Origin of the sequence: Bradyrhizobium sp. HKCCYLRH3059 (genome assembly GCF_051168035.1) — a bacterium.
GTDB lineage: Bacteria > Pseudomonadota > Alphaproteobacteria > Rhizobiales > Xanthobacteraceae > Bradyrhizobium.
The window spans coordinates 56794-280623 of record NZ_JBNPUF010000003.1 but is presented as its reverse complement, the minus strand read 5'-3'; the positions used below and the strand labels follow the sequence as shown (position 1 = coordinate 280623).

219 protein-coding genes, 1 tRNA gene and 1 pseudogene (2 of these 221 cut by a window edge) are annotated in these 223830 nt (G+C 64.7%); 97 read left to right on the top strand and 124 right to left on the bottom strand.

Annotated elements, in window-relative coordinates:
* Positions 1-807: the 5' portion of a hypothetical protein gene (locus ACQR13_RS12085; RefSeq protein ID WP_434842778.1), read on the bottom strand. It extends 345 nt beyond the left edge of the window; 807 of the gene's 1152 nt are visible here — the first part of the coding sequence; the start codon lies at positions 805-807; the stop codon falls past the left edge of the window.
* A gap of 209 nt (positions 808-1016) precedes the next feature.
* Here ACQR13_RS12085 and ACQR13_RS12080 point away from each other — a divergent pair, with 209 nt between their 5' ends.
* From ACQR13_RS12080 to ACQR13_RS12055, 6 genes are read left to right on the top strand one after another with little or no spacing between them, the layout of a single operon-like run.
* Positions 1017-1838 (top strand): sugar phosphate isomerase/epimerase family protein, encoded by an 822-nt coding sequence (locus ACQR13_RS12080; RefSeq protein ID WP_434842777.1) that lies wholly within the window; start codon positions 1017-1019, stop codon positions 1836-1838.
* A gap of 48 nt (positions 1839-1886) precedes the next feature.
* Entirely contained in the window at positions 1887-3524 is a 1638-nt protein-coding gene (locus ACQR13_RS12075) for an ABC transporter substrate-binding protein (protein WP_315714271.1), read from the top strand.
* 4 nt (positions 3525-3528) lie between these two features.
* Positions 3529-4503 carry an ABC transporter ATP-binding protein gene (locus ACQR13_RS12070; protein WP_434862906.1) on the top strand — a complete coding sequence of 325 codons (975 nt, stop codon included), beginning with the start codon at positions 3529-3531 and terminating at the stop codon, positions 4501-4503.
* Positions 4500-5492: an ABC transporter ATP-binding protein gene (locus ACQR13_RS12065; RefSeq protein ID WP_316172546.1), complete on the top strand. Its 993-nt coding sequence runs from the start codon at positions 4500-4502 to the stop codon at positions 5490-5492. Before ACQR13_RS12070 ends, ACQR13_RS12065 begins: the two co-directional genes overlap by 4 nt.
* Positions 5492-6421, top strand: a complete 930-nt coding sequence (locus tag ACQR13_RS12060; protein ID WP_315714392.1) for an ABC transporter permease — start codon at positions 5492-5494, stop codon at positions 6419-6421. Before ACQR13_RS12065 ends, ACQR13_RS12060 begins: the two co-directional genes overlap by 1 nt.
* Complete coding sequence (locus ACQR13_RS12055; RefSeq protein ID WP_316169244.1) at positions 6418-7275, top strand: ABC transporter permease; 858 nt, start codon at positions 6418-6420, stop codon at positions 7273-7275. The genes ACQR13_RS12060 and ACQR13_RS12055 overlap by 4 nt, the downstream gene beginning before the upstream one ends.
* Positions 7276-7557: 282 nt before the next feature.
* Here ACQR13_RS12055 and ACQR13_RS12050 read toward each other — a convergent pair whose 3' ends face one another.
* Entirely contained in the window at positions 7558-8451 is an 894-nt protein-coding gene (locus ACQR13_RS12050) for an NAD(P)/FAD-dependent oxidoreductase (protein WP_316186753.1), read from the bottom strand.
* Between the two features lie 245 nt (positions 8452-8696).
* Here ACQR13_RS12050 and ACQR13_RS12045 point away from each other — a divergent pair, with 245 nt between their 5' ends.
* Complete coding sequence (locus ACQR13_RS12045; RefSeq protein WP_315714266.1) at positions 8697-8858, top strand: hypothetical protein; 162 nt, start codon at positions 8697-8699, stop codon at positions 8856-8858.
* 210 nt (positions 8859-9068) lie between these two features.
* Here the strand turns inward: ACQR13_RS12045 and ACQR13_RS12040 are convergent, their stop codons facing one another.
* From ACQR13_RS12040 to ACQR13_RS12020, 5 genes are read right to left on the bottom strand one after another with little or no spacing between them, the layout of a single operon-like run.
* The gene (locus ACQR13_RS12040; RefSeq protein WP_316186752.1) at positions 9069-10556 is read right to left on the bottom strand and encodes an ABC transporter substrate-binding protein; all 1488 of its coding nucleotides are present in this window, start codon (positions 10554-10556) and stop codon (positions 9069-9071) included.
* A 33-nt stretch (positions 10557-10589) separates the two neighbouring features.
* A complete protein-coding gene (locus tag ACQR13_RS12035) occupies positions 10590-11642 on the bottom strand; it encodes an ABC transporter ATP-binding protein (RefSeq protein WP_315750157.1) in 1053 nt (350 codons plus the stop codon).
* On the bottom strand, positions 11639-12649 hold the full coding sequence (locus ACQR13_RS12030) for an ABC transporter ATP-binding protein (RefSeq protein WP_315714263.1): 1011 nt from the start codon (positions 12647-12649) through the stop codon (positions 11639-11641). The genes ACQR13_RS12035 and ACQR13_RS12030 overlap by 4 nt, the downstream gene beginning before the upstream one ends.
* Positions 12646-13512 carry an ABC transporter permease gene (locus ACQR13_RS12025; RefSeq protein ID WP_434862854.1) on the bottom strand — a complete coding sequence of 289 codons (867 nt, stop codon included), beginning with the start codon at positions 13510-13512 and terminating at the stop codon, positions 12646-12648. The genes ACQR13_RS12030 and ACQR13_RS12025 overlap by 4 nt, the downstream gene beginning before the upstream one ends.
* A gap of 8 nt (positions 13513-13520) precedes the next feature.
* A complete protein-coding gene (locus tag ACQR13_RS12020) occupies positions 13521-14471 on the bottom strand; it encodes an ABC transporter permease (protein WP_434862853.1) in 951 nt (316 codons plus the stop codon).
* Between the two features lie 212 nt (positions 14472-14683).
* Here ACQR13_RS12020 and ACQR13_RS12015 point away from each other — a divergent pair, with 212 nt between their 5' ends.
* From ACQR13_RS12015 to ACQR13_RS12005, 3 genes are read left to right on the top strand one after another with little or no spacing between them, the layout of a single operon-like run.
* Entirely contained in the window at positions 14684-16036 is a 1353-nt protein-coding gene (locus ACQR13_RS12015) for a GH1 family beta-glucosidase (protein ID WP_315714391.1), read from the top strand.
* A 2-nt stretch (positions 16037-16038) separates the two neighbouring features.
* Entirely contained in the window at positions 16039-17019 is a 981-nt protein-coding gene (gene glk / locus ACQR13_RS12010; RefSeq protein WP_315827713.1) for a glucokinase, read from the top strand.
* A 6-nt stretch (positions 17020-17025) separates the two neighbouring features.
* Positions 17026-17964, top strand: coding sequence for a 1-phosphofructokinase family hexose kinase (locus tag ACQR13_RS12005; protein WP_315827712.1), 939 nt, complete (start codon positions 17026-17028; stop codon positions 17962-17964).
* On the opposite strand, the gene ACQR13_RS12000 is transcribed toward ACQR13_RS12005, so the two are convergent.
* On the bottom strand, positions 17924-19051 hold the full coding sequence (locus ACQR13_RS12000; RefSeq protein ID WP_316194275.1) for an SbmA/BacA-like family transporter: 1128 nt from the start codon (positions 19049-19051) through the stop codon (positions 17924-17926). The two genes, ACQR13_RS12005 and ACQR13_RS12000, sit on opposite strands and share 41 nt — an antisense overlap.
* Positions 19052-19225: 174 nt before the next feature.
* Between ACQR13_RS12000 and ppsA the strand changes: the two genes are divergently transcribed.
* Positions 19226-21679 (top strand): phosphoenolpyruvate synthase, encoded by a 2454-nt coding sequence (gene ppsA / locus ACQR13_RS11995; protein WP_434862852.1) that lies wholly within the window; start codon positions 19226-19228, stop codon positions 21677-21679.
* A 13-nt stretch (positions 21680-21692) separates the two neighbouring features.
* On the opposite strand, the gene ACQR13_RS11990 is transcribed toward ppsA, so the two are convergent.
* Positions 21693-23126 carry a lysophospholipase gene (locus ACQR13_RS11990; RefSeq protein WP_316172555.1) on the bottom strand — a complete coding sequence of 478 codons (1434 nt, stop codon included), beginning with the start codon at positions 23124-23126 and terminating at the stop codon, positions 21693-21695.
* Between the two features lie 224 nt (positions 23127-23350).
* On the bottom strand, positions 23351-24376 hold the full coding sequence (locus tag ACQR13_RS11985) for a histone deacetylase family protein (RefSeq protein WP_316172556.1): 1026 nt from the start codon (positions 24374-24376) through the stop codon (positions 23351-23353).
* 450 nt (positions 24377-24826) lie between these two features.
* Between ACQR13_RS11985 and ACQR13_RS11980 the strand changes: the two genes are divergently transcribed.
* Positions 24827-26164, top strand: a complete 1338-nt coding sequence (locus tag ACQR13_RS11980) for an MFS transporter (RefSeq protein WP_315714254.1) — start codon at positions 24827-24829, stop codon at positions 26162-26164.
* A gap of 414 nt (positions 26165-26578) precedes the next feature.
* Here the strand turns inward: ACQR13_RS11980 and ACQR13_RS11975 are convergent, their stop codons facing one another.
* On the bottom strand, positions 26579-26992 hold the full coding sequence (locus ACQR13_RS11975) for a hypothetical protein (RefSeq protein WP_315827709.1): 414 nt from the start codon (positions 26990-26992) through the stop codon (positions 26579-26581).
* A gap of 107 nt (positions 26993-27099) precedes the next feature.
* Between ACQR13_RS11975 and ACQR13_RS11970 the strand changes: the two genes are divergently transcribed.
* Entirely contained in the window at positions 27100-28035 is a 936-nt protein-coding gene (locus tag ACQR13_RS11970; protein ID WP_316172557.1) for a LysR family transcriptional regulator, read from the top strand.
* Between the two features lie 257 nt (positions 28036-28292).
* On the opposite strand, the gene ubiV is transcribed toward ACQR13_RS11970, so the two are convergent.
* From ubiV to ubiT, 3 genes are read right to left on the bottom strand one after another with little or no spacing between them, the layout of a single operon-like run.
* The gene (ubiV, locus tag ACQR13_RS11965; protein ID WP_316169255.1) at positions 28293-29183 is read right to left on the bottom strand and encodes a ubiquinone anaerobic biosynthesis protein UbiV; all 891 of its coding nucleotides are present in this window, start codon (positions 29181-29183) and stop codon (positions 28293-28295) included.
* A gap of 36 nt (positions 29184-29219) precedes the next feature.
* A complete protein-coding gene (ubiU, locus tag ACQR13_RS11960) occupies positions 29220-30197 on the bottom strand; it encodes a ubiquinone anaerobic biosynthesis protein UbiU (protein ID WP_316172558.1) in 978 nt (325 codons plus the stop codon).
* The gene (gene ubiT, locus ACQR13_RS11955; protein WP_316172559.1) at positions 30188-30748 is read right to left on the bottom strand and encodes a ubiquinone anaerobic biosynthesis accessory factor UbiT; all 561 of its coding nucleotides are present in this window, start codon (positions 30746-30748) and stop codon (positions 30188-30190) included. Before ubiT ends, ubiU begins: the two co-directional genes overlap by 10 nt.
* Positions 30749-30849: 101 nt before the next feature.
* On the opposite strand from ubiT, the gene ACQR13_RS11950 reads away from it, so the two are divergent.
* Positions 30850-32376: a UbiD family decarboxylase gene (locus tag ACQR13_RS11950; protein WP_316201236.1), complete on the top strand. Its 1527-nt coding sequence runs from the start codon at positions 30850-30852 to the stop codon at positions 32374-32376.
* Positions 32373-33005: a UbiX family flavin prenyltransferase gene (locus ACQR13_RS11945; RefSeq protein WP_315750148.1), complete on the top strand. Its 633-nt coding sequence runs from the start codon at positions 32373-32375 to the stop codon at positions 33003-33005. Before ACQR13_RS11950 ends, ACQR13_RS11945 begins: the two co-directional genes overlap by 4 nt.
* 138 nt (positions 33006-33143) lie before the next feature.
* Here the strand turns inward: ACQR13_RS11945 and ACQR13_RS11940 are convergent, their stop codons facing one another.
* The 11 genes from ACQR13_RS11940 to ACQR13_RS11890 all read right to left on the bottom strand — a co-directional run bounded on the left by ACQR13_RS11940 (position 33144) and on the right by ACQR13_RS11890 (position 46899).
* Positions 33144-33458, bottom strand: coding sequence for a metal-sulfur cluster assembly factor (locus ACQR13_RS11940; protein ID WP_315750147.1), 315 nt, complete (start codon positions 33456-33458; stop codon positions 33144-33146).
* On the bottom strand, positions 33455-33964 hold the full coding sequence (locus ACQR13_RS11935) for a DUF2249 domain-containing protein (RefSeq protein WP_316172562.1): 510 nt from the start codon (positions 33962-33964) through the stop codon (positions 33455-33457). Before ACQR13_RS11935 ends, ACQR13_RS11940 begins: the two co-directional genes overlap by 4 nt.
* Positions 33965-33974: 10 nt before the next feature.
* Positions 33975-35312: a hypothetical protein gene (locus ACQR13_RS11930; protein WP_316201237.1), complete on the bottom strand. Its 1338-nt coding sequence runs from the start codon at positions 35310-35312 to the stop codon at positions 33975-33977.
* Positions 35313-35647: 335 nt separating this feature from the next.
* The gene (locus tag ACQR13_RS11925; RefSeq protein ID WP_316201238.1) at positions 35648-36253 is read right to left on the bottom strand and encodes a DUF2478 domain-containing protein; all 606 of its coding nucleotides are present in this window, start codon (positions 36251-36253) and stop codon (positions 35648-35650) included.
* A 45-nt stretch (positions 36254-36298) separates the two neighbouring features.
* Positions 36299-36592: a hypothetical protein gene (locus ACQR13_RS11920; RefSeq protein ID WP_315750143.1), complete on the bottom strand. Its 294-nt coding sequence runs from the start codon at positions 36590-36592 to the stop codon at positions 36299-36301.
* 10 nt (positions 36593-36602) lie between these two features.
* Complete coding sequence (locus ACQR13_RS11915) at positions 36603-37427, bottom strand: peptidylprolyl isomerase (RefSeq protein WP_316166546.1); 825 nt, start codon at positions 37425-37427, stop codon at positions 36603-36605.
* A gap of 3 nt (positions 37428-37430) precedes the next feature.
* The gene (gene narI / locus ACQR13_RS11910; RefSeq protein WP_315714236.1) at positions 37431-38153 is read right to left on the bottom strand and encodes a respiratory nitrate reductase subunit gamma; all 723 of its coding nucleotides are present in this window, start codon (positions 38151-38153) and stop codon (positions 37431-37433) included.
* Positions 38154-38163: 10 nt separating this feature from the next.
* Positions 38164-38874, bottom strand: a complete 711-nt coding sequence (gene narJ, locus ACQR13_RS11905; protein WP_410052247.1) for a nitrate reductase molybdenum cofactor assembly chaperone — start codon at positions 38872-38874, stop codon at positions 38164-38166.
* Positions 38874-40394 (bottom strand): nitrate reductase subunit beta, encoded by a 1521-nt coding sequence (narH, locus tag ACQR13_RS11900; protein ID WP_315714234.1) that lies wholly within the window; start codon positions 40392-40394, stop codon positions 38874-38876. The genes narJ and narH overlap by 1 nt, the downstream gene beginning before the upstream one ends.
* Positions 40391-44143, bottom strand: coding sequence for a nitrate reductase subunit alpha (locus ACQR13_RS11895; protein WP_316201240.1), 3753 nt, complete (start codon positions 44141-44143; stop codon positions 40391-40393). The genes narH and ACQR13_RS11895 overlap by 4 nt, the downstream gene beginning before the upstream one ends.
* A gap of 11 nt (positions 44144-44154) precedes the next feature.
* Positions 44155-46899 (bottom strand): nitrate/nitrite transporter, encoded by a 2745-nt coding sequence (locus ACQR13_RS11890; RefSeq protein WP_315750138.1) that lies wholly within the window; start codon positions 46897-46899, stop codon positions 44155-44157.
* A gap of 197 nt (positions 46900-47096) precedes the next feature.
* Here ACQR13_RS11890 and ACQR13_RS11885 point away from each other — a divergent pair, with 197 nt between their 5' ends.
* A complete protein-coding gene (locus ACQR13_RS11885) occupies positions 47097-47795 on the top strand; it encodes a helix-turn-helix domain-containing protein (protein WP_316201241.1) in 699 nt (232 codons plus the stop codon).
* Positions 47796-48475: 680 nt separating this feature from the next.
* Here the strand turns inward: ACQR13_RS11885 and ACQR13_RS11880 are convergent.
* Together ACQR13_RS11880 and ACQR13_RS11875 are read right to left on the bottom strand one after the other, a co-directional pair.
* Positions 48476-48985, bottom strand: a complete 510-nt coding sequence (locus ACQR13_RS11880; RefSeq protein WP_316169258.1) for a TetR/AcrR family transcriptional regulator — start codon at positions 48983-48985, stop codon at positions 48476-48478.
* Positions 48969-49160 (bottom strand): hypothetical protein, encoded by a 192-nt coding sequence (locus ACQR13_RS11875; RefSeq protein WP_315827696.1) that lies wholly within the window; start codon positions 49158-49160, stop codon positions 48969-48971. The genes ACQR13_RS11880 and ACQR13_RS11875 overlap by 17 nt, the downstream gene beginning before the upstream one ends.
* Between ACQR13_RS11875 and ACQR13_RS11870 the strand changes: the two genes are divergently transcribed.
* Together ACQR13_RS11870 and ACQR13_RS11865 are read left to right on the top strand one after the other, a co-directional pair.
* On the top strand, positions 49144-49926 hold the full coding sequence (locus tag ACQR13_RS11870; protein WP_315714229.1) for an SDR family NAD(P)-dependent oxidoreductase: 783 nt from the start codon (positions 49144-49146) through the stop codon (positions 49924-49926). The genes ACQR13_RS11875 and ACQR13_RS11870 overlap by 17 nt on opposite strands.
* 124 nt (positions 49927-50050) lie before the next feature.
* A complete protein-coding gene (locus tag ACQR13_RS11865) occupies positions 50051-50986 on the top strand; it encodes an alpha/beta fold hydrolase (RefSeq protein ID WP_316225920.1) in 936 nt (311 codons plus the stop codon).
* Between the two features lie 156 nt (positions 50987-51142).
* On the opposite strand, the gene ACQR13_RS11860 is transcribed toward ACQR13_RS11865, so the two are convergent.
* The 5 genes from ACQR13_RS11860 to ACQR13_RS11840 all read right to left on the bottom strand — a co-directional run bounded on the left by ACQR13_RS11860 (position 51143) and on the right by ACQR13_RS11840 (position 56439).
* Positions 51143-51631, bottom strand: a complete 489-nt coding sequence (locus ACQR13_RS11860) for a MaoC family dehydratase (protein ID WP_316172568.1) — start codon at positions 51629-51631, stop codon at positions 51143-51145.
* 235 nt (positions 51632-51866) lie between these two features.
* Entirely contained in the window at positions 51867-53687 is a 1821-nt protein-coding gene (locus ACQR13_RS11855; RefSeq protein WP_316201247.1) for an AMP-binding protein, read from the bottom strand.
* A gap of 145 nt (positions 53688-53832) precedes the next feature.
* Positions 53833-55002 (bottom strand): iron-containing alcohol dehydrogenase, encoded by a 1170-nt coding sequence (locus ACQR13_RS11850; RefSeq protein WP_316201249.1) that lies wholly within the window; start codon positions 55000-55002, stop codon positions 53833-53835.
* Between the two features lie 145 nt (positions 55003-55147).
* Positions 55148-55861 carry an SDR family NAD(P)-dependent oxidoreductase gene (locus ACQR13_RS11845; protein WP_316225918.1) on the bottom strand — a complete coding sequence of 238 codons (714 nt, stop codon included), beginning with the start codon at positions 55859-55861 and terminating at the stop codon, positions 55148-55150.
* Entirely contained in the window at positions 55858-56439 is a 582-nt protein-coding gene (locus ACQR13_RS11840) for a 2-hydroxychromene-2-carboxylate isomerase (RefSeq protein WP_316225917.1), read from the bottom strand. The genes ACQR13_RS11845 and ACQR13_RS11840 overlap by 4 nt, the downstream gene beginning before the upstream one ends.
* Positions 56440-56936: 497 nt before the next feature.
* Here ACQR13_RS11840 and grxD point away from each other — a divergent pair, with 497 nt between their 5' ends.
* The gene (gene grxD / locus ACQR13_RS11835; RefSeq protein ID WP_316201252.1) at positions 56937-57263 is read left to right on the top strand and encodes a Grx4 family monothiol glutaredoxin; all 327 of its coding nucleotides are present in this window, start codon (positions 56937-56939) and stop codon (positions 57261-57263) included.
* Between the two features lie 230 nt (positions 57264-57493).
* Positions 57494-58819: a 4Fe-4S binding protein gene (locus tag ACQR13_RS11830; protein ID WP_434862851.1), complete on the top strand. Its 1326-nt coding sequence runs from the start codon at positions 57494-57496 to the stop codon at positions 58817-58819.
* Between the two features lie 37 nt (positions 58820-58856).
* On the opposite strand, the gene ACQR13_RS11825 is transcribed toward ACQR13_RS11830, so the two are convergent.
* Positions 58857-59891, bottom strand: a complete 1035-nt coding sequence (locus ACQR13_RS11825; RefSeq protein WP_316169269.1) for an NAD(P)H-binding protein — start codon at positions 59889-59891, stop codon at positions 58857-58859.
* Between the two features lie 66 nt (positions 59892-59957).
* Positions 59958-60548, bottom strand: a complete 591-nt coding sequence (locus ACQR13_RS11820) for a TetR/AcrR family transcriptional regulator (RefSeq protein ID WP_315714219.1) — start codon at positions 60546-60548, stop codon at positions 59958-59960.
* A 117-nt stretch (positions 60549-60665) separates the two neighbouring features.
* On the opposite strand from ACQR13_RS11820, the gene ACQR13_RS11815 reads away from it, so the two are divergent.
* Together ACQR13_RS11815 and ACQR13_RS11810 are read left to right on the top strand one after the other, a co-directional pair.
* Positions 60666-61451 (top strand): oxidoreductase, encoded by a 786-nt coding sequence (locus ACQR13_RS11815; RefSeq protein ID WP_315714218.1) that lies wholly within the window; start codon positions 60666-60668, stop codon positions 61449-61451.
* Positions 61452-61564: 113 nt separating this feature from the next.
* A complete protein-coding gene (locus tag ACQR13_RS11810; RefSeq protein ID WP_316193216.1) occupies positions 61565-62659 on the top strand; it encodes an alkene reductase in 1095 nt (364 codons plus the stop codon).
* Positions 62660-62708: 49 nt separating this feature from the next.
* Here ACQR13_RS11810 and ACQR13_RS11805 read toward each other — a convergent pair whose 3' ends face one another.
* Positions 62709-63329, bottom strand: a complete 621-nt coding sequence (locus ACQR13_RS11805; RefSeq protein ID WP_316186748.1) for a TetR/AcrR family transcriptional regulator — start codon at positions 63327-63329, stop codon at positions 62709-62711.
* 219 nt (positions 63330-63548) lie between these two features.
* Here ACQR13_RS11805 and ACQR13_RS11800 point away from each other — a divergent pair, with 219 nt between their 5' ends.
* Entirely contained in the window at positions 63549-64745 is a 1197-nt protein-coding gene (locus tag ACQR13_RS11800) for an acetyl-CoA C-acyltransferase (RefSeq protein ID WP_316169273.1), read from the top strand.
* A gap of 103 nt (positions 64746-64848) precedes the next feature.
* On the opposite strand, the gene ACQR13_RS11795 is transcribed toward ACQR13_RS11800, so the two are convergent.
* Positions 64849-65343 (bottom strand): winged helix-turn-helix transcriptional regulator, encoded by a 495-nt coding sequence (locus tag ACQR13_RS11795; protein ID WP_315750123.1) that lies wholly within the window; start codon positions 65341-65343, stop codon positions 64849-64851.
* Positions 65344-65506: 163 nt separating this feature from the next.
* Here ACQR13_RS11795 and ACQR13_RS11790 point away from each other — a divergent pair, with 163 nt between their 5' ends.
* Genes ACQR13_RS11790 through fabF form a run of 4 tightly spaced genes read left to right on the top strand, consistent with a single transcriptional unit; the run spans position 65507 to position 70494 of the window.
* Complete coding sequence (locus ACQR13_RS11790; protein WP_434862850.1) at positions 65507-65998, top strand: (2Fe-2S)-binding protein; 492 nt, start codon at positions 65507-65509, stop codon at positions 65996-65998.
* Positions 65995-68367 (top strand): xanthine dehydrogenase family protein molybdopterin-binding subunit, encoded by a 2373-nt coding sequence (locus ACQR13_RS11785; RefSeq protein WP_434862849.1) that lies wholly within the window; start codon positions 65995-65997, stop codon positions 68365-68367. Before ACQR13_RS11790 ends, ACQR13_RS11785 begins: the two co-directional genes overlap by 4 nt.
* Complete coding sequence (locus ACQR13_RS11780; protein WP_316225914.1) at positions 68364-69218, top strand: FAD binding domain-containing protein; 855 nt, start codon at positions 68364-68366, stop codon at positions 69216-69218. Before ACQR13_RS11785 ends, ACQR13_RS11780 begins: the two co-directional genes overlap by 4 nt.
* Before the next feature lie 13 nt (positions 69219-69231).
* The gene (gene fabF, locus ACQR13_RS11775) at positions 69232-70494 is read left to right on the top strand and encodes a beta-ketoacyl-ACP synthase II (RefSeq protein ID WP_434841359.1); all 1263 of its coding nucleotides are present in this window, start codon (positions 69232-69234) and stop codon (positions 70492-70494) included.
* Between the two features lie 83 nt (positions 70495-70577).
* On the opposite strand, the gene ACQR13_RS11770 is transcribed toward fabF, so the two are convergent.
* The 11 genes and pseudogenes from ACQR13_RS11770 to ACQR13_RS11720 form a co-directional block, all read right to left on the bottom strand.
* Positions 70578-71081, bottom strand: a complete 504-nt coding sequence (locus ACQR13_RS11770) for a winged helix-turn-helix transcriptional regulator (protein ID WP_315714209.1) — start codon at positions 71079-71081, stop codon at positions 70578-70580.
* A 154-nt stretch (positions 71082-71235) separates the two neighbouring features.
* Entirely contained in the window at positions 71236-72501 is a 1266-nt protein-coding gene (locus tag ACQR13_RS11765; RefSeq protein ID WP_434862848.1) for a CaiB/BaiF CoA transferase family protein, read from the bottom strand.
* Between the two features lies 1 nt (position 72502).
* Positions 72503-73300, bottom strand: a complete 798-nt coding sequence (locus ACQR13_RS11760) for an enoyl-CoA hydratase/isomerase family protein (protein ID WP_315714207.1) — start codon at positions 73298-73300, stop codon at positions 72503-72505.
* A 99-nt stretch (positions 73301-73399) separates the two neighbouring features.
* A pseudogene (locus tag ACQR13_RS11755) lies at positions 73400-73909 on the bottom strand (fumarylacetoacetate hydrolase family protein); the annotation flags it as partial.
* Positions 73910-74015: 106 nt separating this feature from the next.
* Entirely contained in the window at positions 74016-74639 is a 624-nt protein-coding gene (locus tag ACQR13_RS11750) for an SDR family NAD(P)-dependent oxidoreductase (protein ID WP_434862847.1), read from the bottom strand.
* An 82-nt stretch (positions 74640-74721) separates the two neighbouring features.
* Complete coding sequence (locus tag ACQR13_RS11745; protein WP_316172581.1) at positions 74722-75552, bottom strand: enoyl-CoA hydratase-related protein; 831 nt, start codon at positions 75550-75552, stop codon at positions 74722-74724.
* A gap of 65 nt (positions 75553-75617) precedes the next feature.
* A complete protein-coding gene (locus tag ACQR13_RS11740; RefSeq protein WP_316172582.1) occupies positions 75618-76622 on the bottom strand; it encodes an NAD(P)H-dependent flavin oxidoreductase in 1005 nt (334 codons plus the stop codon).
* Between the two features lie 19 nt (positions 76623-76641).
* Complete coding sequence (locus ACQR13_RS11735; RefSeq protein WP_316172583.1) at positions 76642-77826, bottom strand: acetyl-CoA C-acyltransferase; 1185 nt, start codon at positions 77824-77826, stop codon at positions 76642-76644.
* A gap of 14 nt (positions 77827-77840) precedes the next feature.
* On the bottom strand, positions 77841-78980 hold the full coding sequence (locus tag ACQR13_RS11730) for an acyl-CoA dehydrogenase family protein (RefSeq protein ID WP_316172584.1): 1140 nt from the start codon (positions 78978-78980) through the stop codon (positions 77841-77843).
* Between the two features lie 24 nt (positions 78981-79004).
* Complete coding sequence (locus ACQR13_RS11725) at positions 79005-80186, bottom strand: acyl-CoA dehydrogenase family protein (protein ID WP_316172585.1); 1182 nt, start codon at positions 80184-80186, stop codon at positions 79005-79007.
* A 12-nt stretch (positions 80187-80198) separates the two neighbouring features.
* On the bottom strand, positions 80199-80936 hold the full coding sequence (locus ACQR13_RS11720; protein ID WP_315714199.1) for an SDR family oxidoreductase: 738 nt from the start codon (positions 80934-80936) through the stop codon (positions 80199-80201).
* Positions 80937-81177: 241 nt separating this feature from the next.
* On the opposite strand from ACQR13_RS11720, the gene ACQR13_RS11715 reads away from it, so the two are divergent.
* On the top strand, positions 81178-81921 hold the full coding sequence (locus tag ACQR13_RS11715) for an SDR family NAD(P)-dependent oxidoreductase (RefSeq protein WP_316172586.1): 744 nt from the start codon (positions 81178-81180) through the stop codon (positions 81919-81921).
* Between the two features lie 10 nt (positions 81922-81931).
* Positions 81932-82609 (top strand): glutathione S-transferase family protein, encoded by a 678-nt coding sequence (locus ACQR13_RS11710; RefSeq protein ID WP_316169625.1) that lies wholly within the window; start codon positions 81932-81934, stop codon positions 82607-82609.
* Here the strand turns inward: ACQR13_RS11710 and ACQR13_RS11705 are convergent.
* Positions 82606-83805, bottom strand: coding sequence for a CaiB/BaiF CoA transferase family protein (locus tag ACQR13_RS11705; protein ID WP_316172587.1), 1200 nt, complete (start codon positions 83803-83805; stop codon positions 82606-82608). The two genes, ACQR13_RS11710 and ACQR13_RS11705, sit on opposite strands and share 4 nt — an antisense overlap.
* Positions 83806-83889: 84 nt before the next feature.
* Positions 83890-84516 (bottom strand): 2-hydroxychromene-2-carboxylate isomerase, encoded by a 627-nt coding sequence (locus ACQR13_RS11700; RefSeq protein WP_315714388.1) that lies wholly within the window; start codon positions 84514-84516, stop codon positions 83890-83892.
* Positions 84517-84761: 245 nt separating this feature from the next.
* Here ACQR13_RS11700 and ACQR13_RS11695 point away from each other — a divergent pair, with 245 nt between their 5' ends.
* Positions 84762-85280: a winged helix-turn-helix transcriptional regulator gene (locus tag ACQR13_RS11695; RefSeq protein WP_315827680.1), complete on the top strand. Its 519-nt coding sequence runs from the start codon at positions 84762-84764 to the stop codon at positions 85278-85280.
* Between the two features lie 53 nt (positions 85281-85333).
* Here ACQR13_RS11695 and ACQR13_RS11690 read toward each other — a convergent pair whose 3' ends face one another.
* The 7 genes from ACQR13_RS11690 to ACQR13_RS11660 form a co-directional block, all read right to left on the bottom strand.
* The gene (locus tag ACQR13_RS11690; protein WP_316201268.1) at positions 85334-87010 is read right to left on the bottom strand and encodes a long-chain-fatty-acid--CoA ligase; all 1677 of its coding nucleotides are present in this window, start codon (positions 87008-87010) and stop codon (positions 85334-85336) included.
* Between the two features lie 63 nt (positions 87011-87073).
* On the bottom strand, positions 87074-88276 hold the full coding sequence (locus ACQR13_RS11685) for an ABC transporter substrate-binding protein (protein WP_434862846.1): 1203 nt from the start codon (positions 88274-88276) through the stop codon (positions 87074-87076).
* Positions 88277-88910: 634 nt separating this feature from the next.
* Complete coding sequence (locus ACQR13_RS11680; protein ID WP_316201272.1) at positions 88911-90341, bottom strand: aldehyde dehydrogenase family protein; 1431 nt, start codon at positions 90339-90341, stop codon at positions 88911-88913.
* A 113-nt stretch (positions 90342-90454) separates the two neighbouring features.
* On the bottom strand, positions 90455-90913 hold the full coding sequence (locus ACQR13_RS11675) for a 4-oxalocrotonate tautomerase family protein (RefSeq protein ID WP_316191995.1): 459 nt from the start codon (positions 90911-90913) through the stop codon (positions 90455-90457).
* 151 nt (positions 90914-91064) lie between these two features.
* Entirely contained in the window at positions 91065-92672 is a 1608-nt protein-coding gene (locus tag ACQR13_RS11670; RefSeq protein ID WP_434862845.1) for a DUF2306 domain-containing protein, read from the bottom strand.
* 173 nt (positions 92673-92845) lie between these two features.
* Entirely contained in the window at positions 92846-93505 is a 660-nt protein-coding gene (locus ACQR13_RS11665) for a TetR/AcrR family transcriptional regulator (RefSeq protein WP_316191997.1), read from the bottom strand.
* 259 nt (positions 93506-93764) lie between these two features.
* Positions 93765-94673, bottom strand: a complete 909-nt coding sequence (locus tag ACQR13_RS11660) for an FCD domain-containing protein (RefSeq protein ID WP_434844473.1) — start codon at positions 94671-94673, stop codon at positions 93765-93767.
* 101 nt (positions 94674-94774) lie between these two features.
* Between ACQR13_RS11660 and ACQR13_RS11655 the strand changes: the two genes are divergently transcribed.
* The 5 genes from ACQR13_RS11655 to ACQR13_RS11635 are packed head-to-tail and all read left to right on the top strand — an operon-like array spanning position 94775 to position 99735.
* On the top strand, positions 94775-95710 hold the full coding sequence (locus tag ACQR13_RS11655; protein WP_434844472.1) for a hydroxymethylglutaryl-CoA lyase: 936 nt from the start codon (positions 94775-94777) through the stop codon (positions 95708-95710).
* Positions 95710-96927 carry a CaiB/BaiF CoA transferase family protein gene (locus ACQR13_RS11650; RefSeq protein ID WP_316191999.1) on the top strand — a complete coding sequence of 406 codons (1218 nt, stop codon included), beginning with the start codon at positions 95710-95712 and terminating at the stop codon, positions 96925-96927. Before ACQR13_RS11655 ends, ACQR13_RS11650 begins: the two co-directional genes overlap by 1 nt.
* 49 nt (positions 96928-96976) lie before the next feature.
* Entirely contained in the window at positions 96977-98023 is a 1047-nt protein-coding gene (locus ACQR13_RS11645; protein WP_434862844.1) for an ABC transporter substrate-binding protein, read from the top strand.
* The gene (locus ACQR13_RS11640) at positions 98020-98868 is read left to right on the top strand and encodes an ABC transporter ATP-binding protein (protein WP_316201285.1); all 849 of its coding nucleotides are present in this window, start codon (positions 98020-98022) and stop codon (positions 98866-98868) included. The genes ACQR13_RS11645 and ACQR13_RS11640 overlap by 4 nt, the downstream gene beginning before the upstream one ends.
* Before the next feature lie 15 nt (positions 98869-98883).
* Positions 98884-99735, top strand: coding sequence for an ABC transporter permease (locus ACQR13_RS11635; RefSeq protein ID WP_315714186.1), 852 nt, complete (start codon positions 98884-98886; stop codon positions 99733-99735).
* A 43-nt stretch (positions 99736-99778) separates the two neighbouring features.
* Here ACQR13_RS11635 and ACQR13_RS11630 read toward each other — a convergent pair whose 3' ends face one another.
* From ACQR13_RS11630 to ACQR13_RS11620, 3 genes are all read right to left on the bottom strand, one after another.
* Positions 99779-99907 carry a hypothetical protein gene (locus tag ACQR13_RS11630; RefSeq protein WP_316169296.1) on the bottom strand — a complete coding sequence of 43 codons (129 nt, stop codon included), beginning with the start codon at positions 99905-99907 and terminating at the stop codon, positions 99779-99781.
* 746 nt (positions 99908-100653) lie between these two features.
* Positions 100654-101853 carry a hypothetical protein gene (locus ACQR13_RS11625; protein WP_315714184.1) on the bottom strand — a complete coding sequence of 400 codons (1200 nt, stop codon included), beginning with the start codon at positions 101851-101853 and terminating at the stop codon, positions 100654-100656.
* A complete protein-coding gene (locus ACQR13_RS11620; protein ID WP_315714183.1) occupies positions 101850-102725 on the bottom strand; it encodes a DUF6502 family protein in 876 nt (291 codons plus the stop codon). The genes ACQR13_RS11625 and ACQR13_RS11620 overlap by 4 nt, the downstream gene beginning before the upstream one ends.
* 101 nt (positions 102726-102826) lie before the next feature.
* On the opposite strand from ACQR13_RS11620, the gene ACQR13_RS11615 reads away from it, so the two are divergent.
* Entirely contained in the window at positions 102827-104047 is a 1221-nt protein-coding gene (locus tag ACQR13_RS11615) for a glycosyltransferase (protein ID WP_316201287.1), read from the top strand.
* 1334 nt (positions 104048-105381) lie between these two features.
* Here ACQR13_RS11615 and ACQR13_RS11610 read toward each other — a convergent pair.
* Positions 105382-105822 (bottom strand): helix-turn-helix domain-containing protein, encoded by a 441-nt coding sequence (locus tag ACQR13_RS11610; protein ID WP_316169300.1) that lies wholly within the window; start codon positions 105820-105822, stop codon positions 105382-105384.
* Here ACQR13_RS11610 and ACQR13_RS11605 point away from each other — a divergent pair.
* Complete coding sequence (locus ACQR13_RS11605) at positions 105808-106101, top strand: hypothetical protein (protein ID WP_316193222.1); 294 nt, start codon at positions 105808-105810, stop codon at positions 106099-106101. The two genes, ACQR13_RS11610 and ACQR13_RS11605, sit on opposite strands and share 15 nt — an antisense overlap.
* On the opposite strand, the gene ACQR13_RS11600 is transcribed toward ACQR13_RS11605, so the two are convergent.
* The 5 genes from ACQR13_RS11600 to ACQR13_RS11580 form a co-directional block, all read right to left on the bottom strand.
* A tRNA-Met gene (locus tag ACQR13_RS11600) sits at positions 106096-106172 on the bottom strand. The two genes, ACQR13_RS11605 and ACQR13_RS11600, sit on opposite strands and share 6 nt — an antisense overlap.
* Positions 106173-106408: 236 nt before the next feature.
* Positions 106409-106759 carry a hypothetical protein gene (locus tag ACQR13_RS11595; RefSeq protein WP_315750106.1) on the bottom strand — a complete coding sequence of 117 codons (351 nt, stop codon included), beginning with the start codon at positions 106757-106759 and terminating at the stop codon, positions 106409-106411.
* A gap of 76 nt (positions 106760-106835) precedes the next feature.
* Positions 106836-107471: a class I SAM-dependent methyltransferase gene (locus ACQR13_RS11590; RefSeq protein ID WP_316166538.1), complete on the bottom strand. Its 636-nt coding sequence runs from the start codon at positions 107469-107471 to the stop codon at positions 106836-106838.
* Between the two features lie 27 nt (positions 107472-107498).
* Positions 107499-108695, bottom strand: coding sequence for a tRNA 2-thiouridine(34) synthase MnmA (gene mnmA, locus ACQR13_RS11585; protein ID WP_315714172.1), 1197 nt, complete (start codon positions 108693-108695; stop codon positions 107499-107501).
* A 142-nt stretch (positions 108696-108837) separates the two neighbouring features.
* Positions 108838-109065 carry a hypothetical protein gene (locus tag ACQR13_RS11580; RefSeq protein WP_316169303.1) on the bottom strand — a complete coding sequence of 76 codons (228 nt, stop codon included), beginning with the start codon at positions 109063-109065 and terminating at the stop codon, positions 108838-108840.
* Here ACQR13_RS11580 and ACQR13_RS11575 point away from each other — a divergent pair.
* From ACQR13_RS11575 to flbD, 8 genes are all read left to right on the top strand, one after another.
* Positions 109052-110656, top strand: a complete 1605-nt coding sequence (locus ACQR13_RS11575; protein WP_434862843.1) for a flagellar hook-length control protein FliK — start codon at positions 109052-109054, stop codon at positions 110654-110656. The two genes, ACQR13_RS11580 and ACQR13_RS11575, sit on opposite strands and share 14 nt — an antisense overlap.
* 12 nt (positions 110657-110668) lie before the next feature.
* Positions 110669-111367: a flagellar hook assembly protein FlgD gene (locus ACQR13_RS11570; RefSeq protein ID WP_315750102.1), complete on the top strand. Its 699-nt coding sequence runs from the start codon at positions 110669-110671 to the stop codon at positions 111365-111367.
* 249 nt (positions 111368-111616) lie between these two features.
* Positions 111617-111892 (top strand): DUF1153 domain-containing protein, encoded by a 276-nt coding sequence (locus tag ACQR13_RS11565; RefSeq protein ID WP_002714638.1) that lies wholly within the window; start codon positions 111617-111619, stop codon positions 111890-111892.
* A gap of 335 nt (positions 111893-112227) precedes the next feature.
* Positions 112228-113826 (top strand): flagellar basal-body MS-ring/collar protein FliF, encoded by a 1599-nt coding sequence (gene fliF / locus ACQR13_RS11560; protein WP_316169306.1) that lies wholly within the window; start codon positions 112228-112230, stop codon positions 113824-113826.
* 44 nt (positions 113827-113870) lie between these two features.
* Positions 113871-114965 (top strand): flagellar motor switch protein FliG, encoded by a 1095-nt coding sequence (gene fliG / locus ACQR13_RS11555; RefSeq protein ID WP_315714167.1) that lies wholly within the window; start codon positions 113871-113873, stop codon positions 114963-114965.
* Positions 114965-115585: a FliH/SctL family protein gene (locus tag ACQR13_RS11550; RefSeq protein WP_315714166.1), complete on the top strand. Its 621-nt coding sequence runs from the start codon at positions 114965-114967 to the stop codon at positions 115583-115585. Before fliG ends, ACQR13_RS11550 begins: the two co-directional genes overlap by 1 nt.
* A 29-nt stretch (positions 115586-115614) precedes the next feature.
* Positions 115615-115962 (top strand): flagellar motor switch protein FliN, encoded by a 348-nt coding sequence (gene fliN / locus ACQR13_RS11545; RefSeq protein WP_015669138.1) that lies wholly within the window; start codon positions 115615-115617, stop codon positions 115960-115962.
* A 53-nt stretch (positions 115963-116015) separates the two neighbouring features.
* Positions 116016-117395 carry a sigma-54-dependent transcriptional regulator FlbD gene (gene flbD / locus ACQR13_RS11540; RefSeq protein ID WP_315714165.1) on the top strand — a complete coding sequence of 460 codons (1380 nt, stop codon included), beginning with the start codon at positions 116016-116018 and terminating at the stop codon, positions 117393-117395.
* Positions 117396-117839: 444 nt separating this feature from the next.
* On the opposite strand, the gene ACQR13_RS11535 is transcribed toward flbD, so the two are convergent.
* The 6 genes from ACQR13_RS11535 to ACQR13_RS11510 form a co-directional block, all read right to left on the bottom strand.
* Complete coding sequence (locus ACQR13_RS11535; RefSeq protein ID WP_316193223.1) at positions 117840-117995, bottom strand: hypothetical protein; 156 nt, start codon at positions 117993-117995, stop codon at positions 117840-117842.
* Between the two features lie 91 nt (positions 117996-118086).
* Entirely contained in the window at positions 118087-118662 is a 576-nt protein-coding gene (locus tag ACQR13_RS11530) for a flavin reductase family protein (RefSeq protein ID WP_316193224.1), read from the bottom strand.
* A gap of 14 nt (positions 118663-118676) precedes the next feature.
* The gene (locus ACQR13_RS11525) at positions 118677-119537 is read right to left on the bottom strand and encodes an ATP-binding cassette domain-containing protein (protein ID WP_315750097.1); all 861 of its coding nucleotides are present in this window, start codon (positions 119535-119537) and stop codon (positions 118677-118679) included.
* Between the two features lie 9 nt (positions 119538-119546).
* Positions 119547-120353 carry an ABC transporter permease subunit gene (locus ACQR13_RS11520; protein ID WP_315827661.1) on the bottom strand — a complete coding sequence of 269 codons (807 nt, stop codon included), beginning with the start codon at positions 120351-120353 and terminating at the stop codon, positions 119547-119549.
* A complete protein-coding gene (ssuD, locus tag ACQR13_RS11515) occupies positions 120350-121528 on the bottom strand; it encodes an FMNH2-dependent alkanesulfonate monooxygenase (protein WP_434862842.1) in 1179 nt (392 codons plus the stop codon). Before ssuD ends, ACQR13_RS11520 begins: the two co-directional genes overlap by 4 nt.
* Positions 121529-121564: 36 nt before the next feature.
* On the bottom strand, positions 121565-122521 hold the full coding sequence (locus ACQR13_RS11510) for an aliphatic sulfonate ABC transporter substrate-binding protein (RefSeq protein WP_434862841.1): 957 nt from the start codon (positions 122519-122521) through the stop codon (positions 121565-121567).
* A gap of 389 nt (positions 122522-122910) precedes the next feature.
* On the opposite strand from ACQR13_RS11510, the gene napE reads away from it, so the two are divergent.
* From napE to ppk2, 7 genes are all read left to right on the top strand, one after another.
* Positions 122911-123096, top strand: a complete 186-nt coding sequence (gene napE, locus ACQR13_RS11505; RefSeq protein ID WP_315714158.1) for a periplasmic nitrate reductase, NapE protein — start codon at positions 122911-122913, stop codon at positions 123094-123096.
* Between the two features lie 16 nt (positions 123097-123112).
* A complete protein-coding gene (locus ACQR13_RS11500) occupies positions 123113-123433 on the top strand; it encodes a chaperone NapD (protein WP_315750094.1) in 321 nt (106 codons plus the stop codon).
* Between the two features lie 15 nt (positions 123434-123448).
* Positions 123449-125953, top strand: a complete 2505-nt coding sequence (napA, locus tag ACQR13_RS11495; RefSeq protein WP_434862840.1) for a nitrate reductase catalytic subunit NapA — start codon at positions 123449-123451, stop codon at positions 125951-125953.
* A 5-nt stretch (positions 125954-125958) separates the two neighbouring features.
* The gene (locus ACQR13_RS11490; RefSeq protein WP_316203645.1) at positions 125959-126429 is read left to right on the top strand and encodes a nitrate reductase cytochrome c-type subunit; all 471 of its coding nucleotides are present in this window, start codon (positions 125959-125961) and stop codon (positions 126427-126429) included.
* Positions 126426-127088 carry a NapC/NirT family cytochrome c gene (locus tag ACQR13_RS11485; RefSeq protein ID WP_316203646.1) on the top strand — a complete coding sequence of 221 codons (663 nt, stop codon included), beginning with the start codon at positions 126426-126428 and terminating at the stop codon, positions 127086-127088. The genes ACQR13_RS11490 and ACQR13_RS11485 overlap by 4 nt, the downstream gene beginning before the upstream one ends.
* Before the next feature lie 265 nt (positions 127089-127353).
* Positions 127354-128463, top strand: coding sequence for an ATP-dependent DNA helicase (locus tag ACQR13_RS11480; protein ID WP_315733892.1), 1110 nt, complete (start codon positions 127354-127356; stop codon positions 128461-128463).
* A 146-nt stretch (positions 128464-128609) separates the two neighbouring features.
* Positions 128610-129740 carry a polyphosphate kinase 2 gene (gene ppk2, locus ACQR13_RS11475; RefSeq protein WP_434862839.1) on the top strand — a complete coding sequence of 377 codons (1131 nt, stop codon included), beginning with the start codon at positions 128610-128612 and terminating at the stop codon, positions 129738-129740.
* Positions 129741-129750: 10 nt separating this feature from the next.
* On the opposite strand, the gene ACQR13_RS11470 is transcribed toward ppk2, so the two are convergent.
* Positions 129751-130002 (bottom strand): hypothetical protein, encoded by a 252-nt coding sequence (locus ACQR13_RS11470; RefSeq protein WP_434844463.1) that lies wholly within the window; start codon positions 130000-130002, stop codon positions 129751-129753.
* Positions 130003-130179: 177 nt separating this feature from the next.
* On the bottom strand, positions 130180-130437 hold the full coding sequence (locus tag ACQR13_RS11465) for a hypothetical protein (protein WP_315750089.1): 258 nt from the start codon (positions 130435-130437) through the stop codon (positions 130180-130182).
* 1046 nt (positions 130438-131483) lie between these two features.
* On the opposite strand from ACQR13_RS11465, the gene msrA reads away from it, so the two are divergent.
* From msrA to ACQR13_RS11450, 3 genes are all read left to right on the top strand, one after another.
* Complete coding sequence (gene msrA / locus ACQR13_RS11460) at positions 131484-132197, top strand: peptide-methionine (S)-S-oxide reductase MsrA (protein WP_315827654.1); 714 nt, start codon at positions 131484-131486, stop codon at positions 132195-132197.
* A 125-nt stretch (positions 132198-132322) separates the two neighbouring features.
* Positions 132323-132733 (top strand): peptide-methionine (R)-S-oxide reductase MsrB, encoded by a 411-nt coding sequence (gene msrB, locus ACQR13_RS11455; RefSeq protein WP_315750087.1) that lies wholly within the window; start codon positions 132323-132325, stop codon positions 132731-132733.
* Between the two features lie 397 nt (positions 132734-133130).
* A complete protein-coding gene (locus ACQR13_RS11450) occupies positions 133131-133415 on the top strand; it encodes a hypothetical protein (protein ID WP_315714146.1) in 285 nt (94 codons plus the stop codon).
* Positions 133416-133514: 99 nt separating this feature from the next.
* Here ACQR13_RS11450 and ACQR13_RS11445 read toward each other — a convergent pair whose 3' ends face one another.
* Together ACQR13_RS11445 and ACQR13_RS11440 are read right to left on the bottom strand one after the other, a co-directional pair.
* Entirely contained in the window at positions 133515-134048 is a 534-nt protein-coding gene (locus ACQR13_RS11445; protein ID WP_315750086.1) for a DUF4112 domain-containing protein, read from the bottom strand.
* 75 nt (positions 134049-134123) lie between these two features.
* Complete coding sequence (locus ACQR13_RS11440; RefSeq protein ID WP_315714144.1) at positions 134124-135083, bottom strand: helix-turn-helix transcriptional regulator; 960 nt, start codon at positions 135081-135083, stop codon at positions 134124-134126.
* A gap of 261 nt (positions 135084-135344) precedes the next feature.
* Between ACQR13_RS11440 and ACQR13_RS11435 the strand changes: the two genes are divergently transcribed.
* Both ACQR13_RS11435 and ACQR13_RS11430 read left to right on the top strand, forming a co-directional pair.
* Complete coding sequence (locus ACQR13_RS11435) at positions 135345-135590, top strand: hypothetical protein (RefSeq protein ID WP_315714143.1); 246 nt, start codon at positions 135345-135347, stop codon at positions 135588-135590.
* A gap of 32 nt (positions 135591-135622) precedes the next feature.
* Positions 135623-135871 (top strand): GCG_CRPN prefix-to-repeats domain-containing protein, encoded by a 249-nt coding sequence (locus ACQR13_RS11430; RefSeq protein ID WP_315750084.1) that lies wholly within the window; start codon positions 135623-135625, stop codon positions 135869-135871.
* A gap of 24 nt (positions 135872-135895) precedes the next feature.
* On the opposite strand, the gene ACQR13_RS11425 is transcribed toward ACQR13_RS11430, so the two are convergent.
* The 6 genes from ACQR13_RS11425 to ACQR13_RS11400 all read right to left on the bottom strand — a co-directional run bounded on the left by ACQR13_RS11425 (position 135896) and on the right by ACQR13_RS11400 (position 142881).
* Positions 135896-136333 carry a DUF5413 family protein gene (locus tag ACQR13_RS11425; RefSeq protein WP_315750083.1) on the bottom strand — a complete coding sequence of 146 codons (438 nt, stop codon included), beginning with the start codon at positions 136331-136333 and terminating at the stop codon, positions 135896-135898.
* 54 nt (positions 136334-136387) lie between these two features.
* Positions 136388-138037, bottom strand: coding sequence for a hypothetical protein (locus ACQR13_RS11420; protein WP_315750082.1), 1650 nt, complete (start codon positions 138035-138037; stop codon positions 136388-136390).
* 36 nt (positions 138038-138073) lie between these two features.
* Positions 138074-139366 (bottom strand): adenylosuccinate synthase, encoded by a 1293-nt coding sequence (locus tag ACQR13_RS11415; protein WP_315714139.1) that lies wholly within the window; start codon positions 139364-139366, stop codon positions 138074-138076.
* Positions 139367-139713: 347 nt separating this feature from the next.
* The gene (locus tag ACQR13_RS11410) at positions 139714-140397 is read right to left on the bottom strand and encodes an ABC transporter ATP-binding protein (protein WP_315750081.1); all 684 of its coding nucleotides are present in this window, start codon (positions 140395-140397) and stop codon (positions 139714-139716) included.
* Positions 140390-141616: an ABC transporter permease gene (locus tag ACQR13_RS11405; RefSeq protein ID WP_315750080.1), complete on the bottom strand. Its 1227-nt coding sequence runs from the start codon at positions 141614-141616 to the stop codon at positions 140390-140392. Before ACQR13_RS11405 ends, ACQR13_RS11410 begins: the two co-directional genes overlap by 8 nt.
* Positions 141613-142881 carry an efflux RND transporter periplasmic adaptor subunit gene (locus ACQR13_RS11400; RefSeq protein ID WP_316192040.1) on the bottom strand — a complete coding sequence of 423 codons (1269 nt, stop codon included), beginning with the start codon at positions 142879-142881 and terminating at the stop codon, positions 141613-141615. Before ACQR13_RS11400 ends, ACQR13_RS11405 begins: the two co-directional genes overlap by 4 nt.
* Before the next feature lie 208 nt (positions 142882-143089).
* On the opposite strand from ACQR13_RS11400, the gene mgtA reads away from it, so the two are divergent.
* Complete coding sequence (mgtA, locus tag ACQR13_RS11395) at positions 143090-145648, top strand: magnesium-translocating P-type ATPase (RefSeq protein WP_434862838.1); 2559 nt, start codon at positions 143090-143092, stop codon at positions 145646-145648.
* 143 nt (positions 145649-145791) lie between these two features.
* Complete coding sequence (locus tag ACQR13_RS11390; RefSeq protein ID WP_315750078.1) at positions 145792-146721, top strand: DMT family transporter; 930 nt, start codon at positions 145792-145794, stop codon at positions 146719-146721.
* A gap of 10 nt (positions 146722-146731) precedes the next feature.
* Here the strand turns inward: ACQR13_RS11390 and ACQR13_RS11385 are convergent, their stop codons facing one another.
* On the bottom strand, positions 146732-147514 hold the full coding sequence (locus tag ACQR13_RS11385) for a sulfite exporter TauE/SafE family protein (RefSeq protein ID WP_315714134.1): 783 nt from the start codon (positions 147512-147514) through the stop codon (positions 146732-146734).
* A gap of 41 nt (positions 147515-147555) precedes the next feature.
* Positions 147556-148281, bottom strand: a complete 726-nt coding sequence (locus ACQR13_RS11380) for a TetR/AcrR family transcriptional regulator (protein WP_434862837.1) — start codon at positions 148279-148281, stop codon at positions 147556-147558.
* A 77-nt stretch (positions 148282-148358) separates the two neighbouring features.
* On the opposite strand from ACQR13_RS11380, the gene ACQR13_RS11375 reads away from it, so the two are divergent.
* Positions 148359-149288, top strand: a complete 930-nt coding sequence (locus ACQR13_RS11375) for a DMT family transporter (protein WP_315750076.1) — start codon at positions 148359-148361, stop codon at positions 149286-149288.
* Between the two features lie 57 nt (positions 149289-149345).
* Here ACQR13_RS11375 and ACQR13_RS11370 read toward each other — a convergent pair whose 3' ends face one another.
* The 6 genes from ACQR13_RS11370 to ACQR13_RS11345 all read right to left on the bottom strand — a co-directional run bounded on the left by ACQR13_RS11370 (position 149346) and on the right by ACQR13_RS11345 (position 158707).
* A complete protein-coding gene (locus ACQR13_RS11370; RefSeq protein WP_434862836.1) occupies positions 149346-151031 on the bottom strand; it encodes a methyl-accepting chemotaxis protein in 1686 nt (561 codons plus the stop codon).
* A 117-nt stretch (positions 151032-151148) separates the two neighbouring features.
* Positions 151149-153005 carry an ATP-dependent zinc metalloprotease FtsH gene (ftsH, locus tag ACQR13_RS11365; RefSeq protein WP_315714130.1) on the bottom strand — a complete coding sequence of 619 codons (1857 nt, stop codon included), beginning with the start codon at positions 153003-153005 and terminating at the stop codon, positions 151149-151151.
* Positions 153006-153135: 130 nt separating this feature from the next.
* Positions 153136-154803, bottom strand: a complete 1668-nt coding sequence (locus ACQR13_RS11360; RefSeq protein WP_434862905.1) for a mucoidy inhibitor MuiA family protein — start codon at positions 154801-154803, stop codon at positions 153136-153138.
* 432 nt (positions 154804-155235) lie between these two features.
* Positions 155236-156825: a phosphoglycerate dehydrogenase gene (serA, locus tag ACQR13_RS11355; protein ID WP_316169320.1), complete on the bottom strand. Its 1590-nt coding sequence runs from the start codon at positions 156823-156825 to the stop codon at positions 155236-155238.
* 273 nt (positions 156826-157098) lie between these two features.
* A complete protein-coding gene (locus ACQR13_RS11350) occupies positions 157099-158271 on the bottom strand; it encodes a phosphoserine transaminase (protein WP_434862835.1) in 1173 nt (390 codons plus the stop codon).
* A gap of 145 nt (positions 158272-158416) precedes the next feature.
* Positions 158417-158707, bottom strand: coding sequence for a hypothetical protein (locus tag ACQR13_RS11345; RefSeq protein WP_315714383.1), 291 nt, complete (start codon positions 158705-158707; stop codon positions 158417-158419).
* Positions 158708-158813: 106 nt separating this feature from the next.
* On the opposite strand from ACQR13_RS11345, the gene ACQR13_RS11340 reads away from it, so the two are divergent.
* Positions 158814-159800, top strand: a complete 987-nt coding sequence (locus ACQR13_RS11340; protein WP_315750073.1) for an aldo/keto reductase — start codon at positions 158814-158816, stop codon at positions 159798-159800.
* Positions 159797-160648 (top strand): amidohydrolase family protein, encoded by an 852-nt coding sequence (locus ACQR13_RS11335; protein WP_315750072.1) that lies wholly within the window; start codon positions 159797-159799, stop codon positions 160646-160648. Before ACQR13_RS11340 ends, ACQR13_RS11335 begins: the two co-directional genes overlap by 4 nt.
* On the opposite strand, the gene ACQR13_RS11330 is transcribed toward ACQR13_RS11335, so the two are convergent.
* The 4 genes from ACQR13_RS11330 to glmM form a co-directional block, all read right to left on the bottom strand.
* Positions 160649-161104 (bottom strand): GNAT family N-acetyltransferase, encoded by a 456-nt coding sequence (locus ACQR13_RS11330; RefSeq protein ID WP_315750071.1) that lies wholly within the window; start codon positions 161102-161104, stop codon positions 160649-160651. It abuts the gene before it with no gap.
* Between the two features lie 28 nt (positions 161105-161132).
* On the bottom strand, positions 161133-161960 hold the full coding sequence (locus ACQR13_RS11325) for an outer membrane protein (RefSeq protein ID WP_315750070.1): 828 nt from the start codon (positions 161958-161960) through the stop codon (positions 161133-161135).
* Positions 161961-162148: 188 nt separating this feature from the next.
* Complete coding sequence (locus ACQR13_RS11320; protein ID WP_315750069.1) at positions 162149-162991, bottom strand: outer membrane protein; 843 nt, start codon at positions 162989-162991, stop codon at positions 162149-162151.
* Between the two features lie 400 nt (positions 162992-163391).
* A complete protein-coding gene (glmM, locus tag ACQR13_RS11315) occupies positions 163392-164741 on the bottom strand; it encodes a phosphoglucosamine mutase (RefSeq protein WP_315714122.1) in 1350 nt (449 codons plus the stop codon).
* A 407-nt stretch (positions 164742-165148) separates the two neighbouring features.
* Here glmM and ACQR13_RS11310 point away from each other — a divergent pair, with 407 nt between their 5' ends.
* Positions 165149-166285, top strand: coding sequence for an alpha-hydroxy acid oxidase (locus tag ACQR13_RS11310; RefSeq protein WP_315714121.1), 1137 nt, complete (start codon positions 165149-165151; stop codon positions 166283-166285).
* A gap of 265 nt (positions 166286-166550) precedes the next feature.
* On the opposite strand, the gene ACQR13_RS11305 is transcribed toward ACQR13_RS11310, so the two are convergent.
* The 8 genes from ACQR13_RS11305 to ACQR13_RS11270 all read right to left on the bottom strand — a co-directional run bounded on the left by ACQR13_RS11305 (position 166551) and on the right by ACQR13_RS11270 (position 175325).
* Positions 166551-167129, bottom strand: coding sequence for a hypothetical protein (locus tag ACQR13_RS11305; RefSeq protein ID WP_315750440.1), 579 nt, complete (start codon positions 167127-167129; stop codon positions 166551-166553).
* A 143-nt stretch (positions 167130-167272) separates the two neighbouring features.
* Positions 167273-168115, bottom strand: a complete 843-nt coding sequence (locus ACQR13_RS11300) for a shikimate dehydrogenase (protein WP_315714120.1) — start codon at positions 168113-168115, stop codon at positions 167273-167275.
* A gap of 102 nt (positions 168116-168217) precedes the next feature.
* Positions 168218-169981, bottom strand: a complete 1764-nt coding sequence (locus ACQR13_RS11295) for a SulP family inorganic anion transporter (protein ID WP_315750068.1) — start codon at positions 169979-169981, stop codon at positions 168218-168220.
* 94 nt (positions 169982-170075) lie between these two features.
* Positions 170076-170378, bottom strand: coding sequence for a helix-turn-helix domain-containing protein (locus ACQR13_RS11290; protein ID WP_315714118.1), 303 nt, complete (start codon positions 170376-170378; stop codon positions 170076-170078).
* 206 nt (positions 170379-170584) lie between these two features.
* Complete coding sequence (locus ACQR13_RS11285; protein WP_315750067.1) at positions 170585-172633, bottom strand: elongation factor G; 2049 nt, start codon at positions 172631-172633, stop codon at positions 170585-170587.
* 176 nt (positions 172634-172809) lie between these two features.
* Positions 172810-173280, bottom strand: coding sequence for a DUF992 domain-containing protein (locus ACQR13_RS11280; protein WP_315750066.1), 471 nt, complete (start codon positions 173278-173280; stop codon positions 172810-172812).
* Positions 173281-173477: 197 nt separating this feature from the next.
* On the bottom strand, positions 173478-174002 hold the full coding sequence (locus ACQR13_RS11275) for a DUF992 domain-containing protein (RefSeq protein ID WP_315714115.1): 525 nt from the start codon (positions 174000-174002) through the stop codon (positions 173478-173480).
* Between the two features lie 120 nt (positions 174003-174122).
* Positions 174123-175325 (bottom strand): pyridoxal phosphate-dependent aminotransferase, encoded by a 1203-nt coding sequence (locus ACQR13_RS11270; RefSeq protein WP_315714114.1) that lies wholly within the window; start codon positions 175323-175325, stop codon positions 174123-174125.
* A gap of 191 nt (positions 175326-175516) precedes the next feature.
* On the opposite strand from ACQR13_RS11270, the gene ACQR13_RS11265 reads away from it, so the two are divergent.
* From ACQR13_RS11265 to ACQR13_RS11250, 4 genes are all read left to right on the top strand, one after another.
* Complete coding sequence (locus tag ACQR13_RS11265; protein WP_315750065.1) at positions 175517-176749, top strand: glycosyltransferase family 87 protein; 1233 nt, start codon at positions 175517-175519, stop codon at positions 176747-176749.
* 193 nt (positions 176750-176942) lie between these two features.
* Positions 176943-177593: a glutathione S-transferase family protein gene (locus ACQR13_RS11260; protein ID WP_315714112.1), complete on the top strand. Its 651-nt coding sequence runs from the start codon at positions 176943-176945 to the stop codon at positions 177591-177593.
* A 513-nt stretch (positions 177594-178106) separates the two neighbouring features.
* Complete coding sequence (locus tag ACQR13_RS11255; protein WP_315714111.1) at positions 178107-178301, top strand: hypothetical protein; 195 nt, start codon at positions 178107-178109, stop codon at positions 178299-178301.
* 61 nt (positions 178302-178362) lie between these two features.
* Positions 178363-178824 carry a GNAT family N-acetyltransferase gene (locus ACQR13_RS11250; RefSeq protein ID WP_315750064.1) on the top strand — a complete coding sequence of 154 codons (462 nt, stop codon included), beginning with the start codon at positions 178363-178365 and terminating at the stop codon, positions 178822-178824.
* A 161-nt stretch (positions 178825-178985) separates the two neighbouring features.
* Here the strand turns inward: ACQR13_RS11250 and ACQR13_RS11245 are convergent, their stop codons facing one another.
* From ACQR13_RS11245 to ACQR13_RS11230, 4 genes are all read right to left on the bottom strand, one after another.
* Positions 178986-180968, bottom strand: coding sequence for an AI-2E family transporter (locus tag ACQR13_RS11245; RefSeq protein ID WP_315750063.1), 1983 nt, complete (start codon positions 180966-180968; stop codon positions 178986-178988).
* A 586-nt stretch (positions 180969-181554) separates the two neighbouring features.
* The gene (locus ACQR13_RS11240) at positions 181555-181875 is read right to left on the bottom strand and encodes an antibiotic biosynthesis monooxygenase family protein (protein WP_315714107.1); all 321 of its coding nucleotides are present in this window, start codon (positions 181873-181875) and stop codon (positions 181555-181557) included.
* A gap of 136 nt (positions 181876-182011) precedes the next feature.
* Positions 182012-183235, bottom strand: coding sequence for a DUF1501 domain-containing protein (locus ACQR13_RS11235; RefSeq protein WP_315750062.1), 1224 nt, complete (start codon positions 183233-183235; stop codon positions 182012-182014).
* Positions 183232-184752 (bottom strand): DUF1800 domain-containing protein, encoded by a 1521-nt coding sequence (locus tag ACQR13_RS11230; RefSeq protein WP_315750061.1) that lies wholly within the window; start codon positions 184750-184752, stop codon positions 183232-183234. Before ACQR13_RS11230 ends, ACQR13_RS11235 begins: the two co-directional genes overlap by 4 nt.
* A gap of 172 nt (positions 184753-184924) precedes the next feature.
* Here ACQR13_RS11230 and ACQR13_RS11225 point away from each other — a divergent pair, with 172 nt between their 5' ends.
* The 4 genes from ACQR13_RS11225 to ACQR13_RS11210 are packed head-to-tail and all read left to right on the top strand — an operon-like array spanning position 184925 to position 187135.
* Entirely contained in the window at positions 184925-185113 is a 189-nt protein-coding gene (locus tag ACQR13_RS11225) for a cysteine-rich CWC family protein (RefSeq protein WP_409998621.1), read from the top strand.
* The gene (locus tag ACQR13_RS11220; protein ID WP_315750059.1) at positions 185110-185793 is read left to right on the top strand and encodes an HAD family hydrolase; all 684 of its coding nucleotides are present in this window, start codon (positions 185110-185112) and stop codon (positions 185791-185793) included. The genes ACQR13_RS11225 and ACQR13_RS11220 overlap by 4 nt, the downstream gene beginning before the upstream one ends.
* Before the next feature lie 40 nt (positions 185794-185833).
* Positions 185834-186637 (top strand): hypothetical protein, encoded by an 804-nt coding sequence (locus ACQR13_RS11215; protein WP_315750058.1) that lies wholly within the window; start codon positions 185834-185836, stop codon positions 186635-186637.
* Positions 186638-186652: 15 nt separating this feature from the next.
* The gene (locus ACQR13_RS11210) at positions 186653-187135 is read left to right on the top strand and encodes a hypothetical protein (RefSeq protein ID WP_315750057.1); all 483 of its coding nucleotides are present in this window, start codon (positions 186653-186655) and stop codon (positions 187133-187135) included.
* Here ACQR13_RS11210 and ACQR13_RS11205 read toward each other — a convergent pair.
* Positions 187110-187739, bottom strand: a complete 630-nt coding sequence (locus ACQR13_RS11205; protein WP_315750056.1) for a TetR/AcrR family transcriptional regulator — start codon at positions 187737-187739, stop codon at positions 187110-187112. The two genes, ACQR13_RS11210 and ACQR13_RS11205, sit on opposite strands and share 26 nt — an antisense overlap.
* 96 nt (positions 187740-187835) lie before the next feature.
* Between ACQR13_RS11205 and ACQR13_RS11200 the strand changes: the two genes are divergently transcribed.
* Positions 187836-188618: a crotonase/enoyl-CoA hydratase family protein gene (locus ACQR13_RS11200; RefSeq protein ID WP_316194015.1), complete on the top strand. Its 783-nt coding sequence runs from the start codon at positions 187836-187838 to the stop codon at positions 188616-188618.
* On the opposite strand, the gene ACQR13_RS11195 is transcribed toward ACQR13_RS11200, so the two are convergent.
* From ACQR13_RS11195 to ACQR13_RS11185, 3 genes are read right to left on the bottom strand one after another with little or no spacing between them, the layout of a single operon-like run.
* Entirely contained in the window at positions 188615-189310 is a 696-nt protein-coding gene (locus tag ACQR13_RS11195; RefSeq protein WP_316194014.1) for a glutathione S-transferase family protein, read from the bottom strand. The two genes, ACQR13_RS11200 and ACQR13_RS11195, sit on opposite strands and share 4 nt — an antisense overlap.
* A gap of 30 nt (positions 189311-189340) precedes the next feature.
* Complete coding sequence (locus ACQR13_RS11190) at positions 189341-189580, bottom strand: hypothetical protein (RefSeq protein ID WP_316194013.1); 240 nt, start codon at positions 189578-189580, stop codon at positions 189341-189343.
* A 7-nt stretch (positions 189581-189587) separates the two neighbouring features.
* Entirely contained in the window at positions 189588-190352 is a 765-nt protein-coding gene (locus ACQR13_RS11185) for a sulfite exporter TauE/SafE family protein (protein ID WP_315750052.1), read from the bottom strand.
* A gap of 90 nt (positions 190353-190442) precedes the next feature.
* Between ACQR13_RS11185 and ACQR13_RS11180 the strand changes: the two genes are divergently transcribed.
* From ACQR13_RS11180 to ACQR13_RS11155, 6 genes are all read left to right on the top strand, one after another.
* Positions 190443-191366, top strand: a complete 924-nt coding sequence (locus tag ACQR13_RS11180; protein WP_315714096.1) for a LysR substrate-binding domain-containing protein — start codon at positions 190443-190445, stop codon at positions 191364-191366.
* A gap of 65 nt (positions 191367-191431) precedes the next feature.
* Entirely contained in the window at positions 191432-191644 is a 213-nt protein-coding gene (locus ACQR13_RS11175) for a hypothetical protein (RefSeq protein WP_035655128.1), read from the top strand.
* A 201-nt stretch (positions 191645-191845) separates the two neighbouring features.
* Positions 191846-192028 carry a hypothetical protein gene (locus ACQR13_RS11170; protein WP_315714095.1) on the top strand — a complete coding sequence of 61 codons (183 nt, stop codon included), beginning with the start codon at positions 191846-191848 and terminating at the stop codon, positions 192026-192028.
* Positions 192029-192215: 187 nt separating this feature from the next.
* Positions 192216-195497 carry an excinuclease ABC subunit UvrB gene (uvrB, locus tag ACQR13_RS11165; RefSeq protein WP_315750051.1) on the top strand — a complete coding sequence of 1094 codons (3282 nt, stop codon included), beginning with the start codon at positions 192216-192218 and terminating at the stop codon, positions 195495-195497.
* A 146-nt stretch (positions 195498-195643) separates the two neighbouring features.
* A complete protein-coding gene (locus ACQR13_RS11160) occupies positions 195644-196432 on the top strand; it encodes a DpnI domain-containing protein (protein ID WP_316172602.1) in 789 nt (262 codons plus the stop codon).
* 9 nt (positions 196433-196441) lie between these two features.
* The gene (locus ACQR13_RS11155; protein WP_315714092.1) at positions 196442-196723 is read left to right on the top strand and encodes a hypothetical protein; all 282 of its coding nucleotides are present in this window, start codon (positions 196442-196444) and stop codon (positions 196721-196723) included.
* 861 nt (positions 196724-197584) lie between these two features.
* Here the strand turns inward: ACQR13_RS11155 and ACQR13_RS11150 are convergent.
* Together ACQR13_RS11150 and ACQR13_RS11145 are read right to left on the bottom strand one after the other, a co-directional pair.
* Positions 197585-197977 (bottom strand): hypothetical protein, encoded by a 393-nt coding sequence (locus ACQR13_RS11150; protein WP_315752728.1) that lies wholly within the window; start codon positions 197975-197977, stop codon positions 197585-197587.
* Positions 197978-198130: 153 nt separating this feature from the next.
* On the bottom strand, positions 198131-198355 hold the full coding sequence (locus ACQR13_RS11145) for a hypothetical protein (RefSeq protein WP_315735660.1): 225 nt from the start codon (positions 198353-198355) through the stop codon (positions 198131-198133).
* Positions 198356-198683: 328 nt separating this feature from the next.
* On the opposite strand from ACQR13_RS11145, the gene ACQR13_RS11140 reads away from it, so the two are divergent.
* The 6 genes from ACQR13_RS11140 to ACQR13_RS11115 all read left to right on the top strand — a co-directional run bounded on the left by ACQR13_RS11140 (position 198684) and on the right by ACQR13_RS11115 (position 202068).
* Positions 198684-199130: a nuclear transport factor 2 family protein gene (locus tag ACQR13_RS11140; RefSeq protein ID WP_316169334.1), complete on the top strand. Its 447-nt coding sequence runs from the start codon at positions 198684-198686 to the stop codon at positions 199128-199130.
* A 134-nt stretch (positions 199131-199264) separates the two neighbouring features.
* On the top strand, positions 199265-199531 hold the full coding sequence (locus ACQR13_RS11135; RefSeq protein WP_315714089.1) for a hypothetical protein: 267 nt from the start codon (positions 199265-199267) through the stop codon (positions 199529-199531).
* Positions 199532-199710: 179 nt separating this feature from the next.
* Positions 199711-200151: a nuclear transport factor 2 family protein gene (locus ACQR13_RS11130; protein WP_315714088.1), complete on the top strand. Its 441-nt coding sequence runs from the start codon at positions 199711-199713 to the stop codon at positions 200149-200151.
* 130 nt (positions 200152-200281) lie between these two features.
* Complete coding sequence (locus ACQR13_RS11125; RefSeq protein WP_315752727.1) at positions 200282-201208, top strand: hypothetical protein; 927 nt, start codon at positions 200282-200284, stop codon at positions 201206-201208.
* A 151-nt stretch (positions 201209-201359) separates the two neighbouring features.
* Positions 201360-201773, top strand: a complete 414-nt coding sequence (locus ACQR13_RS11120) for a hypothetical protein (protein WP_315714086.1) — start codon at positions 201360-201362, stop codon at positions 201771-201773.
* Positions 201774-201930: 157 nt separating this feature from the next.
* Positions 201931-202068 carry a hypothetical protein gene (locus tag ACQR13_RS11115; protein WP_315752726.1) on the top strand — a complete coding sequence of 46 codons (138 nt, stop codon included), beginning with the start codon at positions 201931-201933 and terminating at the stop codon, positions 202066-202068.
* A 56-nt stretch (positions 202069-202124) separates the two neighbouring features.
* On the opposite strand, the gene ACQR13_RS11110 is transcribed toward ACQR13_RS11115, so the two are convergent.
* From ACQR13_RS11110 to ACQR13_RS11100, 3 genes are all read right to left on the bottom strand, one after another.
* Complete coding sequence (locus tag ACQR13_RS11110) at positions 202125-202274, bottom strand: hypothetical protein (RefSeq protein ID WP_315714401.1); 150 nt, start codon at positions 202272-202274, stop codon at positions 202125-202127.
* Between the two features lie 109 nt (positions 202275-202383).
* Positions 202384-202863, bottom strand: coding sequence for a MaoC family dehydratase (locus tag ACQR13_RS11105; RefSeq protein WP_315752725.1), 480 nt, complete (start codon positions 202861-202863; stop codon positions 202384-202386).
* Positions 202863-203324 carry a MaoC family dehydratase gene (locus ACQR13_RS11100; RefSeq protein ID WP_315714379.1) on the bottom strand — a complete coding sequence of 154 codons (462 nt, stop codon included), beginning with the start codon at positions 203322-203324 and terminating at the stop codon, positions 202863-202865. Before ACQR13_RS11100 ends, ACQR13_RS11105 begins: the two co-directional genes overlap by 1 nt.
* 221 nt (positions 203325-203545) lie before the next feature.
* Between ACQR13_RS11100 and ACQR13_RS11095 the strand changes: the two genes are divergently transcribed.
* A complete protein-coding gene (locus ACQR13_RS11095) occupies positions 203546-203836 on the top strand; it encodes a DUF4282 domain-containing protein (protein ID WP_315714083.1) in 291 nt (96 codons plus the stop codon).
* Positions 203837-203851: 15 nt separating this feature from the next.
* Here the strand turns inward: ACQR13_RS11095 and ychF are convergent, their stop codons facing one another.
* The 4 genes from ychF to ACQR13_RS11075 all read right to left on the bottom strand — a co-directional run bounded on the left by ychF (position 203852) and on the right by ACQR13_RS11075 (position 206834).
* On the bottom strand, positions 203852-204949 hold the full coding sequence (gene ychF / locus ACQR13_RS11090; protein WP_315714082.1) for a redox-regulated ATPase YchF: 1098 nt from the start codon (positions 204947-204949) through the stop codon (positions 203852-203854).
* Between the two features lie 41 nt (positions 204950-204990).
* Positions 204991-205596, bottom strand: coding sequence for an aminoacyl-tRNA hydrolase (gene pth / locus ACQR13_RS11085; protein ID WP_316169336.1), 606 nt, complete (start codon positions 205594-205596; stop codon positions 204991-204993).
* Between the two features lie 72 nt (positions 205597-205668).
* A complete protein-coding gene (locus ACQR13_RS11080; RefSeq protein ID WP_315714080.1) occupies positions 205669-206358 on the bottom strand; it encodes a 50S ribosomal protein L25/general stress protein Ctc in 690 nt (229 codons plus the stop codon).
* Between the two features lie 185 nt (positions 206359-206543).
* Positions 206544-206834 (bottom strand): accessory factor UbiK family protein, encoded by a 291-nt coding sequence (locus ACQR13_RS11075; protein ID WP_315714079.1) that lies wholly within the window; start codon positions 206832-206834, stop codon positions 206544-206546.
* A 256-nt stretch (positions 206835-207090) separates the two neighbouring features.
* On the opposite strand from ACQR13_RS11075, the gene lgt reads away from it, so the two are divergent.
* From lgt to ACQR13_RS11040, 7 genes are all read left to right on the top strand, one after another.
* Positions 207091-207948, top strand: coding sequence for a prolipoprotein diacylglyceryl transferase (gene lgt / locus ACQR13_RS11070; protein WP_434862834.1), 858 nt, complete (start codon positions 207091-207093; stop codon positions 207946-207948).
* Positions 207945-209072 carry a class I SAM-dependent methyltransferase gene (locus ACQR13_RS11065; RefSeq protein ID WP_434862833.1) on the top strand — a complete coding sequence of 376 codons (1128 nt, stop codon included), beginning with the start codon at positions 207945-207947 and terminating at the stop codon, positions 209070-209072. Before lgt ends, ACQR13_RS11065 begins: the two co-directional genes overlap by 4 nt.
* Positions 209073-209092: 20 nt before the next feature.
* The gene (gene pgeF / locus ACQR13_RS11060) at positions 209093-209839 is read left to right on the top strand and encodes a peptidoglycan editing factor PgeF (RefSeq protein WP_434842915.1); all 747 of its coding nucleotides are present in this window, start codon (positions 209093-209095) and stop codon (positions 209837-209839) included.
* Positions 209840-210037: 198 nt separating this feature from the next.
* A complete protein-coding gene (locus ACQR13_RS11055; protein ID WP_434862832.1) occupies positions 210038-210601 on the top strand; it encodes a hypothetical protein in 564 nt (187 codons plus the stop codon).
* Between the two features lie 165 nt (positions 210602-210766).
* Positions 210767-211720, top strand: coding sequence for a ribose-phosphate pyrophosphokinase (locus tag ACQR13_RS11050; protein ID WP_315714378.1), 954 nt, complete (start codon positions 210767-210769; stop codon positions 211718-211720).
* 955 nt (positions 211721-212675) lie between these two features.
* The gene (locus tag ACQR13_RS11045) at positions 212676-212864 is read left to right on the top strand and encodes a type II toxin-antitoxin system HicA family toxin (protein ID WP_434862831.1); all 189 of its coding nucleotides are present in this window, start codon (positions 212676-212678) and stop codon (positions 212862-212864) included.
* A gap of 5 nt (positions 212865-212869) precedes the next feature.
* The gene (locus ACQR13_RS11040) at positions 212870-213271 is read left to right on the top strand and encodes a type II toxin-antitoxin system HicB family antitoxin (RefSeq protein WP_434862830.1); all 402 of its coding nucleotides are present in this window, start codon (positions 212870-212872) and stop codon (positions 213269-213271) included.
* Between the two features lie 48 nt (positions 213272-213319).
* Here the strand turns inward: ACQR13_RS11040 and ACQR13_RS11035 are convergent, their stop codons facing one another.
* Both ACQR13_RS11035 and ACQR13_RS11030 read right to left on the bottom strand, forming a co-directional pair.
* The gene (locus ACQR13_RS11035) at positions 213320-213856 is read right to left on the bottom strand and encodes a hypothetical protein (RefSeq protein WP_434862829.1); all 537 of its coding nucleotides are present in this window, start codon (positions 213854-213856) and stop codon (positions 213320-213322) included.
* Positions 213822-214379, bottom strand: a complete 558-nt coding sequence (locus ACQR13_RS11030; RefSeq protein WP_434862828.1) for a hypothetical protein — start codon at positions 214377-214379, stop codon at positions 213822-213824. The genes ACQR13_RS11035 and ACQR13_RS11030 overlap by 35 nt, the downstream gene beginning before the upstream one ends.
* 77 nt (positions 214380-214456) lie before the next feature.
* Here ACQR13_RS11030 and ACQR13_RS11025 point away from each other — a divergent pair, with 77 nt between their 5' ends.
* The 5 genes from ACQR13_RS11025 (at position 214457) to ACQR13_RS11005 (ending at position 220255) form a co-directional block, all read left to right on the top strand.
* On the top strand, positions 214457-215689 hold the full coding sequence (locus tag ACQR13_RS11025; RefSeq protein WP_434862827.1) for a benzoate/H(+) symporter BenE family transporter: 1233 nt from the start codon (positions 214457-214459) through the stop codon (positions 215687-215689).
* Between the two features lie 124 nt (positions 215690-215813).
* Positions 215814-217133, top strand: a complete 1320-nt coding sequence (locus ACQR13_RS11020) for an ABC transporter substrate-binding protein (RefSeq protein WP_434862826.1) — start codon at positions 215814-215816, stop codon at positions 217131-217133.
* On the top strand, positions 217130-218065 hold the full coding sequence (locus ACQR13_RS11015; protein ID WP_315714070.1) for a carbohydrate ABC transporter permease: 936 nt from the start codon (positions 217130-217132) through the stop codon (positions 218063-218065). The genes ACQR13_RS11020 and ACQR13_RS11015 overlap by 4 nt, the downstream gene beginning before the upstream one ends.
* Positions 218062-218886: a carbohydrate ABC transporter permease gene (locus tag ACQR13_RS11010; protein ID WP_315714069.1), complete on the top strand. Its 825-nt coding sequence runs from the start codon at positions 218062-218064 to the stop codon at positions 218884-218886. The genes ACQR13_RS11015 and ACQR13_RS11010 overlap by 4 nt, the downstream gene beginning before the upstream one ends.
* Positions 218887-219160: 274 nt before the next feature.
* Positions 219161-220255: an HWE histidine kinase domain-containing protein gene (locus ACQR13_RS11005; protein WP_316201336.1), complete on the top strand. Its 1095-nt coding sequence runs from the start codon at positions 219161-219163 to the stop codon at positions 220253-220255.
* A gap of 6 nt (positions 220256-220261) precedes the next feature.
* On the opposite strand, the gene ACQR13_RS11000 is transcribed toward ACQR13_RS11005, so the two are convergent.
* The 4 genes from ACQR13_RS11000 to ACQR13_RS10985 all read right to left on the bottom strand — a co-directional run.
* The gene (locus ACQR13_RS11000; protein ID WP_316169345.1) at positions 220262-221077 is read right to left on the bottom strand and encodes an XdhC family protein; all 816 of its coding nucleotides are present in this window, start codon (positions 221075-221077) and stop codon (positions 220262-220264) included.
* A 214-nt stretch (positions 221078-221291) separates the two neighbouring features.
* Positions 221292-222497: a vWA domain-containing protein gene (locus ACQR13_RS10995; protein ID WP_316225874.1), complete on the bottom strand. Its 1206-nt coding sequence runs from the start codon at positions 222495-222497 to the stop codon at positions 221292-221294.
* The gene (locus tag ACQR13_RS10990; RefSeq protein ID WP_434862825.1) at positions 222494-223363 is read right to left on the bottom strand and encodes an AAA family ATPase; all 870 of its coding nucleotides are present in this window, start codon (positions 223361-223363) and stop codon (positions 222494-222496) included. The genes ACQR13_RS10995 and ACQR13_RS10990 overlap by 4 nt, the downstream gene beginning before the upstream one ends.
* Before the next feature lie 350 nt (positions 223364-223713).
* Positions 223714-223830, bottom strand: partial view of an aerobic carbon-monoxide dehydrogenase large subunit gene (locus ACQR13_RS10985; RefSeq protein ID WP_316201340.1) — the end only. It continues 2304 nt past the right edge of the window; the window shows 117 of its 2421 coding nt (coding positions 2305-2421); its start codon lies off the right edge, out of view; its stop codon occupies positions 223714-223716.

Below are 223830 nucleotides of genomic sequence, written 5' to 3'. Positions count from 1 at the left end.
GGTGGCATTGTCCGCCTTCCAGGCGACGCCGCCTGCGGTCAGCCACACTGGCCGGTCGCCGCCGCCGAGGATTGCCGGATGCGACAGCGCCGCCTTCAGAATGAAGTTGGAGGCGATCTGCATCGCCTCGAGCTGCAGCTCGGGCGAATCCTCGGACGCGCGTGCCGGCTGCACGCTCGCCGTCGCGGCCGGCGTGGTCGCGACGGGGGGCGCGGCCTGACGCTGCGCCGAAGCGGCGCCGGGCTGCACCGTGAAGTTCGTCGCCGCGGCCATCCCACCGGCATTGATTATGCGCACACAGTTCGCCAGCGAGGGCAACAGCACGGAGGTGCCGTTGAGATCGAACTGGAACAGGTTGCCCTGTGCGAAGGCGGACATCGTCCGCGCCGCCCGGAACGCCTTGATCAGGCTGGAATCGTTCGGCATCGGAACCACGACCATGTTGGCCGACCAGACCGAGCCCTCGACGTTGTACGAATTGCGGCCGTCGAAGCTGAGCACGATGGGAAACTTCTGCCCCTGCGACAGCGACCAGCCCGGATGAATGAAGGCGAGCGCCCAATTGTAGGTCGGCAGCGCGAGCACGCCGAAATTGATGCCGCTCTTGTAGCTCGCCGAGGCAATGCAGCTGGAGAACTTGCCGGTGTTGTCGTCAGTATAGGCGCCGCCCGACCATCCGGCGACCGAGATCGTGCCATACGGTCCCTTCGCGTAAGCAGCCGCTATCAAGGACGCCTCGATCAGCGCCACTGAGGTCAGTATCAGGACCGACAGCATCGCGCCAAGGATTGCCCGCCGCACCGTCATCGCACATCCCCGTTTTTGCCGCATTGTTGCAATTCCCGCGGCTACGTCAAGTAGATCCCGAGCGCGTTCGTCTACCCCAGGAATAGAACGACTGCGGCCTGCCGCGGGCTCAACCACACAAGATGTCGCGGTCGCCATCCACAGCCCTTCATGGGGGCGTCATCGAACTCCGCTAGCGCTCACGAGGTCTCAAGAAGGGATCTCGCCAAATGTCCGCCACGCTGCCTGTCCTGGGCGCCGCTCTCTCCGTCAAATCGATTCCGGCCCACACCGACTGGCTGCTCGAGCGCCAGCGGGATCTCGAGATCCAGGACTTCTTCCGCGCCGACCTGCTCGACAGCGACTGGCGCGGCACCGCGCGCGAGATCAAGTCGATGCTGTCGGGCCATACCGGCCGGCTCGGCATCCACGGCCCGTTCTGGGGCTTCAAGATCGACAGCCACGATCCGATGATCCGCCGCGCGGTGACCAAGCGGCTGCTGCAGGGCCTGGAAGTCGCAGAGTTCCTCGGCGCCACCCAGATGGTGATCCACTCGCCCTACACGACCTGGGACTACAACAACATCGACATGCTGCCGGACAATCGCGAGCAGCTGATCGAGCGTGTCCGTGCGACGCTGTCCGACGTCATCGCCTCGGCCGAGCAGGCCAATTGCGAGCTGGTGATCGAGAACATCGAGGACAAGGATCCGCTGGATCGCGTCACGCTTGCCAAGGCGCTGGACAGCAGCAAAGTGCGCGTGTCGCTCGACACCGGCCATGCCAACTACGCGCATCATTCCACCGGCGCGCCGCCGGTCGACTACTATGTCGATGCCGCCGGCGACATGCTGACCCATGTGCATCTGCAGGACACCGACGGCTATGCCGACCGACACTGGGCGCCGGGCGAAGGCAACATTCGCTGGATCGCCGTGTTCCGCGCTTTGGCGAAGCTCAGCTCCAATCCGCGCCTGATCCTCGAATTGCGCAACCACGATCACGTCAAGGCCGGCGCAGCGCACCTCGCCGCGCTCGGCCTCGCTCAGTAAGCCAACGACCGTCATTTCCTGACAACCTCGCACCCTAGAGAGATTGCCATGACCAAGCTCACCCGCCGCGGCCTGCTCGGCGCCGGCGCCGCGATCGGCGGCAGCTTCATCCTGCCGCGCGTGTCGATCGCGCAGGGAGACAACCGTCCCTCGGTCACCATCGCCGTGCAGAAGGTGACCAATTCGAACGTGCTCGACGTGCTGCGCGAGCAGTCCAATGTCGGCGAGCGCGTGTTCTACTCGTCGCTGTGGGAAAGCCTGATCTCGAAGAACTTCCGCGGCAATCTCGAAGCCGTCCCCGGCCTCGCCACCGAGTGGAAGCGCATCGACGACCAGACCGTCGAATTGAAGCTGCGCCAGGGCGTCAAGTTCCACAATGGTGACGAGATGACGTCCGAGGACGTCGTGTTCTCGTTCAGCCGCGAGCGCATGTTCGGCGACAGCGAGGCCAAGAGCCGCACCACCATCAAGGCGTTCGAGAAGATCCCGACGCCGCGCCCGGGCAAGGAGCTGCCGCCGGACGTGATTGGCGTCGCGCGCCGGATGTGGCCGGACCTGGTTCGCGTCGACGCCGTCGACAAATACACCGTGCGCTTCGTCAACGCGACGCCCGACGTCACCATCGAAGGCCGCCTGATGCGCTATGGCTCCGACATCATGAGCCGGCGCGGCTGGGAGGAAGCGGCGAGCTATCTCGACTGGGCGCGCAAGCCGATCACGACGGGTCCCTACAAGATCGTCGAGTTCAAGCCGGACGTGTCGCTGACGCTCGAAGCCCATGACGAATATTGGGGTGGCCGTCCGCCGCTGAAGCGCATCCGATTCCTGGAAGTGCCGGAGGTCGCGAGCCGCATCAACGGGCTCCTGTCTGGCGAATATCAGTTCGCCTGCGACATCCCGCCGGACCAGATCGCCGGCATCGAGAAGAACGCGGCGTTCGAGGTCCAGGGCGGCACCATCCTCAATCACCGTCTCACCGTGTTCGACAAGAACCACCCGCAGCTCGCCAATCCGCTGGTGCGCCGCGCCTTCACCCATGCGATCGACCGCCAGGCCATCGTCGACAGCCTGTGGGCCGGCCGCACCCGGGTGCCGAAGGGCCTGCAGTGGGAATTCTACGGCGACATGTTCATCGCCGACTGGAGCGTGCCGGCATTCGATCCGAAGCTGGCACAGGACCTGCTCAAGCAGGCCGGCTACAAGGGTGACCCGATCCCGTATCGACTGCTCAACAACTACTACACCAACCAGGTCGCGACCGCGCAGGTGCTGGTCGAGATGTGGCAGGCGGTCGGCCTCAACGTTCAGATCGAGACCAAGGAGAACTGGTCCCAGATTCTCGAGCGCGCTCCGACCCGCGCGGTGCGCGACTGGTCCAACTCGGCCGCGTTCAACGATCCCGTCTCCTCGCTCGTCGCCCAGCATGGCCCCAACGGCCAGCAGCAGCAGGTCGGCGAATGGAGCAATGACGAGCTCAATCGTCTTTCCGAATTCCTGGAGACCTCGACCGATCGCGAGGCGCGCAAGAAGGCGTTCCGCCGCATGCTGGAGATCGCCGAGCGCGAGGACCCCGCCTACACGGTGCTGCACCAGAACGCGACCTTCACCGCCAAGCCGAAGTCGATCAAGTGGAAGGCCTCGCCGGCCTTCGCGATGGACTTCCGCACCGGCAACTACGGTGCGTGACGCCGTGGCGCCGCTGGTCAGCATCTCCGAACTGAAGGTCGCCTTCGACGGCACGCCCGTGCTGCACGGCATCGATCTTGACATCGGTAGGGGCGAGGCCATCGGCCTCGTCGGCGAGTCCGGATCCGGCAAGTCGGTGACGTGGCTCGCGGCGCTGGGTCTCCTGCCCGGCAAGGCGAAAGTATCAGGCTCGGCCAGGCTCGAAGGCCGCGAGCTGCTCGGCGCTGACGGCAAGGTGCTCGACCAGGTGCGCGGCCGCCGCATCGCGATGATCTTCCAGGATCCCGCCAGCGCGCTCAATCCGGTGCTCACGATCCGGCGCCAGTTGTGCGAAAGCCTCGCGCTGCATCGCGGGCTGCGCGGCGAGGCTGCGCGGGCCGAGGCGCTCAGGCTGCTCGATCTCGTCGGCATCCCCGATGCGGCACGCCGGCTGTCCGCCTATCCGCACGAGTTCTCCGGCGGCCAAGTCCAGCGCATCATGATCGCAATGGCACTGGCCGGACTGCCCGAGCTGCTGATCGCCGACGAGCCCACCACCGCGCTCGACGCCACCATCCAGGCGCAGATCCTCGATCTGCTGTCGGCCATCCGGCGCGAGTTCAACATGGCGATGGTCCTGATCAGCCATGACCTCGGCGTCGTCGCGGAGAATTGCGACCGCGTCTGCGTGATGTATGCCGGCCGCATCGTCGAGCGCGCGCCCGCGGCGCGGCTGTTCGATGATCCCTGGCACCCTTATGCGCAGGGCCTGATCGGCGCGCTGCCGCCGCTCGATGGCATCAGGCGGCGGCTGCAGGCCATTCCCGGAACGGTGCCTGATCCGCGCGCGCTGCCCAGCGGCTGCGCCTTCGCGCCGCGCTGCACGTTTGCCGGCGACGGCTGCCATGCCGGCGTGCCGCCGCTGGCGCCGGTCGAGCCGGACCGCGCGGTGGCCTGCCTGCGGCCGCAGCGCCTGCCGATGGAGCTCGCCGCCGAATGACAGCGCCGCTGGTCGAGGTCCAGGCGATCTCGCGCACCTATCGGATGAGGACCGGCCTGTTCGGACGCGCCGCATCCGTCCACGCCGTCGACGGCCTGAGCTTCTCGATCCAGAAGGGCGAGACGCTCGGTATCGTCGGCGAGTCCGGCTCCGGCAAATCCACCACCGGACGCATGGTGCTCGGTCTCGAGCCGCCCGACCGCGGCAGTGTGCGCTTCGACGGCGCCCCGATCGCAGCACCAGGCTCGGCGGCGTGGCGCGCCCAGCGCGCGCGCATGCAGATGATCTTCCAGGATCCGCTCGGCGCGCTCGATCGACGACTTCCCGTTGCCGCGCAGATCCGCGAGCCGCTCGACATCCACGACATCGGCACGGCCGCCGAGCGCGACGCGCGCGTGCATGAGCTGCTCCAGGCTGTCGATCTCAACGACGGCCATGGCGCCCGCTATCCCGGCGCGCTGTCGGGCGGTCAGCGCCAGCGCATCGTGCTCGCCCGTGCGCTGGCGACCAAGCCCGACTTCCTCGTCTGCGACGAACCGGTCAGCGCGCTCGACGTCTCGATCCAGGCGCAGGTGGTGAACCTGCTGGTCGATCTCCAGGCCCGGCTCGGTCTGACGATGCTGTTCATCAGCCATGATCTGCGCGTCGTCCGGCAGATCAGCAGCAAGGTGGCCGTGATGTATCTCGGCCGCATCGTCGAATATGGCGATGCCGACGACCTGTTCGCGCGGCCGCAACATCCCTACACGCAGGCGCTGGTGTCCGCTTCCCCTGCTCCGGGACGCCGCAGCACCAGCCGCATCGTACTGACGGGCGACCCGCCGAATCCGGCGGCGCGCCCCGCCGGCTGTGCCTTCCACCCGCGCTGCAGCCACGCGACCGCCCGCTGCGCCAACGAGTTGCCCGCGCTCGCCGCCCTGGATCGGCAGCGCCAGGTGGCCTGTCATCTCGTTTCGGGGCCGCAGTCGCAGACCGAGGTCGCCGCGTGATGCTGCGCTATTTCGCCATCCGCCTGGCGCGCGCGCTGCTGACCATCGCGCTCGTCGTCACCTTCGCCTTCATCGTGCTCCGGCTGTCGGGCGATCCCGCGCTGATGATCATGGGGCCCGAGGCGCCGCCCGAGGTCATCGCCGCCTTCCGCAAGGCGTGGGGTCTCGATCATCCGATCTGGATGCAGTATCTCGACTACTTCAAGGCGATCGGCCAGGGCGAGCTCGGACGCTCGATGCGCGACGGCCGGCCCGCGATCCAGCTCGTCATCGAGCGCATCCCCGCGACCTTGGCGCTGACCATTCCGGCGTTCCTGCTGAAAGTGCTGCTCGGCATTCCCGCCGGCATCTACGCCGCGCTGCATCGGGGATCGGCGATCGACCGCGCCGTGATGATCACGGCGGTGGCGGGCTTCACGGTGCCGAGCTTCGTGCTGGCCCTGATCCTGGTGCTGATCTTCGCCGTGCAGCTCGGCTGGCTGCCGTCGGGCGGACAGGACTCGTGGCGGCACGCCATCCTGCCGATCGTGACGCTCGGCTTCGGCGGCGCCGCGGTGCTGGCGCGGTTCACGCGCAGCGCCATGCTGGAAATTCTCGGCCAGCCCTACATCAGAACGGCGTCGGCCAAGGGCGTGCCGTGGCGCCGGGTGATCACGGATCACGCGCTGCCCAACGCGGCGATCCCCACCGTCACCATTCTCGGCTTCATGGTCGGCAGCCTGATCGCCGGCGCGGTCGTCGTCGAGAGCGTGTTCTCCTGGCCCGGCGTCGGCCGTCTCCTGGTCGTCGCCGTCGCCAACCGCGACCTCGCGGTCGTGCAATGCATCCTGCTGCTGGTGGCGATGACCATGGTCACGTCGAACCTGATGGTGGATTTCCTCTACGGCCTGCTGGATCCGCGGCTGCGTAGCAAGGGAGCCGAGGCATGACCGACCTTGCATTGAAATCGCCTGCCGCGCGGCGGCTGTGCTGGCCGAACATTCCCGTCTCCGTGACCATCGCAGTCGGCTGGATCGTCGCGATGCTGCTGCTGGCGATCTTCGCCGATCAGCTCGCGCCGCATGGCTTCACCAAATTCGATCTGCGCAATCGCCTGTCGCTGCCGGGCAACCCGGCGCATTGGCTCGGCACCGACGAGCTCGGTCGCGACGTGCTGTCGCGTCTGATCGTGTCGATCCGGATTTCGCTCTTGATCGCGTTCGGCGCGACCGCGATCTCCGCCATCGCCGGCACCACGCTCGGCTTTCTCGCCGCGCATTTCCGCGGCCTGGTCGAGCAGGCCGTGCTGATGCTGGCGGACTTCCAGGCCAGCATGCCGTTCCTGATTCTGGCGCTCGCCGTGCTCGCCTTCTTCGGCAACTCGCTGCCGCTCTTGATCGGGTTGATGGGCCTGTTCGGCTGGGAGCGCTATGCGCGCATCGCGCGCGGCCTCGCCATCTCCGCCAATGCACAAGGCTATGCCGCCGCCGTCCGACAGCTCGGCGCAACGCCGCAGCGCGTCTATCTCAGGCACATCTTGCCGAACATCGCCTCGACCCTCATCGTGTCGATGACGCTGGTGTTTCCCGAAGTCATCCTGCTGGAGTCCGGTCTCTCCTTCCTCGGCCTCGGCGTGCAGCCGCCGATGACGAGCCTTGGCAACATGGTCGGCTATGGCCGCGAATATCTGACGCGCGCACCATGGATCATGCTGGCACCGGCGATCACCATCGTGGTGACGACGCTCGCCGTCTCGGTGATCGGCGACTGGCTGCGCGACCGGCTCGATCCGACGCTGCAATAGCCTCGATCAGCGGCGAGCCTCGTGACTCGCCGCGGCACTATGCTCGCAGATGATCTGGGCATTCCCCGCTTGCTCGCCCGCCAGCGCCATCCATCTCGACGCCTGCTGCAACCACTGATCGCGGCGAGCCGGATCGCGTTCGGCCTCCTCGCGACAGCTCAATGCCGCAGTCATGCACGCCGATCTTCTGTCCATGAATCATGGTCCGACACATCAACGTAAACGGCACTTACATATGATATCGCGACTTCAGATTGCGATCAATTCGATGCTGCCTTGCCGCTACGCTTCCGCATGACGCATCGGCAATGAATGATGCGCGTGACAGGCGGCGACCGCGGCATGGCCAAATGCCACCGCGATCTGATGCAGGTCGGTGACGACGTCGCCGATGCCATAGAGTCCCGCGACGCCGCAGCGCTGCTTGGCATCGACCTCGAGAAAGCCATCGGATGTATGCCGCGCGCCGAGCTTGATGGCGAGCTCGGAGCGAACATCGGCGCCCATCGCAGGATACACGATCTCGAACCGTTCGCTGCTGCCGTCGATGAATGACGCCTCGATCGCACCGTTTCGGCGCTGCAACGCATGAAGTTGTGGCGTCACCCGAACGCCGGCGGCGGCGAGCTCCTGCCGCTTCGCCGCATCCTGCTCATCATCGATCGGGATCAAGGTGACGTCCGAACTGTAGACGCGCATGAACAGCGCCTTGCCAGCGGCGTGACCGAGCGCGCCCACGATGGCGATCTTGTGGTCGATGGTTTCAAAGCCGTCGCAGACCGGACAATAGCGCAGCTCGCCGTCACGGACCGCCGCTCTCCAATCGGCGAGCGACGTCTGCTTGTCGACGATACCCGTCGCGAGGATAACGCGCTGTGCCGCGACCGCACCGCGCTCGTGAGTCGCGACCAGATCTCCGTCATGCGTCTCGAGAGCGCTCACCGTCCTCCGGACGATAGGAACGTGAAGTTCCTCGACCTGCCGCTGCATTCGTGCGAGCAGCTCGCTTCCGGCCATGCCGTTCGGGAACCCCGGCAGGTTGTGGCTCCGCGGAATCAGCGCTGCCCGCGATGCGCCGCCATCGACGACCACGACCCCACGCCGGAACCGGGCCAGGTAAATCGCGGCCATCAGTCCAGCTGGCCCGCCGCCTATGACGAGGACTTCGGTGCGCATTGCCGCCCTGCTCCAGTCCTGGCTCAAGCTGCATCGGAGCAGAAAGTTCTCGCGCGGAAAACATTTCGGCAAACGTGTCGATGAAATCGACCCGGAACACTCTGGAACACAAGTGGAACTTTTGCCACTGAGGGACGTTAACCTATGTCACTGCCGCGGCGGAAAAGCCGTGCAAACTTGGCAGCGAGGGGATTTGTTGCGAGGGCGCGTGGATGCGATTTGTAAATTCGACTGATGAAAGCTTGATGGCGTACTACGAAAGTGTCCGAAAGCAGGTGGCCGCCGACAGCCGGATCGGGGGCCCCTACCGTTTGATCGGCGATCGGGCCAAGCAGTATGCGCAGGAGCTCCAGGCCGAGATGCGGCGGCGGCAGTTGCGCTTCACGCCGATCGATTGGCCGAACTGATTGGGCAAGGGATCGTGGGGCTCACCTCAGCGCTCAAGTTGAAGTATTGCGTTCGACCAGACAGCGCGGCGGTCGTTATTGCGCCCTCTCCCCTTGTGGGAGGCAAGTAGGACAGAGTTTGCGGACAGGCTTGCGATGCCCTCTCCCACAAGGGGAGAGGGCGCTGTATTCTGCAGTGTCACCGCAAAGCCGCGCGAAGCGGGGTCGTCATCATTCCCACGACCAGCTCGAGAAATCATTCTCGAACTGCGGCACGTCCTTCCAGACACCCTTGAGCTTCTTGTTGATGATTGTGATCCACTGCGGCTGGAACAGGAAGCCCGCAGCGGCATCGGTCGCCAGCATGCGCTGGGCATCGCCGAGCAGCTTGGCGCGCTCGGTCTCGTTCGGCGTATCGACAATCGACTGGTAGAGCTTGTCGAAGGCCTCGGACTGATAGCCGAAGTAGTAATTCTTGTCGGTGAACTTCACGAGATCGAACGGCTCGACATGCGAGACGATGGTCAGGTCGAAATCATGCGGTCCGTTGAAGACCTGTGACAGCCACGCCGCCCATTCGAGATTCTCGATCTTGGCGACGATGCCGACCTTGGCCAATTGAGCCGCGAGCACCTCGCCGCCCTGGCGCGCATAGGCCGGCGGCGGCAGCCGCAGCGACAGTTGCAGCGGCGTGGTCACGCCGGCTTCGGCGAGCAGCTTCTTGGCCTTCTCCGGGTCGTAGGGATTGATGTCGGTGGTGTCGACATAGCCGAGCGAGCCCGGCACGTAGAAGCTGCCGATCGGCGTACCCAGGCCGTCGACGGCGCCTTCGACCATCGCCTTGCGATCGATCGCAGCAAGGATCGCGCGGCGGACGCGGACGTCGTCGAGCGGCTTCTTCTTGTTGTTGATGGTGACGATCGTCTTCGCCTTTGAGCCGCCGATCAGCACGGTGAAGCGCGGGTCGGACTTGAACTGCGCGATGGTGCGCGCCGTGGTGCCGCGCGGGAAGGCATCGACGTCACCCGACAACAGCGCAGCGACCTGCGCCGCCGGATCGGAGATGAAGCGGATCGTCACCTTGGACAGCTTCACGGCTGCGGCGTTGCGATAGTCGGGCCATTTGTTCAAGGTCAGGGACGAGCCCTTGGCCCAGCTACCCAGCGTGTACGGTCCAGTACCGACCGGCTGCGTCGCGTTGGTCGGCGCGCTCTTCGGCTCGACGATCGAGGCGGTGGCCTGTCCGAGCAGGAACGGCAGGTTGGGCTCAGAATATTTCAGCTTGACGACGATGGTCCCCGCGTCGGGAGCCGTCACGGACTCCATCGACTGGAACAGCGCCTTGTCCTTGTTGGTGCTGTTGGCGGCGCCGGCGCGCTCGAACGAGAACTTCACCACGGCGGAATCGAACGCCTCGCCGTTCTGGAATTTCACGCCCTTGGCGAGCTTGAACGTGTAGCTCTTCAGATCGGACGAGGCCTGCCAGCTCGAGGCCAGCAGCGGCGAGACCGAGCCGTCCTCGTTGATCTTGGTCAGCGTCTCATAGACGTTGTAGAGCGTCACCTCGGCGATGGCCGCCGCGGCCGCGCTGGTCGGATCGAGCCCCGGCGGCTCCAAGGTCATGCCGACAACGACGCTATCCTTCTTGCTCTGCGCGAGAGCCGGCGCGACGGCCGCAACGAGCGCGGCCATGGCGATGATCGATAGTTTCTTGAACATTGTTGTTTCTCCCTGAGGAAGCCAAATTACGCGTCAAAGCGGCTTCGAGACAAGTGGCTGCAGTTCCGTTGCGACGAGCGCCGGCAGCGCCATTACGCTTTCCGCCCGATGGCAGGCAGCGGAATGCTGTCCGGTGAGCGCTCGCAACGCGGGGGCCGTCGCGCGGCACCGGGCATCGGCGAGCGGACAACGGGGCGCGTAGGCGCATCCGGCCGCGCCGAGGGATTGCGAAGCGATCGCAACGCTCTCGCGACGGCGCCGGACCGCGCCGGCCTGGGCCCGCGGCACGGCGTCGAGGAGCGCCCGCGTGTAGGGATGCGCGCAACTTCCGAACAAGTCCTCCGGCCGCCCGCGCTCGACGATGCGGCCGAGATACATCACCGCAACCTCGTCGCAGAGATAGTCGACGACCGCGAGGTCATGACTGATCAGCACGTAGCTCAGGCCGAACTGCTCCTGCAGATCCTGCATCAGGTTGAGAACCTGCGCCTGCACGGAGACATCCAGCGCCGACACCGGCTCGTCGGCGACGATCAGCTTCGGTTGGGTGATCAGGGCCCGCGCGATCGCGATGCGCTGGCGCTGGCCCCCGGAGAATTCATGCGGATATTTGTCCATGTCGGCATCGCGCAATCCGACCTGCCGCAGCACGCTCGCGACGCGCCTGCGGAGAGAATCGCGATCCGGGTGTTCGAGAGCGGTCAGCGGCTCTGCGACGATGCGCGCAATGGTCTGGCGCGGATCGAGCGATCCGTACGGATCCTGAAATACCATCTGGAAATCGCGGCGCGCCCGCCGCAGCTCATCCACCGGGAGGCGGTTGAGATCGCGGCCCACCATCAGCACCGATCCCGCTGACGGCCGCTCCAGCGCCATGATCAGCCGCGCCAGGGTCGACTTGCCAGAGCCGGACTCGCCGACGATGCCGAGGCTCTTGCCCGCCTTCAACGACAGCGACACGCCGTTCAGCGCGAGCACCTCGCCGGGCGGCCGCAGCAGACTCTCTCGCGGCAGCGTGTAGCGCTGTACGAGATCCCTGACCTCGAGCAGCGGCGTCTCTGCAACTCCTTGCGCGGCGGTGCTCAAGCGACCACTCCCGCCGGATCACACGCGAGCGCGACGCCGGTCCGGATGCACCGGACGCCGTGCCCGGCGCCGATCTCGATCGACGGCGGCAGCGCCGTGCGACAGGCGTCGATCGCCAGCCCGCAGCGATCTGCGAACGGACAACCGGCCGGCAGATCGGCGAGCTCCGGCACGGTACCGGCGATGGTCGCAAGGCGCGTGCCCTTGCGGGCCCCGAGCCGCGGCCGCGCGCGGAACAGGCCCTGCGTGTAGGGATGCCCCATGCGCGAGAACACGGCGTCCGTGGTGCCGCTCTCGACCACCGTGCCGCCATACATCACGATCATGCGCTGGACGTTCTCGGCGATGACGCCAAGATCATGCGAGATCAAGATCATCGCCATGCCGCGCTCGGCGACCAGATCGGCGATGAGATCGAGGATCTGGCGCTGGATGGTGACGTCGAGCGCAGTGGTCGGCTCGTCGGCGATCAGCACGTCGGGCTTGCAGGCGAGCGCCATCGCGATGGTGATGCGCTGGCGCTGGCCGCCGGAGAACTGGTGCGGATAGGCGCCGTAGCGTCGGGCGGGATCCGGCAGACCGACGCGGTCGAGGAGCGCGATCGCCTGTCGTTTCGCCTCGGTCGCCGTGCAGCCGATATGCCGCAGCAGCGGTTCGGCCACCTGATGACCGATCGTATGCATCGGGTTGAGCGCGGTCATCGGCTCCTGAAAGATCATGCTGATGCGGTTGCCGCGCAGCTTGCAGTAATCGGCATCACCGAGACCGACCAGCTCGCGGCCATCGAGCGTGATGCTGCCGCTGACGACGGCGCTGTCAGGCAGAAGGCCAAGCAGAGCGAGCGCCGTGATCGACTTGCCGCAACCGGACTCGCCGACGATGCCGAGCGTCTCGCCGCGCCGGAGCGTGAAGGAGACCTCGCGCACGGCTTGCGCCGAGCCGCGGCTGGTATTGAGCCGGATGCCGAGACCCGACACATCGAGCAGAGGCTGATCGCCTACCGTCATCGCTGCCTCGCCAGCCGTGGGTCGAGCAGATCGCGCAGGCCGTCGCCGAGCAGGTTGAGGCCGAGCACCGCGAGCGCGATGGCGGCACCGGGATACACGGCGAGGCTCGGCGACTGAAACAACAGGGTCTGCGCATCGTTCAGCATGCGCCCCCAGGACGGCTGCGGCGGCTGCGTGCCGAGACCCAGATAGGACAGCGCCGCTTCCGCCAGGATCGCCAGCGCGAACTGGATCGTCGCCTGCACGATCAGAATCGACAAGATGTTCGGCAGCACGTGCTCGATGGTGATGCGGAAGCGGCCCTTGCCGGCGGCGCGCGCAGCCAGGATGAACTCGCGCGCCCAGACCGCACCGGCCGAGCCGCGGGTGACGCGCACGAACACCGGGATCTGGAAGATGCCGATCGCGGTGATCGACGTGACCATGCCCGGCCCGATCACGGCCGCCAGCATGATCGCCGACAGCACCGCGGGAAAAGCGAAGGTGAAGTCGCTGAAGCGCATGATCAGTTCCTCGGTCCAGCCGCGCTGCGCGGCTGCGATCAGGCCAAGGCAGACGCCGCAGGTGAGACCGATGCCGACGGCGATGATGCCGACCAGAATGGTCGCGCGCGCACCCACCAGCAATAGCGAGACGATGTCGCGGCCGAGCACGTCGGTGCCCAGCCAATGCGCTGCTGATGGCGGCCGCAATTTGGACGCGACATCGATCTCATAGGCCGACCATGGCGTCCAGAGCAGCGACAGCAGCGCGGCGCCGAGCACCAGCAGACAGAGCAGCGCGCCGACCGTGAAGCTGCGATGGCGCAGCGCGCGGCGCCAGAACGCGTTGGACGCAGGCGCAGCGCCCGTTTGAACGACCACGGCGGAACTCACAGCTCGTGCACCTTGATGCGCGGATCGATCACCGCATACAGGACATCGACCACGAAGTTGACGATGATCACCATGGCCGCCAGCAGCATCACGCAGTTGCGCACCACGATCAGGTCGCGATTGGCGATCGACTGGAAGATGAGGCGCCCCAGGCCCGGGAGATAGAACACGTTCTCGATCACGATGGTGCCGGCGAGCAGGTTGGCGAATTGCAGCCCCATCACGGTGAGCACCGGGATCATGGCGTTGCGCAGCACGTGCTGCCACAGCACCTCGCGCTTCGTCAGGCCCTTGGCGCGCGCGGTGCGGACGAAATCCTCGCGCAGAACGTCGAGCACGGCCGAGCGCGTCACCCGCGCCAGGATCGCGGCCTGCACCACTGCCAGCGCCACAGCCGGCAACAGCAGCGCGCGCAGACCCGGCCAGATGCCGTCCTCCCAGCCGGGAAAGCCGCCGGCCGACAGCCATTGCAGCTTCACCGCAAACAGGAGGATCAGCAGGATCGCGAACCAGAAGTTCGGCAAGGCGATGCCGATCTGGGTCAGCGACATGACGCCGACATCGCCGAGACGGTTGTGATTGGCGGCCGTGTAGATGCCGGCCGTGAGCGCCAGCACGGTCGTGAGCCCCATGGCCAGGATCGCGAGCGGAATGGTCATCGCCAGCCGCTCGCGGATCAGTTCGGCCACCGGCGTGCCATAGGCGTAGCTGTTGCCGAGATCGCCGCTCACGAGGCCGCCGATCCAGTGCAGGTAACGCAACGCCAGCGGCTGATCCAGCCCGAGCTTGACCGTCAGCGCCCTGACCGCATCCGGCGAGGCATCCGCGCCCATCAGCATCTGGGCGGCATTGCCCGGCAGCGCGTCGAGCACCAGGAATATGATCAGCGACGCGCCGACGAGGGTCGCCAGCAAGGTCAGGAAGCGCCGCAGCAGAAAAACGCTCATTCGCGCCGGGACTCCAGTTTTCGGCGGCCGCACGTTCCACAGCTTTCGGCTCCGATGCAAGCCCGTTGCCTGCATGATTGCCATTGCCGGGCGGAGGCACCTTCACACACCGCATCCGCCGGGGTATCGCCGGCTTGATCCCGGTCAACGGCGGAGCGCCGGCGACCGCCATCATGCGGCTGATCGCAACAACGCAAGGGCCCATCTCGATCATGACCATCCGTCCGAGCTTTCTCTGGGGCGCCTCGACCTCGGCCTTCCAGATCGAGGGCGCGGCGCACCTCGACGGCCGCGCCGACAGCATCTGGGATGTCTATCTGCGCGCCCCCGGCCGGGTGAGCCACAACGACACCGCCGAGACCGCCTGCGATCACTATCATCGCTACGCGGAGGACGTGGCGCTGATGCGCGATCTCGGCCTCAATGCCTATCGGTTCTCGATCGCCTGGCCGCGGCTGCTACCGCAAGGCCGCGGCGCGGCCAACGAAGCCGGCCTCGCCTTCTACGACCGCCTCATCGACGCCCTGCTTGCCGCTGAGATAGAGCCGTGGCTCTGTCTCTACCACTGGGACCTGCCGCAGGCGCTGGAGGCGCTCGGCGGCTGGCAGAACCGCGACATCGTCGGCTGGTTCGCCGACTATGCCGCGCTGGTCGCGCGGCGCTATGGCGACCGGGTCAAGCGCTTCGCCACCTTCAACGAGCCCTGCGTGTTCACGCTGTTCGGCTACGGCCTCGGCTGGCACGCGCCGGGGATCGCCGACGGAGCGGCCCTGCACAAGGCCATTCATCACGTCAATCTCAGCCACGGCCGCGCCGTCGACGTGCTGCGCAGGGACGTGGCCGGCGCCTCGATCGGCGCCATCCACAATCGGCAGCCCTGCTACCCTGCGAGCGACAGTGCGGAGGACGCCGCGGCCGCCTTGCGGCTCGCCGCCTATTGGAACGATGCCTTCCCGTTTCCGCAGGCCTTTGCCTGCTACCCGCCGGAGCTCCAGGACGCCGTCGCGCCCTATATCGCACCCGGCGACATGGCGCAGATCGCCCGCCCCGTCGACTGGTTCGGGCTCAATCACTATTCGCCGCATTACATCAAGGCGGGCAGCAACCTGATGGGCGCCAGCTTCGGAGCGCCTCCCGCGGCAGTGCCGCGCAGCGCAATCGGCTGGCCCGTCGTGCCCGAGGCGTTCCGCGATACGCTCCTGGACATCCACAGCCGGTTCCGGCTTCCGATCTACGTGCTGGAGAACGGAACGGCGGCCAATGACACCGTCGATGCATCCGGCTGCATCCAGGACGACGGCAGGATCGGCTATCTCAAGGCCTATACGACCGCGATGGAACAGGCGATCGCGGCGGGCGCCGACGTGCGCGGCTATTTCGTCTGGTCGCTCCTGGATAATTTTGAATGGGGAGCGGGCTATTCGCAGCGCTTCGGCATTGTCTATGTCGATCGCGCCACCCAGCGCCGCATTCCCAAGGCGTCGGCGCGGTGGTATTCGAACATGATTGCCGCTCACCGGGTATCCGACGATCCCGCCGGGCGGCACAACCGGGCGGAAGAGTGAGGATGAGCGAACGCGTTCTTCTGGGTGACATCGGCGGCACCAATGCGCGGTTCGCGCTGCTTGACGGCCACGTCATCAGCGAGGTCGCGCATCTCAAGGTCGCCGACTTCCCGACCATCACGGACGCGATCACCGACTTCCTATTGCGACACGCCGCCGGCGGCCCGCCCACCGCAGCCGTGCTCGACATCGCCGGCCCGATCGAGCGCAATCGCGGCATGCTCACCAACTCGACCTGGGTGATCGACGGCGCCGAGCTGGCGGAGCGGTTCAAGCTGCGCTCGGCCAAGCTCCTGAACGATTTCGAGGCGGTCGGCTGGTCGCTGCCGGCGCTGCATCCCGACGACCTGTTTCCGCTTGGCGGAAGCGCCGCGGTCGACGGCGCGCCGATGCTGGTGATCGGCCCCGGCACCGGCTTCGGCGCCGCGTGCTATCTCCCGGCAGAAGGCCGTCCCACGGTTGCCGTGACCGAGGCCGGCCATGCCACGCTGCCGGCGACGACGGCGCGCGAGGCCGCCGTGCTCGCCAAGATGCGCGAGCGCTTCGGCCATGTCTCGATCGAGCGTGCGCTGTCGGGCATGGGCCTTTCGAACGTCTATCAGGCCATTGCCGCGGTCGACGGGGTCACGGTGCCGCCGCGCGATGCCGCAGCGATCACCCACGCCGCGCTGGACGGCAGTTGCGCCACCAGCCGCGCGACTCTCGACATGTTCTGCGCCTGGCTCGGTGCCGTCGCCGGCAACCTCGCGCTCACCTTCTGCGCCCGCGGCGGCGTCTACATCGCCGGCGGCATCCCGCCGCGGTTTCCGGACTACTTTGCCAGATCCGATTTCCGCCGGCAGTTCGAGGGCAAGGGGCGCTATGACAGCTATCTGCGTCCGATCCCGGTTCATCTCGTTATCAAGCCCGACATCAGCTTCCTCGGTCTCAAATCGTTCTTCGAGGCCGGCATCACCGCGAGCGGCGGCTCCCCGACCCACTGAGATCGAATGAGCGACATCGTCACGATCACGCCGAACCCGGCCGTCGACATCTCGACGACCGTCGAGAAAATCGTGCCGGTGGCCAAGCTGCGCGGCACGACGCAACAGCGAGATCCCGGTGGTGGCGGCATCAACGTCGCCCGTGTCATCGCCCGCCTCGGCGGCGACGTCACCGCGCTCTATCCGGTCGGCGGTCCGACCGGCCTGCTGCTGAAGCAGCTCGTCGAGAAGGAAGGCGTCGCCAGCCGCACCTGGGCGACGGCCGAGGACACGCGCGAGGACTTCTTCGTCCAGGAGCGCGTCAGCGGCCAGCCCTATCGCTTCATCCTGCCGGGTCCGACGCTGACCGAGGCCGAATGGCAGGCCGGCCTTGCCTTGCTCGCAGCCCAGGATCCGTTTCCCCGCTTCGTCGTCGGCAGCGGCAGCCTGCCGCGCGGCGTGCCGACCGACTTCTATGCGCGCGTTGCGACGCTTGCACGGTCACGCGGCGCGCAATTCGTGCTCGACACCTCGGGGCCAGCTTTGGCCGCGGCGGTAGCCGGCGGCATCGACCTGATGAAGCCGTCGCTGCACGAGATGCAAGAGCTGGTCGGCGGCGCGCTGCCCGATGCCACGGCGTGGGAGAAAGCCGCCCACGCGCTGGTCGCGAGCGGCAAGGCCGGCACCGTCGCGCTGACCATGGGTCATCTCGGCGCCCTGCTGGTCACCCGCGACCGCGTGCTGCGCGCTCAGCCGCTGACGATGGTGCCGGTCAACGCAGTCGGCGCCGGTGACAGTTTTCTCGGCGCATTGGTCGCGAAGCTCGCCGCGGGCGAGTTGCTGGACGACGCGTTTCGCTTTGCGGTCGCCGCAGGTGCCGCGGCGCTGCTGCGCACCGGCACCGCGCTGTCCGATCCCGCCGACGTCAGCCGTCTGCAGGCTGACGTGCGGCTCGAGACGGCGTGACATCGCTCGCCGCATCACCGTTGAGCCGATCGAGCGAGAGCAGCAACCCGCCGACGCGCTCCAGCGACGACATCCACTCTGCGAGGCGGTTGAAATTGTCCACCATCCAATTGAACGACCCCTGCACCAGCGTGAACGCAGCGGCTGCCTGGGTGAGTTCGCCCAGGGTCATCTGATCGCCGAGGAACTTCGGCGCGCACAGCACGAGGCCGATGATCGGCGCGAGCAGCGTATTCAGATGAGACACCAGGGTGTTGCGCATCAGCTGCCAGCACAGCCGCTTCCATTGCTGGATCGTGCGGTCGAGCGCCATCCACAGCCCGGCAACGACGCTGCGTTCTTCCTGCTTGGGCGCGATGCCTTCGCCGATGTCGCGCAAGTGATGGGCTGCGGTGATCAGCTCCGACTCGGCCTGGTTCTTGGTCTGGATGACGCGCGTGAGTGGCGAACCGACCCACAGCATGGCCCCGGTCACCAGCCCGGAATAGATGACGACGCTGACCACCAGGTAGCCTGGAATCCACAATTGGTGCCCGGCCACGGCAAAGCCGATGGATCCGCCGACCTGCCACAGCACCTGGACGAACACGACCGCCGTCAGCAGCGAGGAGATCACACTGACCACGAAGTCGATCGGTGCATCGGTGGCGATGCGGACATCCTCGGCAATACGATACTCCGGAATCTTCAGATCGCCCTGCACCGTCGCGAGCCGCGCATAGCGATCGTTCTCGACCCAGTAGTTGATCACCTTGGCGCTCAACCATTGCCGCCAGTTGCGTTGCATCACCATGCGGCCCCACACCGAGACGATCGCCAGCACGACGCTCGCCAGACAAAGCGGAATGAGCAGAACGGCCTGCTGCCGCAGCCGCGTCGGATCGCGGCCCTCCAATGCGTCGAAGAAATCCCTGTTCCAGTAATTGAACCGAAACTGCACGTAGAGCTGAAGCACCACGAGGACGATCAGGGCGACGCAGAGCAGCCAGACCCGCCATGCCGTCGATCCGAGCCAGAATTGCCGCGCCGTGAGCCAGAACCGCGACCATTCGCGATTGCCGTCCTCGTTCTCGTCGTCGGAGATCATTGGTGATCCGGATGGGTACGATTGATGGGTCTTAACAAACATCCTCGCCTATGGTGGAACCGTTGTCATCCCGCGATTTAAGGGGCTCGCGAAGCGCCTTGCTTGATCTTGCGCAAGGCAGTCGCCGCCCGCCGCGACAAACTGAAGTTCGCGCTGCGATGCGGGAGATCACCGATGACGGCACCCGGCTACATCCGCTGGTTCAAGGACCTTCGTATCGAGGACGTGCCCGGCGTCGGCGGCAAGACGGCCTCGCTCGGAGAGCTGTATTCGGCGCTGGCGTCGCAAGGCGTGCGCGTACCCAACGGCTTCGCACTGACGGCCGCCGCCTATCGCGACGCCTTGCGCGCGACCGGCGCCGACGACGCGCTGCGCAAGCTGCTCGCCGGCCTCGACAAGCGCCGCATCGCCGATCTCGCCAAACGCGCGGCGAAGGCGCGCGCGATCGTGTTCGCGGCGACCGACCGTGACGATCTACGCCACGAGGTCGCAGAGGCTTACAAGCAGCTGGAGCAGGAGTATGGCCGCGGCGTCGCGGTTGCCGTGCGCAGCTCGGCCACCGCCGAGGACCTGCCGAATGCGAGCTTCGCAGGCCAGCACGAGAGCTTTCTCAACATTCGCGGCGCCAAGGACCTGTTCGAGGCGTGCCGCCACTGCTTCGCCTCGCTCTATACGGACCGCGCGATCTCCTACCGCATCGACAACGGCTTCGACCACGACAAGGTCGCGCTGTCGGTGGCCGTGATGAAGATGGTGCGCTCGGACCGCGCCGCGAGCGGCGTGATGTTCTCGTTGGACACCGAGAGCGGCTTTCGCGACGTCGCCTTCATCACCGGGGTCTACGGCCTCGGCGAGACCATCGTGCAGGGCACGGTCGATCCGGACGAGTTCTACGTCCACAAGCCCACCTTCGCGGCCGGCTTCCGCAGCGTGCTGTCGCGCCGGCTCGGCGCCAAGGACAAGCGGATGGTCTATGCCAAAGCCAGCGCAAAGGCCGGCGCGCGCAGCCGTGGCCCCACGACGCGCACCGAGGCGACGCCGCCGGCTGACAGGGCGAAATTCTGCATCAGCGATGCCGACGTGCTGGAGCTCGCGCAGGCCACCATCGTCGTCGAGGAGCACTACTCGCAGAAGGCCGGCAGGCCGACGCCGATGGACATCGAATGGGCCAAGGACGGTCGCGACGGTGCGCTCTACATCATCCAGGCGCGGCCGGAGACGGTGGCCTCGCAGCGGCGGCCCGAGGCGATCGAGACCTACGTTCTGAAGAAGACCGGCAGAACGCTGGCAACCGGCCGCGCCGTGGGCGAAAAGATCGCCACCGGCAAGATCCGCTTGATCCGCAATCCCAAGGATCTGAACGCGTTCTGCCCCGGCGAGGTGCTGGTCGCCGCGTCGACCAGTCCGGACTGGGAGCCGGTGATGAAGACCGCGGCGGCGATCGTCACGGATCATGGCGGCCGCACCTGCCATGCCGCGATCGTCGCTCGCGAGCTCGGCGTGCCGGCCGTGGTCGGCACGGAGGATTTCAGCAAGCGCGCGAAGACCGGAACGACGGTCACTGTCTGCTGCGCGGAGGGCGACGCCGGCCATGTCTACGACGGCGCACTGCCGTTCGATGTCGAGCGCCTGGCGATCGACAGATTGGAGAAGCCGCGCACCGAGATCATGGTCAATCTCGGCAATCCCGAACTGGCCTTCAAGACCGCGCTGCTGCCGAACGATGGCGTCGGCCTCGCCCGCATGGAGTTCATCATCAACCAGGCGATCGGCATCCACCCGATGGCGCTGGCGACGCCCGCAAAGGTGACCGCGGCAAAGGACCGCGCGACGATCAAGCGCCTGACCGCGCGCTACAAGAAGCCCGCCGACTTCTTCGTCGAGCGGCTGTCGGAAGGCGTCGGCACCATCGCCGCGGCATTCTACCCGCGGCCGGTGATCGTGCGCCTCTCGGACTTCAAGACCAACGAATATGCCAGCCTGATCGGCGGCTCCGATTTCGAGCCGAAGGAAGAGAACCCCATGCTCGGCTTCCGCGGCGCCTCGCGCTATGCGCATCCCGCCTACGCCGCCGGTTTCGCGCTGGAATGCGCGGCGATGAAGCGCGTGCGCGACACGATGGGGCTCTCCAATCTGAAGATCATGATCCCGTTCTGCCGCCGGGTCGAGGAGGCACGCAAGGTGATCGCGGCGATGGCCGGGCATGGCCTCGTCAGAGGCGAAAACGGGCTCGAAATCTACATGATGTGCGAGATCCCGAACAACGTGATCCTGATCGATGAGTTCGCCAAACATTTCGACGGCTTCTCGATCGGCTCCAACGATCTCACCCAGCTCACGCTCGGCGTCGACCGCGACTCCGACATCGTCGCGTTCGATTTCGACGAGCGCGATCCCGGCCTGCTGGCGATGCTGCGGATGGCGGTGGAGGGCGCGCACCGCAACCATCGCCATGTCGGCATCTGCGGCGAGGCGCCGGCAAACTATCCGGAAGTCGCGCGCTATCTGGCCGAACTCGGCATCGATTCGATCAGCGTCAATCCGGCGAGCATCGTGCGCACCATGGAGATCGTCCGTACCGCTGAGCGGGAGCTCGCCTCGCGCACGCCGCAGGCGCTGGCGAGCTGATCATGGCCGAAGCTCAGGAGCTGGCCTTGAAGAAGTCCAGCACGGTCGAAGCGCCGCCGGTGACGTCGCCGCCGCCATACAGGCTTGCCAGGAACGTGCCGCGATGGCTGGCGCCGGTGACCGCGATGCCTTGCGCAAAGCGGCCGTCGGCCGCCAGCGGCATCTTGACGAGGCTCGGCGGCAGCGCCTCGTCGAGAAGACCGTAATAGAACCGCATCGGGGCGTCATAGTCCCAATAGGTCGAGCTATTGCCGGCCAGACGACGGAGGAAGCGGCTGTTGGTCTCGTGGGTGAAGCGCTCGAAGAAGCCGTCGACCAGCAGGTCCGAGGGCTGCGGCACCGACTTGCTGAACGCCTCGTCCATGCTGTAGTCGGCCCAGTATTTCTCGGCCAGCGCGAGGTGCTGCGGCTTGATCGCAGTCTTGAACAGGTCGCCGAGCCGGTAATACTGGCGATAGCTGCCCAGGAGGACGATGACGCAGGGCGTTATCCAGATCGGCTGCTTCGGATAGGTGCTGTCGGTCGACGCGCTGCCCGGTTGGGCCGACACCCAATAGCGCATCGAATCCGCAAGATTGTTGAACGGACTCTGCGTGGCGCTCGCCGCCACCGCGACGCGCCGCCGCTGCAGTTCCTGGCGCAGCCATTGCGTGTTCAAGGCACCCTGCGACCAGCCGTTCAGGAACAGCCCGGACTTTCGCAGGCGGAGATGATCGAGCGCGAGCAGACCCGCGCTCAGCACGTCCAGGCAGCACTGCACGGTCGCGTCCTTCACCGCATAGGCCTCGCCTCGCCCCTGGCGATACGGTCCCTTGCCGAGATAGTCGGCCGCGATCAACGCAAAGCCGTTGCCGACAAGGCGCTGGACGTTGAACAGCGTCTCGATCGAATCGACATTGTCGCGCGGCTCGTAGTTCGGATCGGCCAGCTTGACGAGATTGGACGGGACCTGGTCGAACGACAGGATGGTGCCGTGCTGCCACGACACGACCGGCAGTGCGCCCTTGTGATCGGCGGGCAGCGCGAGCAGGCCGCTGACCTTGACGCGCTCACCGGTGCCGGGAATGCGCGTGTAGGTCGTCAGCCGACGCAGTTCGACGTCGACCCGCGCCCCGTGCTTGTCGGCCGAGAATGGCGGCAAGATATTGTGCTCATTGAAGACGGCGTGGAGCTTCGCTGCGAGCGCATCGAGCCGATCCTTGCTGATGCGCACCGGCTGGCCGAGGCTTGCGCCGTCACGTGGCTGCGCGACAGCCGGGCCGGCGGAGAACGACAATGCCGCAGCGCCGAAGCCAAGGCCGGCTGAGGCCAGCAGCCTTCGGCGGGATGGCCGGCCGGCCGAGGCTGCAGAGCTGAGCTCCGGCCCGGTCGGCTTGGACTTCGGCGGAGCCAACGCCTCTTCGGATCCCGTGACCAGGGTCTCCAGGCCGATCATTCGCCGCTTCATCACGTCCCTCCGAGCCGCCTACAGCCGAGGGTAGTTCACAAAGCCTAGCACTTGCTAAATGGTGCAGCAATTGGAGCCGGATGTTTCGACGGTCGCCTGCACCGTCGAGCCTCGAGTGGTCGCGTCGCGGCTCGCCTCCACACGTCAGATGCCGCCATGCGAATGATTTGCGATGGCGTTCTGGGGTACACACCAAGAAGAGATCGCGAGGAAGAGATGATGGCCTACCGCGCGGCCTCGAAACCTCCGAGCACTGCGGTCAGGTTCTGCCCAAGAATGTCCGAGAGATAGCCGCCCTCCTGCACGAACACCGTGGGAAGGCCGAGCCGCGCGATCGCGCCGCCGATGCGACGGAAACCCGGCGTCGTCACGGAGAGCCCCTTGAGCGGATCGTGCTCGGAGGCATCGAGACCGAGCGCCACCACGAGCGCGCCGGGCGCGAACGCATGAATCGTCTTGGCCGCGGTCTCGAACGCCTTGAGATAGGTGTCGTCGCCGCTCTTCAGCGGCAGCGGAATGTTGAGGTTGGCGCCAAGCCCCGCGCCTGCGCCGCGCTCATACGCATAGCCCCAGACGAACGGGTAGTAATGCGTGGGGTCGGCGTGGATCGAGATGGTGAGCACGTCGGGCCGCTCGTAGAAGATGCCCTGCGTGCCGTTGCCGTGATGGACGTCGACGTCGAGGATGGCGACGCGCTCGTAGCGCTGACGCAGATGCGCGGCCGCGATGGCGGAGTTGTTCAAGAAGCAGAAGCCCGAGGCCATGTCTCGATAGGCATGGTGGCCCGGCGGCCGGCACAGCGCGTACACCGCATCCTCGCCATCGAGCAGCAGTTGCGCCGCGGTCGCAGCCACGTCGGTCGCGGCGCAGGCGCCTTCCCACGTCCCCGGCCCGATCGGCGCCGAGGTATCGGTCGTGTGCCAGCCCAGCCGCCCGACGATGTGCGTCGGATAGGTGGCGGCATTGCGAACGGGATGGATGTTCGGGATCATCTCCGCACCGGCATCGCCGAGCGCGGCCCAAGCGTCCCAAGCCTCTTCCAGGAAACTGAGGTATTCCGGACTGTGCACGCGCGCGCGAGCTTCCTGGCCGAAATGAAGCGGCGCGACCACCTCGTGATGGCCGGCCTTCAATCCCGCAAGCAGACGATCCGCCCGCTCGGGCTGCTCGGTGGTGCGCTTGACGACGCCGCGCACCAGATAGAATTGCGGATCATGGCTGCGATGCAGCTCGGTGTAGACGGCCTTCACGCGCAGTGGCTCCTGTTCGCTTGCACCGACGATTGTGCACGCAGTCGCAGCCGATACAAGCACAGATGGTTCGCACGTCCGTTGGTCCGTGCCCGCAGCTTCCAACCGGCGGAACGGAACGCTGCGCCTCGCATCTTGCCGGCAGCGGGTTCGCCGGGATCCGGGCGATCTGGCGCGAAGCGCGGTGGACGTGAGGAGAGATCCGCATGCTGGCGATTGCCGCGACGGCCGTCGGAATGCGCGACGAAATCTGCAAAACCTCGACGTGCAAGCCTGATCGGCTCATGCGTCGCACGCCGCGGCTGCTCAGGAAAGAGCGCCTTTGTCCGGCATGGAGACCCCGGGATTGATCCAAAATTTGGATCGATCGATACAGGCTTCGGTTTGGACCCCGGCCCTCCCTCTCCTCTAGGACAGTCATCGAGGAACGTGACAAGAGAGGTGGAGCGCATGAGCGCAATCGTAACCACGGCCGAATTGCGCCGATCGCGCGTGCGGCTATTCATCGTGACCATGCTGTTCCTGGTCACGACCGTGAACTACGCCGACCGGGCGACCTTGTCGATCGCAGGACCTTCGCTGTCCAAGGAGCTGCATCTCGATCCCGTCGCGATGGGCTATGTGTTCTCCGCCTTCGGCTGGTCCTATGTGCTCGCGCAGGTGCCGGGCGGCTGGCTGCTCGACCGCTTCGGTTCGCGCTGGGTCTATGCCTGCAGCATCGTGATCTGGTCGATCTTCACCATGATGCAGGGCTGGATCGGCTTCTTCTCCGGCGCCGCCGCGGTCACCGCGCTGTTCGCGCTGCGCTTCCTGGTCGGTCTCGCCGAAGCGCCGAGCTTCCCGGCCAATGCCCGCATCGTCGCCGCCTGGTTTCCGAGCAACGAGCGCGGCACGGCGTCGGCGTTCTTCAACTCGGGCCAGTATTTCGCGACAGTGATCTTCGCACCGCTGATGGGCTGGATCGCGCATGAATTCGGCTGGCGCCACGTCTTCACCGTGATGGGCGCGCTCGGCATTCTCATGGGCCTAATGTGGATCAGGACCATGTACGGACCGAAGGAGCACGCGAGCGTCAACCAGGCCGAGCTCGACTACATCAAGGACGGCGGCGCGCTGGTCGACATGGAAGGCGCGAAAGACGCCAAGGCCAGCTCCGGTGGTCCGACCTGGTCGCATATCGGGCAGTTGCTGTCGAACCGCATGATGCTCGGCGTCTATATCGGCCAGTACTGCATCAACACGCTGACCTATTTCTTCCTGACCTGGTTCCCGGTCTATCTCGTCAAGGAGCGCGGCCTCTCGATCCTGCAGGCCGGCTTCGTCGCCACCCTGCCGGCGCTGTGCGGCTTCATCGGCGGCGTGCTCGGCGGTTTCATCTCCGACGCCATCCTGCGCAAGACGGGATCGCTGACACTCGCCCGCAAGATCCCGATTGTCGGCGGCATGCTGCTGTCGATGGCGATCATCGGCTGCAACTATGTCGACGGCCAGGCGCTGGTGGTCGGCCTGATGGCGCTGGCGTTCTTCGGCAAGGGCATCGGCGCGCTCGGCTGGGCGGTCGTCTCCGACACCTCGCCGAAGGAAGCCGGCGGCGTCTCCGGCGGCCTGTTCAACACCTTCGGCAACCTCTCCAGCATCACGACGCCGATCGTGATCGGCTACATCCTGTCGGCCACCGGCTCCTTCAACGGCGCGCTGGTGTTCGTCGGCCTCAACGCCCTGGTCGCGGCGTGTGCCTACTTGCTGATCGTCGGCAAGATCCAGCGCGTCCAGCTCCGAACCTCCTGAGCACCACGATCAGCGTCGCGTGGTCTCGACTCCAACGGCGGCCCCCCGGCCGCCGTTTTTTTGTCGGCGCCTCGCCGCCATTCCAGGGCGACGCGCGACAGCCATCAGAAGCAACCCGGACCCGTGGAAACGGACACGGTCTCACCATCTCAACCCGCCGATCAGCGGACAGACATGTCGAGCCCAGCAAAAAGGGAACGCGGGGAACATTGATAGCAGGGGTCCGCGACATCGCTAGACCCACTATTTCGGAAGCCCTGTTTTCTTATCGGCGGGTAGCCCAAATGCCGATGGACAAGTCCAAATCCCGGGGCCCGCGACACCAATTCTTGCGATCGGTGGAACGGTTTCCCGGGCTCGTCGGAGCGTCACGCTTGGTTAAGGCAAATGCATGAGGCCGCCGCCTCAAGGCGTTCACATCGCCTTGGCGAGCGCGAACAACCGGAAATCCTCGAGCGCCGCGTGCCGATGCGGAGCGACTTCGCGCTGGTAGGTCTCGGTGTCGACGATCGAGCGGAAGGCGGCGAAATCGCCGTATTCATTGATCGCCGCTTCGTCCCAGCGTTCGCCTTGCGGGCCGACCAGGCTCGCCAGAACCGGCCCGGAAAACATCCGCACCAGCGGCTTACCGGCTGCGAGACGCCGGAAGGCCGGTCTATAGCGTTCGTTAAAGGCTTCGCGGCCCGAACAGGGCGCGGCGTCGAAGCCGTCCTCGTAACGCGCATACGCGCGGTAGCGCAACAGATTGAGCATGTAGACCGGCTGGCCGGGGGGAATCGCGCGCTCGGCGACGTCGAGGGCTTGCAGCGTGATTTCGATGGGGTGCATGGGACTTCTCGCGGTTTCTAGCGGCGCAGCATGCGCGCTGACGCTCCCATTTGGCCCATCGGAACGGTCTCTTGTAGCGACCACGCCGCCATGACTATGTGGACTGGATGTCCACAACGGCCTTGCCTCCCGACCTCTCGCGCCTCCTCGCCTTCGTCCGCGTCGTCGAGGCGGGCTCCTTCGCCGAAGCCGCGCGGCGGGCGGGGACGACCACCTCGGCGATGTCCAAGGCGGTCGCCCGCCTCGAACAGGCTCGCGGAATACGGCTTTTGCATCGCACGACCCACTCGCTGGCGCTGACCGAAGAGGGCGAGCGGCTGATGGCAGCGGGACGCGCGCTGGCCGACAGTCTCGATCGCGTCCAATCCGCGCTCAGCGAAGCCGCGCGTAACGATGGCGGACGGGTGCGAGTGACCGCCCCCGCCTCGTTCGCGCGTGCCTGCATCCTGCCGCGACTGCCTGCGTTCCTGCGGGAGCGGCCCGAAATCGAGATCGAGATCAAATTCCGCAACGAGATTCTTGATCTCGCGGCGGAAGGCGTCGACATCGCCATCCGCTCAGGACCCCTCGATCGCGCGCCCGGTCATCTGGCGCGGCGGCTTTGCACGTTCTCCTGGATCGCTTGCGCCTCGCCCGCCTATCTGAACGCGCGCGGTGCGCCGGCGACTCCATACGAGCTTTCCGAACATGACCACGTCGGCTTCCGCAATCCCGCGAGCGGGCAGATCCTGACCTGGCGCTTCACCGACCCGCGCGGCAAAAAACTCGTTCGCGTCGCGCCCAAGCCCAAGCACATTTGTGACGACGCGCACGCTTCGGTCGCTTTGATCGCGAATGGGTTCGGCATTGGCTGGGGCCCGGCATGGCTCGTCCACGACGACTTGCGCACAGGTCGGCTCGTCGAAGTGCTTGAGCCGTGGCGCGCGCCGGCGGAGCCCCTATGGATGCTGCGCACCTCGAACCGCCGGCCGCCGCTGCGCACGCAGCGCGTCATGGCGTTCCTCGCTACGCTTCCCGCCGCGTTCAGCGACAAATCGGGATGAGGCGTCGGCCGTCAGCTGGGCTCTGCGGTCGGCGCGTCGGACGCCAGCCGGCTTGGGAGGGGAAATCGGGGACAGACCACGATTTCCCCGGCTTCCTGGGCTTCCGCCTTGGCGCGGTCAGCAATCTGCAGCACGCCGGCAAGAACGGCTGCGCGCCGTCTCTCAACGTCGTCCATCCGTGGTCAGTCAATTTGAGATGGGTCGACATGCACACTGAGCATATCCGAGTTCACCTCGACAGAAGGACACGGCAGTACCTACCCCGAGACGTAGGAGGCACCGGGGGCGCCGTGCAAGAAGCCGTTGGCGAATGGAACGTCCGGATAGATCTCGCGCAAGCGGTCCCTGGCGGCCCCAGCTTCCACGCGGCCCGCCAGGACCGCCTGAAATTGCTCGGACACCGCGACCATGTCGCAGGCCTGAGGTGACAGCCGCAGCGATCTCACGCCGCTCTGCGTCAGACGATCGAGATCGCCGAGCAGATTGCAGCAACCATGCGACAACGTCTGCACGCCATTCATGGTGAGGAACGCTTCATTGTCCAGCGTCGTCACGACGAGGCCGTCCGGATCCTGCTCGCACACGAAGCGGCAATTGTCCTTGGCGAGCTTGTGCAGGCGGGCGTGATAGCAGCGCGCGGAGATCGCGAGCGGCACACGGCCGAAGGCGAACACTTCGATCGCCACCTGCGGCACGGCGCCGGCGATCGCGGCAACCGAGGACAGCGGCAGCTCCGGCGGGAGGCAGATCCGGGAAGCGCCCTGGGCGGCATGAAACGCGGCGCTGGCCTCGTTGTAGATGTTGACGAATGGCCCGATGGCATGCGGCCGACCGGCGATCGATTTGAGGCAGGTGAGGTCGTTGACCTCCACCAGACCGTGGCCATACTCGGCGAGGCTTGCCGTCTGCCGGCGCTCGCGTCGCAACGACACCAGGACCAGCGAACCCAGCAGCACCTGCTTGCCGGCAGCCATAAGCCGCTCGATGACTTCAGGCAAATGGGGTTCGAAGAACGGCGCGCGCTTCGAGCAGACGACCTCGCCGACCACGACGCGGTCGAGCGGGGCCTCGTCGGCCATGCGAAAGTAAAAATCACGCCAGCGCTCGGGCTGCCAATTGTAGAGCACGGGCCCCAGAGTGAGCTGCATTCGGCCTGCGCCTTGTTCCGCCATTGTCATGTGGTCCTAGCGCCAGGTCTTGCGGTAGGCGCCCTGCGTGGTGGCCTGCCCTTCAGTGAACGGCGTGAGGTCGGACGCGTCGGCGGACCGGCCGGCATCGAGCGCTGCCAGCACGCTGCGGAAATGCCGCACGACCCCGTCGACATAGGCGCGGCCGCGCTGGCGGCCCTCGATCTTGAGCGCGGTGACGCCGGCTTCGCGCAAGCCTGCGAGCAGGGTCGTGGCATCGAGGCTGACCGGATCCTCAAAGATGTAGCCAGAGCCCTGTGCGGTCGAGAAACGCCCCTTGCACAGCGTTGGATAGCCGGCAGGTTCGTTGCGTCCGAATCGGTTGATTGTGAAAGCACCAAGCCGCGAGGTCGTGCCCAGTATCGTCTCCTGATAGACGACATGACTGGCCGGCGAGCATACCCCCTGCATGTTCGGCGACTTGCCGGTGGCGTAGGAGGACAGCGAGCAGCGCCCCTCGGCCATAACGCATAGTCCGCCAAACACGAACACTTCGGTCTCGCATGCCGTCTCACGGGTGATCTCGGCGATCTCGGGTACGCTCAGCACGCGCGGCAGCACCACGCGGCGGGCGCCGAAATTCTCGACATAGAACGCGATCGCGTCGACATTCGCCGCCGCCGCCTGCACCGAGACATGCAGTCGCTGTTCGGGATGGCGCCGCGCGGCATAGTGCATCAGCCCGACATCGGCAAGGATCAGCGCGTCGGCCCCGGCCTCGACGGCATCGTCGACCGCGCGACGCCACAGCTCGACGGCGCCGGCGCGCGGGAAGGTGTTGATCGCAACCAGCACCTTGGCGCCGCGCCGATGCGCGAACGTTACTCCTTCGCGCATCTGCTCGCGGCTGAAATTCAGCCCAGGAAAGTTGCGGGCATTGGTCTCGTCGGCGAAGCCGCAATAGACGGCATCGGCACCGGCTTCGACCGCGCTCTTCAGCGCCGCCGGCGTCCCTGCCGGACAGATCAACTCCATCGTCGCATCCCGCTTTCGTTCGTCGTTGATCTCAGCAGCGAGTCACGCGCGGCCGCCAGCAGGCGTTGCGCGGGCACGCCGAACGGTCCCGAAAGCGCTGCGATCTCGCCGACCAGATCCAGACCGGCATCGTCGATCGCATTGCGGAGCGCCAGCACCGCCTCGATATCGCCTTCGACGACGAGCTGACGCGAAAACATCAGCGCATCGCCGTCGAGCCGGCCCTCGACCAGCGCCAACAGGCTCACGATCGACGCGGAGATGGAGGCATCGAGGCCGGTGGGCAGCTCGCGCACCGCTGCGAGTTGCGGCTGCTGTGGGCCCGCCTGAATCACGAATGCGAACGGCAGATCGGTCGGCTTGATGCCAAAGCGCTTTCCGCGATGCGACCCGAGCCGGTCGAGCAGATGCGGATGCCGGCGCAAGAGCCCACGCAAGAAAGCGCCGAGCGCGATCTGCAGGGGCAGCAACGGCAACGGACGCAGCACCTGCCTGAGCAGTGGCGGCAACAGGGGCAGTGAGGTCGAAGACGCGTCCTGAAGAGAGCTCATGGCACAAGCTCTGGCCGGATCGGCGGGGGAAGTATTTGACCCGGAACAAAGATCACACTGATTGTTCCAGCTACGAGGCGTTTTTTGAACGGAGCCTATCGTTGCGACGTGATGTCCCTCGCTTCCGCGAGCTGTCGGATTTCCTGCGCTTTCTCGACGAGCGGGGACAGCTGCGACGCATTCGCGACAACGTCTCGGTCGTCCACGAGATCACCGAGATCCATCGCCGCGTCATCTCCGCCGAAGGGCCCGTGCTGCTGTTCAAACGGCCGATCAAGGCATGCGGATCGCTCTCGGCAATGCCGCTCGTCACCAATCTTTTCGGCACCGTGGAGCGGGTGGCCTGGGGCATGGGCGTGCAGCCGGAACGATTGGCGGAGCTCGGCGAGATGATGGCGGAGTTGCGCGCCCCGCAGCCGCCGCGCGACATCAGGGATGCGCTGCAGAAGCTGCCGCTGGCACGCGCAGCACTGTCGACCCGGCCGAGGCTGCGATCAGCCGCGCCGGTGCATGAACGTGTCACGATGGGCGATGACATCGACCTGACCACCTTGCCGGCCCAGATCTGCTGGCCGGGCGAGCCGGCGCCGCTGTTGACGTGGCCGCTCGTCATCACCGTGCCGCCGGACGCGTCCGCCGGCGAGCAGGAAAATGTCGGCGTCTACCGCATGCAGGTGCTCGGCCGCGATCGCGCCATCATGCGCTGGCTCGCCCATCGCGGCGGCGCCCGCCACCACCAGCAGTGGCAGGCGCAGGGGCGCGACATGCCGATTGCGGTCGTGATCGGGGCCGATCCCGCCACCATCCTCAGCGCCGTGTTGCCATTGCCCGAGACCATCTCCGAGCTGCGCTTCGCCGGCGTCCTGCGCGGCGACCGTCCCGAGCTGGTCGAATGCCTCACCGTGCCCCTGACGGTGCCGGCGGCCGCCGAGATCGTGATCGAGGGCATCGTGTCGGCCACGGAGACCGCGCCGGAGGGGCCCTATGGCGATCACACCGGCTACTACAACGCCGTCGAGAGCTTTCCGGTGCTTCAGGTCACCGCGATCACCACGCGTCGAAGTCCGCTCTATCTGTCGACGTTCACGGGACGCGCGCCGGACGAGCCGTCTCGAATTGGCGAGGCGCTGAACACGCTGTTCGTCCCCTTGATCCGACGACAATTCCCGGAGGTCGTCGACTGCTATCTGCCGCCGGAGGCCTGTTCCTACAGGATCGCCGTGGTGGCGATCAAGAAGCGCTATCCGGGCCAAGCAAGGCGCATCATGCTCGGCCTTTGGTCGATGCTGCCGCAGTTCAGCTACACCAAGCTCCTCATCGTGGTCGACCAAGACATCGACGTCCGCGACTGGCGCGCGGTAATGTGGGCCGTCGCGACGCGCAGCGACTCCTCGCGCGACCTCGTGCCGCTTGCCGACACGCCGATCGACTATCTCGACTTCGCCTCGCCAAAATCCGGCCTCGGCGGGAAGCTCGGCATCGACGCCACAACCAAGCTCGGGGTCGAGACCGAACGCGCCTGGGGCGAGGTGCTGGCGATGGACCCTGCTGTAGCCGCGCGCATCGACGCGATGTGGCCGAGCCTCGGCCTCGGCGACGCCATGGCCGACCGAACGGCCTCGACATGAATGGGCGGCATCACGTCATCGTCGGCATCAGCGGCGCCTCGGGCGCCGCGATCGGTGCGCGCATCGTCGAACGGCTCGCGGAGCAGCCGCAATGCGCGGTCCATCTCGTGGTGTCCGACGCTGCCGTGCGCACCTTGCACGAGGAGGTCGGCCAGGGCGGCCTCGCGCGGCTGCGCGAACTGGCGGCGCATGCTCATGATGTCGCCGACATCGGTGCGAGCATCGCCAGCGGCTCGTTTTCTGCAGCCGGCATGATCGTGGCGCCCTGCTCGATCCGCACCCTCTCGGCGATCGCCTGGGGCCAACTCGACAACCTGCTGGTCCGCGCCGCCGACGTTCAACTCAAGGAGCGCCGCCGGCTGATATTGTTGGTGCGGGAGAGCCCGCTGCATCTCGGTCATCTCCGAGCGATGACGCAGGCCACCGAGATCGGCGCGATCATCGCGCCGCCAATGCCGGCGTTCTACCTGAAGCCCCAGTCGCTCGATGACGTCATCGAGCAGATCGCCTGTCGCGCGATCAACCTGCTCGGCGTCCCCGGGCTCCACGCCAACGCGCGGGAGTGGCTTCCGGACCGGACGACCGAAGCAGGCAACCTTGTTGAGATAGGGAAGCAAGACAGGCAATAGGATTTGAAGACAGAACACGACAGATCCACTCGGGCGATGGGCCGAAGGCGTCCACGACGGTTGACGTGTTCTTCGACGAGCGGGCGTAACGACGCCGCCTCTCCGGCCGAGCGCTGCCAGCTTTTCGCTTTCGTTCGGTCAATTGACGTTGTCGAAACCCAGCGCAGCACGAACGGCCGGATCAATTCTGGATGGGGTCCACGGCGGATCGAATGTCATCGTCACGTCCACGGCTTCGACGCCCGCAATCTCCGCAATGCTGCTTGCGACCCCTTCCTTGAGAAAACCTGTTGCGGGGCACCCGGGCGTTGTGGCCGTCATCGTGACATGCACGACGCCATCCGTCGCCGTGATCTCATAGATGAAGCCGAGATCGACCACGTTTTCCCCCAGTTCCGGATCGATGACCACGCGCATTGCGTCGCGGATGCGGTCGATGACATCGCGGCTCATAGCGGAGCCCTCACCGACAGTTCGTAGGTCGATCCATCCGGCGTAAACCCGCCGAGCCAGCGAAAGCCGCGCTTCTCAAGTTCAGGGAACAGGAAGACCGGCTCGCGGCCCAGAAGTGCCGACAAGGTCTCTCCAGGGCCCAGCTCCTCCGCAGCCGCGAGGATGCGCACCATCGGCTCGGGTGGGTCGAGCTCTCGGTTGTCGAGCGTGACTACGGGATCTGGCCATTGCTCGAAGGCGAGGCCGGCACCAGCGTCTTCCTGACCGGCGTCCTCGGCAGCCAGCGGCGAAAACAGCACTTCCCAATCGCCATCGTCGAGCGGTCGATCGGTGTGGGCGAAGCCCTTTCTTGCCATGACGGAGAGCAGCGGAACCGGCCTGAAGCTCGCGATCAGCCGCACACCCTGGCCTGGCGCCAGCCGGTCGACCGCGTCCATGATGATGGAGAACGGTTCGCCTCCGGCCCTGAGAATCGGTCGGACGTCGACGTCAATGTACGCGGTCATGGCTCTCCTCCTAGTTTCTGGCGAACAACAGGCTTGGCGCGATGGCTCCGGCCGGAAGCCTACGGGAGCCCGCAACATCGGAAAGACGTCGGACTCGCACAAGCTCGTGTATGATTCCAATACTGCCCACGGCCATGACCGCCGCGGCGCCGCGAAACGCCTGGCCCTCGCCCATCATCAACATGATGGTCGCCGCCCAGACGCCTAGAAAATAGATGATGAACCACTTCTCGGACCGACGTTCCACCGCCAGGTCCTGAACCCGTGGCGTCTGGGCGCGCCCCATCACGGGACCGTAGGTTTCGAGCCAGGTCAGAAAGGCGACAATCTTGTAGAGCTTCGCGAATATGAGACCAGACAGCCAGCCGAACACGGCCAAGAACGCGAACGCGCCGACATGAACGCCGACCTTTCCGCTGACGATGATGACGGCGCCGAGCGTCACCGTCGCCGCCAGGTTGGCGAAAGACACGGTTGCCATCCGCATGTTCAACTCGAGCTGGCGCCGTTTGCGGGAGCGATAGATCGTCGCGATGTCCCGTCCATAGAGCGCAAGCGAGATCACCCCAAGAACGGCGGCGAGGATGAGCACGGCTCCGAGCCCGGCCTCGAGACCGATCGCGAACAATCCGCCCACGACACCGACCGATAGCGCGAGCGCACCAAATTTCAGCGCGGATGTGCTCTGTCGCTCGCCGAGGTCCGCCGAGAGCATGAACATGGCCAGCAGGCGATAGCTCACCCCCATGGCGGTCAGGGTCAGCCAGCCTCCCAGCCCGGCAATCGCATGGATCGGAATCGCCGCGGCCAGGAGCGCGTCGCCGTAGGCGCCCGCCGATCCGGCGAGAGCAAACGCGAACGCGACGCCGAGCGCGACAGTTGCGCATAACGCGCCAAGTCCGGCGATGACAAAGAGAGCAGATCCCTTCGGCTGGCTGAAGAGGGTCAGGCCCAGATCGAGCGCGACCATCGCCAGACCCGCGCCGAGCACCACGCTGCCGGCCGGCAGAAGCCAAACGGCTGGAGCAATTCGTCCGGCCAGCGAGAGGAAGCCCAATATCAAGCAGACCAGACCGACGTTGATGAGGAACAAGGCCGGCAAGGCCCATTTGTCGAAGGGGAGCGGCCTTGCGACGAGAACGGGAACGAACTGGAACAAGGCGCCGCATACCGAGAGACTGAGCCAACCGATACAGACCGCATGCACAACGACAAGCGTATCGGGAGCGCCGAGCTCTGCGGCGGGGTAACCGAGTCCGCCGACCAGCATTGCCAAGGCAACGAGCAGCCACCCCAGCGCTGCCGCGAAATAGCTCATCGTCCAGCGCGAGATCTTCGCCCCAATCATGAGCGGCTCCAGTTGTTGATCGCGGACGCAGCACTCGCCACGACGATGCGCCATTCGGCAGTTGCCGTGGCGCCCGGAGGAACGCAGCCAAGGGGGCGCGAACAATGAGCTTGCGCCATACAATCCCCGGCGATCGGAAAGATGCTAAACTGGCGCGACCGGCCATTCTTTGTCGGAGCGCAACATTCCGTGTCATCAGCGTCGTGATGACCACTCCAGATCGACCGGCGGGTTTCCTGTCTCGTCGAGGAACATCCATGTCAGCCGGCAGACATCTTCGACGGTCTGGCTTGGCAGTTCTGTGTCCCCGACCCCTCGATTGCTCGCAATCGCAATCAGCGCAGCTGGCTGGCTGAGTCTATGGTTCGATCCTGCCGAACACTTTCCAGCCACCGCTCCACGTCTCCGCGGGCTTCGAGCTCAACCCCCATATCTCCGGCGAAATCTCTCCAGGCATCGATATTGCTGCGCGGCACGCCGACAATCGTCGGTATCGCAAGGTCCAACGCGCGGGCGATCAGATCAAGCGTTCCGCCTCCCCCGCACTCTGCCTTACCAAATTTGTTCAACACCAGGATGTTTGGACGCGCATCCAAGCTGGCGAGGACCCGAACTGTCACCTCTGCAAGCGCCGATTCATCCAGCCGGCAACCTCTCGCTCCCGATCCACGATCCTCGAAGATCGGGGTTTGATTTGCCGTGTCGATCTCCTCGAGCAGGACGTCGCACCTGCGATTTTCGTCGAGGAACAGCCTTCGCTGCAGTGCGCCGGCGACCTTCAATCGCGCTCGACGCGAGTGATCCACGAGGTGATCGAACGTCTCGTAGGGATATTTCCCGTCGTCGTATACGAGCGCCACGAGCGGCGCGGCCGCAACGCCGACTTTCTCTACCATCACATCGTGCATGCGAATCCCAACATCAATTTGACGCTTCGACATTTTTGACCCGCCCCTCCAGCACGGATAGCCTGCGGTGGATCCGTTCTAGGAGAGCTCGATTTCATCCCTCTGCAGCGACCACTTGATCATGGACGTCAGACAGACGATCGCGGGGTCGGCGGCGCGGTCGATAGCGCTCATCAACCCGAGCCAATCCTCATTCTCTGCGAGATTTGCAAAGCGCCGGACAGCAGCCGACGCATACTCACCGACATCCTCGCCGAGGCGATCCGCGACAGAGCTGATGCGCACCAGGAGCGTGAGGTCGCCGCACCCCTGCAACACCGCACTCGACTTCGCGTCGTCACTGAGATCGTGAATGAGATCCCCGAGCAGCATGATCGCCCCCCTACTGCGGCAGTACCGATTGCGGCGCCGGCAACGTCACGCCAACGATCTCCGCGCGGTCTGCCAGATTGGCTACATATTGCGCGAGCGCCTGATGCCGCACACGCTCGGTGAGATATTGCGAAATGCGCGCCCTTGCCATGTCGAACGGCAGGACTTGTCCGAGGGCCCGTCGGTCGAGGCGCACGACATGGATACCAAAGCGTGTCTCAATCAGACCGACCTCTCCAACCGACATCCGGGCCAGCGCGGCGTCGAACTCTGCGGTCGTCTGCCCACGCGACAGCTGCCCGAGCCTGCCACCATTCTCCGCCGAGACCCTGCAATCGGAGCGATCGCGCGCGATGGTCTCGAACAGTTCCGGGCTTCTCTGCACGGCCTCCACGATCGTCCGCCCCTCGTCTCGCGCAGCCGACCGAGCCAGCGAATCGCTGCTCGGCGCGATCAGCAGGATGTGAGACGCTTCGTAGAGTTCTCCGACCAGGAACCGCTGCCTGTTCTGATCGTAGAAGCGACGGCACGTCGATTCGTCCGGCTCGTGTATCAGAACCTCACGCGCGATCAGCGCCCGCATCGCCGCCTCTTCCTCGGTTTCGCTGCGACCTTCGGCATCGCGCAGAGGAGCGGCCGTTATGCCGAGCCGCATGACCTCCTGTCTCAGCAATTCGCGCACCGCAAGCGCGCGCGCCGCCGCTTGCCAGGCGAGGATCGGCTTGTCCGACGGATGGTTCTGAACTTCCCGGGCAATGACGTCGCGTTCGATCACGACCCCGTTTACACTGACCAGCTTCGGCTTTGGAAGCGCCGCGCCCAATGAACAGTCCATCGGCTACTCCGCGGGCTGAATTGGTTGCACAAGATGACGGCGCCCGTCGCGGCTGCGCACCACCTGATAGCCGCGGCGGCCGAGATACCACACCGGCGCACTCCAGATGTGGACAAGGCGGGTGAAGGGGAAGAGCAGGAAGATAGTCATTCCCAGGACCAGATGCGCCTTGAAGATCGGATGGACGTCGACAATGTTGGCGGCGATTCCGGGCTGCAACGTGAGAATGCCCTGCGCCCAGGCCATGAACTTGACCATTTCATGACCATCGAGATGACCGAGCGACACGGGGATGGTCGCCAAGCCAAGCAGCAGCTGGACGAACAGCACCAGAAGGATACCCGTGTCAGCAAAAGACGACGTCGCGCGAATCCTGGGATCGAAAAGCCTGCGATGCGCGAGGAGTGAAATGCCGACCAGACACATCAGTCCGGCGCCGCCACCGGCGACGATCGCGAGCATCTGCTTGAAGCCGTGGGACACGCCGAGCATGTCAAACACCCAGATCGGCGTCAGAAGCCCGACGAAATGACCCGCAAAAATGAAGAGGATCCCAACATGAAAAAGGTTCGAGCCCCAGATCAATTGGCGCCGCCGAAGCAGCTGACTCGAGCCTGAGCGCCACGTGTATTGCTCGCGGTCGAATCGAATCAGACTGCCGACCAGAAAGACTGTCAGGCAGAGATAGGGATACCAGCCGAAGACGATGGCATTGAGTGTTTGCATGGCCAATCCCTCATTGCAACTGTGACGGCGGCGCGTTGACCGCACGTTTGGCGTGGCGCAGTTTTGCGATCAGATTGTCGTGCCCACAGGCTGCCTGGTCGCCCCCTCCTGGGCCGAACCTGACCTCTTCATCCTCCCAGGCCGCGTCGAGCGCGCGCAGGTCCATCGGATCCACGTCCGTTGCCTTCAGCAGCTCATCGACGATCTCCGCGCGGGGCTGCTCCGCGGCGATCTGGAGCAGCGCATCGAACACCGCCCTATAGCTCGACTGCCGACGCCCCAGTCGTTCCGCGAGCGCGGCGATGATGTGGCTGGTCTGGCCAAGCAACTCGCGCGCGTCCGCAATCTCCCGGGTGGCGAGAAATTCGAGGAACAGCGGCAGATAATCCGGCAGCTCGTTGCCGGCGATGATGAGGTTCGCACGGTCATACATGGCCCGCAGGTCGACCATGGCCTGGCCGCGGTCGCGGCCTTCGCCATGGACGTGCTCAAACAGATGCAGCGCCAGGGTCTTGCTGCGGTCGAACAGCAGGCCGTAGCGCTCCTGCAGGTCGTAGACGTCGCCCGTGGCGATCTCCTGCAGCAGCACATCGAGCTCCCGGCGAATGCCAGGCTGGACGAGGCCTTCCTGGTCGAGCACCCGCGCGAGCTCCGGGATGGCCGTGATCAATTCCCCGCTCGGATAGTTCAGCAATGCCGACAGCACCTTGAACGTCTTCATCAGGCGACCTCCATCGGGTTCTTGGCCTTACGCGGCGATCCGAACAGGTTGACTTCGCTTTCGCCCCCGGAGCAGCCGTTGCCGAACGAGAAGCCGCAGGAGCCGCGGATATCAAACGCGTCGGCACCGAGCTCGCGGTGCGCGGTCGGGATCACGAAGCGGTCCTCGTAGTTGGCGATCGCCATGATGTGGTACATGTCGTCGATCTGCGGGCCGCTCAGGCCGACGCGCCTTGCGATCGCCTCGTCGACCACGCCGTCGATGGTCTTGGCCCGCATATAGGCACGCATGGCCAGCATTCGCTCGAGCGCCAGCGTCACGGGCTTCTCGTCGCCCGCAGTCAGCAGATTGGCGAGGTACCGCATCGGAATGCGCAAGGATTTGACGTCGGGCATCTCGCCATCGTGCCCGATCTTGCCGGACGAGGCCGCCGACGTGATCGGCGACAGCGGCGGCACATACCAGACCATCGGCAGGGTCCGATATTCCGGGTGCAAGGGGAAGGCGACCTTCCATTCCATCGCCATCTTCCAGATCGGCGACCGTATCGCCGCCTCCAGCCATGCATGAGGGATGCCCTGGCGCTCGGCTTCCGCAAGCACGTTCGGATCGCTCGGATCGAGAAAGATGTCGAGCTGGGCCTGGTAGAGATCGCCCTCGTCGGGCTTGGCCGCGGCCTCTGCGATACGGTCCGCGTCATACAACACGACACCGAGATAGCGAATGCGCCCGACACAGGTCTCGGAGCACACGGTCGGCTGCCCTGCCTCGATCCGAGGATAGCAGAAGATGCACTTCTCCGATTTTCCCGAGGACCAGTTATAATAGATCTTCTTGTATGGACAGCCGGAGACGCACATTCTCCAGCCGCGGCACTTGTCCTGATCGATGAGGACGATGCCGTCCTCCTCACGCTTGTAGATCGCGCCGGACGGGCAGGATGCGACGCATGCCGGATTGAGGCAATGCTCGCACAGCCGCGGCAGATACATCATGAAGGTGTTCTCGAACTGGCCGTAGATCTCCTTCTGCACGCCGTCGAAATTGATGTCATGAGAGCGCTTGGCGAATTCGCCGCCCAGGATCTCTTCCCAGTTCGGTCCCCACTCGATCTTTTCCATCCGCTCTCCAGACACCAGCGAGCGCGGCCGTGCCGTCGGCATCGCAGATGCCTCGGGCGCACTTTGCAGGTGCTGATAGTCGAAGGTGAACGGCTCGTAGTAGTCATCGATCTCGGGGAGGTCGGGATTGGCGAAGATATTCGCCAGAACCCGCCACTTGCCGCCGATCCGCGGCTGGATCGACCCGTCGCGATTGCGCGACCAGCCTCCCTTCCAGCGGGACTGGTTCTCCCAATCCTTGGGATAGCCAACGCCCGGTTTGGTCTCGACATTGTTGAACCACGCGTATTCCATCCCCTCGCGGCTGGTCCAGACGTTCTTGCAGGTCACGCTGCAGGTGTGGCAGCCGATGCACTTGTCGAGATTGAGCACCATTGCGATCTGAGCACGGATCTTCATTCTGCAGCCTCCGAGGGGGTCGTGGCCGACCGGTCAGCAGTCGGCTGGTCCAGCCAATCAATCTTCGACATCTTCCGGACGATGACGAACTCGTCGCGGTTGGCGCCGACCGTGCCGTAGTAGTTGAAGCCATAGGCCTGCTGAGCGTAGCCCCCGATCATGTGCGTCGGCTTCGGAACGACACGCGTGACCGAATTGTGGATGCCGCCGCGCTGCCCCGTCTGCTCGGAGCCCGGCACGTTCACGATCTTCTCCTGAGCATGATACATCATGCACATGCCCTGCTTGACCCGCTGCGAGACCACGGCGCGCGCAACCAGCGCGCCATTGGTGTTGTAGGCCTCGATCCAGTCATTGTCGGCGATACCGGCACCCTTTGCGTCGATCTCGCTGATCCAGACGATGGGACCGCCGCGCGACAGGGTCAGCATCAGGAGGTTGTCAGTATAGGTGGAGTGGATGCCCCACTTCTGATGGGGCGTAATGAAGTTCAGGATGACGGACGCATTGCCGTTCGGCTTGCGATTGATCACCGGCTTGACGGTCTTGGTATCGATCGGCGGCCGATAGACGCAGAAGCCCTCGCCGAAGGCCCTCATCCATAGGTGATCCTGATAGAGCTGCTGCCTGCCGGTCAGTGTCCGCCAGGGGATCAGCTCGTGGACATTGGTGTAGCCGGCGTTGTAGCAGACCTTCTCCGACTCGAGCCCCGACCAGATCGGCGACGAGATGATCTTGCGCGGCTGCGCGACGACGTCGCGGAATCGGATCTTCTCGTCCTCCTTCGGAATGGCGAGATGAGCATGGTCGCGGCCGGTGAATTGCTCCAGGGACGACCACGCCTTGACCGCGACCTCGCCATTGGTTTCCGGCGCCAGGCTGAGGATCACCTCGCAAGCGTCGACCGCACTGTCGATGCGAGCCAGCCCCTGGGTCGGCCCGTCGTCGGCGACGACGCCGTTGAGACGCTTCAGGAGCTCGACCTCATGGTCGGTGTTCCAGGCCATCCCCTTGCCGCCATTGCCGAGCTTGTTCATCAACGGTCCAAGCGAGGTGAAGCGCTTGTAGAGATTCGGATAATCACGTTCGACCACGGTGACTGCTGGCATGGTCTTGCCGGGGATCGGATCGATCTCGCCCTGCTTCCAGTCCTTGACGTCGAACGCCTGCGCGATTTCGCCCGGACTGTCATGCATGATCGGCGTCAGCACGACGTCCTTCTCGACCCCGAGCACTTCGGGCGCGACCCTGGAGAAGGCCTCGGCGATCCCCTTGTAGATGTCCCAATCGCTGCGCGATTCCCACACCGGATCGATCGCCGCCGAGAGCGGATGGATGAATGGATGCATGTCGGACGTATTGAGGTCGTTCTTCTCGTACCAAGTGGCCGTCGGCAGCACGACGTCCGAATACATGCACGTGGTCGACATCCGGAAGTCGAGCGTGACCAGCAGATCGAGCTTTCCTTCCGGGGCCTCTTCGTGCCAAGCGACCTCGACCGGTCTATTGTGGCCCTGGTCGCCGAGATCCTTGCCGATCACGCCATGCTTGGTGCCGAGCAGATGCTTGAGGAAGTATTCGTGGCCCTTGCCTGAGGCGCCGAGCAGATTGGAGCGCCAGACGAACAGGTTGCGGGGCCAGTTCTTCGGATGGTCGGGATCCTCGCAGGCGAGCTTCAGCTCGCCCGACTTCAAGGCCTTCGCGACGTAGTCCTTCGGCTCCAGGCCCGCGGCGGCGGAGCGCTTCGATACCTCGATCGGATTGGCCTGCAGTTGCGGCGCGGACGGCAGCCATCCCATGCGCTCCGCGCGGACATTGTAGTCGATCAGCGCTCCCTCCCAAGAACCGGCCGGTGCGGTCGGTGAGAGAATCTCGCTGACATTGACCGTCTCGTAGCGCCATTGGTCGGTGTGAGCGTAGAACGCCGAAGTCGAATTCATCTGCCTCGGCGGGCGCCCCCAATCGAGCGCAAAGGCGAGCGGCGTCCAGCCCGACTGCGGCCGCAGCTTTTCCTGCCCCACATAATGCGACCAGCCACCGCCGGACTGGCCGACACAGCCGCACATCACCAGCATGTTGATGATGCCGCGATAGTTCATGTCCATGTGGTACCAGTGGTTCAGACCGGCCCCGACGATGACCATCGAGCGCCCCCGGGTCTTGGACGCGTTCGAGGCAAACTCGCGGGCAACCGCGATGATCTGGCCGCGCGGCACGCCGCAGATCGCCTCGGCCCATGCCGGAGTGTACGGTTCCAGATCGTCGTAGCTCCTGCCGAGGTGGTCGCCGCCGAAGCCGCGATCGACGCCATAATTGGCGGCGAACAGATCGAACACAGTGGCCACGACCGCCTCGCCATCGGCAAGACGAAGTCGCTTCACCGGCACGTTGCGGGTCAGCACATCCGGATGATTGGTGCCGCTGAAGTGATCGTGCTGACGGTTGCCGAAATAGGGGAATCCCACCGGTGCGATGTCGTCCTCGATGCCGGCCAGAGACAGCCGCAGCCGGGTGTCGTTGTTCGCCGAGCTCTTCTCTTCCAGGCTCCACTTGCCTTTTTCGCCCCAGCGGAAGCCGACCGATCCCTTGGGCACGACAATGGCCCCGCTGATCTCATCATAGGCGACGGTCTTCCATTCGGGATTGTTGGCCTCGTCGAGAGATGTGGCGAAATCCGAGGCGCGCACGAACCGCTCAGGAACGAGCCGTCCCTCGGATTTCACCAGCCGCACCAGAAATGGCATATCCGTATACTGGCGCACATAGTCGTTGAAGTATGGCGTCTGCCGGTCGATGTGAAACTCCTTGAGGATCACGTGACCCATCGCCATCGCGAGCGCCGCGTCGGTGCCCTGCTTCGGCGAAAGCCAGAGATCGGCGAATTTCGCAGCCTCGGAATAATCCGGGCAGACAACGACGCTCTTGGCCCCCTTGTAGCGTACCTCCGTGTAGAAGTGCGCATCCGGCGTACGCGTCTGTGGCACGTTGGAGCCCCACAGCATCAGGAAGCCTGAATTGTACCAGTCCGCGCTTTCAGGTACGTCGGTCTGCTCGCCCCAGGTCTGTGGCGAGGCCGGCGGCAGGTCGCAATACCAATCGTAGAACGACATACAGACGCCGCCGAGCAGCGACAGATAGCGCGCGCCGGCCGCGTAGCTCACCATGGACATCGCCGGGATCGGCGAAAATCCGAACACGCGGTCCGGACCATGGGTTCTGACCGTATAGGCATTGGCTGCCGCGATCAGCTCATTGACCTCGGCCCAACTCGCCCGCACGAAGCCGCCCAGTCCGCGCTTCTGCACATAGTCCGAGCGCTTGCCCGGATTCTCGACGATCGACTTCCAGGCTGCGACCGGCGTCATCCGCGCTCGCGCCTCGCGCCACAGCCTGAGCAGCCGCGAGCGCACCAGCGGGTATTTCACCCGGTTTCCGGAATAGAGGTACCAGCTGTAGCTCGCGCCGCGGGCGCAGCCGCGCGGCTCATGATTGGGAAGATCAGGGCGCGTCCGGGGGTAGTCGGTCTGCTGGGTCTCCCAGGTGACGATGCCGCCCTTGACGTAGACCTTCCACGAGCAGGAGCCGGTGCAGTTCACGCCATGCGTCGAGCGCACGATCTTGTCGTGCTGCCAGCGCTTGCGATAGCCCTCCTCCCAGGAACGGTCCTCGGTCGTCGTCACGCCGTGTCCGCCTGCGAACTCCTCCTTGGCCCGGGTGAAGAAGGTCAGCCTATCGAGAAAATGGCTCATCTTTTACGTCCTCATTCAGCGGGTTGGGCAGCGGCCGCGATCGCCCGGCGCCGTTCGACATCGTGCAGGACGCCGCCCTTGCGGGTGTAGACGGCCCAGGTGATCAGCACGCAGGTGACGTAGAAGCCGAAGAAGCCCCATAGGGCGGCCTGCACGCCGCCGGTGAGGTCGATCGAGGTGCCGTAGGATTTGGGAATGAAGAATGCGCCAAAGGCGGCAATCGCGGAGGTGAAGCCGGTGATGGCGGCGGATTCCTTTTCGGCCTGGCGCAGCCGCGTCTCCGCGTCCGCGGTCGGCATGAGCCGGGTCATTTCCTGGCGCATGATGTTGGGGATCATCTGGAAGGTCGATGCATTGCCGACGCCGGTCGCGAAGAACAGCAGCAGGAACATCGCGAAGAAGCCCCAGAATGCACCGGGCTGATCCTTGATGCCGAGGAAGTAGAGCACCCCGAGCACGCCGGCCATCATCAGCAGGAACACCCCGACGGTCACGCGCCCGCCGCCCCATTTGTCGGCCATCCAGCCCGTCGCGGACCGCGACAAGGCACCCACCAGCGGCCCGAGGAATGCGAACTGCAACGCGTCGACGGCCGGGAACTGGGTCTTCGCCAGCAGCGGGAAGCCCGCAGAATAGCCGATGAACGAGCCGAACGTGCCGGTGTAGAGCCAGCACATGATCCAGTTGTGCCGCCGCTGGAAGATGACGGCCTGATCAGCGAAGGACGCTTTCGCGGAGGCGATGTCGTTCATCCCGAACCAGGCGGCGAAAGCACTGGCGACGATGAACGGCACCCAGACGAAGCCGGCGTTCTGAAGCCAGATCGGCATCGGCTGCGACCCGCTCGTTGCCATCGCCGGATCTCCGCCGAACCAGCCGAACACGCCGACCGTGATGACGATTGGCACCACGAACTGGACCACGCTGACGCCGAGATTGCCGAGGCCGGCATTGAGCGCGAGCGCGTTGCCCTTCTCGGCGCGGGGAAAGAAGAAGGAGATGTTGGCCATCGACGAGGCGAAATTGCCGCCGCCAAAGCCGCACAACAGCGCCAGTATCAGGAACACCGGATAGGGCGTTGCGGGATTCTGCACCGCATAGCCGATTCCGATCGCGGGTATCAGCAGCGACCACGTGGCCAGCGTGGTCCACAGCCGGCCGCCGAAGATCGGCACCATGAAGGAGTAGAAGATGCGCAGAACTGCACCGGAGATCCCAGGCAGCGAAGCCAGCCAGAACAGCTCATCGGTCGTGAACTTGAAGCCGACCGAAGGCAGCTTCGCAACCACGACAGACCAGACCTGCCAGACCGCGAAGGACAACAGCAGCGCCGGAATGGAGATCCAGAGATTGCGTCGCGCGATGGCTCGGCCCTGCTCCCTCCAGAACGTGTCGTCCTCAGGCCGCCAGTCGGTGAGAACCGCGCCGGACAGGGCTCCGATGTGCTCGGGCCGGTGGATCTCCTCCATTTCCGGCAGCTCCGGCAGCCGCTTCAGCGCCTCGCCGGCAACGCCGCGCTCCATCTGCCGGATCGAGAGATGCATCCAGACCAGCGCGACCCCGACGAGCAGGAAGAGCAGCATGAAGCAGCTGGTTCGCAGACCGGTGAGATCGACCAGCGCGCCGAACGCGATCGGGAGCACGAATCCGCCGAGCCCGCCGATCATGCCGACCAGGCCGCCGACGGCTCCGACATTGTTCGGATAGTAGACGGGGATGTGCTTGTAGACGGCGGCCTTGCCGAGCGCCATGAAGAAGCCGAGCACGAAGACGATGACGACGAACGGGACGAGCCCCATCTCCAGATGAAAGCCGACCTTTCCGTTGACGGTCGTCACGACGTAGTCCGTCGGCGGGTAGGACAACAGGAAGGTCGCCGCGACACCGACCAGAAATGTCCAGTACATCACGCGACGGGCACCGAAGCGATCGGACAAGTGTCCGCCATAGGCGCGAAACACGCTGGCCGGAAACGAGAACATGGCGGCCATCATGCCGGCCGACTGGATTCCGACGCCGTAGACCTTGATCAGGTATTGCGGCAGCCACAGCGACAGCGCGACGAAGGCGCCGAAAACGAAGAAGTAGTACAGCGCGAAGCGCCAGACCTGGATGTTCTTGAGCGGCGCGAGCTCGAGCCAGGCGCTGCCGGCCTTCTGCTTGCGCTGCCTTCGCGAGCGGACCACCGGGTCCTCCTCGGAGAACAGCCAGAAGACGATCGCCATGACGCCGATCGCGAGCGCCCATATCTGGGCCACGGTCTGCCAGCCATAGGCGACCAGCACGAACGGCGCGACGAACTTGGTGACGGCGGCGCCCACATTGCCGGCGCCGAAGATTCCCAGCGCAGTGCCCTGCTTGGCCGTCGGATAGAACCGCGACACATAGGCGACGCCGACCGCGAACGAGCCACCGGCGATTCCTACGAAGAGCGCAGCGACGAGAAATTGCGGATAGGTATGCGCCCAGGTCAGGAGATAGGTCGCGACCGCCGCGGCGAGCATCACGACGGTGTAGACGCGGCGCCCGCCATACTGATCGGTCCAGATGCCGAGCATCAGCCGGATCAGCGAGCCGCTCAGGATCGGGGTGCCGATCAGGAGACCGAACTCGGTTTCGTTCAGATCCAGCTCTTGCTTGATCCGGATGCCGATGATCGAGAAGATCGTCCACACCGCAAAGCAGATCGTGAACGAGATTGTTGAGAGCCAGAGTGCTCGCGTTCGGTGCTCAGGGCTGAAATCTACGGCGTCCATGGTGGCCTCGACGTATGGCTTCGACGCCGCAGCAGTTATTCGGGGGACCATGAAAAGGTTTTGCGATGCATCAACCGGACGGTCCGGTCGGCCACAATCTGCCAAATGTCCCAGATCGAATTGTCAGACTGCACGTATGCAATTGACTTTTGTCACAGTTCGGCGCGATAGCGGGTGAGTGACTCTTGGAGCTTCGCTTGCGCCCCGACGAACTCGCCCAGTTGAAGACGCTGCCGCTGTTTGCGGACCTCAGCGAGGAGAACCTGAAGCGGTTGCTCGGCGCGGCTCTGCTGCAGCAATTTCCGCCCGGGGTGCGGTTGGCTCGCGAGGGAGATCAGGCCGACTTCCTGCATGTGCTGATTGGCGGGTTGGTGGAAATCTACACCGAGCAGGACGAGGCCGAGTGGGGCATCTCACTGCTTCGTCCCGTGTCGACCTTCATACTTGCTGCAGTCGTGGTCGATCAGGCGTATCTCAATTCAGCCCGCACGCTGACGGAGTCGCGGGTGCTGCTGATCCCCGCCCGCGATGTAAGGGCACTCTTCGACGAAGACATCGCATTCGCACGGATTGTTGCTCAGGAGCTGGCGTATGCCTATCGCGCTTCTGTCAAGAAACTGAAGGGCACACTGGCCCGGTCGAGCATCGAGCGCCTCGCCAACTGGATCCTCGCCGAAGCCCAGCGCGAACCGGGGCATGCGAATATCGTCATCCCATTCGACCGCGGCACGCTGGCCTCCCACATCGGCACGACGCGCGAAAACCTGTCACGCAGTCTTGCCCAACTTACGAGCCATGGGGTTCGCGTCCGCGGACGAGAGATCGTCATCGACCACAAGGAGCGGTTGGAGCTGTTTGCCCGGCCAAAGCCCCTGATCGACGATCCCGGCTCGTAGGCTTCTTTTGCGATCGGTCCTGCCCCTCTGTTGGGAACGGCAAATCAGCAGAGTACGGAAACGGAGCCGTCGATATAGTTCTTCTCCGCCGCACACCCACCCCGCGTGGCAGTCGCTGGGACGCCCCGAAACCGATGGGCCCTGGAACGTGCGGCCGGCAAAGCCGTGATCGCGGGCGATGCCGAGGAAAGCAAACCGGACCCGGTGGAAACGGTCACAGCCTCACCGCTTGGCGGAGAGGCGTATCCGAGCCGAATGAAGCGAGTGCAGGGAAAGGTGGTCGCGGGGGAGCGCTACCGCCTTTCCCCACAGCCGGCGGACCTACGATACTTCCTGCAATCCTACGCACAACGAGGCTCCTTGGTGCTGGCTCGGTCAGCACCTCATGCTGGACCATCGCTTCCGGCCTCGGACCCGCGTTCCAAGCGAGGCTCGGGCCGCCGTTGGATTTCTGCGCTAAGCGGTCCATGAAGCGTTCCGACATCGGCAGAGGTGATTGCGATGCGCACAGAAAGGTTTGGCGCCTACTAGACGGGAGCACCTTCAGGACCGTCTTTTGGCGATCTTCGGCGTTGCGCCCTCTTCGCGCACGTATCGAATTGACCGCCCGCTTCGCCAGCGAGGATCTGCGCGACGGCTTTGGACAGGCGACTATGACCGCACTTTGGGAATTCCAGCTCTCAGGGCTCCGCGCCGAGGAACGCGCGGGTCGCCCGTAGGATTTCGTCCGACAGTTCTTCTGAATCGGAGATGCGCGCGAGCAACATCGCCCCAATCATCGCTGCCCAACTGCCGATCGCCGCGACACGCTTCTGTTGCGGATCGTCACCTGGCGCCGAGGCCATGAATTGTTCGATCTGCCGTCGCATCTCCTCGGTCAGGACGCGGCGTGTGGGCGCCGGCGCCCGCGACATCTCGGGCCCGAGCGCCGCGAAGACGCATCCCGCCCCCGCCGCATCCCGATGTTCTGGCCGCAGATACGCGCGGGCGAAGCCACGGACATCCGTCGGCAGCAGGGGTTGACGCCTGCTGGCCTCGAAAACGTCCGCCAGGGCCTCGGTCACGAGCTCCTGTTTGCTCGCAAAGTGCCTTGGAAAGCCGCCGTGCGTCAGCCCCGCTGCGTCCATGATCTCGGCGACGGTAACACCGTCAATTCCCTTCTCCCGGAACAACTTAGCGGCCGAGTTCACGATCGCCCGCCTGCTCTCCGCCTTCTGCTCCCGGCTTCTTGCCAAAATAAATCTCCCTCAGTTCAAAAATGTAGATGACAAACATCATCTTTGCAAGTAGATGATGATTGTCATCTACATTTTGGGGACAGATTGGCCCCTCCCACGGAGAAGAAGACATGTCCACTGCACTCATTACTGGCGCCTCCAGCGGCATCGGCGCCGTCTATGCGCGGCGCCTCGCCGCGCGCGGCCATGACCTCGTCCTCGTCGCTCGCGCGACGGAGCGAATGGCGGCCCTGGCCGCGGAACTGCGCAAGGCGCACGGGATTGCCGTCGAAGTCCTGACAGCGGATTTGACGGATGCCGCGCAGCTGCAAATGGTGGCGAACCGGCTCCATTCGGGCAGCCCAGTCGAGATTCTGGTCAACAACGCTGGCGCGGCGCTGCTCGGCCCGTTCGAGGCGGCGGATCCCGCCGCCATGGAGCAACTGCTCAAGCTCAATGTGACTGCGCCGACGCTGCTGGCTTCGGCGGCGATCGGGGGCATGGTGAAACGCGGAAGCGGCGCCATCATCAATCTCGGTTCGGTGGTGTCGTTCATGCCCGCGTTTTTTCCGGGGATTTATTCGGCGACCAAGTCTTACGTGCTCACGTTCTCGCAGGGGCTGGCGGCCGAGGTCGGGCCCAAGGGCGTCTACGTCCAGGCCGTGGTACCGGCGGCAACCAGGACCGAAATCTGGGAACGGGCGGGTGCCGATCTCTCGAAAATTCCCAATCTCATGGGCGTCGAGGACCTGGTCGACGCGGCGCTGGTCGGCTTCGATCGCCGCGAAGCCGTGACGATACCGCCCCTTTCGGACCTGGGCCTCTGGGAGGCGTTCGAGGGCGCACGAGCGGTTCTGCCCTCAGGTTTGGGTGCGCAGCCCGCCGAGCGCTACCGCGCGCGCGCCAGCGCCTAGTCACAACGCTCCGATCGGCCGGCGATACCGGCCGATCGGTACTCCCGCTCCTCATCTCGAAACGCGTAGCCATCCCTTCGATCCAGCGTGCAGCCTCAATGCTGCCTCATCAGGAATTGCGGACATGAACTCTCAATCTCGTCGCACGATGATCACCGCCGGAGCGCTGGGCGCTGCGGCACTTGCGCTACCGCTGAAGGCGCAGGCCGCCGCCAGTTCGGCGACCGCCTCCACCCAGTTCGTCGACGTTGGCGGACGCCGCCTCGCCTATCGATCCGTCGGCACGGGCAAGCCGCTGGTCCTGTGCAACCGTTTTCGAGGCGTCCTCGATCTTTGGGATCCCGCCTTCATCGACGGATTGGCCGCTCAGGGCTTTCAGGTCGTAACCTTCGACTATTCAGGTCTCGGCCAGTCGACTGGCGAAAAATCCTACAATCCGATGTCGCTCGCGAAGGATGGTAAGGATCTCATCGAGGCACTCGGCCTCAAGGAGGTCACGATCGGTGGATGGTCGATCGGTGGGATCGCCGCGCAGATCTTGCTGGCAATGACCGGGCCGATGGCAACTCATGTGGTTCTGTTGGCTACGACACCTCCGGGCCCGCTGGTCAAGACGGGCGAACAACTCTTCTATGATACCGCGGCAATCCCCGGCATCGCATTGGAGCAGTTCACGACTGTGTTCTTCGAACCTGCGGACGCAGGCAGCCGGGCGGCCTCAAAGCGCTCGTTCGATCGCATCATGGCGCGAAAGAAAGACCGCAGCCCCGACGTTCCGGCCGACTGGGCCATGGCGCAGATCGGCAACACGCCGCGTAACCCGGTGTTTCCATCAGACCAGATTTTGCAGCTCTTGAAGACGACGTCGGTTCCGATCCTGCACCTGGGAGCCGACCACGACATCGTGTTCCCGATCGAAAACTGGTATGCGTTGAATCGACAGCTGCCGACCCTTCATCTGATCACCTATGCGCGAGCCGGGCACGGGCCGCATCATCAATATCCGGACGAGGCTTCCGCCCAAATCGGCGCTTTCATCAAGGCCGCCAGCAAGGGCTGAACATTTTCGAGGCCGCGGAGCGAGGGGCAGTTGGACACAAGAGATAACCGCTAACTGCTCCCTCTCTTCCGCGGCAGACCTTGCGAGCAGAGCATAATGTTCGCGGCTCTTCTTCGCTATGTCGACCGGACGCAGATGGAAAGTATCCGCGGCGAATTAGATGACGACTGCTTCGGCGAAATAGGCCACTCCGAGCCATTCGGCGATCAACGCGGGTTTTTGCGCCCCCTCGATCTCAACAGTGACCTCCAACTTGGTGGCCACCTCCTTCGGATTGCGAGCCGTCATATCCAGAAGTTTGAATCTGGCCCGCACCCGACCTCCGGATCGTACGGCGGACACAAATCGTATCCTGTCGAAACCATAGTTGACCGCCATGACTCTCCCCGAAAGCTTCGGAAGCGCGTCAAACGCCATCGGCGCAAGCAAAGAAAGCGTCAGGAAGCCGTGAGCGACGGTTCCGGCAAACGGCGTCTCGGCGGCCTTCACCGGATCTATGTGGATGAATTGCCAATCCTCCGTAATGTCGGCGAATTGGTCGATGCGAGATTGGTCAATCTCGAACCAGCGTGACACGCCGACCTCCTTGCCCACCATTGCCGCATATTCCTTCGGCGAAATGTCAGGCAGGCTCGATCCTTTCATTGCCCTCTTCCTCGTTAGAGACCGATGATTTATTCCGCGTGAGCCGAGTCTGCGCGGCACCGACCATCGGCTCTCCTCTGATGAGGTCGACTGTCCGGCGCCGGCGAGCGTCTCAACTTCAGCCGATGGCTTCGCCGCGATGACAACGTCTGAGATGGAGGAACCTTGCTCAGAGCCGGTTCAGCGCCACCTCGGACCTTCACTTCCAGGAGCACTCCTTACGAAGTCGGGGCACTCAGATGAAGGTCACATCTTCAGCAGGTGACCCGGCATACAATTCCTCAACGCTATGCGCTCGGTGGCCGAGTACAGCCCGCTGATTTACATAGGCCTTGTCGGTGATTTCACCAGCGGCAAGCGACGGAAGCTCCTTCAGCAACTTGAATGAGCGGATTCGTTCGCTGCTTCCGACTGTTTCGTTGTGTGCCCGAAAGCCCCCTCTCAGGAATGCCAGCACGCCTGGATCTCGCTCGAGATCGCCAACGGGCGCGGAGGCGTGTTGTTTGGCTTGGCTGGGATTTAGCCAGGCAAGAACCGCGCATTGGTCCCGGTTTTCGCCCGCGATGACGACGTCCTGAAGAACGCCACGCGTTGCGCCGAGGATGGTCGCCCTGAGGTTCCCGACAACTACCCAGGTCCCGTTCGTGAGCTTGAAGTTTTCGGAAAGACGTCCCGTGAATCTCAATCCGAGATGCGGCTGCTTCGAATCGAGGAAAGCCACGGTGTCTCCGACCCGGTAGTAGCCCTCCTCGTCGAATGCACTTTCCGTGAGATCGGATCTGCCGAAGTATCCCGGCGTGACGTTCGGTCCCTTTACGCGAACCTCGTAACTGTCTCCCGCAGGCAGCAGCTTGAGCCTGAGACCAGGTCCCGGAAGACCGACCTCTCCCGGTTCCTCGGTGGCCCAGTGCGTCGTGCTGATCGTTGGCGCCGTTTCGGTCGTGCCGTACCCAGACATGACGGGAATGCGGCGGCCGGTCGCACGAAACGACAGGTCATAGAGCTTGTCCAGCGTGGACTGCGGAATTGCCGCTCCGGCGTAGGTCATTCGCTCCATGCGGTTGAAGAAGGTATTTCTGAAATGCTCGTCCGCTTCGAGAACATCACACAGGAGCGTGTAGCCGCCGGGCACGTTGAACATCGCTGTGGGGGAAATTTCCCTCAGGTTGGCGATGGTCTTATGGAAGAGTTGTGGGACGGGGCGTCCGTCGTCGATGTAGAGCGTCCCCCCATTCTTCAGGGTGCCCTGCAGAATGACATTGCCCCCCATCGTGTGATGCCAGGGCAACCACTCGACCTGAACCGGAGCTTGGTTTGCCGGCGCCAGCAGACTGCCCATTTCGAGGGCGCATGCCATCATGCGATGCGTGTTGATGACGCCCTTCGGCAGGCCGGTCGAGCCCGACGTGAACAGGATTTTTGCGATGGCGTCACGATCGAGGTTTCCGAACCGCCGCTGAAACTCCGAGGTTGGTCGTCCCTCGTACAGGGCCTCAAGCGGCAGAAGCCCGTCGGATCCACCGCATGCGATCCAAGTCGCCTCCTCCAGCCCACTAACTGATCGGGCTGCGGCAAAGGCGCTGCCGTCCTGCACGAATACAAATGATGGCCTGAGCAGCCGAGCGATGTCCGTCAAGCGGGACAGCCCGCCCGGCATCAATGTATAGTTGGGCGAAATGGGAGCGACGGCCATCCCGATCGACATGGCCGCGAACATGACGATTGCATGCTCGATCGAATTCCCCGAGAGAATTGCAATCCTGTCGCCCGGCTGAGCTCCGCGATCGATCAACCCCTGACCTACGGACTGAGTCCGTAGCCACATCTGCCGATACGAGATCTTTTGCCACCCGGCAGCTTCGCGTTGCGCCAGAAAGACGCGATCGGGCTCCTGCATCGCCCATACGGGTAGAAAGTCGGTGATCGACCAGCTCGGCTCGACGAAGTTGATCGGCGACCTCAGGATGAGGCTTCCGTCGGGTTGCGCTTCGATACGGACCTCGCGTGGAGCGAAGTTGACGTCAGACGTGGCGCGCGCGGCAACATTCGTCGTCATGGATTTCCTCCGCTCCCATTCACGAGCGACTTGAACACTCTGCAATTTGCTCGCCTTCCGTTCGGCCGGTCTATCCGATTGAAATAGACGAGCTTTGTACCGACCGTACGGCCCACCGCATCCCTGGCCGCCGGGCTGACACGCGCTAAGCGGCCATCCGGAGAATCTTAACGATGTCTTCGGGGCCTTTGATCGGACGCGGGTTTGCGCGCGTGAAAACCGAAAGCATCGCGTTCCGTCCGATCAGATCGAATTTGTCCTCGGTCACGCCAACTTCAGACAATCGACGCGGGAGCTCCAACTGTCGTATAAATTCGGCGAACGTCTCGCTTGCTTTCGTCCCCGGCACTCCCCAAGCTTCGGCGAGCTTGTCTTGTGCTCCAGCCGTATCCGGGCGATTGAACTCCAGCACGCTGGGCATCATGACCGCGGTGCAAAAGTAATGCGGCACATCGCATGTACCGCCAAGCACGTGTCCGATAGCATGGCTCGCCCCCATCGGAACCCGACACTGCAGCCCGAAGGCGGACAGCCACGACCCGAGTTGGCAGGATTGCCGGGCCTCAAGATCGTCCGGATTCATTTTTGTCGCGAGCAGCCCGTCATAGAGATAGCGCAGTCCTCGCAGGCAAACGCTTTCGACGAGGGGATTGCCTCTCGGCGAGCAGACGGCTTCGATCCCGTGGTCCATCGCGCGCGTTCCGGAGCCGAGCCACAAGTTTTGGGGCGTGTGAACCGTAATCGCGGGATCGAGGATGATCGAACGAGGCATCATCAAGGGATGGTGAAAGATCTGCTTCAGTTTCCGCCGTGTATCGGTAACGAGGCTACCGGCGTTGTATTCGCCGCCGGACAATGTACTCGGGATGGCGATCATCCTGACGCGCGGGGCTCGAAACGGACCAGGGCGCGGGCCCTCCGGGGTCGAGACTACTTCAAACCCGTCGAGGCCGCCCTCATCGGTGATCTTGTGCTCAATGCACATCAGAACGATTTTTGCCGCGTCGACGACAGAACCACCGCCGACGGCCACGATCAGGTCGGCGCCCGCCCCGACCGCCCTTGCGGCTGCAGCTACGGCAGACGTACGGGTGGTGTGCTGCGGGACCCCATCAAACGTCCCCGCATACCTAGAACCTAATGCTTTGCGGATCTTTTCGATCTCGTCGGTTTTCGTATTCAACGTATGGCTGGCAATCAGAAACACCCTGTGCGCGTTGAGCCGCTCCGCCTCCTCGGCCAGCCCTTGCCCGGCAGGCTTTCCGAAGATCACCTGATCCATCGGGGGATATTGATGAAGTCCAACCTTGATCATGGGCTCTCTCCTAAAAAGAGGTTCTCGTCGCACCAACCGGGAGTTGGCCGTTTCCTCCCGATCAGTCAGGCGGGCTGCCCGATGACGTTCAGATGTGGAGCGCGGCGCCAACACCGCGGACGACGACGGACCGCTCGCCCCGGATCTACCAGGGTTCGCGGTACGGTCGCACTTCCGAGAGGAAAGACCACGCCGAGCGGTCCTGATGCGCGATGTGGTAGATTTCCTCGGCGATCGCCGCGGGTTTGATGAAGAAATCGTCGGGCGCGTCCTTCATTCGCTCCCGCTGCCACGGCACGTCAATGACCGCATCGATGACCAGATAAGCCACGTGAATCCCTTGCGGGCCGAGGTCGCGCGCGATCGACTCGGCGAGGATACGCTGGGCTGCCTTCGTCGGCGCAAAACCCGCGAAGTTCGCCTTTCCTCGCAGAGCCGACGTGTTGCCCGTTACGAGGAGCGCTCCGCCGCCAGCCGCTATCATTGGGGGCGCGACGTGCCGCGCGAGATGGAGCAGTGCCATCACGTTTGTCTCGAAATTGGCTCGGAGAACCTCGGGACCTACCTCCTGAAACTTTCCGAACGCCCCGCCAACCGCATTATGGACAACGACCTTCGGCGGGCCGGACCGCCGGTCGATCTCGTCGAGCACCCGCGCGAGCGCTGCCGAGTCCGAGACGTCACACGCCATCGGAATACTCGACGGAATCTCCGCCGATAGCGCGTCCAGGCGCGCCTTGTCGCGCGCGAGCATCGCGACGCGATACCCTCCGGCCGCGAACCGCCTGACGATAGCAGAGCCGGTACCAGGTCCGACTCCGGTGACAATTGCCAGCGGCTGCGCATCAATCTTGCTCATGCTGCCCTCAGTGCTTCGCGAATGAATTCAAGGCGGTCATTGTCGAAAAACATTTCGTCGTTCACGATGAAGGTCGGCGCGCCGAAGATGCCGCGCGCTCCCGCTGCTTCATTTCCCTGCGTCACCCGATCATCCAATTCGGTGCTATCGGCTCTGGAAGCAACTTGGGGGTCACGTATTCCGGAAGCTTCAAGGATCCGCACCAGACCCTCGGCTGTGCTCAGCGGCAAGCCATGTCGCCAGAACGCCTGAAAGATCGCCGCAACGACCTCCTTGGCGAGACCGCAGTCTCCCGCCGCGAGCACCGCGCGCAGCAGCCTGCGGCCGTCGATCGATTTTATGTCCTTATGCCGGCTCAGCGGTACGCCGTATCTCTTCGCCCGGCGCTGTAGATCTGCGCCGGCGTATTTGCCTTTGGTCGGACAGGTCAAGGCCGTCGGCGTGTTACCGACCTGCTTCATGGCTGCGACGATATCTACAGGATGGTCGCTCAGCTCAGCATCCAGCGTGCCGAGCTGAGCGTGGGCGAGATAGGAATAAGGACTGCGAAATTCGAAATAGAAGTCGATGCTGGTCATTGCGCTCTTCATCCCACTCCCCGGCAGAAGCAGCGGAGCCCGCCAAGACGGAATGTTAAGACGCATTGAGTCTGGGCTTGCCGACTTCGACCGCCCCAGCCGTCTTGAACTTGCCACCCCTGATGCGCGGAAAACCTCCAAATTCCAAAAGTTGGGGTCGAGCGCCCATTTTCCCTCCTGAAACAGCGGCTTCAGCGCAGACGACAGCCATCAGTCCCTTCTTGTGATTGACCCGACTTTAGCCGCCACAAAACGCTCGTCAATTCCTTTTTCGAATTGACATTCGATCCAATCGAGCGCCCGGTCGTTCTAATCCCTCCAAGCGATGCTCGACTGTCCGATCGACCGACATCCTCCGTGAAAGCCGCGGAAAATGATAGCCAACGCGCCTTAGCGCGAGGCCGGCCAAGCAGGCTTCAAAGCGATTTCGCTCTTTTCTTGTCCGATCATTACGTTCTAAATTCGAACTGATATGACGGACAGATGGAGAGACCAACATGAGCGTTGCGCAGTTCATTCGCAGTGAGGTGGAGTCCAACGAGATCGTCCTGTTCATGAAAGGTACGCCCTCGTCGCCGGCCTGTGGGTTCTCGGCGCAGGTAGTTCGCATCCTCGATCATCTGGGAGTTTCGTTCAAATCGCACAACATCTACGAGTCGGAGGAGTTGCGGCAGGGTATCAAGGACTACTCGGACTGGCCGACCATTCCACAGCTGTATGTACGGGACGAATTCGTGGGCGGCTGCGATATCGTGACGGAGATGTTCCGGTCTGGAGAGCTGCAGGCCATTCTCTCGGAGCCGCGGGAAGCGGTGCGATCATGAACCACGGGTGGGCCCTCTGTCGATGGCCTACCCCGTCATCAGAGGGCGCCGATGTCGCGAAAACACATGAGCGTCCGCGCAATGTTTGGTCATTTGCAGTGTGATGTGCAGGGCCAAGCGCTATCGTGGATGGGGCAGCGCCTGGTGGCGGTCTCAGCATTCTTTCGTTGCATCAATAGCCGGTCGCTTCGCAGTCGGAATGAAACTCGACGCATCTGAGGAGACGAAAATTGACCATTGAGGATCATCCTACGGTAAAGGCCTTTCGGTCGCGCAGCCTGGCCCGGACCGGCGCGGCGCCGCTGTCGGCGGAGCTCGTCAAGAGGATCGCGATAAGCTGTGGAGCGGACGATGTCGGGCTGGTCGAGATTGGTCGTCCGGCAATCAGTCCCCAAGTCGACTACATCCGAAAGGTCTATGGTCGCACGAAGTCCTTGATGGCGATCGCATGTCATATGAATTGCGAGCCGGTACGCTCTCCCACTCGCTCGGTGGCTAATGAGGAATTTCATGGAACCTATGACCATGTGAACGAGACTTCGCGCGCAATTGTCCGTGCCCTGGCGGAGCACGGCATCGCGGCCTGCAACTCGGTTGCCGCATTCCCCATGGAGATGGACCAGGCACGCATCATGATGGTGCAGCACAAGCCGGTCGCCGTCGAGGCCGGACTGGGTCGCATGGGGATTCATCGCAACATCATCCACCCGAAATTTGGCAGCTTCATCCTGCTTGGAACGATCTTGCTGGCGGACGAGATCGATGCCTATGACCAGCCGATCGACTATAATCCTTGCTTGGAATGCCGACTATGTGTCGGAGCTTGCCCCGTCGGCGCGATAAAGCACGATGGGTACTTCGATTTTCAGACCTGCTTCACGCACAACTACCACGATTTTCTCGGAAACTTTACCAAATGGGTCGAAGAGGTTGCGGACTCGCGTGACGCAAAGGACTACAGGTCTCGCGTGAGCCCTTCCGAGACTCAGAGCATTTGGCAATCTCTCTCATTCAAGCCCGGGTACAAGGCTGCATATTGCATATCGGTCTGCCCGGCTGGTGAGGATGTAATCGGGCCGTATCTTGATGACCGGCTGTCTTATGTGAATGATGTGGTCAAACCTCTGCTCGAGAAAGAAGAGACGCTGTTCGTGATTCCTGGATCGGACGCCGAGGAGAGTGCGCCACGACGGTTCCCGAATAAGACGATCCGGCATGTGCGCGCAGGACGTCCGATCGGAAGCGTTCAGGCGTACCTCTTTACACTGAGGCTCGGCTTCCAGCGTGGAAAGGCAAAGAAGCTCGATCTGGTCACTCATTGGACCTTTACGGGAAAAACTCCGTTCCAAGGGACAGTGCGCATCAACGACAAGATTCTGGATGTAACGCCCGGAACCCATGCCGGCGACGCCCGGCTTTCGATCACGGCCGATAGCGAAGCATGGCTCCGAGTGCTTAGCCGCGATCTCGAGCTTGCGGAGGCGATCGAGTCGCGGCTCATCGTTCCAAGCGATGCAGATCTGTTCGCCGCCTATATACGCTGCTTTCCATTCTAGGGCTTTCAGGTCCAGAGTTTTGAGCGAGGCAAGGCCGCTACGCCTGCAAGACACGGGTCGGGTTCAGATCCTTCACTTCGCGGTGCTGCAGATGGTTTGGCGTCCCCCTCTCGAAGCGCCACGCCTCCTTTTCAATGACCTTCCTGAATGTGGTGGCCGGCCGGCCGAGCAGCTTCTCGACGTCCTGCGTTACCTCGGCAATATACCGATCACCGCCATTTTGCATGCACAGGTTTTCCAGATGCAACGCAGGATGCTCAGCGATATGAGGCATGAGCTTACGCATACGTTGCCGAAACTCTTCCATCGTCGTCGGCAGGTATTCGATCTTTCGACCGAGCGCCGCCGAGTAATCCTCGGCAAACCCGTACATGTCCTTTCGTTCCGGCCCCGTCAACTCGTAGGACTTCCCAGCGTGGCCGGCTGGGTCAGCTAACACCTCAATACAGACATCAGCGACGTCGGCCGTTGCCACCGGCGCGGTCTTTCCCAGGCCGAATGGCAGACGGATCGTGCCGTCCTCCTTGATGGTCATAGCCGGCACCCACAGTGTGATTGGGTTCTCGACGAACATCGCCGCCTGGATATGAACGATCGGCAGGCCTGACCAATCGAGGGCTCGCTCGCCCGCCCAATGCGCCCTTTGCTGGGGCGACCACTGGACGTCCACGCCCAGCACGGCGATGCGCTCCGCGTCCGGCGCCGACATGGTCTCGAGCGTCATGTAACATTGCTCATAGTCCGACATGTTGACGAATATCTCGGTGCCTCCTTCCTTCTTGGCCGCTGCGGCCATTAAGATGGTGGCATCGGCGTAGGACGGGTTCAGGCTCATGCTGAAATAGATGCGCCGCACACCCTTGACGGCCTGCGTGACGTCACGCGGATTTAGGAGATCGCCCACGAACACCTCGGCTCCCATGTCGCGCAAACTCTGCGCCCGCTCGTCATTTTTCCGCACGAACGCACGGACGGGAAGGCCGCGCTGCAGCAGGCCGCGAACAATGGTTCGGCCAACCGAGCCGGTTTGTCCACCGGCGCTCGTCACCAGAATTGGCGCCTTGCTCTTCATACTCGTGTCCTCCCTGATCTCGATCGTTTACTTGGTCTGATTATCTGAAAGCCGGACGAGACAAGCTCAGCGCTCTTGTTGAGGTACGAGCGCGAGCGCATTTGCTGCATGAATGCCAGCCGCAAGTATCGCATCCGACATCGACGAGTCTTCGGCGGCACGAGCAAGCTGGAGAGAGCCGACGAGTACAGCGAAAATTCCGATTGCGGCCTCTTGCGCGGCGCGGCTGGACGTTTTCCGCGGCAATCGCCTCTTTAGCTGCTCGAATATTTCGCGCAATCTAGCTGTGTAGGCCTTTCGGACGGATCGAGGTTGGCGACCGATCTCTGGAAGCAGTGCAGCCGAGGCGCATCCAACGTCCGGCCGATCGCGATGCTCCGCAGACAGGTAAGACCGGATCAGCGTGCTCAGTTCCCCGGGGACAACGTCGGCTTCACTCAGTCGCCGCAACTGCTCGTCCAGCGCCCGCTCAAGCCCTTCCCGAACGAGATCGCTTTTCGAGCCGAAGTGAGAATAGAAGCCGCCATTCGTAAGGCCCGCCTCGGACATAATTCCCGTCATTCCAGTCGCCGCAATGCCTTGTCGCCGGAATTTCCTTGCGGCGACCTTCAGTATCCGTTCGTGCGAACTATCCTTGTGCCCCTTGGCATACCGCATGCAGGCCCTCCGAACGAACAGCCTATTGTATGATGTAAATCATGTGATATGTATATCTTAATCTAATCTAGGGTTCAACTGCGTCAACGGAGAGCTTCTGTGCGACAGGACGGAAAAGTGGCGATCGTGACCGGGGCTTCGACGGGAATCGGGCTGTCCTCCGCAAGAGCATTGCGCGAGGCGGGATTCCGGGTGTTCGGGACCAGCCGACGAGCTGCCGCGAGCGATCCTGAGATGCTAAGCTGCGATGTGACGGACGACGCCTCGGTGAAAGCGGCCGTCGACAAGGTACTGGCTGCGACCGGCAGGATCGATGTTCTGGTGAACAACGCAGGCTTCGGCTTGCTGGGCGGGGCCGAAGAATCCTCGGCCGATCAGGCCAAGGCCTTGTTCGACGTGAACGTCTTCGGAGTGATGCGCATGACAAATGCGGTCCTCCCGACCATGCGAGATCGAAAAGCCGGACGGATCATCAACATTAGTTCTGTCCTGGGATTGATACCTGCGCCGTTTTCCGCCCTCTATTCTTCTACGAAGCATGCCATCGAGGGTTACTCCGAATCTCTCGACCACGAAGTGCGGATCTTTGGCGTTCGCGTTTGCCTGCTTGAGCCGGCCTATACCCGCACCTCGTTTGAGCAGAACATGGTGCTTCCGGACCGGAACCTGAAGGAATATGTGTCGGCGCGAACCCGAGCCAGCGCGCTGCTACGCGATGTGATGAATACAGCCGAGAGTCCCGAGGTTGTTGCCGAGAAGGTGATTTTGGCCGCGACAACGCCATCACCTCGTCGGCGATACACCTGCGGAAAGGTTGCGCGCCAGGTGAGCATCCTTCGTCGTTTTGTGCCTGAAGGAATGTTCGACAAAAGCCTTCGCAAGCAGATGGGGCTGCCGGGGTGATCCCGTCGAAACAGTCGATCGCGAGCGATTTCCACGATCGCCGCGACAGGATGTTTGAACCTCCCGATCAACAACTTCGCGCGAACGCCTTGCAACCGTATTCCGGAGGCTAAATGCCGTCGCTGTTTGACCCCGTAACTATTGGCGATCTGCATCTGCCGAACCGGGTCATCATGGCCCCGCTGACCAGGCTACGCGCAGGCCAGAGCCGGATCCCCAATGCGATCATGGCGGAGTATTACGCGCAGAGGGCTTCGGCGGGTCTGATCATCACAGAAGGTGTTCCTGTTTCGCCTCAGGCAGTGGGCTATGCCGGCGTTCCCGGCATTTGGTCGGCAGACCACGTCGAGGGCTGGAAAGCCGTTACACGCGCGGTGAAGGCACGTGGGGGGCGGATTTTCATGCAGATCTGTCACGTCGGCCGGATCTCCGATCCAATATTCCTGGATGGTCAGGCGCCGGTCGGCCCCAGCCCCATCGCCGCGAAAGGCAACGTCAGCCTTGTCCGTCCGGAACGGGCTTTCAGCGTGCCGCGCCCGCTTACGACAGAAGAAGTCTTGGACGTTGTCGAAGCATTTCGCAATGCTGCCAAGTTTGCCCAGATAGCTGGCTTCGATGGCGTGGAGCTCCACGGCGCGAATGGGTATTTGCTGGACCAATTCCTCCAAGATAGCTCCAACCAAAGGACGGATCGGTACGGAGGCTCAATCGAAAGCCGCGCCAGGCTCTTGCTCGAGGCCACAGATGCTGCAGTGTCGGTATGGGGACCCGACCGGGTGGGAATGCATCTTGCGCCTCGGGCTGACGTGCATTCCATGGGCGACTCCGACCGTGCCTCGACGTTCGGATACGTGGCAGCTGAACTCGGACGGCGCGGCATCGCCTTCATCTGCGCTCGCGAGCGCTTGGGACCCGACAGCTTGGGACCGTCTCTCAAGGCCGCCTTCGGCGGAAAGTATATTGCAAATGAAGGTTTCACTGCGGAAACCGCCCAGGCGGTCCTCGATGCGGGTTGGGCCGATGCGGTTGCCTTCGGAAAGGCATTCATTGCCAATCCGGATCTGCCTAAGCGCTTGGCGCTCGGCGCGCCGCTCAATCAGCCCCGCCCCGAAACTTTCTACGGTCCGGATGCCCACGGTTATACCGACTATCCTACACTGCCGAAATCTCCGGAGAACGTGGGGCGCGAAGATCCGGCGAAAACATAGGAGCGGGCCTCACCGAGCACCTCGGTGTGGAACAGAGGCGCCATCACGATCATTTTTTTTGAACTAAGCTCCTGGCCGCGCGATCGGACCGTCGAGCACCAAGTTCACCAATGATCTCTCGACCGGCCCCAAGAATATGGTCAGAAGCTGCTTTGCTGTTGACAGCACGGGCGAGCAGAATTGAACCTACCATGGTCGAGATGATGCCTGTGGCGATCTGGCGTGCCTCTTGAGAAGAAGCGCCGGAATTTAGCTCAGCTAGGACGTCGACCATTTGATCCAGCTTACGCTCAAAGCTCCGGCGTGCCCGCGCTTCTGATCGCCCGATGTCGGCGGCGAGCGCCGGAAGCGCGCAACCGTGCGTGGGATCGTCACGGTGGCGAGGACTGAGGTAATCGGCAACGATCGCATCAACGCACGTCGGGACAGCGCTCCCATTCGTCAGCCGTTTCCAGCGCTCGATAGTCTGATCCATTGCAAAGCCGGTTGCTTCAGCAACGAGAGCCGCACGGGACGCGAAATAGTTATAGAAGCCGCCATGTGTCAGACCAACGAGCTGCATAAAATCGACAACGCTGAGCGCTTCGGCACCTTTCTTGCGCAGACCGTAGGAGGCATTCTCGACGATCCGGTTGCGGGTCTGACGCTTATGATCTCTCACGTAACGCATCGTGCTTCATCCGATTTGCAGAAGATCTGTTGGGCGGCTCATCAGACGCCAAACGCCCCATGGCCGGCCGCTCCGATTCCAGCCGACATCTAAGCATCGGCGACGGCGTTTCAGTCCTGGATTTTGCGCCATGCCTCCCCGCAACATTTCATTGCAAGATGAGCCAAGTTATATGATTATCGTCATACAAACAACACCGCTTGTCGGGGAGATTTCATCATGTCCGCAGTCACCGATCCCGTTGTCATTCTTTCGGCCGTACGCACGCCTTTGGGACGTTTCATGGGTGAGTTGTCGCCGCTCTCGGCACATAAGCTCGGCTCTCACGCGATCGCGGCAGCGCTGGAGCGTGCCAAGCTCGCGCCGGAGCGGATCGACGAGGTCTTCATGGGTAACGTGCTGCCGGCCGGCCAGGGTCAGGCGCCGGCCCGCCAGGCTGCGCGCGGCGCCAGGCTGCCTGATGCGACCGGGGCCACCACGATCAACAAGGTTTGCGGCTCCGGCATGAAGGCGACCATGCTCGGCCACGACATCATCAATGCGGGCTCTGCCGCCATCGTGCTGTCCGGTGGCATGGAGAGCATGAGCAACGCGCCATATCTGCTGGCAAAGGCGCGCGCCGGCTATCGGGCCGGCCACGACCGGATCATCGACCACATGTTGATGGACGGCCTGGAAGATGCCTATGAGACCGGCCGTTCGATGGGCGACTTCGGCGAGGCCACGGCCGAAGCCTATCAGTTCACCCGCAAGGACCAAGACGCCTATGCGATGGAGACGCTGATCCGAGCCCGCAAGGCCGTGGAAAGCGGCGCGTTCAAGGCCGAGATCGCACCGATCACTCTGACCGAAAAAGCAGGGCCGCGCGTCATCGCCAATGACGAACATCCGCTGAAGGTAGACCCTGCCAAGATCCCAGGCTTGAAGGCGGCGTTCCGCGCCAACGGCACCATCACGCCTGCCGCCTCCTCGGCGAACGCCGACGGAGCCGCCGCCCTGATCCTGGCGAAGCGCTCGCTCGTCGATCGCGAGGGACTGCCGGCACTGGCGGAAATCAGGGGCCATGCCACCCATAGCCAAGAACCGCAATGGTTCACCACCGCGCCGATCCCGGCGATCCGCAAGCTCCTGGACAAGGTCGGCTGGAGCGTTGGCGACGTCGACCTGTTTGAGATCAACGAAGCCTTTGCCGTGGTGGCGATGGCCGCGCAGAAGGACCTCGGCATTCCCCGCGAAAAGCTCAACGTCCATGGTGGCGCCTGCGCGCTCGGCCACCCGATCGGCGCCACCGGCGCGCGATTGATCGTGACGCTGCTGCATGCGCTGGAAGCGCAGAACCTCAAACGCGGCGTCGCCGCACTCTGCATCGGCGGCGGTGAAGCCACTGCAATCGCCGTCCAGCGTATCGTTCGCTAGTCGAGGCCAGCTCGCAAAAAGCACTTGGCAAGCGGCCCACATGGTGTCGCTTGCCGATTTTCCATCGGGAAGCTCACCCCCGGCCCACCTTCTGCAATCCGAATCATCGCTGGTCGAACTTGGCGAGCCGCCATCGAACAAGGTCGTCAGCCCCTGGTCCGGCCAGCGGCCGGACATCCCTCATGCGTACCAATTCGCCCGACTTGTCATCGACAAGAGCGAGCTTAACCGGACGTCCGCTGTTCTTGTTGATGAATTTGAGCGGCGGACCCGCATCCCCCGTAATCGCCCACTTGTCCCCGACCTGGGCAAGCGCCTGGATCACCAGGATAATGTCCCTGCCCTTTCGGGTCAGAAGGTATTCGTAGCGTTCAGGGCCGGTCTGATACCGACGCCGCTCGAGCAGTTCATTTTCTTCGAGATGCTTGAGCCGATCGGACAGGGTGGCATGTGTGACGCCGGTCGACTTCCTCAACTCCTCATATCTGCTCAATCCCAGTGACAGATCGCGCAGGATGAGCATGGCCCAGCGGTCACCGACAGCGTTCAATACGCCGGCGATCGAGCACGCCATTCCTTCAAAGCCCTTCGAGCGCATCATCCCTCCTAACAACACTTCTCAGCAGAATAATCATGCTCGGGACGCCATCCAAGCGCCAAGCCGCGAACATCGACAAGAAATGTCTTGCATTTCTTTAACTCTTATTATTAGAGTGACTGTTGGATAACAAAAAAACCGCGTGCCGATCCCAGGAGGATAAATGCCCGACCCCCACAGCCGGCACTTGGTGACATTCGAGATAAACGGATCGCGCAAGACGGTTTTCGTTGAAGCGCGAAAGTTGCTGGTCCATCTGATCCGGGAGGATCTTGGCCTCACCGGCACCCATGTCGGCTGCGACACCTCCCAATGCGGTGCCTGCACCGTCGAAATCGATGGACTGGCGGTCAAATCCTGCACGGTACTGGCCGTGACGGCGGACGGCGCGTCGATCACCACAGTCGAGGGATTGACCGATACCGGTGGCGAACTAAGCGCTGTTCAGACCGCCTTTCACGAACATCACGCGCTGCAATGCGGCTTCTGTACGCCGGGCATGGTGATGAGCGTACGGCAGCTCCTGAGGGATCATCCCAATCCCGGCGAGCACGACATCCGCCATGGACTTGCCGGCAATATCTGCCGCTGCACCGGCTATCACAACATTGTCCGCGCCGTTGAAAGCCTCGCAGCGAAGGAGCAGCAGCCTTGAACGACACGCCTGCGATCCGCCATATCGGTCGGCCCTTAAAGCGGCGCGAAGATTTCAAGCTGCTCGCTGGCAAGGGCCGCTACGTCGATGACGTCAGGCTGCCGGGCATGCTGCACATGGCGGTACTGCGATCGCCGCACGCCCACGCCGAGATTAGAAGCGTCGATCTCTCTGCAGCAAAAGCCGCACCAGGGGTTCGCTTGGTCCTTTCCGGGATGGCGCTCGCCGGCAAGATTGGCCCGATTGTTCCGAACTGGGTTCTTCCGGGCAGCAAGGTGCCGTTCCGCCCTGTAGTCGCGACCGACCGCGTCCGCTTTGTCGGCGAATGCGTAGCGCTGGTAGTGGCGGAAAGGTTGGCCGAAGCCTACGACGCCGTCGGGCTGATCGACGTCGGTTACGAAGTGCTGCCTGCCGTGATCGACGAAGAGACCGCAATCCGGCAGGACGTGCCGCAACTTCATGACAACGTTCCCGGCAACATCACTACGATCTACGAGGTGCGTGGCGGCGACTACCAGAAGGCCGCCCACGAGGCCGATCAGGTCATCGGACTGCGCGTCGTCAACAACCGCCTGATCCCGACCTGCATGGAAACGCGCGCGATCGTTGCCACGCCGGAGCCAGACGGGACGCTGACGGTCTATATTGGCAGCCAAGTTCCGCACATGCACCGGCGCTGGATCGCCGAGACGGTTCGTATTCCCGAGCATCAGTTGCGGGTGATCGCGCCTGATATCGGAGGTGGGTTTGGCGCCAAAATGCACCTCTACCCCGAAGACTTGCTCTGCCCCTATCTCGCACGCGAGCTCGGCGTGCCAGTCAAATGGTGGGAAAGCCGCTCCGAAAGCCATCAATCGACCAGCCACGGTCGCGCGCACACGGAAAATATCGAGATCGCGTTCAAAAACGACGGCAAGATCCTAGGCCTGAAAGTCGAGACCCTTGGTAATGTTGGCGCCTATCTATCGAACATGGCGAGCGGCGGTCCCACCGTGAACACCGTCAACTTCGGTACCGGAACCTATAAGATCGATAACTACGAGGCGATATCCCGAGTCGTTGTCACCAATACGGTGCCGGTGGATGCCTATCGCGGCTATGGACGACCAGAGGGCGCCTATATCGCCGAGCGGGCGATCGATGCGGTCGCGCGCCACCTTCATCTCGACCAGGTCGAGGTGCGGCGGAAGAATTTCGTTCAAGCAGCGGAATTTCCGTATCGACCGTATGGCAGCACGGGCGTGATGTACGACAGCGGAAATTATCAGGGACTGCTGGACAAGGCGCTTGCCGCCTTCGACTACGAAGGGCGCCGAAAGGAATGTGATGCCTTGCGTGCCAGCGGTGTCTATCGCGGCGTCGGCATCGCCGCCTATACGCATATGTGTGGCATGGCGCCGTCGCGGCGGCTGGCGCTCAGCGGATTTGATCGCGGCGGCTGGGAAAGTGCGCGGGTCAGCATCGATTCCAGCGGCCGGGCTACGATCTATTCAGGCTCGATGAGCCAGGGTCAGGGCCATATCACGTCGCTGTCGCAGATTGCCGCGGACGTGCTGCAGATTCCCGTTGAGGACATCGACATCGTGCAGGGGGACACGCGGCAAGTGCAGGCCGGCCACGGCACGTTCAATTCCCGCTCGATGGCGGTCGGCGGATCCAGTGTGCATGTGTGCTCGCAGCGCGTCGTGGCCAAAGCAAAGAAGATCGCGGCGAGCATGCTGGAAGTGGATGAGAAGGACGTTTCCTATTCCGCCGGTGCGTTCAGCGTGCCTGGCACGGATATCGCGCCGTTAACGTTCTCGAAGGTGGCCCGCATGGCTTATGTCGGCCACAAGCTGCCGGATGGCGTTACACCGGGCCTGGACGAAACGGAGTTTTACGACCCAACCGGTATGGGCTCGCCGTCAGGCGTCCACCTCACCTACGTCGAGGTCGATCCTGAGACTGGCATCGTCGACATTCTCGACTATGTCGCGGTTGACGACGTCGGCACCCTGATCAATCCACGTCTCGCGGCGGGCCAGATTCATGGTGGCGTCGTGCAGGGCATCGCGCAGGCGCTCTATGAAGAGGTCAGCTACGATCCAGACAATGGACAACTCCTGACCGGCTCGCTGCTCGACTATGCCGTTCCGCGCGCCGAGCACGTGCCGAACATCCGCTCGCAGTTCCAGGAGACGCCCTCGCCGACCAATCCGATTGGCGTCAAGGGCATCGGCGAGAGTGGCTCGATCGCGGCGCCCCCCTGCATGGTCCACGCCGTACTCGATGCGTTGTCACCGTTCGGTATCAAACATCTCGATATGCCGCTGACGCCGCCGCGAATCTGGAAGGCGGTACAAGAGGCGAGCTCGGGAGAACTCCAATGATCCCGGCAGCCTTCAACTATGTCCGCGCGGCTTCGCTCGCCCAGGCCATCGATCTGCTGCGGGAAGATCCCGACGGAACGAAGCTCCTGGCCGGTGGCCATACCTTGCTTCCGGCCCTGAAGCTGCGGCTGGCGTCGCCCGAACTTCTGATCGATATCGGAGGCATCACCGAGCTCAAGGGCATCGAGATCGGCAAAGCCGGAGTCAGGATCGGCGCGCTGACGCGGCATGCCGACCTGCTTGCATCAGAGACGCTGTTCGAGGAATTGCCCATCTTTCGCCAGGCGGCGAGTCTGATAGCCGATCCCCAGGTGCGTAACCGTGGCACGATCGGCGGCTCGCTTGCGAATGCCGATCCGGCAGCTGACTGGCCGGCGGTCGTCGTCGCGCTGAAGGCAGAGATCGAGATCGCCGGCGCGAACGGCCACAGACGGGTCGCGGCGCAGGATTTCTTTGTCGATATCTTTTCTACTGTGCTGGAACCGGACGAGGTTCTCACCAGCATTCATATCCCGCGGCCGACAGCCGGCATGCGCTTCATATACCGAAAGATCCGGCATCCCGCGAGCGGCTTTGCTGTCGTGGGCATTGCGGTCGGCGTGCGCATGCGAGACGGCGTGGTGGCCGAGGTCTCCCTCGGCGTGACAGGCGCGGCGAACCACGCTTTCGCCGGCCAGGCCGCTGCCGATTTCCTGACCGGAAAGACGTTGTCGCGGGAGAATATCGACCAGGCGGCCACATTGCTGAGCGAGACCACCGAATGCCTCTCGGATCGCTACGCTTCAGCGGAGTATCGGGCGAATCTGATCCGGACCGAGACCAGACGCGCGCTACTTGCGCTTTCCTTGTGAGACGGAATCCGTGATGCGCCGAGTCGTCGTTACGGGATTGGGATTGGTATCGCCGGTGGGTTGCGGCAGCGAGCTGGCGTGGTCACGGCTGCTCGCGGCCCGTTCGGGGCTTGCCGCCCTTCCCGAGTGGGCGGCCGCCCTGCCGGCGCGGGTCGCAGGAATGGTGCCGACAAGGGCCAAAGATCAAGAGGGCGGATTCGATCCGGATCTGACCGTCGCGCCTAAGGATCAGCGAAGGATGGATCGCTTCATCCTGTTCGCGCTTGCCGCCGCGGCCGAGGCCATTGCCCAGGCGGAATGGACTCCGTCCGACGCGCATTCGCTTGAGCGCACGGCGACAGTGATCGCTTCCGGCATCGGAGGCTTTCCGGCGATCGTGGAAGCGGTCCGCACCACAGACCAGCGCGGGGTCCGGCGTCTCTCGCCTTTCACCGTGCCGTCCTTTCTCGCAAATCTCGCGGCTGGCCACATCTCGATCCGCTACGGCTTCAAGGGTCCCATCGGCGCGCCGGTCACCGCTTGCGCCGCGAGCGTGCAGGCAATCGGCGATGCCGCACGCCTGATCCGATCTGGAGAAGTCGACGCCGCGGTTTGCGGCGGTTCGGAAGCCTGCATCGATCTCGTGAGCCTGGGCGGGTTCGCCGCTGCGCGTGCGCTTTCGACCGGCTTCAATGAAACGCCCGCCCGCGCTTCCCGTCCCTTCGACCGTGATCGCGACGGCTTTGTCATGGGCGAAGGCGCGGGCGTCCTGGTCATAGAAGAGCTGGAGCATGCGATCCGCCGCGGCGCAAAGCCGATTGCGGAAATCGTCGGCTACGGAACGACGGCAGATGCGTACCACATCACGTCAGGGCCCGAGGACGGCGACGGTGCGCGCCGCGCCATGGAAGGCGCATTGCGGCAGGCCGGCCTCAAACCCGGTGACGTCCAGCACCTCAACGCGCATTCCACGTCAACGCCAGTCGGCGATGTTTCCGAACTGGAGGCGATCAAGGCGGTCTTCGGCCGCGAGGGGCAGATTGCCGTGAGTGCCACCAAATCCGCAACTGGCCATCTGCTCGGAGCGGCCGGCGGAGCGGAAGCAATCTTCACGATTCTGGCGCTGCGCGATCAAGTCGCGCCACCTACTCTCAATCTCGAAACTTGCGATGCCGCCGCGGCAGGTGTCGACCTTGTCGCCGGTCAGGCCCGGCCCATGACGATGGAGCATGCGATCTCCAACGGTTTCGGCTTTGGGGGCGTCAACGCGAGCATCATTTTTCGGCGCTGGCAGTAGAGCGGGGCTCAGCTCCAGCAAAAGCGGAGCGGGCCACGGCTGCTGCGTTCTCCCGGCCGCTTTAGCTACATCTTGGCAAGCCGTTACTTCCGCTTTCGTCTTTGGGCGCTTGCCCTCACACCAGCCGAGGCTTCCGCGGAAGCCGTGCCACCAAATCGCTTGCGATTGAAGGGAACGGCGCCCGAGCCCGGCACCACTTCGACGTCCTCGAGCCGCAGAGGCTTGCCGCTGGACGTCCGCAGTACGGGAAATTCAATCGGGCGCCCAGCGACACGATCGCGGAAGACGACCTGCGGTCCCTCAGGCTCTGCGAGCCAATCATCGCCCCACTTCTTGAGAGCCAGGTAGGCCGGAAAGAAAGCGCGCCCCTTCTCGGTCAGTACGTACTCGTATCGTCCGGAATGTTCGGGCAGCGGCACGCGCGTCATCACACCAGCATCGACGAACTTCTTCAAGCGATTGCTCAAGATATTGGGAGCAATGCCAATGTAGTGTTCGAACTCATCGAACCGCTTCACGCCATAATAGGCTTCACGGAGAATCAGGATGGACCAGCGGTCGCCGACCACCTCCATGGCACGAGCCATGGAGCATTCCTTATTGGCAAGACGGCTCTGCTTCGCACCGGACATAGTTTTCCTAGCTTCGAATTCAGCTCATACCATATTGAGCGGAATCCCAGTATGTCCAGTGCCAGCTAGCGGGTTGCAAACCTTCGCAGCCGAATGGTTCTCTCGGATCTCATGCCGCATGGCCCGACTCGGCCGGCGGTTTGACGCCAATCTCGGGCTCCAGAGCGCGGGGATGCGTGACCAGCACACCCGCTTCGCTCAAGCGTCTCAGTTCCTCCTGGCTCACGCCCAGCTCGCTGAACACCTCGAAATTGTGCTCTCCCTGGAACGCAGGTGCTCCGATCGGCTTCAACTCCTCCGCCGAGAACCGCCACGGCCGACCCGGCAGTCGATATTCGCCGCCGCTGCGGTCCGGCACGTGCTGCACTGCGCCCCAATAATCGCTCCATTCCGACGCGCTCAGTTCCTTGATCGAGCGGATCTCGCCCATCGCGATCTTGGCTTCGTCGAATTGGGCATCGAGCGTCGCCATGTCGGGGAAGGTCAAGATCCACGACTGGATGATCTGGTGCAGCACACCGAAATTCAAGCGACGCGCGGCCGCGCTCGCAAAGCGCGGGTCGTCCATCAAATCCACGCGACGCATCGCGCGCAGCCAGGATGGGAAGGTCCGGCTGCCGATAATGCTCGTCGCAACCGTGAAATGCTCTCCATTAGGTCCGGTAAAGAATGAGCAGTCCGTCGCGCCGAGCACGGCGGGCTCGGCTCCAATATCATCGTCGGAAAGATCGACATGTGCACGTTCGTTGACCGCGAGCAGTGTCGCAGCCATCGCGACATCGATATATTGGCCCTGACCTGTCCTTTGGCGGCTATTCAGCGCGCCAAGAATCGCGATGGTGGCCTGCAGGCCGGCGTAGACGTCCGCGTGCGAGAGGCTGTCCGTGCGCGGTTCAGTCAACGCCTCTCCATAGTGACGAATGCTGTTTTCGGTGAAGCCGGCCTCGGCCTGCACGGTCGGCGCATAGGCCATCCGGCTGCGCCAGGGTCCGCCCTGGCCATAGCCAGTGATCGAGGCATATACCAATCGCGGATTGCGCTTGGACAGGGTTTCATAATCAAGGCCGAAGAAACCAAGCGTGCCCGCGCGGAAGTTTTCCACGACGACATCGGCGGTATCGCAGAGCTTCAGTGCGAGTTCATAAGCACCGGGAACATTGAGATTGATGCTGACGTTGCGTTTACCGGCGTTCTGCTGCGCGTAATAGCCCGACATCCCGTCGGTTGAGGGAAAGGCGAAGCGTGAGACGTCCGGGCTTGGCGGCTCCACCTTGATGACCTCGGCACCGAGATCCTGCAAGGTTCGCGCGCATAAGGGGCCTGCCAACACACGGGAGAAGTCGACGACACGGATTCCGTTGAGAGGACCGCCCATGTCAGCGCCCCGCGAACTTGGCGAGACCCGGGCCGTTCTTGCGGAATGACGCAAGACCGGTTTTCAGATCTTCCGATGCCCAGATCGGCGCCTGCACTCTTGCCATCGCCTCGTCTGCCGCCACCACACCGTCGTTGACCGCAATATGCACTAGCTCCTTGGTCGCCGCGTGCGCTACCGTCGGCCCCTGCGCGAACTCCTCCGCGATAGACATCGTCGCCTTTTCCAAGGATTCCTCGGGCACGGTAAGATTAATCAGGCCCCACTTCTCCAATGTCGGCGCATCGTAGCGCCGTGCCAACATCGACATCTCTTTGGCTCGCTGTGCCCCGATCCGCTGAACTTGCCGCTGGATTCCGCCAAGTAGCGGATGCAACCCAAGCGTCGCCTCGACCGAGCCGATCTTTGCTGACGAAGCTGCGATGACATAGTCGCATGACAGCGCGAGCTCGAGCCCGCCGCCGAGGCAAACGCCATGAACGCTGGCGATCAACGGAATCGGCAATAATTCCATGAAGCGGAGGAACTCGACCCCGCTCAGCAGCCGATTTTCACCGCTCTGATCAGATGTGCCCTCCGCTACGCGCTTGTCAAAGATGTCCAGGTCGGCGCCGGCAGAAAAGTGGCGCAATCCGCTCCGGATCACGATGGCACGGCTACCCGCCTTTCGCGATGCTTCCACCTGCTCCACGATAGCGTTGATGAGCTTCGGGCCGAGCAGATTGTACGGCCGGTAAACCATCGTCAAAACGGAGATATTGCCACGCTCCTCGCGCGCAACCATCGCTTCCTCGGACAAAGTTGCCTCCTGTTTTCCGGCCCCGCACCTGCAGATGCACACTCCGGCCCTTGCAGGCACAATACATGATGACTTGCGTTTTGCAAGTCGTCATCGATATCAACCAGTCCGGCGTTCCACGCGGTTCTTCAGGATGCCGATCTTCTCGACTTCGAGCTCAATGCTCTCTCCATGCTCGAGGTACCAGCCGAGTTCGAGGCCGCAGCCATTGCCAACCGTGTCGGACTCGATGAACTCGCCGGGCATCAACGTCTCATCCAGGGTGACGTGTGCAATGATTTCCTCGAACGAGAAAAGCACGCCTTCGCTGGTACCTTGAGAACGTAGTTCTCAGTTCACACGAGCTTCCATCCTGAGTTTGTCGGAGTCGTCAATTTCGTCAGGCGTGACGATCCAGGGTCCCAGCACATTGCCCCCATCAAAGCTTTTACCCTTGGCCGGCCCGAGCCGGCCTGCCATCTCTATGAGCTGGGCATCTCGCGCGGAAAAACCATTGAAAATCGTTTAGCCAAATATGTGATCGCGCGCCTTCGCAGCCGAAATGTTCGCGCCTTTACCCTTAGTGACGATTCCGAACGCCAGCCCGTAGTCCATCACCTTCCTGCACCGGGAGGCGGAGCATAGGCCACGGCTTGCAATTGCACGTCATGACGCTGAGAAATTTCAGGTGGCCACGGGCCCGCCTCCCATGAATGACGCACCGGCCTGACGGCGATCACCACCTTTCCTGGGAGGTACGGACATCAACTTCAAACGACCATGCTCGCGGTGGTTGCCGGTAGAGGAACGCAAATGCGTCGACTATGCCCTCGATACTGACCAGGCTGTTCTCCCGCTGGGCTGCGTCGGGTATGCGCTTGAAGATCTTGTCACCGGCGATGGCTCCGTCGACAACGACGTGCCCTACATGGATCCCTTCGCTGGCATATTCCTTTGCCATGGCCTGCGCGAGAATCCGCAGGCCAGCTTTCGCCGAATTGAACGCGCCATACCCCGCTTTTCCGCGCAGCGAAGCACTGGCGCCGGTAAACAAAAGCGTGCCGGCCTTGTTCGGCAGCATGCGGCGAACGGCCTCGCGGCCAAACAGGAACCCACCGAAGCAGACGACACGCCAGCTTTGCTCGAAGTACCCCGCTTCCATCTCCAGAATACGCCCGGGTGTGTTGTTGCCCGCATTATAGATCGCCAGATCGAGTTCATCGCCGGCTCTGTCGAACATTGCTACTACATCGGCTTCGTTCGTCGCATCCGCCACTATCGGGAGAGCCTGTCCGCCCGATGAGGTAATGTCATTTGCGATCGTCTCGAGCGCGAGTTTCGTACGGCCGGCGACTATCACCCTCAAACCTTCAGCGGCGAATCTCTTGCACAACTGGGCCCCAGTCCCCGCTCTGGGCCCACTCCGATGACAATTGCTGTCTTCATGGAATGCCTCGAAAATCAGGCGCGCGCTTCTCGATGAACGCCTTTACGGCTTCAGCATGCTGTGCAGTCTCCGCCGCCATGACCATGTTTTTGGCTTCATGGTCCAGCGATGTCACAAAATCTGTCGACAGCGCCAGATCGAGATTGTCTTTGATCGCTGCATACGCATGGGCCGGACCATTCGCGAGTGTTCTTGCGATGACAAACGCTTCGCTTAGCAGATCTGCATCGGGTACTACACGGTTGACAAGGCCAAACGCCTCGCAGCGGCGGGCATCGATCCGTTCTGACAAATACATCAGCTCTCTCGCGCGCGCCGTCCCGGCCAACCGGGTCAGCAGCCAGGAAATTCCGTAGTCTCCGGTCAATGCAATCTTGGCATAACCAGTAGTCATTAAGGCAGATTCGGAGGCAATCCGGATATCGCAAGCAAGCGCGATGGCAAGGCCGGCGCCGGCGGCCGGCCCCGGAAGCGCCGCGATCGTTGGCTTGCGGAGAGAAACAAGCGCCCCGGTCAGCGTCCGCTGCCCTTCCATCAGGCCTACGACCTTGTCTCCATAGGCCATGGGCCTCGTGGACGACTTTGTGCCCATACCCTTGACATCACCGCCGGAGCAAAACGCGGTGCCGGCGCCGGTGATCAGCAGAGCGCCGACATCAGGATCGCTGCCAGTCTGCCTGATCATCCGGCGCAGCGCCGGCGTCAAATGGTCCGATAGTGAATTCCGCGCTTCGGGCCGGTTCAGCGTGATAATGGCAACGCGATCTCGGACCGAACAGAGTAGTTCGTTCGTTCCGGTGTCGATCGAAATTGATCCATCGGTCATGATACGCAGCCTCCCGGCCCAGGACCATCAGCAATCCGCCACCTCGTTAGCGGACGTCTGTCGCCTCAAGCCCCCTTTCGGACGGAATTTTCGTCGGCATCGAGGAAGCCGGTTAGTCGCTGACGGATGATCGCATCCGCATCGGTCATGATGCGATCGATCAGTTCCTTCACCGTTGGAATGTCATGGATGAGGCCGACGACCATGCCGCAGCTCCAGGCCCCGGCATCCATGTCGCCATCGATCATGACCCTGGGGTAGACGCCCGCGACCTGGTCGAGGATGTCCTCGATCTTCAGGCTCTTGCCCTTTTCACGCTCGATCTCTAGCAGGCGATCGACGCCCTTGTTCTTCAACACACGCTCGGTGTTGCGCAAGTTGCGCATTACAAGGCGGGTGTCGAGTTCGGTAGCTTCCAACAGCGCGTTCTTGACGTTGTCGTGCACCGGCGCTTCCTTGGTAGCGATGAAACGCGTGCCCATATTGATGCCTGCCGCGCCCATCGCCAGCGCCGCGACTAGGCTGCGGGCATCCGCCATGCCGCCCGACGCCACGAATGGGATCGACAGCTCATCGGCGGCGCGCGGCAACAGGATCATGTTGGGCATGTCGTCTTCGCCGGGATGACCGCCGCATTCGAAACCGTCGACGCTGACGGCGTCGCACCCGATTTCCTGGGCTTTGAGCGAATGCCGGACGGACGTGCACTTGTGGATCACCTTGATGCCGGCCGCCTTGAGCGCTGGCATGTATTGCTCGGGACTGCGGCCCGCGGTCTCGACGGCCCTGACGCCGCCTTCGGCGATGGCTTGAATGTATTCGGGATAGGGTGGCGCCGAAAAGGTCGGCAGGAAGGTGAGGTTTACGCCGAACGGCTTGTCCGTCATATCGCGGCAGCGCGCGATCTCCTTGGCCAACAGCTCCGGCGTCTTCTGCGTCAAGCCGGTGATGATGCCAAGGCCGCCGGCGTTGGACACCGCTGCAGCCAGTTCGGCAAAGCCGACATAATGCATGCCGCCCTGAATAATCGGATGCTGGATGCCAAATAGTTCAGTGATAGCTGTCTTCACGTAAGCCTCCAGTTTCCGATCAGTGCACGATCTCGAAAAGCCCGGCCGCGCCCATGCCGCCGCCGATGCACATCGTCACCACGCCGAATTTCGCTTTGCGGCGCCGGCCCTCGATCAGGATATGGCCGGCCAGTCGCGAGCCCGTCATGCCATAGGGGTGGCCGATGGCGATCGCCCCACCATTGACGTTCAATTTGTCCGGATCAATGCCCAGCTTGTCGCGGCAGTAGATCACCTGAACCGCATAGGCCTCGTTCAGCTCCCACAGATCGATATCGTCGATTCGCAAGCCGTGCCGTTTCAGCAAGCGAGGGATCGCGGCCACCGGCCCGACCCCCATCTCGTCGGGCTCGACACCCGCGGCGACGAAGCCGCGGAAAATGCCAAGCGGTTGGATTCCCTTCTTTGCAGCAATCTTGTCGCTCATGATTACGCAAGCCGACGCGCCATCGGAGAGCTGGCTGGCATTGCCGGCGCTGATGGTCTTGCCTTCGAACACCGGCTTGATTTTGGCCAAGCCCTCGGCCGTGGTCTCCGGGCGCGGACCTTCGTCTTGTGCCAGGGTAACCTCCTGGTAGGAGATCTCCTTGGTGTCCTTGTCGACGACAGCCATTTTCGTCGTGATCGGAACGATCTCGTCACTGAAGCGCCCACCCTGCAGCGCGGCTCCGACGCGACGCTGGCATTCGAGCGAATATTCATCCTGGCGGTCGCGCCCGATCTTGTAGCGCTCGGCGACCACTTCGGCGGTCTCCAGCATCGACATGTACATTTCCGGCTTCATCGCCATCAAATCGGCGTCGACAGCGTGAAACTTGTTCATATACTCGTTCTGGACGAGGCTGATGGATTCGATGCCGCCTCCGATGGCGACATCGACGCCGTCAAGCATGATCGAGCGCGCGGCGACCGCGATGGCCTGCAAGCCGGATGCGCATTGCCGATCAATGGTCGTGCCGGCAACCGTCACCGGCAATCCGGCACGGATCGCGCCTTTGCGAGCGACGTTCATAACCATGGTGCCCTGCTGCATCGCGCAACCCATCACGATGTCCTCGACTTCGCCGGGCTCGATCTTGGCGCGCCTGACGGCTTCCGCGATCACATGGCCCGCCATGGTCGGTCCGTCGGTGTTGTTCAACGCCCCGCGGTAGGCCTTCCCGACCCCGGTGCGCGCGGTCGATACGATGACTGCTTCTGTCATATTTTGCCTCTGATTTAAGCGGCCGCATCGGTCTGCGCATAGCGCAGAACATGGAATGCGGGATCGCCGTACTGGATGTTGATGGAAGAAATCCGCTTGAAGTAGTGGCCGACATTGAGCTCGTCGCTCATGCCCATGCCGCCATGCAGTTGCACGGCCTGATCGGCCACGAATCTAGCGGCGTAGCCGACCTTTGCCTTGGCTCCCGACGCCAGTCTCGATAGGCCCGATTCGTTTGCCGCCAGACCTAAGTTGAGATGCTGCATCAGGGACACCGCTTCCTGATGCGCGATGAACATGTCTACCATCCGATGCTGCAAAACCTGGAAGGTGCCGAGCGCCACGCCGAACTGCTTTCGCGTCTTGGTGTATTCCAGCGTCGCCGAGTTCAATTCGGCCATCGCGCCGACGGCCTCGGCACACAGCGCGCCAATGACGCGTTCGGAAATCGCTTCTAGCGCGGCGGCGCCCCCTCCTTCTTCGCCTAGCAAGCTATCGTTGCCGACGCGCACGTCCTTGAGGCTGACCTCGGCCGCTCGGCGGCCGTCGATCGTCTTGAAGCCTTGCAGGTGAAGATTGGCGGCGCGACGATCAACGATGAACAGACTGACGCCTTCCGAATCGAGACGGTGGCCCGAGGTGCGTGCTGAGACGATCAGGTAATCCGCCCAGGGGGCCGCGATCGCGACCGCCTTTTCGCCGTTCAGGACATAGTCAGTACCTTCGCGGCGCGCCGTTGTGGTGACGTCAGCGAAATCGTAGCGCGAGCTCTTTTCTGCCCAGGCCAGCGCCCAGATTGATTTCCCGGAGATGATGTTGGGAATGAACTGATCCCTCTGTGCAGGCGAGGCTTCACTCTCGATCAGGCCGCCGGCCAGAACGACCGTCTCCAAAAATGGCTCGACCACGAGGTGACGGCCGAATTCCCGCATCACGATCATGGTCGCCAGGGGACCACCGCCGAGGCCGCCCGCATCCTCCGAAAAAGGTGCGGCAAGCAGGCCGAGTTCGGCGAACGAGGCCCAGTGCTTGCGACTGAAGCCTTCTTCGCTGGCTACGATCTTGCGACGCGCTTCAAAGTCGTATCGATCCCGCAGAAGCCGCTGCACGCTGGACCGCAATAGTTCCTGCTCTTCCGTGAACTGAATATCCATCCGATCCCCCGTACTCCGCTCGGCCTAAAGTCCGAGCACGGCCTTGGCGATGATGTTGCGCTGGATCTCGTTCGATCCGCCGTAGATCGAGAGCTTGCGTGAGTTCAGGTACTTCTCGGACGCAGTGTGACCGTAGGCCGGGCCCGGCATGAAGTGGTTGGCACTGACGGGATGCTCCCGGATCGCCAGACCGAAATTACCGATTGCCCGGTGCGTCAGCTCGGTGATGTTCTGGAAGATCTCCGTACCCCGAATCTTGAACAACGACGCGGCGGCGCCTGGATCGATCCCGCGGGCCATTTGTGCCACCACGCGAAGCTCGGTTGCTTCCAAGGCCAACACGTCCAGCTCGATCCGTGCGATATCCCGCACGAATTCGAGATACGTCGGATCTTCTTCGGGAATCTCGGCCTTCACGATTTGCTTCAGCCGATCCAGGTAGCGCGTCGAACGGCCGATGCCAGCCATACTGGTGCGCTCGTTTCCGAGCAGGAATTTTGCGTAGGTCCAGCCCTTATTCTCCTCACCGATCAGGTTTTCGATCGGAACGCGGACATTTTCCAGGAAGACGTCATTGACCTCGTGGCTGCCGTCGATGGTGATGATCGGGCGCACGGTCACGCCGGGCGATTTCATATCGATCAGGAGAAAGGATATGCCGGCCTGCGGTTTGGCCGCCGGGTCGGTCCGCACCAGGCAAAAGATCCAGTCGGCGTGCTGCGCCAGCGTCGTCCAGGTCTTGTGGCCGTTGACGACGTAATGGTCGCCATCACGTACGGCCTTGGTTCTGACCGACGCAAGGTCCGATCCTGAGCCGGGCTCCGAATAGCCCTGACACCACCAGTCCTCGCCGGAGAGAATGCGCGGCAGGAATTTCTCCTTCTGCGCCTTGCTACCGAAAGTGTAGATGACGGGCCCGACCATGGTGACGCTGAATGCCAAAGGCGGCAGCGTCCCGGCTCGGCTGGTTTCCTGCTCGAAGATGAAGCGCTGCGTGATCGACCAGCCGGGCCCACCATATTCCTTCGGCCACAGCGGCGCGATCCAGCCCTTCTTGTAGAGGATGCGATGCCAAAGGAGCGTCTGCTCCTTGGTCAGGTCGGTCTCCGGGTTCGGCACCCGCATTTCCTGCGGATAGTGCTCCACGATGAATGCACGCACTTCATCGCGGAAAGCAGCATCCTCTTTCGAAAGCTTAAGCTCCATCGAAAGGCCTCGTTACCACTTTTCGCCGAACGGTCGAATTTCCATCTCGAACGTCCACGCGCTGCGGGGCTGTTGATAGAGCTGCCAATACGATTCTGCGACGGAGGCTGGGGGCATCAGCAGGTCGGGATTGTCCAGTGCATTCGGCCCAAGCGCCTCGATCCGTCTCTGGCGAACCCATTCGGTATCGACGCCGGAATCGATGACGAGGTGCGCGACGTGGATGTTCTTGGGGCCCAATTCGCGCGCGATCGCCTGCGCAACCGCGCGAAGGCCAAACTTTGCGCTGGCGAACGCCGCATAGCCCGTTCCGCCGCGGAGACTGGCGGTCGCGCCTGTGAAGAAGATGTTGCCCTTGCCGCGGGGCAGCATCAGCCGCGCGGCTTCGCGCCCCGCGAGAAAGCCGGAATAGCACGCCATTTCCCAAACTTTGCGGAACACCCGTTCAGTGGTGTCGAGAATGGGAAAATTGACATTGGCGCCGATGTTGAAGATGCAGACCTCGAGCGGAGCGTGCTTGTCGGCATCGCCGAGGAATGAAACGATCTCATCTTCCTTGCGCGCGTCGAGCGAACGCGCATGAATCTCGCCCCCTGCCTTCTCGATTTCCTTGACCAAGGGCTCCAGCTTGTCGCCGTTGCGGCGACCGGCGAAGACCGTGAAGCCTTCCGAAGCAAATTTCTTCGCGATCTCGGCACCGATATAGTCACCGGCGCCGATCACAGCGACGGTCGCGCTCCGCTTTTGCATGGCTCTTCCTCCGATCAGGCTAGGTCTGGCGTCTTTGGCTTAGCGCCGGCAGCCCGCTCAATCACCGCATCTAACGACGATTGAACGTTCTTTTTTAGAACTAGTCAATCGACATTTTCAGATTGATTTACCTGGCCTGTGCATCGAAACTGGTTCTCTCACTCGCAGACGCCGTTTACAGCATCGTCGACACAGTCTATTTACACAGTTTCAAATACGAACTTATGGGGGAGGAATTGAGATGGCGAGAGCCCGCGGAGTGGCGATACTTGTCGGCGCTGGCGACGCGATCGGGGCGGCCGTCGCCCGCCGCTTTGCGAAGGGCGGATATACCGTTTGTATCTGCAGGCGAGAGGCAGCAAAATCGCAGGCGCTCGTGGCGGAGCTGAGAGCGGCGGGTCACAGGATTCACGCCTTTAGTGTCGATGCTCGCCAGGAATCCGGGGTTCAGGAAATATTCGCGCGCATCGAGAAGGAGATCGGGCCAATCGAGGTCTGCCTTTTCAACGCCGGATCGAACGTCAACAAGCCTTTACTGGAGACAACCGAGAAGCTGTTCTCTAAAGCGTGGGAACTCGCCTGTTACGCCGGATTTCTGGTCGGCCGCGAGGCCGCACGCTACATGGTATCGCGCGGTCGGGGCAGCATCCTGTTCACCGGCGCGACCGCCAGCCTCCGCGGCGGAACGGGCTATGCGGCCTTCGCCAGCGCGAAATTCGGTCTACGCGCTGTCGCGCAGTCAATGGCCCGGGAATTGGGCCCAAAAAATATCCACGTGGTGCACCTCATTATCGATGCCGGCGTCGACAGCCCGGCGATCCATGCCCGAATGAAGGCGGCTAAAGGCATGGAGGCGAGCGAGATTCCACCGGACAGCCTGACGAAAACATCATCGATCGCGGAAGCCTATTGGTTCGCGCACGAGCAGACCAGAGATGGCTGGACCCATGAACTCGACCTCCGTCCTTCCGCGGAGAAATGGTGAGATGGACACCATGCCGAATCTGACGCTGTGGGGAGCAGGCACCAGCCGGACCGTACGGGCGCACTGGGCGATGTACGAGCTCGGTCTCGCCTACACGAGCAAGCCGATTGGGCCGCGTACTGGGGAAACCAAGACGGCGGAATATACCGCGCTCAATCCGCGGCAGAAGGTTCCGCTGCTACAGGACGGCGATTTCTGCATCGGCGAGAGTGCCGCCATCGTCGCGTACCTGTCACGCACTTACTCCACGCGGGACCGGGCGCTGATCCCAGAAAAGCAGCGCGACTATGCTGCCTGGCTGGAATGGTGCTTCTTCATCGTTGCAGAGCTTGATTCCACTAGCCTCTATGTAATGCGGCGCCATCGGGCAGATGGGCTTGGCACCATCTACGGCATTGCTCCCGAAGTCGTCGCCAGGGCAGGCGAGTATTTCCGCGAGCAATTGCGCCATGTGGAGGTCGCGCTTGCCGATGGACGCCGATACCTGATGGGCGATCAGTTCACCAGCGCCGATATCCTGCTGACCACGTGTCTCGAATGGGCGATCACCTATGAGGTGGGCGTCTGCGATAACGCCCTGCCCTATCTGGAGCGCATCCACGCCCGGCCTGCCTATCGGCTCGGCCAGGAAGCTAACATTCCGCTCGTTCCGATTACGCCGGTGCTGCCAAAAGCTCCGCCGGCTTAACCCGAGATCCGGACCGATTTTTCGGTCGCCATCTTCTCGATTGCGGCATTGTCATAGCCGAGCGCACCCAGGATCTCGCGCGAATGCTCACCGATTCGGGGGGCGGGGCCACCGATCGCAGCCGGATTGACTTCGAAGCGAGCGGCCGGCTTGGGCTGTCGAATGCGACCAACACTGGGCTGGTCCAACTCGGCAATGAGATCGCGCGCAATCACCTGCTCGTTGTGAATGATCTCCCCACGGCGCAGGATCGGCGCGCAGGGGACGTCCGCTGCATCGAGCCGCTCCAGCCATTCGGCGGTGTTGTGCTGCGCGATGTATTCAGCCATCTTGTTGATGCGAGCAGTCGCATTGACGGAACGCGCCGCCGGCGTCGCAAAACGTGGGTCGGTGCCAAGCTCCGGATCACCTGTCGCGCGACAAAACCCCTGCCATTCCGAGTCCGAGATAGTACCGCAAGTGATGTAGCCGTCGCTGGTCTTGAACACGAGGTCGGGGCGATCATTGGGATCGGCCGCAGCAGCCTCGGCGCCCACCACAGTGTATTGCATCATACCTTCTGGCCAGAGGTAAGAGATCATTGCATCCAGCATCGCGACCTGGATGTGATCCCCTTGTCCGCTCTTCTCTCGCGCATAGAGCGCTGCTGCAACCGCTTGTGCCGTCATGACGGCCGTGGTCTTGTCGCAAACGATGGTTCTGATCATCTGTGGCCGGTTGGTCACGGGCTGCGACTGGATGTCGGCGAACCCTGAGAGACCCTGAATGATCGGATCGTAGACGCGCTTCTTGACATAAGGGCCGGTTTCGCCGACGCCGCTGATGGAAACGTAAATCAGCCGCGGATAGCGGCCGCGCAACTCGGCGGCGCCGAGCCCGAGGCGTTCCATCGTGCCGGGCCGAAAATTCTGCACCAGCACGTCGGATTGCGCGACAAGTTTGGCAAGCACCTCGCGACCGGCTTCGCTCTTGACGTCGAGCGCAAGCGAACGCTTGCCACGGTTTGATGAGATGAACAACGCCGAGAACTCACCGCGCTTGTCGATGGTGGCGCGGCTGCGGCGGGTGATGTCGCCACCAATGGGCTCGATCTTGATCACGTCGGCGCCCTGATCGGCCAAAAACATCGTCGCGAACGGACCTGATACCACACCGGTCAGATCGAGCACACGAACTCCGCTAAGCGGCCCTGGCATGACGTTTCCCCTCTCCTGGCTGGTTCTTCCGGCCTTTACGCCAACTCCTTCGGCCAGGCGCATTATCTCGTGCTGCGTTTCGAGTCACGCAATGCTGGCGGCAGGCTGTCGCATCTGCTCGACGATCGATTCCTCGACGTCCCGGAGCTGGTCCTTGCCGAAGAACATCTCCTTGCCGACGAAGAACGTCGGCGAACCGAATGCTCCGCGGTTGACCGCATCCGTGGTCAGGTCGATGAGCCTCTTCTTGACGTCGTCCTGCTGAGCTCGTGCCATCAGCCTGTCGATGTCGAGCCCTGAGGATTTGAAAGCCGCGCGGAACACCTCGACGTCGTCCATCTTCTTCGGATCCTCCCACATGTGATGGTAAGCGGCCCGGAAATACGGCTCGAACATACCCTCGAACTGAGCGGCGACCGCACCGCGCATCAGCATCAGCGTATTCACCGGGAAAAACGGATTTTGCCGAAATGTCGTGATGTTGTGGCGACGGATGAAGCGCTGCGTCTCGAGCGCCATGTATTCGGGCTTGTTCTTGATGCCGTGCAGCGACTCCGCCGGGGACATGTTGCCGGTCGCCTTGTAGATGCCGCCGAGAAGTATCGGCACATAATCAAACTTCACGCCTGTCCGTCGCTCGACGCCAGGTATTGCGCGTTCCGCCAGATAGGCGTTGGGACTGCCGAAATCGAACTGGAATTCAACCTTCAGAGCTGTCACGCCGGCCTCTCCCGCATAGGCATTGTTGAAGTGGTCATGTTTGGTCCGCACGAACCCTATCGCCAACTCTCATACAGTTCTAAAAACGAACTGTCAATAAACTGGCAGTTTCTGCTATTTTGGCCCAGATCGGTTAGAGGTTGTTTGGAACGTAGTCCCTATCTAGAATGGTTCTTGAAAAGACGGTTGCGTTGGCGATTCGAGCGCCCCGTCGCTGGAAGAGTGGAGAAGTACGAATGAAGTGGGATGCCCTCGAGGAAGAGCCATGTTCACTGGCACGAACCATAGGTGTAATTGGCGACCGTTGGACCCTTCTGATTTTACGCGAATGCTTTCTGCGCACCCGACGATTTGAAGGCTTCCAGTCTGCGCTCGGGATCACGCGCCATCTGCTTGCCGAGCGGCTGAAGAAGCTGGTGCGGAACGGCGTGTTGCGGCGAATTCCGTATCAGGATTCACCCAAGCGCCATGAGTACATCCTGACGCAAAAGGGCCTCGATCTCTATCCGATCATGATGGCGCTCGTCCATTGGGGCGACACGCACATGGTCGACGAACGCGGGCGACCTCTGCTGCATGAGCATAAGAAATGCGGCAAGGTCTTCGATCCCGTAATGGTGTGCTCGGAATGCGGCGAACCGCTGTCGGCGAAGGAAGTTCATACCCATCCGGGCCCCGGCGCGCGCGCGAAGCTCGAGAAGGCCTCTCCCGAACAGAAGCCGAGCAAGGCAAGGACCCGCAGACAAGCAGCGTGATCCCGGGCGTTTGCCTTTCGGCGGGGACTGGCGACGGCTCGATGAGGTTCGCATCACGATGCGTTGCTCTGCGCTGAAGTGCCCTGTGGCACTCTTGCACTGTCCCCTCGCGCTGGCGCGGAATAATGCCCTGAGAAGCGTTGGCGTAGCTCCATCTTCTGGATCTTGCCCGTCGCGCCATAGCTGAGCGCGTCAACGAAGACGATATCGTCAGGCATCCACCATTTGGCGATTTTGTTGTCCAGATAGGCCCTGATCGATTGCGCCGTTACGGTCGCTCCGGATGTCGGCACGACGATAAGCAGCGGTCGCTCCTCCCATCTCGGATGAGGAACGCCGATCACGGCCGCCTCCGTGACTCCCGGGCATCCCTTCGCCAGGTTTTCCAGGTCGATGGACGAAATCCATTCACCGCCTGACTTCACAACGTCTTTGGCGCGATCGGTCAGCTGGATGTAATTATCATCATCCATCACAGCGAGATCCCCGGTATTGAACCAGCCGTCCTCCAGCAGGGGCTTGTCCTCCCCGTAGTAACCGCTGATGATCCACGGTCCACGCACCATCAATCGGCCGCTGGATTTTCCGTCGCGTGGCATCTCACTGCCCCGCTCGTCAGCGATCTTGATGTCGACGCCGTAGATCGGCTGCCCCTGGCTGGTCTTGCGTCGAAGCCGATCCTGCGGGGAAAGGCTCGCCGTGCGTCGCGACGGCTGCGAAGACGTACCGCAAGGACTCGTCTCAGTCATGCCCCACAGATGGTTGACCGAGACGCCCAGGCGCTCAAGACCCTCGATCAGGCTAGGCGCGGGCGCCGAACCGGCAACTATGATGCGCTCGAGCGTCCCAGCACCGGTACCCCTGGACTCTAAGTACTGGAGCAGGTTTGAATAGAGTGTCGGGACCCCGGCGGTCATGGTCACGCCCTCCCTGTCGATCAACTCCGCAATGGCGGCGCCGTCCATTTTGGGTCCTGGCAGGACCAGCTTGGCACCGACCATGGGAGCTGCATGGGTCAAGCCCCAGGCCCCGTTCGCGTGAAACATCGGGGTCATCGGCAGAAGCGTGTCGCGCGGCGCAATGCCCATTGCGTACGCACCGCAGATGCAGAGGCAATGCAGGATATCCGATCGATGCGAGTAGAGAACGCCCTTGGGATTGCCTGTGGTCCCCGACGTGTAGAACAGGGAGGAGGCCGAAAGTTCGTCGAATACCGGCCATTCAAACTCCTCCTTTCCCAAGTCCACGAATTCCTCGTAGCACAGCAAATTCGGCAGCGTCGTCCTTGGCATGCCGGCTCGATCCGCCATCAGGACAAACATCTTCACGGAGGAAAGCCCGGCCGCCAGCTTCTCCACGAGGGGAAGAAACGAGCTGTCGAAGAACAGGATCTTGTCTTCGGCGTGATTTGCAATGTAGCTGATCTGATCCGGGATAAGCCTCGGGTTGATCGCATGCCATACTGCACCGATTCCCGTGACGCCATGCTCGATCTCGAAATGCCTGAACGTGTTCCAGGCAAGAGTTGCGACACGATCGCCCTGCAAGATGCCATGGCGGGTCAAAGCATCGGCAAGCTTTCTGGTGCGACGCGCCGCATCCCCATACGTATAGCGATGAATCGAGCCCTCCACGGTGCGCGAAACGATCTCCGTCCGCGAATGGAAGCGCTCCGCATGCTTCAAGAGCGAGGACAGCAGCAAAGGCTGATTCTGCATCAATCCTTTCACGATAACCTCATTTCAGCTGCAGCGATTGACGCCACCGGCGTTAGCGAGACACCACCAACCTCATCACTCCGAGCTGGCATCGAGAACCTCGCTGAATTGATCCCACCGCGTCCCGGTCCAGCGCTGCAGCCTCATTTGCGTGAAATTCATGTTGATCTTGTCGCTTGTATTGACCGTGATCCCAGGCAGCAGCGTGGGAAGCGCGACGTTCTTGAGGTTCTTGGCCTGCCCGATGATATTTTCGCGCGACAGATCGTTCCCACACTGCTTGAGCAGGCGTTCGAGCAGCATGCCTTGCGTATACCCGAACAGATAGTTCGTGTCGGCGATATCGATTCCGGGCAAATACCGCGCGACAAATGCTCGAAAGCTCTTCATTCCGTCGTTGTTATCCCACTGCGAGTCGGTCGGGTCCATCGCCACCGTTCCAACGATGACGCCTATTGAATTATCGAGACCTGCGGGCTTCAGCGTGGCGCCAACCGAGCTTGATGGGTAGTTCAGTACGATCATCGGTTTCCAACCGATTTCGGCAGCTTTGCGGATTGCCTGTGCCGCGAACTTCGGGGTACCAGCCACCAACAATGCCTCGGCGCCCGAACTCTTGAGACTCACCACCTGCGAATCCACCGTCGGCTCGCTGACTTCGTAGGCAATTGCGACGACCTTCTTGTCGAACTCGTCTTTAAGGACCCCCTTGAAAGCGTTGAGGTAGTCCTTTCCGAGATCATCGTTCTGATACAGGATCGCGTACTTCGCGTTCGGCAGCGTCTTGGTCAGGAACCTGGCGTAGATTTTCCCTTCGGTGTCGAAGCTGACCAGACTGGTCGTCGTCAGCGGAAACTCCGCCACATTCGTGAACTTGTTCGATCCCGAGACGATGCCGATCGCCCGCACGCCCCTCGACTTCAGATACTTTGCAGTGGCCGAGTTGCCGGGCGTGCCGAGCTGGCTGAACATGAAGGCCACTTCATCGCTTTCGACGAGCCTTCGCGCATGCTCAACCGCTTTTGGTGGGCTATAGGCATCGTCATACGCTATGTAGTTGACCTTTCGGCCGTTTACTCCGCCGCGGTCGTTAATCGACTGGACATACGCGAGAAGCCCTCGACCAACGAGACCGATCGACGAAGCAGGACCGCTAAAGGGAAAGATGCCCCCGATCCTGATCTCCGTTGGCGTGATCCCCGGCATATCAGCAGCAGAAGCCGATGACCCGAACGCCAGAAGCAGCACCGCGAAAGCAGACCTGAAGAGCCCCAGCATCACTTCCTCCCAAAAATGAGGATTGCATGCCCGAGTGGCACGATCCAACAAAGCGCGGCCTTGATCGACCGTCGTTCCTCGCCGATCTAACGTTCTTTTTTGGAACTAGTCAAGCCGCTCGAGTCTTCCCCTCGATCGCCAGAGCGGGACGCATCCGCTCAAGCTCACGACCACCTAGGCGCACGCTCGCTTCGGCTAAAAAACGCAGAATGAGGTCATCTTTAAACTATTTACTTGTTGCAGCCCGCGACTATGCGTGTGCTGCCCCCTGACCCACCGTACCTCCTGGAGGCTCGCCTTCGAAAGCTGATTTCAATTCTTTTATAGAACTAATTCGGGTCCGACCGGTGGCGAGCAGACGTTCACGCTTTTACGCGCCGCAGCCAAGCCACATCTCTCGATTTTGATCGTCCATACCGACTTCGGTTGGCTACTTCGGACGACTAAAGTCGCCGCCGAAAGGCTCGCCCACGATATGAGTTCCCCTCAACGACCATGCGAGGGCTCGGCTCGACTACTACGGACTGGACGAGCCGGCGCCGCGCGTTCATCTCCGACCGTGCACGCAACGACCGCCGGCTCTGCTGCTGGGACCTACTGCCGCCGAACGGTTTCGACGCAACATTCGATCCTGTCAGTCCGCCGTTGCATGAATGACAGCCTTGGTCTCGAGGAATTCACTGAAGGCGAGTTCGCCCCATTCACGACCGTTACCGGACATTTTGTATCCGCCGAAAGGAGCTTCGGTATCTTCTGACGCGCCATTAATATAGACCATGCCCGCTTGAAGTCGGTCAGCGACAGCCCGGGCCTTTTCAATGCTCGCCGATTGCACATAAGCGCCGAGCCCGTACACGGTATCGTTGGCGATTGTTACTGCGTCGTCGACGTCCGTGTAGCCGATGATGGCGAGAACAGGTCCGAAAATTTCCTCACGCGCGATGGCCATGGTGTTTTCAACGTCCGCAAACACCGTGGGCTTGACGTAGTATCCGACCTTCATATTTTCCGGGCGCCCCATACCGCCTGTAACGAGCGTGGCGCCCTCATCTATCCCCGTCTTGATCAACCGCTGGATTCGATCCCACTGGCGTTCGGAAACGACGGGACCCATGTCCACGTCCGTTTTTGGGTCGCCATAAGTGATCGATGCCACGACCTGTTTTGCAATTTGCTTGGCTCCTTCCATCTGGTTCTGGGGAACCAGCATCCGGGTCGGCGCATGACACGTCTGCCCCGAGTTGAGCATCAGTCGATAAATGTTCTCTGTGATCGCGGTTACGAAATTGGCGTCATCCAAGATGATGTTGGGCGACTTGCCGCCCAACTCCTGATGCACACGCTTCACGGTGTCAGCCGCGCGTTTCGCAACATCAATCCCCGCCGCAGTCGATCCAGTGAAAGAAACCATGTCGACACCGGGATGCGCGGATATGGCGGCTCCGACGGTCGGCCCATCACCGTCGACCAGATTATAGACGCCCTTCGGAACGCCGGCTTCGTGGAAGATCTCCGCGAGGACATGAGCAGTGAACGGGGCAACCTCGGAAGGCTTATGCACGGCGGTGCACCCAGTGGCCAGGGCCGGAACGACCTTGACCATGATTTGGTTGATCGGCCAGTTCCAAGGCGTGATCATTCCGACCACCCCAATAGGCTCACGGCGCACCACTGTGCGCGGTCCCTGCGGATGCTCGAACTCGTAATTCTTCAGGGCATTGATTGCGGTCTGGAGATGCGCAAGGCCAACGCCGGCCTGCAATTCCATCGCGAACTTCGTGGGTGCGCCGAGTTCTTCGGTAAGAGCGGCGCCGAGATCGGCATGGCGCTTCGCGTACACGTTCAAAATGCTGGAAAGGATATCGATCCGCTCCTGGCGGCTGCTGCGGGAGAAGCTGGCAAATGCCGTTCGCGCGGCCTTCACAGCGCGATCGACGTCCGCAGCGGTTCCTAGAGTGATTAGTCCTGCCGGCTGCTCGTTGGCGGGATTGATCACGTGGATCGCGTTGCCACCGAGTGGTTCCACCCAGTCACCGTCGATGTAGAATCGGGTATAGTTACGCATTGAAGACCTTCCCTGATTGACATTTTCGCGTATCGAACCGCCTGCCTCTTGCAGGCAGTCCGAGCGCTATCTGCCGACGAGCCAACCGCGGCACGGGCGTTGCCGCCCTTGTTTCATTTGCCCTTTGTCTGCGGTCCCACGGATTGCATGAAATCGCGATCCGCTGCCGGCAGATTGGCTGTCCACGCCGGTTCATCGCCGGCCTCTGGCAGTACGTGACCAAATTCGATCATCTGCCGCGCTGGAAGCTCGCCGACATATACCCATACGCTGCGGTGATCCGCGGCAGAGGCGGCAACCGCGACGGCCTCTGCCATCAATTTGATCATCCGTGTCTTGTCGATCGCAGCGCGCCCGCCTCGGATGTGACCGTAGACAAACACCTGGTCATGCGTCAGTGGCGCGCCGCCCATGAAGTAGTTCTCAGCTTTCACGTCTTCGAAAATGACTTGCGCGAAGTAGGTCGGCGCTCCCGTCACCTCCGCATGGATCCGCGTGATCTCAGCCGCAATCGCACTCTTCTGCCTGCCCGAAAGGCGTCCCTCGATGCTGGAGCAATAATAGGTTGGCATTGACATCACTCCTTTTTGTAGGTGGCCTCTCCCATCAGGAGAAACCCTCTGGTTATCGCACCAGTTGGACTCGTGGGTCGGGCTCCGCACGTCGCGGCGCGTGGGCGAGGAGGACTCGTCCCCGCCCTTGATGGCCACCGCGGCTCCGGTTTCAGCGAGCCAGTCTGCTTTGGGTTGCTTGTCCATAGGCCGCGTAGATGAAGGCGCCCATTATCGCCACCAACCATTGGCCAGCGAGGGCCAGGCGGAAGATGTGGCCCTCCCTCGCCCACTGTGCGTCAAATCCGGACGCGCCCATGAGCGGCAGTAGAAAGTAGAAGGTGGGCGTAGCCGCGATGCAGGCGAGGACGAATACGCCCCATTCCTTGACCCAGGCCACCTCTCCGCGGCGCAAGGCGAAGGCAAGCAGAACCGCGAACAACAGAGTGGCGGCTCCTCCAATCATGTGCATCGAACCGCCTGCAAGGGTAGCGAAGCTCGGCATACCCATCCGCAGGCCCCAGTACATCAATACAATTCCCGCGACGGCGCCGGAGAACGCCAACGCCCAGGAAGGTGCAGCCAGAGCACCTTTCGGTTGCCGTCGGACGAAGGCGATCCACAGCAGATGCGCTCCGCTCGACAAGCCAACTAACGTCGCCAGCGCGAACGTCGCGCGGCTTACGACATCGCTTGCAATCACGGTGTCATGAAGGTGGATGACACCCGCCGGGACCAATTCTCGGGCGCTGAAAGCCTGCTCCAGCGCGGGGGTCACCATGTAGTATTGAACAACAATGGCGGCGGCTGCGACGAGGGCGGGGAAACTCACGAGCGCGAGGTTGCGTGCAAGACGCGCGCGCTTTTCGGAAGCCGCAGTCATGCTTGCGGACTCGGCCCGTCGAACCGGCTGCACCCAGCGGTTGATCGTAAACAGAAGGTAGCCGACCGTCAAAGAAAGGGGGATCAGCACCCCTGTGACGGCATAATTTGCTTCGGTAAAGCGGATGCCCGGATCCAGCGCGCCAAAAAGCAGCCAGCCGTAACGCTGGATGGGTGTGCTCAGCAAGAGCCCGTAGCTTATGCACATCCAGGCTTGGTGGTTAGCAATCTGCTTGCGCCACAACGCATGTACGGCCATCCAGAGGCTGAACGATATGCCCAGGGCCAGCCCCCACAGTCCCACGTAGAAAAACAGATGATCCAGCGTGTCGGCAACCGACGTGCGCACAAGATGGATCATGGCGGTGATCATCGTGCCCTGCAGTACGACGATATAGATGCCACCGGATATGCGGTGCCACTTGGGAAAGCGGCGGCGAAAAGCGGGCCAGAATTGCAGGCCGCCGAAAAGCATGCATACGCCGCCCAGCAAGGAATGGACCATGAGCATTGCGGCCTTTTCCTTGCTCATGACATTGTAGACGAGGAGATGCTCGGCGATGCTCTCCTTGCCATAAGCATAAGTGGACGAACTGACCGATCCCACCAGCGCGACCGTGCTGCCAGCGTACTCCTCGACTTTTGAGGGAGTATCCACGGCTTGGCCGGCTTCGGCGGCGTTCAGCAGCGCGATGCGCTTTGCAGCAATCTCAGGATTCCCGGCTCCTTTGTAATACGCGATCCCCGCCATAATCGCCGCGAACCCATCAAGGGACGCAGCCAGGAGGAGCGCCAGCGCGATGGCGCGGAGCAGCCAGATGCGCAACGGAATTGCTGGTAGCCGAACAAGCGGCGTCGACCGGCCCTGAGGCGAATCAGGCAGAACTGATACAGCCATACAAATCCTCCCTCTGTTACGAGCGCCAGTTCAGATGCTGGCGTCACTGCTTGAGCAGCCATAACGATGTTATTAACCGACAATAACATCGTTATAGTGCAGACGCAAGGAGTGCTGAATGTCCCTATTCGTTTCAGGGAACGGGCGTAAGGATCAACAGAGAGCGGATGCCCTCACCTGACGCATGGCATCATGGAGGTGACGGCGCGTTCCGGCGTGTCGCCGAGGCCAACCAACATATTTATTGCCATCGGGAAAAGGATCTGTTCGACGCTGTCATCAAAGCGAGCCAAGAGGCCAGCCAATTCGAGGGTAATGAACCCGTGAACGAAGCCCCACAGCTGTACCGCGATGACATTCGGATCATCGTCGCGGATCCGGCCAGCCTCGATAAGACGAGTCGCGGCTCGAACCACATGGCCAAAGGCTTCTTGAAATGCAGGGGATTCCGAGCGAGACAGCGGAGTAGGATCATACTCGATCGCCCGATAGGCTCCTCGAGTTGATAGCCCGAACATGAGATCGTAGAGGTGCGGGTTCTGCCGGGCCACGTCGCGGTAACACAACGCCAAACGGAAGACGTCTGTAACGGGATCATCGGTCTTCGGCGTCGCCTCAAAGGCAGAGGCCAGATATCGGAACCCTTGATCGGCAACTGCGCGCAATAGCTCCGGCATGCCTCCGAAATGGCTGTAAACAGCCATCGTAGAGACGCCAGCCTCATTGGCCACGGACCGAGCTTGAACGGCCGCCGGACCTTGCTCGGCCAGCAGCTTGATCGTGGTATGAATCAACTTGGTGCGGAGATCAGGAAACGCCGTGCCGGTAGCCATAATTGACAGTATTACCACTATCGTTGCGCGCTACAGAAGCTCAAAAGAAAAACCTCAAAAGTGTTATTCGGCGTGCATCACAACGAACTTCTGGCAAACTTCAATCTGTCCCCTCGTATGTCGTCGGGTCCGCCTCGAACGCTTGCTTCCCCTTTGCGGCCCATAGCCGGCTGTTACTCCTTCCAGGAATCGCAATCGAACGGCTCAGAAGTTGCTACTTGCTGTTCCGCTCCGACTACATGCCGCGGAGCCAAAAAGCTCAAGGCAAGCGCGATGATAGCGGACGCTGAAGGTGACTTCGCATCAGCTCGGCGGCATCTTGATTACGTCCTGCTTCGAGCAGATTAAGCAGGCGCAAATGCTCCTCGACGTGCCGGCGCATGCCATCTCGATCGGCAAAGCTGCGATAGGCGAACAGGCGGCGGATCGAGTTCACGCGTCGCAGCGACTCGACGAAGAACGGATTGCGGGCGCCGCGCGCGATCACCTCGTGAAACTCGCAGCCCGACTGATAGACCTCGCCGATCGTCATCTTGTCGAGCTCGCCACCGAGTACGCGCTGCTGATGCTGGCGAAGCTTCGCGATGACGTCCTGCTGAAGCCCGAAGCCGGGCTGCAGAATCGCTGCCGGCTCGATCACGGCCCGGAAGGCCGCAGCCTGGTCCTGGGCTTCTGGGCTCGACAGCGTCTCGGCGAAGCGCCAGCCATAGCCGGGCAGGCGGGCGATCCAGCCCTCGGCCGCGATGCGATCGAGCAGGCGCTGCAGCTCGGTGCGGCTCAGCTCGTAGCGGCGCATCAGCTCGGCCTCGGTGACGTCGGCCTCGATGCGCCGGTCGAGAACGTCGGCCGCGATGTCCGCATAGGCCTGCTCGGCGCGGCTCACCGCGGCGAGCGTCGGGCGTGCCGCACCGCTCGTCGGGTTCTGGGTCAGCACGAAGCCGCGATGGGGCTCGCCCCGCGCCAGCCCCGCCGCCTCCAGGGCCTTCAGCCCGAGCCGGATCGGCGCACGCGACACGTCGAGCGCATCGGCCAGCCTTTGCTCGATCAGGCGGTCCCCGGCCTTCATGCCTTCGCGGCGTGCGAACGCCAGGATCAGGCCGGCGAGCTGCTCGGCGCGGTCGGTCGTGCCCGTCCGTGCAGCGGAGGGCGATGTGTCCCAATCGGTCATGATGCCGAGGAAACCTCTTTCAGCTTGACAGATCGTCGGCCGGATTGTTCTTTATATGAAAAATGTACAATCGAGAAGCGAGCGACGGGGAAGCAACGCCAATGATCCGTGAGCCGGACGTCCATATCTGCGAGGTCGCGCCGCGCGACGGCCTGCAGAACCTCGACATGCTCGTGCCGACCGAAGCGAAGTGCGCGCTGATCGACGCCATCGCGGCCGCAGGGGTGCGCGAGATCGATGCCGGCTCCTTCGTGCCGCCGAAGGTCGTGCCGCAATTCGCTGATGTCGATGCGGTGATGGCCCATGCGCTGTCTCATCGAGAGACGAGGATCGGCGCGCTGGTCCCCAATTTCAAGGGCGCGGAGCGCGCCATCGCCGCAGGCGTGGACAACATCTATTTTGTGATCTCGGCCAGCGAGACCCATAACCGCGCCAATGTCCGCCGTACGGTCGCCGAGCAGGTCGAAGCCTTCCATGCCGTGCGCGCCGCGATCGATGCCCGGCCGGCCGCCGAGCGGCCGCAATTGATGGGCGCGATCTCCACCTCGTTCGGCTGCTCGCTCGAAGGCAATGTCAGCGAGGCGGCGGTCTGCGATCTGGCGCGCCGTTTCGCCGAGGCGGGGGCCGACGAGATCGGTCTTGCCGATACCGTCGGCTACGCGACGCCCACGCTCGTCAAGCAGGTCGTTGCGGCCGTCCGGCGCGAGATCGGGCCGGACGTCACGCTGCGCCTGCACCTGCACGACACGCTCGGCGCCGGCCTCGCGAACGCGGTCGCCGGCCTCGAGGCCGGCATCCGCCGCTTCGATGCCGCGGTCTCCGGGCTCGGCGGCTGTCCGTTCGCGCCGGGCGCACGCGGCAACATCGTCACCGAGGATCTCGTGTTCATGCTCGAGCGCATGGGTCTATCGACCGGGATCGATCTGGACCGGCTGATGCTCACGCGCGAGATCCTGGCCCGTCACATCGCGCCGAAGCACCTCACCGGCCATCTGCACGAGGCCGGCATCCCCAAGGTGCTGCGGAGGGCAGCGTGATGGGCGCGGCCCGAGAGCACGACGCTCCGCTTCGGCCGCTCGAGGGCGTGCGCGTCGTCGAGTTCAGCCAGATGGTGATGGGTCCGAGCTGCGGACTCATCCTCGCCGATCTCGGCGCCGACGTGATCAAGGTCGAGCCGATCAAGGGCGATCGCACCCGTTCCTTCAAGGGACCGGCGGCCGGCTTTTTCGCCACCTACTGCCGCAACAAGCGCAGCATCGCGCTCGATACGTCGACGGCGCAGGGCCAGAATGTTGCGCGCAAGCTGATCGCGCGCAGCGACGTGCTGATCGAGAATTTCCGCCCCGGGCTGATGAAGCGCATTGGGCTCGACTACGAGTCCGTGGCGGCGTTCGCCCCGCAGCTGATCTACTGTTCGCTGAAGGGCTACCTGCCCGGGCCTTACGAGAACCGCCTCGCGCTCGACGAGGTCGTGCAGATGATGGGGGGCCTCGCCTACATGACCGGCCTGCCTGATCGCCCGATGCGCGCCGGAGCCTCGGTCAACGACATCATGGGCGGCATGTTCGGGGTGATCGCGATCCAGGCCGCGCTGGCCGAGCGTCAGCGCACCGGGCGCGGCCGTTACGTGCAGAGCGCGCTGTATGAGAACAACGTCTTCCTGATGGCGCAGGCCATGATGTACGAGGTCGTCACCGGCCAGCCCTCGATCCCCTATTCGATCAAGGACAGCCCGTGGCCGGTCTACGATCTGTTCGACACAAAGGACGGCTCGAAGCTGTTCGTGACCATCGTCGGCGAGGAGCAATGGGTGGCGTTCTGCCGCGCCTTCGAGCGCACGGAATGGCTGGACGATCCGCGCTTCGCCACCGCGCAGGGCCGGGTCGATCATCGCGGCTGGCTGATCCCCGAGATCGCCGCGATCTTCAGGACGTGGGCGAGGGACGATCTCGCCGCGGTGCTGGAGCGGCTCGAGCTGCCCTACGCGCCGGTCAACAAGCCCGGCGACCTGTTCGACGATCCGCATCTCAACGCATCGGGCGGCCTGACCGAGATCCGCATGCCCGACGGCCGTCGCGCCAAGACGCCGGTGCTGCCGGTGTCGCTGGACGGGCAGCGGCTGCCGAACCGCTACGATCCGCCTGATGTCGGCGAGCACACGCGCGACGTCCTGGCCGAGATCGGGCTGCTGCCCGACGAGATTGCCATGCTGGAAGCGGACGGAACGATTTCGCCTGTGAAGCCGCCAGGGTGAGCGGTCACGTCGCACATCGTCGAGAACATAAGAACTGCGGGAGGATTCCATGACGATCACACGGCGCCGCGCGCTCGCGTCCGGCGCGGCCTTCGCGGGCGCTTCGCTGCTGCCAGGACGGCTGCTGGCCGAGACGCGGCCTGCGTCGATCGCGTTCGGACCGGTGTCGCCGGTCTATGCGATTGCAATGATCGCGGAGCTGAAGGGCTACTTCAAGGACGAGGGCCTCGATCCCAAGCTCCTCACCGGCAATTCCGGCACCTTCGGCCGCCAGACGCTCGCCGCCGATCAAGCGCTGTTTGCGCATGGCGACGCCAGCCACCCGCTGCAGCTCACGGCACGCGGCAAGCCGTGCAAGATCCTGCTGGCAACCGAGATGGTCTGCTCCTACGCCAACATCGTGGTGCGACGTGATCTCTACGACAGCGGCATCATCTCGGTCGAGGCGCTCGCCGCCTCCAGGCGCGCCGACGGTGCGAAGCCGATCGTCGCCGCCACGGCGATCGGATCGGGCACCTGGGTCTACGGCACCTATGTGTTCGAGTCGCGCGGCCTGGGCGACAAGGTGAACTGGGTCGCAGGCGGCGGACCGAACACGATGTTTCCATCGCTGCAGACCAAGCAGTTCGACGCCATCATGGCGCCGCCGAGCTGGATCGTCGAGGTCGAGAAGAAGGGCTTCGGCAAGGTGATCTACGACACCTCCAAGCCCGGACTGTTCGAGAAGGATTTCGGCGGCACGGTCCCGGTGCTCGTCATCTACGCCTTGAAGGACACGATCGAGCAGGACGAGGCGCTGGTGCAGGCCTTCGTCAATGCGATCACCCGCGCCATGGCCTGGGTCAAGGCCACGCCGCTCGCCGAGGTGCAGGCGCTGGTGACGCCGAAGTACTTCTCCGGCATCGATCCCGAAGCGGTCAGCGCCGAGCTCGGCTTCGACACCGCCACCTGGGCCTATGACGGCAGCATCGACCCCGCGTCCTATGCACGCGGCGCCAAGCCCTGGTACCGCAAGGGGACGGACATTCCCGAGATCAAGTACGAGGACATCGTCGATCCCAGCTTCCTCGCGGCGGCGAAGGCGAAGACCAAATGATGCCGCCCTCCAATGCAGGCCTCGCCACGGTGCGCGGCGCCGAGAGCCCTGCCGCGGAACGCACCCGGATCGCAGTGCAGGGCTTGATGAAGACCTACAGCACCGGCGGCCGCGAATTCGTCGCCGTCGACAACGTGTCCTTCGATGTGCGGGAGGGCGAATTCGTTGCCCTCCTGGGTCCGTCCGGTTGCGGCAAGAGCACGATCCTCAACATGGTCGCCGGGCTGCTGCCGCGCTCGGGCGGGCGCATCCTGATCGACGGCGACACGGTCGAGACCGGCAAGGTGAATCCAAGGGTCGGCTACGTGTTCCAGCGCGACACGCTGTTTCCGTGGCGGACGGTCGAGCAGAACATCGGCTACGGCCTGGAGATCGCCGGCGTGCCGAAGCCGGAGCGCGCGCAGCGCGTCACCGAGGCCATCGGCAAGGCCGGGCTGCAAGGCTTCGGCCGCAGCTTTCCGCGCATGCTGTCCGGCGGCATGCGGCAGCGCGTGGCGCTGATGCGCACGCTGATCCTCGCGCCGGAGATCCTGCTGATGGACGAGCCGTTCGGCGCGCTCGATACCCACACCAAGCTCGAGATGCACAAGACCCTGCTCGAGATCTGGGAGCGCGAGCGGCAGACCGTGCTGTTCGTGACCCACGATCTCGGCGAGGCGCTGACGCTCGCCAGCCGCATCATCCTGCTGTCGGCCCGGCCGGGGCGCCTCAAGGATGATTTCGAAGTGTCATTCCCCAGGCCGCGCGACCCCGTGAGCCTGCGCGAGACCGCCGAGTTCGGCCGGCTCTATTCCCATATCTGGCATTCGCTCGGCGAAGAATTCCGCCGCACCAAGGCTGACTGAGAAGGCTGACCGATCATGTCGACCCGTCGCGCCGCCATCCTGTTCTGGCAGATCGCCATCCTGGTCATTGTGCTCGTGGTCTGGCAATGGGGCTTCGAGTGGAGCAAGGCGCTGCTGCCCAAAGCCTATGTGCCGAAGATCCTCGATCCCTACTTCGTCGCAAAGCCCTCGCTGATCTGGCAGAGTTTTCTGCGCCTCGGCTGCTTCAGCGACCCCGCCGGAGTCGTCGCCTGCATCGGAGCCACCGACAACAATCTGTGGACCGCGACCCTCGTCACGCTCAAGAACACCTGGTGGGGTTTTCTGTTCGGCGCGCTGACCGGCATCGCCGCCGGCGTGGTGCTCGGGCGGTCGGACTTTCTCGCCCGCGTGTTCGGTCCCTACATCATCGCGCTCAACTCGATCCCGCGCATCGCGCTGGTGCCGCTCGTCATCCTGATCTTCGGTCTCGGCGATCTCTCCAAGATCGCGACCGCATGGCTCGTCGTGTTCTTCGTCGTCTTCTTCAACACCTTCGAGGGCACCCGCGCGGTCGACCGCGACCAGATCGCCGCGGCCCGGCTGCTGGGCGCGAGCGAGCTGACCGTGCTGCGCACCGTCGTCGTCCCGTCCGCACTGGCCTGGGTGTTCGCCTCGCTGCTTCCAGCGGTCTCCTTCGCGCTCGTCGGCGTCATCGTCGGCGAGTTCATCGGCGCCGAGCGCGGGCTCGGCAAGCTGATCATCGAGGCCGAGGCCCGCGCCAATGCGAGCGAGATGATGGTGGCGATCTTCATCATGATGTTCGTCGGCATCCTGCTGGCGCTCGCCGTCCAGTCGCTGCAATCCTACTTGCTCCGCTGGCAGCCGCAGTTCGAGCGCGCGGCCTGACCAAGACGACTGTCCATAGCTCGTCTCGGACTGCTGATCCCGCTCAGCGCACAACCCGAAGGTCAATGAGCTCGCGGCAGAACGTAAGCGCGTAGAGGCCGAGCTTGCACAGATCGCGGCCGGTTCCGACATCGTCACCGTGCACCCGGCGGCGATCGAGCCGGCCGATCATGTCAAGATCTGAGGCCATGTGCAGCGGCCGGACGCTTACATCGGGCGTCTCTCCGCCTTCATCTTCGACGTGATCGTCTCCTCTGTTCGATACTACACGGCTGCACACGAGCGGTCGACAACATAGCATTGGTCCGGCTTCCGTCGTGATCTCGCGGTGATGACATCTGGTGGTCCATCCGAGAGTCCGTGCTCAGCCCCGCCTGCCAAGCGGGCGCACATGTCCTCGTCAGGATCGCGGGGCAACACAGACACAATAGCGCGCTCGACGTCTCAATCGAGTTGTCATCGCCGGCAAGATAGCGTGCTCTCCGCATCCGCTTCGATCCACCAAACGTCTCTCCGCCGATCAGCGGAAACTCAGCCAATCTTCTGTCGTCGCACCGTCTGCGAGACGGCGCTCGCCAGAGCGGCGAGCGCCGTCGGGTTGTTCATATTCTGCTCAGCCGCGGGCTCGTCGCTCCGTGCGTCGCAGAAACATCGCGCGGCGGATCCACCCGCATCGCCACGCCCTTGGGAATCGGGGAGGTCTTCACTACAACCATTCTCGCCCGAAATCGAACACCCCACCCTTTGCAGATCAATTACTTAGCTCGCCAAAAAATCGCAAAATCCCGATTTTCGAGCGCGAATCCGCGAACTCGGGCTAGCTGTTCGCAGCGCAAGTTGCTCGCGATGAATCGCATAGCGAAGCTGGACGACGCTGCGAGCGCGCGCCTCTCGCCCGCTCTGCCATATCTTCGTTGTTCATCGCCGGCCGCGGCCGCCGCCCAGGCCGGGAGGACTGCCGCCGCCCAGGCCGGGAGGACCGCCGCCGCCAAGGCCGGGAGGACCGCCACCGCCAAGGCCGGGAGGACCGCCGCCGCCAAGGCCGGGAGGACCGCCGCCGCCAAGGCCGGGAGGACCGCCGCCGCCAAGGCCTGGAGGACCGCCACCGCCCAGCCCGGGAGGACCGCCGCCTGGCACAGTAGCGCCGCCCGGGACGTCCGAGCCGCCGGGCGTCGCGCCCGGAGTTTGCTCGGATCTCGTACCTTGGATCGAGTCACCCGGAAATTTGTTGACGGACTGGATGGATTCAACCCGCAAGCCACGGGAACTGTCAAAGGTGGCGTTCACGACCACGCGGGCATTGCCTGAGGATGCGAAGCGACTATTGTCATGCGCGACATAGCCCGAGCCGAATTGCAGATAGCTGCCGACGCGGCGGACATAGCCTTCGATCGACAGACGGTTCGCGCCGAAGAAATCAGAGAGGTCGTCAGCCCTTATGCGCGAGATCTGCATCACGCCTTGCGTAACGCGGCCCTCAGCCTGAACACGTTGTCCGACGAGTGCGGCATCGGCGCCGTTGAGTCGCAACCCGCCTATTCGCAGGCCGCCGCGATCACGTTCGAGTGGTCCGGAAACCCGCGTTGTCGCGTTAAGGCGTTGCTCGACCAGGCTTGAGACGATCACGCCGTCGATGCGGCGCACCCCGAAGACCGCGACATTGACGCCCGGATGGCGCCAGCTTTCGTGGCCGGCCGCTATGATCCGCTGGCCCAGCACGGTCATCTCGCCGTCCCTGACGCTTTCGATCGGCCCCATCACCTCGCTGACCACGTTGACGCCGCGGGTGATCAGCGAACCGTTCGCCTGCGGCAGCGCCAGCACACGAGCCAGATGTCCGATCTTGAGCGCCTTCGCCGATACCGGTTCGCCATCGATCCGCACCGGGACGTTCGGCGCATAGCTGATGCGTTGGCCGTTGACGAAAATGCTGCCGAAACGCTGAATGACGCCAACAATGCCGGTGCCGCCGATGCCCTGATCGTGGCCACGCGTGATACCGGTGCCGCCGATACCCTGATCGCTGCCGCGGCGCACCTGCGCCCAGGCGGAGGACGATCCGGCAAGCCAGAGTCCCATAAGCAACGAGCGGCGCGAGATGACGGGCTGCCTGGTCATGACGAGCCGCCTTCGTCAGCATCACCATTCGCCGCGTCGTCCGGACCTTCGCTGTAAATGTAGATGCCGAAATTCCAGCGGTGGTCGCCGCCCTTGTCCCTGGCGAGCGCGCGGTTTGCTTCCCGGTTGGCGATCTTCAGGGCGTCCATGGCCAGTTCGCGCGAACGCCCTTCGAGACGTTTTGCGAGCTTGGCTGAAAGGCCGTCATAGTGCACCGCGCGTTCGAGGAAACGGGGTGCTGGCCCGGATACGTTTTCGGCGGCTGCCGCGATATGATCATGCAGGTTACGGCCGAGATAGTGCCATTTGCGCTCGTCGTCGCCGCGCGGAACGAAGCCGGTATCCACCAACACGATCTCTTCATCGCCGTTGATGGTCACGAGCTCGCGGTCCAGCCATTCATCCAGCACTGCGCGCGGGCGGACATCCTTCGTGATCGAACTGACAAGCTGCTCGAACGAGGGCGCATCGCCACTGGCCATGCGCGGCAAGGGCAGCGGATCGCCGTTCGCGTCCGTGAACTCCGGAGCGGCGAGCCAGCGTGCCATGATCGCGCTGGTCAGCGACAGAGTGGCAGGCGTTTCATTGACCGGCGCACCGGCGCCGCGCAGCCGCGCAACCTCCTTGCGGTGAATTCCGGTGAGCAGACTCACGCGGCTGTCAGTCTGCTCCTTTCCCTCCAGGGCAAAGTCGTGCTCGGCAACATTGACGAAGAGTTCTCGCAACAGCTGAGCCAGCTCAGGAAATGTCATTCCACCGCGGATGCATAGCCGCACCAGCGGGCGCAGCAGGCGCGCCAAGGGCGCGCGCAGGCTCGCCGCCGCAATCGGCTGATGCGAAGCCGACTTCGATCTCCGGGATTTGGCGTTCATGGCGAAATTGTAGCGGCGAGTCCCGTGGGATACAATCCCACTTTTCCGTCGAGATCAATTGACGTGTGAAATTTTCCCACATATAAAGGAGGCGCTCAGTCATGGAGAGTTCGGCCATGCTCGCTCCCTCTCGGCGCCTCTCGGTGCTTCACATCTTCAATGACTGCTATCCCGACCTGTTCGGCGGAGCCCCGTCGGTGATCCGCGACATATGCGCAGGACTGAAAGACGCGTTCACCGCCTGCGTGCTGGTCTGCTCCAAGTCGAACGGGCAACGGCGCATCGTCGTGAACGGCGTTACGATCGAGCGCGTGCGCTCGTTCGGCGATGTAGGTTCGCTTCCGGCCGCGCCGACTTATCCGCTGCGGTTGTGGCGCCAGGTCGCCGATCACGATCTGCTCGCGCTTCATGCACCGTTTTCGCTCGCCGATCTCATGCTCGCCCTGGGGTTGGGCCGCGATCGACCTTTGGTCGTGCACTACCATGCGGACATCGCTTCGCATGCCGGACTGAGGTGGTTTATGAAACCGCTGTTGCGCCGGACGCTGCGGCAGGCGGACGCAATCATCGTGTCCAATGCCATTCTGCTGTACAGCAGCCCGCTGCTGCAGGAATTCGCTGAGAAATGTCACGTCGTTCCGTTCGGCGTCGATGCCTCGAAGTACGATTGGCCAGAGCCGCGCGACAATGACGCTGCCGAACGCGATCGTGGACGGCTCGTGCTGGCTTGCGGGCAACTCGTCCCCTACAAGGGCTTCGATGTGCTGGTGCGAGCGGCGGTCGGCCACCGCTTTGAGGTCTGGATCATCGGCGAGGGTCCAGAACGGGCACGGCTTGAACGAATGATTCATAGCCTCGGCGTCGCGGATCGCGTCCGCCTGCTCGGCTCCGCTCCGAAGGCCAAACTCGCCAGTCTCATGTGTACAGCGGACGTCTTTGTCCTGCCGTCCCTGACCAATGCGGAAACATTTGGCATCGCTCAACTGGAAGCGATGGCGGCGGGACGGCCGATCATCAATACATGGCTTGACACGGCCGTTCCACGCGTGGCGCGCCACGGCATCGAGGCCATTACCGTTCCACCCGGCAATCATGTTCGGTTGGCGGAAGCGATCGAAACATTGCTCCGCGATCCGGAGCGGCGCTGGCGCATGGGCCATGCCGCCCGGCTTCGCGCAACGACGCAATATTCCGTCGACGCCTTCGGGAAAGGAATCGAAACTGTCTATCGCCATGCCGTGACGACCAAGGCATCAAGCCGGTCGACCCTGGCTTCACGTCCCGGAACAATCGGAACGGGTCCGGAAAAACGACATTGCTGAGACTGATTGTGCTGAAACTCGTCGCGCCGGCTCAGCTCGCGATCACGATCCGTGAATAGTCAGGAAGGAGCTACTTATGTACTCGCAAAGCATACCTCTCGTAGAGAATGCGTGGGACGGGCCTGCGCGCGATCCAAACGCCCGATTCGATCCGCGGATTGGACGGCCCATGAAACCGCCTGGCCGTTCTCCTCGCCCCTCCGGCCTCAACGACGACAATATCGCGAGCGACCGGCCGTCGACTGGCAGGCGAACACTCCATACCCTTGCCCGGTTTGTTATTGCAGTTCTCATCGGTATCGGCGCCACCCTTGCCTGGCAGTCCTACGGTGACGCAGCAAGGGACAAGGTAGTGGCCCGGGTTCCATCGCTGGGCTGGTTGTTATCCGTCTCGACGACGAAGTCGCCAGCCATTGCTTCAACTGCCCCGGACCCGATGCAGCAGCTTGAGCCCCTGGCGTTCAATCTCGATGTCGTGCGGCGCAGCGTAGAGCAACTCACCGCCAAGCAAGAGCTGATGGCCCAGAACATTGCGACGCTGCAAGCTGTCGCAGACGACATCAGACAGAGAATGTCGACAACCCCGCCTTCGTCGCTGTCCCAGCAGCAGGCGGCCCCGATCCCGCAGCATAGACTCTCGCAACCCCGGGCGCAGTCATCGACTGTGCAGTCGTCAGTGCCTCGTCCGCTGCCCTCTGCCGGACCCCCCTGCTCTCGCGCTGACGGCCCAGATTGCCGGCGGGCTTCTTATTGATGGGACGTAGACGCGCGCGGCATGACGGTGCGTAAGCTGCGCCTCAAGTCGTGTATCGTGAATTTGTCGATACCCGCTTCCCAGCTCTCGGAAAATGCATTGTGTACCAATGATGGCTTCCGGACAACACGAGGTGGCCCCCTGATTGCCAAGTGATCTTAAGGTTTCCTAGAATCGCCCTCTGTTTCAGCCTAGAGAGGATGTTGCCCCCAACGGGCCGCACCAGTCTCGCACCAGAACGATCCGAACAAGCCGCAACGAACTCAATCGAAATCGAACGAGAACGCAGCAAAATCAACGAAGCCGATCGATAGCTTGCCGCCCATAACGGCCCGGTCGCAGCCCTAGGGTGATAAGGTCTCATGGACGATCAACGCGTTAGCGGGATCAGTACCTACTTCAAATCCTCACGCACCAATACCGCACCAAGCTGGGCCCGGTCGCGCGACTCCCAAGTATAGAGGGCTACTGGCGCTGGCCGATCGGCCGACGTGGCTGGTCTTCACTATAGGGGACAGCCCGAGCGATTGTCGCCAATTCTGCCAGAGCACCCCAGCGAAACGAGCACCAGAGGCTCTGGTCAAGGTTTTAGAAATTCGCTGGGCTCTACGCCGAGCGCCTTGGACAGCTTACCGAGCATCGTCACAGATGCGCTGTATACCCCTGTCTCCAGCTGACTGACATAGCTCCGATCGACTTTTGCTCGGAACGCAAGCTCCTCCTGCGTCCAGCCCTTCCCCGTTCGGAGGCGACGCAAATTCCGAGCAACAGTATCCCGCAAATCGTTCATTCGTGAGCGAAAATCTATTGGCATGCCAAAGCGGTTCGCCTGCTTATCGAGGCAGTCTGTGAAGCGGCCGGCAAACCTGTTCCCGCAATCATACTGGATAATTGAGCTTCTTTTTCTTCGCTGCGGCATCCAGCTGACGCCATCGCCAAGGGGCATGGCGATCCTTCGATTCTCGGCCCGCGGTCCACGGCTCTGGATGCCGATCGGAAGCGGATCATGGCTGAATTGCAAAGCCAGCCCTCCGCTCCGCAGCCGATTGCGCTCCACCCCGTCATTCTTCGGCGATACGAAGAGCAATTGGTGCGGCTCGAAAATGCGCTCGGCAAAGGTGTGAGCGCAGGCGACGAGGAGGCTGCCGAAGCAATTCGAGATCTTGTGGAGACGGTGACGGTGTCGAGAGATGACACGCGCCCGGGCGGGGTCTGTGTTGAAATTGCTGGCCGTCTCAACTCGCTGATTGGCGGGGAGGCATACCCAAGCAGAGTAAAGGGAGTGTGGGAAAGGTGGTAGCGGGGGAGGGACTCGAACCCCCGACCCCAGGATTATGATTCCCGTGCTCTAACCAGCTGAGCTACCCCGCCACGATGTTCGATCAAGGCAAGACCGGTCGAAGCGGGCGCCGGGCCTTGTGAACGGGCGGCATATAAGGAGGCGTCTCCGCCCCTGTCAAGCAAAGCTCGCGGGCAGCAGCGGTTTTCGGACCAGGGGATTTCCGGACGACTCTCCAAGGCCTTGCGCATGTATCCGCTGGTCGTCGAGGGCCACAGGCCGATGTGCGCGCCAAGAGCGGCGGTCGGCAATGCAGATCACAAGAGGCTCATTTCGGCAGCACGTTAGGATAGCCGCCGGGGCTGCCGGGCGGCGGGATCACCGGCGTCGTGCCGCCCTCCGGGGTCGGCGCGTGCATCTCCGGATCGACCCCGCTCGGCGGACACAACACGCCGTTGGTCTTCGCCAGCTTGTCGCCGAGCGGCTCGCTGGCGCTGCCGGTGGTGATGCCGTCGGGCGTCGCCGTCGCGCGGACATTCGGCGCACAGGCGGCATTCGCGTCGGGGGCCGGCGCCGTCGCCTGCGGAGGTGTGGCCGCCGTCGGCGGCGCCTGGGCGTGGGCCGCAGCCGCGGCCGAGACCAGTGCGAAGGAGAGGAACAAGGATTGCCTGATGCTCATGGCGGGGCAACGCAAACCCCGCGTTCGCGTTCCGCGCGGATGGCGTGGCAAAGCGCACGGCCAGAGGATCTGGCGGTCAGCCCTTGCGGTAGCGAATGAGCGAGAAGTGTCCGAGCGGTGGCATCGGCCGGCGCTCGGCCAGCGTGACGCCGCCATGCTTTGCGGCCCAGTTCACCAGTCGGGCCCAGGGGAACTCCGGCCGCCAGCCGAGCCGGCGCGCGATCGGCGCGAAGGCGAGCTCGAAGATGCGGCGCGGGCCGCTCTCGGCGCCGATATGGTTGACCAGAATCAGCTCGCCGCCCGGCTTCAGCACGCGGATGAAATCATCGAGCGTCGCTTCGGGATCCGGCACAGCGGTGATGACGTATTGCGCGACCACCGCGTCGAAGAAATTGTCGGGAAACGCGAGATGCTTGGCATCCATCACCGCGAGCGTCTCGACATTGAGGAGCTTCAGCTCGCGCACGCGGGCCTGCGCCCGCCGCAGCATCGGCTCGGAGATATCGACGCCGCAGATCTTCGTGGTCCGGGCATAGTCCGACAATGACAGACCGGTGCCGACGCCGACGTCGAGAATGCGGCCGCCGATGCGATCGGCTTCCGCGATGGTCGATTGGCGGCCCTGATCGAAGACCTTGCCGAACACCAGATCGTAGATCGGCGCCCAGCGCTCATAGGCCTTTTCGACCCCCGCGCGGTCGATGTCCCCCATGCCCCTGCCCCGAATGATGGATGCTGATCAGCCGCGGACCGGCTCGGCCACGCGCTGCGGCCTGATCACGTTGCCGCCCAAGCTGCTGCTTTCCGCAACAGCGCTCTGGATGAAGCCGCCACCGAGCACGCGGGCGCGGCCGGAGGCGGCATCGTAGAACACGCAGGCCTGGCCCGGCGAGACGCCCTCTTCGCCGGCGACCAGCTCGACCTCGTAACGGCCGTCCGCACCGCGCAGCCAAGCCGGCTGCGGCGGCCGCGTCGAGCGCACCCGCACGAACAATTCGAGGCCCTCGCGCGCGGCGGCGTCGAGCGCGCCGTCACCGATCCAGTTGACCTCGCGCAGCGTGATGCGATGCGTGCGCAGCGCCTCGCGCGGGCCGACCACGACGCGGCGGGTGGCGACGTCCAGCTTGACGACGTAGAGCGGCGCGCCGGCAGCGATGCCGAGGCCCTTGCGCTGACCGATCGTGTAGTTCGCGATGCCCTGATGCACGCCGAGAACGCGGCCATTGAGATCGACGATCTCGCCCGGCTCCATCGCGTTCGGGCGCAGCTTGCCGATGATGTCGGTGTAGCGGCCGGTCGGCACGAAGCAGATGTCCTGACTGTCGTGCTTGTCGGCGACCTCCAGTCCGAAGCGGCGCGCGAGCTCGCGCACCTCCGGCTTGGTCATGTCGCCGAGCGGAAAGCGCAGATAATCGAGCTGCTCGCGCGTGGTCGCGAACAGGAAGTAGCTCTGGTCGCGATCGCTGTCCGCCGCGCAAGTGAGCGCGCGCGATCCGTCCGCCAGCCGCCGCGAGGCGACGTAGTGGCCGGTGGCGAGCACGGAGGCGCCGAGCTCGCGCGCGGTCTTCAGGAGATCGCCGAACTTGATGGCGCGGTTGCACTCGATGCACGGCACCGGCGTTTCGCCCGAAGCGTAGCTGGCGGCGAAATTGTCGATCACCGACTCGCGGAAGCGGTCTTCGTAGTCCAGCACGTAATGCGGGATGCCGAGGCGCTCGGCGACGTTGCGGGCATCGTGGATGTCCTGGCCGGCGCAGCACGCGCCCTTGCGGTGCGTCGCCGCGCCGTGATCGTAGAGCTGCAGGGTGATGCCGACGACGTCGTAGCCTTCCGACTTCAGCAGCGCGGCCGTCACCGAGGAGTCCACGCCGCCGGACATGGCGACGACGACCCTGGTGTCTTCAGGACGGCCTTCGAGATCGAGACTGTTGAGCATGATCCGGTCACTGCGATCGCGGCGTCAGGCAACGGGTTCCCGGCGCGGGAACGCCTCGCATGCGCCGTCTTTGCGGATGGCTTGCTTCGGGCGATCTCCGGACAGGATGTCCTGATCGGAAACAACACGAAAGCATCTGTCTCTAATATAGGCGCACTTCCTGCGAAGCAATTGCGCCGGTCGCAGATGCCGGCGGCAAATCTTGCCGGCCGGGCAGAAATGGCGAGGACGCGGCGGCGGATCCGCGCCGCGATCGATTCCATAAGAAATTGAATTTATTGACTATTTTCAGTGGCGCCGGCTTGGCCCGCTCCTTGCTGAACTGCTTGGTCGAGTTCATCGCGAGAGGGTCCAAGGTGTTCAGCGTCACGTCAGACATCCAGGCAGGCACGGTTCTCAAGACCACGGCGCCGAGACAGTCCCGTCAGGACGCTCCGCAGCCGTCCGACAGCTTCTCGGCGCTGGTCGACGCCGCGACTCCGGATCCGTCGACAGCGTCGCCGCCCACCTCCCCGTCGCCGTCACCGCGCCCCGGCAGCGCTTCCACCCCGAGCCGCGAGCCGGCGCGCGCCGGCGACGCCGATCGCACCACCCAGGCCAGGTCGCAGGACAAGCCGGCGGACAAGGCCGACGGCAGCACTGCGGGCGCCGACGCCAGCGGTCCCGATACCACGGCCGACGCGACCACTGGCACACCGACCAAGACCGATGCGGCCGGGACCGCCGACGGAAAGACCAGCGACGGCAAGACGGGCGACAAGAAGGACGGCGATCAGGCCAGCACGGATGCGAGCGCTGCGACGACCGCTATAGCCGAGCAGACCGTGGCCGTGCCGACGCCGGTCGCCGTCGTCATCCAGCCCGACATCACCCTCGCCAACCCCGCCACCGGCGATGGCACGGCGGGCGGCGACGGCAAAACCAATGCGCCCGGCGCGGCCGCGCCCGTCGGAGCGGCCGGTGTTGGCCCGCAGGGCTCGGTCGATGCCGCGGTAGGTCTGCTGGCGGCCGCAGCGAAATCCACCGGGGCGGCCAAGGATGCCGACGGCGCCGGATCAACCGCGACGACGCCCGAGACGGCAGCGGCGGCCTCCGGCGACGCTGCCGCATCTGCCGATCAGACCTTCACCGCCGCGCTCGATGCGGCCGTTCCCGGCAGCACCAAGACGACGGGCAAGCCGGGCACCCAGACCAAGACGGGGCTCGCCGAAAGCGCAGCCGGCAAGGTCACCGAACCGGGCAATGGCAACGTCCAGTCCACTCAGCAGCCGGGCCAGGGCGCGCTCGCGCAACAACCCGCTGTTGCAGCCAAGCCGGACTCGGTCGAGGCCAGCGACGGGAAGGCGAACGGCAATTTGCAGGCACCGGCCTCACATGATCGCAACGCCGCGCCGACGACCAGCCAGACCAACGCGCCGGCTCCCGATCCGAGCGCACAGGCCACGGCCGCCGCGCAGCCCCAGCTGTCGACGCCGGCTGCATCGACCAGCCAGATCACCGCGGCCAACCTGACCGCGACGGCCGCTACGGCGGCCGCTGTGCCGCTTCATGGGCTTGCGGTCGAGATCGCAGCCTCCGCGCTCAACGGCAAGAGCCGCTTCGAGATCCGACTGGATCCGGCCGAGCTCGGCCGCATCGACGTCCGCATCGACGTCGACCGCAATGGCCAGGTGACCTCGCATCTGCGGGTCGAGAAGCCGGAGACGCTGGCGATGCTGCAGCAGACGGCGCCGCAGCTCCAGCAGGCGCTGCAGGACGCCGGCCTCAAGAGCAACAACAGCGGATTGCAGTTCTCGCTGCGCGACCAGAACTCGTCCGGCCAGAATGGCGGCGATTATCAACAGAATGGCAACGCACAACGCCTGATCGTGACCGAGGACGAAAACGTCCCGGTCCAGCTCGCCGGACGGTCCTATGGACGGATGTTCGGCGCGCAAGGCGGCGTGGATATCAGGGTTTAACAGGAGGCTTCCATGGCAATCGGCGACGCGATCACGTCAAGCCCGCCAGTCTCGGGCACGACCAACACCAATTCGTCAACCGGCAACAACAGCCTCGGCTCGAGCACAGGCTCGACGATTGCCGGTAATTTCCAGACCTTCCTGACGCTGCTGACGACGCAGCTGCAGAACCAGAATCCGTTGGATCCGCTGGACACCAATCAGTTCACCCAGCAGCTCGTGCAGTTTGCCGGCGTCGAGCAGCAGCTCAAGACCAACGACCAGCTCGCATCGCTGCTCACGATGCAGCAGGCGACGCAGGCGACCCAGGCGCTGGCCTTCGTCGGCAAGACCGCCGTGGTCAGCGGCTCCACGACGACCATGGCCAGCGGAAAGGCGAGTTGGGACCTCAGCATCCCCAAGGACTGCAACCTCACCGTCAACATCACCAACAGCGTTGGCCAGACCGTCTTCACCGGCAAATATACCGCCAGCGCCGGCAACAATCAGACCTACAACTGGAACGGCCAGGGCAATGACGGCACCCAATGGCCGGACGGGCAGTACAAGATCACGACGGTCGCGACCGATGTGACCAATGGCAGTCCGGTGGCGATCTCGACCCAGGTCCAGGGCACCGTGTCCTCGGTCGACCTGACCCAGCAGCCGCCGTTGCTGACGATCGGCGGCCAGACCTACACGGTGAACCAGATCCAGCGGATCGTGAGCTAGCTCCCACCCCATCTGAACCGATCCCGGCTGGACTTGAACAAGCTCAGCCGCCGCGGCGACCTGTCAGCGTAAGCGCCGGAAATTCTTAACCAATCATTCACCACGATTCCGCTCCCGGGGCGCAGCGCCACCGGAAGTGGCGGCGTTCGCGCGCAACGCCGGATTCGCGCCCTCGGCTTAGGCAAATTTTAAGCGAGGCGGCGTAGGGTCTTACCGTGAGTTCAGTGGTTAAGAGTTTGTGAGTACGCCATGACAGAACCCCATCGCCCGAGGGTGAAATACGTCATCGGGCCTGACGGCAGCCCACTCACCATCGCGGATTTGCCTGCTCCAGGCACCAAGAGGTGGGTCATTCGCCGGAAGGCTGAAGTCGTTGCCGCCGTTCGCGGCGGCTTGCTGTCCCTCGAGGAAGCGTGCAGCCGCTACACCCTGACCGTCGACGAATTCCTGTCGTGGCAGTTCTCGATCGACCAGCACGGTCTCGCCGGCCTGCGCACCACCCGAATTCAGCAATATCGCCAATAGATCGTTGCCGACGCGACGGGATTTCTTCGAAAATCGGCTTGGCCCTGCCAAGCCGATTTTTTGCATGTCTACACTTTGTTAGGACCCTTTAACCACCGTTAACCATATCGAAACCTTCCCATAGGCAATAATTGCCCAGTGGTTCGATTCAACCTCCGCGCCCCGTCCCGCGAACGGCGGGGCAGCGGCCGACATCGGATCGCCACCTGGAATGCGGGTGCTGGTGAAGGTTAAGGATTGAATTTCGCGATCTATGCAACCGGCCGTAAAGGCCCGCGAAGCTCAAATCACCTTTCAGCGGCCACCCGTCGAATGCCGAACTATGGGGCAGTTGCTTGCAAGGTCTCTTGGACTTCCTGAAGGGTTTGGGCGCCGCGCGGCTCACCGCCATGATCGCAGTCACCGCTGCTTTAATCGGCTTCTTCGGCTTCGTCATCATGCGCGTGACCGCGCCGCAGATGACCACCCTCTTCACCGACCTGACGATGGAAGACTCCTCCAGCATCATCAAGGATCTGGAGCGGCAGGGCATTCCCTTCGAGATGCGCAATGAAGGCAGCGTGATCCTGGTACCCAAGGACAAGGTGACCCGGCTGCGCATGAAGCTCGCCGAGGGCGGCCTGCCCAAGGGCGGCGGCGTCGGCTACGAGATCTTCGACAAGTCGGACGCGCTGGGCACCACGAGCTTCGTCCAGAACATCAACCATCTCCGCGCGCTCGAGGGCGAACTCGCCCGCACCATCCGCGCCATCGACCGTGTCCAGGCGGCGCGCGTCCATCTCGTCCTGCCGGAGCGGCCGCTGTTCTCGCGCGAGACCCCGGAGCCGTCCGCCTCGATCGTCGTGCGCGTGCGCGGCACCCTCGAGCCGGCGCAGATCCGCGCCATCCGCCACCTCGTCGCCTCAGCCGTCAACGGCCTGAAGCCGCAGCGGGTGTCGATCGTCGACGAGGCCGGCCAGCTGCTTGCCGACGGCACCCAGACCGACATCGACCAGCAGGTCGGCGACGAGCGCCGCAACGCCTTCGAGAAGCGGATGCGCAAGCAGGTCGAGGACATCGTCTCCTCGGTGGTCGGAGCGGGCCGCGCCCGCGTCCAGCTGTCCGCCGACTTCGACTACAACCGCATCACCCAGACCTCCGACCGCTACGATCCGGAAGGCCGCGTGCTGCGCTCGAGCCAGACCCGCGAAGAGCAGTCGGCGACCAACGAGAACAACGGCCAGGTCACGGTCAACAACGAGCTGCCGGGCAACCAGCAGAACGCGCCGCCGCAACAGCCGCGGGACCAGAGCAAGAAGACCGAAGAGACCAACAATTACGAGATCTCCCGGACCACCAAGACCGAAGTTACCGAGGCCGGACGGGTCAACCGCATCTCGGTCGCGGTTCTGGTCGACGGCGCCTACTCGAAGAACGAAAAGGGCGAGCTGGTCTATCAAGAGCGCAGCAAGGACGAGCTCGACCGCATCGCCGCACTGGTCCGCTCCGCCATCGGCTTCGACCAGAAGCGCGGCGACCAGGTCGAGGTGGTCAACCTGAAATTCGCCGACGCCCCCGCCGTGCCGCAGATCAACGAGCCCACCGGCTTCCTCGGCATGCTCCACTTCACCAAGGATGACGTCATGTACGTCATCGAACTCGCGGTGATGATGCTGCTCGGCATCGTGGTCGTGTTCATGGTGGTGCGGCCGCTGGTGAAGAAGATCATCGCCACCGAAGAGATCGCCGTCCCGGGCGGCGGCCTGCCGGCGCTCACCGACGAAACCATCCAGGCCGCCGCGCACGCCCAGCAGACCGCCAACATGATCGACGTCGCCCAGGTCCAGGGCCAGGTCCACGCTCAGTCCGTCCACCGGGTGGGCGAGCTGGCCGACCGCAACCCGGGCGAAGCCGCCGCCATCATCCGCCAGTGGCTCGCCGAGCCGCAGAGCTGACCCGATCGACGTGAACCGCCTGAACTGAAAAGAACGTAGACGCCATGTCGCTGCCGCAGACCCAGAACGCCAACGCCAACAACAACGACATTTCCACGGTCATCGCGACCTTGGCGAGCCGCCAGGCGCAGCGCGAGAAGACCGAACCCTTGAGCGGCCCGCGGCGCGCCGCCGTGATGATGCTCGCGCTCGGCGAGCAGTATGGCGGCAAGATCTGGCAGCAGCTCGATGACGACGAGGTACGCGAACTGTCGCTGGCGATGTCGACGCTGGGAACCATCGAAGCCGACGTGGTCGAGGACCTGATGCTCGAATTCGTCTCGCGCATGTCGGCCTCCGGCGCCCTGATGGGCAATTTCGACGCCACCGAGCGCCTGCTGCAGCAATACCTGCCGCCGGAACGCGTCAACGGCATCATGGACGAGATCCGCGGCCCCGCCGGCCGCAACATGTGGGAGAAGCTCTCCAACGTCCAGGAAGAGGTGCTCGCCAACTACCTCAAGAACGAATATCCGCAGACCATCGCGGTCGTGCTGTCCAAGCTGAAGCCGGAGCATGCCGCCCGCGTGCTCGCGATCCTGCCCGAGGACATGGCGCTCGACGTCATCGGCCGCATGCTGCGCATGGAAGCGGTGCAGAAGGAGGTCATCGAGCGCGTCGAGCAGACCCTGCGCGTCGAGTTCATGTCGAACCTGTCGCAGACCCGCCGCCGTGACGCCCACGAGGTGATGGCCGAAATCTTCAACAATTTCGACCGCCAGACCGAGACCCGCTTCATCACGTCGCTCGAGGAAGAGAACCGCGAATCGGCCGAGCGCATCAAGGCGCTGATGTTCACCTTCGACGACCTGATCAAGCTCGATTCCGCCTCGGCGCAGACCCTGCTGCGCAATGTCGACAAGGACAAGCTCGGCGTGGCGCTCAAGAGCGCCAACGAGGAGGTCCGCAACTTCTTCTTCGGCAACATGTCGTCGCGCGCCGCCAAGATGCTGCAGGACGACATGGCCGCCATGGGGCCGGTGCGGCTGCGCGACGTCGACGAGGCGCAGGCCCTGCTCGTCAATCTCGCCAAGGACCTCGCCGCAAAGGGCGAGATCATGCTCAGCAAGAACCGCGCCGACGACGAACTGGTGTATTGATGGCTCAGCCTGCGAAATTCCTGTTCGATACCGACTTCGCCGCGCCGGAGAAGACGACGCGGGAGCGTGCAGCCACGTCCGCGGAAATCGCACAGAAGGTCGCGGCCGCCGAAGCCGCCGCCTATCGCAACGGCTACGAGGCGGCACAGCGCGAAGCCAAGGTCGAGGCCGACCGCCGCGTCGCCTCGGCGCTGGAGCAGATCAACATCCAATTGCAGGGCATCTCCGCCCGCTTCGAAGGCATCGAGCAGCGGATGGAAACCGAGGCCGTCGATGTCGCGGTCGCCGTCGCCCGCAAGCTGTGCGCGGCGCTGGTCGAGGCGGAGCCGCTCGGCGAGATCATTGGACTCGTGCACGACTGCTTCGCGCATCTGGTTGCCACGCCGCACCTCGTGCTGCGCATCAACGAGACGCTGTACGAGCTCGCCCGCGAGAAGATCGAGAAGCTCGCCAAGCAGAGCGGCTTCGAGGGGCGCCTCGTGATCCTCGCCGAGCCGGAGATCGCGACCGGCGACTGCCGTATCGAATGGGCCGATGGCGGCGTCGTGCTGGAGCGCGCTGCGATCGACGCCAAGATCAACGAGCTGGTCGGACGCTACATGGCGTCCAAGAAGAACTAGGCCGCTGTGGTGGCCGAGGGAGTTAAGTCATGAGCGACAACGAGATCCCGCTTCCCGACCTCAATGCGGCGGACGCGCCTCCGCTGGGCGGGGACGTCGGCTACAACGAGGAAGAGCATGCCGCGCGCATCGCGGCCGACCTCGAGGCGGTGTTCGACGTCCCGGTTCAGGTCTCGGCCGTGCTCGGCCGCTCCAAGATGGATGTCGGCGAGCTCCTGAAGCTCGGGCCCGGCACCGTGCTCGAGCTCGACCGCAAGGTCGGCGAGGCGATCGACATCTACGTCAACAACCGGCTCGTGGCACGCGGCGAGGTGGTTCTGGTCGAAGACAAGCTCGGCGTGACGATGACCGAAATCATCAAGTCCGACCGCAACTGACAGACATGACCTGCGTGCCGATCGAGAGCGGCACGACCGAATAGGAGACCAACATGCGGCTTCTCATCGTCGGAACGCTGAAGGGCCAGCTGACGACGGCCACCAAGATCGCCATGGAGAACGGCGCCACCGTCACCCATGCCGAGGACAACGAGCAGGCGATGCGGGTGCTGCGCGGCGGCAAGGGCGCCGACCTGCTCCTCGTCGACGTCGCGCTCGACATCCGCGACCTGGTGATGCGGCTCGATGCAGAGCACATCCACGTGCCGATCGTCGCCTGCGGCATCACCAGCGATGCACGCGCCGCGGTCGCCGCCATCCATGCCGGCGCCAAGGAATACATTCCGCTGCCGCCGGATCCCGAACTGATCGCCGCCGTGCTCGCCGCCGTCGCCAATGACAGCCGCGACCTCGTCTATCGCGACGAGGCGATGGCGAAGGTGATCAAGCTCGCCCAGCAGATCGCCGGCTCCGATGCCTCGGTGATGATCACCGGCGAGTCCGGCACCGGCAAGGAGGTGCTGGCGCGCTACGTCCACACCCGCTCGGCCCGCGCCAAGCGTCCCTTCATCTCGATCAACTGCGCCGCAATCCCTGAGCACCTCCTGGAGTCCGAGCTGTTCGGCCATGAGAAGGGCGCCTTCACCGGGGCCGTCGCCCGCCGCATCGGCAAGTTCGAGGAGGCCAATGGCGGCACGCTCCTGCTGGACGAAATCTCGGAAATGGACGTGCGGCTGCAGTCGAAGCTCTTGCGCGCCATCCAGGAGCGCGTGATCGACCGCGTCGGCGGCACCCGCCCCGTCCCCGTCGACATCCGCATCATCGCGACCTCCAACCGCAACCTGGCCGACGCCGTGCGCGAGGGCTCGTTCCGCGAGGACCTCTTGTTCCGGCTCAACGTCGTGAACCTGAAGATCCCTCCCCTGCGCGAGCGCCCCGCCGACATTCTCGAGCTGGCGCAGCATTTCGCGCGCAAATATTCCGAGGCCAATGCCGTACCGCTGCGGCCGATCTCGGCGGAGGCCAAGCGCATCCTCACCACCAACCGCTGGCCGGGCAACGTGCGCGAGCTGGAGAACACGATGCATCGCGCGGTGCTGATGGCGCAGGGCGACGAGATCGGGCCGGATGCCATCCTCACGCCCGACGGCACCCGCCTCGACATCGGCAAGACCCAACCCGCCGTAGCGCATGCTACGATGGCGGCGGAGCAGGTCACGCGCGCCTTGGTCGGCCGCACGGTCGCCGATGTCGAACGTGACCTGATCCTGGAGACCCTGAAGCACTGCCTGGGCAATCGGACACATGCGGCCAATATCTTGGGCATCTCGATCCGCACGTTGCGCAACAAGCTCAACGAATATGCCGACGGCGGCGTGCCGATCCCGCCGCCGGGCTCCGGCGATACGCCGCGCATGCCGAGCCCCGTATAATCTGCCTATCCGGTTCGTTCTCGGCGGCGCGCTGGCCCTCGGCGCGCCGCTTGCCGTTTCGCCGGCTGATGCCGCAACGCGCGGCGTGCTGTCAGGCTGCTGGGAGCAGACGTCGCACGCACCGCTCGTCAATCCGTCGTCGGGTCAGGAATGGGGCGCCCGGAGCTGGTGCTTCGCAGGCAAGGGCAAGCTGATCTCGCGAACGGTTGCCTGTGGCAGGGAGGGCTGCGACGGCTGGGACAACGAACGCAGCTATCGCTGGCGGCCGCCCACCCTGTCGCTATCAGATGTCGAGACGTCGCCGGATGGCGGACACATCAAAGTGTGGCGCCGCTGCCGCGTGCAGTTTCTGACCGACGATTGGATGCAGCTACAGGACTGTGAACAGTCCCCGGATCCGTGGGTTCGCGAGAATACGCCGGCGCGTCGTCGCCGGGCACAGCCTCACGAATAGTTCGGCGCCTCGGGATTGCGGAAGATGTGAATGGGATCGCCGGGCGTGAACTCGCGCTGCGTCAGCACGGCATAGGCATAGAGCGCGAGATACAGGATCGCGGCCGTGCCGATCAGATAGAGCGCCCAGGTTCCGATCCGTTTCATCAGCTCCGCCGCAAACACCGCCTCAAGGCCGCGGTGCTTTTACGGCGTCCAGCTTCGGGACGCCACCCTGCGGCCAACCGCCGCTCACCGCCTAGGGCTCGTCCTGCGGATCGGGCCCGCCGAGGGGGGCGAGCCGGGCCACGTCCTCGTCGCGGTCGACGTGCACATAGCCGCCATGCCAATATGCCAGGGCTGCCGATTGCGGCGCCACCTCGACATGCACCACGCGGCCGATCACGATGCCATGAGAGTGCCGCTCGATGATCTCCTCGACCTCGCAGTCCAGCGCGGCGAGTGCCCCGACCAGGAGCGGCACGCCGGTCACGTGCTTGCGCCACTCCGCGCCGGCGAACCGCTCGGCGCCTCTGAGACCGCCTTTACCCGAGAACCGCTCGGCCACGCCGATCTGGCCCGCGGCGAGCAGATTGGCGCCGAAAACACGCTCCCGCTGCAGGATCGGCCATGACGAGGCGTTCCGATTGAGGCTCACGATCACGGACGCCGGCTCGATGGAGAGCGATGACAGCGAACTCACCGTCATGCCAGTGACCTCATCGCCGCGCCCGACGGTGATCACGCTCACGCCGCCGACCAGCTGGCGCATCGCGGAGCGGAAATCGGGCTGAAGCGCGGAGGCGTCGGGCATGAGGCGGACGATGGAGTTCATTGCGATATTCTCTCCTAACCCGCCGCGCCCGGTCCAAGCAACTGGCCCAGGATCGAGCCTTCCTGCGCCGCAAGCTCCGCAGAGCCACGCTGGCGCGGGCGCGGCAGATCGACCACGATATCCTCGGCGATCCGGCCATTCTCGATGACCAGAACCCGGTCGGCCAGGGCCACGGCTTCCGCCACGTCATGGGTGACCAGGATTGCGGTGAAGGTTTGATCGGCCCAGACCCGCTCCAGCAGCCGCTGCATCGCGATCCGCGTCAGCGCATCGAGGGCGCCGAGCGGCTCGTCGAACGCCAGCAGGCGCGGACCGCTGACGAGCGCGCGCGCCAGCGCGACGCGCTGCTTCTGGCCGCCGGACAGCACCGCCGGCCATTGGTCGCGCTTGTCGGCGAGACCCACTTCCTCCAGCGCCTGCCGCGCGCGCTCATGGGCGCCGGCGGCCTTGCGCTCGCGGCCGAGGCCGACCTCGACATTGCCGAGCACCCGCGCCCACGGCAGCAGCCGCGGTTCCTGGAACATGACGCGGACGTCCTCGGGCCGCGCCGCGGCTTCACCGAAGCTGATGCTGCCCGACGTCGGCTTGTCCAGACCTGCGATCAGGCGGAGCAGCGTGCTCTTGCCGCAGCCACTCTGACCGACGATCGCCACGAACTGACCGCCCGGAATCTCGAGATCGATGCCGCGCAGCACCTCGTTGTCGCCGAACGCCTTGCGAAGGTCGCGGATCACCAGCGGCAGGCCGCGCGTCGCGGGTTTGGCCGGGGTCACGCCGGGCTTCCTCGCGTGGCGGAAGGCCTCGGCATGCCCGATCACGTCAGTGCCGTCGATCGCCTCGACGCCGGACACGGGAATTCGGAGCGCTTGCTGCATTTACGAACCTCAATGTTTGCTGAAGGCCGGATGCCAGGACAGCGTCATCCGTTCCAGCACCCGCGAAGCGCTGTCGGCGACCTTGCCCAGCAGGGCGTAGATCAGGATGGAAAGCACGACGACGTCGATCTGCATGAACTCGCGCGCCTGCATTGCCATGTAGCCGAGGCCCGAAGAAGCCGCGATCGTCTCGGCGACGATCAGGGTGAGCCACATGATGCCGAGCGCGAAGCGCAGACCGACGAAGATCGACGGCAACGCACCGGGGAAGATCACGCGGCGAAACAGTTCGCCGTCGGTCATGCCGTAGACGCGGCCCATTTCAATGAGTTGCGGATCGACGGTGCGAATCCCGTGCAGCGTGTTGAGGTAGACGGGGAAGAACACGCCGAGGGCCACCAGGAACAGTTTTGCGCTCTCGTCGATGCCGAACCACAGGATGACCAGCGGGATCAGCGCCAGATGTGGCACGTTGCGCACCATCTGCAGCGTGGTGTCCGTCAGTTTCGCCGACAGCTGCGACAGGCCATTGGCGAGCCCGAAGGCGAAGCCGATGCCACCACCGATCAAGAAGCCGATGGACGCGCGCCAGAAGCTGACCCAGATGTTGCGGCCGAGTTCGCCTGATAGCAGCAGCTTCCCTCCGGCGCGTGCGACGTCGGTCGGCGCCGGCAGTACCCGCGGCGACACCAGGCCGGCGACCGAGGCCGCCTGCCAGATCAGGATGATCGCGAGTGGCACCAGCCAGGGGATCAGCGCATCCGCGCGCGGTACCGCGAGCTTGCGGACCTTGGGAAGACTTTCGATCAGGCTCATGACTGCGAGGCTCTCTGCAACGGACGATGCTCGTTGGCGATGGTCTCACCGAATGGGCCGGTGTTGGTGCGCAGTTTGGTCACGTTGCCGGCCTGCTCGGACACGTTCAGCCCAAGCTTGGGAAACACCAGCTCGGCGAAGCGGTAGGCTTCTTCGAGATGCGGGTAGCCGGACAGGATGAAGGTGTCGATGCCGAGCTCCTGGTACTCGCGGATGCGCGCCGCGACCGTGTCGGGATCGCCGACCAGCGCGGTGCCGGCGCCGCCGCGGACGAGGCCCACGCCGGCCCACAGATTCGGGCTGATCTCGAGCTTGTCGCGCCGGCCGCCATGCAGCTGCGACATGCGCTGCTGGCCGACCGAATCCATCCGCGCAAAAATCTTCTGTGCCGAGGCGATGGTGTCGTCGGTGACGTGCTTGATGAGGTCGTCGGCGGCGACCCACGCCTCCGCGTTGGTCTCGCGCACGATCACATGCAGGCGGATGCCGAACGACAGCCTGCGGCCACGGCTGTCGGCGACTGCTCTCACATTGGCGATCTTCGCCGCGACATCTGCCGGCGGCTCGCCCCAGGTAAGATACTTCTCGACCGTATCGACGGCGACGTCGATGCCGGCATCCGACGAGCCACCGAAGAACAGCGGCGGGCGTGGCGACTGTACCGGTGGGAACAGCAGCCGGCCATCCTCGACCTTGATGTGCTTGCCGGCGAAGTTGACGGCTTCGCCTTCGAGCAGCGCGTTGTAGACGGTGAGAAACTCGCGGGTGACCTCGTAGCGCTCCTCATGCGACAGGAAGATGCCGTCGCCCTTGTTCTCGACCGGATCGCCGCCGGTGACGACGTTGACCAGCAGGCGACCGTTGGTGACGCGGTCGAGCGTCGCGGTCATGCGCGCGGCCACGGCCGGCGATTGCAGACCCGGACGCACCGCCACGAGATAGCGCAGCTTCTCGGTGAATGGCGCTACGGCCGACGCCACGATCCAGGAATCCTCGCAGCTGCGTCCCGTCGGGATCAGCACGCCGTAATAGCCGAGCTGATCGGCGGCCTGCGCCACCTGGCGCAGATAGTTGAAGTTGACCTCGCGGCCGCCTTGCGAGGTGCCGAGATAGCGGCCGTCGCCATGGGTCGGCAGGAACCAAAGCACATTGGGCTTCGACGAAGCGTTGCTCATGTCGTTCTCTTTCGGATTTGAGTGGCGGGACAGCCGTCAGGTGGACGGCGTCCATTTCCAGACGATGTCGGCGACGTTGACGGCTTTGGGAATGAGGCCGACACGGGCGAAGCGATCGGCCACGGCCTGCTGGCTCTTGATCACCTCGTCGTCGATCGGCACGACGCTATAGACCGAGCGGTCGACGAAGCGCTTGACCGCCTCGATGTCGACGCCGGTGGCCTCGGCCTGCGCCTTGGCGACCTCCTCGTGATGGCTGTTGGCCCACACGCCTTCGGCGGCGAAAGCCGCGTTCAGCCTGGCGACGACGGCCGGATACTTTTCGACGAAGTCGGAGCCGACGATGTAGAATGAGTTTGGCTTGTGGACATCCTTGTCCCACACGATCACGCGCGCATTCTCCTTGAGCTCGGCAAGCGCGAGATACGGATCCCAGATCGACCAGGCATCGACCGAGCCTTTGACGAAGGCGGCGGTGGCATCGGCGGGCGCGAGCGGCGCCGGCGTGATGTCGGTCCAGGACAGGCCCGCCTTCTCCAGCGCGGCGACCAGGAGATTGTGCGCGCTCGAGCCCTTGCCGAAGGCGACGCGCTTGCCCTTGAGATCGGCGAGCGACTTGATCGGCGAGTCCTTGGGCACGATGATCGCCTGGCTGCTGCCGTTCTGCTTGACGGCCGCCGCGTAGCGGATCTTGGCACCGGCGGCCTGCGCGAAGATCGGCGGCGCGTCGCCGACATAGCCGAAATCGACGCTGCCGACATTGATGGCCTCCAGCAGCGGCGGGCCGAACTGGAAGTCGACCCAGACGATGTCGATGCCGACAGGCTTGAACGTATCCTCGATGGTGCGGCGCGCCTTCACCGCCGGGAAGAAGCCGCCCTTCTGGGTGCCGATGCGGATCTCCTTCGGCTTGTCCTCGGCGCGCAGCGGCGCCGCTGAGGCCATCACCGCAGCCGATGCCAACGACAATCTCAGAAAATCACGACGCTTCATTGCCCTCTCCGACCAAGACTGCATCCGCATTGATGCGATGCACAGAATGATGGTGGCAGGCGCAACGCGTGTCGAGCGTCCCGGAAAAATAGCGATGCGGGTCCTATCGACTTACGGCCGGAGGGGATGTTCGTATCGAGACCGCGGCGCAGAGCAGCGAGAATTTCTCGCAAGCAAAGCTGCGATCACGCGTCTTCACAGCCCGTCAACCAAGAGCTCAGTGGGGACCGGCGCGACTCCGCTCTGGCGGTGCGCCGGTGTGCGCGGGGTTCCGCCCGCTTGATCCAGGTCAACGCCGGTTTCCGGAGCCTTCCTAAACAGAAGATCAGGCGCGGCCCGGATGCCGCAATCCCTCCTGAACTGAACCTCCCCTAGCAGAGAATTCTCTCATGTCGCTCGTTGGCGGCGATGCGAACGCGCGTGCGCGTCGCAGACGCATGGAAATTGTTGCCTTCCTGTTTCTCACCGCTGTGCTGATGCCCGCGCTCGCGGTCGCCACCGTCGGCTCCTACGGGCTCACGGTCTGGGTTTACCAGATGATGGCCGGGCCACCCGGGCCGCCCGCGGCGCACTGATCGGAAGGACCCCGCCATGCTCTCACACCGCACCTCCCTCGACCGCCGTGCTCTGATCACCGGCCGAGTCCTCACCGCCGATCCCGTCGTCGCACCGGCCAAGGGCGAGATCGCCAGCATCATCGTGCAGACCCGGCCCGAGCAGCTCGACCGCGTCGAAGCCGACATCCTCGCGCTGTCCGGCTGCGAGATTCACGGCCGCGACGCACGCGGCAAGCTGATCGTCGTCGTCGATGCGCCCGATGCCGGCGCGCTCGGCGCCACCATGAACCGGATCGGCCTGCTGCCGCACGTGCACTCCGCCTGCCTCGTCTTCCACGCCATCGACGCCGGCTAATCACACGAGACACCAATGACCGACATGAAGATCGATCGTCGCCAGATGCTGAAGCTGGAAGCCGCCGCGATTGCCGCGGCCGCCGCCGGCATGCCCGGCAGCTCGCTTGCGGCGAACCTCGTCACCGAGCGCGAAGCCAGCGAGCTGAAATGGGACAAGGCCGCCTGCCGCTTCTGCGGCACCGGCTGCAGCGTGATGGTCGCGACCAAGGACAACCGCGTCGTCGCCACCCACGGCGACATCAAGGCCGAGGTCAATCGCGGCCTCAACTGCGTCAAGGGCTACTTCCTCTCGAAGATCATGTACGGCCATGACCGCCTGACGCATCCGATGCTGCGCAAGACGAACGGCAAGTACGACAAGAACGGCGAGTTCACCCCCGTCTCCTGGGACGAAGCGTTCGACGTCATGGCCGCGAAGTACAAAGACGCGCTGAAGAAGCGCGGTCCCTCCGGCGTCGGCATGTTCGGCTCGGGACAGTGGACGATCTGGGAAGGCTACGCTGCGTCAAAGCTGTTCAAGGCCGGCTTCCGCTCCAACAACATCGATCCGAATGCGCGGCACTGCATGGCCTCGGCCGTCGCCGGCATGATGCGCACCTTCGGCATCGACGAGCCGGCCGGCTGCTACGACGACATCGAGGCCACCGATGCGTTCGTGCTGTGGGGCTCCAACATGGCGGAGATGCATCCGATCCTGTGGAGCCGCGTCACCGACCGGCGCCTGTCGGCGCCGCATGTCAAGGTCGCCGTGCTCTCGACCTTCGAGCACCGCTCGTTCGACCTCGCCGACATCGGCATGGTGTTCAAGCCGCAGACCGATCTCTATCTCCTCAACGCGATCGCCAACCACATCATCAAGACCGGCCGCGTCAACAAGGAGTTCGTCCAGGCGCATACGGTGTTCAAGAAGGGCCAGACCGACATCGGCTACGGCCTGCGCCCGGAGCATCCGCTGCAGAAGAAGGCCACCGGCGCAGCCAAGGCCAACGACGCCACCGACATCTCGTTCGACGAGTATGCCAAGTTCGTCTCCGACTATACGCTGGAGAAGGCCGCCGAGATGTCCGGCGTGCCGCTGAATCGGCTCGAGGCGCTGGCCGAGCTCTATGCCGATCCGAAGACCAAGGTGGTCTCGTTCTGGACCATGGGCTTCAACCAGCACACCCGCGGTGTCTGGTGCAACAACCTCGTCTACAACATCCATCTCCTGACCGGGAAGATCAGCGAGCCCGGCAACAGCCCGTTCTCGCTGACCGGCCAGCCCTCGGCCTGCGGCACCGCGCGCGAGGTCGGCACCTTCTCGCACCGCCTGCCCGCCGACATGGTGGTCACCAACAAGGAGCACCGCACCAAGGCCGAGCACATCTGGCAGTTGCCGGAAGGCACGATCCCCGACAAGCCGGGCTATCACGCCGTGCTGCAGAGCCGGATGCTGAAGGACGGCCTGCTGAACGCCTATTGGGTGCAGGTCAACAACAACCTCCAGGCCGGCCCCAACGCGAACGAAGAGACCTATCCGGGCTTCCGCAATCCGGACAATTTCATCGTCGTCTCCGACGCCTATCCGTCCGTCACCGCGCTCGCAGCCGATCTCATTTTGCCGACGGCCATGTGGGTGGAGAAGGAGGGCGCCTATGGCAATGCCGAGCGCCGCACCCAGTTCTGGCACCAACTCGTGTCGGCACCGGGCGAGGCACGCTCGGATCTCTGGCAGTTGATGGAGTTCTCCAAACGCTTCAAGATCGAGGAGGTCTGGCCTGAGGAGCTGATCGCCAAGAAGCCCGACGTGCGCGGCAAGACGCTGTTCGACGTGCTCTACAGGAACGGCCAGGTCGACAAGTTTCCGCTCGACCAGATCGAGCCGGGCTATGCCAACGACGAGTCCAAGGCGTTCGGTTTCTACGTCCACAAGGGCCTGTTCGAGGAGTACGCCGCGTTCGGCCGCGGCCATGGCCATGACCTGGCGCCGTTCGAGGCCTATCACCGGGAGCGCGGCCTGCGCTGGCCGGTGGTCGACGGCAAGGAGACGCGCTGGCGGTTTCGCGAGGGCTCTGATCCTTACGTCAAGGCCGGCACCGGCGTGCAGTTCTACGGCTTCCCCGACGGCAAGGCGCGCATCTTCGCTTTGCCCTACGAGCCGCCGGCCGAATCGCCCGACAAGGACTATCCGTTCTGGCTGTCGACGGGACGCGTGGTCGAGCATTGGCATTCCGGCACGATGACGCGCCGCGTGCCCGAGCTCTACAAGGCGTTCCCCGAAGCCGTCTGCTTCATGCATCCGGACGATGCCGAGGCCGCGAACTTGCGGCGCGGCGACGAGGTCAAGGTCGCCTCGCGCCGCGGCTTCATCCGCGCCCGCGTCGAGACCCGCGGCCGCGACAAGCCACCGCGCGGCCTCGTCTTCGTGCCGTGGTTCGACGAGTCGAAGCTGATCAACAAGGTGACGCTCGACGCCACCGATCCGATCTCGCTGCAGACCGACTACAAGAAGTGCGCCGTGCGCATCGAGCGGGTGTGACCATCATGATGAGAAAAATCGCTGTCATGCTGATCGCGGCCAGCGTTGCGGCCGGATCGAGCGCCCTGCTCGCCCAGAGCGTCTCGTCCTCGCTGCGCGGTCCTGCGCCGCTCAACGACGAGGGTCCTGCGCCGCCGATGCAGCCGATGAAGAACACCGCCGAGAAGGAGGTGCGCAACTATCCGGAGCAGCCACCGGTGATTCCGCATGCCATCGACGGCTATCAGGTCGACATGCAGGGCAACAAATGCCTGTCCTGCCACGCCCGGGCGCGCACGGCGGAGTCGAAGGCGCCGATGCTGTCGATCACCCATTTCATGGATCGCGACGGCCAGTTCCTGGCGTCGGTGTCGCCGCGGCGCTACTTCTGCACCCAGTGCCACGTGCCGCAGAGCGTCACCAATCCGCCTGTCAGCAACGACTTCGTCGACATCGACACGCTGCTGGCGCACGACAGGCCGGGTGGCAAGCGATGAGCAGCGCCGACATCCCGGAGGGCGCCAAAGCGCCCGTCCCCGAAAAGCGGCTCGGCCTTGCCGGCCGCGCCTGGCAGTTCATGCTCGACCTCATCGACGTCCTGCTGAAGCCGAGCTCCGTGTTCGGGCTCGGCGTGCTGGTGCTCGCCGGCTTCCTCGCCGGCGTCATCTTCTGGGGCGGCTTCAACACCGCGCTGGAGATCACCAACACCGAGAAGTTCTGCACCAGCTGTCACGAGATGCGCGACAACGTGTTCGCCGAGCTGAAGACGACCGTCCACTTCTCCAACCGCTCCGGCGTGCGCGCCAGCTGCCCGGACTGCCATGTGCCGCACAACTGGACCGACAAGATCGCGCGCAAGATGCAGGCCTCCAAGGAGGTCTGGGGCCATCTGTTCGGCTCGATCGACACCCGCGAGAAGTTCACCGACCGCAGGCTGGAACTGGCGTTGCACGAATGGGCGCGCTTCAAGGCGAACGACTCGCTCGAATGCCGCAACTGCCACAGCGCGCAGTCGATGGACATCACCAAGCAGTCGCCGCGGGCCGTCGAAGCCCACCAGCGCTTCCTCTTCACCGGCGAGAAGACCTGCATCGACTGCCACAAGGGCATCGCGCATCACCTGCCCGACATGCGCGGCGTCCCGGGCTGGCAGTAGGCTTCTTCTGGCGGGGAACGAGCGATCGCCGCAGGCACGCTGCGCCCCCTCCCCCGCTTGCGGGGGAGGGCTGGGGTGGGGGCGCCACACGGGCAGACCCGCCGGAGCGTTCCCCCACCCGCATCGCATCTTCCGATGCGATGCGACCTCCCCCGCAAGCGGGGGAGGCGTGGACCCATTCACATCGAGCGCTTGATCTCTCCCCGTCAGCCCTTAGGTTCACGGAATGTCCCCGAGTCGCCGCGCGGCTCCATTTCGTTGAGCCATGACCACCTTCTCCCCGCATCAGGATTCCGCCCTCAAGGCCGTCGGCGACTGGCTGAAAGCCAAGCCGGGCAAGAACGGCACGCCGCAGGTGTTCCGGCTGTTCGGCTATGCCGGAACCGGCAAGACCACGCTGGCCCGCCACATCGCCGAAGACGTCGACGGCGAGGTCAAGTTCGCGGCCTTCACCGGCAAGGCGGCGCTGGTGATGCGCAGCAAGGGCTGCGACAATGCCTCCACCATCCACTCGCTGATCTATCGCGCGCAGGAGAGCGGCGAGGAGCAGCCGAACTTCGAATTGTGGGACGACGCGCCGGCGTCCAAGGCCAAGCTGATCATCATCGACGAATGCTCGATGGTCGACGCCGATCTCGGCCGTGATCTCCTGTCCTTCGACTGCCCGTTGCTGGTGCTCGGCGATCCCGCGCAGCTGCCGCCGGTCAAGGGCGGCGGCTTCTTCACCGAGAGCGAGCCCGACGTGATGCTCACCGAGGTGCATCGCCAGGCCAAGGACGATCCGATCGTGCGGATGTCGATGGACGTGCGCGAAGGCAACACGCTCGACATCGGCCGCTACGGCGAGAGCGAGGTGGTGGAGCGCCGCGAGCTCGATCCGTCGCGCGTGATGGAGGCCGACCAGGTGCTGGTCGGCCGCAACGCCACCCGCCGCGCCTACAACAACCGCTTTCGACAGCGCCTCGACATCGAGGACGCCCTCCCCGTTGCCGGCGACAAGCTGGTCTGCCTGCGCAACAACCGCAAGAAGGGCCTGTTCAATGGCGGGCTATGGCGGGTGAAGTCGCGCGCGACCTCGAAATCCAAGATCGTGACGATGCGGGTCGCGCCCGACGAGGATCTCGGACGCAAGGTGACGAAAGTCTCGGTGCGCGGCGAATGCTTCGGCGGCGGCATCGAGGACATCCCGTGGGAGCAGCGCAAGCCTTACGACGAATTCGACTACGGCTACGTGCTGACCGTGCACAAGTCGCAGGGCTCGCAATGGGACGACGTGGTGCTGTTCGACGAGAGCTTTGCCTTCCAGGAGAGCCGCGCCCGCTGGCTCTACACCGGAATCACACGGGCCGCGAAGCGGCTGTCGATCGTGGTGTAACGCCGGCTTTACCGCGCGAGGCGATTTCCCTCGCCTCGCTGGTACCCACCTGCGGCCGGTTGATCCACGTCAACCTGACGCAGGGTCCTTGGCGGATAAAAATCGATTCACATCTCTGTTAGACCAACAGCAGGCAGCGGAATCGCATGGCAAAGTCCAAGACCACGAAAGCCAAGGCCTCCAATGGCCAACGCATGAAGCGCGCAGCCGCCACCGTGCACGCCCCGCGCCGGCAATCGGCTGCGGGGCTCGATCCGATCGCCCAGTCGCTGGTCGACGAACAGATGCAGGCTGCGCAGATCACCGGGCTATCGGCGTTCGAGACCGTGCTGAACGGACCGCCGGCACTCGACGCCGACAGCGCACCGATCAAGGCGATGCTGGACGGCGCAGCCCCCGACGATGCCAAGCTGATGAAAGCGCTGATCGAAGGCAAACAAGCCAAGCGCGACAGGCGCCACACCTCCGACGAGCTCGCCGACAATTGGCGCCAGGGCGGCTACCCCTACAAATACCGGATGTATCGCAAGGACTACGAGGAGCAGAAATTCATCCTGCAGACCGAACTGCTGAAGCTGCAAAACTGGATGAAGGATGCGCGGCAACGCCTGGTGCTGCTGTTCGAGGGCCGCGATGCCGCCGGCAAGGGCGGCACCATCAAGCGCTTCATGGAGCATCTCAATCCGCGCGGCGCCCGCGTCGTGGCGCTGGACAAGCCGAGCGACGTCGAGCGCGGCCAATGGTACTTCCAGCGCTATGTCGAGCACCTGCCGACCGCCGGCGAGATCGTGCTGTTCGACCGCTCCTGGTACAACCGCGCCGGCGTCGAGCGCGTGATGGGCTTCTGCTCGCAGGCCGAATATGACGAGTTCCTGCGCCAGGTGCCGGAGTTCGAACGCAACCTCGTACGCAGCGGCATGCACCTGATCAAGTTCTGGTTCTCGGTCAGCCGCGAGGAGCAGCGCCGCCGCTTCAAGGAGCGCGAGGCGCATCCGCTGAAGCAGTGGAAGCTGTCACCGATCGACACCGCCTCGCTCGACAAATGGGACGACTACACCCGCGCCAAGGAGGCGATGTTCTTCTCCACCGACACCGCCGACTGCCCGTGGACCGTGATCAAGTCCGACGACAAGAAGCGGGCGCGGCTGAACGCGATGCGCTGCGTGCTGCATTCCCTGCCCTATGCCGGCAAGGACGTCGCACGCATCGGCCAGGTCGACGATCTCATCGTCGGCCGCGCCAGCGTCATCCACGAGCGCGAGGAGCACGCCAACTGAGGCGACGCGCTCAGCGCCGATGACGCCGATGCGGCCCCACGCGATCGGCCGGCGGCATCGCTGCATTTGCATTCGGAAAGGCCGACGTGCCACGGCGGCCCAGCTCCGCCTGCGCCGCCGGCGTCAGCGCGCCGCCATTGAGCACGTCGCGTTCGGGATGCATGGCCGCATAGGCCGCCGGCTCGGAGAATTGGGCCGATGCCGCGGTGGCCGCCAGCGTCGACATCAGCAGAGCTGCCGCCAGGCTCCTGAATGCGATCATGATCGGTCTTCCCTGTTGCGCACCAGTTCACGCAGGCGATGATGTAGGCAGGCGAAAGCGGCATCCCAATCACGACCGCGCGAGCCGACGGCCGTTCGTGATCGCGCCATCGCTCAGACGTAGCGCGGCAGCCGCTGTCCGGGCAGCAGATCATAGGGGCGCCTTCCGGGCGACGCGTCATCGCCGCTGCGGCAGCCGATCATACGGGCGGAGATGAGCCGGCGGCGGAAACACGAGCACCGCGCCGGAGGCGCGCACCAGGCCCATTCGTCCCGCCGGCGTCAGTGCGCCGCCGTTGAGCACGTCGCGATCGGGATACATCGCCTGAAACGCCCCCGGCTCCTGCTCGCCGTAGAACCAACCCTGCGCCGATGCAGGCGCGGCAGTCGCCATCGACAGCAGCACGGCTGCCGCCTTCGATTTCCACATTGTCATGATTGTTCTCCAGGTTCTCAAGGGGCGGAGAGCGCGCACTCGATTGATCGATGCCCTGGTCAGGGCCCTGCCGGTCGAGGCGCGACCGCCTCTGTATTGACCATCGGATGGAGGAAATATTCGCGGCGTCCCGCCGCGCCGGCATCACGACCGCGACAATGGAATGACATCATGGTTCGAGGATCGGCGAAGCGTGATGGGATCGTGACCTGGCGGGTTGGACGTCGCGCGTCGCGCCGTCGACGATATCGACTATGGTGAATCTCGTAGCTGCCCACCCATGCATGAATCACTGCACCTTCCTCGCATGCGGCAGCGCCGTTCGGCCCGTCGGGCAAATCGGCCGGCGACGACAAAAGCTGTCAAGGTCTTCTGAAAAACATAAATCATTTCGCGCCGTGCCCAAATCAGGCTTATGATGCCTTCGTTTCGTTGCACGGCAGGGGACGTATCGCGATCGTCACGGACGTTGGCAGTGAAATGCGATGGATGCGGCATGTTGCAGCGGGCGAAGCGCCTGCGGACGAACGGCATGGCGCGGACGGCGAAAGCGTGTGGTCCTGGCCTCCCGACGCTGAGGCCAAGCTGGCGGTGATGATCCGCCGGCGACGGGGGCAAGACAGCCGGTCCCCGGGGAGAGCACGTATAAGCGTTAAAACCATCGCGCAGGGAGGGCCGGATCTGTCCGGCTGAACCTGTGGTACCTGCCGCCTGCATTTTTTCCGCAGGCGGGCCACGGGCCTCAGTCGAGGTCCGGCCTTCCCTGCGCCCTCCGCTTTCGGAGGGCCAATGAACCGGCATCCCTCGGGCAATTCGGGCCGCGAGAACAGATCACCATGCCTGGAACGCTCTCGCCACAACTCCCAGCGCCGTCCCGGCACCCATTGGGCGATAGCGCACGCCTCGCGCCACCCGCCTGTTCACGCAGTCGTGTCACGTCCCCCGTAACGCCGGCCGGGCACCGACGTATCTTGCAGCAGAGGCCGGACCGGGCCAGTGTTTCCGGCCGGCGAGACGAGACAAGCCCCCCTCACGAGGATCCGAAGATGCGCCTCACCCGCTCCCTTTTCGTCAAGACAGCCGTGCTCGGTGCGATGGCGGCCGGCATCCTGGCCTGGCAGCCGCTGCACGCCGCCGAGCAGGCCGTTGTGATCCCGCCGCCGGCCCAGGATCAGCCGGCCTCAGACGCGCTGGAAACCGCTGTCGTCGCCGGCGGCTGCTTCTGGGGCGTCCAGGGCGTCTACCAGCACACGGCCGGCGTGGTCAGCGCCGTGTCCGGCTATGCCGGCGGCACCAAGGCCACGGCCGACTACCGCACGGTCTCGAGCGGCACGACGGGCCACGCGGAATCGGTCCAGATCAAGTACGACCCGAAGAAGATCTCCTATGGCAAGATTCTGCAGATCTTCTTTTCGGTCGTGCACGATCCGACCCAGTTGAACCGACAGGGCCCGGACTCGGGACCGCAATATCGCTCGGCGATCTTCACCACCTCGGAGGCGCAGAGGAAGGTCGCGGAGGCCTATGTCGCCCAGCTCGACAAGGCCAAGGTGTTCGGCAAGCCGATCGTCACCAAGATCGGCAAGCTCGACGCGTTCTATCCGGCCGAGGCCTATCATCAGGACTACCTGACGCTGCACCCGAGCCAGCCCTATATTGCCTATAACGACCTGCCGAAGATCGAGAATCTGAAGAAGATCTTCGCGGAGAACTATGTCGAGAAGCCGACGCTGGTCGGCGAGGCCAAGGCAATGAACTAAGGCAACGAACTGAGGCGACGAACTAACTGGGTAACGAACTGAGGCGACGACCTGCGGCCGCGACCGAGGCCGATCAGCGCAATGACAGGGAGCGGACCAGTTCGGTCCGCCCGGAGGACAACGGGATGAGCGACACCAAGACGAGCGACAAGGTCATCAAGAGCGAGGCGGAATGGCGCGAGGAGCTGACGCCGATGCAGTACGCCGTGCTGCGCGAGAAGGCGACCGAGCGCCCGTTCTCGGGCGAATACGAGCATGAGCATCGCGCCGGGACCTATGTGTGCGCCGGCTGCGGCCAGACCCTGTTCGAGTCCGACGCCAAATTCGACTCCGGCTGCGGCTGGCCGAGCTTCACCCAGCCGGCGACGGAGAGCCACATCGACGAGGAGACCGACCATACCCACGGCATGGTCCGCACCGAGGTGCTGTGCTCGAAATGCTCCGGCCATCTCGGCCATGTCTTTCCCGACGGCCCGGGGCCGACCGGCCTGCGCTATTGCATCAACTCGGCGGCCCTGAAGCTGAAGCCGCGCTGACGTTTCCATCGGCCTCGGTTCCGTCACGGACGGTAATCGGGGCCGCTGGGCTGGCGGCCGGCGCGGCGCCGGGGGCCAAAACCGGCCACCAGGGGCGAGATTTTAGCCGTGCAGATCGGGCTCTCCTGCATTCACAAGTTGTGGATCGATTAAGCCGTTGAAAAAATAGGATATTTCAGTAGGCCCCGAACCAGGCCGGATTTACGATGTGAGCGTGCAGGATTCGCATTTCTGCCAAATCGGCCTATATTAGAGACCGTAACTGACTATGCAGGGCCGGGCCGCCTGGAGCGGCAAATCCCGCCCTCCACCCCCGCAATCGCTGGCGTCATTGCCAAGCTGAATGTTTTGAAAGCTCGCGTCAGCGCTTCCAGCCGACAAGAAGAGGTCTCAGACCATGCGTCCACTGCGTCCGTTCAACTTCAACACCTCTGCCGAACTGTTTCCCGCCGCCATCCGCAAGAAGAAGCGGGCGGGCTTCGCCTACCGGCGGTTCGGCACCGCGGCTGAAGCCGTGCGCTTCGCCATGGAGGAGTTGCCTGCGGATTCGCTGAATGGCGCCTACCTGCAGGTCGAGGAAGCCCGCTTCGACCAGAACGGCATCCGCACCTTGTATGAGAGCGAGGCGTTTCCGTTGCCGCGCCGGGGGGTCGACAAGGCGCAGGACGCCGATGCGGCCTGACGGCTGCCAGACCAGTCTTCAACACCCTGCCCCGCCTCGCGCGGGGCAGTTTTTTTATGGGGGTCGGTTTGCGAGGTTTTGGCCCGGTCTCGCAGCGCCTCAACGCGACTGGGTATCCAGCCACCGCCGCAGGATCTTGGCGTTGCGCATGTTGGCGCGGAACAGCACGTCGAAGGCGTCGCCCGCGACGGGGACCATGCCGATCACCCCCTCGACCGCGACATTGCCCAGCATCCGCGTAATGACGTGCCAGGGCGCGCCCAGCGCACGGGCCTCGCGCACCAGCCACAGCGACAGCGCGGTCGCGATGAGGTCGCCGACCACCGGGATCAGGCCGATGATGCCGTCGATGCCATAGCGGATGTTGGTGCCGGGCAGGACGAAGGCGACGTCGAGCAGCTTCGCCACGGCCTCCAGCCGCGCGATGCGCTGCTCACGGGTCAGATTGCCGAAGGGATTGGCGGTGTTGAAATCGAAGCGCACACCGTCCGGACCGACGAAGGCGCCGTTGAACGAGGACCGGAAGGAGCCCTGCGGGATCTCACGTCCGTCCTGGTCGATGATCGGTCCGCGCGCCTCATTGGCGTCGAAGTGCGCCTGCGAGGCGCGTCCGCGGCGGGGCGAGGGAGCCATGTGGTCTTGCATACCCATGAGATGGCAACGCGCGGGGCTCGGCACAAGTTGCGTCGAACCGTCGCCTTGTCTCGCCTAGCGGCCCCGGGCGCCGGTCGGCGTCAGCCCGAAGCGGCGCCGGAAGCAGCGGTTGAAATAGGACAGGTCGTTGAAGCCGCAGGCAAACGCGATGTCGCTGATGCGGCGTCCGCCGCCGGCCAGCAGGTCCATGGCCTTGCGCAGGCGCAGCTCGTTCAGCCGGGCCGAGAAGCCGGCGCCGGCCTCATGCAGCAGGTCATTGACGTAGCGCTCGGACAGCCCGGCCGCGACGGCGAGCTTCTGCGCCGAAAAATCCGGCTCGGTGAAGCGGCTGTTCAGAATGGTCAGCAGCCCCGCCAGGCGAACGCTGCGCAGGCCGCCGCGGCCGGCCTTGCGCATCGCGTCGCCGCGCACACCGAGCCCGAGCGCCACCAGATCGAGCAGATGCTGCGCGATCGCCGGGCCGGCCTCGTCGGCCGCGGCGGGATGGGCGAGCAGCAGCTCGCTGTAATCCATCGCCAGCGACAGCGCGCCGCCCGGCGCCAATTCGCGTCCGACCAGATCATCGACACCGGAGACCATCGAGCGCAGCGTCATCATCGGCAGATGCACGTTGACGAAGCGCTTGTGGCTGGCGCCGTCGGCGCTGAAGAAAGGCTCATCGAGCTTGAGCAGCACCATTGCGCCGGGGCGCAGAACGAACTCGCGTCCGCGATGGACGACCATCGCCTCGCGGCTGCCGGCGTTGCGCGCCAGGCAATAGCGGTCGTCATTGGTCGCGAGCACTTGGCGCCGTTCGCGCCTGACACGGGTGAAGGTGCCGTCGCAGCGCCCGAGCAAGGTGGTCCCGATGTGGATCGCGTTCATTGCGGCGCGAAACGGCACGTCCTCGGCCGGATCGAGCTCGCCCGTGTTGGAGAAGTGCTCGAACAATTCCGCAAAGCACAAGAAGCGCTGCCTGTCGTCGAGCCCTTTCGGCAGCATGTCGGTCGACAGCATTTTCCTGACGATGGTCATCGAAATCGGACCCGAGGCAAAGGAATTTCCAAGGCAAGGCGATCAATGTGGCAGCGGCGGGATGAACGGCCGCTGAAGTCGGCAGAGCTCATCAAGACGGGATCGGGAGCGCCGATCAGTCCAAGTCGCGCGACCGTTCATGCCGATGAGTCCAAGACAGCGGCAACGGGTTCAACTAGCGATGCCGATGGACGCACGCGGACATGCGTTGCGGCCTGCCCCCTTCAAGTCGAACAGCCATGAGTACGAGGAGAGATTGAAATGACCATGTCTTCCGCGGCCCGCAAGCTCTGCCTCGGCGCCGCCCTCGCGGGTTGCATCGGGATCGGCTACGCGCTCGGCGCGCAGCCGCACATGACCGCGACTATCACCATGCTGCAATCGGCGCGGGCCGAGCTGGCTCAGGCGACACCGAACAAGGGCGGCCATCGCGAGCGCGCGCTGGGGCTGATCGATCAGGCCATCACCGAGGTGCGTGCCGGCATCGCCTTCGCTGCCGGCGGCTGACCCTTTCGCAAATCACACCAGGGAGACCATCGATGCGAACCATCCTCACCAGCGCGCTCCTGTTGGGAGTTCTCACCGTCGGCGCATCTGCGATGCAGCTGGCGCCGATCGACGCCGGATCCAAGCCTGAGGTGATCCAGGTCGCCGGCGGCTGCGGCCCGGGCTGGCACCGCGGTCCCTATGGCGGATGCCTGCGCAACTACGCCAATCCGGCGGCGCACGCCTGCCCGCGCGGCTTTCACATCGGCCCCGGCGGCCGCTGCCGCGGCAACGGCAGGTAGGGCTGATCGGCTCGTGCGATCGGCTTACGCAGTCGGCGGCTCAGTAGCGACCGCCGGCTGCGGCTCCTCAACGAATCTGTGCACCAGCCACGATGACACCGTCGCCGGGATGAAGCCGACCAGCCCGTACAGGATCCACTGCACGATGCCGTATTCGGAGCCATGCGAGGCGTAGTTGAAGGCCGCGAGCAGGAAGGCGATGCCGCCCACCAGCAGCATCCGCAACGTCGGCCCGATGCGCCTGACGTGGAACAGGATGTCGTCGATCGCGCACATCATCAGCGCCGGCAAGAAGCCGAACAGGTAGCTGTATTGCAGCGAGGTGACGAAGACCTTGAACAGCTTGGCCACTTCGCCCGGATTGGTGTTGGTCCAATAACCGGACATGTAGGTCGTGACCAGGAGCAGCGCGAAGCCGCCCAGCGCCGGGCCTACGGCAACGAAGATGAGATATCGCTTCATGCCCAATCTCCTGCCTCGGCGATTCGCCGAACGCGCGAGGCGCGTGCGGCCTGCTCAGTCACCCCACAGCGCGAAGGCGTCGTTGAACGCGCGCTCGCCCGGCGCGCCCTTCTCGATCGCGATGATGGCCCGGCGCTGATTGGTGTAGACCAAGGGAACGTCGAACCAGGAGCGCTCCTTCAGGAGCTGCACGTTGCGGGTCCGGTCGGCGTCGACGTTGGACAGGCCGACCAGGAAGAAGCCGTCGGTGACCTTCACCGCAAGGCCCGCCAGCGGCGTTCCGCGCGACTGTTCGTTGGACTTCATCAGGATGCCCGGCACGTTGCCGACGCCGCCGCCCGAGAAGTCCTGCGGCAGGATGAAGGTGAGCTCGGCGGTGTGGCTCGCCGGCAGCGACGTGTCGGTGTTGCGGCGGAACGACATCGTCATCTTGAACTTGCGATCGGGAATCTCGATGTCGGCGCGCACCGCGATATCGGCCTTCTGCGTGCCCGTCGCCTTGATCTGCTCGGTACGCCAGACCACCGAGCCGATGTACTGCTTGCCCTTCGGATCGGCGGGATCCTCGTCATACAGCACGACGCGCTGTGCGACCGGCGCGATCTGGTCCGAGGACGGCGACTGGCCGACGCGGTCGGTGATCTTCGGCTTGCTCAGCGGCGCGCCGGTGTCCTTGGGCGCCTCGACCGTCGAGGAAGATTTGAACAGGCCGTTGACCACCCCGACCAGCGGCCGGCCCCACAGAATTCCGGCGCCGATCAGGATCAGCACGATCCCGGCGGCGATGGCGGCCTTGAACGGAAAGGTCGAGCCGCTGCGCTCCGGCTTCTTCTTGCCCTCGCGATCCGGAGCGGCGCCACGCTGGCGGGTCGAGGTGGCCGGCAGCGCGTAGCGCTCGGCCTCCTGGACCGACTCGTCATAGGAGTACGGCGCCTCGGGCAGCGGCGGCCGGTCATCGTCGTCGCCCTCGAGCCGATCGAGATCGGTGGCCGGAACGTTGGCGTAGGTCTTGCGCGCCGCGCGGTTGGCCTGCGCGGTGGCCTTGCCGAGATCGTCGACATCAGCGGTGATGTCGCGGAAGCCGCGCATGGCGGGCGGCGTTGCCGGATTGCCGTTGTCCTGAGCACCGCGGCGGGCGGCAGCCGGACGTTCGCGCGCGGGAGGCGCCGCCCCATCTTGTGGAGGCGTTTGAGGCGGCTGGGGCCGCGGTGGCACAGCTGGTGCGCCAGCGGCAGCCGGCGGCGCTTCCGGTCGCGGATTGCGCGCCGGACGCAGCTCGGCCGTCTCGGCGCCGAGCGGCGGCCGCTCGGCCCGGGCAGCAGCCGGGCCCGCCGGTCGTGGCCGGGGGGCGGCAGTGACGGCCTGGTCTGGAGTCGGAGTGGGCTGAGCCGAGGGGGGTGCCGGAGCATCCGAATTGCGCGCACCGGCCCGCCGGAGCGCATCGCCTGGGCGGGCAGCGCCACTGGACGCCCGCTGCGCCTCGCGGGCACGCTGGGCTGCTTCCGCCTCGACCTTGCGAACGGCCTCCTCGAGCGACAGCCGCTCGCGCGTGATCTCGGACTCGCTGAGCGGCGGCTGGACGCTGCGCAACTGTGCGATCAACGCCGCCCGCGCCCGCTCGTAAAGCGCACGCCGGCTTTCCCCGGGAGCGTTGGGGTCCAATCCGGCAATGGCACGGGCTATCAGCGGGTAGTAGTCGGCCATATCAACTCAATTCGCGCGCTCAGCTGTCGGGTCCCGTCACGCCTCGAAGGGATTCTGGACCAGAATAGTATCCTCGCGTTCGGGGCTGGTGGAAAGCAGCGCGATCGGGCAACCCACCAGTTCCTCGATGCGCCGGACGTATTTGATGGCCTGTGCCGGCAGATCGGCCCAGGAGCGCGCGTTCGCCGTCGGCTGTTTCCAGCCTTCGATCGTCTCGTAGATCGGTTCGACCCTGGACTGCGCGCCCTCACCTGCCGGGAAATGATCGATCTCCTTGCCGTCCAGTCTGTAGCCGGTGCAGACATCGATGGTGTCGAAACCATCGAGAATGTCCAGCTTGGTCAGCGCAAGACCGTTAATGCCGCAGGTCCGGACCGCCTGACGGACCAGGACCGCATCGAACCAGCCGCAACGACGCGGCCGGCCGGTATTCGTTCCGAATTCGCGGCCACGCTCGCCGATCTTGCGGCCGGTCTCGTTGTCCTGCTCGGTCGGAAACGGCCCTTGCCCGACCCGGGTCGTGTAGGCCTTGCACAGGCCGAGCACATAGCCGATCGCGCCCGGCCCGAGGCCGGCGCCGGTGGCCGCCTGCGCCGCCACCGTGTTGGACGAGGTCACGTAGGGATAGGTGCCGTGGTCGACGTCGAGCAGCGCACCCTGCGCGCCCTCGAACAGCATGCGCTTGCCTTCGCGGCGCTTGATGTCGAGCAGCCGCCAGACCGTCTCCGCATAGGGCAGCAGCTTCGGCGCGAAGGCGGTCAGCTCGCGCAGGATCTGCTGGCCGTCGATCGGTTCGAGGCCGAGGCCGCGGCGGAGCGCATTATGGTGCGCGAGCAGGCGGTCGATCTTGTGCGGCAGCGTATCGAGATCGGCGAGGTCCATCAGCCGGATCGCGCGCCGGCCGACCTTGTCCTCATAGGCCGGGCCGATGCCGCGGCGGGTGGTGCCGATCGCGGTCGCCGCGCTCGCGGATTCCCGCAGCGCGTCGAGTTCACGGTGCAGCGGCAGGATCAGCGTGACGTTCTCGGCAACGCGCAGATTGTCCGGGCTGATGGCGACGCCCTGCGACTGGAGCTTGCCGACCTCGTCCAGGAAGGCCTGCGGATCGAACACGACGCCATTGCCGATCACCGACAGCTTGCCGGTGCGCAGCACGCCCGACGGCAGCAGCGCCAGCTTGTACGTCGCGCCGTTGATGACAAGCGTATGACCGGCGTTGTGGCCGCCCTGGAAGCGAACGACGATGTCGGCCTGCTCCGACAGCCAGTCGACGATCTTGCCCTTCCCCTCGTCACCCCATTGGGCGCCGACGACGACGACGTTAGCCATTCGCAGCTCTTTCCTCTGCCAAGATCCAAAACAGCACGATCGGTTCGGACGAAATCGCTTCCGATGAGGGGCCAGCCTGGCCAACCATGCGCCCAGCCCAAATCGCGGCCAGGACCGCTCGCTTGCGAGGCGACCCACCGGATAAAGGAAGCCGCCGGGCTAGGCAAGCGAGAACGGGCCTTCGGAGCACACAAGAGCGCCACCAAGCCTTTGATAAGCCCCAAAATTTCAAGCCGCCCCGGCTGCGGATCGGGCGACCCGGCCGTGCGCTTCTGGCGGCGCATCGACCCGGGCAGTTCCATTGAGCCCCCGAACGGCGGCGAATCTACGATCGAAGCGGCCCGCCCTCAGCTCTGGATGCGGCCGTCGACAACCTCGATGATGCGATCGCAGCGCCGGGCCAGATCAAGGTTGTGGGTGACGAGCAGGAAGCTCGTGCCGACCTCCCGATTGACGTCGCGCATCAGGCCAAAGACCGCCTCGGCAGACTTGGTGTCGAGGTTGCCGGTCGGCTCGTCCGCCAGGACCAGATCGGGGTTCATCGCCAGCGCCCGCGCCACCGCGACCCGCTGCTGCTGGCCGCCCGACATGTTGCTCGCGAGATGGTCGGCGAATTTCGCCAACCCAACCTGGTCGAGCAGCTTCGACGCCTGCGCCTCGATCTCGGGGCCCGGGAAGCCGCGATCGACCAGCAGCGGCATCATCACGTTCTCCTTGGCCGTGAAGGCAGAGATCAGGAGATGAGACTGAAAGATGAATCCGATGGTATGGCCGCGCAGATGGGTGAGCTCGGTATCACTGAGCGACGCAGTATCCTGGCCCTTGATCGCCAACCGGCCGGAGGTCGGCCGGTCCAAGAGACCGACGATGTTCAGCAGAGTGCTCTTGCCGGAGCCGGACGGACCGATCAGCGCGACGAACTCGCCGCGGTCGACCTCGATGTCGATGTCGTGCAGCACCTCGGTCTCGGTCGGCAGCCCGACATTGTAGGCCTTGCAGACCTTCTCCAGTCGCAGCAGGACCTCAGCCACGGATCGCCACCACCGGATCGAGCTTGGCCGCGCGCAGCGCCGGCGCGGTCGCGGCGAGCAGGCCCGTCACCGTCGCGAGCAGGGCCGTGATGAGAAACAATCGGCGTTCGAGGATCAATGGAAACAACTCCGAGCCATCGGCCTGGCGCTGCACCGCATGCCAATAGATCAGCGCACCCGCGCCCATGGCCGCGCCGAACAGCGAGCCGACGAAGCCGAGCAGCCCGCCCTGCAGCAGGAACACGCGCAAGATCTGTCCGCGCGAGGTGCCCATCGCACGCAGGATCCCGATCTCCTTGGAGCGCTGGATCACCGAGACGATCAGCACGGCCGCGATGCCGAACGCGACCGAGAGCGCGACGAAGACGCGGATCAGCGTGTTGGATGTCGCCTGCGCGCGCACCGCCGTGAAGAACTGCGCGTTGGTCTTGATCCAACTGTCGGCCTTGACGCGATTGGCGGCCTGGATGCGCTGCGCAATGTCCTCAGCGGCATAGATGTCCCGTACGGTGATGTCGATCGTGGTGACGCCGCCGACCATGCCGAGCAGCGACTGCGCCGTGCGCAGCGCGACATAGGCGGAGCGCTGATTGGCGCCCTTGCTGCCGAGGTCGACGAGGCCAGTCACGATCAGCACCCGGTTGGCGCCGGATGCGGCCTGAACATTGAGCTTGTCGCCGACGATCGCGCCGAGATCCCTGGCGAGCTCGGTACCGATGATGATGTCCTCGCTGGTCAGCCGCGGCTCGCCGGCGACGATGTAGTCCGGCACGCGCACGATTGTGAAGTAGCTCTCCGGCTCGATGCCGGACAGCGTCACGGCGCGGCTGGCGTCGCCGCGAATGGCGAGGGCGGAGCCGGAGATGGTCGGCGATACCGCCGAGATCTCCGGCATCGCCAGCATCTGATTGCGGATCTTCGGCCATTGATCGATCGAGATCACGCGCTGGCTCGGACGCTGCACGATGGCATCCTCGATCACGCCATTGTCGTTGCGCAGGGGACGCGCAACCTGATCCGGCGTCAGCAGTTGGATCTGCGGCTGCGAGGTCAGCACCCGCTTGATGAAATTGGCCTCGAGGCCGGCGAGCATCGCCGACATGAACACGATGACGCCGACGCCGATCGCGATGCCGCCGATGATGAACAAGGTCTGCAGCCGGCCCTCGCGCAGGAAACGCACCGCCGCGATCCACTCGAAGGGCAGCCAGCGGTTCACGGCAGCACCGGGCGGAAGCGCTGGCCGGTCAGGATGCCGGAACTCTGGGGCACGGCGATGTCACCGGCGTTCAGGCCGTCGACGATCTCGACATGGCTGTTGCCGCGGATGCCGACGCGCACCGGCTGCTTGGCGGCGCGGCCGTCCTTCACCCCGAGCACCCAGGGCTGTCCCGAGGTGATATCGTGAACCGAGCGCACCGGCAGCTCCAGCGTATCCTTGCGGGAGGCGACCTCGATGTCGACAGACACCGTCATGTCCTGGCGCAGATAGTCGGGCGGGTCCTTGACGATCAGCTTGACCTGGACGGACGCGCGGGAAATATCGATGCCGGGATTGATGTAGCTGACCACAGCGGGGAAGCGCCTGTCGGGGTAGGCATCGGCCGACGCGAGCGCCGTCTGGCCGAGCGCCAGCTTGCCGAGATTGCGCTCGTCGATCTGCAGGACGAGCTGGAGATCGCCGGCAGGCGCCAGGACGAGCAGCGTCTTGCCGGGCTGCGCCACGGTGCCGCGCTCGACACTGCGCGTGATCAGCACGCCGTCGCGCGGCGCCGAGATCGTCGCATAGCCGAGACGCGACTGCGCCGTGTCGAGATTGGCGCGCGCCTGGTTCAGCTGCGTCTCGGCCATGACGTAGTCGCTGCCGCCGGGGCTCGCCGTGAAGACCTGGAATTCGGCGGCACGCTTCTGGGCCAGCGCAACGTCGAGCGTCTTCTGGGCCTCGTCGAGCGCCGCGCGCGTGGCATAGCCGTTGCCGGTCAGCTGCGACGTCCGGTCATAGGTCTGCTGAGCATTGAGCAAGGTCGCCTGCACCTGGCGCAAGGCCTCCTTCGCCGACGGCAAGGTCAGCTCGGCGAGCTGGCGCATCCGCGCCTCGGCCTGCGCCACCTGCCCTTGTGCCTGCACCACCGCAGCCTTCAGCTCGCGCGACTCCAGCGAGATCAGCGGCTGGCCCTTGGTGACGTGCTGGCCTTCCAGCACCAGCACGTCCTCGACGGTGCCGGTGATCTGGCTGCCGATCTCGACGCGGAACGGCGTCTCGACGTGACCGCTGGCAACGACGGTCTCGACGAGGTTGCCGCGCCGGACCTGATCGACCACGATGGCAGGCCCAAGCATGACCCGGACGCTTTGCCAGCCGCCAAGGCCGAGCAGCACGATGATGGCGAGAGCAAACCAGCGATGCGCCCAGACCGCCGCTAGGACGGTCGGACCAACGGCGGCTTTCGTAGGGGAAGGGAGAGCTGCGGCATGATCGGCCATGGTCGTCAACACAAACTCGTCAATGCGGATGATGCCCAGTGACGCGCCATCCATTCCTTGAGTGCGGCCGTCAGCCCGCGGCGCATTGCACACAAAGCTAGGGGATCGCGACAGCAGGATGTTGCGCTAGGTCAACCGGCGGACGATCGTTCATGCAAATCAGGCATGATGACCATTACCAATCATCCACGAACATGAACGGACGCATGTGAGCACTGATACGACCCCCGGCCTACACCGGTTCTGGCGCCTGTCGCCTGCGCAGGCAGGCGCAGCGCTGGGCTGCGACCTGGACGGCCTCGGCAGAGCCGACGCCGAGCAGCGGCTGCAACGCTACGGCCGGAATGCCGACTCCCCATCGCATGTCGTGGGGCCGATGCGCGCCGTGCTCCGCCGCCTGCTCGAGCCGCTATCGCTGATCCTGCTGGTGGCCGGCATCATCTCGATGGTGACGGGCGACGTGATCGGCGGCGCCATCATCGTCCTCATCCTCACGCTGTCGATCGGACTCGATACGGTTCAGGAGGGGCATGCCGTCAAGGCGGCCGAGGAGCTCCGCCGCTCCGTGGCCCTGAAGGCCGAGGTCAAGCGGGACGGCGCCTATCGCGAGATCGACGTCGACGCCGTCGTTCCCGGAGACATCCTGCGCGTCCGCGCGGGCGACATCGTTCCTGCCGATGCGCTGATCATCGAAAGCAAGGCCTTCACTGCCGGCGAGGCGGCGCTGACGGGAGAGCCCTATCCCGTGACGAAACAGGCCGGTATTCCCAGCGATGAGAATGACACGTCGAATGCGCTGTTTCGTGGCTCCGTGGCTCAGACCGGAGAGGCCGTCGCGCTCGTCGTCAACACCGGGCCGAACACGATGTTCGGCGCTGCCGCCTCGGCGCTGGCCGAAGCGCAGGCCCGCACGCCGTTCGAGCGCGACCTGCACGAGTTCGGCCTCGTCATCGCGCGGCTGACGCTGGCGCTGGTCGTGATCGTGCTCGCGGTGCGCGTCGTGTTCGGCCGTGATGTGCTCGACTCGCTGTTGTTCTCGGTGGCGCTGGCCGTCGGACTGACGCCCGAGCTGCTGCCGATGATCACCACCGTGACCCTGTCGCGCGGCGCGCTTCGCATGGCCAACCGCAAGGTGATCGTGAAGCGGCTCGCGGCGATCCATGATCTCGGCGCGATGTCGGTGCTGTGCACCGACAAGACGGGAACATTGACCTCAGCAGAGATCACGCTCGCCCGAAGCATCGCGCCCGACGGCAGCGACGACCCGCGAGCCGCGGAGCTCGGCGCGATCGCTGCCGCGCTCGGCGGCGATCGGGGCTCGCTCGACACCGCGCTCATCGCCGGCGCGGACCGTGCGGCAGCAGGATGGACCCTGGGCGGACAGCAGACCTTCGACTTCTCGCGCCGGCTCGGCTCGGTGCTGGCGATCCGCGGGGCAGATCAGATCCTGATCGTGAAGGGCGCGCCAGAGGCGGTGATCGAGCTCTGCACGCAGCAACGGCAGGGCAGCGCGACTACGCCGATCGACGCCGGCGGCCGCAACGAGATGTGCGCGCGCGTTCACGCGCTGGCGCGCGAGGGCCTGCGCACGGTCGCAATCGCGTCACGGCCCTGGACCGGCGCGCCGCGCGAGATCGAGACCGATGACGAGCAGGAACTGATCTTCGAGGGTCTGTGCGCGTTCGCCGATCCGCCCAAGCCGACCGCAGCCGCGGCCATCGCACAGCTTGCGCGCGCCGGCATCGCGCTGAAGATCCTTTCCGGCGACGATCCGGTCGTGGTCAAGCGACTGGCCGGGCTGGTCGGACTGAGGGCGGATCGCGTGCTGTCCGGCAGCGACATCGCCGAACTCAGCGATGACGCGCTCGCGGTGCAGGTGCGCTCGGCCGACGCGTTTGGCCGGCTCGCCCCCGATCAGAAATCGCGCATCGTCAAGGCGCTGCAGGCCTCGGGCCACGTCGTCGGCTTCCTGGGTGACGGCATCAACGACGCGCCGGCGCTGAAGGTGGCCGACATCGGCCTGTCGGTCGACGGCGCCACCGCCGTGGCGCAATCCGCCGCCGACATCATCCTGCTCGCCTCCGATCTCGAGGTTGTCGCCGACGGTGTGGAGGAAGGGCGGCGCACCTTCGCCAACATCCTGAAATACGTGCGAATGGGCGCGAGCTCGAATTTCGGCAACATGCTGTCCATGGCGGTCGCTTCGATCATACTGCCCTTCCTGCCGATGCTGCCGACGCAGATCCTGCTCAACAACCTGCTCTATGATCTCTCCGAACTCGGCATCCCGTTCGATCGTGTGAGTCCGCAGGCCACCGCGCGGCCGCAGCGCTGGGACATGAAGCGGCTGCTGCGCTTTGCCGCGATCATGGGCCCGCTGTCGTCGCTGTTCGATTTTCTCACTTTCGGCGCCCTGCTCTATTTGTTCCATGCGACGCCCGACGAGTTCCGGACCGCCTGGTTCCTCGAATCGATGGCGACCCAGATCCTCGTCATCTTCATCATCCGGACCAACGGACGGCCATGGAGCAACCGCGCCGATCCGATGCTGACTGCGTCGTCACTGACCGCGCTCGCCGTCGCGCTCGTCGTGCCCTTCACCCCGGCCGGCGCCTGGTTCGGCTTCGTGGTGCCGCCGATCGCCGTGCTGGCCACCATCGCGGCTCTCGTTATCGCCTATCTGGTCTGCGCCGAAGGTCTCAAATCGGTCGCCGTACAGTCCACGACCTTGCGAACTCACCGGCGGCATCACCACCGCGGTTCATGACCAGCGCCGCTGCATAGTCGCGATGCATCTGCCCTCTTGATAGGCAGCTGCAATTGGTGTCTGTCGACGAGGCCGGGGAGGACCAGCGGCCGGGATGACCGGGCCGGATGCCGCGGCGCACGAACCGGGGCCAACACCGCCGCATGTCTGCCGCCGATCCCACCGCGTCCGCCGCGCCCGCGCGCGCCTGGATCGCCAACCAACCCTATGTGCTGCTCAGCATCACCGCGCTGTGCTGGGCCGGCAACGCGATCGTCGGCCGGCTGGCTGCCGGGCACATTCCGCCTGTCACCCTGTCGTTCCTGCGTTGGTCGCTGGCGTTCCTGATCATTCTGCCGCTGGCCTGGAAGCAGCTTCGCCAGGACTGGCCGGCGATCCGCTCCAAGCTCGGCGTCATGATCGCGCTGTCGGTGACCGGCATCGGCGCCTTCAACACGCTGCAGTACTGGTCGCTCGAATACACCCAGGCGCTCAACACGCTGCTGCTGCAATCCGGCGGTCCGCTGATCGTGGCGCTCTGGTCGATGCTGCTGCTGCGCGTGCACCTCACTTTGGCGCAGGCGATCGGCATCGTGCTGTCGATGATCGGCGTGCTGCTGATCCTCACGCGCGGCCATCCGGCGGCGCTCGCCGACATCAGCTTCAACAAGGGCGACCTGATCTTCCTGGTCGCGATGGCGGTGTTCGGCTTCTACTCGGTGCTGACGATCAAGCGACCGCAGATCCATGGCCTGTCGATGGTCGCCTTCACCTTCGGCTGCGGAGCCGCGAGCCTGATTCCGCTGTTGATCTGGGAGCTCAACACGCGCCCGGTGATGGCGCTCGACACCCAGAACCTGCTGTCACTGCTCTACGTCGCGATCTTTCCCTCGACCATCGCCTATCTGTGCTTCAACCGCGGCGTTCTTCTGATCGGTGCCAACCGCGCAGCGCCGTTCTTCCACGTGGTGCCGGTGTTCGGCTCGATCATGGCGTTCGTCTTCCTCGGCGAGCGGCCGCAGATCTTCCACGTGATCGGCTTCGCCCTGGTGCTGAGCGGCGTCTACGCGGCCTCGCGCAAGCAGGCGACATGAGGCGAACGGTTCATCCGAGCGCCTTGAGCGTCATGCAGACGGCCATCAGCGACACGAAGCCCACCAGCAGGACGCGCAACCGTTCCGGCGGAACGCGGTTCGCGAGACGCGCGCCGACATCGGTGCCGACCGCGAGGCCGACGATCACCGCGACGAGCGTGGGCCAGGCCGGCATGGCGCCGTGCCGCCAGTAGATCCAGGCGGATGGAAGCGTCGTGGGCACCAGCGTCAGCGCCAGGCTGATCATCTGGGCGCGGTGCTGTGCCATGCCCAGCACCGCGCTCAAGCCAACCACCGTGGCGAGCCCGCCGCCGATCCCAAGAAAGCCTGAGGACACGCCGGCCGCGCAGCCAACTGCAAGGAGCGCTGCTCGATGTGGATCCGGCGCGGCGCCGGTTGCTTCGGCGGACTCCTTCGCCCGTCGCCTGCGCAGCAGCAGAGCATCGAGCAAGAATAGGTAGATCACATAGGCCCATTGCAGGACCGCCGCCGTCGTCCAGTTCGCGATCAGTGCGCCGACGATGCCGCCGACCAGGAATCCCAGGCCGAGCCAGAGCAACACCGCAGCCGTCACCCGATTGCCGCTATCCCAATAGCGCCTGATGCCGGCCGCGCTGGTCGGCGGGATCTGCGCGACCAGCGAGAGCCCTTGCGCGGTGTGCTGCTCGGCGCCGAGCAGCATGACCGCGAACACGACGAGCCCACCACCGGGAGTGACGCCGAGCAGCCCCGAAGTGAAGCCGCCGACCAGCCCGGTGCCGAGACCGGCAATGAGATCAGGAACGCTCGTCATCGAGACCCGCCCGGTACGGTTGGAGAGGCAGTCGCTTCAGGTCATCGCCGCGCCGTGAGTCCCGTCAGCAGCGTCTCGAATGCGGCCATCGCTTCGGATGACGAGAACGGCTCGCCCCACAATCGCTGCAGCACGAACCCCTGGAACATCGCGACGATCGTGCGGGCCATGCTGCGTGGATGAACGGAGCGGTCGATGACGCCGAGCCGCTGGCCCCGCTGCAGCAGCTCGGTGATCAAGACGGCCGGCTTGCGCACACCGTCCGTCACCTGCGCGCGGATATCATCGTCCCGCAGCGCCTCGGCCCAGAGCTGCAGCGCGATGCGCCGGTGGCGCAGGCCCTCTTCCTTTTGCATGTCTGCCAACGAGGCGCGCGCAATGGCGCGCAACGCTTCCAACGGATCAGAAATCTCACGCGCCGTGGCCAACAGGGCGGCATCACGGGCATGGCGATGCTCGCCGATCGCCTGAATGAGCTCTTCCTTGCTGGCGAAATGGCCGTAGATGCAGCCCGCGCTCAAACCAGATTGCGCAATGACATCGGCGATCGTGGTCTGATGGAATCCCTGCCGGGCAAAGCAGGCCTCGGCGGCCTGCAGGATCTCGTCCCGGCGCGCGGCCATCGTCTCGGGCTTGAGTTTCGGCATGTGCAGCTCCTGCCGAGCCGTTGCAGGGTTGCGGCTGTCGGCTCGATGGCGTTCCCGTCTGCGACGAGCATACAAAACGAATATTCGTTTTGTAAAGGAGGCCCATTGGTATTTCGACATGGCGGCCTTCCGCCCGGCGCTCTTGTCCCGCCCGCCATTTCGGGCACAAGCTCCGGTCAACAAGAGAAGCCGATTCCTTGCCCACCGCATCGCATCCGACCTCGCCGCTGGCCTGGCTCAACAACCAGCCCTATCTGCTTCTGACGCTGGCCTCGCTGTTCTGGGCCGGCAACATCGTGCTGGCGCGCTATGTCGCCGGGCACGTGCCGCCGCTGACCCTGTCCTGCATCCGCTGGATCGGAACTTTCCTGATGCTGTGGCCGTTCGCGCGGACGCATCTCGTACGCGACTGGCGTACCTTGCTGGCCAGCTGGCCGCTGCTGCTGGTGCTGGCGCTGACCGGCTTCGCCATCAACAATGCGCTGTCCTACTGGGCGATGCAGTACACCCAGGCGCTCAACGGGCTGCTGATCCAATCCTCGGCCCCCCTGTTCGTAGCGCTATGGTCGCTCGTGCTGTTCGGGGTCAGGCTGACGGCGGCGCAGTTCGCCGGCATCGCGATATCCTTGACCGGCGTGCTGGTCATTTTGCTGCGCGGAGACCTCGGCGCATTGGCCGCCATTCAGTTCAACCGCGGTGACTTGATGTTCGCCGGGGCGCTGCTGGTGTTCGGGATCTACTCGGCGGTCATGACGCGGCGGCCGGCCGTGCACCAGCTGTCGCTGATCTCGTGCTGCACGGCCTTGGGCGCCCTGCTGCTGCTGCCGCTGGCCGCGTGGGAATACGCGTCCGGCTTCGTGCTGCAGCTCGATCTGCTATCGCTCCTGACCCTCGGCTACGTCGTGGTGTTCGCCTCGACGCTCGCCTATCTGTTCTTCAATCGCGGCATCGGCCTGATCGGGCCGAACCGCGCCGCGCCGTTTCTACATCTGGTGCCGCTGTTCGGCTCGGTGCTGGCGATCCTGCTGCTCGGCGAGGAGCTGAAGCCGTTTCATCTGATCGGCTACGCGCTGGTCATCGCCGGCGTGATCATCGCCTCCCGCACCGGCCGCACCAAGGTCGCGTGAGCGCCTGCAAGCTCACGCCGTGCTTTCAAGGCCAGGCCCGGTCCATCACCGCTGCGACTAGGCCGTGCGCACCTTCGCCATGAAGCCATCGACGGCCTGCTGCAGCAGGCTCGACTGGCTGTCGAGCTCACGTGCGCTCGACAGCACTTCGGCGGCAGCCATGCCTGTCGCTTCCGCCGCCTTGGTCACGCCGCCGATGTGCGCGCTGATCTCGTTCGAGCCGGCGGCGACCGACTGGATGTTGCGCGCGATCTCGCGCGTCGCGTCGCCCTGCTGGGCGATCGAGGTCGAGATCGAATTGGTGATCTCGCTCATCTGCGCGATGGTCTGGGTGATGCCGCTGATGGCGGTGACCGCATCCTGGGTCGAGGTCTGCATCGCCGCGACCTGCGCCGAAATCTCCTCGGTCGCCTTCGCCGTCTGGTTGGCGAGTGCCTTCACCTCCGAGGCGACGACGGCAAAGCCCTTCCCGGACTCGCCGGCGCGCGCGGCTTCGATGGTGGCGTTCAGCGCCAGCAGGTTGGTCTGCGCCGCGATCGAGTGGATCAGCTTGACGACCTCGCCGATCTTCTCGGCGCCGGTCGACAGCACCTGAACGGTGGCATTGGTGCGCTCCGCGTCGCCCACGGCTTTGCTCGCAATCTCGCTGGAACGGGCGACCTGGCGCGAAATCTCATTGACCGAGCTCGACAGCTCTTCGGCCGCGGCCGCGACCGTGCCGACATTGTCATTGGCGCTCTGGGTGGCGGCGCTGACGGTCGAGGCGCGCGAGCTGGCATCGCTCGCGGTCGAGGTCATCGATTGCGCGGTGTGCTGCATGCCCTCAGCCGCCGACGCCACCGAGCGGACGATGCCGTTGACGCTGCGCTCGAAGTCGGCGGCCAAATTCTGCATGGCCGCGGTCCGCTCGGCGGCCGCACGCTGCTGGGTGGCGGCCTCGGCCTGCTCGAGCTCGCGCATCCGCAGCGCGTTGTCCTTGAAGATCTGGACAGTGGAGGCCATCCCGCCGATCTCGTCGCCGCGGCCGACACCGGGAATCTCGCCCTCGAGCCGGCCATCGGCGATCTCGCGCATGCGGACGCCGAGACGATCGAGCGGCACGCTGATGCTGCGGCTGATCAGCCAGGCGATCCCGCCGGCGACGACCGCGATGCCTGCGCAGGCCATCCAGATCAGCCATTTCAGCGGCTTCATCTTCGCGTCGAGATCGTCGACATAGACGCCGGTGCCCACGAACGTATTCCAACCGGGAATCATCACGGCATAGGAGATCTTGCGGGTCGGCTGCTCCTGGCCGGGGCGCAGGTATTCGTAGTGCAAGGTGACTTCGCCATCCTTGGCAACGCCGTCGCGCAGCTCGACGACGAGCTTGCGGCCGTTGAGCTCGAAATCGATCACGTTCGAGCCGCGCTGCTTCGGATCCTGGGAAAGCACCACATTGCCGTCCATCGTATAGGCGAACAGATAGCCCGTGCCCTTGTCGAAGGTCATCGTTCTCCCGCGATTGACGAACTCGTCGAGCGCAGCCTCCTTCGTCAATTTGCCGGCTTCGACATCCTTGACGAGGCCGAGGGCCATGTTACGCGCGGTCTCGACGATCGCCCGGCACTGTTCGATGCGGGCATTGACCATCTCCTTTTGCATCAGAGTGCCGGCAAACGTACCGGCCGCGGCAAGGCCCAGCATCGCCACGCCGACGACGATGGCGAGCTTGGGGGCAATCTTCAGGTTGTTCAGCAGCACGCAACGAACTCCGCCCGGTCCCCGATCGACGACCTCGATCTGTCAAGGTGAGCCGCTGGTTAACTGATCAGGCGATGGTTAGGGTTCGGTTGCGAACGCCCTCCGTAGAATCCCGGATCAGCTCGGGGCAACGGCATCCCGGACCGGGACCGCAGCGGAGGCCGGCCGCAACGGCGCGAACTCATCGGCGGTCAGCGTCTCCTTGGCAATCAGGAGCGCGACGCCGCGCTCGAGGTCCGGGCGATGGCTTTCGAGAATCGCCCTGGCACGGGCATCGCCGTCTGCAATCAGATCCCGTACGGCGAGGTCGATCTCGCGCCCGGTCTCCTCCGCCGCCGACACGATCTGATCCTGTGGCTGCAGGAACGACACCTGTGGACGCGGCGCGTAGGTGCGCTGCCCGACGGTCGCATCCATCCCGTATTTGGTGACCATCTCGATCGCGATCTCGGTCGCGCGCTGCAGATCGTCGGCGGCGCCGGTCGAGACATCGCCATCGAAGATCAGCTGCTCGGAAGCCCGCCCGCCCATCAGCACGGCGATGCGGTTCTTCAACTCGCTGACCGCGAGCAGGAAGCGATCCTCGGTCGGGCGCTGCATCGTGTAGCCGAGCGCGCCGACGCCGCGCGGAATGATCGAGACCTTCTGCACCGGATCAACGCCGACGAGATTGGCCGCGACCAGCGCGTGACCCATCTCGTGATAGGCGACACGGCGGCGCTCGGCGGGACTGAGCACGCGGCTCTTCTTCTCGATGCCGGCGACGATGCGCTCGATCGCCATCGTGAAATCGTCGAACGTCACCTCGTGGCCCTTGCGGCGGGTCGCCGCGATCGCGGCCTCGTTGATCAGGTTGGCGAGGTCGGCGCCGGTGAAGCCGGTCGTCAGTGCCGCGACCTTGTCGAGATCGACGCTGTCGGCGACCGTAATCTTGCGGACATGCACCTTGAGGATTGCGAGCCGCCCGCCCCTGTCAGGACGGTCGACCAGCACCTGACGATCGAAGCGGCCGGCGCGCATGAGCGCGGGATCGAGGATCTCCGGCCGGTTTGTCGCGGCGAGCAGGATGACGCCGGAGCTTGGGTCGAAGCCGTCGAGCTCCGCCAGCAATTGATTGAGCGTCTGCTCCTTCTCGTCGTAGCCGCCAAACTGGCCGCCGACGCTTCGGCTGCGGCCAAGCGCGTCGAGCTCATCGATGAAGATGATGCAAGGCGCGGCCTTGCGGGCCTGCTCGAACAAATCGCGCACGCGGGCAGCGCCGACGCCGACGAACATCTCCACGAACTCGGAGCCGGAGATGGAGAAGAACGCCACGCCCGCTTCGCCCGCTACGGCGCGGGCGAGCAGGGTCTTGCCGGTGCCGGGCGGGCCAACCAGCAGGATGCCCTTGGGCACGTGTGCGCCGAGCCGGCCATAGCTCTTCGGATCCTTCAGGAACTGCACGACCTCCTGCAGCTCGAACTTGGCCTCGTCGACACCGGCGACATCGGCGAAGGTGACCTTGGTGTCGGTCTCGACATAGACCTTGGCGCGCGACTTGCCGATCGACATCAGACCGCCGAATCCCTGGCGATCCATCACCTTGCGGCCGAGGAACACCCAGATGAGATAGAACATCAGCGCCGGCACGACCCAGGACAGCAGCGCCTGAATCAGCCCGCCCGAGGGCACGCCAGTCACCGTCACGCCCTTTGCGGCAAGCTTCGCGGCCAGCGGCGGATCGACGCGCGCGGTGATGAACGACGTCTTGCCGTCGGACTGCTTGTCCTTGAACTTGCCCTGGATGGTGTCCTGGCTGACCGACACCTCGGAGATCTTGCCCTGCTCGATCAGCTGCTCGAACTGGCTATAGGGAATCGTCTCGACCGTGTTGTAGGTCGTCAGAAGCCATTGCAGCAGCAGCATGCCGACGCCGGCGAGGAAGATGTAGCCGACGGCAACGGCCTGCTTGCGGGTGTTCGGGTCGGATTCCATGTCGGCGCTCTCGGTCGAGATCGATCACGGCCGGACAGGACGTGATCGAACGGGGTCCCACTCGCGCATAACAGGGCCGGGACCGGGCGGCTTGTCATGGATCAAACGGCGCCGATCCCACGCCGGGCGATCAGCCCGACGGCTGCAACACGATCGACTTGTCCTTCGGCCAGCGCACACGCCAGGCGAAGGCGATATCCTTGGCCTCGCCGGGTCTGGCGTCGATCACCCATTCGACGACACCACGCCGGTCGCGGACGTTGGTCGAGGCCGGCGGCGTGGTCGCAGGAAGCATCTCAACCGTGATCTCCTCGTTCTCGCTGACCGGCAGTTGATCCTGGATCGCGACCTTGATCGGGAAATCATGCGCGTTGCGGACCGTGGTTTTGAAGGCGCGCTCGTCGATCTTCGCCGTCGTCACGATCAGACCGGCCGAACCTTCGTTCCGTTTGACGACACTGCGCTCGACTTTGACCTTGTCGTCGGCCCCGAAGCCGACATGAACGACCTCGTCCTTGCCGGCCGACGCCAGTCTGCTGGTGCCGACGAACATGCCGTCGCGATAGATCGAGACCTTGCCCGGCAGCAGCGGCGCCTCCTCGCTCTGCGGGAAGCTCGCTTCGAGATAGGCGGTGGGATCGATGACGGGCGCCGAACGGATCGTCAGTTCGGGCGTGATCGTCGCGGTGGAAATACGCAGGCTCTTCGCGCCATCATTGGCACCGACGCTGACGCGTCCGGGGAGGTGGAAGACGGTCTGAAAGGCGCTGATCTCCGCGACCGTCTGCTGCTCGACGGCCTTGTCCGCGACATCTCCGAACGTCGTCCCTCCGCCAAAGCGAAACTCCTGCCGGCTCTCCATGAGTCCTCGTGCCGCGCTGACGGCCGCCGGCTTCGGCGCTGGCTGTGGCGGCGGCGGATATTGCGCGATGATCGTCCTGAGCTCGGGCGCGCTGCCGCCGCGTCCGGTGCGCACCGTCGAAACCGTGAGCGCGACCTCGGACCAGTCCTCCCCGGTGGCCTGCTGGATCTCGGCGCGTCGCACCAGTTCGAGAGCCGGTTTGCGGTCCTTCGCCGTCGTGTCGAGACGCGCGTCGTAGAGCGGCACCCAGCGGGCATTGCGCACCGCGTAGGTCACGCGCAAGGTCGCCTTGGTCGCTGCCGCAGCCGACAATTCGATCCGCACCTCCAGCTTGCTCGGGGGCTTCGTCGTGAGATTGTCCTGCAGGCGCGCGATCTCGCGATCGATCTCGCGCTGCTTGCGTTCGGCATCACGGATCGCCGCGTCGGCCTGTCCAACCTCGTCGGCAACGGCGGCGAACGCGGCACGCCATTCCGTGATCGGACGCGCCTCGCCCTTTTCGCCGAGCCCGGCCGGCGATGCCTCGGCAAAACGCTCGGCAAATTTCTTGCGCGCCAGGGCCGCGGCGATCGTGCCATCGAGATTGGCGCGCTCGTCCTTCAGCGCTTCGATGCGCTTGTCGATGTCGGGCAGGTTGACGGGCGGCGCCGCACGCGGTGGCTTGGCGTCGACGGTGCCGATCACGAGCTTGGCGCCGGCCTCGCCTTCCACACGAAGCGAGGACGCATCGAGTCCGAGCGGGAAGTCCTTGGCGATCGCCGTCGTGTCACCGGTGGGAAGGTCGAGCGAGATGACCCGGGTCACGGTCGCGCCGTCGGGATACACGGTGACGGCATCGACGGTGGACGTCGCGTCAAGGTTTGCCGCATGGCCCGGCGCCGCCGCCAGCGAGGCACCGAGAACGAGAGTTGTCGTAACCAGCCACGTCGTTCGCATTGCCATCGATCTCTCCGTATCCCAGCGCCCCTGAGAACCGGATGAGCCGGTCCCTTGCGGGGCGTTAGACGCCACGAGAGGTCCGCGGGTTCAAATCGTGCGACCGCAAAGCTTGCCGTTGAAAATCCGCCGAGCACAGACGAGCACAGAAAAGGGCAGCACGGCCACGGTGCCGTGCTGCCCCTTTCGGTCGGCCAATTTGGCCCAGCGCGTGAAGAGTTGAGGTCTGGTTGCGAACCGCGAAGGATGTGCGCTCCCTCTCCCAGTTGCGGGGAGGGCTGGGGTGGGGGTGTCTCCTCGATTTGAGGCTGCCCGAGTGGAGGGAACCCCCACCCGGCGCTTCGCGCCGACCTCTCCCGCAAGCGGGAGAGGTGAACCGAGCCAGCGGCTAAGTCGATTCAACCAAGAAGCACCGCGCGCGCTAGCGCGTCATCAGAACGCCAGCGCCTTGGCCTGCTTGACCTGCGGCAATGCCTGGATCTTGGCGAGCAGATCCGCCGGCACCGCACCGTCGACCTCGACCAGCGCGATCGCGTCGCTTCCCGGCGCGACACGGCCGAGATGGAAGGTCGCGATGTTGATCTTCGCGTCGCCGAGGAGGCTTGCGAACTTGCCGATGAAGCCCGGCTTATCCTCGTTGGTGACGTAGATCATCGACTTGCCGAACTCGGCGTCGACACGGATCCCCTTGATGTCGACGAGGCGCGGCTTGCCGTCGGCGTAGACCGTGCCCGATACCGCGCGCTCCTGATGCTCGGTGGTGACCGCGACCGTGATCAGGCTCTCATAGTCGCTCTCGCCGGCGCGCAGCACCTCGTCGACGATCATGCCGCGCTCCTTGGCGATCACCGGCGCCGACACGACGTTGACCTCGCCCAGCATCGGCCGCAGCAGCCCGGCCAGCACCGCCGAGGTCAGCGCCCGGGTCTTCATCTCGGCGACGTGGCCTTCATAGGTGATCTGGATCTTGGTGATGCTGCTTTCGGTGAGCTGGCCCGCGAACGAGCCGAGTTTCTCGGCGAGTGCGATGAATGGCTTCAGCTTGGGCGCTTCTTCCGCGGTGATCGACGGGAAGTTGATCGCGTTCGAGATCGCGCCGGTGAGCAGGTAGTCCGACATCTGCTCGGCGATCTGCAGCGCGACGTTCTCCTGCGCTTCCGTGGTCGAGGCGCCGAGATGCGGCGTGCAGATCACGTTGGCATGACCGAACAGCGGATTGCTGGTCGCCGGCTCCTCGGCGAACACGTCGAGGGCCGCGCCCGCGACATGCTTGGAGTTGAGCGCCTCCAGCAGCGCCTGCTCGTCGACCAGGCCGCCGCGCGCGCAATTGATGATGCGCACGCCCTGCTTCATCTTGGCGATCGCCGCGGCATCGATGATGTTGCGGGTCTTGTCGGTGAGCGGCGTATGCAACGTGATGAAGTCGGCGCGCTTCAGCAGCTCCTCGAGCTCGACCTTCTCGACGCCGAGATCGAGGGCGCGCTCCTCGGTGAGGAACGGATCGAAGCCGATCACCTTCATGCGCAGGCCCTGCGCGCGATCGCAGACGATCGAGCCGATATTGCCGCAGCCGATCACGCCCAGCGTCTTGCCGGTGATCTCGACGCCCATGAAGCGGTTCTTCTCCCACTTGCCGGCCTGGGTCGAGGCGTCCGCCTGCGGAATCTCGCGCGCCAGCGACAGCATCATCGTGATCGCGTGCTCGGCGGTCGTGATCGAATTGCCGAACGGCGTATTCATCACGATGATGCCCTTGGCGGTCGCCGCGGGGATTTCGACATTGTCGACCCCGATGCCGGCGCGGCCGATCACCTTGAGCCGCTTGGCACGCTCGATGATCTTGGCCGTGGCCTTGGTCGCGGAGCGGATCGCAAGGCCGTCATAGTCGCCGATGATGTCGGCGAGCTTGTCCTTGTCCTTGCCGAGATTGGGCTGGAAGTCGACCTCGATGCCGCGATCCTTGAAGATCTGCACGGCGGCCGGGGAAAGTGCGTCGGAAATGAGAACTTTGGGTTTGGACATGACGATGTTCCTTCACGCCTCTCGCGAGAGAGGGACAGCGCATCGGCGCCGGAATGGGTGGAAGCAATCGAATCGTAGGGTGGGCCAAGCGCAGCGTGCCCACCGTCTTTCGCGTCGGTTGACGTTGATGGTGGGCACGGCGCTTCGCGCCTTTGCCCACCCTACGCGTCTTGAATTTCGTCATTGCGAGGAGCGGAGCGACGAAGCAATCCAGACTTTCTTCGTGGCCCTGGATTGCTTCGCTGCGCTCGCAATGACGGCAAGCGAGAAGCGCTACGCCGCCTTCGGCAGCCCGGCCTTCGCTTCGGCGAACGCCCAGTCGATCCACTGCGTCAGCAGCGCGACGTCGTTGGCTTCCACCGTCGCGCCGCACCAGATGCGCAGCCCGGCCGGTGCGTCACGATAGTGCGCGAAGTCGAAGCCGGCGTTCTCCTTCTCGACCAGCGACACCAGCTTCTTGGCGAACTCCGCCTGGGCATCGGCCGACAGCGATGTGATCGCGGGATCGACGACCTTGAGGCACACCGAGGTGTTGGAGCGGATGGCGGGATCCTTGACGAGAAAGTCGATCCACGGCGTCCGCGCCTTCCAGTCGGCGAGGACCTTGGTGTTGGCGTCGGCGCGGGCGATCAGCGCCTTGAGGCCGCCGATCGACTTGCCCCAGTTCAGCGCGTCCAGATAGTCCTCGACGCACAGCATCGAGGGCGTGTTGATGGTCTCGCCCTCGAAAATGCCGGCGTTGAGCTTGCCGCCCTTGGTGAGGCGGAAGATCTTCGGCAGCGGCCAGGCTGGCTTGTAGGTCTCGAGACGCGCCACCGCGCGCGGCGAGAGGATGAGCATGCCATGCGCGGCCTCGCCGCCGAGCGCCTTCTGCCAGGAGAACGTGACGACGTCGAGCTTCGGCCAATCGAGGGCTTGCGCGAATGCGGCCGAGGTGGCGTCGCAGATCGTCAGGCCTTCCCGGCTCGCGCTGATCCAGTCGGCATTCGGCACGCGCACGCCTGACGTGGTGCCGTTCCAGGTGAAGACGACGTCACTGGCCGGATCGACCTTGGACAGATCCGGGATCTCGCCATAGCCGGCGTGCAGCTTGGTGACATCCTTGAGCTTGAGCTCCTTGACGATGTCGCTGACCCAACCCTCACCGAAGGATTCCCAGGCGATCGTGGTGACAGGCCGCGCACCGAGCAGCGACCACAGCGCCATCTCAACCGCGCCGGTGTCGGACGCGGGCACGATGCCGATCTTGTAGTCGGCGGGCACTTCGAGGACGTCGCGCGTCAGCTCGATGGCCTGCTTGAGCTTCGCCTTGCCAATCTTCGCGCGATGCGAGCGGCCGAGGGGAGCGTCTTTGAGATTTTCGGAGGTCCATCCGGGGCGCTTGGCGCAGGGGCCGGAGGAGAAGTGCGGCACGGCAGGCCGCTGCGAGGGCTTCGCTGCAGTCATCGTCTATCCTTCCAGATAGTAAGCCTCCCGTTGGGGGGAGGTGTCCCGCCAGCGTGAATACGGTAAGGGTCGTTCCGCGTCAAGGAACTTCGCGCACCGCCTGTCTGCGTTCACGCGGTCGTGCTGGCATGCAAGCGAATGCAATTCATTCCGGCGCGGCGCCGACCGGTGCCTGACCAGCCGGCGGACGATGCAGGAAGGTCATCGAGCCGTAGGCGCCGATCCAGGAGCCGACCGCCGCGAATGCGACGTAGATCCAGTTCTCCGTGTAGCTGATCACGGCGAATGACGACAGCATGTACCAGATCGAGCTCCAGGTCGCCGCTGACAACCGTCGCTTGGCAACGACCGCCGACGTGAACATGACGTAGACCGCGTCGGTGGCTGCCGTCGCCAGCACGACACCGAAGGCCGTCAGTGGATTGATCGCCGACATCGTCCTCTCCTCTTCGTTGTACTGCACCATGCGACGTCATTGTTTCGTCGAACGCATCCGTGCACAATGACGCGATCTGCACGCGCCGAACAACAAGGATAGAAGAATGGAACGCGTCCGTCTCGGGAGGAGCCCGCTCGACATCACCCGACTCGGCCTCGGGACGGCGCCGCTCGGCGGTCTTTTCGAGCCGGTCAGCGACGGCGATGCCGAAGCCACGATCGCCGCGGCGTGGGCGCGCGGCGTGCGCTTCTACGACACCGCGCCGCTCTACGGCTTCGGCCTCGCCGAGCAGAGGCTCGGTGCATTTCTGCGCCGGCAGCCGCGCGACAGCTATGTGATCTCGACCAAGGTCGGCCGGCTGCTGCGGCCGGACCCGACCGCCTCGGGCGAAGATCCGCACTACAAGGGCACGCCGCCGCTGCGGCCGCGGTTCGATTACTCCTATGACGGCGTAATGCGTTCGGTCGAGGAGAGCCTGGTCCGGCTCGGCCTCGATCGCATCGACATCCTGCTCGTGCATGATCCCGACGATCACTATGACGAGGCTGTGGCCGGCGCCTTTCGCGCGCTGCAGCGGCTGCGCGACGACGGCAGCATCCAGGCGATCGGCGCCGGCATGAACCAGTCGGAGATGCTGACGCGCTTTGCGCAGGCCGTTCCGGTCGACTGCTTTCTCCTGGCGGGCCGTTACACGCTGCTCGACCAGGGCGCGCTGACGACGCTCTTTCCGATCTGCCGCGAGAACAACATCGCCATCATTCTCGGCGGCATCTACAACAGCGGCATTCTCGCCAACCCTCACGGGCCGGCGAAGTTCAACTACGAAGATGCCGATGCCGCGCTGGTGGCGCGGGCGCGCCAGCTCGATGCGCTGTGCAGACAGCACGGCACCGAGCTCAAGGCTGCCGCGATCCAGTTCTGCCTGGCCCATCCCGCCGTGACCGTCGGCCTGCAGGGCGCCCGCAATGCGCAGGAGGCGGCCGACAACATCGCGATGGCGCAAGCTCCGATCCCGCCCGCCTTCTGGCGCGACCTGCGTGCCAGCAATCTCGTCGATGCCCGGGCGCCGCTGCCGGGAGACGCGCCATGAGCCGTGTCATCGACGCGCATCAGCACTTCTGGGATCCCGGTCGCGCCGACTATCCGTGGATGACCGGCGACGCGCTGGCGCCGATCCGCCGTCCGTTCGGTCCCGCCGACCTTGCCCCGCTGCTGGCCGAGAACGCTCTCGACGCCAGCATCCTGGTGCAGACCCGCTCGTCGCTCGACGAGACCGAGGAGTTCCTGCGCATCGCCCATGCGACGCCATTCGTCGGCGGGGTCGTCGGCTGGGTCGACCTGACCGATCCGTCGGTAGGGTCGACGATCGACCGGCTGCGCGGCCTGCCCGGCGGCGACAGGCTGGTCGGCATCCGCCACCAGGTCCATGACGAGGCCGATCCGGCGTGGATCTTTCGCGGCGACGTCAGGCGCGGCCTCGACAGCGTGTTCGCGCACGACTTGACGTACGATCTGCTGGTGCGCACGCGAGAGCTACCAGCGGCGATTGCGACGGTGCGCGCCTTTCCAAGAGCGCGCTTCGTGCTGGACCACGCCGCCAAGCCGCCGATCGCAACCGGCTTCGATCAGGACTGGGCCGATCGCATCGCCGAGCTCGCGGCTTGCGGCAATGTCTGGTGCAAGGTGTCGGGGCTCGCCACGGAAGCCGTCTGGACCGACTGGGACGCGGAGCGGCTGCAGCCCTACGTGACACATGTGGCGCGCTGCTTCGGCGCCGACAGGCTGATCTTCGGCTCGGACTGGCCGGTCTGCCTGCTCGCCGGCAGCTACCGTGAAATCAAGCAGGCGCTCGAGCGCTGCCTGACACAGCTCGGCTCGGACATCCGCGACAAGGCGTTCGGCCCGAACGCCGTCGCGGCCTACCGCCTGCCGCGCTGATCAGAACCGCATCACCATGCCGACATGGCTCTTGGCGAAGCCGAGCCGCCCGTAGAAGCGTTGCGCGTCGGTGCGGCTTTGATGCGTCATCAGCTCGACCAGATTGCAGCGCTGCTTGCGCGCCTCGGCGATCGCCCATTGCAGCAGCTGCTCGCCGATGCCGCGGCTGCGGCGGTCGGTGGCGACCCGAACATCCTCGACCAGCGCGCGCGACGCGCCTTGCGAGCTGAGCCCGGGCAGGATGCAGAGTTGCAGGCAGCCGACCACCCGGCCCGCCTCCTCGGCAACGATCAGGGTGATGTTCCCATCCCGCGCGATCGTCTCGAACGCGTCGTAGTAGGACTGCGGCAACGGCTGCTCGAGGCGCTCGCGCGCCCGGCCGAGATGATCGTCGGCGAGCATGGCGACAATGGCAGCGACGTCGTCGCGCTGCGCAGGACGGATGCTGACGGACATCGGCATACAGGACAGGCTTGCAATCAGCTCAGAACTTGTAGCCGAGGCCCGCGCGCACCGTATTGATGCTGGTGTCGACCGTCGAGGTGAAGCGGACGTATTCGTATTCGGCCCGCGCAAACAGGCCGCCGACCAGATTGACGTCGACGCCGAGACCGGCGCTGTAGCCGTAGATCAGGTGATTGTGCTGAAGGTTGTTGGCGCTGAGCGGCGCAAGCGGCGTGTAGGTGCCGAGAAATGTCGTGCTGACCCGGTCCTGAACCGTCACGGACTGGCCGATATCTGCGTTGCCGAGTGCAAGGCCGAAAAATGCGTAGGGCAGGAAGCAACCCATCGCATAGCCGGCACGACCGCGGATCGTCGCCATGTCGGTGATCGAGATCTGCGAGGACTGCGTCGACGTCACGGCGTGGAAGTTGCCGTCGGTCAGTGCGGCCGTGCTGACGAGCGTGCGGCTCGAAGAGGCCATGCCGCCGTATTTGCCGTGCAGATAGCTCGCCTCGACGCCGAGCACGACGTCGTCCCACTGACTGTTGTAGCCGACGAAGGCGCCGAAGCCCGATGCGCGCGAGGATTGCTTGCCGAGATTCGGGTTCCAGGACGATACCTGCATCTGGCTCTCGATCAGCGTGTTGGCCAACACCGCCGCCGTCATGTTCTTGGTCGAGCCGTTGAAATTCTCATCGGACGAGCCGTAGCCGCCCTGGACGCCCACATAGTAACCGTCCCAGTTGACCCGCGAATTGTTCAGGCCCTCGGTCAGGCCACCGCGCAGGATCGGAAGGTCGGACAAGTCCGCGGCCTGGGCCGCGGAGACCATGCCGCACACCGAAACCGCCACCACCAGGCTACGCATCGCAACGCTCCAATCAGCACTTGACTCTCTGTTCCGATCATCGCGCGTTAACCTTAATCATTCGTTGTCGCAGCGCTCTGCACGGAAATTCTTTCAGCGAAAGCGCGCGCTTCGCCCGATCAGAAACGCGAAACGGCGCGGGAGGCCCGCGCCGTTCGTTCGATTTACAGTGAGGGCGAGCGCTCGATTCAGCCCTTGCGGATCAGCGCCGGCATCGGCGGCGGCGGAGGATTGTCGAAATTCCAGCGCACGCCGAGCTTCAGGTCGTGCGAGGTGATGTCCTTGAACTTGAAGACGTTGCCGGTGGTGTTGCCGACGTAGTCGGATAGTACACCGGTCTGCCCGTGACCGAGATCGACGTAGCTGTAGGCCAGCTCCAGCACCAGGTTCGGATTGACGTTGTAAGCCAGACCGGCATGGGCCGCCCATGCGAAATTCCATTTCGAGGAGGTCGGCGCCGTCGCGAAGCTCGTGGTCGTGAACGGCAGGTTGTTGATGCCCGTGTCGGTGAAATTCGAAATCGTCACCCGCGCACCGCCGACACCCGCGCCGATGAACGGCGTCACGCACCACCAGGTGCCGAGATCGACATAGGCGTTGGCGAGCACCAGCCATTCGGACTTGCTGCCGCTGTAATTGTCGATGCCGCTGTAGGGCACGCCGCCCGCCGTTGCATTGAAGCGGTCGGTGGCCTTGAAGTTCGCATTGCCGCGATACTGGCCGGTGACGTCGGCGCGGAACCAGCTGTTGAAGCGATAGCCGACGCCGACGCCATAGATGCCCGCGGTATCGAACGCCGAGGTCTGGTTGAACGACGTCATCGGCGTATAGGCGGATTCGCGCGAGTAATGGACGTCCTTGACCTTCTGATTGCTGAAACCGATGTCGCCGCGCAGATACCAGCCACCGAAATCGGCCGCCGGCGGCGGCGCGTAGACCGGAGGGGGCATGATGGGCATGTCGGCAGCGAAGACCGAAGTGGAAAACAGAGTGGCCGCTCCGGCGGCGATCAGAAACTTAACGCTACGCATTTTTTCGTCCCTTTGGCCGGTGAAGCAATCGGAGAATTGCTTCCACATCACGCTGATGCCACACTATCACGCCAAATGCTTAAGCAGCGCTTAACCCTAATAATTAAGGTTGATTTTTCATGAGCGCGCGGAGTCGTTAACGGCCAAGCAACCCCTCCTAACAATTCGTTAGCGACAATTTTGACCGCAGGATGAAGAACAACTAATTAGTTGAGTCCCATCTCAATCGGTCGCAGCCAAGGCGCTGGCGCGCAGGCGATCGCGTCCGGCAGTCCGACGCGCCCTGCTCGCTCAGGCACATCCGCTCCCATCAGCTTGCGAGCAGAGAAGGGACCAACAAAAAGGCCTGCCATCCGACGTCGATGGCAGGCCGCAGAGATTGATATATTCCCGTCCGCGATCAAGCAGCAGCCGCAGCGTTGCCGACGGCAGCGACGATCTCGTCGACGACCTCTTCGACCAGATCGCGGTCGTCACCCTCGCCCATCACGCGGATCACCGGCTCGGTTCCGGAGGAGCGTACGAGCAGTCGGCCATGGCCGTTGAGGCGCTTCTGTCCGGTGTCGATCGCCGACTTCACCTCGTCCGCGTCGAGCGGCTTGCCGCTGCGATAGCGGACGTTCTTGAGAATCTGCGGCAGCGGGTCGAAGCGATGGCAGACCTCGGAGACCGGACGGCGCAGCCTCTGCACCGTCGCCAGCACCTGCAGCGCCGCGACGAAGCCGTCGCCCGTCGTCGCGTAATCCGAGAGAATGATATGGCCCGACTGCTCACCGCCGAGATTGTAGCCGTCGGCCAGCATGCGCTCGAGCACATAGCGGTCGCCGACCGGCGTACGCACCAGCTCGAGCCCCAGCCCCTGCAGGAAGCGCTCGAGGCCGAGATTGGACATCACCGTCGCGACGATACCGGCGCGCGCCAAGCGGCCGTCTTCCTTCCAGCTCTGCGCGATGACCGCGAGCAGCTGATCGCCATCGACGATGTGGCCGCGCTCGTCGACCAGGATCACGCGATCCGCGTCGCCGTCGAGCGCGATGCCGATGTCGGCGCGCATTTCCCGTACCTTCCGGCACAGTGCCTCCGGCGAGGTCGAGCCGCATTCCTTGTTGATGTTGAAGCCGTCCGGCTCCACGCCGATCGAGATCACATCGGCGCCGAGCTCCCACAGCGCCTCGGGCACGACCTTGTAGGCCGCGCCGTTGGCGCAATCGACCACGACGCGAAGACCGTCGAGCGAGAGATCGCGCGGCAGGGTGCGCTTGGCGAATTCGATGTAGCGATCGTGCACGCCGTCGATGCGGCGGGCGCGGCCGAGGCTCGCGCTCTGCGCCAGCTTCTTGTCGAGCGATTCATCGAGCAGTTGCTCGATCTGCCTCTCGACATCGTCGGACAGCTTGAAACCCTGCGGCCCGAACAGCTTGATGCCGTTGTCCTCGAACAGATTGTGTGAGGCCGAGATCATGACGCCGAGATCGGCGCGCATCGACTTGGTGAGCATGGCGACCGCGGGCGTCGGCATCGGGCCGACCAGCAGCACGTCCATGCCGACCGAGGTGAAGCCGGCCACCATGGCGTATTCGATCATGTACCCGGAAAGGCGTGTATCCTTGCCGATCACCACCCGGTGGCGATGCTCGCCGCGCTGGAACAGAAGACCTGCGGCCTGCCCGACCTTGAGCGCGAGTTCCGGCGTGATCAGGCCGTTGGCGCGGCCACGAATCCCATCGGTCCCGAAATAGTTACGGCTCATATGACCCCCAGCAACGGCTTCTGGATTTCGTTACCGGCGAGCGCGAATCACAGGACCCGCCCTGCCGGTCAGCCCGCGGGTTATAGTCGCCTTAAGGCTAAGATGGCTTCAAAAAATGTGATGAATCATTACCACGAAACCGCCATGACCTCTGTAAGCCGTTGTTAAGACTAATTTTTCATTCGACCTGACGGCTCTGGAGGGCTCACCCGTCGGAGCCCCGCCGCAGCAGGAAGGTGCTCGCTCCGGCAGCCCTGGGTCATGTTGTTGCGGGACGCTCGCAGTTCGCCCTGCTTTGCCCAGACGCCGTGGCGGTTCCCAAGTTGGATTTGGCAGCCGCCGCAAAGATGCTAGATGACTGCCCCAGCCCTAAGAAACGAGACGCCGGTGGGGAGCCGAAGACCGCGATGAAACACGTCACCTGCATTGAAGACCTGCGCCTGCTGCACAAGCGCCGCGTGCCCAAAGCCTTCTTCGACTACGCCGATCGTGGCTCCTATGCCGAGGAGACGCTGCGCGCCAATCGCGAGGATCTGCAGAAGATCAAGTTCCGCCAGCGCATCCTGGTCGACGTCTCCAAGCGCGATCTGTCGACGACGATCCTCGGCGAGCCCTCGTCGATGCCGCTGATCCTGGCGCCGGTCGGCCTCCTGGGCATGCAGCACGGCGACGGCGAGATTCACGCCTGCCGCGCGGCGCAGGCCGCCGGCATCCCGTTCACGCAGAGCACGATGTCGATCTGCTCGATCGAGGACATCGCGGGCAGCGTCGAGAAGCCGTTCTGGTTCCAGCTCTACGTCATGAAGGACCGCGGCTTCATCAAGGCCCTGGTCGAGCGCGCGATCGCTGCGAAGTGCAGCGCACTATGCCTGACCGTCGACCTGCAGGTGATCGGCCAGCGCCACCAGGACATCAAGAACGGCATGAGCGTGCCGCCGGAATGGACGCTGTCGAAGCTGTTCGACTTCGCCACCAAGCCGGCCTGGGTGCAGGGCGTGCTGCAGGGCAAGCGCCGCACCTTCGGCAACATCGCCGGCCACGTGAAGAACACCGAGGATCTCACCAAGCTCTCGGCCTGGACCGCCGCGCAGTTCGACACCTCGCTGAACTGGAAGGACGTCGACTGGATCCGCTCGATCTGGCCGGGCAAGCTGATCATCAAAGGCATCCACGACATCGAGGACGCCAAGCTCGCGGTCGAGACCGGCGCGCAGGCGATGGTCGTCTCCAACCATGGCGGCCGCCAGCTCGACGGCGCGCCGTCCTCGATCCACGTCCTGCCCGGCATCGCGGAAGCGGTCGGCGACAAGATCGAGATCATGTTCGATGGCGGCATCCGCTCCGGCCAGGACGTGATGCGTGCGCTCGCGCTCGGTGCCAAATCCTGCATGCTCGGCCGCGCCTATGCCTACGGCCTCGGCGCCGGCGGCCAGGCCGGAGTCGCCAAGGCCATCGACATCATCCGCAACGAGCTCTTGACGACGATGGGCCTGTGCGGCGTCAACACGGTGGCCGAGATCGACCGGAAGGTGCTGGCGGATTAGCTCGAGAATCGGCGAGCAAGGTGCTCGGACTAATCAGCTTACGCGCCCCCGACTTCCACCATGCAAAAGCTGTCGTCCCGGACAAGCCGTGACGCGCGTCAGCGCGGCGCGGCGCTGATCCGGGACCCATACTCCGCGGCCGTCGTGTTGGGCAAAAGCCCAATTGCCACTGCGCCCTAAACTCCTCCCTGGGGGTATGGGTCCCTGCGTTCGCAGGGACGACACCGGCAACGGAGACGCAGTTGAGCACACAGAGAAAGGCAGGTCACATCGGCGGCGTCAGCCCATCGCGGCCGACGCTGACGCGGCTGGTCTCGAGCGAACCGTCAGGCAATTGCTTGACGGTGGCGATCACCTTGGCGCCGGCTTTCAGCTCGGACTCGTCGCCGGGCACGAAGGTGACGATCGGCGTGTCCGGCGTAATGTCGACGCGCTTTTCGCCCCCCTTGTACTTGACGAGCAGCGAGTGACCGTCGGTCGAGACCGAGCTTTCGGATACGGTGGCGTTGGTCATGCTCGAGTTCGGCTTCAGGTCCCACGACCGCGAGCCTTCACCCGTTCCGCGCATGTCCTCGGGAAAAATGTGGATCTCGACCGCCTTCGGCGCGCCGTCCGGGCCGGGCACCGTGGTGGCGCCGATGAACGAGCCCAGCTTGATGTCGGAGAGCTGCGCCTTGACGACACCCGAGACGCGCAGATCGCCGGCCATGCGCAGCTTGAAGATCTCGCCGCTGCGGGCTTTCACCGTCATCGTATTGGCGTCGACGCTTTCGATGGCGCCGCGCACGCGCGTCGGCACCGGCGCCTGCTGGGCGATGGCGAGCGCGGATGCAGCCGCAACCATGGCGAGTGAAGCGACGGAACGGATCAGGATGAGACGAGCGGACATGCATGGCTCCGAGGGCGAGAGAAGATCATCCGCGTCCAATGCGGGGCTACGCGGACGCTCGATCAATGAGACGCCGACCATCTGCGCTTATTCCGCGCTCAAGCCCTTGTGAGATCGGCCTCGACCAGCGCGCGCAACTCGGGCGTGACCTGCGGACGGCGGCCGAACCACAATTCGAAGCCACGCACGGCCTGGTGCAGCAGCATGCCGAGTCCATCGGCAGTGCGCAGCCCCCTCGCCCGCGCCGCCGCGAGCAACTGCGTCTCCAGCGGCACGTAGACGATGTCGGCGACGACGGCCTGCTGCGGCAACAGCTCGACGTCGAGCTCGAGCGGCGGCTGACCGTGCATGCCGAGCGAGGTGGTGTTCACGAACAGGCCCGCGCGCGGCAGCAGCGCGCCGACGCGGTCCCAGCCTTCGGCAACGACATGGCTGCCGAACTGATCAGCCAGGGCTTGTGCGCGCGCCGCGGTGCGGTTGATGATGTGGACGCGGCCGATGCCGCGCTCGAGCAGGCCGAACACGACGGCCCGCGCCGAGCCGCCGGAGCCGAGCACCAGCGCCTCGTCGGTGCGGTCCCAGCCTGGGGCAGCGGCGTCCAGATTGCCGATGAAGCCTTCGACGTCGGTGTTGGTGGCCCGCAGGATGCGGTCCTCGTACCAGAGCGTGTTGGCCGCGCCGACGGCGCGGGCACGCGCGTCCGGCTCGCTCAGCTCCAGCACGCGCTCCTTGTGCGGGATCGTGACGTTGGCGCCGACGAAGCCGCGACGGTCGAGATGCATGACGAAGTCCGCCAGCTCTTCCGGCGGCACCGCCTCGATGGTGTAGCCGCCGGCAATGCCGAGCTCGTGCAGCCAATGATGATGGATCAAGGGCGAGCGCGAATGCGCGGCAGGCCAGCCGATCAGGCACGCAGCGCGGGGTTTGGCGGCAAGGGTCATGGCCGTGACATCGGACAAGCTCCGGCTGGAGTCAATGCTGGGGCTCGGCAGTCGCCCCCAGGCGCCATGGCCCAAACGGCGACGCGGCGTTGAGGTCGCGTGTCAGCTCGCGGCGAGCCCATCGGCGACGTCCGCCGGTGCCGTCTCCTTGCCCTTGATGTCGGCCACCGCGCGCTCGATGGTCTCGCGGTAGCGCACCAGCGGCGGCCGCACGCCATGGGTCAGCAGCGCCCGACGCACGGTCGGCGACGCCCCGGTGATGAACAGGCGGATGCCCTGGCGCTTGGCTTTGGCGGCAACGCGGCTCATGGCGTTGGCGGCCGTCGAATCCAGGAACGGCACCGCTGCGAAATCGACCACGAAGGCCTTGCGGCGGTCGGCGATCGAGTCGAGCACGGTGCCGACGGTCGAGGCGGCGCCGAAGAAGAACGCACCGGTGATGCGATAGACCAGCACGTCCTTGTCGGCGCTGAGCTTCGGATTGTACGGCACCCGCGCCTCATCCTCGAAGTCGGCGCGGTCCTTTGCGACCAGAGGCGACCCGTCCTCGACGCCGGTCATCTGCGCCATCCGGTTGATGAACAGCACGGCGCCGAGCGCGAAGCCGACCAGGATGCCCTCGGTGAGATCGCGGAAGACCGTCAGCCCGAAGGTTGCGAGCAGCACCGTGGCATCGCCCCAGGACGATCGGATCAGGGTGGCGAACTCGTGCTTCTCGGCCATGTTCCAGGCGACAACGACGAGCACCGCGGCGAGCGCCGACAGCGGGATGTAGCTCGCCAGCGGCGCCGCGATCAGCATGAACACCAAAAGAAACAGCGAATGCAGCATGCCCGACACCGGTCCGCGGGCGCCGGCGCGAACATTGGTGGCGGTGCGCGCGATGGTGCCGGTGACGCAGATGCCGCCGAACAAGGCCGAGCCGATATTGGCAAAGCCCTGCGCCACCAGCTCGCAGTTGGAGCGATGGCGACGGCCGGTCATGCCGTCGGCGACGACGGCCGACAGCAGCGATTCGATGGCTCCGAGCAGTGCGAAGGCGATCGCATCGGGAAACACCGCCTGGATCTTGGCGAGCGAAAACGCCGGCAACGCCGGCGCCGGCAGCTCGCGCGGGATACCGCCGAATTTCGTCCCAATGGTCTCGACCGGAAGCTGCAGCGCGAAGGTGATGATGGCCGCGACCACCACCGCGATCAGGATGCCGGGCCAGGTCGGCCGCAGATGCTTGAGGCCGATGATGATCGCGATCGACAGCGCGGCCGTCACGACCGCAGACATGCTCGCGGTCGGCGCGCCATGCGCGAGCGCCGTGAGCTTCGGAAGCAGCTCGCCCGGCTCCTTGCCCGCAAGCGTGATACCGAACAGATCCTTCAGCTGGCTGGCAAAGATGATGACGGCGATGCCCGCGGTGAAGCCGACTGTGACCGGATAGGGAATGAACTTGATGTAGGTGCCGAGCCGCAGATATCCGGCGATCACCAGCATCACGCCGGACATCATCGTCGCGATCAGCAGGCCATCGAGACCCTGGCGATCGACCGTCGCAGCGACCAGCACGATGAAGGCACCCGCGGGACCGCCGATCTGAAAGCGGCTGCCGCCGAGCAGCGAGACCAGGAAGCCGCCGATCACGGCGGTGTAGAGACCACGCCCCGGCGAGACACCGGAGGCGATCGCGATCGCCATCGACAGCGGCAGCGCCACGATCGCCACCGTCAGGCCCGCCAGCGCGTCGGCGCGAAAGTCGCTGAGGCCGTAGCCCTCGCGCAAGACCGTCAGGAGTTTGGGGGAATAAAGCTCGGCGAAGGTCGGCTCATGATGTCCGACCCGCCCGTGCGAACGGTGTTCGTTTGCGATGCTCATGCCCATCACGCTCCCGTCGCCTCATCGGGCCGCGGCGCAGCCGACGATGCGTCCCACACGAAGCGCCCAGGGGCCCCGTGCCCGCGCGATGAGCCTAGCTTGCGTCATCGCGCGCGATGTCAGTTTGACGGCCCATGCGGCGGGGCGGCCCCGGGTCCTTCAGGCGAACACCACGCCCGCCGTTCTCGCTGCGGGAATGCTCACCGATCAGATCCACGCCCGCGCGATTGAGCGCATCGACGACCTTGGTCAGCGAGTCCACCACGCCGCGGACGTTGCCCGTGGAGGCTTCCATCCGCTGGATCGTCGGCAGCGACACGCCGGCCAGCTCGGCCAAGGTTCTCTGATCTATCCCGAGCAGCGCTCGCGCTGCCCGCATCTGGAACGACGTGATCACGCTGGCCTCACGTGGCAGACACCATAAATGATGTCTGAGACAAAGACAATGATGTAAAATACATCACAAACTGATCCCGGACGCAAGCTGGAACCCGGCCCTCGCCGTTTGTTCCCTGCGCGCCCGAGCAAAGGTCCCGACGCGATCCGGCCCGCCATCCCGAGAGAGGATGACGGGCCGGCGCTGCTCGGCGCGGAGCGTTCAGCTCAGGCGGCGTCGCGATGGGAGGCGATGATGTGGTCGGCGGCGCGGCCGGTCACCTCGGCCATGTGGTCGAATTGGCGGGTGAAGCTGCCGGCGCCGGCCGTCGCCGAACGCAATTCGACGATCAACTCGCCGATCTCCGCCTCCGGCATCATCGCCCGGACGCAGTCCCAGCCCGGCCAGCCGTCACGGGTATCGAAGGACAGGATCTGGCCGCGCCGCGCCGAGAGGATCGCATTGATCCTGGCGGTCGCCTCCGTCGGGCAGACGATCTCGACGGTGTGAATCGGCTCCAGCAGCACCGGCTGGCATTGCGGCAGCCCCTCGCCGACGCCGACCCGCGCCGCGGTGCGGAACGCGAGGTCGGACGAATCCACGCTGTGATAGGAGCCGTCGGTGAGCGTCACCTCGACGTCGATCACCGGAAAGCCCAGGGGGCCGCGGGCCATTGCGTCGACGACGCCCTCCTCCACCGCCGGGATGTAGTTGCGCGGCACCGCGCCGCCGACCACCTTCTCGGCAAAGCGGAAGCCTTCGCCGCGCGGCAGCGGCCTGATGTCGAGCACCACGTCGCCGAACTGGCCGTGCCCGCCGGACTGCTTCTTGTGGCGGCCGCGCTGCGTGATCGGCTTGCGGATGGTCTCCTGATAGCCGATCGCGGGCTGGTGCGATTTGACGTTGACGCCGAAGCGGTCGCGCAGCCGCTCCAGCGCGACGCGCAGATGCATCTCGCCCTGCCCCCACAGCACCGTGTCGTGGGTGCGCGGGTTCTGCACCATGGTCAGCGACGGATCCTCCTCGTGGAGCCGCTGCAAGGCCTGGCCGAGCTTGACGTCATCCTTGCGGTCGACGGCGGCGATCGAGAGCGCCAGCACCGGCGGGCACGCCTCCACCTTTGCCAGCGGCGGTGGTGCCGTCTTGCCGGTCGCAACCGTATCGCCGGTCTTGACCGCATCGAGCTTGCCGAGCGCCACCGTGTCCCCGGCCTGGGCGCCCGCGCGCTTGCTGTCATAGGCGCCGGTGGCAGCCAGGATGCCGGACACGCGCGCCGCCTCGCCCGAGGCGGCATGCAGCGTCGCGCCGTCGTCGAGATGGCCGGACAGCACCCTCGTCAATGACAGCTTGCCGCCATGCTGCAGATGCAGCGTCTTGAAGACATAACCGAGCGCCTCCTTGGTGTCCTTCACGCCGAGCCGCTGCGCGGTCTCGGCGATTCCGGGCGCCTCGTGGCGCAGCGCCTTCATCAGCCGCAGCACGCCGTTCTCGCGCAACGCCGATCCGAGCAGCACCGGGCAGATCAATCCCTCGCGCAATTCGCGCGCCAGATCGTCGAACACGGCGTCGCGCGGCGGCGGGATGTCCTCCAGCAGCTGCTCCATCAGCGAATCGTCGTGATCGGCGAGCTTCTCCAGCATCGAGAAGCGCGCCTCCTTCTCGCGGTCGAGATCGCCGCCTTCGAGCGCGATCACCTCGGAGGCCTTATGCTCGCGATAGATGAAGGCGCGCTCCAGCGCGAGGTCGACGAACCCTTCGATCAATTCGCCGTTCCAGATCGGGATCTGGCGCAGCACCAGGGGCACGCGCGAGGCCGGCTGCAATGTGGCAAGCGTCTCCCTGATCCGCGCATTGGCGCGGTCGATCTTGTTGAGAAACAGGAAGCGCGGAATGCGCAGCTCCTCGAGCTCGCGCAGGATGATCTGCAATTGCGGCAGCTTCTTCTCGTCCGCCTCGCAGACCACGATGGCGGCATCGACCGCCGGCAGCGCGGCGCGCATGTCGTGGATGAACTCGATCGAGCCAGGACAGTCGAGGAAGGTGTAGCTGTCGCCCATGAAGGTCGTGGTCGCCGCCGTCATGGCGACGCTCATCTTGTGCTGACGCGCCTCCGGGCTGGCATCGCCGACGGAGGTGCCGGCGTCGACGCTGCCCGCGCGCGGGATCGCGCCGGTCCGCGCCAGGATCGCCTCCAAGAGAGTGGTTTTACCGCTTTGGAAAGGGCCCACCAGCGCGATGCACCGTGGACCTCGGGGACTTCTCAGGTCTTGTCCCATTCGCCGCCTCCTCGTTGTGGAGCTCGGCCCTTGATTGGGTCGGCAAAGCCGAATGCTCTGCCTCGGCTGCCGCTTTGGCAAGCAGGCGGCCTGCGAAAAACGTTGCTGCAGTGCGGGGGATCGCGCCGTCTTCCCGCACGATGGCGGGAAGAGCGCTGTTCAAGGCAAAGGGAAGATCACCGCCCCGGGCGCAATTCGAGGCTTTGCAGCCCCGCCGAGACGCTGAGGCCGACCTGGCCCTGGACGCTGAGCGGCTGCAGCGCGATCGAGTTGGCGGAGCCGCCGACCAGCACGTTGCCGCCGACACCGACACCGACCGCGGCCGAGCCCTGGGCGCCGGCATAGTCGCCGGAGAGATCGCCCGGCCCGAGCCGCGCGACCGGTGCATAGACCACCCAGGCCAGCAGCGATTCCTGGGTGATGCCGAGATCGAGGCCGACCTTGCGGATGGTCGCGACGTAGCGGTCCTCGGGCAGGCCGTCGGCGCGCAGCACGCAGCCGAGATGGGTCACCGAGCCGACGATGAAGCCGACACTGGCGCCGCCGCGGCATTCGAGGACACCGACCCGCACGCGATCTTGCGCCTGGGCAGCGCCGGTGCAGAGGACGATCGCAGCGGCGAGCCCGGCGAGGATGGTCGAGCGCATGAATAGAACTCCGGCTGAAATGAACGTGTGATGCAGACCCGTCGATCGGACGCACGATCACAGGGCGCCACATCTATGCCACAAGCCTTACAGTCGCACCAGATTCGCCGCGCCGTCGGCACGAGCCGGCGCGCCGACGCAGGCAGCGACTGCGACGCGTTCGCCTGGACGTGTCCGAGTCTCTCCGATCGAGGGTCTCAGCGATAGAAGCGCGAGAAGTAGGACGATGAACGGCTCGGGCTCGGGTGGATCGGCAGCAGCGGCACCAGCTCGACCTCGGTGATTCCGGCAGCGAGGTTCAAGCCGGTCTGCCCCTGCAGGCTGATCGGCTGCAGCGCCGCGGCGCGATCGGTGTCGCGCACCAGGAAGCTGCCGCCGAAGCCGACCAGAGCGGCCGCGTTGGCGGACAATCCGCCATAGCGCCCGCGCAGCTCGCTGCGGCCGAAATCGTTGACCGGTGCGCTGACCGCCCACGCCATCCTGGTCACATCCGTCAGGCCGAGATCGAGGCCGTAACGCCGGACCTTGGCGACATAGCGCTCCGGCTGGCGGCCCTGACTGCGAAACACGCAGCGCAGGCGGGACTGGGACATCACGAGCCTGCCGGAGGTCTTTCGTCCCTCGCATTCGAGCACGCCGGCGCGCATCGGCCGCCCCTGATGGGCCTGCGCGAGCGGCACGATCATCACCATCAACGCGATCGACAGCAGAAGCAGCCGCATCGAACTCCAACCCTACGCCACCAGACTTGTCGGCCGACAAAAGAAAGGCGCCATGTTCAAAACATGGCGCCTTTCGGCCTGGAAATTGGCTTCTGGTGTTTCGAGAAGGATGTTGCCCGATTACCTCAGATTGCCGCAGAAGCGCTGGATTCGCTTGCAGGCGTCCTCGAGGTCGGAGGTCTTGGTCGCGTAGGAGATGCGGAAGGCCGGGCCGAGGCCGAAGGCCGAGCCCTGCACCACGGCGACGCCCTCCGTCTCCAGCAGCTCGGTGACGAAGGCCTCGTCATTGTCGATCACCTTGCCCGACGGCGCGGTCTTGCCGATCGTCCCGGCGCAGGACGGATAGACGTAGAACGCGCCTTCCGGCCGCGGGCATTCGATGCCATTCGCCTGGTTCAGCATCGACACCACGAGGTCGCGGCGCTCCTTGAACACCTTGTTGTTGGCCGGGATGAAGTCCTGCGGACCGTTCAGGGCCTCCACCGCCGCCCATTGCGCGATCGAGCACGGGTTCGAGGTCGACTGCGACTGGATCGTCGCCATCGCCTTGATCAGGTGCGCCGGACCGCCGGCATAGCCGATGCGCCAGCCGGTCATGCAATAGGCCTTGGAGACGCCGTTCACGGTCAGCGTGCGGTCGAACAGCGAGGGCTCGACCTGCGCCGGCGTGGTGAACACGAAGTCGTCATAGACGAGGTGCTCGTACATGTCGTCGGTCATGATCCAGACATGCGGATGCTTGACCAGCACCTCGGTGAGCGCCTTCAGCTCGGCCTTGGTGTAGGCCGCGCCGGTCGGGTTCGACGGCGAGCACAGGATCAGCCACTTGGTCTTCGGCGTGATCGCCTTCTCCAGCGCCTCCGGCTGCAGCTTGAAGCCGTGGGCGGCGGTGCAGACCACCGGCACCGGCTCGCCGCCGGCGAGCGCGACCATCTCGGGATAGCTGACCCAGTACGGCGCCGGGATGATCACCTGGTCGCCGGGATTGATGGTCGCCATCAGCGCATTGTACAGCACCTGCTTGCCGCCGACACCGACGATCACCTGGTTCGGCTTATAGGTGAGGCCGTTCTCGCGCTGGAACTTGCCGATGATGGCTTCCTTCAGCTCGGGGATGCCGTCGACCGCGGTGTACTTGGTCTTGCCGTCCTGGATCGCCTTGATCGCGGCCTGCTTGATGTTGTCGGGCGTGTCGAAATCAGGCTCGCCAGCGCCGAGGCCGATGACATTGCGGCCCGCCGCTTTGAGGACGCGCGCTTTATCCGTGACCGCGATGGTCGCGGACGGCTTCACACGGTCGAGCGCAGCGGCGAGAAAGGACATCATCAGCTCCTATGCAGGCGTCGTGGATCACCCCCTCGGGGCCACGACCAGTCATGTCAGGGAAACGCCCATTTGTAGGGCCCCCAGCGCTGCATCGCAAGAAGCTTGGGCACATGGCTCCCAAGACTTTAGAGAACGTTAAAGCCGCCCCGCTAGCGTGGACCGACGATTGTCCAGAGTCTCAGGCCGAAATGACCACTATCGGGTACGCCCTGCGATCCGGCGACTGGCTGACGGCCACGCGGATCAAGTCCTACAGCTGGATTCTGCTCGCGGTCACGATCGCGGCAATCGCCGGCTGGATCGCGCTGTCCGATGGCCTGGTCGACCGCAACGGCAAGCCGATCGGCACCGACTTCTCCAACGTCTATGCGGCAGGCGTGCTGACCCTTCAGGGCAAGGCGGCCGATGCCTATAATCCGCCGCTGCAGCATGCGACGGAAAAGGCCGTGTTCGACGGCCGCGACGTGCCGTTCTTCGGCTGGCACTACCCGCCCTTCTTCTTCGCGATCGCCGCCATCACCGCCCTGCTGCCCTATGCCGGAGGGCTCGCGCTCTGGGTCGTGTCGAGCCTGCTCGCATACCTCGCGGTCATGCGCGCAATCCTGCCGCGTTCCGAGACCCTGCTGGTCGCGACCGCCTTTCCCGCCGTGTTCGTCAACATTGGTCACGGCCAGAACGCGTTCTTCACCGCGGCGCTGCTCGGCGGCGCGCTGTTGCTGATGGAGCGCGGCCGGCCGTGGGCGGCCGGCGTCCTGATCGGCCTGCTCGCCTACAAGCCGCAATTCGGCGTGCTCATTCCCGTGGCGCTGCTCGCAGGCACGCGCTGGCCGACGATTGCTGCGGCAGCCGCCACGGTGGCCGCGCTGGTCGCGATCAGCTTCGCCGCGCTCGGCAGCGACGTCTGGCACGCCTTCTTCCAGTCGATGACCTTCACACAGAGCGTCGTGCTCGAGCAAGGCGGCACCGGCTGGGAGAAGATCCAGTCGGTGTTCTCGGCCGCGCGTCATTGGGGCGCCGATATCAGGTCCGCCTATGCGCTGCAGAGCCTGCTGGCGCTGTCGCTCGCGGCCGGACTTGCATGGCTGTGGCAGAGCGAGGCCGCGTTCGATCTCAAGGCTTCGGCACTGGCGAGCGCGAGCCTGCTGGCGACGCCCTATGTGCTCGACTACGACCTCGTCGTCGTCGCGGTCGCGATCATCTTCTTCGTCCGGCACGGCCTCGCGAACGGCTTTCGCGACTACGAGCTCAGCGTGCTCGCGGCCGCCTGGATCGTGCCGCTGCTCTCGCGCAGCGTCGCCGGGCTGACGACGATACCGCTGGGCCTCATCGTTCTGATGGCCCTGTTCGCGCTGACCCTGCGCCGCGCACTCACCGATCGCGCCGTCGAGATCGGTGGACACGCGCGCATCGCGCAGGCGTGATCTCGATTGTTTGAATCTATTGGAAAGTTGTTATTCGAGAGTGCAGTGCAGTAGCGCATTTCGACTTTTTCCATCCGCCGGCTCTTGCAGCCTGCGCCCATCGGCATCATTGTCTGGCCGCATTGCGGGACGATCTGGCGTCTGGATGTGCGATGCGTCCAACCTTTGATTCCTCGAACTCGAAATCGGCCGGATGTACAAGCTCTATTCGATGCAGCGGTCAGGCAACAGCTACAAGGTCCGCCTTGCGCTCGCGCTTCTGAACGCGCCCTATCAGGCGATCGAGATCGACATCCTGCGCGGCGAGAGCCGCACGCCGGATTTTCTCGCCAAGAATCCCAGCGGCCAGGTGCCGCTGCTGGAGGTCGGCGAGGACCGCTTCATCGCCGAATCGAACGCGATCCTCTGGTATGTCGCCGGCGGCACGCCGCTGGTGCCGGAGCAGCGCATCGAGCGCGCCGAAGCGCTGCAGTGGATGTTCTTCGAGCAGCATGCGCTGGAGCCGAACATCGGCGCCGCCTATTTCTGGCTGCTGCTGGTCAAGGGCGGGCGCGACCTGCAGACACATGCGCTCGAGGACTGGATGGAGCGCGGCTACGCCGCGCTCCAGGTGATGGAGAATCATCTCAAGAGCAACGACTACTTTGCCGCGAAGCAGCTGACGGTCGCCGACATCGCGCTCTACGGCTACACCCACGTCGCCGATCGCTGCGACTTCGACCTGTCGACCTTCCCGAAGATCCGCAACTGGCTGCGCCGCGTCGAACAGACACCCGGTTTCGTCGCGATGGATTGGCAGCCGGCGCTGATCGATTCGGCCGGCATCGCCGCCGACTACGGGTGAGGCATTCACCGTAAGACTACGGACCGTCCGTAGAACAGCGGGGAAAATACACGCTTCGGCGGGAACAAACACCGCCAGCGCCATGTTCCTGCCTTTTTTTCCGATTTGCCGCCGCAATCCTGCCCAGCGCGACCTTAGAATTTACCTCTGCGAGTGATTCGCTCGCGGATGTATGGGTAAGGGATTTCGACTTCATGTCCGGGTGGCGTCTTGCTTCCGTTCCGAGGTTCAGTTGGGTCCGCGGCCATGCGTCGCCGCAGGAGTCGAACCACCGTAGAGGGCTCCGTACGCCCGTCAGCGGCTTTCACGACCACGCAACGCTCACCCTTTCGCCCAGCCTGACCACCGCCGTGGTCGCAACGATCGCGGCCAGCACGCTCTCGTTGGGTGTCAGCGTCACCATCGCGGTGGTGTCGATCCGCGCCGTCTTGTCGATGCCCGCTTAACAGGAAGCCATTTTGACAACCCTTCGCGGTTTTCGCGACAACAGGCGATGATTGTCTCGCGCACAAAATGGCGATGAAATCAACGGTCGTAATCGTTGCCGTGACCCTGGCACTCGCGATCCTGCTGGCGGCGTCACTGCTGATCCTGATCGAGCGGCGGGGCGAGCTCTCGCTCTCGCCGCTGACCGAGGAAGATCGGTCCGTCTATGTCGAGCTGGTACGGCCGCCCGCCGCCGAACCGGTGCAGCCCGTCCCGGATTGATCGCCAACGCGGCTGCGCGTATCGAAGGTCCGTCGAGATTCAAACGGACGGCGAAGCCTTCATGCACGAAGCACTCACTGTGCGCGCCATCGCGCGCGACGACCATGATCACTGGCTGCCGCTCTGGGACGGCTACAATGCCTTCTACGGCCGTTCGGGGCCGACGGCGCTGCCGGCCGAGGTGACCGCGATGACATGGTCGCGCTTCTTCGATGCCGACGAGCCGGTCCATGCCCTGGTCGCCGAGAGCGGTGGCGAGTTGATCGGCCTGGCGCACTACCTGTTTCATCGCGCCACCACCACGATCGGGCCGCTCTGCTATCTCAACGACCTGTTCACGAGCGAGGCCGCCCGCGGCAAGGGCGTCGGACGGGCGCTGATCGAGGCGGTCTACCGCGAAGCGCGTCAGGCCGGTGCGCCGCGGGTCTATTGGCAGACGCACGAGACCAACACCACGGCACAGGCGCTCTACGACAAGATCGCCGAGCGCTCGGGCTTCATCGTCTACCGCAAGGCGCTGTGAACGGGCGGTGTCACGCCGCCGTCACGGGGCAGGCCTACGCTCCATCGAGCGCCTGATCATCCCCCGTCACCGGTCACGCGTTTCAGCGGTCCCCGTCAGTCGCCGTCTCTGACCGGGGCCGCATTTTTTTGTCTGGCCTTGGTCGTTGGACGTGGCGCGTCTCACGCTACGTTGGTCGTCGTGTTCTGCTGCTTCAATGGGACCTGCTGAGAAGCCTTCGCCTGCGCGACTTCGACGCACATTCTGACAGCCTCACCCATGCTCGCCGCGACCAGATCGGCCTTGGTGGCTTCCTGCAGCACCTTCGCGGCCTCCTGATCGACGTCGGCCGCGCAGCAGACCAACATCACTCTTGCCTTGGGGAGTCGTCGCTTCAAGCGACGAACGGAGTAGCGCATATGTGCAACGCCGGAATTGCCGATATAGATCAGGCAGGCAATCGCAACACCTGCGGGCTCGAGCTTGATGACGTTCGCCGTCGAGAGCGCCTCCGCTCCTGAGACCTTCGCGCCCAACCCGTGCACCGACGACAGTTGCGCGAGAATCACCGCCGCCGCTTCGTCGATCGGGGTTCGCCCGGCCACGCACAGGACCGGCTGCTCGCTCCGCCATCCTTCGGCGAGATTGTCCTTGCTGAGGATGGGTATCGTGTCGATTGCCCCACTGCTGGCCGAGCTGTCGACGGCCGATGCAGCTTCCGGATCGCTGGTGGTCTCGCGTTTCGCCAGCGGACCATCATTTTGATCGGAAAGATCGGCGGTCAACTCGGCGACGGCGTCACGGATCGTTGCAAGGCGATCATAGGCGAGCGCCCCTCGGTCGGCGTCGGCTTGGGCCAATTGCAGTCCCTTCACCGCGACCTCGTCGCAATAGGCAATCAACGAGCGCTCCTTCAAGAACTCCTCTGCCTTCTCGGCCGCTTCCGTCGGATCGTTCGCAAGCATGCGCTGGTAGAAGATCTCGGGAGGAGACAGCGCTGGACGATCACCGAACATGACGTCGAGGAACTCCAGGCGCTCCACATGTCGTCCGATGACGACCAGGCAGACCGTCAGCGGCGTCGCGAGCACCAACCCGATTGGGCCCCACAGCGCGGTCCAGAACGCGGCTGAAACGACCACCGCCACGGGGGACAGGCCCGTGCTGCGCCCATAGACCATCGGTTCGATGACGTGGCCGAGCAACGGCTCGACCACGAGAAACAGGGCCAAGGTCCAAATCAGCATCGACCAGCCAGGGTCGACCGCTGCCGCCAGAGCAAGCGGAAACGCCGCGGCGATGACGGCGCCGATATAGGGCACGAACCGAAGCGCTGCGGCGAGGATCCCCCAAAGGAGGGCGCTGGGGATGCCGATGAACCACAAGCCGACGCCGATCACGACGCCGAATCCGCCGTTCAGGGCGAGCTGGGTGAGGAACAGCCGGCTGAGCCTGTAAGCCGCATCATCGAGCGCCGCCGTGGTGCGCTGCAGGTCGGATGAGCCCGCAAGGCGAATGAGCCGATTCCGCAGGTCCTCGCGTTGAAGCAATATGAAGATCACGAAGATGATGATGATGCCGGTCGTCGCCAGCGGATGAATGAGCGGCGAAATCAGCGTGCGGAGACTGTCTAGCGCTCCGGGATCGGGCTGCCGGACCTCCACCGGGATCGGGGTCACAGGGACTGAGGAATTCGTTCGCAGTCCGCTCGGCGGCCGAGCCGCTTCCGGCTCATTCGGTTTGTCGAGTTCCTTGCCCAGATCCTTGAGCATGTCCGATGCACGCTCGAGCGTCCCTCTGCCGGCTTTGGTGTCGCGGAACGACTGGATCTTGTTGCTCATCGTCGATTGATAGTTCGGCAGCTCACTGGCAAGCTGGGTGAGCTGGGTGGCGAGCAGGCTGCCCAGTGTAAAGATCACGACGAATGCGAGAACGACCACGCTGACGACGGCCAGTCCGCGCGGGGCACGAAGCCGCTGCAGTTGCGCGACCAATGGCGCCAATACGAAGCTGAGCAGGATGGCCAGGGCCACGGGGACCAGGATATCGCGACCGAAATACAGCAGCGCGATGATGATGACCGCAAAAATGGCGACGGCCAGCGCGCTGATCAGCCCGAGAACTTCCTCTGGGGTGCGGACCTTGAGCGGCTGTCTGATGATCATCGAATCTCTCTCCGAACGAGGAAGGGCGGCGCGCGTCGCTCAAGCGGTCAGGCTGTCAACGTCGACGAAGGTGGCGCGTTGCAACGGAGGGAAGCTTCTGACGATGTCGCCGGCGCCGGTGGTCATATGCCGGAAGGTTCGTCCTCGATCCGAGCAACCATCCGGGCCTTCGCTAGAACAGAACGACCGAGGGCGCTGGCTGGCGCTGCCCGCCCTGCCGGACATTCGGCTTCCTGTTTCAGACACGCGATAACAGCCTCGTGAGGCTCCAGTTCCCGAGAGCGCCTGAGGTCGCATGCGCGTCTGCCGACGGCGACGACTGGTCAGCGTCGGCACACCGTCGCATCTCCGCGACTCAGCCGGAGCTTCACTGGGGCGTCGTCCTTGTTGATGTCAGCAGGTTCGGCGGTACGGCTTGCCCGGCGAGGCCCGGCGCGAGCAGCTTCCGAGGGCGCACGACCGGCGACCGTCCGGGTCCTGTCGGCCGCCGTGTCGTTCAGCGCAAATCAAGCGTCCGCTCGGCCGTGCTCAGCCAAGACGGGCCGCGGAGACGGATCTCGTCTGAATGGTGGACTCTGTCCTTGTCCTACGTCTTGCTGCCCACCGTTTGGCGGACCTCGAACCCCTCGAACTGCGGCGGGCCGAGATAGTGCACCTTGGTGTCGCCGGCCCGGTGGTGCGCGGCGCGGAAGGCTTCGGACCTGGTCCAGTCCTCGAACGCAGCTTTCGACGCCCAGATCGTGTGCGAGGCATACAGCGTATGGTCCTCCGCTTCCGGTCCCTTCAACAAGTGAAACTCGACGAAGCCCGGTACCTTGTCGAGATGGCTGTCGCGCGACAGCCAGACCTGCTCGAAGGCGGCCTCCGAGCCCTTGGCGACGCGAAAACGATTCATGGCGATGAACATGCTGATCTCCTGAGGGGTGAATGCCGCAGGTCGAGGAGTAGCAGACTTCGCGGTGCAATGCGCCAGCGGCGGTGGCCGCTGATGCCGCGATGTGGAATGCTTCAGAGCCCCGATCAGGACAGGGCGCAAGCGAGCCCTAGGCCACGAGCCCCTTGATCGGCTTCACGGCCGCGCTGTCCGGAAACACCGCGCCGCCGAGCGCGTGCTCGCCGATGCCGAGATGATCGGCGAGTACGCCCTTGAACACCGCGCGCAGATCCGTCGTCGGCGCAAGATCGCGTCCCTGGTAGAGGCTCGCCATCTTCAGCGTCGGCCAGTCGGCGATCACCCGCCCGCCCTTCACCGCGCCGCCGGCGAGCAGCGCAATCGTCCCGGTGCCATGATCGGTCCCCTGGGTGCCGTTGATCTTCGCCGTGCGCCCGAACTCGGTTGCGACCACCACGACCGTATCCCGCCAGCGCGGGCCAAGACCGCTCTCGAACTCGGCGAGCGCGCCGTCGAGGCCCGACAGGAGCTGCGCCAGCCGGCCGATTGCGCCGCCTTCATTGGCATGCGTATCCCAGCCGTCGAAGGCCAGCGCCGCGATGCGCGGACCATCATCCGCCGCGATCAGCTTCGCCGCGCCGCGCGCGACCTGGCGCATCGCCGCGATCTGGTTGCCGCCCGGCTTGGGCTTCATGTCGTCACCGAACGCGACCTTCTCGAGCTTCAGCCCTTGCGACAGCGCAGCCGCCAATGCGGGATCGCGATGCGCATAGAGGTCGACCAGCCGCGTCGCGGTGTCGTCATCGGCCTGCGGCAAGGTTACCGGCGCCCAGCCGACGGTGGGCGCTGCGCCGCGCAGCACCAGCGGTGCCGTCGGACCGACCGCGAGCGCGCCCGTGACGCGGGGGCCGCGCGGCAGCGCCTCGACTGCGCGGTTCAGCCAGCCCGATTGCACGCGGCCGGGACCGGCGAAGCCGCTTTCGAGCACGTCCTGGCCATCGAAATGCGAGCGCTCGCGATATGGTGTCGCGACCGCGTGAACCACGGCAGCCTGCTTGTCACGATACATGCGCGCGAATTCCGGCATCGACGGATGCAGCGCAAAGAACGAGTCGAGCGGCAGCGCCGGAGTTGGTCCCGCCGTCGTCAGCGCGATCGCGCCATGCAGTCCGGCGTAGTCGGGATCGCCGACCGGCGCGACGGTGGCGAGGCCATCGAGCGCGCCGCGCAGGATTACGACGATCAGGCGCGGATCGCGCTGGTCGGCGGCGCGGGCGAATTTCGGCAAATAGCCCCACGCGGCGAAGGACGCGCCTGCCAGCAGCAAGTGGCGTCGCGAGGTCAACAGCGAGGTCGCGATCCGGTCCATCGTCATCTCCTCTGGAATTCCGGCGACATCAACAGCAGCGCCAGCGCCTGCTGGCGCGACTCCGCGCGCTCGATGGTGCGGCGTGTCTCGGTCGACGCAGCATCGCCGGCGACGAGCTCGAGCAGCTCGCGCGGATCGAGATTGTTGCCGAGTCGGCCGCCGAGCTGCGACGAGATGTCCAGCCGCAGCTTCATGCCTTCCGGCGCGGCCCACACCGCATTGGTATCAGCGAATCCGTTTGGTCCCGCGGGCGTCCACAACGGCTGGCCCAGCGTGTTCAGGGAAGTGAGATAGAAGCCGGGATCCTCCGGCACGCGCGCCAGCAGCCGGCCGCCGGCGACCAGGAACTCATAGGGCGAGCGGATCTTGGTGAGCGGCGCCGACCAGGCATCGTCGGAGTCCACCAGCGCCAAGGTCAGCGCCTTGAGGTCGCCATCGCTCCTCCTGAACACGGCTTCGAGTCGCGCGACGAGCGCGGGCGGCGGATCGTCGGCAATGAAATGACGTGCGAGCTTGGCGGCGATGAACTTCGCGGTCGACGGATGCCGTGCGATGTCCGCGAGCGCAGCTTCGCCCTGGGCGAGGCCATCATCCGCATAGACCTTGCTGAGCAACGTCTGCGGCCCCGGCTGATGCGCATTGGCATTGAACACGAAGCTGCCGGGCGCCGCGTTGCGGGCGTTGCGGCCGGCGAAGCTCCAGCCGGTGATGATGCGCGCCAGCGAGGTCACGTCCTCCTGGCTGTAGCCGCCGCCGACACCCAGCGTGTGCAGCTCCATGATCTCGCGCGCGAGATTCTCGTTGAGGCCGCGCTTGCGGTTCTGGCCGGCACGCGAGTCCGGTCCGAGCGATTCCTGGTTGTCGAGAAAGAACAGCATCGCCGGATGCTGCTCGACCGCCTTCAGCATGTCGACGAAGCGCCCGAGCACGTGCGGCCGGATCGCCTCGCGCTCGAACGCGCCGGCCCACATCCGCGCCAACTCGCCCTTGCCGGCGGAGATGCAGAAATGATTCGACCAGAACGCCACCAGCCGCTCGGTGAAGCCGCAGTCGGCGAGCACCGCGCGCTGCAGCCGCGCCAGCGCTTCGGCACGGAACGTCTTCTGGACGACGTTGGGCGGCTGCTGGGCTTGCGCGGGCTTTGCCGGCGCTCCCTGCATCGCGGGTGCGGGGTCGGCACCGGCCGCTGGGGCCGCCGAGGGCGTTGCGGCCATGGCTTTGTCCGCGCCGTTCGTCGACAGGCCGCGCGTGGGGCTGGACGGATCCTGCGGCGCAGCCTCCGGCTTCGCGGCCTCGCGGGCCCGCTTGACCTCGTCCTGATAGGTGAAGACGGCAGCGGCGAGTGCTGCCGTCGGCTGCAGACCCGGCGCCTCCAGCAGCGCTCCATCGGGACGGCCGAGCTCGGCCTTGACGAAGCCGCGCGGGTCCGACGCCGCATTGACGAGATCGCCCGAGGCACCGCCACGCGCGCCGAAGCCGAAGCGATTCAATGCGACAAGAGCCGCTCGAGCATCACGCGCCATGCCACATCCTCGAGCCCGTCATCGCGGGAGCTCCCGAAACGCTGTGTTGCCGCGACCGCAGACTGCGATGGCGCGGCAGATTGTCACGCACTATACTTGCCCCTGCAGATGAACCGGACATGAAAAGGGCTGGTCGGACGTGGTTCCGAAGGTGACAAATCGTTTAGCGGACATGACCGCGCGGCAACTCATCTGCGAGTCGTGCGGCACGGCGTTCAGCTGCGATCCGGGCGGCTCCTGCTGGTGCTTCGACGAGACCGTGCGCCTGCCGCTGCCCAAGACCGGACAAAGCAATTTCAAGGACTGCCTGTGCGCCAGCTGCCTCAAGAGACTGGCCGGCAAACCGGAGCCGGGCTCGTGACGCGCTGGCACGTCGAAGCCGTCCTGCTCGACATGGATGGCACGCTGCTCGACACCGAGAAGGTCTATCTCGAAGCTGCGATCGCGGCGCTGAATGCGCTCGGCTACAACGACGGCGTCGTCGAGCTCTGCCATGCGATGATCGGCATTCCCGGACCCGACAACGAGCAGACCCTGCGCGACCATTTCGGCGACGATTTTCCGCTGGCCGAAGTCAACCGCCTGTTCGCGACCAAGACCGTCGAGATCCTGCAGGCGGGCATGCCGCTGAAGCCCGGCGTCATCGCGCTGCTCGATGCGATCGACGCGGTCGGCCTGCCCAAGGCCGTCGTCACCTCGTCCTCGCGCCGCACGGCCGCGGAGCATCTCCGCCTCGCCCGCATCGATCACCGCTTCGATGCGGTCCTGACGCGCGACGACGTGGCCCGCGCCAAACCGCATCCGGACCTCTATCTGCTTGCCGCGGAACGGCTGCGGACGCACGCGCCGGCCTGCGTCGCGATCGAGGATTCCAATCCCGGCGTCGCCTCGGCGCACGCCGCCGGCGCGATCACCTTGATGGTGCCGGACATCGTGCCGCCGAACGATCATTCGCGGGCGAATGCGGCGGCCGTGCTGCCGGATCTCGATGCCGCCATCGCGCTGCTCGCGCGCCGTTCGGTGTTGCCCCTCAGGACGTGACGTCATCTCGGCAGGCTGTGAATCGCCGTGCAGCCTTCTCATGAGCCATTTTCTTCAAACGCGGCCGAACACGGTCACGATCGGTTCACGTCGTTGCGCGCCGCCGGCGGTCCTATCGGATGCATTAACCCGCACGCACTACCGTGCAGGCGTTGGCGGATGGGCCTATTTCATGTTGCGATTCATTGGCGCCGCGGGTGCGGCATTTTTGGCTGCGTTCGCAGGTATGAGTTGGGCGGTCAGGGGATTTCCGCTTCCGGATGGACCGTGGCGGGGCATGATGCGGACAGCTTCGATTGAAACGGTCTCGAACCTTGCTGCGCCGGCGCCGGGGGGCGTGGCTGTCGTGGCTCCCCTATCCCCCACGGTCGACATGACCTTCGGCGGCCCGGAGGCAAAGGAGTTCGACCGCAAGGCGTGGCTCGCGCAGCACACCTCGCAGAGCGACAAGAATCCCAAGCTCGACGCGTTGCGCATGGACGCGTTGCAGGCCGCCACGGCCTACAAGCTGTCGCCGTGCGACCAGACCATGAAGCAGAACCTGGTGGACGCACTGACGGCCTACACCCGCGCCTATGTTGCCAAGCTGGATTGCAAGCGGCAGTTCTGGGGCGCAAAGATCTGCACCGACAAATCGCTCCAGGAGGCGGCCGACAGCGTCGGCACGCCGCTCGATCAGCGCGTGAAGGAGGCGTTGTTCGAAGCCTTCGAGGAGAGGGGGATCACCAAGGCGGACTTTCCGGCCGACGTGCGCGAGGAGGTCCCGCAATTCGCCGGACCCGCCTTCTGGTCCGACGAGTCGGCGGTGTGCCGGACGCGGCAGGCGCAACGGGACCGGCGATAGCAAACGAGCGCTGCCATGAACCGGCTGATCTTCATCATTGCGGCCATCGTCGTCTGGCAGGTTGGCGGACGCCTGTTCCTGACCGAAGCGCCGACCGCGGCGGCGTTTCCGCCGGTCACCGGCGCGGAGTTTCAGGACCACGAGAAATACACCGAGGACGCCCGGCGTTCGCAGCGCGAAGACGCGCTGAAGTCGCTCGACCTCGCCTGGAGCGACCGCTGCGGCGCCAAGCGCGACAGCTTCATCAGCGGCCTCAACCACTACTACTATCACCGGCAGAACCAGAACGAGCGCTATCCCGAGACCTATGGTCCGGCCGGCGCCGCCTATATCGCGGGCGTATGGACCACCGCCGAGGATCGAAGGATCGAACGGCTCACCCAGGAAGCCTACGCCGCCGGCTACATCAAGCCATCCGATTTCGACGGCATGGCGAGCCGGATGGTCGCAACGATCGTTCGCGGCGAGCAGGTCAGGGGACGCGGCTGCGCCGGCTGACGGTCCTGCGGGAAGCATATCGCCTCCCCTTTGGCAGCGCCGCCGCGACCAGCGTCCGCGCCGCCGCGCCCGCGGTTTCCATGTAGCTGGCGTCCCGATGCAGCAGCACGACCGCGAATGCGCCGTCGAGCAGCAGCAGCATCTGCCGCGCGAGCCCGCCGGCTTCGGCAATTCCCTGCTCTTCGAAGACCGCCTGGAGCCAGGCCTCGAACTTCTTCTTGTGGGCGGCGCCGATCCTGATCGCGGGATGGCCGGGCAGATTGGCGAGCTCCGCGGTGGTGCGCAGGAAGCCGCAGCCGCGCCATTTCGGATGTCGCGCGGCGCGCGCGAGCTGGTTGAATATCCCGGCGATCTTGTCGGGCAGCCCGCCCTCGGTCTCGTCGAACCAGCGCTTGAACAGCGTCAGGTTCGGCTGGTCGCGCGCGGCGAGATAGGCCGCGACCAGATCGTCCTTGCTGCGGAAATGATAGTACAGCGTCTTCTTGGTGACCCCGGCCTTCTCCGCCACCGCGTCGACGCTGACGGCGCGGATGCCCTCGGCATAGAACAGCCTGCTCGCGGCGGCGATGATGCGGGCGGGCGTGGGATCGGAGGAACGGGGCATGGCGGCGCTCGGTCAATGTATACTGACCAGTGAATATACCTCGGCTGCCGCGGCGCCTAGTCTTCACCTGCTCCAACCGCCAGCCTGCGAGACACCATGACCGACCTCATCCTGCTCGACATCTCCGACCGCATCGCCGTGATCACGCTGAACCGGCCGCAGCGGCTGAACGCGCTCAGCTACGCGCTGATCGATCGATTGATGGCCGCGCTCGACCGCATCGAGACCGATGCCGGCGTCAGGGCCGTGGTCCTCACCGGTGCGGGACAACGCGCCTTCTCGGCCGGCGCCGACATCGACGAATTCACCGCAAGCGTCCGCCAGGGGCGCGCTGCCGCGCTGCGCGACTTCGTTCGGCGCGGCCAGGCGATGACGGCGCGGCTGGAGGCGTTCCGCAAGCCGGTCATCGCCGCCGTCAACGGGCTCGCCTTCGGCGGCGGCTGCGAGATCACCGAGGCCGTGCATCTTGCGGTCGCGAGCGAGCGCGCCAGCTTCGCCAAGCCCGAGATCAGGCTCGGCATGCCGCCGACCTTCGGCGGCACGCAGCGGCTGCCGCGGCTGGTCGGCCGCAAGCGCGGACTCGAACTGCTGCTGACCGGCGATTCTTTCCCGGCGCCGCGCGCGCTGGAGATCGGCCTCGTCAACGCCGTCGTGCCGCATGACGAGCTCTTGCCGGCGGCGCGCGCGCTGGCCCAGCGCATCATCCGCCACGGGCCGGACACCGTCGCCGGCATCATCACCGCCGCGACGCGCGGGCTCAACATGGCGATCGGCGAAGGGCTACAGGTCGAGAGCGAACAGTTCGCGAGCCTGGTCGGCAGCCGCGATCTCACCGATGGGCTGGCGGCCTGGCGCGAGCGCCGGCCGCCGCGTTGCTAGACCGGATGGCCCGGCGACTTGCGCGCCAGCCCATCGAATGCATCGAGCAGCCGCTCGCGCCAGGCATGGACGCTGTCGCTCTCCTCGAGCAGCCGGAACGGGCTCACCACGCGCGCCCATTGGAAGCCGCCGAATACGATGTAGTCGGCATAGTCAGGCGCATCGCCGCCGATGAAGGCCTGCGTCTTCAGGGTCTGGCGCAGCGGCTCCAGCGATCTGCGGAAGCCGATGACCGCCTGGTCGCGCGAGGCCATGACCTCTTCGAGGCTCTTGCCGAACCGCGCCTCGCGCGACTTGCGGAAATAGTCGGCATCCTCGGCGGCAAGGTTCTTCGGGATGTCGGCGATGATCAGCGGAAAGATGCCGCCGACGATGGCGATATCGCCCCAGGCATTGAGGAAGCGCGCCATCGCGCGGCCGCCGGCGCCGCCGAACAGCGAGGGCCGGTCCGGATAGGTGTCCTCGAGGTAGTTGGCGATCGCCCAGGAATCGGCGACCGCGCGGTCGCCGTCGAGCATGACCGGCACCTTCTCCGATCCATGCGGCGCGATCGCGCTCTTCTCGGTGAAGCGCCACGGAATCGTATCAGCGCTCAGCCCCTTGTGCGCCAGCGCCATCCGCGTGCGCCAGCAATAGGGACTGAACGGTCGGCTCGCATCGGTCCCGACGAGTTCATACAGTTTCACGGCCATTCCCGGTCCTTCCTCCAAGTCCGGACCGTTCTAGCGCACGACGCGGCCGTTGTCGCGCAGCAGCCGCGCGCCGGCATCGGTGACGATGATGAAGAGGCCGGCGCCCGTGATCGCCTCGCGCGTGACATAGCCCAGATCGGCGGCATCCTCCCACACCGTCAGGCGCGGGCAGCTCGTCCGCCAGGTCGCCACCACTTCGGCATGGCTGCGCGGCGCGCGCGCGACCCATTCGACGAAGTCCAGCACCAGGGGGTCTGCCGATCCGGCCATGCTCGCCTCACTCTGCCGCCGCCGAGCTCTGCGCGGCCAGCAGCAGCCAGCCGCCATAGAGGATGTAGTAGCTCGCCACCGCCGTGATGATGCGGTTGGCCCAGATGCGGAACTGCTGCTCGCTCATCGCCTCCAGCAGCCGCCGCGCCAGGCTCGTGCCGAGCATCGACGCGCCGACGGCGACGAGCGCGAGCACCGGATCGAGGCCCGCGGCCTGGTCGATGATGCCGCCGAAATAGATCAGCTTGGTGAGGTGGCTCGCGACCTGACACGTCGCCTTGGTGGCGACGATCGAGCGGCGGTCGAACCGCGCGCCGAGAAAGAACGCGTCGAGCAGCGGCCCCGACACGCCGGTCATCAGCATCAGCCCCATGCAGATCGTGCCGTAGATCGCGCCCTGCCAGACGCTGTCCGGATCGGGCTTGAGGCCGGCCGGCATCAGCCGCGCCATGAACGGGGTGACGCCGAGCAGCAAGAGCGCCGCCGGCTTGTCCGGCACGTAGCGCACCAGCGCCCACAGGCCGAGCGCCAGCGCGCAGCCGACGAGATACACCGCGACCGGCCGCCAGCGGATGTGCCGGCGCCACAGCACCGCACGCCAGCCATTGGACGCCATCTGCGTCGCCGCGTGCAGCACCATCGCCGCCGGCAGCGGCATGATCGCCAGCAGCACGCCGATCAGGATCAGCCCGCCCGCCATGCCGAACAGGCCCGACAGGAACGCCGTCGCCACCATCAGCAATCCGAGCGCTGCAATCAGGGCGGGTGTCATGGCTGATCTCCTCGCCATGCAATTTGTCGCACTGGCGATATCCGCACAAACCGAGTTATCTTGCCCTCCATCAGTTTTCCTGAGGGCGCGATGAGACGGCTGCTGTTCCTCAACGGCATCAAGGCGTTCGAGGCGGCGGCGCGCACCGGCAGCTTCGCCGCGGCGGGCAGCGAGCTCAACGTCTCCGCGGCCGCGATCAGCCGCATGGTCAACCTGCTCGAGCAGCGGCTGGGCGTCGTGCTGTTCGAGCGCAAGGCCAACCGCCTGGCGCTCACCGCCGCCGGCCGCGCCTATCAGAGCGGACTGACGCCGATCTTCGATGCGCTGTCGAGCCTGACCGCGCAGATCATGGCGCCGTCATCGATGCGGGTGCTGACGCTCGGCGTCGGGCCGACGTTCGCGATGAAATGGCTGATCCCGCGTCTGGCCGATTTCAGCACCGAGCAGCCGGACATCGAGGTCCGCATCACCACCGGCGGGGCGGCGGTGCCGTTCGGCGACGACTGGAGCTGCGGCATCAAGCTCGGCCACGGCGCCTGGCCGGGCCTCGTCGCCGAGCCGCTGTTCGCCGCGGATCTCGTGCCGGTGTGCACGCCGCGGCTCGCCGCGACCTTGAAGAAGCCTGCCGATCTCAAGGGCTCGAGCCTGCTGCGGGTTTCGCATGCCGCCGAGGACTGGGCGCTGTGGCTGAAGGCCGCGGGCGTCACGCGCGTCAGCGCGCGCGGCACCGAGTTCCAGTACTATGGACATGCGCTGCAGGCTGCGATCGACGGGCTCGGCGTCGCCATGGGCATCCGTCCCTATATCGACGACGACCTCGCGGCGGGACGCCTGGTTGCACCGTTCGCATTGACCGTCCCAAAAGGCGAGCGCTGGTATCTTGTCTACCGCCATTTCCAGGCCGGCCAACGTGATTTCGCCGCGTTCCGACGCTGGATCATGCGTGCGGCGTCACAGCCCGCGACCCGGAATTCCCAGCGCAGGGACGCCATCAAAAAAGACGCTGACGTGTGAACCCGTTCACAAATGCCCGGACCAATTCATGCTGTCGTTGCCGTTCGGGACATCAGGACTGCGCAATGACGTATTTGTACGAGGACTTCGCCATCGAGCCGTTCGAAGCAGGACGCGGCTTGTGGCACGCGCGGATCCGCCGCGCGGACATGACCCCGGTGGTGATCAATGGCGTTTCGTTCCCCTCGCTCGAAGTCGGCTTCGCCTGGTCCGATGCGGACATGGCGATTGCCGACGCGAAAAGCCATATCGACCGCTTTCGCAAGCGGTGGCGCTGACAGCTGCAGACCGAATCGCAGCACTTTGAAGCACGCGACGGAGGATATCGACCGACCCCCGGGAAAAGACGGATAGCGCGACGTGGAACAATCTCCGAGAGTGAAGTCCCCGAGAGTCCCCTCGCGCGGCCAGACGGTTCCAAGCCAACATCAAACGCCAATTCGAAATGCCGAGTGTATTCGTAATGCGGACTGCAATTCATGGCTGAGCCTGCCGTCAAACACCTCGCTTTTTCGGTGCGTACGCGATGCCCGGACTGCGATGCGGAGCTGAGCGTCCTGAGCGTCATCAACGGCCGCGGCGGTTCCGAGTACTGGGCCCTGCAATGCGTCGCCTGCCACGGCGTGCATCTCGACATCGTCGAGCAGCCGACGCGGCATTGAACGGCAGCGTGGCGTCGCGGCAACGCCATCGTGCGCGCCATGGCTCGCGAGTCGCCCGCTGATCTCGTGTGGCCTTTCGGGAGCAGTGCGTCTCGATGCCTGCTGCTGCCACCATGCTGTCAGCAAGGCTGGTGCGCGGCGCCCGATCACTCTTTCAACTCGGCGCCATCCGTCCCATATTCGGGCCATGGCGAAGACCCCCGACACTCCCAAGAAGCCAGGCCGACCGCCGAAATCGAAAGCGCACCGGCCCGACGTGCAGCCGATCGCGCCCGCGCTCGCCGAGCTGCTCAATCCCGCCATCAACCGCGGCGAGAGCGGCATCGGTTCCTCAACGGGACTGAAGCCTCCGCCGGACAATTCCTGGGACCGCCGCAGCGGCGGCGAGGCCGCCGCGCACCGCGCGCGGGCGTCGACGCGCGGCAAGAGCGCTGAGCTTGCGGCCCGCGACACGTCCGATCGCCCGATCCCGCTGCGGCCGAATCCGCAGCCGGTGGGTGGACGTTCATCGTCAAACAACGATCCGTCGCATGGCCCGCCCCCACCCAACCCTCCCCCGCACGCGGGGGAGGGCTCCAGGCGGCAGGCGCCGAGTGCCGGCGCCAGCGATGATGCCGAGACTGCGCCGCTAGCGTCCCCTCCCCCGCGTGCGGGGGAGGGCCAGGGTGGGGGCCTCTCTCCGCAGCATCACCCCCTCGGGGCGGATGACGCCGCCTCAGCCTCCGGACTCGCCGAAGCGCCGCAAGCCAATTACGGCACCGCCGCCACCATCCCGACGCTCGATCCGGAACTGGCGCGGCAGCTCGGCCTGCCCACCGCCGAGGACGACGAGGAGGCGCTCGCCCGCCCGCCGCGCAACAAGATGGAGGCGCTCGGCGTCAAGGCCACGGCGGAAGCGCTGGAGTCGCTGATCCGCGAGGGTCGTCCCGAGTTCCGCAAGGACGACGGCTCGCTCAAGGTGTGGACGCCGCACCGGCCGCCGCGCCCCGAGAAGTCGGAAGGCGGCGTCCGCTTCGAGATCAAGTCGGCCTATGAGCCGAAGGGCGACCAGCCGCAGGCGATCAAGGAGCTGGTCGAGGGCATCGCGCGCAACGACCGCACCCAGGTGCTGCTCGGCGTCACCGGCTCCGGCAAGACCTACACCATGGCGAAGGTGATCGAGGCGACGCAGCGCCCGGCCATCATCCTCGCGCCGAACAAGACGCTCGCCGCGCAGCTCTATGGCGAGTTCAAGAGCTTCTTCCCGGACAACGCGGTCGAGTACTTCGTCTCGTACTACGACTATTACCAGCCCGAGGCCTACGTCCCGCGCACCGACACCTACATCGAGAAGGATTCCTCGATCAACGAGCAGATCGACCGGATGCGCCACGCCGCGACGCGCGCGCTGCTCGAGCGCGACGACGTGATCATCGTCGCCTCGGTGTCGTGCATCTACGGTATCGGCTCGGTCGAGACCTACACCGCGATGACCTTCGCGCTGAAGAAGGGCGAGCGCATCGACCAGCGCCAACTCATCGCCGACCTCGTCGCTTTGCAATACAAGCGCACCCAGCACGATTTCACCCGCGGCACCTTTCGCGTGCGGGGCGACGTCATCGACATCTTCCCGGCGCACTATGAGGACCGCGCCTGGCGCGTGAACTTGTTCGGCGACACGGTGGAGAACATCGAGGAGTTCGATCCGCTCACCGGCCACAAGCAGGACGAGCTGGAGTTCATCAAGGTCTACGCCAATTCGCACTATGTGACGCCGCGCCCGACCCTGGTGCAGGCGATGAAGTCGATCAAGTCCGAGCTGAAGATGCGGCTCGACCAGTTGCACGCGCAGGGCCGCCTGCTCGAGGCGCAGCGGCTGGAGCAGCGCACCACCTTCGATCTGGAGATGATGGAGGCGACCGGCAGTTGCGCCGGCATCGAGAACTACTCGCGCTACCTCACCGGCCGCCTGCCCGGCGAGCCGCCGCCGACTTTGTTCGAATACGTCCCCGACAATGCGCTGGTGTTCGCCGACGAAAGCCACGTCACGGTGCCGCAGATCGGCGGCATGTTCCGCGGCGACTTCCGCCGCAAGGCGACCTTGGCCGAATACGGCTTCCGCCTGCCCTCCTGCATGGACAACCGCCCGCTGCGTTTCGAGGAATGGGACATGATGCGGCCGCAGACCGTGGCGGTGTCGGCGACCCCCGGCGGCTGGGAGCTGAACGAGGCCGGCGGCGTGTTCGTCGAGCAGGTCATCCGCCCGACCGGGCTGATTGATCCCCCCGTCGACATCCGCCCCGCTCGCACCCAGGTCGACGATCTCCTCGGCGAGGTCCGCGCCACCGCGCAGGCCGGCTACCGCTCGCTGATCACGGTGCTGACCAAGCGCATGGCCGAGGACCTCACCGAATATCTGCACGAGCAGGGCATCCGCGTCCGCTACATGCATTCGGACATCGACACCATCGAGCGCATCGAGATCATCCGTGACTTGCGCCTCGGCGCGTTCGACGCGCTGGTCGGCATCAACCTGCTGCGCGAGGGCCTCGACATTCCCGAATGCGCGCTGGTCGCGATCCTCGACGCCGACAAGGAAGGCTTTCTGCGCAGCGAGACGTCGCTGATCCAGACCATCGGCCGCGCCGCGCGCAACGTCGACGGCAAGGTGATCCTCTACGCCGATCAGATGACCGGCTCGATGGAGCGCGCCATCGCCGAGACCAACCGCCGCCGCGAGAAGCAGGTCGAATACAACACGGCCCACGGCATCACGCCGGAGAGCGTCAAGAAGTCGATCGGCGACATCCTCAACTCGGTCTACGAGCGCGACCACGTGCTGATCGAGACCGGCGGCGGCACCACCACCGACGACGTCATCTCGATCGGCCACAATTTCGAGGCGGTGCTGGCCGATCTCGAAACCCGCATGCGCGAAGCCGCCGCCGATTTGAACTTCGAGGAAGCCGCCCGCCTCCGCGACGAAGTCAAGCGCCTCCGCGCCACCGAGCTCGCCGTCGTCGACGACCCCACCGCCAAGCAGCGCACCGTGCAAGGCAAGGCCGGAGCCTACGCCGGCACCAAGAAATACGGCGACGCCGCAAATCTCCCGACCACGGCGATGAAGGGCCGTGGCGCTGCGGCACGCGCTGGCGGCTCCTCTTCACCCTCCCCTGGAGGGGGAGGGTCGGCCGCCAAAGGCGGCCGGGGTGGGGTGAAGCCCCGCGACCCGCTCGCGCCGTCCCTCGACGACATCATCAGCGGCGGCCCAAGCACCGGCTCCAAAGTCCACAAGCCGCATCTCGACGAGATGCACGGCCCGGAATCCCTGCCCTACCGCCCCAACGCCAAGCTGCCGCCAAAGCCATTCGGCAGCAGCAGCAAGATCATCCAGCCCACCAACTCCCGCGAGTCCGGCCCCGAATTCGGCCCGGCTCCGCGCTCGACCGGTGGCGCGCCGGGAAAGCGCGGCGGGTGGAAGAAGCGGTGAGGTGTAAACCTTCTCGCCGCGTCATTGCGAGGAGCGATAGCGACGAAGCAATCCAGTCTATGCACTTGGCCTGATCTGGATTGCTTCGCTTCGCCGCTTCGCTCGCAATGACGTCCGGCCCCGCGATCTCTACTGGAAAACAAATCATGTTGAGCTACTCTGCTCACATGAAACTCGGCTTCGAAGAATCCCAGACCGCCTACACCAGCGGCACGCAGAAGGCGCGGGCGTGGACCGAGGCGTGGGTTGGCGCGCAAGCCTATTGTCCGAACTGCGGCCAGTCGAACATGACGCAGTTTCCCAACAACAGCCCGCTGGCGGATTTTCTCTGTAAAGCCTGCAGCGAAGAATTCGAGCTGAAGAGCCAGAAGAAGGCATTCGGCGCCAAGGTCGCCGACGGCGCCTATGGGACGAAGTGCGAGCGGCTGGCCGCCAGCAACAATCCCAATCTCCTGCTGATGAATTATGACCGTGACACCCGGTCGGTCATCAACCTCTTCGTCGTGCCGAAGCACTTCTTCATCCGCGACATCATCGAGCAGCGCAAGCCGCTTGCGGCGACCGCGCGCCGCGCCGGATGGGTCGGGTCGAACATTCTTCTCGATCGCGTTCCCGAGTCGGGCAAGATTCACATCGTCCGGAATCGCGTCGTCCGCTCGAAGGAGGTCGTGCTGCAGGAGTGGAGCAGGACGCTCTTCCTCCGCAAGGAATCCCTGGATGCACGCGGATGGCTGATCGAGGTCTTGAAATGCGTCGAGTCGCTCGGCAAGCCTGAATTCACGCTCGACGATGTCTATGCTTTCGACCGCCATCTCAGCCTGCTCTATCCCGGCAACCAGAACGTCCGACCGAAAATCCGCCAGCAGCTCCAGCTCCTGCGCGATCAGGGATTCCTGGAGTTCATAGCGCGCGGCCGCTATCGTTTGAAGACGTGAGGTCGGGCAATGGCCTGGTTCTTGAACTTCTATCGTTGTGAACGTTGCGCGCAGGCCTGGACCGATGAATGGTCGTGCATGTGCGACGACGAGTGTCCTCATTGCGGCGCCCGCGACATGTCTCCGTCCCGGAGCGAGGACCTGACAGAGCTGATTTTGAGAAATGAGGATTGCTTTGTCGTCCTGCGATCGGCTGATGACGCCGAGGACGAGCCGTCCTATGAAGAGCTCGGGCGGTTCTCGAGCCGAGCCAAAGCGGAAGAATTTCTCGCGGCGTCAGACCCAAATTAGGGGTGCCCTTCACGAAATCCATCAGACGGCCGCCGGACAAGCCGCGAGACAACCCGTACACCTTCCGAAAAAAATAAATCTCTTGCGCATTTTCGGAAATCATGATTATCTCCCCGCATCCCGCCTCACCGCAGAGGGGCGTAGCGCGCGATCGTCACGACACGCGAGGCGGGGATGCGATGGCCGCGAGAGATCGCAGCGTCTTCTCACGAAGGCGCGGACGAACGATCGCTTGCGGACGTGAAGTCGCAGCGTCCTGATACCCCGACGCTGGTATCAACCCGGCGCAATGCGAGCGCATGGCGGTGGGGATGGTGGCCAACAAGCCCGGCGCACCAGGGAGACTGCGTATAAGCGTGAAGACCGTCGCGCAGGGAATGCCGGTTGAATCGGCTTTGCCTGTGGTACCTGCCGCCTGCATTTTTTTCGCAGGCGGGCCATGGGTGAGGCCTTCACCCGGCATTCCCTGCGCCCTCTGCATGGTTTGCGAGGGACGTGTTCGATGCATCACTCGGGCGAGTCTCGCCGCGAGATCACGTTCTCATGTCTTCAACTCGATCGCTGTTTGAATCGTAAATCCGCCAAACCCGCCGCTGTCGTCCCGGACAAGCCGTGACGCGCGCGAGCGCGGCATGGCGCCGATCCGGGATCCATACGCCGCAGCGGACGTGATGGGCAAAATGCCCATGACCAATTTGCCTCAAACCGCTCCCTGGGGGTATGGGTCCCGGCGTTCGCCGGGACGACGATGGAGTTGGTTGAGACAGACGCGCGCCATCCTCGCCGACGTGTCGGACGAGCCGCGGCGCACACGAGCGCTGCGCCGAAGCTGACGCCATGCTTCGCGGGACGGCGCCCGCCTCACCCCGTCGCCAGCACCGCGACCGACAGTAGCGCCAGCATCACGGTCGAGCCCAGGAGCTGCAGCGATGCCTCGGGCTGCGTGCGCCAGCGCAGCACCTTGTCGGCGAGACCAAGGGTCGCGTCGTAGAACACCGGCGCGTAGGCCTGCTTGAGCACGCGCTGAAAGCGCGGCCCCGCAGCGGAAGTCATCAGCACGTGGATGATGGTCGCGCTCGCGACGAAGCCGATGATGCCGGGCCGCAGCGCCGTGCTGTGCGCCAGCTTGAGGATCAGCGCGGCGCCGGCATAGGTTGGAATGGCCTGGAACAGCGCGGTCAGCGCCATGCCTTCGAACAGGTTGAGCAGCGCCGCCTTCGGCGCGGAGGGGCTGGGAGAGGCGACGGTGAGCATGGCCCGGACATCCGGTTGCGGCGGTCCTCGGCGAGGACCGGACCGCTCCCGTCTAACCGGCCCGCCGGATGAGGACCGTGAGCCCCGTCACGCGAGGCCAGCGCCGCCGGCTGGGATGAGGGCACGCCGAGGACGGTCGACGCGCGGCATCGGCTAGGTCCGGCCCTGCCCGTTCACCTGGCCCTGTTGCTGCTGCTGACGCTCCTGCTCCTTGGCGCGGTGACGGCCATAGAGGCAGCCGGCGGCGGCGCCGAGCACGCCGTGATGGCCGGCATAGTGGCCGGCCACGCCGCCGACGATGGCGCCCTTGATGCACCCCTTGGCCTCGGCGGCCTGCGTCGACAGCAGCGCCAGCGCTGCGACGGAGGCGGCAAGCATGGTCTTCGTGATCGACATCGTCATGATCGAGCTCCGCAAGAATGGTGCGAGGTAACGGCGACGCGGCGGGGCGGTTCCCGCCTCGCAACCGGCATGACGCATTGCGCGAACCTTATCGCGCGCGGTGATGACCCAAGAGCTGAGAAATGAGCTGAGAGATGAGCCGAGAGTGGACTGAGACATGATCGTGACGCGATCACTCGCCAAGCTTCCGTTCACCGTACCGGCGCATTGAGCCGGCCGACGGTCACACAGGTGGTTGACGGCCGTCCGCCGGCATCTCCAGAACGAGATCGCCGACGCGGACATTCCCGTCAGTGGAGACAGGATGATCGAGCACATCAACAAGCAGCGCGTGCGCAAGCTGCTCGAGGCCCATGCCGCCGGCGATTTCGACAGCGTGCTGGCGCATTGCACCGACGACCTGGAGCACTTCGCCTCGGCGCCGATCGACATCTTCCCCCATCTCGGCGGCCGCCGGGGCAAGGCCGAGGTGCGGCAGATGTGGGAGACGGCGCGCAGCCGCTATGCCGAGGTCCGGCACGAGATCAAGACCATGATCTGCGAAGGCGACCAGGTCGCCGTGGATCTGCGCATCTTCCTGCGCAAGCGCGACAACGACCGCATCGTGCAATACGACCTCGCCGCCTTCTACACCCTGCGCGACGGCCGCATCGCCCGCATCCGCGAGATCATGGACACCTACGACCTGGTGCAGCAGGTGCTGGAATGCGATCTCAGCCGGCTGCTGATCGCGGGCGCCGCCCGGCCCTGAGGCCGGCACGGCCGTGGCGGACCAGGGCCTGGACCAGCCGATCACGCAAACGTCACCACCGGCGGCCTCGTCGCCTTGAACCTGTGGCCCGGGCTCCGCACCCCATGAGCGGTGGTATACGGGGCATCGGTGACATGAGAATAGCATTCCTGGCGATGGCCGGACTGGTGATGGGCGTCGTCGGCGGCGCGACGATCGGAGTAGGGCTTGGACTGGCCTGGATCGAGCTGTTCAACACCAGCGAATTCGAAGGCTATGCGGGCATGCTGGTGTTCTTCACCTTCATGCCGCTCGGCGCCCTGATCGGCGGCCTCGCCGGCGCCACCCTGTTCGGCATGGCCGCCTTCCGCGACCACGAGGTCGCGATCGCGCAGCAGCGCATGCAGCATGAAGGGCGTTAGGGCGCGGCGACCGGCGGTCGCGCGCATTTGTGCAATGCAAAAACAGCCGTTGCGCGCGCAGGTGGTTGATTTATGTGAGGCTCAAGAGAGATAGATTCGGCGCCCCGGCGCGACGTCCGTTGCGACGTCGCCTTGAGGCCGGCGCGCCCCCTTGCAAGCCAGTTCAGGATCCCGAGCCGATGACGGAGCACAGCCTCTGGCGTCTGTCGCGCGCATTGCATGGCGCGATCAACGACCGCCGTTTCGACGATTTCGCCGAACTTCTCGATGACGACATCGACTGGGCCATCTACGGCCCGATCGACATGTTTCCCTTCCTCGGCGCGCGGCACGGCCGCGCCGCCGTGCTCGACGCCGTCAGGCAGATCGCGGACAATGTGAGCATCCGCCGGCTGGAGCGCGAGACCTTGATGCTGGACGAGACCAGCGCGGCGACCATGGTCCGCTGCGCGATGACGGCGCAGGATTCCGACAAGCCGATCACGGCGCGGCTCGCGCAATTCATGCAATTCCGCGCCGGCAAGCTCGCGCGGCTGCGGATCCTGATCGATACGTTCGATCTGGTCGAGCAGACGCTCGGCCGCCCCATCGACCTGCCGCGCATCGGCAGCTTCGCCTGAGCCCGCCGGCGTGTTGGATTGTGGTCACACTCACCGGCAACCCAACACATCGTGACTGGCGCAGCCATAATTTTGCGCCAAGATTCCACCATATTCCGGCACACAGGTTCGGGCGGCGGGGGTTGCTCTCATGACATCGTATGGTTGCGCGCTGGCGGTTTTCACGGCCGGCTTCGGCCTTCTTGCGTCCGCCGCGCCGGCCCAGACGCTGATGCAGGCGCCGCAGCCGCTGCAGATCACACCCTGGCAGCAGATCGCGCCGGAGCCGGAGGACGAGGACAAGTCCGAGGACCAGGCAGCGGCCGACCCGATGAAGGACATCGACGTCGAGAAGCTCGACTGGAGCCAGCTCGCGATCGACGACACCACCTTCCTCGACCGTCCCGAAGCGGCCGCGGCGGCGAAGCGCAAGGCCGCCGCAGAGAAGGCCGCCGCGCTCGACTGGTCGAACCAGAACAAGGGCAGCCTCGCCTCGGGCGTGTCGGTCAAGCAGTCGGTGTCGCCGTTCTGGGACGCCCGCGTCGGCGCCGACATGACGGTCGCGCGGCAGCCGACCACGATGTCGGAATTGCTGGCGGAGAAGGCCGAGAACGGCGGCAATGCTCCGGAATCCGGCGGCTCGGCCTGGGCGGCCGTCACCGCGCCGGGGGCCGGCTCGATCTGGGACAAGACCGCCATCGAGGCCCGCGTCGATCCCGGATCCGATCACAGCCGGCTCGGCACCACCATCACCAAGGCGGTGCCGATCGATCACTACAATCTGACCCTGCAGAACGGCTACAACGTCACCCAGCAGGGCATGGTGCCGATTCCCGGCGCGGCGCCGAAGACCAGCCGCAGCTTCGACACCGAGCAGTCCGCCAAGCTCTCGATCGGCGACACCGGCACCAGCGTCACCGCCGGCCAGACCCTGTCGTCGAGCGACGACAAATGGCTGCGCAAGGTCGGCGCGGAGCAGAAGCTGTCGGATGGTCTCAGCATCTCCGGCTCAGTCAGCGAGACCGCGCAGGGCGGCACCAGCAAGAGCATCTCGGCCGGCTTCAAGCGGAGCTGGTGACGTTCACCATTGCGGCAGCCCGCCACGAATGATCGAACGTTCGCCGCAGCTTCGCCGCGGTGCGGCCCAATTTGGCCGCACTGATAGGCTTTGAGAAGTTCGTCGTGCGGGGACACCGCGCTCGCTTGAACGCGAAATGAGGAATTAGCCGATGAATGTCATTCGTCCGGACAAGATCGATGGAACTGAAGCCGAGCTGGATACGGATCTGGCCGCGGTCTCCGAAGTCGAGGCCGGCATTCGTGATTTCGTCCGTAACGATATCGCCTATCTGCGCCGCCCCAATGCGGCCGCCACGGCCGAGGCCTCGATCGATGCCGATGCAGCAGTGAACAGCGTCACCACGCTGATCCAGCGCGTCGCCGGCACCTCGCTGTCGGAGATCGAGAACCTGATCGGAGAGCTCGAGAGCCTGCGCGAACTGCTGCATGCCGAGGGCCAGCGGGTGCAGCGCGAGATCGCGAGCTATGCACAGCTCAGCCAGGCGGCGATGAAGTCGACCCGGGCGATCGCCGAGAACGTCACGCAGTGGAAGCGCGCCGCCGACGGCCTGCGCAGCAGCTGAACATTCTTTCCGGATCTTGAAGAGGGCCGCCGTGCGAGGCATCGCGCGGCGGTTTTCGTCTTTGCAGCGCCGCGTCCTTGAACGCGCTCCGGCCCTCCCGCGACCAACTTCCGCCGCTCTCGTGGCGGGCAGGTTGCGTCAGGGGGATGTCGCTCTCATGGAAACGATCCGGCCGCACAACACCGATCCGATTCCTCTGCGGCCCAAGCCTCAGCGGATCGGGACCATCATGGTCCGTTTCGTCGGTTTGCTGGTGGTGGCGATGGCGATCATGGTGCTCATCTGGAGCCGCTAGATCGCCTCTACGAACAGGACCGCGTGGTCCGTTCTGTTTAACGAGTAGTTAAACCGTCACTCGTTGATCGTCGCTGACGTCTCGAGCGAATACGATCCGTCCGCGTAGCCCTTCACGACCATTCCCGTCGCGAGCATCACCGCGAGCGTCACGCTGGCAAAGATAAAGCCGAGGAGTTTCAGACCACCGCGATCTGCCATACTCATCCCCCACATCCTGATCCCTGATTGGCTGTCTTATAGAGTCGGAGTTCAGAATGCGTTAGCGCGAAGTTCGTTCCGCGCCGACAATCCTACGAAGCGTGACCTTTTCGCCTCAACCGTTGTTCCGTCGAGGGACGAAGGCCGACGCAAGCACAGAGAACACCAGCTCGTCGCGCTGATTGATGCCGGTATTGCGCGCCTGCAGGATGCCCCACTCCGGGCGCGAGGCCGACTCGCGAAGCGAATCAATCGCGCTCGAGAAGCTGATCGTATCTCCTGCAAGCACCGGCTTGTGCCAGCGCAGATCACGGAAGCCGGGAGAAGGACCTCCGAGAGCGATCGGCTCGCCACGCATGCGCGCGATCTCCAGCAGTCGCTGATTGTCCGCGATGATCAGCTTCATGCAGACCGAGCCGATGTGCCATCCCGATGCCGCGAGCCCGCCGAACAGCGACCGGCGGCCCTCTTCCTCGTCGAGATGAAAGCGCTGCGGATCGAATTGAATGGCAAAGCGCTTAATCTCTTCGGCAGTGAACGTGTAGGAGCCGAGCTCGCGGCGCTGGCCGACCTGAAGATCCTCGAAAAAGCGCATCAGCCCACCTGCCCGCGGCTCTCACGGCGCTCGACGATGATGGGAGAAACCATCTCGCAAAGTCTCATGCCAGCCTTGTTGCGCACGCTGCATTTGAAGGTGACGATCCCGGTCGACGGACGGCTCCGCGACACCCGCGCTTCCAGAACCTCCACATCGAGCATCAGCTCATCGTCAGGACGCAGCGGCGACAGCCACCGGACCTCGTTGACGCCCGGCGAGCCGAGCGAAGCGGTGCGGCCGATGAAGCCGTCGAACATCATGCGCATCATCAGCGAGCAGAGGTGCCAACCCGAGCCGGACAGACCCTTGAGCATCGACTGCGAGGCAGCCAGTTCGTCCAGATGCATCGGCTGCGGATCAAACTCAGACGCGAAGGCGATGATCTCGTCGCGGGTGACGTGTCGCGGGCCGAAGCTGCCGAACGGGCCTTGCGGAAAATCTTCGAAGGTGAGGGTCATGAGGCTGGGAATGGCTGAAAGAAGCCCGATTGTGGCCGCACTTTGCAGCAATCACAACCGGGCCGCTCGCATGGCTGACGCCCGGTCCAGTCGCAAGAGAGTGCCAGAAGGCGCCATATACCGGAACGAATTCGGCTGCCGCCGATGCCGTCTGGCGCGCAATTCGAGCACGACTTAAAGACGGATTTGACGACCGATTCGGACGTGGCCGGGGGATCAGGATGTTGGAATTTCGCGATTTGTTCCAGTGGGACCGCTTCATCACGCCCACCATCATCAAGACGTTCTATTGGCTCGTGATTGCGCTGATCATCCTGTCGGGAATTCGCGGCATTTTCACGGGCCTCTCCGAAATGGCGATCAGCCCGTTCGGCGGTTTCCTGATGCTGTTGTCGTCGCTCGCCGGCATCATCGTCGGCATGGTGTTCTCGCGCATCATCGCCGAGTTCGTGCTGATCGTCTTCCGCATCAACGAGCATCTCGGCGCGATCCGCGAGCAGGGGCGGATGTAGCCGCCCCGCACGGCCTTAGTTGTTGAAGCGGAAGTGCATGACGTCGCCGTCGGCGACGACATACTCCTTACCTTCGAGGCGCAGCTTGCCACCCTCGCGGGCGCCCGCCTCGCCGCCGAGCGCGACATAGTCGGCATAGGCGATGGTTTCGGCGCGGATGAAGCCCTTCTCGAAATCGGTGTGAATGACGCCGGCCGCCGCCGGCGCCTTGGTGCCGCGGTGGATGGTCCAGGCGCGCGCTTCCTTCGGACCGACCGTAAAGTAGGTGATCAGGTCGAGCAGCTGATAGCCGGCGCGGATGAGCCGATCGAGACCTGCCTCTTCGAGCCCGAGCGTCTCCAGGAAATCCACCCGCTCCTCGCGCGACAGCGTCGCAATCTCGGACTCGATCTTGGCCGAGATCACGACGGCGACCGCGCCCTCCTCCTTGGCGCGCTCAAACACCGCCTTTGAGAAGCTGTTGCCGTCCTTGGCCGAGCCTTCCTCGACATTGCAGACGTAGAGCACGGGCTTGGAGGTGAGCAGTCCGAGCATGCCGAAGGCGCGCTCCTCCTCCGGCTTGCGCTCCAGCAGCCGCGCGGGCTTGCCGTCGCGCAGCAGCACCAGAGCACGGGTGACCAGCTCGTACTGCTCCTTGGCGTCCTTGTCGCCGCCCTTGGCCTTCTTGGCGAGGTTGTCGACCCGCTTCTCGAGGCTGTCGAGATCGGACAGCATCAGCTCGGTCTCGATGGTCTCGATGTCGGCGAGCGGGGCGATCTTGCCCTCGACATGGGTGATGTCGGAATCCTCGAAGCAGCGCACGACATGCGCGATCGCGTCGACCTCGCGGATGTTGGCGAGAAACTGGTTGCCGAGGCCTTCACCCTTGGAGGCGCCGCGCACCAGGCCCGCAATGTCGACGAAGGTCAGCCGCGTCGGAATGATCTGGCCCGACTTGGCGATCGCCGCGAGCTTTTCCAGCCGCGGATCGGGCACGGCGACCTCGCCGACATTCGGCTCGATGGTGCAGAACGGATAGTTCGCGGCCTGCGCCGCCGCCGTCTCCGTCAGCGCGTTGAACAGCGTCGACTTGCCGACGTTGGGCAAGCCGACGATCCCGCATTTGAATCCCATGATCCGTCTCGCATCCTCTTGAGGCGAGGGCCCGGGGCGCCTTACGCGGCGCCGGCATCGCCCTTGTCCAGAAAACCTTTGGCCTGCAGCGCCAGATGCACCTTGTTGGCGAAGGTGGAGTCGCGCCGGCCCGTCAACAAACCCGCATTGTCGGCCACCGCCTCGCACAGCGCCTCGACCCAGGGCATATCGGACTTGGCGAAGTCCGACAGCACATGGCCGTGCACCAATTCCTTGACGCCGGGATGACCGATGCCGAGCCGGACGCGGCGATAGTCGTTGCCGAGATGCGCCGAGATCGAGCGCAACCCGTTATGGCCGGCAATGCCGCCGCCGACCTTCACGCGCAGCTTGCCCGGCGACAATTCCAGCTCATCCTGAAACACCGTGACGTCGCCGACGCCGAGCTTGAAGAAGCTGGCCGCTTCCTGCACGGCGCGGCCGGATTCGTTCATATAGGTCGTGGGCTTGAGCAGGATGACGCGCTCGGAGTCGAGCGTGCCTTCCGAGGTCTCGCCCTGAAACCTGCGTCGCCACGGCGAAAAGCGGTGACGCCGCGCGATCTCGTCAACGGCCATGAAGCCGATATTGTGCCGGTTGCGCGCATATTTCGCGCCAGGATTGCCGAGGCCGACAAACAGCAGCATGACGCGGCATCCGCCCCCGCCGTCGCTTCGAGAAGCACGGGACCCGCCCGTGCTTCTCATAAGCGGAACGGCTTACTTCTTCTTGTCGCCGCCAGCCGGCGCCTTGGCAGCGGCCGCGGGAGCCTTCGCAGCTGCAGCCGGAGCAGCAGCAGCGGGCGCCGCTGCGGCGCCAGCAGCCGCCTTCTGCTCCTCGCCATAGCCCGACGGCGGCACGATGGTGACGAGCGTCGCGTCGTCGCGCGACAGCGTCTTCACACCGGTCGGCAGCTTGACATCGGAGATGTGCAGCGAGTGGTTGATCTCGAGCGCGCTGACGTCGGCCTCGATGTACTGCGGAATGTTCTCCGCGAGGCACTCGAGCTCGAGCGTGTGGGTCACGATGTTGACCGTGCCGCCGCGCTTGACGCCCGGCGCGCCTTCCGAGCCCACCACATGCAGCGGCACGCTGACGCGAATGGTCGCGCCCTGGCCGAGGCGCATGAAGTCGACGTGGATCGGGAAGTCCTTGACCGGATCGAGGTGGAAGTCGCGCGGGATCACCCGGTGCTTCTTGCCGTCGAGGGTGACGTCGAAGATCGTGGTCAGAAACCGGCCTGCGAGGATGCGCTGGCGCAGCTCGCGGTCTTCCACCGAGATCGGCAGCGGGGGCTGGTTGTCTCCATAAATCACTCCGGGCACTCTCCCGGCGCGACGCTCTGCCCGTGCGGCCCCCTTGCCGACTGACGGACGGGCGGTCGCCTTCAGTTCTCTGACGGTCGCCATCGTGTTAAGTCCTTGTTTTAAAAAGTTAAAGGCCGCGATGCGGCCCGTTGCTGGACGTCCTTCGGCAAGCCTCCAGGGGTGCGGGGGCCGCGGACGTGGCGGCGTTCTAGCGGCAAACCCGGGAAATGACAAGGAAATGAAGGGGCCGCCTGCCCCTCTTGTCCCAGGGCGACCCGGCCGCGGCGTCAGCCATCCGCGCTGCCGGCGCCCGGCGGCGTGCCGGCCGCACCACCCAGCTTGGCTTCCAGCGCCGCGATCCGCGCCTTCAGCGCCTCGTTCTCCTCGCGGGCGAGCCGGGCCATGTCCTTGACCGCCTCGAACTCCTCGCGCTTCACGATGTCCAGGTCGTTCAGGATCTTTTCCGCCTGGTTGCGGATGACGGAATCGACCTCCCGCTTCATGCCCTGGGCGGCACCTGCGGCATCGTTCATCAGGCGGCCGAGTTCGTCGAAAAACCGGTTGTTGGTCTGGGTCATGTGAGAAACTCCGCGTCCCGCGACGAGCACGATGATGGAAGACAGAATGGCGATCCCTGTCGCCGCCCGCAAGATGGGCCGTCTTGTCATGCCTTGGTTTCCTTGTCATCGTACTTGTTGCGCCGGCCCGCGGCGCTGGTATGAGCAGCCCTGAGATCACATCGCGCCGCGCCCGCTCATGTGGCGGGGCCCGTTCGAAGCCCGCATCGCCCGGGGGCTTCCGGAAGCGGGACGCCGTGTCCACGAAAGCCAGTGAATGACGCCTCTCCTCATCGATTTCCCCGTGTTCGATCCGGTTGCGATCGCCATCGGCCCGTTCGCGATCCGCTGGTACGCGCTGGCCTATATCTGCGGCATCGTGATCGGCTGGCTCTACGCTCGCTCGCTGCTGAAGAAGGAGCGGCTGTGGGGCGGCCCGGCGCCGGTGTCGCTGGTCCAGCTCGACGACTTCATCCTGTGGGTCACGATCGGCATCATCCTCGGCGGCCGCACCGGCTACGTGCTGTTCTACAACCTGCCGTACTTCATCGATCATCCGCTCGAGATCTTCGAGCTGTGGAACGGCGGCATGTCGTTCCATGGCGGCTTCATGGGCTGTGTGCTCGCCGTGATCTGGTTCGCTCGCCGCAACGGCCTGCCGATCGTCTCGCTCGGCGACGTCACTACCGCGGTCGCGCCCATCGGCCTGCTGCTCGGCCGCATCGCCAATTTCATCAATGGCGAGCTGTGGGGCCGTGCCGCCGATGCAAGCGTGCCCTGGGCGATGATCTTCCCGCGCGATCCGACCCATCTCCCGCGCCATCCGAGCCAGCTCTACGAGGCCGGCCTCGAAGGCATCGTGCTGTTCATCGTGCTGGCGATCATGATCCGGTTCGGCGCGCTGAAACGGCCCGGCCTGATCCTCGGCAGCTTCATCACCCTCTATGGCGTGGCGCGCATCACCAGCGAGCTGTTCCGCGAGCCCGACAAGCAATTGGGCTTTCTCTGGGGTGGCCTGACCATGGGCATGGTGCTGTCGGTGCCGATGCTGATCATCGGCGCCATCCTGGTGGCGCGGGCGCTGCGCAAGCCCGGGACACATCAAGCCACTCCCCCGCTGCAGGCCAATCCGTGATCGAGACCTCTCCGCTCCACACCGAGATCAAGCGGCTGATCAAGGCGTCCGGCCCGATGCCGGTCTGGCGCTACATGGAGCTGTGCCTGATGCATCCGGAGCACGGCTACTACATCTCGCGCGATCCGCTCGGACGCGAGGGCGACTTCACCACCGCCCCCGAAGTGAGCCAGATGTTCGGCGAGTTGCTCGGGCTGTGGGCGGCCTCGATCTGGAAGGCGACGGGATCGCCGCAGCAATTCCGGCTGATCGAGCTGGGACCCGGCCGCGGCACCATGATGTCCGATGCGCTGCGGGCGCTGCGCGTGCTGCCGCCGCTGTACCAGACGATCTCGGTCCACCTGGTCGAGGTCAATCCTGTCCTGCGTGAGAAGCAGAAGGCGACGCTGACCGGCCTGCGCAACGTCAACTGGCACGAGAGCTTCGACGAGGTGCCGGAGGGCCCCAGCGTCATCTTCGCCAACGAGTATTTCGACGTGCTGCCGATCCACCAGATGATCAGGCGCGAGACCGGCTGGCATGAGCGCGTCGTCGAGCTCGACGAGGAGGAGAACTTCGTCTACGGCGCGGCCGCCGATCCGACGCCCGGCTTCGAGCTGCTGCTGCCGCCGCTGGTGCGCGCCGCGCCGGCCGGCGCGATCTTCGAATGGCGGCCGAACATGGAGATGATGGCCATCGCCAGGCGCATCCGCGACCAGCGCGGCGCTGCCGTCATCATCGATTACGGTCATGTGCGCAGCGACGTCGGCGACACCTTCCAGGCCATCGCCCGTCATAGCTTCGCCGATCCCCTCAAGACACCGGGGCTTGCCGACATCACCGCCCATGTCGATTTCGACGCGCTGGCGCGGGCCGCGGAAGCCGTCGGCGCGCGCGTTCACGGCCCGGTCACGCAGGGCGAGTTCCTGCAGCGGCTCGGCATCGAAACCCGCGCGCTGACCCTGATGCAGAAGGCGTCGCCGGAAGTCTCGGAGGACATCGCGAGCGGGCTGAAGCGCCTGACCGGCGGCGGCCGCGGCGGAATGGGGTCGCTGTTCAAGGTGCTCGGCATCTCCGATCCGGCCATTCCGGTGCTGGCGGGCATCAGCGACGAACACACCAACGAGAACACGGGAGGCGCATGATGCTGGTCTCATCGGAAGTGATGTCCGCGATCCCTGGCCTGCGCCATGCCTTCTTCACCCGCGAGGGCGGCGTCTCCGACGGCATCTATGCCGGCCTCAATGGCGGGCTCGGATCGAATGACGTGCCGGAGAACGTCCGGGAAAACCGCCGCCGCATGGCCGCCCATCTCGGCGTCGCGCCCGACCAGTTCCTCAGCCTGCACCAGATTCATTCGCCCGACGTCGTGGTTGCGACCGGGCCCTGGGACGGCCCCGTCAGGCCCAAGGCCGATGCGCTGGTGACCGCGACGCCGAATCTCGCGATCGGCGTCACCACGGCCGATTGCGGGCCGATCCTGTTCGTCGACCCGCATGAGCGCGTCATCGGCGCGGCCCATGCCGGCTGGAAAGGTGCGCTCACCGGCGTGCTCGAAGCCACGCTGCAGGCGATGGAGGAGCTCGGCGCAGAGCGCGGCCGGATCATTGCCGCGATCGGCCCCCTGATCCGCCAGCCGAGCTACGAGGTCGGCGCCGAGTTCGTCACGCGCTTCCTCGACGACGACGCCGAACACGCGCGCTTCTTCCTGCCGTCGACGCGCGACGGCCACGCGATGTTCGACCTCGCCGGCTTCATCCGGATGCGGCTGGAAAACGCCGGCCTGCTGCTGATCGACGATCTCGGCCTCGACACCTATGTCGACGAGCGCTTCTTCAGTTACCGCCGCTCGGTCCATCGCAACGAGCCGGACTACGGCCGGCACGTCCATGCCATCATGCTCGAAGGCTGAAGCTGGGCGCGATTGTGGCCGCATGTGGATTGCTTAACCCTTTCTGTACAACTGAATGCACTCTGTCCCAATCTGTGGCAGCCGCGACCTAGACGTTAATCGATTTTAACGATATCGCTCCCGACGATGAGGGGAGCGCCGACACCACTTCAACGTATCAGCCGCGCTGCGCAGCACGCCTGCGTTGCCGTTTTGCTGATGACGTCCGCTGCAACGCTCGGCGGCTGCGCGACCAGCAGCGGTGGTGCGTCCAACGCCTATGCGATGGCGCCTGCATCGGATGGCGCCACGATCGCCTTCGAGCAGATCGACGGCCCGCCGCCGCAGATCTTCGACCGCATGGTCAGCGTGCTCGACAGCGAGTCCAAGCTGCGCAGCCTCGCCATCGTGTCGCGCGAGGCCCCTGCCGCGTATCGTGTCCGCACCTATCTCTCCGCCCAGGTCGTCAGCGGCAAGGGCGTGATCGCCTGGGTGTTCGACGTCTACGATCGCAATCAGCAGCGCGCGCTGCGGCTGTCGGGCGAAGAGCCGGTCGGACGCGGCGGCCGCGATCCGTGGAACAATGTCGACGACATGGTGCTTCGGAAAATCGCGCAGGCCGGCTTCAGCGGACTTTCGAACATGCTGAACGGCACCCCGCCCGCCGACGCCGCGCCACCGGCGGCACCGGCCACCCGCGGCCCTGCGGTCGCCGTGACCGAGCCCGCGTCGCCGGCGTCCGGCGGCACCAGCGTCGCGGCCCTCGGCTACACCGACCATTAGGCAAAGAGGCGCATTTTGCGCCGTTTTTGACCGGGAAAAACACCTGCGGCGGGTTGCCATGCGCGCAGTGTCCTTGATATCACCTCGCCCGTGCAAAACTGCCGGTTCCATGGATAGCCCGATATGCTGAACAAGGTCTCCAGCGAGACGCGAGGAGAATTCACGATGTCGGCCAAGAACGGCTCCATCAAACTCGTCGCCGGCAACTCCAATCCGGCCCTCGCCGCGGGCATCGCCGCTGAACTCGGGCTGCCGCTGACGAAAGCGGTGGTCCGGCGCTTCGCCGACATGGAGATCTTCGTCGAGATCCAGGAGAACGTCCGCGGCTCCGACGTCTTCATCATTCAATCGACGTCCTATCCGGCGAACGACCTGCTGATGGAGCTCCTGATCATCACCGATGCGCTGCGCCGCGCCTCCGCGCGCCGCATCACCGCCGTGGTGCCCTATTTCGGCTATGCGCGGCAGGATCGCAAATCGAACTCGCGCACGCCGATCTCGGCCAAGCTCGTCGCCAACCTGATCACCCATGCGGGCGTCGACCGCGTCATGACGCTCGATCTGCACGCCGGCCAGATCCAGGGCTTCTTCGACATCCCGACCGATAACCTTTTTGCCTCGCCGCTGATGGTGCGCGACATCAAGGATCGCTTCGATCTCTCCAACCTCATGGTCGTCTCGCCGGACGTCGGCGGCGTGGCGCGCGCCCGAGGCCTGGCCAAGCGCATCAACACGCCGCTCGCCATCGTCGACAAGCGCCGCGAGCGTCCCGGCGAGTCCGAGGTCATGAACGTGATCGGCGACGTCTCCGGCCACACCTGCATCCTGATCGACGACATCGTCGATTCCGGCGGCACCCTGGTGAACGCGGCGGATGCGCTGCTCAAATACGGCGCCAAGGACGTCTACGCCTACATCACGCATGGCGTGCTCTCCGGCGGTGCCGCGTCCCGCATCACCTCGTCGCGGCTGAAGGAGCTCGTCATCACCGACTCCATCATGCCGACCGAAGCGGTCCGCAACGCCCCCAACATCCGCACGCTGGCGATCGCGCCGCTGATCGCCGAGGCGATCGGGCGGACGGCGGCGGAAGAATCGGTGTCGAGCCTGTTCGACTGACCTCGGTTGTCTGCGAACGTCGCCTCATCCTTCTCGCGCTAGAACTCGATTTTGCCCACCCTCCCCTGGAGGGGGAGGGTCGATCGCACGCGAAGCGGGCGAGCGGGGTGGGGTGATCTCTCCGCAGGCTCTGGTGCAAGTGGAGAGATCACCCCACCCCGCCTCACGTCTCGCTTCGCTCGTCGTGAGGCGACCCTCCCCCTCCAGGGGAGGGTGGCAGCTTGCCCCGTACGCCGTCATTGCGAGGAGCGCAGCGACGAAGCAATCCAGGGTGCCTCAACGGAGAGATGCTGGATTGCTTCCGCCTACGCTCTCCGAGCTTCGGCGGACAAGTCGCTGCGCTCACAACGACGCCCGCGGTGTCTTTCATGGCAACATTGTCTGCCGACTTCTGGAGATGCAGCTCCGCGATCTCGCGACGCATTTTGCGTCCGAGCTTTGCTCATCGTGCCGCCCTCACGAGATGAAGGGCGCAGGGAAGGCCGGACCTCGACTGAGGCCCGTGGCCCGCCTGCTCAAAAAATGCAGGCGGCAGGTACCACAGGTCCAGCCGGACGATCCGGCCCTCCCTGCGCGATGGCTTTACGGCTGCTTCGCGTTCTCCTCGGTGCACCGGCTTGTGGCCACCGTGTGCGCAACGCGTCACGCGCGTTACGCGGGATACCAGCATCGGGGTATCAGGACCGCGCGACTTGACCGTGCGTGCCGGATCGTTCGTCGGCGCAAACTGAATCACGCTGCGACCCGACCCGCCCATCGCATTCCGCTGCCGACGTCCATGACGACCGCGATACGTCCCCTCCGACGCAACGGAACGAGCGGGACCATAATGCTGATTTGGCGAAATCGTCAAGAGAATTATTTTTATCCGAAGGGCCGCACAAAGATCGCAAGCAGCAGCCGGCGCTCCCTCAGATATTCTTGACGCCCACCATTCGTGTGTATAAATACACATATGAACAGTCGGGACGTGATCTCGGTTCTGCAGCGGGACGGGTGGGTACAAGTGGCCCAGAAGGGCAGCCACGTCCAGTTCAAGCATCCCGCCAAGAAAGGCCGCGTGACCGTTCCTCATCCGTCGCGAGACCTCCCGATCGGCACGCTGAAGAGCATCGAGAAGCAGGCAGGTCTCAAGCTGAGGTGAGCACGATGCGGTACTACATCGGTCTGATTCACAAGGATGCTGACAGCCATTTCGGCGTCTCGTTTCCGGATCTGCCCGGCGTCGCGACGGCGGGGACCACTTTGGATGACGCGCGGGTGATGGCCGAGGAAGCCCTGGCGTTGCATATCGAAGGCCTTGTCGAGGATGGCGAAGTCATCCCCGAGCCTTCCTCGCTGGAGCAGATCATGTCCCATCGGACTAACCGCTCCGGCGTCGCCGTTCTCGTCCCGGCCAAGGTCGAGCAGCCCAAGGCGGTCCGCGTCAACGTCACGCTGCCCGAAGACGTCCTGGCGCAAATCGATCGCTATGCCGAAGCGCACGGCTTTACCCGGTCCGGGTTGCTGGTGCAGGCGGCCAAAAAACTCATGACGGACGAGGCGGCCTGATTGCAGCCTTTCCGGGTCGTCCGGCGCGCCGATCAGTTCAAGGCTGACTCAGCGATCAAGCCGTGTCGCTGTGCCGAACTCGGAGTGAAGCAGAGCTTCCAGCATCGTGCTCATGTCAGGAACAAGGGTACCGTAAGTCATACGAGCGGGCGATCCAAACATGCCACGCATGTGCTCCCCGTTTTGGTAGGCGGCTCTGACATTCGGACCGAGCCGCCCTAGAGCCGCCTCGATCTCCATCCCATCAGCCGCCGGCTTCAACGGGAACACCGCGGCGACTATTGACGACAGAATGCCCTCGATCACTGCTCCCTCGCGAACGAGGAGTTCGATCACTTCGGACACGTTCCTGGAGATGTCCTCGGCCGTATCGTCTCGGACTTGAAGCAAGACATGGCAGACGCGCTGCATGTCCGGCGGCGGGATAGGCGGCAGCTCATCTTGCTCGACAATTCGCATCGACTCCCTGGATATGACGCTGCCAAATGCAGCGGCGATGCGTCTTCGGGTAAGCCAATTCATGACACGGCCGTTCAAGGTGGAGCGCCCCTCATTGATCTCTTGCGGTCTTTCGGACGAAGCCAAGAAATTCCTCGTTCGGCGGATGCCCGAAGACGATCTCCTCACGCGTGACGAGCTTTCGCTTCGTACCCCACCACTCCTGGTCCGTTCGACGAGAGATTTTGCCTCTGACGTTGCGCGGACCTGCATCCGTGTCGAGAAGCGTGCTCACGGCGCTGACCGTCTGATCGGGCCCGACCGTTCCCTTGATCTCGATGCGCGCGAAGGGGGGCCGATCCTTTTGGTCGCCCTCATTGTCTCCGTCGAAATAGACAATGATTGTGATCCTGTTACCGGACATCTCGATCTTCGCCGTGCCCTTTTGCACCTCCCATATGGATTCGCTCCCGGCGCGCAGACGCACAAAATTCCAAGGTTCAGCGGCTTCGCTTTGGCAGACTCCGAGCGGGAGCAAAGTCAGAGCCGCGGCAATCAAATTCTTCGGCACGGCGAAGTCGGTCGAGATCATGTGCACGCGCTCCCACTCAATTTCCGCGAGATCCATCCGCCGAATGTCCGGCTGCACATTCTTGCTGCCCGCTTGCACGGTCCGTCCTTGTACGCCAGAACATCCCACGAAGACCCAAGGACAACAACAAGAACACAGGCCGAGCCCTACCCTCCATGTTCAACGCCATCGAACGCCTGGCCGAACCGCCGCCCAGCCTCGGCCAGATCGCCAGCGATTTCGGTCCGCTCTACGCCTCGCACGGCTTCATCGGCTGGCTGTTCGCGATCACCGGACCGGTCGCCATCATCCTGTCGGTCGGCGCCAATGGCGGGCTGTCGCAGGCGGAGATCGCGTCGTGGATCTTCGGCGTGTTCTTCATCAACGGCCTGATCACACTGCTGCTGTCGTGGCGCTATCGCGAGCCACTGGTGCTGTTCTGGACCATTCCAGGTACCGTCCTGGTCGGCCAGTCGCTGACGCATCTGAGCTTCCCGCAGGTGGTCGGCGCGTTCTACGGCACGGCGCTGTTGATGCTGGTGCTCGGGCTCACCGGCTGGGTCAAGCGCGCGATGCAACTGGTGCCGATGCCGATCGTGATGGGCATGGTCGCCGGCGTATTCCTGCGCTTCGGCCTCGATCTCGTCCGCGCCGTGTTCGCCGACTTTGCCATCGCCGGGCCGATGGTCGTGCTCTGGCTGCTGCTGACCGCGCTCCCTGCGCTCGGCCGGCGCTGCCCGCCGATCATCGGCGCGCTCGTCATCGGCACGCTCGCGGCTCTCCTGTTCGGCAAGTATGATCAGAATGCGTCGCTGCAGATCGCGCTGATCCGTCCGGTGATCCCGACGCCATCCTGGTCGCTCGCGGCCATGATCGAGCTGATCGTGCCGCTCGCGGTCACCGTGCTGGTGGTGCAGAACGGCCAGGGCTTTGCGGTGCTGACCGCCGCCGGGCACAAGCCGCCGGTCAATGTGGTGACCGTCGCCTGCGGCATCGGCTCGGCGCTCGCGGCTGTCGTGGGCGGCGTGTCGACCTGCCTGACCGGACCGACCAACGCGATCGTCGTCTCCGGCGGCGAGCGCAAGCGCCACTATACCGCGGCGATGGTCGTGGGGGTGCTGGCGCTCGGCTTCGGCCTGCTGGCGCCGACCTTCACCACGCTGCTGCTGATCGCGCCGAAATCATTGATCACCGCGCTGGCGGGCCTCGCCATGCTGCGCGTGCTGCAAACGGCGTTCGTGACCGCGTTCAGAACGAACTTCTCCCTCGGCGCCCTGATCGCCTTCCTCGTCACCGTTGCCGACGTGCCACTGCTCAACATCGGCGCCGCGTTCTGGGGGCTCGTCGCTGGCTTTGCACTGTCGGGGCTGCTGGAGCGGGCGGATTTCACAGCCGCATCTGGCGCATAACGGATTGCCGCATCGCACCACGCGCTGTCGTCGCATCCCCAGTCGAACGGGCACCATGCTGTTGCAGCGCCGCTGGATCGCGCTACACTTCACGACCAAACAAAAAGTCTTCCGGGAGGATATGATGACCGCGATCACGCGCCGCAACATGCTTGCGGGTACGGCAGCAGCAGGCGCGCTTGCGCTCACCGGCCAGCCCGCCTGGTCGGAGCCGCAGTGGAAGAAATATGCCGGTACCAAGCTCGAGGTGATCCTGGCCAAGGGGCCGCGCGGCGATAATCTGCAGAAGAATATCAAGGAGTTCACCGCGCTGACCGGCATCGAGGTGGAATCCGAGCAGATCCCGGAGCAGCAGCAGCGACAGAAGGTCGTGATCGAACTGTCGTCGGGCAAGCCGAGCTTCGACGTCGTCCATCTCAGCTATCACGTGCAGAAGCGGCAGTTCGAGAAGGCCGGCTGGCTCGCCGACATCACCGACATGATGAAGGATCCGAACCTCACCGCGCCGGACCTCGTGCAGAGCGATTTCTCCGCCGCCGGCCTCAGTTACGCCAGCAACGACAAGGGCCGCATGTTCTCGCTGCCATGGTCGGTGGACTACTTCATCCTCTACTATAACAAGGAGCTGTTCGCGAAGAAGGGCGTCGAAGTGCCGAAGACGCTCGACGAGATGGTCACGGCGGCGCAGAAGCTGACCGATGCCAAGGACGGCATCTTCGGCTTCGTCGGCCGCGGCCTGCGCAACGCCAACATGACCCTGTGGACGAACTTCTTCCTCAACTATGGCGGCGAGTTCCTGGACGCCAAGGGCAACATCCTGACCGACGGCCCGGAGGCCGTCGAGGCGACCAAGCTGTATCAGAAGCTGCTGACGACCTGCGCGCCTCCGGGCGTGGCCGGCTTCAACTGGATGGAGTCGATGGCCTCCTTCACGCAAGGCCGCTCGGCGATGTGGATCGACGGCGTCGGCTGGGCGCCGCCGCTGGAGGATCCCAACGCCTCGCGCGTGGTCGGCAAGGTCGGCTACACCGTGGTGCCCGCGGGACCGAAGGGGCAGTACTCGGCGACCTATGGCGACGGCATCGGCATTGCGGCCGCGAGCAAGAACAAGGAAGCGGCCTGGCTGCTGTGCCAGTGGCTGGTGTCGAAGCCGCAGGGCGCCCGCCTGGTGCAGGCTGGCGGCGGTGTGCCGTTCCGCAACTCGGTGCTCAACGACCCCGGGGTCCAGGGCGGCGTGAAGATGCCGAAGGAGTGGCTGCAGTCGGCGATCGACTCCGGCAAGATCTCCAAGCTCGGCCTGCCCGTGATCATCCCGGTCGCCGAATTCCGCGATCTCGTCGGTGCGGCGCTGACGGCCACGCTGTCGGGCGCCGATCCCGCCACCGAGCTGAAGAAGGCGCACGAGCAGTTCCGCCCGATCCTGGAGCGCAGCGAGAAAGCGTGAGCACGATCGTCGAACAGGCCGGCGCGGCAGCGGAGGCGGCTGCGCCGGAACGTGCGCTGCGACCGCCGTCGTACTGGCCGTTCGTGATCCCGGCGCTGGTCACCGTGCTGGCGGTGATCATCTTCCCCTGGCTGTTCACGATCTGGATGAGCTTCCAGGAGTGGAAGGTCGGTTCGCCAACGACATTCGTCGGGCTGTCGAACTATCTCAGGCTGCCGGCCGATCCGCGCTTCGTCGAGTCGGTCGGGCACACGCTGTCCTATACGGCTCTGTCGGTGCTGCTGCCGCTGGTGCTCGGCACCTTCGCGGCGGTGATCTTCCATGCCCGCTTCCCCGGCCGGGGACTGCTGCGGGCGCTGTTCATCATGCCGATGATGGCGACGCCGGTGGCGATAGCCCTGGTGTGGACGATGATGTTCCATCCACAGCTCGGCATCCTCAACTACCTGCTGTCGCTGGTCGGCCTGCCGCCGCAGCTCTGGGTCTTCCATCCGGGCACGGTGATCCCCTCGCTGGTGCTGGTCGAGACCTGGCAGTGGACGCCGCTGGTGATGCTGATCGTGCTCGGCGGCATCGCCTCGCTGCCGACGGAGCCGTATGAGAGCGCACAGATCGACGGCGCCAGCACCTGGCAGATGTTCCGCTACATCACCCTGCCCTTGATCATGCCGTTCCTGTTCATCGCCGCGATGATCCGCGCCATCGACGCGATCAAGAGCTTCGACATCATCTTCGCGATCACCCAGGGCGGCCCGGGCTCGGCGTCGGAGACCATCAACCTCTATCTCTACAGCGTCGCCTTCGTCTATTACGACCTCGGCTATGCGTCGGCGATCGCGGTGGTGTTCTTCGCGCTGATCATCGCGCTGACTGCGCTCTTGCTGGTGCTGCGCCGCCGCGCGCAGTGGAATGCGCTGGGGAGCGACACATGAGCGCGCAGACCATCCTCGGCCGGCTCGGGCTCGCGCTCGGCGTCTTCCTCATCGTCTCGCCTGCGATCCTGTTCTTTCTCTGGATGATCTCGCTGTCGGTGAAGTACGAGGTCGACAACGCCGCCTATCCGCCAGTGTTCTGGCCGGAGCATTTCGCCTGGAAGAACTATGCCGACGTGCTGTCGTCCAACCGCTTCTTCACCTATTTCAAGAACAGCCTGGTGGTGACCGGCGGCGCGACGGCGCTCGCGATGCTGGTCGGCGTGCCCGCCGGCTACGGCATCGCCCGCATGGCCGCGCACAAGTCCGCGATCGTGATCCTGATCGCGCGCATCACGCCGGGCCTGTCCTATCTGATCCCGCTGTTCCTCTTGTTTCAGTGGCTCGGCCTGCTCGGCACGCTGTGGCCGCAGATCATCATCCATCTCGTCGTCACCGTGCCGATCGTGATCTGGATCATGATCGGCTATTTCGAGACCACGCCGATCGAGCTCGAAGAAGCCGCGCGTATCGATGGCGCGACGCGCTGGCAGGTTTTCCGTCACGTGGCATTGCCGGTGGCGAAGCCCGGCCTCGCCGTCGCCTTCATCCTCGCGGTGATCTTCTCCTGGAATAATTTCGTGTTCGGCATCGTGCTGGCCGGACGCGAGACCCGCACCTTGCCGGTCGCGGTCTACAACATGATCTCGTTCGATCAGCTCTCGTGGGGGCCGCTCGCGGCGGCCGCGCTGATCGTGACCCTGCCGGTGCTGCTGCTGACCGTGTTCGCGCAGCGGCAGATCGTGGCCGGCCTGACGGCGGGTGCGGTCAAGGGGGGCTGACGGGTATAATGCATACCAAAGAGAACCTGCGGCGGAATGCCAAACTTGCCTTGGTCAGGCCATAGTCTGCCACTTGGTTACCTGCGTGGAACCGGGATTCGCCCCGCCCCTGAGGCGCGGCGATGGCCGCGTTGATGGCTTCATCTCGTCTCTGCGCCGGCTTCGTTCCAGCCGAATACCACTGCGCCGCACGATCGACCGGCTCCGGATTTGCGCTCCGTCCGGTCCGTCTTGCAACCTGTCACTGGCTGAACGCCCGACCGACGAAAGCTGCATGACGTCCGATCGCGACGCCTCCGCGCCAGACCGATTGACTGCCCTGTTGCAGACCGAGCTGCTCGACTCGCCGCCGGAGCCGGGCTTCGATCGCGTCACCCGCTTGACCTCGCGGCTGCTGCAGGCTCCGGCGGCGATCATCGCGCTGGTCGATCGCGACCGGCAGTTCTTCAAGAGCTCGGTCGGCCTGTGCGAGCCGTGGGCGTCGCTGCGCGAGACGCCGCTCAGCCACTCCTTCTGCCAGCACGTCGTGACCTCGGCGCAGCCGCTGGTGATCAGCGACGCCAACGAGCATCCGCTGGTGAAGGACAATCTCGCGGTGCCGGTTTTCGGCGTGATCGCCTATCTCGGCGTCCCCCTGCGGCTGCCGAGCGGCGAGGTGATCGGCGCGCTCTGCGCCATCGATCACGAGCCGCGGCCGTGGAGCGACGACGACATCGCCCAGCTCACCGAGCTCAGCGAGATCGTGATGGACGAGATCGCGCTGCGCACCGAGAATGCACGGCGGCGCACGATCGAGCAGCACCATCGCGTGCTCGTCCATGAGCTCAATCACCGTGTCAAGAACACGCTGGCGCTGGTCGACAGCGTGATCGCGCTCAGCATCCGCGCCGATTCGGCGCTGGCCGCGTTCGGCGAGGTGCTGCGCGGCCGCATTGCCGCGCTGACCCGCAGCCACGCGCTGGCGCTGGACCGCGGCCGCGAGGCGATCGCGCTCGATGAACTCGTCTGCGCCGAACTGGCGCCGCTGCAAGGCGACCGTGTCACGGTCGACGGTCCTGCCGTGCCGCTTCCGCCGGGCGTCGCGCTGTATCTGTCGATGGGGCTGCACGAGCTCGTCACCAACGCGGTGAAATACGGCGCGCTGTCGAACGATGCAGGACGGGTGACGCTGAGCTGGACCCATGCCGACGGACGGCTCAAGCTGTCCTGGGAGGAGAACGGCGGCCCGCAGGTCTCCCCACCTGCGAGCAACGGCTTCGGCTCGCTGCTGTTCGAGCGCATTCTCGGCGCGGCGCTGAAGGGCGAGGTCACGCGCGACTTCGCGCCGGATGGGCTCAGGGTTTCGTTCGACCTGCCGCTCGCGCCATGACGGAATTCAGCCGCGCTGGCCGCGCCGGCGCGTCAGCGTGATCTCGGCCAGAATCGACATCGCGATCTCCTCCGGCGTGATGGCGCCGAGATCGAGGCCGGCCGGTGCCTTGACCTTGTCGAGCAGCGCGGCGTCGATGCCGGCCCTGATCAGCTTGTCGCGCAGGCTGTCCATCTTGCGGCGGCTGCCGACGAAGGCGTGGTAGGCCGCATCGCAGGCGAGCGCGGCGCGCAAGGCCGCCTCGTCGCCCTTGCCTTGCGTCGACACCACGACGAAGCGGCTGCTCCCGGCCGGTTGATCCAGCGCGAAGCCATCGATCAGCACATCGGCCTCCGGCGTCGTGACGAGATCGGACGCCGGCGCCGCCAGCGTCACGTGATAGCCGAGCGGCCGCGCCTGTGCCGCGAGCGCGATCGCGACCGGGCTCGCGCCGAGGATGACCAGCGCCGGATGCGGCAGCACCGGCTCGACGAAGATGTCCATGGTGCCCTTGCTCGGGCACATGTTGGCGGCGAAGCGCACGCCCTCCCTGGTTTCGCCCGGCTTGACGCCGAGCTCGGCGAGCAGGTTCTCAGGCTGCACCGAGACCATGCGCGGGATGCCGTCGGCGAGCGCCTCGCGCGCTGCCTTCAGCACCGCGCCGCGGGCGCAGCCGCCGCCGATCCAGCCCGCGACGATGCTGCCGTCGGGGCGGATGATCGCCTTGGCGCCGGCCTTCGCGGCGGTCACCGACACCGTACGGACGACGGTGGCGAGCACGAAGCTCTCGTCGTTGGCTTTCAGTTGCGCGGCGAGATCGAGCAGTTCGGGAGCAGCGGTCATGACTGCCTCCTCTGCGGACTGTCGGAAGCACACTGCTTCGACAGAGAAGGTATGTTCCCTCCCCCCTTGTGGGGGAGGGCTAGGGAGGGGGGCGTCTTGCACCGATGTCGGGGTACCCCCCTCCCCAGCCCTCCCCCACAAGGGGGGAGGGAGCGCACCACCGATGCTGCGACAGCGCGCCTTGAGCTCACAACGATGCCGCGCATCCGCATCCTCACAACCTCGCCAAATAAGGCTCCAGCGCCGCGAGCGAGCTCAACGTATGCGCGGGCGCGTAGAGATCGACGAAGGGCAGCGCGGCCTTGATGCCGCGCGCTTCCGGCGCATAGCCGTCCCAGCCGAGCATCGGATTGAGCCAGACGATGCGGCGGCAACGGCGCGACAGTTGCGCCATCTCGCGGCCGAGCAAGGCTGGGTCCCCGGTGTCGTAGCCGTCGGAGACGATCATCACGCAGGTCCGCGAATGGATGACGCGGGGCGCGTGCCAGCGATTGAAGGTCTGCAGGCTCTCGCCGATCCGCGTCCCGCCGCCGGCGCCCTGCGCCATCATCGAGAGACGGTCGAGCGCCCGCGCGGCATCCTTCTCCTTCATCGCATCCGAGACATAGGCAAGCCGGGTGTGAAACAGGAACGCTTCGGCCTCATGGAACGCGTCGAGCACACCGTGGATGAAGCGCAGGAACACCGCGGTGTAGGGGCTCATCGAGCCGGAGGCGTCGAGCAGCACCACCAGCCGCAGCGGCTTGTGCTTGCGTCGCCGGTGCACCAGCGCAATCGGCACACCGCCATGGCTGATGTTGCGGTGGATGGTGCGGCGCAGGTCGAGCCGCTCGCCCTTGCGCCGCAACTGATCGCGGCGCGTCAGCCGTGTCCGCATCGCCCGGGCGAGCCGCGCCGCAGCCTCGTGCGCCAGCGCGACCTGGTCAGGATCTGCGAGCTTGCGGAAGTCGGTATCGCTGATGGACTCCACGCGCGATGCCCCTTCGCGCAGGCCCTCGCCGCCCGCGTCGCGTGGGGTTTCGTCAGAGGGAATCTGATCGGTCGCGCCGTGAGGCTCCGGCTGACCGGCATTCGCATCCTGCAGACTCTTCAGGGACGGGCTGTTCGCTCTCGCCGTCGCGCCGGAGACCAGCGAGCGCGAGCGCACGCGCTTGCCGAGCCAGAACGCGTCGAACAGGCCGTCGAAGCGATCCCACTCGCTCTTGCGCGCCGAAAACAGGTGCTTGAAGGCGGAGCGCAACAGGCCGGGCTTATCGGCATAGCCCGCACTCATCACGGCCGCCGCATCCTGCCCCTCCGACAGGCCGACCGCAAAGCCGTTATCGCGCAACGTCTTGAGAAATGCACCGAGGCGTCCCGCGACCAGCCGCGCGACCGCGTTCATGTCCTCGTGGTCGGGTGTGGTGCCACAGCAGCTCATGCGACCTTCCCCAGCAGCCGCGCCGTGACCTCGCGCGTGATCCGCGCGCGGTCCTCATGGGTCTTGAGCAGGCACATCAAGGTGTCATGCACCATCTCCGGCTGGTCCTTGAGATCGCGCACGTCGAGCCCGACCAGTGCCGCCGCCCAGTCCAGCGTCTCGGCGACGCCGGGCACCTTGCGCAGTTCCTCCTTGCGCAAGGAGTCGACAAGGCGCGCGATCTGCAGAGCCAGTTGCGCCGAGGCGCCGTCGATCCGCGCCAGGATGATGCGCGCCTCGCGATCGACGTCGGGATAGTCGACGTAGTGATAGAGGCAGCGCCGGCGCAGCGCGTCGGACAATTCGCGGGTGCCGTTGGAGGTCAGCACCACGTGCGGGATGCTGATTGCTTTGATGGTGCCGAGCTCCGGAATCGAGACTTGGAAGTCCGACAGGAGCTCCAGCAGGAACGCCTCGAATTCGTCGTCGGCGCGGTCGATCTCATCGATCAGCAGCACCGGCGGCGTGGCGCGGCGGATCGCCGCAAGCAGCGGCCGCTCCAGCAGATATTTCTCGGAGAAGATCTGGTCCTCGGTGGTGTCCGGCTGGCCGCGATGCGCCTCGATCGCGAGCAGCTGGCGCTGGTAGTTCCACTCGTAGAGCGCGGAGCTCTGATCGAGGCCTTCATAGCATTGCAGACGGATCAGCTCGGTGCCGTGGACGCAGGCGAGCGCCTTGGCGACCTCTGTCTTGCCGACCCCGGCCTCGCCTTCCAGCAGCAGCGGCCGCCTGAGGAGCTGCATCAAGGTGATGGCAGTCGCGAGCTCGCCGTCGGCGATATAACCGCAGGCGGAGAGCGATTGTGCGATGTCGTCGCGGGCTTTCATCAGCGTTTGATTCTCGATCTCACCGCGAAGCCAGTACGCTCCCTCCCCCCCCTTGTGGGGGAGGGCTAGGGTGGGGGGTAGCATCAGGCGACACCGCCGCCGGAGACCCCCACCCCCAATCCCTCCCCGCAAGGGGGAGGGGAGCGCACTGCCGATGCCGTTATAGCTCCACTCTCTCCGCGTCATTGCGAACGAAGCGACGTGTCCGCCGAAGCCCGCAGGGGGCGTAGGCGGAAGCAATCCAGGGTGGTGGGCGGGACTCTGGATTGCTTCCGCCGTCGCCCTTCGGGCTATGGCGGACAAGTCGTCGCTTCGCTCCTCGCAATGGCGAAGGTGCACTTGGATATAGCCTACGCCACCACGCCCAGTTTCTTCGCCGCCTGCCAGTTACGCCAGAAGTCGTGGGGCATCTGGATGTGCGTCGCGCCCAGGAACGAGAACGCGTCATTGACCGCATTGGAGAACGC

What these genes read in the sequence shown, in the direction of transcription:
- ACQR13_RS12080 (WP_434842777.1), top strand. Translation starts at nt 1,017, where the DNA reads ATGTCCGCCACGCTGCCTGTCCTGGGCGCCGCTCTCTCCGTCAAATCG.
- ACQR13_RS12075 (WP_315714271.1), top strand. Translation starts at nt 1,887, where the DNA reads ATGACCAAGCTCACCCGCCGCGGCCTGCTCGGCGCCGGCGCCGCGATC.
- ACQR13_RS12065 (WP_316172546.1), top strand. Translation starts at nt 4,500, where the DNA reads ATGACAGCGCCGCTGGTCGAGGTCCAGGCGATCTCGCGCACCTATCGG.
- ACQR13_RS12060 (WP_315714392.1), top strand. Translation starts at nt 5,492, where the DNA reads ATGCTGCGCTATTTCGCCATCCGCCTGGCGCGCGCGCTGCTGACCATC.
- ACQR13_RS12055 (WP_316169244.1), top strand. Translation starts at nt 6,418, where the DNA reads ATGACCGACCTTGCATTGAAATCGCCTGCCGCGCGGCGGCTGTGCTGG.
- ACQR13_RS12050 (WP_316186753.1), bottom strand. Translation starts at nt 8,451, where the DNA reads ATGCGCACCGAAGTCCTCGTCATAGGCGGCGGGCCAGCTGGACTGATG.
- ACQR13_RS12045 (WP_315714266.1), top strand. Translation starts at nt 8,697, where the DNA reads ATGGCGTACTACGAAAGTGTCCGAAAGCAGGTGGCCGCCGACAGCCGG.
- ACQR13_RS12040 (WP_316186752.1), bottom strand. Translation starts at nt 10,556, where the DNA reads ATGTTCAAGAAACTATCGATCATCGCCATGGCCGCGCTCGTTGCGGCC.
- ACQR13_RS12030 (WP_315714263.1), bottom strand. Translation starts at nt 12,649, where the DNA reads ATGACGGTAGGCGATCAGCCTCTGCTCGATGTGTCGGGTCTCGGCATC.
- ACQR13_RS12020 (WP_434862853.1), bottom strand. Translation starts at nt 14,471, where the DNA reads ATGAGCGTTTTTCTGCTGCGGCGCTTCCTGACCTTGCTGGCGACCCTC.
- ACQR13_RS12015 (WP_315714391.1), top strand. Translation starts at nt 14,684, where the DNA reads ATGACCATCCGTCCGAGCTTTCTCTGGGGCGCCTCGACCTCGGCCTTC.
- glk (WP_315827713.1), top strand. Translation starts at nt 16,039, where the DNA reads ATGAGCGAACGCGTTCTTCTGGGTGACATCGGCGGCACCAATGCGCGG.
- ACQR13_RS12005 (WP_315827712.1), top strand. Translation starts at nt 17,026, where the DNA reads ATGAGCGACATCGTCACGATCACGCCGAACCCGGCCGTCGACATCTCG.
- ACQR13_RS12000 (WP_316194275.1), bottom strand. Translation starts at nt 19,051, where the DNA reads ATGATCTCCGACGACGAGAACGAGGACGGCAATCGCGAATGGTCGCGG.
- ppsA (WP_434862852.1), top strand. Translation starts at nt 19,226, where the DNA reads ATGACGGCACCCGGCTACATCCGCTGGTTCAAGGACCTTCGTATCGAG.
- ACQR13_RS11990 (WP_316172555.1), bottom strand. Translation starts at nt 23,126, where the DNA reads ATGAAGCGGCGAATGATCGGCCTGGAGACCCTGGTCACGGGATCCGAA.
- ACQR13_RS11980 (WP_315714254.1), top strand. Translation starts at nt 24,827, where the DNA reads ATGAGCGCAATCGTAACCACGGCCGAATTGCGCCGATCGCGCGTGCGG.
- ACQR13_RS11975 (WP_315827709.1), bottom strand. Translation starts at nt 26,992, where the DNA reads ATGCACCCCATCGAAATCACGCTGCAAGCCCTCGACGTCGCCGAGCGC.
- ACQR13_RS11970 (WP_316172557.1), top strand. Translation starts at nt 27,100, where the DNA reads ATGTCCACAACGGCCTTGCCTCCCGACCTCTCGCGCCTCCTCGCCTTC.
- ubiV (WP_316169255.1), bottom strand. Translation starts at nt 29,183, where the DNA reads ATGCAGCTCACTCTGGGGCCCGTGCTCTACAATTGGCAGCCCGAGCGC.
- ubiU (WP_316172558.1), bottom strand. Translation starts at nt 30,197, where the DNA reads ATGGAGTTGATCTGTCCGGCAGGGACGCCGGCGGCGCTGAAGAGCGCG.
- ubiT (WP_316172559.1), bottom strand. Translation starts at nt 30,748, where the DNA reads ATGAGCTCTCTTCAGGACGCGTCTTCGACCTCACTGCCCCTGTTGCCG.
- ACQR13_RS11945 (WP_315750148.1), top strand. Translation starts at nt 32,373, where the DNA reads ATGAATGGGCGGCATCACGTCATCGTCGGCATCAGCGGCGCCTCGGGC.
- ACQR13_RS11940 (WP_315750147.1), bottom strand. Translation starts at nt 33,458, where the DNA reads ATGAGCCGCGATGTCATCGACCGCATCCGCGACGCAATGCGCGTGGTC.
- ACQR13_RS11935 (WP_316172562.1), bottom strand. Translation starts at nt 33,964, where the DNA reads ATGACCGCGTACATTGACGTCGACGTCCGACCGATTCTCAGGGCCGGA.
- ACQR13_RS11930 (WP_316201237.1), bottom strand. Translation starts at nt 35,312, where the DNA reads ATGATTGGGGCGAAGATCTCGCGCTGGACGATGAGCTATTTCGCGGCA.
- ACQR13_RS11925 (WP_316201238.1), bottom strand. Translation starts at nt 36,253, where the DNA reads ATGTCGAAGCGTCAAATTGATGTTGGGATTCGCATGCACGATGTGATG.
- ACQR13_RS11920 (WP_315750143.1), bottom strand. Translation starts at nt 36,592, where the DNA reads ATGCTGCTCGGGGATCTCATTCACGATCTCAGTGACGACGCGAAGTCG.
- ACQR13_RS11915 (WP_316166546.1), bottom strand. Translation starts at nt 37,427, where the DNA reads ATGGACTGTTCATTGGGCGCGGCGCTTCCAAAGCCGAAGCTGGTCAGT.
- narI (WP_315714236.1), bottom strand. Translation starts at nt 38,153, where the DNA reads ATGCAAACACTCAATGCCATCGTCTTCGGCTGGTATCCCTATCTCTGC.
- narJ (WP_410052247.1), bottom strand. Translation starts at nt 38,874, where the DNA reads ATGAAGACGTTCAAGGTGCTGTCGGCATTGCTGAACTATCCGAGCGGG.
- narH (WP_315714234.1), bottom strand. Translation starts at nt 40,394, where the DNA reads ATGAAGATCCGTGCTCAGATCGCAATGGTGCTCAATCTCGACAAGTGC.
- ACQR13_RS11895 (WP_316201240.1), bottom strand. Translation starts at nt 44,143, where the DNA reads ATGAGCCATTTTCTCGATAGGCTGACCTTCTTCACCCGGGCCAAGGAG.
- ACQR13_RS11890 (WP_315750138.1), bottom strand. Translation starts at nt 46,899, where the DNA reads ATGGACGCCGTAGATTTCAGCCCTGAGCACCGAACGCGAGCACTCTGG.
- ACQR13_RS11870 (WP_315714229.1), top strand. Translation starts at nt 49,144, where the DNA reads ATGTCCACTGCACTCATTACTGGCGCCTCCAGCGGCATCGGCGCCGTC.
- ACQR13_RS11875 (WP_315827696.1), bottom strand. Translation starts at nt 49,160, where the DNA reads ATGAGTGCAGTGGACATGTCTTCTTCTCCGTGGGAGGGGCCAATCTGT.
- ACQR13_RS11865 (WP_316225920.1), top strand. Translation starts at nt 50,051, where the DNA reads ATGAACTCTCAATCTCGTCGCACGATGATCACCGCCGGAGCGCTGGGC.
- ACQR13_RS11860 (WP_316172568.1), bottom strand. Translation starts at nt 51,631, where the DNA reads ATGAAAGGATCGAGCCTGCCTGACATTTCGCCGAAGGAATATGCGGCA.
- ACQR13_RS11855 (WP_316201247.1), bottom strand. Translation starts at nt 53,687, where the DNA reads ATGACGACGAATGTTGCCGCGCGCGCCACGTCTGACGTCAACTTCGCT.
- ACQR13_RS11850 (WP_316201249.1), bottom strand. Translation starts at nt 55,002, where the DNA reads ATGATCAAGGTTGGACTTCATCAATATCCCCCGATGGATCAGGTGATC.
- ACQR13_RS11845 (WP_316225918.1), bottom strand. Translation starts at nt 55,861, where the DNA reads ATGAGCAAGATTGATGCGCAGCCGCTGGCAATTGTCACCGGAGTCGGA.
- ACQR13_RS11840 (WP_316225917.1), bottom strand. Translation starts at nt 56,439, where the DNA reads ATGACCAGCATCGACTTCTATTTCGAATTTCGCAGTCCTTATTCCTAT.
- grxD (WP_316201252.1), top strand. Translation starts at nt 56,937, where the DNA reads ATGAGCGTTGCGCAGTTCATTCGCAGTGAGGTGGAGTCCAACGAGATC.
- ACQR13_RS11825 (WP_316169269.1), bottom strand. Translation starts at nt 59,891, where the DNA reads ATGAAGAGCAAGGCGCCAATTCTGGTGACGAGCGCCGGTGGACAAACC.
- ACQR13_RS11820 (WP_315714219.1), bottom strand. Translation starts at nt 60,548, where the DNA reads ATGCGGTATGCCAAGGGGCACAAGGATAGTTCGCACGAACGGATACTG.
- ACQR13_RS11810 (WP_316193216.1), top strand. Translation starts at nt 61,565, where the DNA reads ATGCCGTCGCTGTTTGACCCCGTAACTATTGGCGATCTGCATCTGCCG.
- ACQR13_RS11805 (WP_316186748.1), bottom strand. Translation starts at nt 63,329, where the DNA reads ATGCGTTACGTGAGAGATCATAAGCGTCAGACCCGCAACCGGATCGTC.
- ACQR13_RS11800 (WP_316169273.1), top strand. Translation starts at nt 63,549, where the DNA reads ATGTCCGCAGTCACCGATCCCGTTGTCATTCTTTCGGCCGTACGCACG.
- ACQR13_RS11795 (WP_315750123.1), bottom strand. Translation starts at nt 65,343, where the DNA reads ATGCGCTCGAAGGGCTTTGAAGGAATGGCGTGCTCGATCGCCGGCGTA.
- ACQR13_RS11790 (WP_434862850.1), top strand. Translation starts at nt 65,507, where the DNA reads ATGCCCGACCCCCACAGCCGGCACTTGGTGACATTCGAGATAAACGGA.
- ACQR13_RS11780 (WP_316225914.1), top strand. Translation starts at nt 68,364, where the DNA reads ATGATCCCGGCAGCCTTCAACTATGTCCGCGCGGCTTCGCTCGCCCAG.
- fabF (WP_434841359.1), top strand. Translation starts at nt 69,232, where the DNA reads ATGCGCCGAGTCGTCGTTACGGGATTGGGATTGGTATCGCCGGTGGGT.
- ACQR13_RS11770 (WP_315714209.1), bottom strand. Translation starts at nt 71,081, where the DNA reads ATGGCTCGTGCCATGGAGGTGGTCGGCGACCGCTGGTCCATCCTGATT.
- ACQR13_RS11765 (WP_434862848.1), bottom strand. Translation starts at nt 72,501, where the DNA reads ATGGGCGGTCCTCTCAACGGAATCCGTGTCGTCGACTTCTCCCGTGTG.
- ACQR13_RS11745 (WP_316172581.1), bottom strand. Translation starts at nt 75,552, where the DNA reads ATGACCGATGGATCAATTTCGATCGACACCGGAACGAACGAACTACTC.
- ACQR13_RS11735 (WP_316172583.1), bottom strand. Translation starts at nt 77,826, where the DNA reads ATGACAGAAGCAGTCATCGTATCGACCGCGCGCACCGGGGTCGGGAAG.
- ACQR13_RS11730 (WP_316172584.1), bottom strand. Translation starts at nt 78,980, where the DNA reads ATGGATATTCAGTTCACGGAAGAGCAGGAACTATTGCGGTCCAGCGTG.
- ACQR13_RS11725 (WP_316172585.1), bottom strand. Translation starts at nt 80,186, where the DNA reads ATGGAGCTTAAGCTTTCGAAAGAGGATGCTGCTTTCCGCGATGAAGTG.
- ACQR13_RS11720 (WP_315714199.1), bottom strand. Translation starts at nt 80,936, where the DNA reads ATGCAAAAGCGGAGCGCGACCGTCGCTGTGATCGGCGCCGGTGACTAT.
- ACQR13_RS11715 (WP_316172586.1), top strand. Translation starts at nt 81,178, where the DNA reads ATGGCGAGAGCCCGCGGAGTGGCGATACTTGTCGGCGCTGGCGACGCG.
- ACQR13_RS11710 (WP_316169625.1), top strand. Translation starts at nt 81,932, where the DNA reads ATGCCGAATCTGACGCTGTGGGGAGCAGGCACCAGCCGGACCGTACGG.
- ACQR13_RS11705 (WP_316172587.1), bottom strand. Translation starts at nt 83,805, where the DNA reads ATGCCAGGGCCGCTTAGCGGAGTTCGTGTGCTCGATCTGACCGGTGTG.
- ACQR13_RS11695 (WP_315827680.1), top strand. Translation starts at nt 84,762, where the DNA reads ATGAAGTGGGATGCCCTCGAGGAAGAGCCATGTTCACTGGCACGAACC.
- ACQR13_RS11685 (WP_434862846.1), bottom strand. Translation starts at nt 88,276, where the DNA reads ATGCTGGGGCTCTTCAGGTCTGCTTTCGCGGTGCTGCTTCTGGCGTTC.
- ACQR13_RS11680 (WP_316201272.1), bottom strand. Translation starts at nt 90,341, where the DNA reads ATGCGTAACTATACCCGATTCTACATCGACGGTGACTGGGTGGAACCA.
- ACQR13_RS11675 (WP_316191995.1), bottom strand. Translation starts at nt 90,913, where the DNA reads ATGCCAACCTATTATTGCTCCAGCATCGAGGGACGCCTTTCGGGCAGG.
- ACQR13_RS11670 (WP_434862845.1), bottom strand. Translation starts at nt 92,672, where the DNA reads ATGGCTGTATCAGTTCTGCCTGATTCGCCTCAGGGCCGGTCGACGCCG.
- ACQR13_RS11665 (WP_316191997.1), bottom strand. Translation starts at nt 93,505, where the DNA reads ATGGCTACCGGCACGGCGTTTCCTGATCTCCGCACCAAGTTGATTCAT.
- ACQR13_RS11660 (WP_434844473.1), bottom strand. Translation starts at nt 94,673, where the DNA reads ATGACCGATTGGGACACATCGCCCTCCGCTGCACGGACGGGCACGACC.
- ACQR13_RS11655 (WP_434844472.1), top strand. Translation starts at nt 94,775, where the DNA reads ATGATCCGTGAGCCGGACGTCCATATCTGCGAGGTCGCGCCGCGCGAC.
- ACQR13_RS11650 (WP_316191999.1), top strand. Translation starts at nt 95,710, where the DNA reads ATGGGCGCGGCCCGAGAGCACGACGCTCCGCTTCGGCCGCTCGAGGGC.
- ACQR13_RS11645 (WP_434862844.1), top strand. Translation starts at nt 96,977, where the DNA reads ATGACGATCACACGGCGCCGCGCGCTCGCGTCCGGCGCGGCCTTCGCG.
- ACQR13_RS11640 (WP_316201285.1), top strand. Translation starts at nt 98,020, where the DNA reads ATGATGCCGCCCTCCAATGCAGGCCTCGCCACGGTGCGCGGCGCCGAG.
- ACQR13_RS11635 (WP_315714186.1), top strand. Translation starts at nt 98,884, where the DNA reads ATGTCGACCCGTCGCGCCGCCATCCTGTTCTGGCAGATCGCCATCCTG.
- ACQR13_RS11630 (WP_316169296.1), bottom strand. Translation starts at nt 99,907, where the DNA reads ATGATCGGCCGGCTCGATCGCCGCCGGGTGCACGGTGACGATGTCGGA.
- ACQR13_RS11625 (WP_315714184.1), bottom strand. Translation starts at nt 101,853, where the DNA reads ATGACCAGGCAGCCCGTCATCTCGCGCCGCTCGTTGCTTATGGGACTC.
- ACQR13_RS11620 (WP_315714183.1), bottom strand. Translation starts at nt 102,725, where the DNA reads ATGAACGCCAAATCCCGGAGATCGAAGTCGGCTTCGCATCAGCCGATT.
- ACQR13_RS11615 (WP_316201287.1), top strand. Translation starts at nt 102,827, where the DNA reads ATGGAGAGTTCGGCCATGCTCGCTCCCTCTCGGCGCCTCTCGGTGCTT.
- ACQR13_RS11605 (WP_316193222.1), top strand. Translation starts at nt 105,808, where the DNA reads ATGGCTGAATTGCAAAGCCAGCCCTCCGCTCCGCAGCCGATTGCGCTC.
- ACQR13_RS11595 (WP_315750106.1), bottom strand. Translation starts at nt 106,759, where the DNA reads ATGAGCATCAGGCAATCCTTGTTCCTCTCCTTCGCACTGGTCTCGGCC.
- ACQR13_RS11590 (WP_316166538.1), bottom strand. Translation starts at nt 107,471, where the DNA reads ATGGGGGACATCGACCGCGCGGGGGTCGAAAAGGCCTATGAGCGCTGG.
- mnmA (WP_315714172.1), bottom strand. Translation starts at nt 108,695, where the DNA reads ATGCTCAACAGTCTCGATCTCGAAGGCCGTCCTGAAGACACCAGGGTC.
- ACQR13_RS11570 (WP_315750102.1), top strand. Translation starts at nt 110,669, where the DNA reads ATGGCAATCGGCGACGCGATCACGTCAAGCCCGCCAGTCTCGGGCACG.
- ACQR13_RS11565 (WP_002714638.1), top strand. Translation starts at nt 111,617, where the DNA reads ATGACAGAACCCCATCGCCCGAGGGTGAAATACGTCATCGGGCCTGAC.
- fliG (WP_315714167.1), top strand. Translation starts at nt 113,871, where the DNA reads ATGTCGCTGCCGCAGACCCAGAACGCCAACGCCAACAACAACGACATT.
- ACQR13_RS11550 (WP_315714166.1), top strand. Translation starts at nt 114,965, where the DNA reads ATGGCTCAGCCTGCGAAATTCCTGTTCGATACCGACTTCGCCGCGCCG.
- fliN (WP_015669138.1), top strand. Translation starts at nt 115,615, where the DNA reads ATGAGCGACAACGAGATCCCGCTTCCCGACCTCAATGCGGCGGACGCG.
- flbD (WP_315714165.1), top strand. Translation starts at nt 116,016, where the DNA reads ATGCGGCTTCTCATCGTCGGAACGCTGAAGGGCCAGCTGACGACGGCC.
- ACQR13_RS11535 (WP_316193223.1), bottom strand. Translation starts at nt 117,995, where the DNA reads ATGAAACGGATCGGAACCTGGGCGCTCTATCTGATCGGCACGGCCGCG.
- ACQR13_RS11530 (WP_316193224.1), bottom strand. Translation starts at nt 118,662, where the DNA reads ATGAACTCCATCGTCCGCCTCATGCCCGACGCCTCCGCGCTTCAGCCC.
- ACQR13_RS11525 (WP_315750097.1), bottom strand. Translation starts at nt 119,537, where the DNA reads ATGCAGCAAGCGCTCCGAATTCCCGTGTCCGGCGTCGAGGCGATCGAC.
- ACQR13_RS11520 (WP_315827661.1), bottom strand. Translation starts at nt 120,353, where the DNA reads ATGAGCCTGATCGAAAGTCTTCCCAAGGTCCGCAAGCTCGCGGTACCG.
- ssuD (WP_434862842.1), bottom strand. Translation starts at nt 121,528, where the DNA reads ATGAGCAACGCTTCGTCGAAGCCCAATGTGCTTTGGTTCCTGCCGACC.
- ACQR13_RS11510 (WP_434862841.1), bottom strand. Translation starts at nt 122,521, where the DNA reads ATGAAGCGTCGTGATTTTCTGAGATTGTCGTTGGCATCGGCTGCGGTG.
- napE (WP_315714158.1), top strand. Translation starts at nt 122,911, where the DNA reads ATGTCGCTCGTTGGCGGCGATGCGAACGCGCGTGCGCGTCGCAGACGC.
- ACQR13_RS11500 (WP_315750094.1), top strand. Translation starts at nt 123,113, where the DNA reads ATGCTCTCACACCGCACCTCCCTCGACCGCCGTGCTCTGATCACCGGC.
- napA (WP_434862840.1), top strand. Translation starts at nt 123,449, where the DNA reads ATGACCGACATGAAGATCGATCGTCGCCAGATGCTGAAGCTGGAAGCC.
- ACQR13_RS11490 (WP_316203645.1), top strand. Translation starts at nt 125,959, where the DNA reads ATGATGAGAAAAATCGCTGTCATGCTGATCGCGGCCAGCGTTGCGGCC.
- ACQR13_RS11485 (WP_316203646.1), top strand. Translation starts at nt 126,426, where the DNA reads ATGAGCAGCGCCGACATCCCGGAGGGCGCCAAAGCGCCCGTCCCCGAA.
- ACQR13_RS11480 (WP_315733892.1), top strand. Translation starts at nt 127,354, where the DNA reads ATGACCACCTTCTCCCCGCATCAGGATTCCGCCCTCAAGGCCGTCGGC.
- ppk2 (WP_434862839.1), top strand. Translation starts at nt 128,610, where the DNA reads ATGGCAAAGTCCAAGACCACGAAAGCCAAGGCCTCCAATGGCCAACGC.
- ACQR13_RS11470 (WP_434844463.1), bottom strand. Translation starts at nt 130,002, where the DNA reads ATGATCGCATTCAGGAGCCTGGCGGCAGCTCTGCTGATGTCGACGCTG.
- ACQR13_RS11465 (WP_315750089.1), bottom strand. Translation starts at nt 130,437, where the DNA reads ATGACAATGTGGAAATCGAAGGCGGCAGCCGTGCTGCTGTCGATGGCG.
- msrA (WP_315827654.1), top strand. Translation starts at nt 131,484, where the DNA reads ATGCGCCTCACCCGCTCCCTTTTCGTCAAGACAGCCGTGCTCGGTGCG.
- msrB (WP_315750087.1), top strand. Translation starts at nt 132,323, where the DNA reads ATGAGCGACACCAAGACGAGCGACAAGGTCATCAAGAGCGAGGCGGAA.
- ACQR13_RS11450 (WP_315714146.1), top strand. Translation starts at nt 133,131, where the DNA reads ATGCGTCCACTGCGTCCGTTCAACTTCAACACCTCTGCCGAACTGTTT.
- ACQR13_RS11445 (WP_315750086.1), bottom strand. Translation starts at nt 134,048, where the DNA reads ATGGCTCCCTCGCCCCGCCGCGGACGCGCCTCGCAGGCGCACTTCGAC.
- ACQR13_RS11440 (WP_315714144.1), bottom strand. Translation starts at nt 135,083, where the DNA reads ATGACCATCGTCAGGAAAATGCTGTCGACCGACATGCTGCCGAAAGGG.
- ACQR13_RS11435 (WP_315714143.1), top strand. Translation starts at nt 135,345, where the DNA reads ATGACCATGTCTTCCGCGGCCCGCAAGCTCTGCCTCGGCGCCGCCCTC.
- ACQR13_RS11430 (WP_315750084.1), top strand. Translation starts at nt 135,623, where the DNA reads ATGCGAACCATCCTCACCAGCGCGCTCCTGTTGGGAGTTCTCACCGTC.
- ACQR13_RS11425 (WP_315750083.1), bottom strand. Translation starts at nt 136,333, where the DNA reads ATGAAGCGATATCTCATCTTCGTTGCCGTAGGCCCGGCGCTGGGCGGC.
- ACQR13_RS11420 (WP_315750082.1), bottom strand. Translation starts at nt 138,037, where the DNA reads ATGGCCGACTACTACCCGCTGATAGCCCGTGCCATTGCCGGATTGGAC.
- ACQR13_RS11415 (WP_315714139.1), bottom strand. Translation starts at nt 139,366, where the DNA reads ATGGCTAACGTCGTCGTCGTCGGCGCCCAATGGGGTGACGAGGGGAAG.
- ACQR13_RS11400 (WP_316192040.1), bottom strand. Translation starts at nt 142,881, where the DNA reads ATGGCCGATCATGCCGCAGCTCTCCCTTCCCCTACGAAAGCCGCCGTT.
- ACQR13_RS11390 (WP_315750078.1), top strand. Translation starts at nt 145,792, where the DNA reads ATGTCTGCCGCCGATCCCACCGCGTCCGCCGCGCCCGCGCGCGCCTGG.
- ACQR13_RS11385 (WP_315714134.1), bottom strand. Translation starts at nt 147,514, where the DNA reads ATGACGAGCGTTCCTGATCTCATTGCCGGTCTCGGCACCGGGCTGGTC.
- ACQR13_RS11380 (WP_434862837.1), bottom strand. Translation starts at nt 148,281, where the DNA reads ATGTCGAAATACCAATGGGCCTCCTTTACAAAACGAATATTCGTTTTG.
- ftsH (WP_315714130.1), bottom strand. Translation starts at nt 153,005, where the DNA reads ATGGAATCCGACCCGAACACCCGCAAGCAGGCCGTTGCCGTCGGCTAC.
- ACQR13_RS11360 (WP_434862905.1), bottom strand. Translation starts at nt 154,803, where the DNA reads ATGCGAACGACGTGGCTGGTTACGACAACTCTCGTTCTCGGTGCCTCG.
- serA (WP_316169320.1), bottom strand. Translation starts at nt 156,825, where the DNA reads ATGTCCAAACCCAAAGTTCTCATTTCCGACGCACTTTCCCCGGCCGCC.
- ACQR13_RS11350 (WP_434862835.1), bottom strand. Translation starts at nt 158,271, where the DNA reads ATGACTGCAGCGAAGCCCTCGCAGCGGCCTGCCGTGCCGCACTTCTCC.
- ACQR13_RS11345 (WP_315714383.1), bottom strand. Translation starts at nt 158,707, where the DNA reads ATGTCGGCGATCAATCCACTGACGGCCTTCGGTGTCGTGCTGGCGACG.
- ACQR13_RS11340 (WP_315750073.1), top strand. Translation starts at nt 158,814, where the DNA reads ATGGAACGCGTCCGTCTCGGGAGGAGCCCGCTCGACATCACCCGACTC.
- ACQR13_RS11335 (WP_315750072.1), top strand. Translation starts at nt 159,797, where the DNA reads ATGAGCCGTGTCATCGACGCGCATCAGCACTTCTGGGATCCCGGTCGC.
- ACQR13_RS11330 (WP_315750071.1), bottom strand. Translation starts at nt 161,104, where the DNA reads ATGTCCGTCAGCATCCGTCCTGCGCAGCGCGACGACGTCGCTGCCATT.
- ACQR13_RS11325 (WP_315750070.1), bottom strand. Translation starts at nt 161,960, where the DNA reads ATGCGTAGCCTGGTGGTGGCGGTTTCGGTGTGCGGCATGGTCTCCGCG.
- ACQR13_RS11320 (WP_315750069.1), bottom strand. Translation starts at nt 162,991, where the DNA reads ATGCGTAGCGTTAAGTTTCTGATCGCCGCCGGAGCGGCCACTCTGTTT.
- glmM (WP_315714122.1), bottom strand. Translation starts at nt 164,741, where the DNA reads ATGAGCCGTAACTATTTCGGGACCGATGGGATTCGTGGCCGCGCCAAC.
- ACQR13_RS11310 (WP_315714121.1), top strand. Translation starts at nt 165,149, where the DNA reads ATGAAACACGTCACCTGCATTGAAGACCTGCGCCTGCTGCACAAGCGC.
- ACQR13_RS11305 (WP_315750440.1), bottom strand. Translation starts at nt 167,129, where the DNA reads ATGGTTGCGGCTGCATCCGCGCTCGCCATCGCCCAGCAGGCGCCGGTG.
- ACQR13_RS11300 (WP_315714120.1), bottom strand. Translation starts at nt 168,115, where the DNA reads ATGACCCTTGCCGCCAAACCCCGCGCTGCGTGCCTGATCGGCTGGCCT.
- ACQR13_RS11295 (WP_315750068.1), bottom strand. Translation starts at nt 169,981, where the DNA reads ATGAGCATCGCAAACGAACACCGTTCGCACGGGCGGGTCGGACATCAT.
- ACQR13_RS11285 (WP_315750067.1), bottom strand. Translation starts at nt 172,633, where the DNA reads ATGGGACAAGACCTGAGAAGTCCCCGAGGTCCACGGTGCATCGCGCTG.
- ACQR13_RS11280 (WP_315750066.1), bottom strand. Translation starts at nt 173,280, where the DNA reads ATGCGCTCGACCATCCTCGCCGGGCTCGCCGCTGCGATCGTCCTCTGC.
- ACQR13_RS11275 (WP_315714115.1), bottom strand. Translation starts at nt 174,002, where the DNA reads ATGCGGCTGCTTCTGCTGTCGATCGCGTTGATGGTGATGATCGTGCCG.
- ACQR13_RS11270 (WP_315714114.1), bottom strand. Translation starts at nt 175,325, where the DNA reads ATGTCCTTTCTCGCCGCTGCGCTCGACCGTGTGAAGCCGTCCGCGACC.
- ACQR13_RS11265 (WP_315750065.1), top strand. Translation starts at nt 175,517, where the DNA reads ATGACCACTATCGGGTACGCCCTGCGATCCGGCGACTGGCTGACGGCC.
- ACQR13_RS11260 (WP_315714112.1), top strand. Translation starts at nt 176,943, where the DNA reads ATGTACAAGCTCTATTCGATGCAGCGGTCAGGCAACAGCTACAAGGTC.
- ACQR13_RS11255 (WP_315714111.1), top strand. Translation starts at nt 178,107, where the DNA reads ATGGCGATGAAATCAACGGTCGTAATCGTTGCCGTGACCCTGGCACTC.
- ACQR13_RS11250 (WP_315750064.1), top strand. Translation starts at nt 178,363, where the DNA reads ATGCACGAAGCACTCACTGTGCGCGCCATCGCGCGCGACGACCATGAT.
- ACQR13_RS11245 (WP_315750063.1), bottom strand. Translation starts at nt 180,968, where the DNA reads ATGATCATCAGACAGCCGCTCAAGGTCCGCACCCCAGAGGAAGTTCTC.
- ACQR13_RS11240 (WP_315714107.1), bottom strand. Translation starts at nt 181,875, where the DNA reads ATGTTCATCGCCATGAATCGTTTTCGCGTCGCCAAGGGCTCGGAGGCC.
- ACQR13_RS11235 (WP_315750062.1), bottom strand. Translation starts at nt 183,235, where the DNA reads ATGACGATGGACCGGATCGCGACCTCGCTGTTGACCTCGCGACGCCAC.
- ACQR13_RS11230 (WP_315750061.1), bottom strand. Translation starts at nt 184,752, where the DNA reads ATGGCGCGTGATGCTCGAGCGGCTCTTGTCGCATTGAATCGCTTCGGC.
- ACQR13_RS11225 (WP_409998621.1), top strand. Translation starts at nt 184,925, where the DNA reads ATGACCGCGCGGCAACTCATCTGCGAGTCGTGCGGCACGGCGTTCAGC.
- ACQR13_RS11215 (WP_315750058.1), top strand. Translation starts at nt 185,834, where the DNA reads ATGAGCCATTTTCTTCAAACGCGGCCGAACACGGTCACGATCGGTTCA.
- ACQR13_RS11210 (WP_315750057.1), top strand. Translation starts at nt 186,653, where the DNA reads ATGAACCGGCTGATCTTCATCATTGCGGCCATCGTCGTCTGGCAGGTT.
- ACQR13_RS11205 (WP_315750056.1), bottom strand. Translation starts at nt 187,739, where the DNA reads ATGCCCCGTTCCTCCGATCCCACGCCCGCCCGCATCATCGCCGCCGCG.
- ACQR13_RS11200 (WP_316194015.1), top strand. Translation starts at nt 187,836, where the DNA reads ATGACCGACCTCATCCTGCTCGACATCTCCGACCGCATCGCCGTGATC.
- ACQR13_RS11195 (WP_316194014.1), bottom strand. Translation starts at nt 189,310, where the DNA reads ATGGCCGTGAAACTGTATGAACTCGTCGGGACCGATGCGAGCCGACCG.
- ACQR13_RS11190 (WP_316194013.1), bottom strand. Translation starts at nt 189,580, where the DNA reads ATGGCCGGATCGGCAGACCCCCTGGTGCTGGACTTCGTCGAATGGGTC.
- ACQR13_RS11185 (WP_315750052.1), bottom strand. Translation starts at nt 190,352, where the DNA reads ATGACACCCGCCCTGATTGCAGCGCTCGGATTGCTGATGGTGGCGACG.
- ACQR13_RS11180 (WP_315714096.1), top strand. Translation starts at nt 190,443, where the DNA reads ATGAGACGGCTGCTGTTCCTCAACGGCATCAAGGCGTTCGAGGCGGCG.
- ACQR13_RS11175 (WP_035655128.1), top strand. Translation starts at nt 191,432, where the DNA reads ATGACGTATTTGTACGAGGACTTCGCCATCGAGCCGTTCGAAGCAGGA.
- ACQR13_RS11170 (WP_315714095.1), top strand. Translation starts at nt 191,846, where the DNA reads ATGGCTGAGCCTGCCGTCAAACACCTCGCTTTTTCGGTGCGTACGCGA.
- uvrB (WP_315750051.1), top strand. Translation starts at nt 192,216, where the DNA reads ATGGCGAAGACCCCCGACACTCCCAAGAAGCCAGGCCGACCGCCGAAA.
- ACQR13_RS11160 (WP_316172602.1), top strand. Translation starts at nt 195,644, where the DNA reads ATGTTGAGCTACTCTGCTCACATGAAACTCGGCTTCGAAGAATCCCAG.
- ACQR13_RS11155 (WP_315714092.1), top strand. Translation starts at nt 196,442, where the DNA reads ATGGCCTGGTTCTTGAACTTCTATCGTTGTGAACGTTGCGCGCAGGCC.
- ACQR13_RS11150 (WP_315752728.1), bottom strand. Translation starts at nt 197,977, where the DNA reads ATGCTCACCGTCGCCTCTCCCAGCCCCTCCGCGCCGAAGGCGGCGCTG.
- ACQR13_RS11145 (WP_315735660.1), bottom strand. Translation starts at nt 198,355, where the DNA reads ATGCTTGCCGCCTCCGTCGCAGCGCTGGCGCTGCTGTCGACGCAGGCC.
- ACQR13_RS11140 (WP_316169334.1), top strand. Translation starts at nt 198,684, where the DNA reads ATGATCGAGCACATCAACAAGCAGCGCGTGCGCAAGCTGCTCGAGGCC.
- ACQR13_RS11135 (WP_315714089.1), top strand. Translation starts at nt 199,265, where the DNA reads ATGAGAATAGCATTCCTGGCGATGGCCGGACTGGTGATGGGCGTCGTC.
- ACQR13_RS11130 (WP_315714088.1), top strand. Translation starts at nt 199,711, where the DNA reads ATGACGGAGCACAGCCTCTGGCGTCTGTCGCGCGCATTGCATGGCGCG.
- ACQR13_RS11125 (WP_315752727.1), top strand. Translation starts at nt 200,282, where the DNA reads ATGACATCGTATGGTTGCGCGCTGGCGGTTTTCACGGCCGGCTTCGGC.
- ACQR13_RS11120 (WP_315714086.1), top strand. Translation starts at nt 201,360, where the DNA reads ATGAATGTCATTCGTCCGGACAAGATCGATGGAACTGAAGCCGAGCTG.
- ACQR13_RS11115 (WP_315752726.1), top strand. Translation starts at nt 201,931, where the DNA reads ATGGAAACGATCCGGCCGCACAACACCGATCCGATTCCTCTGCGGCCC.
- ACQR13_RS11110 (WP_315714401.1), bottom strand. Translation starts at nt 202,274, where the DNA reads ATGAGTATGGCAGATCGCGGTGGTCTGAAACTCCTCGGCTTTATCTTT.
- ACQR13_RS11105 (WP_315752725.1), bottom strand. Translation starts at nt 202,863, where the DNA reads ATGCGCTTTTTCGAGGATCTTCAGGTCGGCCAGCGCCGCGAGCTCGGC.
- ACQR13_RS11100 (WP_315714379.1), bottom strand. Translation starts at nt 203,324, where the DNA reads ATGACCCTCACCTTCGAAGATTTTCCGCAAGGCCCGTTCGGCAGCTTC.
- ACQR13_RS11095 (WP_315714083.1), top strand. Translation starts at nt 203,546, where the DNA reads ATGTTGGAATTTCGCGATTTGTTCCAGTGGGACCGCTTCATCACGCCC.
- ychF (WP_315714082.1), bottom strand. Translation starts at nt 204,949, where the DNA reads ATGGGATTCAAATGCGGGATCGTCGGCTTGCCCAACGTCGGCAAGTCG.
- pth (WP_316169336.1), bottom strand. Translation starts at nt 205,596, where the DNA reads ATGCTGCTGTTTGTCGGCCTCGGCAATCCTGGCGCGAAATATGCGCGC.
- ACQR13_RS11080 (WP_315714080.1), bottom strand. Translation starts at nt 206,358, where the DNA reads ATGGCGACCGTCAGAGAACTGAAGGCGACCGCCCGTCCGTCAGTCGGC.
- ACQR13_RS11075 (WP_315714079.1), bottom strand. Translation starts at nt 206,834, where the DNA reads ATGACCCAGACCAACAACCGGTTTTTCGACGAACTCGGCCGCCTGATG.
- lgt (WP_434862834.1), top strand. Translation starts at nt 207,091, where the DNA reads ATGACGCCTCTCCTCATCGATTTCCCCGTGTTCGATCCGGTTGCGATC.
- pgeF (WP_434842915.1), top strand. Translation starts at nt 209,093, where the DNA reads ATGTCCGCGATCCCTGGCCTGCGCCATGCCTTCTTCACCCGCGAGGGC.
- ACQR13_RS11055 (WP_434862832.1), top strand. Translation starts at nt 210,038, where the DNA reads ATGACGTCCGCTGCAACGCTCGGCGGCTGCGCGACCAGCAGCGGTGGT.
- ACQR13_RS11050 (WP_315714378.1), top strand. Translation starts at nt 210,767, where the DNA reads ATGTCGGCCAAGAACGGCTCCATCAAACTCGTCGCCGGCAACTCCAAT.
- ACQR13_RS11045 (WP_434862831.1), top strand. Translation starts at nt 212,676, where the DNA reads ATGAACAGTCGGGACGTGATCTCGGTTCTGCAGCGGGACGGGTGGGTA.
- ACQR13_RS11040 (WP_434862830.1), top strand. Translation starts at nt 212,870, where the DNA reads ATGCGGTACTACATCGGTCTGATTCACAAGGATGCTGACAGCCATTTC.
- ACQR13_RS11025 (WP_434862827.1), top strand. Translation starts at nt 214,457, where the DNA reads ATGTTCAACGCCATCGAACGCCTGGCCGAACCGCCGCCCAGCCTCGGC.
- ACQR13_RS11020 (WP_434862826.1), top strand. Translation starts at nt 215,814, where the DNA reads ATGACCGCGATCACGCGCCGCAACATGCTTGCGGGTACGGCAGCAGCA.
- ACQR13_RS11010 (WP_315714069.1), top strand. Translation starts at nt 218,062, where the DNA reads ATGAGCGCGCAGACCATCCTCGGCCGGCTCGGGCTCGCGCTCGGCGTC.
- ACQR13_RS11005 (WP_316201336.1), top strand. Translation starts at nt 219,161, where the DNA reads ATGACGTCCGATCGCGACGCCTCCGCGCCAGACCGATTGACTGCCCTG.
- ACQR13_RS11000 (WP_316169345.1), bottom strand. Translation starts at nt 221,077, where the DNA reads ATGACCGCTGCTCCCGAACTGCTCGATCTCGCCGCGCAACTGAAAGCC.
- ACQR13_RS10995 (WP_316225874.1), bottom strand. Translation starts at nt 222,497, where the DNA reads ATGAGCTGCTGTGGCACCACACCCGACCACGAGGACATGAACGCGGTC.
- ACQR13_RS10990 (WP_434862825.1), bottom strand. Translation starts at nt 223,363, where the DNA reads ATGAAAGCCCGCGACGACATCGCACAATCGCTCTCCGCCTGCGGTTAT.